The sequence below is a fragment of the Sphingobium aquiterrae genome, from assembly GCF_037154135.1.
Taxonomy (GTDB): Bacteria; Pseudomonadota; Alphaproteobacteria; order Sphingomonadales; family Sphingomonadaceae; genus Sphingobium; species Sphingobium aquiterrae.
In genome coordinates this window covers 1-195600 of sequence record NZ_JBANFL010000010.1, presented here as the reverse complement: position 1 = coordinate 195600, position 195600 = coordinate 1, and the positions used below count along the sequence as shown (strand labels likewise).

The following is a 195600-nucleotide window of genomic DNA, read 5'->3' as shown; positions in this document are numbered from 1 at the left end:
ACATCAACGTTCCGCCATCCTGACAGGGGGTCCCTTTTGCGCGCCGATAAGGGGTCCCGTTTGCACGCCGATTGACACCAAACGGGCGTTGGGTCGCGTTCTTGAAGCGGGTTGGAGGTGGCGTTACCCAGGTTTGGCGCGCCTCTGCCGACGGGACCAAATCAGAACAGGTTACACGGTCATTGGTCGATGTGGACGACTTCGCCTGGACCGATGACGGAGCAGGAGTGATCACGAAAAGCCGGCCGGGCTTGGCCGATGCGGTTGCGGCCATCCAGCGGGAAGGTCTTTCTGGCCATCACTTCGACGCACGGTCGGTTCCTATGGCCTCCAGCGTTCCGATGCCGGCGGCTCCGATTGAGGAAGCCTATCTGGTGACGGAGCCGGGCGCAGCCGACCCTCGCTCAGCCACCCCCATTGAAGCCCGCAAAGTCGGCGCGCTGCTGCAACCTGGGCTTCCCCCGGACGCGATCGCAGGCGCGGTAAGCACTGGCGGCTCCGTGGCGTGGTCCTGGGCAAAGGACCCCAGTTACTACGCCTCGGCCACCAATCTTGCCGTAAGGCTTTCGAATGGCCGCGTGATCCAATGCGCAGGACCGGGCTGCGACGACCGTGTCATCGGAGCATGGTGGGATTCAGGCGGGACAGAACTCCGATATCTAAGCGTAGGCGGTTGGGCGCAAAGCGTCCTGACGCTCTATCGTTGGCGGGTCGGCAAGGCACAACCGAAGCCGGTTCTTGTTACGAACGACATCCTGGCCGATTGCAAGGCGCTAGTTGATGACCTCATGTGCGTGCAGGAGGGCTCGCTCCAGCCAAGGCGCATCATAAAGCTGAATCCGGTTTCCGGCGTTATCACACCGTTGTACGATCCAAACCCCGAGTTTCAGAACCTTGACCTTGGTACGGTGGAGCGGCTTCACTGGAAAAATGACGAGGGTCTCGAAACGATCGGCGATCTGGTCCTCCCTCCCTCTCATCGACCCGGCCAACGTCATCCCCTAATCGTAGTACAGTACACCACCAGAGGCTTTCTTCGCGGCGGAACCGGCGACGAGTACCCCATACAGCTTTTCGCCAACCATGGATTTGCAGTTCTAAGCTTCCAGCGCCCAGAACCATTCTATACGACGCTCGCTCACATCGACACGTCGACGGAGCGCCAAAAGGTCGAACTGGAAGGCTGGAAGGATCGCCGCAGCGTGCAGTCATCACTGCAGCACGGTGTCCAAATTGCGATCGATCAAGGCGTTGTTGATCCGACGAAGTTGGGGATCACCGGTCAGAGCGACGGGGCTTCGACAGCGATCTTCGCTCTGCTGCACGATAACAAATTTTCCGTAGCGTCCCTCAGCAGCTGCTGCGAAGATCCCGTCTCCGCCGCTACAATGGTGGGACCGTCAGAGGCGGTGAAGCGCCGACAGCGTGGCTGGCCAGGAGTCACCGAGGACAAGCCCGATTTCTGGCGGGGCTTTTCGCTTGCTCGGAACGCGGAGACGGTCTCAACGCCCATTCTGCTTCAGTTATCTGAAGATGAATATCTGGTCAGTCTAGAGACCTACACCGCGCTGACTGAATACGATCAGCCCGTCGACATGTTTGTTTTCCCGGGCGAGAATCACGTGAAATGGCAGCCAGCGCACCGACGCGCCCTTTATCAACGCAATCTCGACTGGTTCGATTTCTGGCTGAAGGCGGTGGAAGATCCAGATCCAAAAAAACGCGAGCAATATATTCGGTGGCGCGAAATGCGGACCCGGCAAACTACATTGCCTCGTTAATCGTTCTCCGGGGCGCAGTGGGAGAAATGCCTTGTTGCGGCCGCTGTGTAGACAAAAGACCAGCGCAGCGCGTTCACGCATCGTGTCTCCGCGCGAAGCGGGGACGGATGAAACGGGTTCGGCAAATCGAGTATAATAATCGGATACTCTAGCGTCTGATCAAGGTGCTTTAGCGCATGTCGATAGTATTCATCCGACAGGAATTCTACGATCTCGTCTGGTCGAAGCCGATGACGCATCTCGCCAAGGAGTTCGCGCTGTCGGACGTCGCGCTCCACAAGATTTGCCGGAAGCACGACATCCCGAACCCGCCGCTCGGCTGGTGGGCGAAGAAGGCCGCTGGCAAGCCGGTCAAGCAAACGCCACTACCCAGAGCGAAGACAGGTACGTCCGACAGAATCACGATTGCGGCCGGCGAATTGCGGCCGGAGCCCGAGCTGATCGCGACCGCACGTGAGAACGCACGACTGCTCGCATCGTCCATCGATACGGAGGCGGTCTTTCCAGCAAACCCCATCGTCGATCGGACAATCTCCCAGCTCCGCAAGGCGAAGCCTTCGTCGATCAACGGGCTCGTCACGGTCGAAGGTTTGAACGTGGTCAAGGTCAACGTCGCACCGGCCTCGATCGATCGCCTGGAACTCGCGCTCTGCCGTATCGCGGCGGCAGCGGAGGCGCTCGGGATCAAGCTGGTGCGAGGCGAGAAATCCGCGAGCTTCCAATGCGAGGGCGAGACGATCGGCTTTTCGATCAGCGAGGGTGTTCGACGCGAAAAGCATGTGCCGACCGAGAAGGAACTCGCCGAGCAGGAGGCGGCCCGAAAGCGTCGAGAGCGAAACTGGAACAACCCTGGCAGCTGGCGTGCTGATCTCAACTGGTCAGCCCTGCGTGGACCTGAATGGGATTATCACCCGACCGGCTTGCTCGTGTTCGAGCTGGAGCACTCCTACCTGCTTGGGGGTAGCCTGCGGCGTTCCTTCAAGGACGCGAAGGTTCAACGGATCGAGAACATGGCCAGCGACATCGCGGTCGGCATCGCGGTGCTGGCGGCGGCGAAGAAAGACGATCAGGTCAAGCGCGAGGAGCAGGCGCGGCAACGCGAGGAAGAGCGGCGGCTGCGCGAACTCGCCCTTCGCAGGGACCATATCGCCGAGCGCCGCGGCAAGGCACTGGATGAGGTGCTCGAAGAGATGGCCTCGCTCGATCGGCTGAGACGGCTGGTCGCGAATTTGCGCGGCGACGAAATGTCAGCGAGCACCGGCCGCGTCGCCGAATTCCTGAGTCTGGCCGAGCGCAGGCTGGCTTCGCGCGAGGCGGCGCTTTCGGCTGATGGTCTCGAGCAGCGTTTCGAGAAAAACAAGCTGTTCGGCGAGGACGATGATCACGCCTTTCGTCCGCCTTATGGCTACTACTAGGCGGTTGTCAGACGGCGTATTTTTACCCCTGTCCGGCGACGTCCACCCTTTTCCAGACGACCTGTTGGTGCTATTGATGGTGCCGGTCGTTTTCCACTGCCGATTTGCAGGGAAAATCAGCCGTTTGGGTGCCCGATGGGAGTGTTCTTCTGGCACCATTTTTTCTCCCCGGGCCGTCCCGTAGAGATCGACAAAATGGCAGATTTCTGCTATTTATAGATTTCACCGATCCCGGGATGTCTCAGGCGATGTCAGACCATCCGGGGCCATAAGGTGCCACGAGCGAGGCCATGATGGCCCCAACCGGATTTTGATGGCACCACCCGATAGTCCCTCGACCAGCGTCTCCCAGGACCAGTCCAGGAGATTCGCTGTGCCGCTCAGAGACCTCCAGATCCGCAACCTCCGCCCGGCGGAAAAAATCTACCACTGCGCTGACGAGAAGGGCCACTATCTTGAGATCCGTCCCAACGGGTCGATGCTGTGGCGTTATAAATATCGCTACTTCGGCAAGCAGAAGCGCCTGGCTCTCGGACGCTATCCTGAGATCGGCCTACCAAGGCACGAAAGAGCAGTGTATTTAAGGCTGCTCGTCGTTACATTCGCCAAAGCCGACGTCATGCGATCCCCCACATGCGCCGTTCGCGACGCTGATCAGCCGCAAATTCGCCGCTCGCCAGGTTTTCCGGATTGGCGGGTCAATCGACGTGAAGGGTGCGTTCTAAGGCCTGGACCTCGGCCCGATAATGCTTCAGCCCGAGCCAGACCAAAAGGATCGACGGAATGCCGATCAGCGTCACATAACCGAAGAGCATGACCCCTATCGACTTCGGATCGCCGCTCAGGTCGATTGCCCAGCCGACCAACGGCGGGCCGAACAGCGGGCCGATCAACGCAATCACGCTGTTGTAGATCGCAAGGGATTGCCCGCGAATCTCGCCTGGCGTGATCAGCGCCATCGATGACGGGCCACCCGCCGTCGCCACCGATTTCCCGATGAACGCGACGAACATCAGAACGACCGCCAGCCCGGCCGAGGGCATGATCGGATAAAGTGCGCTGGCGGGGACTCCGATGAGCAGCCCAAGGATCAGCACACGCAACGAACCGTCGACATGGTTCTGCGCGAACCTGCGCTGTGCCCATACCGCGAGCGCGGTGCCGATCGGGCCTGCGGTGAAATAGAAGATTCCGGTGACCGCGCCGATCTCCGCGATGTTCCAGCCCCAGATCCGCTGGAATAGCGGAATGTTCCAGAAGGCGAGCGTGCTGATCGCGAAGTTGCAGGAGGAGCCGATGAACAACGCGCCGAACCCGCGCCAGCGCCCGAGGATATAACTGAAGGCACTTCCGAAACCTTGCGCCGGGGCCAGCGTCTCGCGTCGTTCGGGTTCGCGCACCGTGAGCATCAGCGCGGCGAAGGCAAGACCCGGCAGGCCGACCAGCAGGAACGCCATATGCCAGGGCTCCATCTCGCCGGCGAACGGCAGCGTCATCGGGCCCAGCGTTTCCAGCCAGCGTATCACGAAACCGCCGCCCAGAAAGGCGAGCCCGGCCCCCAGATAGGGACCCGCCATGAAGAGGCTGATCGCGCGCGCGCGCTCCTTGCGGTCGAAATAGTCGCTGATGATCGATACGGAACCGGGACTGACGACAGCCTCGCCCAGCCCGAGGCCGAGGCGCAGGATCAGCAGCAGGATGAAGCTATTCACAAAGCCGCTGCCCGCGGTCATCGCGCACCACACGACGATGCCGGCGATCAGCAGATATTTCCGGTTCGCGCGATCGGCATACCATCCGAGCGGAATGCCCACCAGGACATGGAACAGCGAGAATGCGGGGCCCAGCAGCAGGCCGACCTGGAGGTCGCTAAGGCCCATCGACTTCTTGATGGGCTCGATAAGCAAGGTGAGGACGTAGCGATCGAGATAGGAGAGGATGAAGATCAGCAGCAGCAGGTAGACGACATACCAGCGATAGGCGGTACCGTTCTTGTTCGAGATCATGGTGCGTGCGCTCCCCGCTGGGGCCGCCCGCATTGCGCGCGGCCCCCAAGACGACTGAACGGGGCGTCAGCCGGTGCTGCTTGCTGCCCCGTCACGACTGGTAGGTGAAACCGAAGCCCAGCCGGGCCTGGAGGTTGCGTTTCTCCAGATCGTCACCGATCGCCTCGTCATTGTCCTTCACTTCCAGATTCTCCTGGGTCTCCTTGCGGATGATGACGACGACCTCGGCAACTTCGTTGGCGGGGAACGGAAACTCGTGCCACGTGCCCAGGTTCAGCTGCGCCCCGCATGTCCCGTCGAAGTAGAAGGCGCGAACCGTGTCCGGGTCCGGCTGGTTGGTGGAGGTTGGAGCACCCAGCACCGCGACGAATGCGCTTCCGCCGAGGGGAATGAAGGTCTGGGTATGCTTGAAATGCCGCTCCATCCAGATCACCTGCGGCGGACGCGCATGTATGCGAGCAACGCTGAGGCGGGTCTGTTCGTCACTGACGAACCCGCCGGGTGCCCATAGCTCCACTTTGTCACCATAGAATTGGCCGGTACGCGAACCGACCGTTTCGTCGACGCCGACCAGCACGCCATAAGGCGCAAACGCCTCATGTGTGACAGGTTCGACCTTCAGGGGGCGAAAATCCATATCCTGTTTGTCCTTCAAATTGTCGCTGCCGGCTCGCTACCCAGCACATGTCCGACGCAGATCGCCACGCAGCCGCCTTCGCTCACGACGCGGTCTTCGCTGACGACCTCCGCATGGTCGCGCCATGCGAGGAAGCCGTTCTCATGCATCTGCGCTGGCACCGTGCCGTCCCTGCCGCGCAACTCCAGCTTCAGATCGCCGGAGGTGAGAAACAGCCAGCGCTTCACCGTTCCGTCCGGCGAGGGCACATGGATCGACGCGCGCGAACCGGCGGGAATGTTGACCAGCGTCACGCCGGGCAGCGTTTCCTGCCGGGGGGAAAGCTCCTTGACCAGCCAGCCGGGCTGTTGCGGGTGCGGCAGCCAGGGCCGGTCCTTGGCGTTGAACAGGATCGGCACGCTGTTCACTTCGGACGGCACTTCGCCCTCGAACGCGACGTCGAAGGATTCGGTCTCGGCCTCCGGCTCATAGACGTCGGTTCCAGGACCGCTGGTCCAGACGAGGAACTTGGTCCCGGTATCCGGGCCCAGATCGCGGTTGATCCCGTGCAGCGCCAAAGGCGGGTTTTCCAGATAATGGTGACGGGTCAGGCGGTTGGGAACCGGCTTCCCTTCGGGGTCCGGCCAGTACAGGGCGGTCCAGTCGCCACCGAGCACATAGTGGCGCTCGTTGACGGTGCGATGGTAGTGGCGATGTCCGTCGGTCGCCATGTTGCGGATCTTTTCGGTGAAACCCGCCGGCCAGTAGCTGATGCGCACCACGCCGCCGCCGGTATCCTCCCGGGAAAGGAGAAGCTGGGTCTGCTTTCCCGGGTTGCGCGGATCTTCCTCCACCGGCATCGCGTCAGTGTCGATGAGGACATAGTCTGGGGTCATAGCTTCACCTGCATTTCGACGTACACGGTGCGCGGCGCGCCGTAATATTGCGAGACGTTGAGTGACGTCCCATTGAAATACGCCGAATCCGTCAGGTTCTTGCCACCAACCGAGAGGCGATATCTGCCGTTGTCGAATTCCGCGCCGACATTTGCGCCAAGCAGCGAATAGGCGCCCTGGGTGGCCGAGGATACGTTGGACGGATCGGTCGTATATTTGCTCGTGTACACATCATTGACGTTGAAGAAGAGTTCCGTGCCGCTCGCCAGCGTATAGCGATACTCGCCGCCGACCGAGAACTGGAACTCCGGTGTCAGGCGCGGACGCATGCCCTTGTTGGAGCCGGACAGGGTTTCGGCGTCGAGATAGCCGCCGCTGGCGAACAGCGACAGGCCACGGGTCGGCCGGGCTTCCATCTCGACCTCGACGCCCTTGAACCTGAAGTCGGTCGCGGTGACGTTGTAGGGCACCGCGGTCAACTGCGTCTGCATGTTGTTGTACTTGGTATCGAATGCCGCGACGTTGACGCGCAGACGCCGGGCAAGCCATTCGGACTTCAGGCCAATTTCGTTATTCTCGGCGGTTTCGGCGCCAGTATTGCCGAGCAGCACCTCCGGAACGCGCGAGCCATATGTGCTCGCGAAGCTTCCCGGGCGGTAGCCGGTCGAGTGGGAGGCATAGACCATGATGTCAGGCGTGATCGCATAGTCGAGGCCCAGCTTGTACGTCCCCTTCGTTTCCGAGAAGGCGGTGGCGCCGGTGATGAGGGGCGCGCCGCCGCCGATCGGGAAGAGGACACGGTCGATCGCGCGCTTCTCGTGGCTGATCCGCCCGCCGACCTCGACGTGCAGGCCGTCGATCAACTCATAGTTCAGGTTCGCGAAGGCCGCGTAGCTGTCTGCCTTCTGCGTGTCGTCGATATTGTGGGTGGTATAGAGGTTTGCATCATGGTCGATCTTCTCGTGGAAATAGACGAGGCCCGCGACCCAGCTGAACCGGCTTTCGGTGTTCGACGCGATCTGGAGTTCCTGCGAAAACTGGTTCTGGGCCTTGAGGTCCTTCAGCAGCACGCCGGCGCCGGGCAGGCGGGTCTGGTCGATCACGTCGAGCGAGTCGAGTTCGCGGTAGGCGGTGATCGATTTGATGACCGCCGGACCCGCATCATATTCGACCCGCAGGCTGTTGCCCCATGCCCGGGCATAGCCAGCAGGAACGACGTTGATGCCGGTCTTGTAGGGCGAACCGAAACGCGGGACGCACGCGGCGACCGCCGGCGCGCAGGTGCCGCCGGTCGGCGACGAGATGCGGGTCGGGATCGTCGAGCCGGAATCGTCGTTGCTGATGTCCGCGATATAGTTCACGCGCCACGCATCGTTCGGCGTCCAGAGCAGCGAGAAGCGGCTGCTCTGGCGATCGACCCCGTTGCCGCGCTGGCCATCGTCGTTTCCGTTGGCATTGACACCGATCATGTAGCCGGTCTGGCTGCGCGACGAGAGGTCCACCTTTACCGCCAGCTGGCCGGGAATGATCGGAACCGAGGCGCCCAGCAGCACGTCACGCCGGTCGTAATCGCCGATCACCGCCTTGCCCAGGAAATGGGCGTCGTTGAGGTCGGGCGTCCTGCTGACATATTTGACCGCGCCGACCGTGGAATCGCGGCCGTACAGCGTGCCCTGCGGCCCACGCAGGATTTCGACACGCTCAAGGTCGAGCAGGTCGATCAGCGACCCCTGAAGGCGCGGCATGTAGACATCGTCGACATAGATGCCGACCGGATTGGCAAGGTTGAAGCCCAGCGCGTTGTTGCCGATGCCGCGGATGAACACCGATGCCGCGCCCGCGCCCGCGCCGGTCTGGATGACCTGCACGTTCGGCGCGCGGCCGGACAGGTCGATCGAGTCGGACGTGGACAATTGCTGGAGCATCGCGCCGCTCAACGCGGTGACGGCGATCGGCGTCTTTTGTTGGCTTTCCTTAACGCGGCGCGCCGTGACGGTGATTTCCGACAGGCCGCCATTGTCCTCGGCACCCACCTCGGCTTGCGGGGCGGTGGTCGGCGTGTCCGATTGCGCAAAAGCATAGTGCGGCACACTCGCGAGCAATATTGCTGTCAGGAGCGAACCAGTTGTCCGTACGTGCATAGCGTGTCACCTCCACTGTTCTGATATGTGTTTTTGATCAGATGCTTGTTTGCCCCTTTGCGGGATCTTCATATGTTCGTTGCAGGTAGATCCATGGCCGCCGGCGACGATCGGCCTCGCGGACCCGCTCGATCGTGGCGCGCTGGGTCAGGGTCAGTTCGATGGCATCCATCCCGCCAAGCAGCATGGTGCGTGCCTCGTCATCGATCGGGAAATGCCAGCGCTCGCCCTGCGCGGTGGCGACGGCGCAATGCTCCAGGTCGACCGTCACCGGGCGATCCGCGGGCCAGTCGCCAAGCGATGCCGCGATCCGGGTGATCGCGTCCCGGTCCAGTGCGACCGGGACGATGCCGTTGTTCACGCAATTGCCGAAGAAGATCGGGTTGAAGGACGGCGCGATCACGGCGCGAAAACCGTATTCGGCAAGCGCCCATGCCGCATGTTCGCGGCTCGACCCGCACCCGAAATTGGCACCCGAAAGCAGGATGCGCGCGGCGGCGAAGCGAGGATCGTTGAGGATGAAGGCCGGATTGGGTTCGCGTGAACCCACCGTCATATAGCGCCAGCCGGCGAACAGGCCGTGGGTCAATCCGGTTTTGGCAACCGATCGCATTTCGCGCGAAGGGATGATTGCGTCGGTATCGATATTGTCGCGCAGCAACGGCGCGGCGATCGCGGTGAGGGTGGTGAAGGGTTCCATCAGGGCAGCCATCGCGGGTCGGCGATGGCACCCGCCACGGCCGAGGCCGCGACCGTTTCCGGAGACGCCAGATGCGTTCGCGTTTCCGGCCCCTGGCGGCTCTCGAAATTGCGGTTCGTGGAACTGATCACGCGCTGGCGATGGCCAAAGCTCTCTCCCCCCGCATAGAAGCACATCGAGCAGCCCGCTTCCCGCCACTCGAACCCGGCATCCAGGAAAAGCTGGTCCAGCCCCTCGCGCTCCGCCTGGGCGCGCACTTGCGTCGATCCGGGAACGCAGATTGCCTTAACCCCGGGCGCGACCTTGCGCCCTTTCAGCACGGCCGCGGCCCGCCGGAGGTCCGAAATCCGGCTGTTGGTGCAGGAGCCGATGAACGCCGCGCCGATCGGCAGCCCGATCATCGAGCGGCCGGGCGCCAGATCCATATAGGCGAGCGCGCGGTCGTAGAGTTCGCGCGGATCGCGTGCCGCCACGTCCGCATAGTCCGGCACGGCGCCGTCCAGTGCCACGGCCTGTTGCGGGCTGATGCCCCAGCTGACCATCGGGCCGACGTCCGCCGCATCGATCCGGTGCTCGACATCGAACACCGCATCCGCATCACTGCACAAATCCTGCCAGGCAGCCATCGCGGTGTCCCAGTCGGCGCCGGCAGGGGCGTAGCGGCGCCCGCGCAGATGGGTGAAAACCTTTTCATCCGGAGCGATGATCGCCGAAAAGGCGCCCAGTTCGGTCGCCATGTTGCATAATGTCAGCCGCGCCTCGACGTCGAGCGCGGCGATGGCGTCGCCTGCATATTCGATCATATGCCCCGCACCCCCGCCTGAACCGAGCCGTGCCAGCAGGTACAGCGCCAGGTCCTTGGCAGTCACCCAGTCGGGCAGCCGGCCATCGATGGTGATACGCATGGCCCGGGGCCGCTTCACGCGTAATGTGGACGTCGCCAGCGCATGTTCGGCAGCGGTCGATCCGATCCCCCATGCCAACGCACCCAGCGCGCCTTGCGAACAGGTGTGGCTGTCCGGGCAGACCAATGTGGCGCCCGGCAGCACGATGCCCAGTTCAGGCGAAATGACATGGCCGATCCCCTGATCGGGATCGCCCAGGTCGAATATGGTCAGGCCGGCGGTCCGCGCCGCTTCGCGCGTGGCGGTGATAAACGCCGTACCGGTCGGCATGATCGTGGCGTCGGTCCGCCCAGGCCGGGTGTCGACGACATGGTCCATGGTCACAAATGCCTGACGTGGCGCCAGCACCGCGCGCTTGGCCGCCTCCAGGCTCTTCAATGCGACCGCGCCGGTGCGCTCGTGCAACAGCACCCGGTCGATCAGGAGAAGATCCGTTTCCACGTCGATCGCCGCCACCCGGTGCATCGCCCAGATCTTGTCGAACAGGGTATGGCCCGTCCGCACCTGCGGCTCGGCTTCCATTCCGGTCAATGGGCAGGCGAAGTCCTGCATTATCCCCCAATGTCCCCATGCGGTGGCGGCACGTTCCCTGCAACGCGCGCCTGATTTGGTATATGTATAGGACAATATAATTGTTATGGAGATAATACAATACGCAAAATTGTAACCAAGCACATCGCCGCTGCCGGCGATCGACGGCGGGGAATGCGTGTTGCGATGTGCGGACGTTTCGTGAACGGCTAATTGTTATAAGTTGTATCTGAGTGCTATGCGCCCCACAGCGTTGCAACAGGGGAGAGCGGATCGATGCCCAAACAGGCCAGGGAGGTCACGACCGGCGTGGACAGATTTCAGCCAATCCCGCTCTATCACCAGATTTTCCTCCAGCTGCGCGGGGAGATCGCCAGCGGGCAGCGCGCCGTGGGATCGCGACTGCCCACGGAACAGGAATTGTCGGAAAGCTTCGGCGTGTCACGTATCACCGCGCGGCGTGCGCTGGATGAGCTGGCACAGGCCGGGCTGGTGGCGCGCAAGCAGCGGGTTGGCACCATTGTCACCTTTCAGCCGCCGGCCAAGCCGATCGAAGGCGATATCGACCAGGCCATGGAATCGCTGATCGCCTTTGGCCGCAACACGCAGGTCAAGCTGATCGAACTGGAGACGGTGGCGGCGGCGCCCCCGATGAGCGTGATCCTGGACGTGGAACCGGGGGCCGACCTTGTGCGCGCGGTTCGCGTCCGCTGGCAGGACGATGTGCCGCTCGGTCACTACGAGACCCATGTGCCGGGCGCGCTGGGCGTGAACCTGACACGCGCGGCGCTGAGCAAGACGCCGATGCTCGCGCTGATCAAGGAGGCCGGGATCAGCATCGGTGCCGCGCACCAGACGATCACGGCCACCCTGGCCGACGTTGCCCTCGCATCCTTGCTTCAGGTTGATATGGGATCGGCGCTGCTGCGCGTCAGCCGCACGGTCTATGACAAGGGCAAGCGGCCGATCCAGCATATCCAGGCGCATTTCCGTCCGGATCGCTATCAGATCCGGCTCGACCTGCACGGCGTGAAGGTCTGAGCCCAGGGGCGTTTTCAGCTTTGCGGAAGCGGGGCCGGCTTGCTGGAAACGACTCCGGTCAGATCCGCGGGCACATTCCGTCCGGCGAGCGAGGCGAGAATGCCGCTGATGGCCAGCGGAACGGCGAAGCATGCGAATGCCATCCATAGCGGCAACCCGCCATCAAGCAGATAGGCGCCGGCCAGAGGACTGATAATCGCGCCGCCGCGCCCGATCCCCAGCGCCCAGCCAATGCCGGACCCGCGTATCTCGACCGGATAGAGTTGCGCGGCAAGCGTGTAGAAGCCCGTGAACCCGCCCTGCAGCGTCACACCGATCGCCCCCGCCGTCGCCAGCAGCAGCGCGAGCGGCATGCCGGTGCCGAATGCCGTCATGAACAGCGCGGCGAGGACCAGAAAATTGCGGATCAACAGGCCCACGCGATGGCGGACCGCCAGCCACCCCATCGTCAGGCCACCGGCGAAACCGCCCAGGTTGAAGATCGTCGTCGCCCAGATGGCATCCCCATGGTCGAGACCCGCGATGATGGCGAGTTTCGTTATCCAGCTTGTCATGAAATAGAGGGCTGCGAACCCACCCAAGGTCGCCAGCCAGAGCAACAGCGTGGCGCGCCAGAGGGTCGGCCCGAACAGTTGCGCGATCGGCACCCCGCGCGATGTGGACGGCGGTGGAAGTTCGCTTAGTTCGGGCCAGTCCATCCGGCGGCGCAGCGCATTGCATCGCGCGAGCGCCCGGGGCGGCTGGCGGGCCTCCAGAAAGGCCACTGATTCCGGCAAGAATTTCCATGCTACGGGCAGCAGGATCGCGCCGACGCCGCCTGCCCCGACCAGCACCGCCTGCCAGCCAAAGGCCGGTATCGCCCAAAGCGCCACCAGTCCGGTCGCCACGGCACCGATCGGATAGCCCGCCTGGAACCAGCCGATCGCGATGCTGCGCTGGCCCGGCGGCGCGAACTCCCCCGACAGTGCCGCGATGCTGGCAAGCAGCGTGCCGATCCCTACGCCAGCGAGCGCTCGAAATGCGGTGAACGCGGAGACGGTATCGACCAGCCCGGTGCCGACCATCCCGACCGTGAGCATCGTCAATGCGGCGAGCACCACCGGGCGACGCCCGAAACGATCGGCGAACGGCGCCACGACAACGCAACCGATCATCATGCCGAACAGTCCGGCCGAGAAGATCATCCCCAGCGCCCCGAGGCCGATCCCCCAATCTTCCATGAGCGAGGGCGCGATGATCGACACGATCAGCACGTCCATGCCGTCCAGCGCATTGATGACGGTGCAGATGACGACAACGAGGATCTGAAGCGCCGTCCAGTGCGCGCCGGCATCCGCGTCGCGCATCATCCGGTCAGCGCGTCGGCAATCTCGCCGGTGGTGTGGAACGCGGTGCCGGGTTGCGTGGCAAGCCAATGCAGCAGTCGTTCGAAGGCGTCCATCCGGTATGGAAGCCCCATGATATAGGGCGTGATGTGCAGCGGCAGCATCCGCCCGCCAAACTGCGCCGCTTCGCCTGCCAGCAGCGCATGCGCATCCCGCATCTGTTCGACATAGCTGTCGATGCCGTTCTGCTGGAGGGTGATGATCTGACGGTCGGACAGTTCGTGGTTGATCGGCACATTGACCAGATCGCCCGCGGGCGTCGCGAAGCGATAGGGCAGCTCGTCATTTACCCAGTCGCACATATAGGCGAGACCCGCCTCGGCGAGCAGGCGCGGGGTGTTGAAGGATTGCGAGCGGGCGATCGACATCCAACCGGTGGGCCGCGTGCCTGCCACCTTTGCGAGCGCGTCGAGCGAGTCGGCGATCAGCGCCCGTTCCTCGTCCTCGGGAAGGCCCGAGGCGATGGTGCCGTTCATGTCGGTCGAATGCGCGACGATCTCATGCCCACCGGCGAGGATGTCGGCGATGATCCGCGGATAGCGTTCGGCGATGGCGCCATTGGTCGCGACAGAGACCCTTGCCCCAAATTTCGCGAACGCATCGAGCAGGCGGTAGAAGCCAATGCGGGTGCCATATTCGCGCGAGGTATAGTGGCGATAATCCGGGTAGGGCGTGGCCATGTGCCCAGGTGCGCGGAACGGCTTGTCCGTCGGCAGGATCGGAAACCATTCGAGGCTGACGACGATGGCCACCGCGACCCGCGCGCCCGAGGGCCAGGCGATCGGCTGGCGTTCGAAGATGTTCGAATAGGCGTAGAGATCGTGATCCATCCCCCGCTTGCGGAGCGGATAGTCGAGATAGCCGGGATCGAGGCTCATACCGTCACCTGCTGCACATAATGGTCGGCGATGTCGCCGCTCCGGGTGATCCAGGCGCGGCCGTCGGCGGCGATGTGCTTCAGCACGTCCTCGAACGGGCCGATGCGATGCGGCTGGCCGATCAGATAGGCATGCAGGGGGATGCACATCACCGTACCGCCCTCGTCCGCGAGCCGTTGATATTGGCGGATCAGCATGTCGGCATATTCGCGCGGGGACATGTTGTAGACGAAGAAGCCATAATGGTCGTTGACCTCAAGGCTATAGGGCATCGAGATCAGGCGGCCCGACGTCACGTTCACTTCGCCCGGCTGGTCGTCATGATAAAGATCGCAGGTATAGCTGAGGCCATATTCGGCGATCAGGTCCAGCGTGCGCGGCGTGTGGGTCAGCGCGGGGGCGAGCCAGCCCTTGATCGTCTGTCCGGTCGCATTGCGGACGGTGCGGATCGAATCCTCGATCAGCGCGCGCTCCTGACCCTCGTCCATGCCATAGCTGTAGCGGGTGTTGTAGATGCCATGGCTGAAGAATTCCCAGCCGCGCGCATTGGCGTCTTCGACCACTTCGGGCAGATGCTGGCACATCGCCACCGACAGGCTGACCGAACCGGGAAAGCCGTGCCTGGTCATGGCCTCTGCCATGCGCCAATGGCCGATGCGGTTGCCATAGTCGCGATGGCCATAGCCGACCACGTCGGGATGCGGCTTCGTCCAGCTCTTGCGATGCGGATTGGCGGGCGGATCGAGTTCGTAATATTCGATATTGGGGGAAATCCATACCGCGACCTGCTTGCCATCCGGCCATTCGAGCTTCGGTCGACCGCGATAGGGGCGGAAATCATACAGGCCGGGATCGGCTTCGCCTTCACGCATCAGCGGGCCTCCAACCAGTCGATCACCGTCCGCACCGGCTCGACATCGGCATATTTGAGTTGAAGGTCGGTCAAATTGGCGAAGTGATAGCTCTCATGCTTGTCGGCGCACGTCTCGATCGGAACGATCGTGCGATAGCCGCGGCTGAGGCTGTCCACCGCGGCCGCGCGCACGCATCCCGAGGTCGATCCGCCGGTGATCACCACGGTATCGACCTTGTGCCACACCAGCAGGCTCTGCAGCGGTGTCTCGAAGAAGGGGGACGGCATCCGTTTGGTGTAGATCGCGTCCTTCGCACGATCGATCTCGCAACGATCGTCAAAGGCGTGGCGGCGCGAGTCATATTTGATGTTCTGCAGCGAGTCCGGCGTGTCGGTGCGCGTGCCCCAGACGCCGGCATCGCTGGCATCCTCGGCATAGGCGACATGCGTCCACACCACCGGCATGCCCTTGGCGCGGGCGAGGGCGGAGATGGTATTCACATACTCGATCTGACGCGGATCGGTCTCATAGGCGGTCCTGAACTCGTCGATCCGGGTATAGGCGTTCTGGAAGTCGACATTCACGATCGCGAGCTTGTCGCCAAAGCCGAACTTGGCGCGCGCCGGGTTCGCCATCACCTCCTCGAAGATCTGGCGTGCGGTCCTGCCGTCCGAAACCATGCGGGTGCCAACAAGATCGCTCATCACATATACTCCAGAGTGCGGGCAGGCATGAAGCCGAGGGGGAGCTTTGCATCAGGCAGGAAGCCGAACATCTCCTCGTCCGGCAGAGCGGCGGTGACGATTTCGCGCACCGCCAGCAACCTGTCGATATCGATGCCGGTGCGGAGGCCCATCGCCTCCAGCATGAACACCAGGTCCTCGGTGACGATGTTGCCGCTGGCGCCCGGCGCGAACGGACAGCCGCCAATCCCGCCGAGCGAGGAATCGAGCGTGGTGAGGCCCGAGTCGAGCGCCGCCAGCGCGTTGGCGAGGCCAAGGCCACGGGTGTTGTGCAGATGGATGCCGGTCAACGCGGCGTCCCCCACCACGCCACGGACAAGGGCGATCATCCGCTTGACCGCCGCCGGATCGGCATAGCCGGTGGTATCGGACAGGCCGACCTCGTCGCAGCCCGCATCCATCAGTGAGGCGGCCAGGCGCGCGATCTGGGTGTCGGGGATTGCCCCTTCCAGCGTGCAGCCGAACACGGTCGAAAGGCTTCCTTCGAAATGTGGGCGGCGGTCTGCCGGCAGGGTCCGGATCAGTCTGGCGATCAGGATCGCCTCCTCTATCACCTGCTCATGCGTGCGCCGCAGATTGGCAAGGCTGTGGGTTTCAGAGACAGACAGCGGCAGCGTGATCTTGTCCGCGCCCGCGGCAATCGCCGCCTCCGCCCCGCGCGCATTGGGGACCAGAACCGCCACCGTCAGATCGGGGATCGTCTTGGCATAGGCAACGATCTCGGCGGTGTCGGCAAGCTGCGGAAGCAGTTTTGCCGGAACGAAGCTGCCTACCTCTATCTCGCGCACGCCGGCCTTGGCCTCGGCTGCGATCCACGCCTTTTTTCTATCCGTTGGCATGATCGATGCGATGCTTTGCAGGCCGTCGCGCGGCCCGACTTCACTCACCAATATGTCGATCGCGGCGTTTCGATTCATCACATCCTGGCCCTTGCTTATTTGTACTAACTATATATCAAAATGGGCGAGTGTCGAGTAGAGGATTTGGTACGTGGACGAAGAAAATTTGCCGCTGGCGGGTATCCGGGTGGTTGAGTTCTCCCATATGGTGATGGGGCCGTCGGTCGGCGTGATCCTCGCCGATCTCGGGGCGGATGTGGTGAAGGTGGAGCCGGTAGGCGGGGATCAGACGCGCAAGCTGCTGGGGTCGGGCGCGGGCTATTTCCCGATGTTCAACCGCAACAAGCGCAGCATCTGCCTCGACCTTAAATCGGATCGCGGCCTGGCGGTCGCACGCAAGCTGGCGGGCCGCGCCGACATCCTGATAGAGAATTTCCGGCCCGGTACGCTCGCCCGGCTGGGACTGGGATATGACGCACTTTTTGCCGACAATCCGCGCCTGATCTATTGCTCGGCCAAGGGTTTTCTCAACGGGCCCTATGAGCATAGGACCGCACTCGACGAAGTGACGCAGATGATGGGCGGCCTTGCCTATATGACCGGCCCGCCGGGGCGTCCGCTGCGCGCCGGATCGTCGGTGGTGGATATCACTGGCGGCATGTTCGGCGTGATCGGCATTCTCGCGGCGCTCGAACGGCGCCATCGCACAGGAAAGGGCGGCAAGGTCAAATGCGCGCTTTACGAAACGACGGCGTTTCTGGTCGGCCAGCATATGGCGCAAAAGGCCGTGACCGGGGATGCAGCGCAACCCATGCCGGTCCGCATCTCGGCATGGGCGATCTACGACGTCTTCGAAACCGCGCGTGAAGGGGAACAGTTGTTCGTGGGCGTGGTCAGCGATGGCCAGTGGAGGCAGTTCTGCAATGCTTTTGGCCTGAACGCGTTGGGGGACAATCCTGACTATGCCCATAATAACCAGCGGGTGCTTGCCCGCGATGCGATCTTGCCCATCGTCTCCGCGCTCTTCGTTTCAATGGTGCGCGAAGATCTTGTCGCGAAACTCGAATCTCTCGGGCTGCCCTTTGCGCCGATCGTGCGTCCGGATGAACTTTTCGACGATCCGCATCTGACGGCGTCGGGCGGACTGATCGACGTGACCATTCCGGGCGGCGAGAGAACGCGTCTTCCTGGGCTGCCAATCGAACTTGACGGACAACGCATGGGCCTGCGCCATGATATTCCGGCCGTTGATCAGGATGCCGAGGCGATCCTTCGCGAGATCTATCAATCGAATGAGGTCTGATTGGAAGTCGCGCCGCTCACAGGACTCGACGCGATCTGCTCTGATCGCACTTGGTTGCAGCGCCCCACCGGACTCTCCCACGAAGTGGGGTCGTGTATGGCGTCTCACTGCTCCAGACGGGCGCTTTCCCGGTCCGGATGGTCGCCGCTTTCGGCGATGCGCACGAGTTGAAGGAATTCCTGTCGCCAATATCCGTTCTGACTGCCGGCAAGGTGCGTGATGTCGGCAAAGCTGAAGTCGCCCAGTTTCGTGTCGCCGCGGAGCTTCTGACCGAAAGCGGCGACGGCCACGGCGAACGCCATGTCCCCGTCCGGTTTTGTCGCCTGGTCCAGTAGGGTTGCGGCGACCGGCCGTTCGATCAGTCGGCTCTTGTCGCTGTCGGGGAGCGTGTAGCGCAAGCGGACCGTTGCAATTTCGCTTGCGTCCCCCATCCGGGCGATTGCGGTACGGCTGGCGGCATATTTGCGCGGGGCCAGCCAACCGGGCGCGTCCGCAGGGACGATTTCGTAGATTGCCGTCACTTGATGACCGGCGCCGATCTCGCCCGCATCGACCTTGTCATCGGTGAAATCCTCTTCCCTGAGCACCCGGTTTTCGTAGCCGATCAGGCGATACTGGCTGACCAGCGCGGGGTTGAATTCCACCTGGACCTTTACATCCCTGGCTATGGTGAAGAGCGTGGAGGAGAGGTCTTCGTCCAGCACCTTTCGGGCTTCCATGGCGCTGTCGATATAGGCGTGGTTGCCATTGCCGAGGTCCGCGACCGCCTCCATCATCGCGTCATTATAATTGCCCTGGCCAAAGCCGAGCGTAGTCAGGGTGATGCCGTCCTCCCGGTTCTGCCTGACCATCTCTTCCAGGCTCTTCCGGTCTGACAGGCCGACATTGAAGTCGCCGTCGGTCGCCATGATGATGCGGTTGATGCCGCCGGGGATGCGGTGGGCGCGGGCGGTGTCATAGGCGAGCGCGAGCGCGGCGCCGCCTGCGGTCGATCCGGCGGCGTCGAGGCCGCTGAGCGCCGCCTTGATCTCGGCGGGATCGTGGCTGCCCTCGACCAGCGTTTCGACCCAGCCGGCATAGGTGATGATCGACACGCTGTCGTCGGGGCGCAGGCTGTCGGCCAGGGTCGAGAGTGCCTGTTTGACCAGTGGCAGCTTGTCAGCATCCTGCATCGATCCCGACACATCGACCATGAAGACCAGATTGGCGGGCGGCCGTTGCGACCGGGCGACATCATAGCCGCGCAGGCCGACGCGCAACAAGCGGGTGCCGGCGTTCCATGGCGTGGTCGAAACATCGGTGGTGACGCTGAAGGGGGCCGAGCGATCATCAGGCAGGGGATAGTCGTAGCGGAAATAGTTGATCATCTCCTCGGTCCGCACGGCGTCTGTCGGGACGGGCTGTCCGCCCAATAGCATGCGGCGGACATTGGCATAGGCGCCGGTGTCGACATCGACCGCAAAGGTGGATACCGGCTCGGTCGCGACCTGATGGATCGGGCTGACCGCATGGCCATCATAGCGTTCGCCATTCTCGGGAGGGATCGCGCCGTTCGCCGCCTCATAGGCAATGGAGCCGCCTGGCGCCTGGCTGCATCCCGCGAGGATCAGGCTGGCGATCAGGGACGGGGGCATCAATATGCGAGCGCGCATCTTCGTTTCTCCACTGGATCAGTAGAGAGAAATTAGGGGCGGCAAGCCGTGGCTGGCAAGCGATGAGTCGAGCCTGGCCCTTGAAGCGCCGGAGGGCGTGGAAGGCGCGCGCCCGGGTTTTTGGCAGGATTGCGCCAATTCCGGCGCAGCCTGCACAATTTCTGCACGGGATCTGCGCCAACTATTGATGGCCAGCACCCGATGGCCTGCTTGGCGCCGGCGCATTCTCTCCCCGACTTTCAGGGAGATATACAATGGGTTCCTCCGCTTTGCCGACAGGGGCAAGCTTCAGGTGGAAGATGGTGCCGGCCTTTCTTCTCGTCGGGGCCGGTGACTGGCTCTTCTATCAACGGCAATTTTACGGCGGCTATTTCGGCGTCTTTGCGCTGGGCTTGCTGGGCGCGCTTGTCGCCGGGCGGCCTGGCATGTGGCGCGACAGGCGGGCGTGGGTGGCCATGGCGGCGGCGGCCTTGTTCGCGCTGGCCCTTGTCCATGATGCGAGCCTGCTGGCCTGGGCCCTGTTCTGGGTGGCGGCGAGCATGGCCGCATTGATCCCGGCGACGGCGCGGTTCGACGATGGCTGGCGCTGGTTCCAGCGGCTCGTGTGGCAATGGGTGCGAGCGCCGGTCGGGCCGCTGGTCGACATGAAGCGATGGCTGAAGGTCCGTGCGGCCAGGCGATCTGGGCGATGGAACCTGCGCGCGGCGCTGCCGGTGCTGGCCCTGCCGCTTTTCGGCAGCATGGTGATCCTTGGCCTGTTTTCGGCGGCCAATCCGTTGTTCGAACGGCTGCTGTCGTCCTTCCTGCTGCCAGAACTGTCGCCGGCGCTGGTCGTGCGCGCGCTGATCTGGGGCGTGCTGTTCGTCATGGTGTGGAGCCTGCTGCGTCCGCGTCCGGCCTGCCGGTTGCTGCCGACCTTCGATGGGCGGGGTGACATCGACCTGCCGGGGGTGTCGGTGGCTTCGGTGCGTTTGTCGCTGATCCTCTTCAATCTGATCTTCGCGCTGCAGAACCTGCTGGATATCGCCTATCTCTGGGGCCTGGCGCCAATGCCTGAGGGCATGACCATGGCGGACTATGCCCATCGCGGCGCCTATCCGTTGATCGCGACGGCGTTGCTGGCGGCGCTGTTCGTGCTGGTGACGCTGCGGCCCGGGTCGGTGACGGCGCGGACGGCGGCGATCCGCAGGTTGGTGATGCTGTGGATCGCACAGAATATCTTCCTGGTGGCTTCCTCCATGCTGCGCACGCTGGATTATATCGAGGCCTATTCGCTCACGCGGCTGCGGATCGCGGCGCTGGCGTGGATGCTGCTGGTGGCATTCGGGCTGGCGGCGATCTGTTGGCGATTGCTGCGCGACCGGAGCGCGGCCTGGCTGATCAACGCCAATCTGGCGATGGCACTTCTGATGCTGGCCATTGCCAGCTTTGTCGATCTGGGCGCGGTCGCGGCGCATTGGAATGTGCGCCATGCGCGGGAGGCCGGAGGTACGGGCGTGCCGCTCGACCTCTGTTATCTGAGCGAATTGGGGGATTCTGCCCTGCTGCCATTGATCGCGCTGGAGCAGCGGGGCGATCTGCGGCCCGACTTCCGCGATCGCGTGCAAGCCGTGCGACTGCGGCTCCATGGCGCGTTGGCGGAAGAACAGCGCAAGGGCTGGACCCTGGTGGGGCAGAGTCGGCTGGAGCAGGCGCGGCTGCTGCTGGCGCAGCGAACGCCGGTGGCGCCAAGGCCAGGGGCGAGAAGGTGCAATGCTATGCTGATTCCGCCGCCGTCCCAGCCCGCGCCGCCGCCGCGCCCGGCCCAGCCGGTCGATCCCAAGGCCGTCGCTGCGTTGACAGGAGAGATCGGGAAATGATCATGTGCCCCATGCCCAGCACCATCCTGATCGTCGACGATGATCCCCACATCCGGCAACTGCTCGTTTTTGCTTTCGGCAAGGCGGGATTGGACACGATCGAGGCCGCCGATGGCGAGGATGCGCTGGCGCAGGTCGAACGTCGTTCACCCGACCTTGTCATCCTCGATATCAACATGCCGCGTATGGACGGGCTGGAGGTGTGCCGCCGGTTGCGGGCGCATAGCGACGTGCCGATCTTCTTCCTCTCCTCGCGCGATGACGAGATCGACCGGGTGCTCGGCATCGAGTTGGGCGGCGACGATTATGTGGTGAAGCCCTTTTCGCCGCGTGAGGTGGTGGCGCGGTCGATGGCGATCCTGCGCCGCACGGCTGCCAGGCCGCCGGTGGTGGAGAATGTGGGCGTGATTCGCCATGGCCTGCTCAGCCTCGACACCGAAAGCTGGTCCGCGCATTGGCAGCGGCGGGAGGTCGGCCTGACGGTGACGGAGTTCACCATCCTGCGCACCCTGCTTGCCATGCCGACGCGCATCTTTTCCCGCGATCAGATCATCGACCGGTTCCGCGGGCCGGGCTTTGCGCTGACCGACCGGACGGTCGACAGCCATGTCCGCAACCTGCGCCGCAAATTCGCGGATGTCGGCGGCGTCGACATCATAGAGACGCGAGCCGGCATCGGCTATCGGATGGGCGGGTGCAACGGGACGGCGCCGCCCGCATGATCCGGGCGCTGAAGGCGTGGATTGCCCGGCATTGGCCGGTGTTGCGGCTGCGCACCATCCTGTTCGGCACATTGTTGTTCGTGGCGGCGCTGCCGGGCTTTGGCGCCATCTTCCTCAGGGTCTATGAAAATGCCCTGGTGCGGCGGACCGAGGCGGAACTGGTGGCGCAGAGCGCGGCGCTGGCCGCCAGCGCGGCGGTGGTGTGGAAGGGGATGGCGGCCCGGCCCGATGTCCCGTCGGCTGTGGTCCGCTATCATGACCGGATGACCGAGGTGGACCTGCGCTCCTCGCCGATCCTGCCGTCGCGTCCCCCGGCTGTCGTGACGCGGCAGCGGCCCGACGGCGCGGCGCTGGCCCTTGCGCGGCAGATGATGCCGGCCTTTCAGGAAACCAAGCTGACCACGCTGTCCTCCATCCTGATGCTCGACCGGCGGGGCGTGGTGCTGAACGGGCGGGAAGGCGGACGCAGCCTTGCCGCGCTGCCGGAGATCCGGGCGGCGCTGGCTGGCAAGGCCGCGACCGTGCTGCGCCAGAATGAAGGTCATGTCGCCGGTTTCCCGCTTGCATGGCTGAGCCGGGGGGCGAACATCCGCCTGCACCATGCGCGGCCGATCAGCGTGGATGGCAAGGTCGTCGGCGTGCTGCTGGTGTCCCGCTCGCCGCGCGCGCTGTTCCTTGGCATCTATGAGGACCGGGGCAAGATCGCCTTGGGCGTGGTCGCGATCTTCCTGCTGCTGGTGCTGCTGTCGGCTGTCTTGTCCCGTGCCATCGTTCGGCCGATCGAGGGACTGAGCCGCGCGACACGGGAGCTGTCGTCGGGCCGCCGGGTCGCGCCGCGCCATCCCTCCCTGCAGGTGGTCGAAATCCGGGCGCTCTATCAGGATTTCGAGCAGATGGCCGACAGCATCGGAAAGCGGTCCCGCTATCTGCGTGATTTCGCCTCCTCGGTCAGCCATGAATTCAAGACGCCGCTGGCCGGCATCTCCGGCGCGATCGAGTTGTTGCAGGACCATGGCACGGATATGGCCCCCGTGGATCGGGCGCGGTTCCTGGCGAACATGGCGGCGGACGCAGAGCGGCTGTCGCGCCTGGTTCGCAGGCTCATGGAACTGGCGAGGGCCGACGTGCTGGTGCGCGAGAGCGATGCGCGAACGGAGGTTGGACCGGTGCTGGCCGCGGTCGCCGATGCGCTGAAGCGAGAGGATTTCGTCATCGGCCTGCGCGTGCCCGAAGAGATATCGCCATTGGCCATGGATGCCGGGGCGCTGGAGGCCGTGCTGACCACTCTGGCCGAAAATGCGCGGCAGGCAGGAGCGTCCAGGCTGGATATGACTGTCGTCGCGCAGAACGGCGTGGCGTGGATCGACCTGGTCGATGACGGGGCCGGCATTCCGCAAGGGGACAGGGATCGCATTTTCGACCCCTTTTTCACCAGCAAGCGAGAAGAGGGCGGGACGGGTCTGGGGTTGGCGATCGCCCGATCGCTGCTGGATGCCTATCGCGGTGAACTTCAGCTCATGCCATCGGCACGAGGCGCCCATTTCCGTCTCGCCTGCCCCACGTTCCAAACCGAAGCGAGCTGAGCCGGCCAGGAGAGAGCGGGCGACCGATCCAGCGCCTGTCAGCCCGGTCTTCCCATATCCAAAAAGCTGACCGGCAGGGCCGCGGACCGAGCGTGTGAGGCAAAGTCGGGGCGGCTCAGGTCATCAAGTCGCACATTGACAGCGGAGAAAAGTTGCACCAATGTGCAATAAGTAAAGAGAGAGGGTGCCATATGAAGGTCAAGGTTGGCGGCTTGGTCGTCGCGGGAATTGCAAGTGCAGCGCTCTGCGCCGGGCTTGTGCTTCACTCGGCGGCATCGGCCGAAGGCGCCGGCGCCACGCAGCCGCGTGCCGACTGGAACAGCTTCGGTGGCGACAGCAGCGAACAGCATTATAGTCCGCTCACGCAGATCACCGATGCCAATGTCGGCAAGCTTGGCCTTGCCTGGTCCTATGACATCGACACGTTCGATTCCTATACGCAGCCGCTCGCGGTCAATGGCGTGGTCTATTTCGCCGTGGGGTTGAGCGTCGTCCATGCGCTTGATGCACGCACCGGCAAGCTGCTGTGGCAATATGATCCTGACGTCGCCGGCCAGCCCGAAGCGGCAACGCGGATGCGCGCCGGCTGGGGCACGCGCGGTATCGCCTATAAGGATGGCACCGTCTTCACTGCCACGCGCGAGGGGCGACTGATCGCGATCGACGCGAAGACAGGCAAGCCGAGATGGTCGGTGCAGACGCTGGACGAAGCGGAGCATGGCTATATCACCGGCCCGCCATGGGTGGCCGGCGACAAGGTGGTCGTGGGCTTCGGTGGTGCGGACTACAGCCCCACGCGCGGCTATGTGACCGCCTATGACATCAAGACGGGCAAGAAGGCGTGGCGCTGGTATGTCGTGCCCGGTGATCCGGCCAAGGGCTTTGAGAACAAGGCCATGGAAATGGCCGCCAAGACCTGGACCGGGGCGTGGTGGAAATATGGGGGCGGGGGCACCGTCTGGCATGCCATGGCCTATGACGCGAAATATGATCGCATCTACCTTGGCACCGGCAATGGCTGGCCGTGGAACCAGAAGATCCGCAGCCCCGGCGGCGGCGACAATCTGTATCTGTCGTCGATCGTTGCGCTCGATGCGAAGACCGGGGACTATGTCTGGCATTATCAGGTGAACCCTGAGAACAGCTATGACTTCAATGACGCGATGGACATCGAGCTGGCGGAGATGGTGATCGGCGGCAAGCCGCGTTCCGTGCTGATCCACGCGCCCAAGAACGGCTTTTTCTATGCGATCGACCGGGAGAACGGAAAGCTCATCTCGGCAGGCGAATTCGCCAAGCAGAACTGGGCGAAGCGTATCGACCCCGAAACGGGGCGCCCGGAAATCAACCCGGACTCGCTCTATCCCGATGGAAAGGCGTTCATCATGTATCCCTTCCCCAACGGGGCGCACGGGGTGCAGGCCATGTCGTTCAGCCCCAGGACGGGCTACAGCTATATTCCCGTCATGGATGGCGGCCGTGTCGTCACCGATCCGCCGAATGTGAAGGACTGGCAATATAAGCCCGGCATGTTCGTCAACACCGGGCTCGGCGCACCGCCGGCCAATCTGGTGCCCCCGCCCGCCACCAGCCGCCTGGTCGCGTGGGATGTGGCGCAGAACAGGATCGCATGGGCGCTGCCGCAGCCGGGCGTGTTCAATGGCGGCACGATGGCGACTGGCGGGAACCTGGTGTTCCAGGGGCAGAATGATGGCACCTTCAATGCCTATGCAGCGGATTCCGGGCGCAAGCTCTGGTCCTTCCCGGCGCAGAACGGCATTCTTTCGGCCCCCATCAGCTATTCTGTCGGCGGCAGGCAATATGTGACGGTTATCACTGGATTCCGCAGCAGCTTCCCCAATTCGCCGAACTGGGATTATGCCCAGCAGCAACGTCGCGTCCTGACCTTCGCTATCGGTGGTGTGCGTCGCCTGCCCAAGGTGGATATGGTGGACTTGCCCGTCCAAGACGACCCGGCCTTTGCTGTCGATCCCGCCAAGGCGAAGATCGGTGCGGGCATCTACAATAGCTCCTGCATCATCTGCCATGGCGCCGGCATGATGTCGGGCGGCGCCGCGCCCGACTTGCGCAAATCGGCGGTGCCGCTCGATGCGGAATCCTTCGGTGCGGTTGTCCATGATGGTGCTCTGATGGCGAGGGGCATGCCGTCGTTCGGCATCCTCAAGCCGGAGGATCTGGAAGGCTTGCGCCATTATATCCGGCAGAGGGCCCGGGAAACGAAGACCGCCGCCAAATGACCCGCCGTCATCCCCGCCGCGTATTTCCGCCATTTGCGGTGGATTTGCGCGTGCGGTCGTGGACCGGCGGCGCGTGGAGGCAGGGGCGGTCGATGTTGACCTTGCCCGACTGGCCATGCATGAAATGATCCGGCTATGCACAAAGAGGACATCTCATTGCTGAAGGAGGTTGGCGAGCGACCGCAAACCTATTCCAGCCCCGCCATTCTGGAACGCCGCCGCCGCATTCTGGAAGAAACCAGGCAGGTGATCGCGGAACAGGGTATCGCCGCGCTCAGCATGAACGATATCGGCCGGCGCGCGGGTGTCGCGAAACGGACGCTCTACAATGCGTTCCAGACCCGCGAGCGCATGATTGCGACGGCGATCCAGGAATATTTCGACGAATATGTCAGTCGGATTTCCTTTGCCAATCCGCCCGGCACCATGATGCACAATCTGGAGCGGATGATTTCGGTCATCCAGCGCAACCGCAAGATCCCGAACTATATCCGCGCGATCATGGCGCTCTATTTCAGTTCGGAGGTCGATAGCGATATCTGGCAGGCGATGCATTCGCTCGCCACGCGCCACAACAAGGCATGGATCGATACGCTGGCCTCGACCAACCAGTTGCAACCCTGGGTGCGGGTGGACACGCTGGTCGACGATCTGGTGCGGTTCGAATATGCCACGATCAACGATTGGGCACAGCAGCGCATCGCCGATGATGCGATCATCATCCGCCTGATCTCCAGCTATCTCACCTTCCTGCTCGGCGCCATTCGTGGCGCGGCGCGCAAGGAGGTGGAAGCGCTGCTCAAGGACGTGGCGGAGCGTGGGATGGAAGCGTTGCCTGTGCACAAGAAAACGAAGATCGCTGCTGTCGGGTAAAATCTATACCATAATGCAATTTTTCTTGCGCCGACCTCCCTCTCTCGCCTAGTCATCCGAGCCAGTCAGATTGCGTGCCCGCCTGACGGGCACAGCGAAGATGGGAGAGAGCCAAGTGACCGAACCGACCGTCGCCCCGGAAGTGCTGGTCGAAGAGCGGAGTGACGGCGTCGTGCTGCTGACGCTCAACCGTCCGCGCGCCAAGAACACCGTGTCTTTTTCCATGTGGGAACAGTTTTCGGTGGCGCTCGATCGCCTTGAAAACGGAACGCCCGCCCGGATGCTGATCCTGTGCGGTGCGCAGGGGTATTTCAGCAATGGCGGGGACGTGAAGCTGCCACCCGCCAGAGGGGAGGGCGCGCTGGCGCTGGCCGCGCGACTGGAAATGGGGCAGCGGATCATCGCCCGGCTGCGCGCATTGCCCATCCCGACCGTCGCCGCGGTGGAAGGCGGTGCCTTTGGCGTGTCGTGGAGCCTTGCCATGGCGTGCGACATGATCTTCACGGCGGACGATGCCCGCTTTGGCGCGCCTTTCCTGGAATTCGGGCTGGTTCCCGATGGTGGGGCCGCATGGTTCCTCACCCGCCAGCTGGGCCGTGCGCGGGCAGCGGAAATCATCTTTTCCGGTCGCACGCTGGACGCCGCCGAAGCGCTTTCGCTCGGCCTGGTCAGCCGGATCGTGCCCGCGGGAACGGCCGTGGACGAAGCGCTTGCGCTGGGTGCGACGATCGGCGGGGGTAATCGCCATGCCGTGGAACTGACCAAGCGGCTGCTGCATCAGGCCGAGAATGGCGACCTGGCGGCAACGCACGCGCTGGAACTGGTCTATTGCCATAGTTGCCAGGCCGGGGAGGAAGTGCCCCGCGCACGGGAAATATTCAGGGCCAGGGCCGCCGCACGGGCTGCGGCCAAGGCGGCCGGTCAGTCTGAATAGGCGGAGCGCAGGAAAAGGGATCGACGCAATGCAGTTCGACATGCGCAGCCTGCCGATGGCGGCAAATTACAAGATCATCAATTCCACCATCACGCCCCGGCCGATCGCGTGGATCACGACGGTGTCGCAGAGCGGCGTTGTCAATGCCGCGCCCTACAGCTTTTTCAACGCGGTGGGCGCCGAGCCGCCGCTGATCGTGCTCGGTCTGCTCAAGGAACCCGTGACCCGCGCGCTCAAGCATACGGCATCCAACATCATCGCCTCCGGCGAGTTCGTCGTGAACCTCGTGTCGGAAGCGGATGCGCAGAAGATGAACGAGTGCAGCGTCGATGCGCCCGCCGATGTGAGCGAGGTCGACTATGCCGGGCTCGCAACGGCCCCCAGTGTCGTCGTCGCGCCGCCGCGCATCGCGACCAGCCCGGTCAGCTTCGAATGCCGCAAGGTCGCGGCGCTCGACATCGGCTCCATGCAGACCATCATCGTCGGCGAAATCCTGATGGCGCATATCGCTGACGAGTTCATCACCAATCCCGAGCGAATCTATATCGATACGCCTGCAATGAAGCTGATCGGCCGGACCCATGGCGGCGGCTGGTATGTCCGCAATAGCGACAGCTTCCAGATGGAACGACCGGCCTATGACCGTTCCCGCCTTGGCGGCAATGGCAAGCAAGACGGCGAGCAAGGCTGACTTGCGGCTAATTTGAACCCATAGTGCAAAATTACTTGCGCTTGCCGGCGTTCTGGTGTCTGTTTCGCAACAGCCCATCCCGACCCGTGGCGCGAAGGCGAAGCTGGTCGGTCATTCACTGAGAGCAGGCGGCACAGACCGTCGGACATGTCAAATAGGAGTGCGTGATGCCCGGTCCTCTCGACCACCTGATCGTCATTGAGGCGGCGCAGTCCATGCCGGCGGCGATCGCAGCGATGTTGCTGGCCGATCATGGCGCCGATGTGACGAAGGTCGAGCCGCGTGGCGGCGCTTTCTTCGCGCACGACCTGACCCGCAAAAGCTGGGATCGTGGCAAGCGCAGCGTCGAGCTGGATATCGGCCATGACGCCGACCGGGAGTCTCTGCGCGCCCTGTTGAAGGGGGCGGACATCTTCATCCATGCGATGGAGGAAAAGCACGCCGCCGCCCTTGGGCTGGACGAGGCGTCGCTGAAGCGGGACTTCCCCGCGCTCGTCGTCATGGCGCTTACCGCCTATGGCGCCGACACGCCTTTTGCGGATCGTCCTCATGGCGAAGCCCTTGCGGCGGCGCGCCTGGGCACGATGATCGACAAGGGCAGCCCCTTTCGCCCCGGCCCGGTCTATCTGGGCCATCCGGCGCTTCATTATGGCCAGGCGTTCCTTGGTGTCATCGGGGCGCTGGCGGCGCTACGGGCGCGGTATCATATCGGGGTCGGCCAGCGGATCGAGGCATCGCTGCTCGATGCCATGATCGCGCAGTCGCCGATGAACAACTGGTGGCAGGAAGAGGGCATCTCCTACATCAAGAAGGGGGATGCTGGCGCGCTCGACCGGTTCGGCCGCACGCGGCTCGTCACCGCCATGTTCGAATGTAGCGACGGACGTTTCCTCCAGTTCCACACCGGCGGCCCCGGCGGGTTCAAGGCGGCGATGGACGTGCTGGGCTTTGGCGATCGGGTGCAGGCGGTGAAAGGCGCGGAAATGGCCGTGCCGCTCTCCGACGATGAATATCGGATCGCCCGCGTCGAGATTTTCGACGCCTTCAAGCAGAAGCCCCGCGACGAATGGATCGCGCTGTTGCACGCGGCGGACGTGGCCGCGCTGCCGGTGCTGGAGCCGGCCGAAGTGCTGCTTGATGAGCAGGTGACGTTCGTTGGCCAGCGGATTGCGCTGCCGGACCCGGATTTCGGCACGATCTATCAGTCGGCCCCCGCGCTGCGTTATGGCAACACGCCCTGCGCCACGCCCCGGCCGGCTCCCGCCATCGGCGCGGACAATGGCGACCTTGCTGCGCTGGCGGCACGTACCCCTCGGGTCGCCTCATCCGCCACGTCCGCGATCAGGCATCCCCTTGAAGGGGTGAAGATCGTGGACTTCTCGTCCTTCTTTGCCGTCGGCTATGGTGGTCGCCTGCTCAACGATCTGGGCGCCGACGTCATCAAGGTGGAAACCCCCGACGGCGACCAGATGCGCCCGTTGCCCGATTGTTTCGACGCCGCCCAGCGCGGCAAACGCGACATCGTGCTCAATCTCAAGACGCCCGAGGGGCTGGCCGCCGCACACAGGCTGGTGGCCGAGGCGGATGTCGTGACGCACAATTTGCGTCCCGGCAAGGCGGACAAGCTCGGCATTGGTTATGAAACGCTGTTGGGGATCAATCCGAAGCTCATCTATGCCTATATGCCCGGCTATGGATCGAAGGGCCCCAAGTCGCTGCTGAAGAGCTTTGCGCCGCTGGTTTCAGGCTGGACCGGGCTGCTGTGCGAGGGCGGCGGCGAAGGCAATCCGCCGACGCGCTCGGTCTTCGGCAATGAGGATTATAATAATGGTTTCCTCGCCGCCGCCGGCATATTGATAGCGCTGGAGCATCGCAGCCTCAGCGGCAGGGGCGACTATATGGAATGCCCGCAGCTTCATTCCAGCCTCTGGACGACGTCGGAGCATTTCCTCGATGCCGACATGCAGGTCGTCTACGGCTTCCGACTGGACAAGGACCAGGCCGGCATCAACGCGCTGGATCGCATCTATCGCACCACGGATGGCTGGCTGTGCATCTCCTGCCGTCAGGATGATCGCTTCGCCGCGCTCGCCCGTGCCGTCGGGCAGCCCGACCTTCCCGCCGACCCTCGTTTCGCGACGCCCAGGGCACGGACGCGGAATGATGCCGCCTTGCAGGCTTTGCTCACGCCCTTCTTCGCCGCGCGCAGCAGCGCCGAAGCCTTCGAGGCGCTCGATGCGGCTGGCGCGGCGTGCGAGATCGTGCGCGAAACCAGCTGGGTGCAGGATGCCCTCTGGGAAGACTGGGCCTTCGCTTCGAACCGCGTTATCGAGGACAAGGATTCGATGTACGGCCATGTCCGCATGTTCGGCAGCTTCATGCATTTCAGCCGGACGCCAGGCGAAGCCAGCGGCTCCGCGCCGCGCCTTGGCCATCACACGCGGGAAATCCTGGCCGAGGTCGGTTATGCGCCCGAGGAGATCGACGCGTTGATCGCCGGCGGCAAGGCGATGGTCGCAAAAAGCACGACCGGACGGATCACATCCAAAGTATCGGCGGCCTGATCTCCAGGACCAGGCGGATAGATTTCAGAACATAAGCAGGAGCCTCAGGGTGCAACTCAATCTACGTTATGACATGAACCGCCCCGATTTCGGCGCGCCCCATCCTGTCCTCTACCGTACCGCGATCGAGCAGGCGATGTGGGCCGACACGCTGGGGTTCACGCAGGTGTTCCTTGCCGAACATCATGGAGCGGAAGGGGGCTATTGTCCGTCTTCCATGATCCAGGCAGCGTCGATCCTGGGCGCGACCGGCAATATCGTTGCGCACCTCTCCGCACTGGTCGTCACCATGCACGATCCGTTGCGCCTGGCGGAGGATCTGGCGGTGCTCGACAATATCGCGCCCGGCCGCATCTGGCTGACCGCGGGCATGGGCTATCGCCCGCATGAGTTCGAGATGTTCGACCGCGATATCACCAAGCGGCTCGCCATCATGAATGAGGCGATGGCGACGCTGAAGGGCGCATGGACCGGCGAGCCTTTCGAATTTCGCGGGCGCACGGTGCGCGTGACCCCGGCGCCGGCGACCCCCGGCGGCCCAAAGATCTACATGGGCGGTTCCACCGACAAGTCGGCCATTCGTGCGGCAAAGAACGGTTATCAATATTTCCCCGGCCATCCCGACCTTTTCACCCTCTACAAGGAAGAGCGCGAAAAGGCTGGTTTCCCGCCGCCGGAAGAACTGCGCAAGCCGGCCGCCAGCTTCCTCTACGTCACCGACGATCCCGATCGCGACTGGCCGCTGGTCGCGCCGCATATCGCCTATGCGACCAATGCCTATGCCGAATGGGCAAAGGAACGCGGCACCGGGCAGACCCGCTATCAGCCCGCCGAGACGATCGAGGGACTGAAGGCGATGCCCAATATCAAGGTGCTGACGCCCGATGAATGCTTCGATTATCTCAAGGGGCTGGGCCGGGGTACGGCAGTGACGTTCCATGCGCTGCTGGGCGGGCTTGATCCCGCACTGTCCTGGCGCAGCCTGCGCCTGTTCGAGAAGGACGTGCTGCCGCGCCTGCGCGCGGAACCCGGCCTGCTGGAAATGTGCGACTGAACCGACGGCGACAGATAGAGGGAGAGAGACCATGGAAGACCGGAACCGTCGCGGCACGCTGAGCGCGATCCTTGCCATACCGTTCGGGCTTGCGGCGGCTGGCTCTGCCGTCGCCGCGACACGGGAGAAGAGCATGGGCAAGGGCAGCATCGCCGACAGGCTCGATATGGTCGAATCCAGGCAGGCGATCACCGAACTGCTCTATGCCTATGCGCGCGCCAATGATCGGGCTGATGAAGCGCTGCTCAAGGGCTGTTTCTGGCCGGAATCGACGCATAAACATGGCAAGTTCGAGGGAAAATCGTCCGATTTCGTGGGTTTTGCGTTCAAGATCGTGTCTCAGCTCAAATATGCCTGCCACCATATTTCCAACGTCTCGGTGGAGGTGAAGGGGGATCGGGCCTTCTCCGAATGCTATTATTTCGCGCAGCATCGCCGTGACCGGAAGGACGGCGGCGGCGAGGAGGATGTGTTCTTCCAGGGGCGCTATCTCGACGATCTGGAGCGGCGCGCCGGCGTGTGGAAGATCATCCGCCGGCGTGGGCTTTCCGACTATACCTCGCCCGCTTTCCCTTCGGAAACACCCTATGCGGCATGGCCCGCCGGGCAGCATAGCGAGAAATATCCGAGCGACGATTATTATCATATGCAGGCGGACTTCCTGAAGGATTAAGCGGATGCGTGCCCTCATATGCGAACATCATGGACCGCCCGAAGAGCTGGTGATCCGCGATGTGACCACCCCTGAACCGGGACCGGGGCAGATCCGCCTGCGGGTGATGGCTGCGGGCGTCAATTTCCCGGACGGGCTCATCATCCGCAACCTCTACCAGACGAAGCCGCCGCTCCCCTTCAGTCCGGGCAGCGAGGCGGCGGGGATCGTGGACGCCGTGGGACCGGATGTCTCCACCTTCCGGGTCGGTGATCGTGTCGCGGCAATGACGACCTGGGGTGCCTTTGCCGAGCAGGTCGTCGTGGATGCCGCGCGCAGCTTTCCTGTGCCGGCGGACATGCCCTTTGATGTCGCTGCATGTTTCACCATGGTCTATGGCACGGCGTTTCATGCCTTTGCCCAGCGGGCGGCGCTGCGCGCGGGCGAATCGGTCCTTGTGCTGGGCGCGGCAGGCGGCGTTGGCCTGGCCGCCGTGGAAGTCGCGCGGGCCATGGGCGCGCATGTGATTGCCGCGGCGTCATCGCCGGAGAAGCTCGCCCTCGCGACGGCGCATGGGGCGCATGAGACGATCGACTACAGCCGCGAAGACCTGAAGACGCGTGTGAAGGCGCTGACCGGCGGCAAGGGCGTGGACATGGTGTTCGATCCTGTTGGTGGCGCGCTTGCCGATCCGGCGTTCCGGGCGATCGCGCGCAATGGCCGCTATCTTGTCGTCGGTTTCGCGGCCGGCGATATTCCCGCGCTTCCGCTCAATCTTCCGCTGGTGAAGAGCGCGGCGATCGTCGGCGTGTTCTGGGGCGCCTATCTCGTCGCCGAGCCGGAAGGCAATGCCGCCAATATCGCGCAACTCTACCGCTGGTATGCGGAAGGCAGGTTGAAACCCGAAATCAGCCGCCGCTTCGCCCTTGAAGAAGGCGCGGATGCGATCCGTTGGGTGATCGACCGCAAGGCGCTGGGCAAGATCGTGCTGACGATGGCGGATGCCGTCTGATGCCGGGGCGTCAGGCCGCTGGCCAGTGCGCCAGCGGCGCGCCGGCGACAGGGGTGCGGGCAGTCAGGATGCGGCCGCCGCGGCGTGACACCACGTAAAGATCGCGCCGATCCGCGCCGCCCCAGCACAGGTTGGTCGGCATGTCGATCAGGCTGCCCTCGGGATCATGCACGATGTCGATCACGCGCCGCTGCGGGGTAAGGGCGATAATCCGGTTCGAGAAGGGCAGGGTGATCCACAGATTGCCGGCCATGTCGAACGCGATGCCGTCGCAATAGCCCAGCGCTGCGCGGTCCGTGGCAGGCATTGCCAGAATTTCCCGGACGGTCTGGACGGGAATGGCGATGCCCAGCTGTGGCCCATGATCCTCCGGTTGATCGAGCGTGCCGTCGGCGCGGCGGCGCCATCGGCGGATGCGTGCTTCCGCGGTCAAGGATGCATAGACGAACCGCTCCTCGCGATCGAGGCAGAGGCCGTTCACGCCACGCAGGCCCCGCGCGACGATGGTGGCCGTTCCATCCGGCGCGACCTTGTAGATGAAGCCAGCTGCCGTCGTCGTACCGATGTTCGCCACCGGACCCCAACTGCTATGCGTGCAGTAGATCGTGCCATCCCGTGCGACGGCGGGTCCGTTGGACGCGACCAGTTGCCGGCCCTCCAGCGTCTCGACCAGCGTCTCGACAATGCCCGTTGCCACGTCGACCCGCTGCAACGATCCCGACACGCCCTTGAGCAGGCCCATATTGGCGATGATGGCCCGGCCCTGAGGATCGACCGCCACGCCATTGGGCGCCAGCGGTTGACCGATCTGCCGCACGCGTCCGTCGGTTTCGCGCACGGCAACCGCACCGCCGCCGTTGGAGAAGAAGAGGCGTCCGTCCGGGCAGGCGGCAATGCCTTCGGGATTGTCGAGGCCCCTGAGCAGCGGCGAGAAGGCGCCGGGCGGCAGGGCGAGGGAGGTCGGCGCACCGCTCTCCATGCCTCCGCCGATCGTCGTGCGTCCGCAACCGCCCAGTGCCAGCCCGGCACCCAGTATCGCGGCGCCCGCCGTAAAGCGCCGCCGGTCCACTTCGGTGCGCTCCAGCATGGTCTCGGCTATGCGCCGCGTCATGCCGGGATCGGCGCGAAGCCCGCGATCCTATGATCGCCTGCCTGCACGGGGCGGAAGCGCAGCCGCATGCCGCAGGCCGGTTCCACGCCATCGGCGTCCACCAATAGGCCCGCGACCCGCACGCCCGGCGCGGCATCCGGTTCGAACAGGATGACGGTGAAGGGGACTTCGTCCTTGTGGTCGCCGGGCAGGAGGCTGCGGATCACGGTGGTGAAGCTGTAGGCGCTGCCCTCCGGCGCGACGGCGCGCCATTCCAGCACGGCATCGGGACGACCGGGAATGACCTCTGGCGGATACCAGACCCATGCGCCGGTTTCCGCGTCCGTGGTGATACGCAGCTCACCGGCTTCGAGCCCGTCATAGAAGCCCTGGAACAACGGGTCTTCCAGCTTGATCGGATAGATCGGCACGCCCATGGCTCAAGCCCTCGCGAGGATGGTGGTGGAATGATTGTTGCCGCCAAGCCCGGCGATGGCGCACAGCTTCGCATCGGGTACTTGGCGCTCGCCTTCCTGCCCGCGCAACTGGCGCACGCCTTCGATCAGCAGGTTCATGCCCGGCACATAGCCGCCGGACATATGGCCGCCGCTGGTATTGACCGGCATTCGTCCGCCGGGCCTGGCATGGCCGGCCGCATAGAAGCGCGGCGCTTCGCCCGGTTCGCACAGGCCCAGCATCTCCGTCTGGACCATCGCGGAGATGGTGAAGCCGTCATAGACCTGCGCAAGGTCGATATCCTTGGGGTCGACACCGGCCATCGCATAGGCATGCGCCGCCGATTCCCAGCCGGGGAAATCGAATGTGCAGGGCTTCTGCGTGAACAGGACGCCTTGCGGATAATTGTTGAAGCCAAGGCCCACGCCCTGCACCGCGACAACCGGATGCGGCATGTCGCGCGCAGCATTGATCGCGCTCACCACATAGGCCCCGCCGCCATCGGTTGTCAGGCAGCAATCGGCGGCCCTGAGCGGCGTGGAGATCATCGGGCTCCGGCGATATCCTTCCAGGTCCATGGGTTCGCGTCGTTGCGCGCTGGGGGTCATGGTTGCCCATGCGCGGTAGGTGATGGGGATCGACGCCTGCTCCTCCTCGGTCATCCCGAACTCATAGGCATAGCGATTGGCCATGGTCGCGAAATAGGTGGGCTGGCCGAAGAAGCCGGCCGGCATTTCCAGCCCGGCCTTCTGCGGTTCGCGCGCATGGAAGCCATAGACGCCGCCGGGCTTGGTCGACTGGATGGCATAGGGCACCAGCACATGCCGGGCGAGGCCCGCCTCGATCGCCAGCTGCGCCAGCACCAGCGCCTGGCCGGATGTCGCCGTGCCGCCGGCGCTGTCCGTGGTGGCGCAGAAACGCTTCTCGCCGGCGCCGATGGCATAGGCGATCTCGTCCGACCCATGGCCTGCATATTTGTTGCTGACATAGCCGTCGATATCGGCCGGGGTCAGGCCGGCGTCGGCAATGGCGGCCAGGCTCGCTCGCGTCATCATCTGCATGACGCTTTGCTCTCCCTTGCGGAGGAAGGCGGTTTCTCCGACGCCGGTGACGGCGATCATGCTTCCCTGCATCATGCGTTCCTGAACTCCTTGCCCTGCGCCGCCAGCCGCGCGATGAGCGGCGAGGGCGTGAAATCGTCGCCATGTGCGGCCTTCAGCGCCTCCAGCTTTTCCAGCACCGCCGGAAGGCCCTGCAGATCCGCCCAGAACATCGGTCCACCGCGATATTTCGGCCAGCCATAGCCGGTGATCCAGATGATATCGATGTCGGACGCCCGCGCCGCGATGCCTTCGTCCAGGATGCGTGCGCCCTCGTTGACCATGGCGAAGAGGATGCGGTCGTGGATTTCGCTATCGCCAACCTCGCGCCGGGCAATGCCCTGCTTCGCGGCGAATGCCTCGATCACCTGCATGGCGACAGGCGAGGGGGTCTGCTTGCGGTTCTCGTCATAATCATAATAGCCGCCGCGCGTCTTCTGGCCGTGGCGCCCCATTTCGTTGAGGATTTCGCGGACATTGGCGGAGCTGGTCGTCGCGCGGTTCCACCCGACGTCGAGGCCGACAAGATCGCGCATCTGGAAGTGACCCATGGCAAAGCCGAAGTCGTAGAGCACCTTGTCCACGGCCCAGGGCGTTGCGCCTTCCAGCACCAGTTTGTCGGCTTGCGCGTTGCGGGCGGCGAGGATGCGGTTGCCGACAAAGCCGAAGCCGTTGCCCACCAGCACGCCGATCTTGTCGATCGTCCTGGCCAGTTTCATGGCGGTGGCGATAACCGATGGCGCGGTGTCCTTTGTGCGCACCACCTCCAGCAGTTTCATGACATTGGCGGGCGAGAAGAAATGCAGGCCCAGCACATGATCGGGCCGGGTGGTCGCCGCTGCGATCTCGTCCACGTCCAGATAGCTGGTATTGGTGGCCAGTATCGCGCCGGGCCTGGCAATGGCGTCGAGCCTTGCGAAAATGTCCTTCTTGACGTCGATCTGCTCGAACACGGCCTCGATCACCAAGTCGCAACCGGCAAGCGATGCGATGTCCAGCGCGCCCGTAAGCAGGCCCATGCGGGTGTCGACATCCTCGGGCCTCATCCTGCCCTTGCTCGCGGTCGTCTCGTAATTCTTGCGGATGGTGTCAAGGCCGCGATCCAGCGCGTCCTGGCTCGTTTCCACGATGGTGACGGGAATGCCGGCATTGGCGAAGTTCATCGCGATGCCGCCGCCCATGGTGCCCGCGCCGATCACGCCCACCCTGGCAATGGGCAGGATCGCCGTGTCGGCCGGCAGGCCATCGACCTTTGCGGCCTGTCGTTCAGCGAAGAAGACATGGCGCTGCGCCGCGGACTGGCTGTCCTTCATCAGCGCGTCGAACAGGGAACGCTCATAGGCCAGCGCGTCGTCGAAGGGCTGTTCCACCAGCGTCGCCTCGACGCAGCGGATATTATATTCCGGCGCCAGGAAGCCCCGGAACTTCCGGGCATTGGCCTTGCGGAAATCGGCGAAGATCTCCGGCCTGCCGCGCGCTTCGTCCAGCTTGTCCGTCTTGTCGCGCACCTTGGTGAGGGGGCGGCCTTCATCCAGCACGCGATTGGCAAGGGCAATGGCATCGGCGCGCAGATCGCCTTCGGTGGCGAGTTCATCCAGCAGGCCCATGTCATATGCGGCCGTGGCCGAAACCGGATCGCCGCTCGTCACCATTTCCAACGCCTTGGGGATGCCGACGATGCGCGGCAGCCTTTGCGTGCCGCCCGCGCCCGGCAGCAGGCCCAGTTTCACTTCGGGCAGGCCGCATTTGGCCGAAGGCACGGCGATGCGGTAGTGCGCCACCAGCGACAGTTCCAGCCCGCCGCCCAGCGCCGTGCCATGAATGGCGGCAATGACCGGCTTGGGCGCATTCTCCACGATCTTCTGCAGGTCGCGCAGCGAAGGTTCCACCTGCGGCTTGCCGAATTCGGTGATGTCCGCGCCGGCGAAGAAGGTGCGGCCCTCGCAGATCAGCACGGCTGCGCCCACCGCGTCGTCCTTCATCGCCAGGTCGATGCCCTGCGCGATCCCCTGTCGCACGGCGTTCGACAGCGCGTTGACCGGTGGCGAGTTGACCGTGATGACCGCGACCCTGCCTTCCATCGCATAGCTGGTGACGTCATTGACCTTCATTGAGACCTCTGTGGGTTGAGGCGCCCGGCTTGCCGGCCTGCTGTGTGGCAAGCACCTCGCGGGCGCGTTGACGGAAATAATGCTGGAGATCGGCGATATCCCCGCCGTTCAGTTCTTCGAAGCGGGGCATGCCGCGCTGCATGAGGATGCCGTCGTGCAGCACGGCGGCGAAGCTGGCGGTGTCGAACGGGACGCCCGACTGGAGCAGATCGGGCGCGGTGCCCCCGGAAACCGCATTGGCGCCATGGCAGATGGAACAACGCTGCCCGAAGACCACGCCGCCAGCCGCGGCCTTCGCCGGATCGACCGCAAAGGCCGGGTCGTCGATCACCGGCGTTTCAGCGTTGCTGGCGGGCGGCAGCTTTGCCTTGCCGTCCAATGTGAAGGTCAGCACCCGCCATTGCTGCGTGCGATAATTCCATTCGCGCGGCAGCCCTGTCGCGCTGGCGAAGCGCGCGCCGGCAATGACCGTTACATATTGCCTGCCGCGTGCGCGATAGGTGATCGGCTGCGCCATCACCGCGGTCTGCGCGTCGAATGACCAGAGCGGCTTGCCGCTTTTGGCGGCATAGGCGACGAACCTGCCGCCGGCATTGCCCTGGAACAGCAGGTTGCCTGCCGTGGTCGCGGTGCCGCCGCCGCCCCGGATGCCGGGCATGGGGATGCGCCAGGCTTCCTTCTGGGTGACGGGGTTCCAGGCGAGCAGGAAGCTGGTCGCCGCACGATCCGGCACGACGCCCGGCGGTGGTGCGCCGGTGCCCACGCTCAGCCGCTGGCCATCAAGGTGACGCCAGCCCTTGAGGGGTTCCGCCGGGTCCACATAGACGCGGCCCTGGTCCATCGTCGGGATGTAGACGAGGCCGCTCGCCGGGTTGAACGACATCGCCTCGATATTGTGCGCGCCAAAGGGCGAGGGGTAGACGATGGCGGGCCGACCGCCGGGATAGCGCGCTTGCGGATTTTCCACCGGGCGGCCGGTGGCGACATCGATCCGCTGGGCCCAGTTCACCGGCACGATGTTCCGCGCGGAGATCAGCTTTCCCGTTTCGCGATCGATGACATAGAAAAAGCCGTTCTTGGGCGCGTGCATGATGACCGAACGTGTCCTGCCGTCGATCTTCAGCTCCGCCAGTTCGATGTCCATCGCGGAATTGAAATCCCACGTCTCGCCGGGATTGGTCTGGTAGTGCCAGACATATTCGCCCGTGTCCGCGTCCAGCGCGACGATGGAGCACAGGAACAGATTGTCGCCGCCGCCGGGGCTGCGGATCTTCTGGTTCCATGGGGAGCCGTTGCCCACGCCGATGTAGATGCGGTTATATTTGGGGTCATAGGCCATGGCGTTCCAGGCCGTGCCGCCGCCGCCATATTTCCACCACGCCCCGGTCCAGGTTCTGGCGGCCATCGCCATCGCCTTGTTCTCGAAGCCAAGGTCCGGGTTGCCGGGAACCGTGTAGAAGCGCCAGAGCTGCTTGCCGGTCTTCTGGTCATAGGCGGTCACATAGCCACGGATCGGCGCGAAATCGGCGCCGCCATGGCCGATCAGCACCTTGCCGTTGAAGACCCATGGCGTGCCGGAGACATAGCGCTCGTCGTCCTTGCCGACGGTCATCACGCTCCAGGCCTTGTGCCCGGTGCGCGCATTGATCGCGGTGAGGCGTCCGTCGATGGTGCCGACGAAGACGAAGCCATTGTCATAGGCAAGGCCGCGTATGCCCCAGGCCGCGCGCATCTTGTGCCCGGCCGACTGCCATGCCTGCGCATCATAGGTCCATAATTCATGCCCGGTCGCGGCATCCACCGCCCGCACCATGCTGTAGCCCGATGCATAATAGAGCACGCCGCCGACGGCGATCGGCGCCGAAAGGGCGCTGCCGCCGTCGTTGATGTCCTTGAACCATGCCAGGCCCAGGCGGCGCACGTTGCCGTCATCGATATCGGCCAGCGGGCTGTAGTGATTCTCGCCGATCCCGCCATAGCCGGGCCAGTCGGTGCCGTCTTTGGCCGGCACGCCCGATGACGCGCAGCCCGCGAGCAGGGCGAGGGCGGGGAGAAGGGCGGTGGTGGCGCGGCGCATTGCGATCAACCGCCGATCGTGCGGTCGGATGGCCAGAAGCGCTGGCGCAGCGCCTTCTTGTTGACCTTGCCCATGACCGTGCGGCCGATGTCCTCCACCATTTCATAGCCGCGCGGGCATTTATACCCGGCAAGCGATGCGCGGCAGAAGGCATTCAGTTCATCGGCCGTGGGCGGATCATCGGGGTCTTTCGGGATGACGAGCGCGCGTGCCTCCTCGCCCATTTCGGCATTCGGTGCGGAGACTACCGCCACGTCGGCCACCTTGGGATGGCGCAGCAGCACATGCTCGGATTCCGCCGGGTAGATGTTCACCCCGCCGCTGACGATCATGTCGGAAACCCGGTCGGTGATGAAGAGATAGCCGGCATCATCGACATATCCCATCTCGCCAAGCGTGAAGACGCCCGGTGCGATATGTGCCGCGGCGGTCTTTTCCGGGTCGCCGCGATAGACGATGCCATGACCGCTGGTGTCGCGGAAATAGACCTGCCCGACCTCATCGGGGCCAAGCACCTGCCCGTCGTCGCCGTAGATCACCGTTTCGAACGGAGGCAGTGCCTTGCCGACGGAGCCCGGTCGTTCCAGCCATTCGGGCGAGGTGATGAAGGTCGTCGAGCCTGCCTCCGTTCCGCCATAGGCCTCGACCAACACCGGGCCGAACCATTCGATCATCGCCTTCTTCACGTCGCGAGGACAGGCCGCGCCGGTATGGGCGAGGCGCTGGATGCTGGACACATCATATCTGGCGCGAACCTCCGGCGGCAGCGCCAGCATGCGCTGGAAATGGGTGGGCACCATGACCGAGCCGGCGACCTTATATCGCTCGATCAGCGCCAACGTCCTTTCCGCGTCGAAATGCTGCTCGGTGATAAGGCTCATGCCGGCAAAGACGTTGCGGGCCATGCCCAGCGGGCCGGTGTGATAGAGCGGGCCGACCGCAATGCCCGGCGAAGGCGTCACGCGTGTGCGCAGGATCTCGGCCAGTTCCCGCACGGTTGCGGCGCGGGGGAAATATTGCGGCGGGGTTTCGGTCGCCTTGGGGCGGCCGGTGGTGCCGGACGTGTAGTGGAGATGCGGCAGAGGCTTGATGCTGTGGTCCGGCTCTTCGGTGGAGGCCGCCGCGATCCAGTCTTCCCAGCCGATGAGGCCTTCGCGCGGTTCGCAGCGCCAGCCGATGACGGTGGCGATGCCCGCCTCCGCAGCGGCGGCAAGCCCGGCTTGCGCGGTTTCCGGGCCGACCAGCACGGCGGCGGCCCCTGAATCCTTCAGGATATAGGCGGCCTCCGAAGGCGTGAGGTGGAAGCTCACGGGAACGCTGGAAATGCCCGCTTCCAGGCAGGCGACATAGGCGATCACCGTGTCCGCGCTATTCTGTGCGAATATCGCGATCCGCTTTTCGCCCGGATAGTCGAGGCTGTTCAGCGCATTGGCCGCGCGGTTGAGGAGGGGGTCCAGCGCGTTCCAGCTATAGGTGACGCGCTCGTCGACAAGCGCGAACTGGTCGCGCCGTGAGGGCGCGACGCCCTGAATGGCTAAAGACATGGCCGATCCTTTCGGGTTGTGGCGCGCGTGCAGGTGTCAGCCATGCGGGGCCGCCTGCGCTGCGATGGTGGAAGAAAGATAACGCAGCGCCATTCGGAAGGAGATGAGCGCGACCACCGCGCCCGTCACGACGACCATGGCCAGCGCCTGACCCAGCATCGCCTCGCTGCCGAAGACATATTGGGTGAGGGCGGCGACCATCGCCGGCCCGGCGCCAAGGCCCAATATGGTGAAGACGAAAAGGAAGAAGGCAAGCATTCTCGCCCGGATCGCGCCCGGCGCGATGAGCGCCATCACCGAGGAAACATAGACCATGAACGGTACGGTGATGAACTGCGCCACGCAGTAGCAGGCCAGGAACACATAGACGTTCGTTGCGAAGAACATATAGGCGATCACCGGCAGGAAGCCGAGGATGATCCAGCTGTAGAAGCGCAGATGCGCGTCCCGCATGCCGCGCGCGAACAGCTTGTCCACAATCCATCCGTTCACGACCAGCGATGCGGCCGACACGATGTTCATGATGCTGAGCGCCAGCCCATATTGCACCGGCTTCCAGCCGAAATGCCGCTCGATATAGGCGGGCACCCAGTTGGTCATCGAATAGCCACAGATCGCAAGGCAGGACGTGCCGACCAGCATCAGGACCAGCAGCCGCCAGTTCTGGCGCACGAAGTCGGCGATCATCGCGCGGCCCGCCGCGGCGTTCGCGGCCGGCGTCGCGCGTTTGCGGCCGGGGTCCGGGAAGGTGAAGAGCAGCAAGGCGATGAGCAGGCCGGGCAACCCCACCATCATCATGACGAGCTGCCACGGGTGGGCCGGGCCATGGAAGGGGATGTGGATGCCCGTATAGGTGGTGGCAAAGGCGATTGCGATACCGCCAAGGCCGAAGGCGGTCGCCGATCCCACCTTGCCCGCCATCTGGAATGTCGATGTCGCGCGCGTCAGCAGATTCGGCGGGAAACCGTCGGCGATCAGCGAATAGGCGGCCGGCAGCAATGCCGCTTCGCCCACGCCCACGAAGATCCGGCCGACCAGAAGCGCCTCATAACTCTGGGCGAAGCCGCAGGCCGTCGTCGCGATCGCCCACAGCATGACCCCGAAGAAGATGATCCAGCGCCGCGAAAAACGATCCGCTGCCCAGCCGAGCGGCAGGCCGAATATCGCATAGAAGATGGCGAAGGATGTCGACGTGACCATGCTCACCTGCACGTCGCTCAGCAGCAGGTGCTGCTTGATCGGCGTGACCAGCATCGAGAGAATGAGCCGGTCGACCCAGGAAAAGACATAGAGGGCGAACAGCACGGCGACCATCCACCAGGCCTGCCCTAGGCCCTGTGTCCGATCGGACGGTGGAAATGAGGTCTGGCTCGCCATCTGACAGGGTCTTTCCTATGCGTTCAGCGAACCGGCAGTGCGCACAGTTCGGCGATCTTCTGCTTGCCCAGCGCTGCCATATGGACTTCGTCCGGGCCGTCCGTGAGGCGCAGATAGCGGCTGTTCATGAAGGCGGCGGCGGGCGGGAAGTCGTTGCTCATGCCGATGCCGCCATGCACCTGCATCGCGCGGTCGGCGACGGTCTGCGCCATCTGCGGCGCCACGATCTTGATGGCGGCGATCAGGTCCTTCGCGACCTTGTTGCCATAGCGGTCCATGGCGTCCGCGGCTTTCAGCGTGAGCAGGCGCGCCTGCTCGATGTCGCAGAAGGATTTGGCGATCTCCTGCCGGATGCTCGACTGTTCGGAAATCTTGCGGCCGAAGGCGACCCGGCTTTCGGCGCGACGCACCATATATTCCAGGCTTCGCTGCGCCTGGCCGATCACGCGCATGCAATGGTGGATGCGGCCCGGGCCAAGGCGCCCTTGGGCGATTTCGAACCCGCGCCCTTCGCCCAGGATCAGGTTTTCCCTGGGCACGCGCACATCCTTGAAGGTCATCTCCGCATGGCCGGTGGGCGAATGGACCGAATGGAAGACATCGAGCGGGCGAATGATCTCGATGCCCGGCGTGTCGGCGGGGATCAGAATTTGCGAATGCTGCTTGTGGCGCGGCCCGTCATTGGGCGTCTTGCCAAGCAGGATATAGATTTTGGTGTTCGGATCGCAGGCCCCGGAAATCCACCATTTGCGGCCGTTGACGACATAGTCGTCGCCGTCCGCGATGATCGTCGTCTCGATGTTGGTCGCGTCGGACGACGCAACGCCCGGTTCGGTCATCACATAGGAGGAACGGATTTCCCCGGCGAGGAGAGGCTTGAGCCACTTCTCCTGCTGTTCCGGCGTGCCGTAACGCGCCAGCACCTCCATATTGCCGGTATCGGGCGCGGAGCAGTTGAAATATTCCGACGCGCCGATGATGCGGCCCATGATTTCGGCCAGCGGCGCATATTCAAGGTTGGTGAGGCCGGGGCTCCATTCGCCATATTCATGGGGCAGGAACAGGTTCCACAAGCCGGCGGCCCTGGCCTTCGCCTTGATCTCCTCGGTGCCCGGCCAGCGGACCCACAGGTTCGCCGGGTCATGATGGAAATGATCGCGTTCCTTCTCGATCGGATAGACATGCGCGTCCATGAAATCGATGAGCTGCGCCTGGAGCGCCTTCACCTTGTCGGAATATTCAAAATCCATGTCCGGTCCTTTCGGGAGCGTCAGAGTGTCAGGCCGCCATCGACGATGATCGTCTGTCCGCAGACGTAGCTGGCGAGGGGAGAGGCGAGGAACAGCGCCACGCCGGCCATCTCCTCCACCGTGCCGAAGCGCCCGAGCGGGATCTTGGCGAGCGCCCGTTCGCGACGGTCCTCATGATCCATCGTCACCTTGGTCATCTTGGTATCGACCAGGCTGGGCGCGATGCCGTTGACGCGGATGCCTTCGCCGGCCCATGCCTGTGCGAGGGTCCGCACCAGATTGACGGCGCCGGCCTTGGATGCGGCATAGGCGGGGTTGCCCATGGTGGAGCGGAACGCGCCGATGGAGCTGACGACGATGACGGCGCCCTTCGCCGCTGCGAGCTGATCGTGGAAGCGATTGGAGATGTGCATGATGCTGCCGAGATTGACGGCCATCACCTTGTCCCACCCCTCGGGCTGAAACTCCTGGCGGCGATAGAGCACGGTGCCCTGCGAGTGGACCAGGACGTCGATCGCCGCGAACGGTGCAGGGGCGGCGGCGATGGCTGCGGGATCGGCCACGTCGACCTGCGTATAGCCGATATCGGTCAGGTCCGATCCCTCTTCGCCGGCATAGTCGGCGGCGCTCGCCCGCGTGCCCCAGACATGGACCGTGGCGCCGCGCGCGCGAAAGCCGCAGGCAATGCCGTTGCCGATGCCGCTGGAGCCGCCGACGACCAGCACGGTCTTTCCGGAAAAATCGAGATCGTTCATGGGTGGGCGGGTTCTTTCATCATGATCGCTGTCACCGGGTCAGCCTTTCGGCGCGTTCGAAAAGGGCGACGGCGCGGCCGTGCAGCCGTTCGCCGATATCGCGCGGCGCCTTGCCCGCGCATGCGCGGGCATAGGTGCCCTCCAGCAGGATGCCGAGCTTGAAGCAGGCCAGCACCAGATACCAGTCGACGGCGGACAGATCGCGCGCCGACCCCGTTTTATAGCGTGCGATCAGTTCGGCGGCCGTCGGGAAACCGATCCATGGCGAGACGGAAACGGTGCTCTGCGTGTCGCCATCGGGCCAGGTCGCCAGCACCCAGCCAAGATCGAGCAACGGGTCCCCGATCGTCGCCAGTTCCCAGTCGATGATCGCCGCCAGTTCCGGCCCGTCATGGCGGAACATGACGTTCGCCAGATGATAATCGCCATGCATGATGCCGGGCGTGAAGCGGGCCGGGCGATGCTGTTCCAGCCAGGCCCCGACGCGCGCGACGGCCGGCAGACTCCCCGGGCCGGGCCATCCCGCCAGCTCGCCATAGCCGGCAAGCTGGGTTCGCCAGCGATCGACCTGGCGGCCAAGGAAATTGTCGGGCTTGCCGAAATCCTCAAGGCCAACCGCGCGGTAGTCCAGCCGCCCCAGCGCGGCGATGCCGTCCATCAGCGAAAGGCCCATGCCATGCTGGATCGTCGCAGAACTGGCATGCGGTTCGGGCAACGTGCCGATCGGGTTGAAGCCGTCCACAGGCGCCATCAGGTAGAAGGCTGCGCCGATCACGCTTTCGTCGCCGCAATCGGCGATCAGCGCGGGGTGGGGCACGTCGCTTCCCGCCAGCGCACGCAGCACACGGGCCTCGCGGCGCATCGTTTCATTGGAATTGGCGCGCGGATGGGCGGGGGGGCGACGGAACACATAATCGCGGCCGTCGCGGGTCAGGCGCAGCAGGATGTTCTGCGTGCCACCGGCCAGTGGCACGACATTTTCGATCGGGCCTGAACCCAGGCCCCGGGCCGTCATCCAAGCGGCCAGCGACTCGATGTCGACCACCGATTCCACGCAGACATCCTCATTTCTCCGATGGTCCGGCCATCGATTAGGTCAAATGGATAATGCGCTTGACGGAATGACATTGCAATGAGATTTTGCACTCATGGTCAGACTCCAGATTACCAGACCCGAAGAGGTCAATCGCAGCGGCGGCGCCGAGCATCTCAAGGGCGTGGCGCTGCGCCTTTTTGCCGAGCGCGGCGTCGATGGCGTGACCGTGCGGGAAATCGCGGCCGCCGCCGGACAGAAAAATCATGGCGCCGTCGGCTATTATTTCGGCTCGAAGGAAGCGCTGGTCCGGGCGATCGTGATGGATGGTGCGGTGGCGCTGGAAAATCTGCGGAACGATGCGCTCGATGCGCTGGAGGCGCAGGGCGGCCCGTCCAGCGTGCGCGAGGTGGTGGACGTGCTTGTCCGCCCCGTAACCGCGCTCAAGGACGAATATTATGTCCGCTTCATCACCATGTTCAGCATGACGCATCGTGACCTGATGCTGGACGCGATCGATCCCCGATGGAACCGCGCCTATGGCCGTTGCCTGGACCATCTGCGCCGACTGATGGGCCATCTGTCGCCGGCGCTCCAGAACCAGCGGTTCGTGTTCATGGGCGCCTATCTTGGCGCGGTGCTTTCCGCGCGGGAGCGGGCCCTGGCCGATCACAGCCGCAATCACCCGATGTGGGGCGCCGACTACAGCCTTGAACATTTCACTCAATCGGTTGTGGCCATGCTGGAAGCACCGGCCAATCTTCCGCATGAGGTGGTTGCCCAGATCGATCGCCGGGGGCACCCGGTGCCGGACAGTCACGGACCGGTGGGCTGACGATCCTGACGATCAAGCGAAAATAAGAATGGAGCGGATGGTGAACGGAATGGTGGCAAGAGGCGAGGGCGGCGCGGTCCGGCTCGATATGCCGTTGGACATGATGATGACGGCGGCTGCCGCGCTGCGCGACCGGGGGCATGGGCGGGTGCAGAGCTGGTCGCGCAAGGTGTTCATTCCCCTCACGCAGCTTTGCCGCAACCTTTGCCATTATTGCACCTTCTCGCAGCCGCCCCGGCTTGGCGAGTCGCCTTATCTGTCGCGCGAAGAGGTGCTTGCCATTGCCCGCGCCGGGCAGAAGGCGGGTTGCACCGAGGCGCTTTTCACGCTGGGCGACAAGCCGGAGCTGCGCTTTGCGGCGGCGCGCGAAGCCCTGGCTGCGATGGGATATGACAGCACCCTCTCCTACCTGATCGACATGTGCGCCGCGGTTCGGGACGAAACGGGCCTGTTGCCGCATGTGAATGCCGGCATCATGACTCGTGAGGAGATGGCGGCGCTGCGGACGGTATCCGTTTCGCAGGGGCTGATGCTCGAATCGATTTCCGAACGGCTGTGCCGGAAGGGCGGTCCGCATTATCGTTCGCCGGACAAGGACCCGACCGTGCGGCTGGAGATGATCCGCATGGCGGGGGAACTCGCCATTCCCTTCACCACCGGCATCCTGATCGGCATCGGAGAGACACGTGCCGAACGGATCGCGGCGCTGGAAGCGATTGCCGGGCTTCACGCCCGCCATGGCCATATCCAGGAAGTGATCGTCCAGAACTTCCGCGCCAAACCCCGCACGGTCATGGCCAATGCGCCGGAGCCGGACATGGACGAACTGCTCTGGACCATTGCGGCGGCGCGGCTGATCCTGGGGCCGCAGATGAACATTCAGGCGCCGCCCAATCTTTCGGCTGCCGGTTTCCCCCGGCTGATCGCAGCCGGCATCAACGACTGGGGCGGCGTGTCCCCCGTGACGCCCGATCATGTGAACCCCGAGGCGCCATGGCCGGAGGTTGCCCGGTTGCGGGAAGGCACGGCATCGGCCGGACGGATTCTTGTAGCGCGCCTGCCCGTCTATCCGGCCTATGCGCAGGAGAATGGCCGCTGGCAGGATCGCGCCATGGTGCCGCACATTCTTGCCGCCGCCGACGCCGCAGGTTTCGCGCGGGACGACGCATGGTCGCCGGGCGTCGCCCTGCCGCCGCGAGAGACGGTCGTGTCGGGGCTTCCTGTCGACCCTCATATTGCTGCGATCGTGCGTGATGCGATGGCTGGCGGGGCATTGGATGAAAATGCCATCGCCGCGCTGTTCTCCGCCCGCGACGTTGACCTTGAGCATGTGTGCGACAGCGCGGATCGACTGCGGCGGCAGGTGATGGGCGACACGATCACCTATGTGGTCAACCGCAACATCAACTATACCAATATCTGCGCCTATAAATGCGGCTTCTGCGCCTTTTCCAAGGGAGACAAGGCCGAGGCGCTGCGCGGCAAGCCTTATGATCTCGACATTGCCGAAGTGGTCCGCCGAACCCGCGAGGCCTGGGATCGCGGGGGCACGGAAGTCTGCCTGCAGGGTGGTATCCACCCGCACTATACCGGCGAAACCTATCTCAACCTTGCCCGTGCGGTGCGCGCGGCCGTGCCCGACATGCACATCCATGCCTTTTCCCCGCTGGAGGTGGCGCAGGGCGCGGCGACGCTGGGCCTGGGTGTCGAGCAGTTTCTCGTCCGCTTGAAGGAGGCGGGTCTCGATACCTTGCCGGGCACCGCCGCCGAAATCCTGGACGACGAGGTGCGGGCAATCATCTGCCCGGACAAGCTGACGACCGACCAGTGGCTCGATGTCGTGGGCACGGCGCACCGCGTGGGCTTCACGACCACGGCGACGATCATGTTCGGCCATATCGATACGCCCCGGCACTGGGCCCGGCACCTGATCCGCATCCGCGACCTGCAGGAACAGACGGGCGGGATCACCGAGTTCGTGCCGCTGCCGTTCGTCCACATGGAGGCGCCCATCGGCGTGCGGGGGCAGGCACGGCGTGGCCCGACATTCCGCGAGGTGCGGCTGATGCATGCGGTGGCCCGCCTTGCCCTTCACGGGCGTATCCATTCGATCCAGACCAGCTGGGTGAAGCTGGGCGCGGAGGGCGTGAAGGCCTGCCTGCGTTCGGGCGCCAACGATCTTGGCGGCACACTGATGAACGAGAGCATCTCGCGGGCCGCGGGCACGCAGCACGGACAGGAAATGCCGCCTGTGGCGATGGAAGCGCTGATCCACGAGATCGGCCGCATCCCGCGTCAGCGCAGCACCGCCTATGGCGCCATCGCCGAAGACATCCATGCGCGCGGGATGACCGCTGCTGCATTGACACCGATGGTCCTCACGCCCCCGCGCAAGCGGCGTGCGAACGAGGTCCGCACAATGGAGAGGCTTGAATATGCAGAATGATATGCTCGCGACCATCGCCGTTCTTGGCGGCACGGGCAAGGAAGGCGGCGGCCTCGCGCTCCGCTGGGCGCACAAGGGGCATAAGGTCATTGTCGGCAGCCGTACCGCCGGGCGTGCGCAGGAAGCCGCCGCCGGGATGAACGAGACGCTGGGCCGGGAAGCCGTTTCCGGTGCGGCCAATCCGGATGCCGCGGCGCAGGCGGATATTGTCGTGCTTGCCGTGCCTTATGCTGCGCAACAATCGACCGTGAAGGATGTCGAGGCCGCGCTTGCCGGCAAGATCCTGATCGACGTCACCGTGCCGCTGGTGCCGCCCAGGGTGAGCCGCGTGCAACTGCCCGACGGCGGCTCTGCGGTCGAGGCTGTTCAGAAGATGCTGGGCGAGGGCGTGCGGGTCGTCTCGGCGTTCCAGAATATCAGCGCCCATCATCTGACCAGGCTCGACGAAGAGATCGAGTGCGACGTGCTTGTCTGCGCCGACGATGCCGCTGCTGCCGATGCAGTGGTGGCATTGGCCCAGGAAATCGGGCTTCGCGCATGGAATGCCGGTCCGCTTGCGAATTCCGTGGTGGCAGAGGGCTTGACGTCGGTGCTCATCGCCCTCAACCGTCGCTACAAGGTGCCGGGCGCCGGCATTCGCATCACGGGAGTGTGACGACCTTATCATGACCGCCACACCGGCTGCCATCACGCTCGTCGCTTTGGGCGGCGTGCCCATGATCGCGCCGGGCGATGACCTTGCGTCCGCGATACTGGAAGCGCTTGCGCATTCGGGCGAGGCGCTGCGCGATGGCGATATCGTCGTCCTTGCGCAGAAGATCGTCTCCAAGGCGGAGGGGCGGGCCGTGCCCCTGGCCAGTGTCACGCCTTCCGCCGAGGCGCTGGAACTGGCGCCGCGATGCGACAAGGACCCGCGGCTCGTCCATCTGATCCTGTCCGAGGCGCAGTCCGTCATGCGGGTGCGCAGGGGTGTGCTGATCGTGCGGCATCGGCTGGGGCTGGTCCTCGCCAATGCCGGGATCGATCAGTCCAATGTCGACCAGGGCGAGGGACCGGTGGCGTTGCTGCTGCCGGTCGATCCCGACGCAAGCTGCGCCCATATCCGGGCGGCGCTGCGCGCGCGGACCGGGGTGGATGTCGCCATCCTCATCATCGACAGCCTGGGCCGGGCCTGGCGCATCGGCACCAGCGGCATCGCCATCGGGGTCAGTGGCATGGCGGGCCTTCTCGACCTGCGCGGCGCGCCCGACCTGCATGGGCGCCGGCTGGAAACCAGCGAACTGGGCCTTGCCGACGAAGTCGCCGCCGCCGCGTCGCTCGCCATGGGGCAGGCGGATGAAGGGCGGCCCGTCGTTCTCGTGCGCGGCGTCACGCAGGGGCGGCGCGAAGGCAGCGCCGCCGAACTGATCCGCGATCCGGCGATGGACCTTTTCCCATGACTGTTCTTGCTCTTGCAGGCGGCGTTGGCGGCGCGAAGCTCGCCAACGGCCTTGCCGCCGTCCTGCCGCCCGGCACCTTGACCGTCGCGGTGAATACCGGGGATGATTTCGAGCATCTGGGCGTTCTCATCTGTCCGGATATCGACACCGTCACCTATACTCTGGCGGGCATGAACGACCTGAAGCAGGGCTGGGGTCTTGCCGGCGAAAGCTGGGCGTTCATGGATGCCGTCGGCAAGCTGGGCGGGGAAACATGGTTTCGTCTCGGCGATCGGGACATGGCCACCCATGTGTTGCGGACCGCGCGCCTGCGGACAGAGAGCCTGTCGGCTGTCACCGCCGATTTTGCCGCGCGGCTTGGCATCACACAGGAGATCGTGCCGATGAGCGACGCGCCCGTGCGCTCCATCGTGTCCACGGATGAAGGCGATCTGCCTTTCCAGGATTATTTCGTGCGCCGCCAGTGCGCGCCGCGCTTTTTCGACATCCGTTTCGAGGGGGCGGCGCAGGCCAGCCCAAGCGCAGGGTTTCTCGCCGCGCTGGAAGACCCGGCGCTGGAAGCCATCATCTTCTGTCCCTCCAATCCACTGCTCTCGATCGCGCCCATTCTGGCCGTGCCGGGCGTGCGTGACCGCATAGCGTCGCGCCGGGTGCCCTGCGTGGCGCTGTCGCCCTTCATTGCGGGGCAGGCCGTGAAAGGGCCGGCGGCGAAGATCATGGACGAACTGGGGCTCGCCACGACGCCCGCTGCCGTCGCGGCCCAATATGCAGGGCTGATCGATGGCCTGGTGATCGATTGCGCGGATGAGGTGGCGCAAAGCCCGGGCGGCCCTGCATTGCTCGCGACGGACAGTCTGATGCGCGATGCCGCCGACCAGCGCCGTCTTGCCGGTGAAATGCTGGCCTTCGCACGCGGGCTTGCCGCTCCGGAAGGCTGACGCCGATGGCGGTCATCGTCCTGCCGGTAAAGCCCTTTGCGGAGGGCAAGGGGCGGCTCTCGCCGGCGCTCTCCCCCGCCGCACGCGAGGCGCTGAGCCGGCGGCTGTATCGTCATGTCCTGGGCGTGGTGACGGCGTTCCAGCCTTCCATCACCTGCCTGGTCGTGAGCCGGTCGGAAGAGGTGCTGGCGCTGGCGCGCGCGGTAGGTGCGAAGACGCTTCTGGAAACGGCGCGCGGCGGCCATAATTCTGCGCTTGGGCAGGCCATGGAGATGCTGGATGCGATTGGCGACCGGCCTGTGCTGATCGTCAGCACGGACTTGCCGCTGCTGACCCGTGAAGACATTGCCGCCATGCTTGCGCTGGACGGCGAGGCCGAGATCGGGATCGCCCCCGATGTCGCGGGCGAAGGGACGAACGCATTGTTCATGGCCCGCGCCGGCCTCATCCCCACATTATTCGGGCCGGAAAGCCGCATTGCCCATGAACATGCCGCACGCGATGCCGGGTTGCGCTGTGCGATCGTGCAGCGCCGGGGCCTTGCCCATGATATCGACACGCCGGCCGATCTGGCAATTCTGCCCGCTTCTGCATAATCCATTTGGATAATGCGCCTGGAGATATTATAGCCTCCAAAATTGCAACGCAGTACAGTGTTCATTGGGAGAGCGACGCATGGCGGAAGCATATATCGTGGCGGTGGCGCGCAGCGCCGGCGGCAAGCGCGGCGGGCGCCTTGCAGATGTTCATCCGGCCGATCTCGCGGGCAGGATATTGGCGGCGCTGGTCGAGCGGAGCGGTATCGATCCCGCGCTGGTGGAAGATGTCATCATGGGCTGCGCCTGCCCCGGTGGCGAGCAGGGCGCGAATATCGCGCGCAATGCCGTGCTTGCTTCCGGCCTGCCTGAATCGGTTCCCGGCACGCATGTCGACCGTCAGTGCGGCTCCTCGCAACAGGCGCTGCATTTCGCCGCCGCGACCGTGATGTCCGGCGTGATGGACGTCGTCATCGCAGCGGGCGTGGAAAGCATGACCCGCGTGCCCATGGGCCTGCCCTGGACGCTGGCGGCCAAGCATGGCTTCGGCACCTATCGCAGCCCCGGGATCGAGGCGCGCTATCCCGACACGCTCTTCAGCCAGTTTGGCGGCGCGGAGATGATGGCGGCCAAATATGGCCTGACCCGCGACGTGCTGGACGCCTATGCGCTCGAAAGCCACAAGCGTGCCGCCGCGGCAACGCAGGCCGGCAAGTTCGAGGCCGAGATCGTGCCGCTGGAGGTCGTGACGCCCGAGGGAGAGACGGTCATCCACAAGGTGGACGAAGGCATCCGTTTCGACGCGACTATCGAAAGGATCGCGGGCGTGAAGCTCCTGCAGGAAGGGGGCGTGATCACCGCCGCCAATGCCAGCCAGATTTGCGATGGCGCCGCTGCCGTGCTGGTCGTGAACGAAGCGGGCCTTAAAGCGCTGGGCCTCACGCCGCTCGCCCGCATTCACCAGATGACCGTCATCGGCCATGATCCGGTCATCATGCTGGAGGCGCCGGTCCCTGCAACGCAGAAGGCGCTGGCAAAGGCAGGCCTCACCATCGGCGACATCGATCTTTACGAGGTGAACGAGGCGTTCGCGCCGGTTCCCCTTGCATGGGCGCAGGCGCTCGATGCCGATCCCGCGAAGCTCAATGTGCATGGCGGCGCGATCGCCCTTGGCCATCCCCTGGGGGGCTCCGGGGCCAAGCTGATGGCGACGCTGGTCAGTGCGCTTCACGATCGCGGCGCACGCTATGGTCTTCAGACGATGTGCGAGGCTGGCGGCATGGCGAATGTGACCATCGTCGAACGGCTCTGATGCGCGAAGGGCCTCCATCCTTCGGGAAAGGAGGTCTTCGTCTTTCTCAGTTGCTCCCGTCCAGCAGCCGCCGCGCGATGACCTGGGCCTGGATCTCCCCCGCGCCCTCGAAGATATTGAGGATGCGTGCGTCTGCCAGCAGGCGGCTCACCTGATATTCCGTGGCGAAGCCGTTGCCGCCATGGATCTGCAACGCATTGTCCGCTGCCGCCCATGCGACGCGGGCGGCGATCAGCTTGGCCATGCCGGCTTCCAGATCGCAGCGCTTGTCTTCGTCCTTCCGGCGGGCGGCGAAATAGGTGAGCTGTCGCGCGCCCATGATCTCCGCCGCCATCATCGCCAGCTTGTTGGCGACGCGCGGGAATGCGAAGATGGGCTGGCCGAACTGCTTGCGGTCGAGCGCATAGGAAAGGCCGATGTCGAGCGATGCCTGTGCCACGCCGATGGCGCGCGCGGCAGTCTGAATCCGTGCGCTTTCGAAGGTCGCCATCAGTTGCTTGAACCCCTGGCCCTCGACCCCGCCCAGCAGGTTTTCGGCAGGCACGCGGAAATCGTCGAAGCCGATCTCATATTCCTTCATGCCGCGATAGCCGATCACCTCGATCTCGCCGCCGCTCATGCCGGGGGTGGGGAAAGGGGCATCGACCGTGCCGCGTTGCTTGGGCGCGATCAGCATGGAAAGGCCGCTATAGTTTTTTGTCGCGGGATCGGTGCGGACCAGCAGGGTCATCACATCCGCGCGCGCGGCATGGGTGATCCAGGTCTTGTTGCCACTGACCCGATATTCGCCTTCCGTCAACGTGGCGCGGGTTCGCAGCGAACCAAGGTCAGAACCGGTGTCGGGTTCGGTGAAGACGGCAGTGGGCAGGATTGCGGCGCTTGCGATCCGGGGAAGCCAATGGGCCTTCTGCCCGGCCGTGCCGCCGGTCAGGATCAGTTCCGCCGCGATCTCGGACCGGGTGCCGAGCGAGCCGACGCCGATCCAGCCGCGCGACAGTTCTTCGGAAACGACGCACATCGCCGTCTTGCCCATGCCGAGGCCGCCGAACTGCTCCGGGATGGTCATGCCGAACACGCCCATCTCGCCCAGTTCCTCCACCAGCGGCAGCGGGATCAACTCATCCTTCAGGTGCCACTCATGGGCAAAGGGGGCGATCTTTTCTTGCGAGAAGGCAAAGAACTGATCGCGGATCATGTCGAACATCTCGTCCAGACCCGCATTTTCCAGCATGGGGCGGCCACGCGCGTCCGCCAGATGCCCGGCGATGGCGGTCTTCACCGCTTGCGAGCCGCCGGAACGGATGAGCGTCGAAAGTGCGGGGGCGTCGAGCGCGGATAGGTCGTCGGTCAGGTCGGCCGGGCGGATCACCTCGCCCTGGTTCATCGGGATGCCGCCGCGAAGCTGCGCCCCATATTCCGCGAACAGCAATTGCGCGAGCAGTGCTTCCACGTCGGTGAACGCATCCTGCGCTTCCAGTGACGCGGCCCAGCCCGCCACTTCGCGCATCAGCTCGGCATAGGCGGCGAACCAGCCGAAGCCGTGGACGATATGCTGTTCCATATCGGCCTTGCGACGGTCGATACGGCCATCGACACTTGCGATCCTTGCTTTCACCTGCGGTTGCGCGGCAGCCACGAAGGCGTGCGCGGCATCGGCCGCGTCGGCAAGCAGCGACACAAGATCGGGAAGAACAAGTGCCGTGGTGGCGGAAACCTCCGCCATGTCCGCGCCGTTCATCCTTCGCCCGCCTGTTTCTTGTTCGCGGCGGCCATGGCCTTGGCATCCAGGCCGCCGACGAGATGGCCGGTCATCAACTGGTTATGCGCATGGGCCAGATGGTGCATGTGGAAAACGCCATCCATCGCCTGCCGCTTGCCGCGCAGGTCTTCCACGAAATTGACGGCCTGCTTGGTCAGCGCCAGGCCGAAGCGGTCGCGCGTCGCGATTTCCGCCGCCATCTTCGCCACGTCCTCACGCAGCGTTTCGCGCGGATAGATACGGTTCACCATGCCGAACTGATAGGCCCGCTCCGCAGGCATCCGTTCGCCAAGCAGCAACAGCTCGCGCGCGACCCGGGGTGGCAGCTCGAAGGCGTGGGCGAAATATTCGACGCCCGGTTGCGCCATCCGCACCGTGGGGTCTTGGAAGAAGGCGTCCGGCGATGCCACGATGAGGTCGCACACCCATGCGAGCATCAGGCCGCCGGCGATGCAGGCGCCCTGCACCATCGCGATCATCGGTTTGGGAATGTCCTGCCAGCGGCGGCATAAGCCGAGATAGGCGTCCTGCTCCAGCACATATTGGCGCTCGGCGCCGCTCTTGTTCAGATGATCCCACCACAGATGCGTGCGCTCGCGCGGCATCAGCGAGTCTTTTTCGGGCGTGCCGATATCATGTCCGGCCGAAAAATGCTTCCCTTCGCCGCCCAGCACGATCACCTTCACCTCGTCATCCTCGACCGCGCGCTTGAATGCGGCGTCGAGTTGCCCGAGCAGGCGATAATTCTGGGCGTTCGAATATTCGGGGCGGTTGAGCATCACCCATGCCACCGCATCCTCGACCTTGTAGGTCACATATTCGGGCTCTGGCTGCTGTGCGTCTTCGCTCATCGCTCTATCCTTTCGCTATCCACGCTCAGCGCGGCGCCATGCGGATGCCGCCGTCCAGCCGGACGTCCTCTCCGTTCCAATAGTCATTCTCGATCATCGCCAGCGCCATCGCGGCGAATTCTTCCGGCCGGCCGAAGCGCTTGGGGAAGGGGACGCTGGCGCTCAGCGACTGGCGGACGGCGTCGGAGGCACGCGCCATCAGCGGCGTGTCGAAAATGCCCGGCAGGATCGCGTTGACGCGGATGCCGTCGTTCATCAGGTCGCGCGCCATCGGGAGCGTGAGGCTGACGATGCCCCCCTTCGACGCGGCATAGGCGGCCTGGCCGATCTGGCCGTCTTCCGCCGCGACGCTGCCGGTGTTGATGATGACACCGCGGGCACCGTCTTCCTCCAGCGGCGCAAGGTCCAGCATGCCCTTTGCCGCCTTTGCGCAGCAGCGGAAGGTGCCGACAAGGTTGATCTGGATGATGCGGTCGAACTGGTCGGTCGGGAACGCCCTCGTCTCGCCGGTCGCCTTGTCCCGGCTGGCGGTCTTCACGACATTGCCGGTGCCCGCGCAGTTGACGATGATGCGTTCCTGCCCATGCGCGGCGCGCGCCTGCGCAAAGCCGGCATCGACCGAGTCCTCCGACGTCACGTCCACCTTGCAGAACAGGCCGCCGATCTCGCCGGCGACCTTGTTGCCGGTGTCCTCGTTGAAATCGAACAGGGCGACCTTGACGCCCCTGGCGGCCAGCGCGCGGGCGGTGGCCTCGCCAAGGCCGGAGGCGCCGCCAGTGACGATTGCGGCAATGCTGTTGTCGAGCTTCATGTCAGTCCTTCCTGTGCGTCTCGCTGGGCGATGGCGCCCTGGCCGGCCAGCGTGTCGAGCGCGTCCTCATCGAGTGTCAGCCATTGTTGCAGGATCTCGCGTGTATGCTCGCCCACGCGCGGCGGGCTGTGGCGGTAGTCCGCGGGTGTCTTCGAAAGCTTGCCGGGATAGGCGACGGTGGGGATTTCCACGCCATCCTCGCGCACGAAGCGATGAACGGTCTTGCGCGCTTCTACGAAGGGATCTTCGAACACGTCCTTGATGCTGTTGACCGGCCCGGCGGGAACGCCCCTGGCAACGAAGCGCGCCATCAGTTCGTCGCGCTTGAAGCCGCGTACCAGGTCCTGCACCGTCGCCTCGATCGCGTCGCGGTTGACGAGGCGTGCGCGGCTCGTGGCGAAGCGCGGATCGGTGCTGAGTTCGGGAACACCCAGGTCTTCGCACAATGCGCGGAACTGGCGATCATTGCCGACCGCGATGATCATCATGCCATCGGCGACCTCGAACGTCTTGTAGGGGACGACGGTGGGGTGGCGGTTGCCCAGCCGGCCCGGCACGACGCCCCCGACCAGCCAGTTCATCGATTGATTGGCCAGCATGGCAATCTGCGTGTCGAGCAGGGACAGGTCGATCTGCTGCCCTTCGCCCGTGCGCTCTGCATGACGCAGCGCGGCAAGGATGCTCACCGTCGCATACATGCCTGTCGAAAGGTCGGCCATGGCGACGCCCGCGCGGAGCGGACCGCCATTTTCCTCGCCGGTGATGCTCATGAAACCACCCATGCCCTGGGCGACAAAGTCATAGCCGCCACGGTCGGTATAGGGGCCGGTCTGGCCAAAGCCGGTGATCGAGCAATAGACGAGGCGCGGGTTGATCGCGCTCAGGCTTGCATGGTCGAGGCCATATTTCTTCAGGCCGCCGACCTTGAAATTCTCGACCACGATGTCGGCCTGTGCCGCCAGTTTCCGGATGATGTCCGCACCGGCCGGGTCGGCAAGGTTGATCGCGGCGGATCGCTTGTTGCGGTTGCATGAAAGATAGTAGGCGCTCTCGCCCTCTTCGGGTTCGCCATCTGCCCCGGTGAGATAGGGCGGGCCCCAGGCACGTGTGTCATCGCCATGGCCCGGCAGCTCGATCTTGATGACATCGGCGCCGAAGTCGGCGAGGATCTGCGTCGACCAGGGGCCCGCGAGCACGCGGGAAAGGTCCAGCACCTTGATCCCTTCAAGGGCCCGGATGGTCATGCCACGCCCCCGGCTTCGATCCACATCGGGGGCATGGTCTTCGATCGATGATGTGGAAAGCGCATCCTGCTCCTGTCCCCGCATGCTGTGTTGCATCCTTTAAGGAAGCAGATAGCGGGACGAGGAGGGGAGTACAAGAATTATTGCACTATAGGATACTTTTTGATGTCATCTGGCTTTTGTGGCGGTCGCCAGATAGGCGATCAGGTTCGCGCGGTCGGCGGGGTTGGCTATGCCGGCAAAAGCCATTTTGGTGCCCGGCACGGTGGCGGCCGGCCTGGTGACATAGCCATCGACGGTCTTGGCGTTCCAGACGATCTTGCTGGTCTTCATCGCCGGGGAATAGGCAAAGCCCGGCGCGGTACCGGCCTTGCGCCCGAAAAGCCCGGCCAGTGACGGGCCGATCTTGTTCGGCCCCGGCTGGACTGTGTGGCAAATCGCACAGCGTGCAAACACGACCTTGCCCTTTGCCGCATCGCCGGTCTGTGCCGCAGCGGGCATGGCGCCGGCGCCAACGGCCATGGCGGCCGACACCGAAATCAAAGCAAGGCGTGAAACAGGCATCGTCTATCCTCTTCTTTCAATCTGTTCACAATACTATACCAGTGTGCATTAATTGACCATAGGCGCCCGATTCTGAACGGGGCTTTAAGCGAGAGGGCGCGCGGTGCGGCGCGCCGGCAGGAGGAGCGGGATCACCATGACGACATCCGGCAAGGCACCCGCCATCGGTCGGTTCGGACCGGCTGCTATGCTGATCGCGCTGGTCGTGAATGTCATGTTCGCGCTCAACGTCATCGCCATGAAAGTGGTTGTGGATGCGACCGCGCCCTTGCTGTCTGTCGCGTTGCGCATGGCATTCGTGTTTCTCATATGTGCGCCGGCCTTTCGCTTCGTGCCGGGACGTAATCGCGCGCTTGCCGTCTATGGCCTCCTCAACGGCGGTCTGTTCCTGCTGTTGTTGAACTGCGCGTTGTTCCTTGCGACCAATGTGGGGGCGCTGGCGATCGCGGGGCAATTGAGCGTGCCGTTTTCGTTGCTGCTGGGCGCGCTGATCTTCAGGGAGCGGCTTTCTTCGTGGAAGATCGCGGGCGTGATCCTGGCCTTTGCCGGTGTCGCGATGCTCGTGTTCGATCCGCATATCCTGGGCGAGATCCCGGCCGTGCTGGTGATGGCGTGCGCTGCCCTCATCTGGGGCGGGGCGACCCTGATCCAGCGACGGCTGGCGGGAATATCGGTCATGAATATCCAGGCATGGAACGGCCTGATGGGCGCGGCCGTGCTTGCCCCCTTTGCGCTGATGTTCGAGCGGGGGGCGATGATGCGTCTTGTCCATGTGGGTTGGGTGCCGATCGCTTGGTTCACCTTTACCTGCCTGGGCTCCACGATCATGGGGCAGGGCGCGCTGGCCTGGCTGCTTCAGCGCCATCCCATCTCGACCGTGATGCCGCTGATGCTCGCCTCGCCAGTGATGGCGACGGTGTTCGCGTCGCTCTATTTCGCCACGCCGATCACGGTCGTGATGGTGGCGGGCGGCACGCTGGCGCTGGTGGGAGTCACGATCATCGCGCTGGCAAGAGACAGGTCATGAGAGGGTGAAACGTCGGCTGGGCAATAGGTGTCCGGCTGAGCCTCTTCCGTCAGGCGCGCTCGAAAATGGCGGCCAGCCCCTGACCTCCACCGATGCACATGGTTTCAAGGCCATAGCGGCCATCGCGACGTTTCAGCTCGCGCATCAGATTGGCAAGAATGCGCCCGCCTGTCGCGCCGATGGGATGGCCGAGCGAGATGCCCGATCCATTGACGTTCAGCTTGTCACGGTCGTCCCAGCCCCAGCCCTTGAGGCAGGCAAGCACCTGCGGGGCGAAGGCTTCGTTCAGTTCGACCAGGTCGATGTCGTTCCAGCCAAGGCCGGTGCGGGCAAACAGCTTCTGCACGGCGGGCACCGGGCCGATGCCCATGCGCGAGGGATCGCAACCTGCCGCGGCCCAGCTGTGCAGGAAGCCCATGGGTTCCAGGCCAAGCTCCGACAGCTTGTCTTCGGCCACGACCAGGCATGCGGCGGCGGCGTCGTTCTGCTGGCTGGCATTGCCGGCCGTCACCACGCCGTCCTTCTCGATGGGCTTGAGCAGGGCAAGGGATTCCGGGGTTGCGTCGGCGCGGATACCCTCGTCCCTGGCGAAGGCAACCGGATCGCCCCTGCGCTGGGGGACGGATACGGGAACCAGCTCATCATCGAACTTGCCCGCGGCCCAGGCCGCGGTGGCGCGCTGGTGGCTCATCGCGGCATAGTCGTCACAGGCCTCGCGGCTGATGTCATAATCATTGGCGAGATTGTTCGCCGTCTCGATCATGCCGCTGATGATGCCGTAGCGGGCAATCGGCTGCGACATCACGCGGCCGCGTGTCAAACGGTCGTGCAGCGTGGTGGAACCGGAGCGCGCACCATGGCGGTGATCCATCGAATAATATTCGACATTGCTCATGCTCTCCACGCCGCCGGCGATCACGATGTCCGCCGCGCCCGTCTGGATGCGCATGGCCGCGTCGATCACGGCCTGAAGACCGGAACCGCAGCGCCGGTCCAGCTGGACACCGGGGATGGATTCCGGCAGGCCCGCCGCCAGGGCAGACCAGCGGCCGATACATGGCGCCTCGCCATTGCCATAGCCTTGCGCAAAGACGACGTCGTCGATCCGTTCCGGGTCGATTTTCGTCCGCTCGACCAGCGCCTTGATGACGACAGCCCCCAGGTCGCCGGCGGCGATCGATGCAAGCGAGCCGCCGAATTTGCCGACGGCTGTGCGGATGGGGGCGACAATGGCGGCTCTACGCATGGGGAATCCTGTCTGCTGGAATGGAGGGATCGAAGCCCTCAGGCTGCGGCTTCGGCCTGTCGGATCATCTGTTTGGCGATGATCGTCTGCTGGATCTGCGAGGTGCCTTCGTAGATGCGGAGCAGGCGGACATCGCGATAGAAGCGCTCGACCTTGTATTCGGCCATATATCCCGCGCCGCCATAGATCTGCACGGCCCGGTCGGCGACGCGACCGACGGCTTCGGAGGCGTAATATTTGAGTGCCGAACATTCCAGGCTGACAGGTTCGCCGGCATCGAACTTCGCGGCCACGGAGTGCATCAGAGCTTCGGTGGTCAGCATGTCGACCTTCATGTCGGCAAGCATGGCCTGCACCAGCTGGAAGTTGGCGATGCGCTGACCGAACTGCTTGCGGTCCATGGCATATTGCAGGCTCATGTCGATCAACCGCTCGCACATGCCGAGCGCCACGGCGGCGATATGAATGCGGCCGCGATCCAGCACCTTCATCGCGGTCTTGAAACCGCGCCCCGGCACGCCGCCGATGATCGCGCTGGCGGGCAATATCACATCGTCAAGGATGACGTCGGTGGTGACGGCGCCTTTCTGGCCCATCTTCTTGTCGGGCTTGCCCAGGGAAATGCCCGGCGTGTCGGCGGGCAGGATGAAGGCGGAAATGCCCGCCGCGCCTTTGACGCCCGGCTCGGTTCGCGCCATCAGGGTGAAGACGCTCGCACGCGGCGCATTGGTGATGTAGCGCTTGGTGCCGCTGATCCGGTAATTGTCGCCATCCCGCACGGCGACCGTGCGGAGCGAACCGGCGTCGGAACCCGCTTCCGGCTCGGTCAGGCCGAAACTGGCGATGGCTTCGCCCGTCGCGAATTTGGGCAACCATTCGGCCTTCTGCTCGGGCGTGCCGTCCATCACGATGCCCTGACTGCCGATGCCGACCGTCGTGCCGATGGCCGAACGGAAGACGACCGAAGCACGGGTGATCTCGCGGATGATGGCGGCTTCTTCCGCCATCGTGCAGCCCAGGCCGCCAAATTCCTCCGGCACGGAGATGCCGAAGAGGCCTATGTCCTTCATCTGGTCGATGATCTCCGCGGGAATGGCATCGGCTTCCTCAACCGCGTCTTCCGCAGGGATCAGCTTCTCGTTGACGAAGCGGCGGACGGTGGTGCGGAACAGATCGAACGTCTCGGCGTCCATGGAAGCATCTCCTCTCCAGATGTTGGCGATCTATCGCCCGGCTCCGGACGAAGTCAATAAAAATTGCACTATAGACTAAAATTGAGCAATCGCCGTCATTGCGTCCATGCCGTCACAACGCACGGCCCGATATGCCCCGTCGCCATCGTCCTTCAGCAATACAGGCTGGCCGCAGAACAAGGGCGCAACGGCGCGGAAGCTGTAGGCGACGGGCGCGCGGCCGTGCCGCCGCGCATGGCCGAACAGGCGGGTGGCGGTGAAGGGGCCATGGACCACAAGGCCCGGATAGCCTTCCTCGCCGGTGGCGTAGGGCAGATCGTAATGAATGCGGTGACTGTTGAATGTAACCGCTGAAAACCGAAACAGGTCGACAGGGCCGGGTTGCCAGAGCGCGTCTTCAGCGCCCTGGGGCACATCGCCCTGCGCGACTGGGGCAGTGGCTGCCCCGGCATCGCGATAGACGATGGTCTGGGTTTCGGTCACGCGATCCTTGCCCGCCTGTGCGATGCGATGTTCCACCTGGACCAGCAGGAGGTCGCCACTGCGACCGGATTTGTGCGTCACGTCGAGGATCGTCGAGACGCGCTCTGCTTCCCAGTCCAGCATGAGGGGCTCGCCAAAGTGCATGTCGGATGCGGCGAACATGCGGCGGGGCAGGGTGATCGGCGGCAGGAAGCCGCCGCGCTTCGGGTGCCCGTCCGGGCCGATCTGGTCAGCGGCGGCGACGGGAAGGAAAAAGGCCCAGTGCGCGAGCGAGGGCTGGATGCGCTCTATGTCCAGCGGTTCGCCAATGGCGGCAGCGAAGCGGCGCAGCGCCTCCCTGTCTAGCAATTCCGTCCGGCTCTCGCTCTTGCCGATCCATGTCCGCCAATGGGCGACATCCGTTTCCGACAAGCTCATGCGACAAGTCCCTCATCATGCAGACGGCCGATCGCACCGCTATCCAGCGACAGCAATTCGGCCAGGATCTGGTCGGTATGCTCGCCAAGGCGGGGAGCGATGGCGACCGCGCCGCGATCTTCCCCCGTGAGCGTCGCGGCGGGGCCAGAGGTGGGGTAGGTGAGGCCGCTGGCATGGGTCAGCGTCTGGAACAGCGGGTTTGCGGTGAACAGGCGCGGATCGCCTGTCACTGCCTCGTGCAGCGTCCGATATTGGCCCCAGGTGACGCCGCCGGCGTCAAAGGCGGGTTGCAACGCGGCGCTGGTCCGCTTGGCGAAGGCCGCCTCAAACAGCGGAAACAGCCGGGTGCGGTGGATGAAGCGCGTGCCTTCGTCCTTCGCGAAGGAAATGCCCAGCTCCGTTTCGATGGCACTCACCGCCGCTGAAAGGTCCAGCGTCTTGAGAAGGCCCGTCCACTGGCGCGGCGTAATGGCGACCACGATCATCCGCTTGCCATCAGCCGTCACGAAATCGCGGCCGAAGGCGCCGAACAGGTCGTTGCCCATGCGTGGCCGGTCGCCGCTCTCCAGCACCTCCGCGACCTGACCCAGATGGCTGAGGCTGGCGGCGGCGAGGTCCGACAAAGGCACGCGGATTTCCGCCCCTTCGCCGCTCATGCGCCGGCGCAACAGGGCCGAAGTCATGGCGAACGCCGCATAGGCGCCGCCCAGCAGGTCCCATGCCGGCAACACATGATTGACCGGGCGGTCGTCATCGGCAGGGCCGGTCATCGCCGGAATACCGGCGGCCGCGTTGATCGTATAGTCTACGGCGGGGGCGCCATCGGCCCAGCCCATGACCCTTATGGTGATGATGTCCTCGCGCCGCGCTTTCAGCGCTTCATGGCTCAGGAAGCCTTTCACGGGATAGTTGGTGAGGAAAAGACCTGCATTGTCCCCTGGCGCGGTCGCCAGGGCCACGGCCAGCTCGCGGCCCTCGGGGCGGCCAAGGTCGATGGCGATCGACTTCTTGCCCTTGTTGAGCCCTTCCCAGTAGAGGCTCGCTCCGTTGGGCGCGATCGGCCAGCGGCGATAGTCGGGGCCGCCGCCGATGGAATCGAAACGGATCACCTCGGCGCCCATCTGTGCCAGATGCAGCCCACAGGAGGGGCCGGCGATGAACGCCGCGCCTTCGACGACGCGCAACCCTTTGAGCAGATCGTACATGCTTGCGCCTTTCCTGCGCCGTCAGGCCAGTTTTACGAGGGTCCGGCCCAGATTGTCGCCGTTGAACAGGCCCCAGAATGCATCCAGTGAACGCTCCAGCCCGTCATAGACCGTCTCGGCCTGCTGGATGAGACCGGCCTTGTGCCATTGCGTCATGTCGGCAAGGAACTGTGCCTCCATGTCCATATGGTCGAGCACGATATACCCCTCCATGCGGATGCTCTTGGTCATCAGCATGGTCAGGTTGCGCGGCACGGTGGGCGCGTCGGTGATGTTATATTGGGAGATCATGCCGCAAATGGCGAAGCGCGCCTTGTCGTTCGCCAGGGCCAGCGCAGCCTGCAGATGGTCGCCGCCGACATTCTCGAAATTGACGTCGATCCCGGTCGCGCCGATGGCCTTGACCGCGCGTGCAAGCGCCTTGGTCAGGCTGGGTTCGGCCTTGTAGTCGATCGCGGCGTCGATGCCGAGCACGTCGGTCAGGAACGCCTTCTTCCTCGGGCCGCCAGCGGCGCCAATGACCTTGTGGCCCTTTATCTTCGCGATCTGGCAAGCGATGGACCCGACCGCACCGGACGCGGCCGAAACGAATACGACGTCGCCGTCTTTCAACTGGGCGATGCGCAGCAGGCCGGCATAGGCGGTGAGGCCGGTCGAGCCCGCAAAGCCCAGATAGGCCTGTGCCGGCAGCGCGGCCCTGTCTCGATGCTGGAGCGCGGTGGCCGGGGCGTTGAACATCTCCCGCCAGCCCAGCCGCGAAAAGACAAGGTCGCCGGGCGCAAAGCCGGGGTCGTTGGACGTGACGACCTCACCAATGGCCGGGCCTTCCATCGGCGCGTCCAGCTGAAAGGGGGGGACATAGCTTTTGGCATCGCTCATGCGGCCGCGCATCGCGGGATCGACCGCCATCCACAGATTGCGTACCTGCACTTCACCGGCGGCGGGCGGCGGGATGTCGACGCTCACCAGCGCGAAATCCTCTGCCACCGGCGTGCCGACGGGCCGGCGCTTGAGATGCATTTCCCGAGATTTCATCCAGCGGATCTCCATTTGCCCTGGGGTATTGCATGACCCCATGGGCGCGCATTCAATAACCGCTCAGCCGTCCCCAGCGCTCGCGATGGAAGGACGCGCTGCCATAGCATTGCTCGGTGACGCGTGCCCGCTTCAGGTAAAGGCCCGCGTCATGCTCATGCGTCATGCCGATGCCGCCATGGAGTTGCACCATCTGGTTCGAGATGAGGTGCGCCGTCTCCGCGGCACTGGCCTTGGCCAGCGACGCAAGGCGCGGCAGGTCGGGGTCTTCGGTGTCGAGCGCCGTCAGGGCGGCTTCAACCGCCGAACGGGTCAACTGAAGCTCGGCGAACATTTCCGCCGCGCGATGCTGCAGCGCCTGGAAAGAGCCGATCACCCGACCGAACTGAACGCGCGTCTTGAGATAGTCGAGCGTCGTTTCGAACGCCTGTGTCGCAAGGCCGAGCATTTCGGCAGACATGCCCACCCTTGCGCGATCCAGGATCGCTTCCAGCAGTGGAGCGCCGCCATCGACCTCGCCCAGCACCGCATCCTCGCCCAGGGTAACGCCATCGAAGCGCAGCAGCGCCGGTCGCCGGGCATCGATCTGATCCAGCGGTTGGCGGGAAAAGCCGGCGATGTCGGCTTCCAGCAGAAACAGGGTAATGCCGCCGGCCTCTCCGGCCGCGCCCGACGTCCGCGTGGCAACGATGAACAGCGTTGCGCCCATGCCGTCCTGCACGGGACGCTTCATGCCGTCGATCCGCCAGCCATCGATCGTGCGCGTTGCCGTGAGCGATATGGCATCGGGGGCATGATGCGCGCCCTCGTCCACGGCCAGCGCGCCGACCACCGACCCATCGGCAATGCCGGGCAGCCAGCGCTGCTGCTGGTCGGCGGAACCGGCCAGGCGAAGCGCGCTCGCCATAATCAGGGCGGAGCTGAGCAGGGGCGTGGGGGCAAGTGTGCGGCCAAGCTCCTCAAGGATGAGGCCAAGGCTCAGATAACCGAAATCGGACCCGCCCATCGCCTCCGGCACCAGAATGCCCGTCCAGCCCATGGCGGCCATTTCCGCATAGATGTCAGGATCAAAGCCGGGGCCATCGCCCGGTCGACCGCCGCCGCATTCATCGTATAGGCTGCGCATGGCGGTGACGGGCATGCGGTCGCGCGCCCATTCCGTCGCCATGTCCTTCAACATCGCCTGTTCTTCGTTCAGCACCGCCACGGCGCATTCTCCCGCATAGCTTTCATGATCATCGCCGCCGGCTCAACTGTCGGGCAACCCGAGCGAGCGCTTGGCCGTGATGTTGTTCTGCACCTCGTAACTGCCCCCGTAGATGGAGAAGGCCTTGCTGTGCAGCAGCGCGCGCATCGCCTCCAGTTCCTCTTCGGCATAGGCATCGCCGGCCCAGCCAAGGCCGTTCGATCCCATCACCTCGATCAGCAGTTCGGCGCGTTCCTGGATGATGTTGGACCACAGGTTCTTCAGCACCGACACGCCATTGCTTGGCCCGCCACTCTTGGCTTCCTCGGCAAAGCGTCGGACAGTCGCCATATAGGCAGTGTGCCGCATGGCATTGTGGATCAGGCGCGTGCGCAGGTCTGGATCGGCGATGCGCCCGTCCGCATCCGTGCCGACATGGCGACGGGCGAGGGGGGCGAGCGGCGTGACGTCCGTCTTCACCTCCGACAGGCTGCTGCGCTCGAACTGGAGCAGTCGCTTCGCGATCGACCAGCCCGCGTTCACTGCGCCCACCAGATTGCCCTTGGGCACTTTCACGTCGTTGAAGAAGACTTCGCAGAAATGTGTGGACCCGCTGATGAGCACGATCGGCCGGGGCTCGATGCCGGGCGATTTCATGTCGATCAACAGAAAGCTGATGCCGCCCTGCTTGCGGCTGGTGTCGGTGCGCACGATGGCAAAGCACCAGTCCGCCTGATCCGCGCCGGATGTCCAGATCTTCTGGCCGGACACCAGCCAGTGATCGCCCATGTCCACGCATTTCGTCTGGAGCGAGGCGAGGTCGGAGCCGGCGCCCGGCTCCGAAAACCCCTGGCACCAGCGCCGTTCATGCGTCGCGATCCAGGGCAGATGCTCCAGCTTCTGTTCCTCGGTGCCATATTCCAGCAACGTCGGCCCCAGCATCATCGTGCCATAGCTGCGGATGGGGTTGAACCCGCCGATCGCGGTCAGCTCTTCGCCGATGATCTTCGCCTGTGCGTCCGACAGGTCGGCGCCGCCATAGCGCCGGGGCCAGGACGGCACGCCCCATCCCTTGTCGGCCATGCGCTGGCGCCACAATTGATAATCCGCATTGGCTGCCGCCGCATGGGCATTGCCTTGAAAGATGAGGCCGTTGACCCCGGCCAGCGCCGGAGGAAAATTCTCCCCCAGCCATTGCCTGACTTCCAGCCTGAAATCCTGATCGTCCATCGCCTTCCAAAACGTCCCTGGTTCACTGGGGAGGGCGGCAATCCGTCATGGCCTTCGCACAGCGCGGCCGCCGCTTTCGGCTTTGCTCTCCTCGGCGGGCACTTACCCGGCCCGTCCCTGATCCTTATGCGAATGTTGCACAGGAGACTAGCTATATTTTGCACCATAGGATAATTTTGTGTGACGGTGCGGGAGAACGGGCAGCGAAGCGCCGACGACTATTATCGCGCGGGAACGCGGGGTGGATCGTGCTGCGATGACGCAAAAAGGAGAGGGTTTCGTGGGGATGACGCATTGGCGTTCACTGCTTTTCGTTCCGGCTGACAATGACGCGCGTTGCGCCAAGGCTGCGCGCGCCGGTGCCGATGCCGTGGTTCTGGACCTTGAGGATGGCGTCGGTGCCGGCGCGAAAGAGAATGCGCGCGGGAAACTTCCGGCGGCGGTTGCGGCGGTGCGGGCTGGCGGGTCGGCGGTTGTCGTCCGGATCAATGGGCCCTGGGCGCTTGCGGTAGAGGATATCCGTGTCGCGGCCCAATGTGGTGTCGATGCGCTCATGGTGCCCAAGGCCGAGGATTCCAACCGTCTTGAGGTCATCGCGGAGATGGCTGCCGAATGGGCGGGGGGATGCGCGCCGGGCCTGATCGCACTGGTCGAAACGCCGCGTGGCATTGCTGCCCTGACCGATATCGTTCGCGTGCCGGCTGTCATGGGCCTGGCATTGGGCACCGAAGATTTCAGCCTTGCGCTTGGTGTGCCACCAGGCGCGGCGGCACTCGACCTGCCAAGCCGCCGGATCGCCCTGGCGGCGGCGGAGCGGGGTATGATGGCGCTCGCCGTGCCGCTGTCGATTGCCCAGTTCCGGGATATTGACGCCTATAGTGCAGCGGCACGACATGGCGCAGCCTATAGCGTCAACGGCGCAATCTGCATCCACCCTGCACAGGTCGGCGCGGCCAATGCCTGTTTTGGCGCGACACCGGCTGAGCATGCAGAGGCAAGGCGAATCATCGCGGCCTGGGAAGATGCCCTCGCGGCCGGACTGAGCGTGACCGCGCTTGACGGGATGATGATCGACCTGCCCGTCGCCGAACGTGCGAAACGATTGCTTTCCAGGCCGTTGGACGCGGCAGGCAAGGGCAGTTGACAGTCCATGACAAGCTCATAAACTATACCGTAATGCATAATTATGGATCGTCGCCGGCAGTGCGCGGACATGATCGCGGTCAAGGAGAGTGCAATGGCAATCACAATGGCCCCACGGCCAATCCCCGATCATGTTCCACCGGAAATGGTCGGCGATTTCAGCCTCTTTACGTCTCCGGGCATGCAGCCCACGCCCAATGGCGATCCGCAGGCCGCTGCCGCCTGCGTCCATGCCGGGCCGCGGGTCTTCTATTCGCCGGTCAATACACGCGATGGCCGCGGGACATGGGTCATCACCCGGGCGAAGGATCAACGGCGGGTCCTGCAGGACCCCGAGACTTTCTCCAGCCACCGCAGCATCTTCGCCTCGGCGCTGGGCGAACACTGGCCGATGATCCCGCTGGAACTGGACCCGCCCGAACATGGCGCCTTCCGGTCGTTGCTGAACCCGCTGCTCTCGCCCAAGCGCGTGATGGCGCTGGAAACGGTGGTGCGGGAACGGGCGAGCTTCCTGATCGACCGTATCGTGGCCGCAGGCACCAGTTGCGACGTGATGAAGGACTTTGCCTTTCCCTTCGCGGTCAATATCTTCCTGCGTTTCCTCGGCCTGCCCGACGATCGGCTGGACGAGTTTGTCGGCTGGGCCAACGACCTGTTCCATGGCGACAATATCGAACGACCGGCGGCCGCGCGGACGATCATCGCCTTTGTCGACGATCTGGCGGCGCAGCGCCGCAAGGCGCCTGTGGGCGATTTCATGTCCTTCCTCGTCCAGTCGCAGGTGCATGGAAGGGCGCTGACCGATGCGGAGATCCGCGGCACCGGCGTGCTGCTTTTCGTCGCCGGTCTCGATACGGTCGCGGCGGCGCTTGGCTTCGACCTGGCCTATCTTGCCCGCAATCCTGTGGATCAGGAATGGCTGCGCAGCGAGCCGGCGCGCATCGTGCTGGCTGCGGAAGAACTGCTCCGCGCCTATCCGACCGTCCAGATGATCCGCGTGGCGACGAAGGATGTCGATTTTGAAGGCGCGCCGATCCGCAAGGGGGACTATGTGTCCTGTGCGACGATGATCGCCAATCGCGATCCCGAAGAGTTCGCATGCCCCGAAAAGATCGACCTCACGCGTGAGGATAACCGGCATCAGGCCTTTGCCTATGGCCCGCATCGCTGCCTTGGTTCGCATCTGGCGCGGCGCGAGATCGTCGTCGGGCTGGAAGAGTGGCTCAAGCGCGTGCCGGCCTTCCGGATCAAGGAGGGGACCGCGCCGATCGCCTTTGGCGGCCATGTCTTCGGCATCGAAAACCTGATCCTCGACTGGTCCTGACCAGCGTCGGCGAGCAAGGGATATGGAGAGGAACGGCCGCCATGCGGATCATCGTGCATAAGGAAAAATGCCAGGGCCACGCCCGTTGCTGGACAGTGGCGCCCGATATCTTCGCGCTGGATGACGAGGGTTATATTGTGGCGGGCGACATCATTGTCGCACCCGAAGACGAGCAGAATGCCTGGCGTGGCGCCAAGTCGTGCCCCGAACGGGCGCTCGAAATCGAGAAGTGATCGCGACAGGCGATCCCGGTGCGCATGGTGGTCAGCTGGTGCGAATCCAGACGCCCTTGGTTTGCAGATAGGCGTCGATATGCTCGAAGCCGCCTTCGCGCCCGAAGCCGCTCATCTTGTACCCGCCAAAGGGAACGGCCGGGTCCATGGCGAAATAATGGTTCACCCAGACGGAGCCGGCGCGGATGCGTTTGACCGCCGCCATGGCCTTGTTGATGTCCCGCGTCCACACGCCGCCCGCCAGACCAAAGCGCGTGGCATTGGCGCGGGTGATCACTTCGTCGAAACCGTCGAAAGGCAGGATGCAGGAGACCGGGCCGAAAATCTCCTCCCTGGCGATCCGCATATCGTCGGTGACGTCGGCGAAGACGGTGGGGGCCACATAATATCCCTTGTCCAACGCTCCGCCGGTGACACGATGCCCGCCGGTGACAAGGCGCGCGCCTTCCTGCGGCCCCAGTTCCAGATAGGAGGCGACGCGCGCATATTGCCTGGCCGAGACAAGCGGGCCGATCTGCGTCGCCGGATCGATGCTGGGGCCGATCTTCAGCCCTTCGGCAAAGGCGGCGATGCGCTGCACCACCTCCTCGTAAACGGGGCGTTCGACGAACAGGCGGGTGCCGGCGGCGCAGACCTGTCCGCTGTTGTTGAAGACGCCCATGGCCGCAGCCGGAATCACCGCGTCCAGATCGGCGTCGGCGAAGACGATGTTGGGCGACTTGCCGCCCAGTTCCATCGTGACCTTCTTCACCGATCCTGCCGACATCTCGATGATGCGCTGGCCGGTTTCGCATGAACCGGTGAAGGCGATCTTGTCGACGTCGGGATGGCTTGAAAGGGCGGCGCCCGTGGCGCCCATGCCGGTGACCACATTGACGACGCCGGGCGGGACGCCGGCTTCCAGGCAGAGTTCGCCAAAGCGCAGGGGGCTGAGGCCTGCGTCCTCGGCGGGCTTCAGCACGACGGTGCAGCCCGTGGCGAGGACGGGGGCGACTTTCCATGCGGCGCTGAACAGCGGGCCGTTCCAGGGGATGATCGCGCCGACCACGCCGACCGGCTCGCGCAGCGTGTAGGAGAGCAATTCCACCGGGAAACTGTTGGCAAGCGTATGGCCGTGGATCGCCGTCGCGGCCCCGGCGAAATGGTGCAGCGATCGTTGCAGCATGCCGCGCAGTCCACGCGACGCGGTGATCGGGCGCCCCATCTCCATCGTGTCGAGCAAGGCGAGGTCGTCAAACTCCCGGTCCACCAGTTCGGCAAGGCGCAGCAGCACGGCCTGCCGTTCGGCCGGTTTGAAGCGGCTCCACGGGCCATCGAAGGCCGCGCGCGCCGCCTTCACGGCACGGTCCACATCCTCGGCGCCCGCCAGCGCCAGCTCGGCGACGAGTTCGCCGGTCGACGCACTGAAACTCTGGAAGCGCTCTCCCGACAAGGCATCGACATGCTTGCCGTCGATCAGCAACTGCTTGGGCTTTCCATCGAGGAAGGCGGGCCTGGCGAACTGGGTCATGGTGATTGTCCTTATGCGGCGTTCGCGGCGACAGCGCGACGCATGGAGGTGCGGCCAAGGGCGAAGAGCAGGGCGGCGGGCAACAGCACGCAGATCACGCTGATGATGAGCGACATGCCCACCAGCTTCTCATCCCCCAGCACCTTGTCGGTGACAAGGCCGACAAAGGCAGGCCCGCCGGCCATGGCGATGAGTCCCGTAGCAAGCACATAGATCGCCGAAACGCGGCCCCGCAGATGCTGCGGCGTGACCACCTGCGCCGTGGCCGGCCCCATGCTAGCGGTGGAAAGGATGAGCGTCATGAACGCCCAGTAACAGACCACCGTCGCCCAGGGATTGCTCACCAGGAAGGCCGCGATGCCGAAGGGCGCGCAGAGCAGCACGGTGCAGAGGCACCAGAGCAGGTGGGCGTCCTTGCGCCCGCGCTTGAAAAGCGTGTCCACGATCGAACCATGCAGCGGCATCATCGCGGCCGCCGCGATCTGCGCGATGCCGATCACCACGCCGATCCGCGCCGGCTCCCATCCATGCACCCGTGCCAGGAAGCTGGGCGTCCACAGCTGGAAGCCGATGGTCGTCGCATAGGCAAGGCCAAAGCCGATGAAGTTGGCCGCGAACAGCGGCTTGTGTTTTTTCATGAACGCCCATGCTTCGCCATAGCCGGCCGCTGCCGCCGCATGTTTGCGGCGGGGCGGCTCGCGGAAGACGAACACGAGCAGGGCGAGCAGGATACCCGGCGCGCCGGTAAGAATGAACACCTGTTGCCAAGGTTGCAGGACGCCCAGGATCGGCCAGACGGCCGGGCCGCTCTTCATGGCGACCGCGACGATCGGACCGCCGATCAGGAACACGATTCCCGCGCCCATGACGCCACCCATGATGAACACCGACATGGCCAGCGAGACGCGATGCGGGGGGAAGCTGTCACCCACGATCGAATAGCTGCCTGTGCCAAATCCCGACTCGCCGGCGCCGACACCCGCCCGCGAGATAGCAAGCATCGCGAAGCTGGACGCCATGCCGCATGATGCCGCGGCGATGCTCCACAGCGTGACGGACAGGTAAAGCACCAGGCGGCGGCTGTACCTGTCCAGCGCCATGCCGAGCGGAATGGCGCACAGGCAGAAGAGCACGGCGAAGGCGGGGCCCTGAAGCAGGCTGATCTGAAGGTCGGAAAGACCCAGATCCTTTTTGATCGGGCCGACCATCAGCGCCATGATGTTCCTGTCGGTCAGCGACAGGATGTAGAGCAGGAAGAGGATCGAGACCGTCAACCATCCCGCGACAGGGGAAGGATAGGCGGTTGCGGCCGGTGAGGGCTCGGCAGGCGAGGGGATGTCGGTCATTATGGGCTCGCGCGGATCAGCGTTGGTTGGCGCCGGGATGGCCGCCAATCGGCAGGGGCATCTGTTTTGGGCGTCGCACCGGCATCTCCATGAATAGCGCTGCCTGCCCTTGATTTGATATCTGCATGGGGTGGCCGCTTTTGTATTGGCCCGATTGCGCGACCGGGCCTTGGACGGCTTAACGCACATTTTTGCACTATAGGTCAATAATAATCCGTGTGCCGTTCCATGGCGGAGGCTGTTATGATGTGCCTGCACCCGTGATGTGGCCGTGGATGGCCTGCCGGTCATGGCCCATCCTCGCCAAACTTTTCCCATGGGTGCAATTTTTGTTGACAGGGCAGGGGAACGGCGAGTAATAAAAATGCACGCAAGGATAATAATGGTTCGTTCGTAAGATCAGGGCCGAAAAATCATATTCCAGGGAGAGGATTTGCCATGGCAAAGTATTTTGCGTCGTCATTCATTGCCGGTGTCAGCCTGATCGCGTTGGGAGCTCCGGCCTATGCGCAACAGGCGCAGGTGGCTGCCCCCGGATCGGCGGACGACAAGGCTCCGCAGGAGACGGGTGGCGCCAGCGCGGCGGATATCGTCGTCACCGGTTCGCGCATTGTTCGCGATGGCTACACGGCTCCCACGCCGGTGACGGTCGCCACGACCGAGGATCTTGCCAAGACGACGCCGTCCGGCATTCCTGACGCACTCAACAAGCTGCCGCAATTTTCCAACTCGCTGAGCCCCTCGAAGGCCGCGCTGAACTTCTCCAACTCGCCCATCCATGGCAACGTCCTCAACCTGCGCGGCCTGGGTACGCCCAGCGCCAACCCGAAAGGGCCGCTTCGCACACTCATCCTGTTCGACGGCGCGCGCGTATCGCCGACCGAATATGTCGGTACCATAGATACCAATGTGTTGCCGCAGCTGCTGATGCAGCGGGTAGACGTGGTGACGGGCGGTGCGTCCGCGCAATGGGGGTCGGACGCTGTCGCCGGTGTCGTCAACTTCATCCTCGACAAGCAGTTCACCGGTATCAAGGGGGTTGCCCAGGCCGGCATTTCATCGCGTGGCGACAATGCCAACCAGCGCCTCGGCCTTGCCTATGGCACCGAGTTCGCCGGCGGCCGCGGGCATCTTTTGCTGAGCGGCGAATATTCCAACAACGAGGGCATGCTGCGCAGCGATCGCGAGGCCGCCACCCGCAACTACACGTTCGTCGGTTCGACCAGCACGGCGCTGGGCGCGCCCGGGACGGCCGCCAATCCCTACACGATCGGCAGCAATATCCTGATTTCCGCGCTGGCCCCCAACGGTCGCATCACCGGTTCCAGCATAACGGGAAATCCATTCATCGGTCAGGTCATCAACAATGACGGGTCCACCCGCCCGTTCAACACCGGCACGGCGGTCGGCACGACCGGCTTCCAGTCGGGGGGGGACGGCTATGCCATTCCCTTCAACACCCATGCGGTCGCGCCGCTGAAGACCTATCAGACGTTCGGCCGTCTCAGCTACGAACTGACCGACGACATCACGGCCTTTGTCCAGGGCGGATGGTCCCGCACGGACCTCACCTACATCACGCAGCAGAATGCCCTTGTGCCGCCGTCGGAGGCGGTCACCATCTACAAGGGCAATCCCTATCTTTCATCGGCGTTGAGCGCTTCCCTGCCAGGGGCCAATGACTATCTGGTCGTCGGCCAGACCGCCGCCGGCCAGCCGGGGCCGGTCGCCAAGGAGCGGACCGATTACTGGATGGTCAATGCCGGCGTCAACGGCAAGCTGGGCACGATGAACTGGTCGTTGCGCTATTCGCACGGCGATTCCGCGCATACTATGGCGAATTCGGGCCTTTACGATAACAAGAAGCTCTATGCCGCCGTCGACGCCGTGGTAAATCCCGCCAACGGCCAGATCACCTGCCGCGTCTTGCTCGACCTCACCGTGGCCGCGCAATATGCCGGCTGCCAGCCGCTCGACGTACTGCACGGCAATCCCGCGGCCTCGACGCCTGCCGGCTATGCCTATGCCACCGGCACATCGCGGTATCGCGCCACGATCCGGGAGGACAGTTTCGCCGCGAATGTGAGCGGCAGCCTGTTCGATCTGCCCGCAGGCCCCGTCGACTTCGCGATCGGCGGCGAATATCGCAAGCAGTCGCTCGATCTCACCAGCAATGCGGCGCCCGCGCTGCTGGACACGGCGGCGGAGCGCACCGCCTATTTCGCCGGGCTTCGCGGCGTGCCTTCCGGCGCGCTGTTCTACTGGCTCACCAATGTCGGCACCGCCGAGGGCAGCCTGAACGTCAAGGAAGCCTATGCCGAGGTCGCCGTGCCGGTGCTCAAGGACACGCCCTTCTTCCAGGAACTGAGCCTCAACGCCGCGGGTCGCATCACCGACTATTCGACGTCGGGCACGGTCAAGACTTGGAAGGTCGGCGCGACCTGGAAGCCGGTTTCGGACCTGATGCTGCGTGCGACGCTGTCGCGCGACATCCGTGCGCCGAACCTGTTCGAGCTTTATGCCGGTCCGCAGAGCGGCATCGGGATCGTCAACGACCTCAAGACCGCCGATGGCAGCTATGGCAGCGGCCTCAACCAGAATGTCAACACGATCACCAGCGGCAATCCCAACCTCAAGCCGGAGACGGCCAAGACGCTGACGGTCGGCGGCGTGATCGCGCCGTCCTTCCTGCCCGGCTTCTCGCTGTCGATCGACTATTATCGCATCAAGGTCAGCAACCTGATCGACTCGCTTTCCGCGCAGCAGATCATCACCAACTGCTACAATGCCGGTGGGGCGGGCGTGCCGGAATGTTCGCTCATCACCCGCACGACGCCCAACAGCCTGCCTTCGCTGGTCAGCATCGTGCCGGCCAACATCGCGTTCCTGAAGACGGCCGGCATCGACTTCGATGCCAGCTATCGCACCTCGCTCGGCAACGGTGCGCTGGGTCTGCGCCTCTACGCCAACTATCTGGACAAGTTCGACAGCCAGCAATATTCCGGCGCGCCGATTGCGCATTATGCCGGTGTCAGCGTGGTGAGCAGCAACCCGGCCGGCTATCCCCGCTGGCGCGGCAACTTCTCGGTCGACTACACCAATGGCCCGTTGGGGATCACCGTGGCCGAACAATATATCGGCAAGATGCGTCTCGACATTCCCGGGAGCGCGGTGCCGATCCGCTTCGTCAATCCGAATGTGAAGCCGGTATGGTATACCGACCTTTCCGTGCGCTTCACCATTCCCCATTCGGACGGCAATTTCGAACTGTTCGGCAACGTCAACAACCTGTTCGACAAGAAGCCGCCGCTCATCCCCGGCACCGTGCCGGGCGTGAACCTGCCCACGAATATCGCCGTCTATGACTTTATCGGACGCGCGTTCACGGCGGGCGTGCGGTTCAAGTTCTGACATGCTGCCCGCCCGGCGCGGGCATGCATCCTTAAAAGGGGCGGGAAAGTCGTCGGCGGTGCGTCGGCGGCTTTTTCGTGGCCGCAGGTGAGAAGGGGATGAGGATGCCACAGGACGAAGACTGCGTGCTGCTTGCGGTGGATCGTGGCATCGCCCGCGTGACGTTCAACCGCCCTGAGCAACTCAACGCCATTTCGCTTGCGATGCATCGCAGGCTGAACGAAATCCTGGATGACCTTCAGCAGCGCGATGACATCCGCGTGATGCTGCTGACCGGGAATGGCCGTGCTTTTTGCGCGGGCCAGGATCTTTCGGAACGGAATGTCGAGCGCGATGGACCGCTCGACCTCGGAGAAAGTCTCGAAGCGCGCTATAATCCATTGGTGAGGCGCCTTGTTTCACTGCCCTTTCCGTTCGTCAGTGCCGTAAATGGGGTGGCCGCGGGGGCAGGGGCCAATATCGCCTTGCTCGCGGATATCGTGATCGCGCGCGAGAGTGCCCGGTTTATCCAGTCATTTGCGAAAATCGGGCTGATGCCGGATTGCGGCGGGAGCTGGACGCTGCCTCATCTGGTCGGCCAGCCGCGCGCGCTCGCGATTGCCATGACGGGAGAGCCGGTCAATGGGCGGGATGCCGCGAACTGGGGCATGATCTGGAAGGCGGTGCCCGACGACGCCTTCGACGATGCGGTCGAAGCGCTTGTCCGCGACGTGGCGGCTGCACCGACAAAGGGGCTGATGGAGACGCGCGACGCCATTCGCGGTGCATGGACCCGATCCTTCGCTGAGCAACTGGTCGTGGAACGCGATGGCCAGCGTCGTCTGGGACGAACGCGGGACTATCGGGAAGGCGTGTCGGCGTTCAAGGATCGCCGCACGGCAAAATTCCAGGGGCATTGAACGGGTTTGACAGCGTCGTGCGCGATGGAGCGTGGACTGCCGGCCCGGCTATCGTCGCACCTGCATTGGTCGCCGAGTGCGGGGGCGTATCGATCAACCGCAAGGTTCGGTCGGCTGTATCGCGGGGAGATGCCTTCATTCGTGCGGTGAGGACAGCGCCCATGGCGATCCTCGGATGAGCCCGTCCATCGGGGCAAGCTGAAGGACGACCCTGCTGCCTATACCAGCGAGCAGTCCCGGCGGCGGATGGCCGATAACGGCGCCACCTGCCCAATGCACCGCTCGGGCGACGTCTGGGACGATGCCGCGCTGGAGCGCTTCTCCTCCTTGCTCAAGACCGAACGCATCGGAAGAAAAGTCTATCGCGCGCATAACCGGGCCGAGACCGATATGTTCGACCATCGCGCGCGCTTCTGCAATCCGGGGCACCGACACCCGGCCTTGGGGTGCCTCAGCGCCATCGACTTCGGGAAACAGCAGCCTGTCTTGGTGTCCGCGAAACCGGCAGCAGCCCAAGGAACGGCATTTGTGGATGGAGGCCATCTCCGCGCTTCCGCCGCGCTGCCAGCAAGTATATAGGCTGCGAAAACGCGAAGAGCTTTCACAACGCGAAGTGGCTGATCGCCTTGCGATTAGTGAGGGCAATATGGAGAAGCATCTCAGTCGGGGGGTGGAGGGGCTGATGGATCTTTTTGGCCGGGACGTGCATGGATCTGCGCCCAAGCCGCAATCGATAGACGAGGCTGTTCAGAAGCATGTTCGTACCCGCAAATAGCGCCGAGATTGATCGGATTGCTGCGCTATGGGCGGCCCGCGAAGAGTTGCGGCCGCTCGATATCGGCGAAGAGAATGAGCTGAATGCTTGGCTGCTGGAGGATGCACGTCACCTTGGCGCCTATGGGAAGGCCAAGGCCGTATTGCATCGTGTCGAAACGCTCCATGCGCAGGCCGGGGATATCGCATCGCCGGACATGGATCAGGGGGCGGACAAATGGCCCGCCGAACATGCCGTCCCGCGAAGGAGGCTTCTGATCGGTAGCGCCGCAGCGGGCGTTGCCGCGATCATGGGCGGCGCATGGTTCCTGCGGAAAGCGCCGGTGCCGACACAGCGTTACGCCACGGCTCATGGAGAGATACGGGTCATCCCGCTGGAGGATGGATCGACACTCACGCTGAACACGGCGAGCGAAGTGACGGTTGCCTATAGTGCCGAGCTGCGCGAGATCAACGTGCTGGCCGGCGAAGCCTTTTTCAATGTCATGAAGAATCAAAAGCGGCCGTTCATCGTATATAGCAATGGCAGCAGCGTTCGTGCGGTCGGCACGGCCTTCTCCGTCCGTGGGTATGACGACGGCGTCAAGGTGCTGGTGCAGGAGGGGCGCATCAAGTTTGCGCGTTCCGCCCTGTCCGATGGCACAGCGGAGATTTTTGCCGATGCCAATACGGAGATATTGGACAAGCAGGGGTCTCCCGCCCCCCTGGTACGCCGGGTCGCGGCCACGGACCTCGCCCAATCGCTGGCGTGGCTGGATGCGCAATTGGCCTTTAACGAAACCAGCCTGCACAGCGCCGCGCTGGAATTCCGGCGTTACAGCGCGACACCGATCCTGCTGGCTCCCGGAGTCGAAAATATGCGGATTACCGGCCGCTATCCTGCCGCAGATCCGGTAGGTTTCGCGGAGGCGGTTGCCAATGTGCTTGAACTGAAGGCGGTACGCACGGCCCAGGGCGTGACCCTTTCGCGGCCGACAACCGAATAATTTTTTTACTGTCAATGTGTGGATCGCGCTGGCGAGCCGCATCCCCCCTTCAGGCCACCCGAGAAAAAGATCAGGGTGGCGAAAAGGGGGCAGACTAATGAACATGCATCTTCGGTCGTTTCTTCATGCCGGCGCGGCGATGGCTATCGCGATAAGCCAGCCCGCCTTCGCGCAGCAGCGTAGCTTCAGCGTCCAGCCCCAGCGCATGTCGAGCGCGATCGCCGAATTGGCGCGGCAGGCCAATGTCTCGATCGTGGCGCCATCGACCGGAGGCTTGCGGCTGGCGACGTCGATCGAAGGCACGATGGATGTTCCGCATGCGCTGGGACGCCTTCTGCGCGGCACCGGTCTTGGCTGGACCGTGGACGATCATGGTGTCTATCTCGTGAAGCGCCAGGAAGTGCAGGCGCAGCGCGTAAATTTTGCCATGGCGCAGACCTCCGGCAATGCGGTGCCGATGTCGATCGCATCCTCGCCCGGGCCGCAGGACGAAACGACGGCTGAACCGATCATCGTCACCGGCACCCGCGATCCCAATCAGACGGCCAGCGCCAGTGTCAGTCCGGTGACGGTTATCGGCGGTGATCGCCTGGCCGCAACGGGCCAGGCCGACCTGCGTGATGCGCTCACCCAATTGTCGCCCTCCATCACGCGGTCGAGCGTGACCTCGGGCAATGCGAACATGGTGGACAAGATCAGCCTGCGTGCGCTGACCTCCAACCACACACTCATCCTGATCAACGGAAAGCGCCGTCACACGACATCGGTCATCACCGATGCGACCGGACCCGATGACGGCACGGCGCCGGTCGACATCGGCCTGATCCCGACGTCGGCCATCGATCATATCGAAGTCCTGCTGGATGGCGCGGCGGCCATCTATGGTTCCGACGCGATTGCCGGCGTCATCAACATCATTCTGAAAACCAACGATAGCGGACTCAACCTCACGACCAACAACGGCCTGTATTATGAAGGCGACGGCTTCACCTCCGCCTCGACGGTCAATTGGGGCACGAAGCTGGGAGAGGGCGGTTTTCTGAACCTGAATGCGGAGTATCGGCATCAGGATCATACGAACCGCGGCGGTATCGACACTCGCGTCGGCGAAAAGCTCAACCGCTATTTCGGCAATGCCAAGCAGGATCGTATCGCCCTTTCCTACAATGCGGGCTACGATCTTTCCGACGCCGTCCAGCTCTATTCCTTTTCGAGCTATGCCTATCGCAAGGCGGGTTCGTTCCAGAATTACCGCATCCCGACGGTTCTCCCGCAGGTATTCCCCAACGGTTTCAGCCCGCTCAGCCAGGTGACCGAGCATGATTTCAGCGTGACGGCCGGCCTGAAGGGCAAATTGTCCGGATGGGACTGGGATCTCAACGCAACCTATGGCGAGGATCATACGGATTACAATCTCTACGACAGCGTCAACCTGTTCCTGTATCGCGACACGGGCAGCACGCCGACGCAATTCAACGTGATGTCCTATGCCAATTCGCAGTTGACCATCGACGGTTCGCTGCGGCGCTATATCGATATACCGTTCCTGGCCGAGCCGCTGAACTTCGCCGTGGGCGCGCAATATCGCCGCGACACATATGACGTGAATCCCGGCGAGCCCAGTTCCTATTATGGCGCGGGCACCCAAGGGCAGTCCGGCCTGCAGCCCACCAGCTATGTTCGGGCATCGCGCAATATCAAGGCCGGCTATATCGACCTGTCGGCCAAGCTGGTCCCCGGCCTCCAGCTCGCGCTTGCGGGCCGGTACGAGGATTATAGCGACGCAGGCGACACGCTGACCGGCAAGGCATCGCTACGCTATGATTTCAGCCCGGCGGTTGCGGTTCGCGGCACCATCAGCAACGGTTTCCGCGCGCCCAATATGCAGGAGCAATATTATACGAGCCTGGGCACGACGCCCAATGGCGCGTCGGGCGTCATGGCCGTCAACTCGATCGCCGCGCGCATCCTGGGCGCGCAGCAACTCAAGCCGGAAAAGTCGACCAACTATTCCGCGGGTATCGTCCTGCGCCCGGCGCCGCGCATGACCATCAGCATCGACGCCTATCAGATCACGATCAAGGACCGGATCGTCAAGGGCGGCGCCTATACGGGGCAGATCGCGATCGATGCGCTGAATGCGCAGGGTATCCAGGTCGACCCCGGCGTACTTCCTTCCGCCGTGTCGGCGCAATATTTCTCCAACGGCGCCGACACGCGGACGCGGTGCGTCGACATCGTAGCCAATTATCGCACGAAATTCGAGGACTTCACGGTCGACTGGGATGCATCGGCCAACTTCAACAAGACCATCGTTCAGCGGGTCGGCATCGACCTGAATGGCAACAGGCTGCTGACCCGTCAGGGGATCGCCTATCTTTCGACCTATTTCCCGCGCAACAAGTTCATCGTCGGCGGGCATCTGACGGCGGGCAAGGTCGAACTGGATCTGCATGAACTGCGCTGGGGCAAGGTCAATACGGTCAGGCAATATGTAACCGGTACGGATGCCTATTCGACCACGGTGTTCTACGACATGCACAATGCGGCCAAGTGGCAGACCAATGTGGAGGCCAGCTACAAAATCCTGCCCAGCGCCAAGCTCTCGGTCGGTGCGACCAATTTGTTTGACGAACGGCCGAGCATCGTGCCGCTGAATACCAGGTTCGCGGGCGTTACGCTCTACGACTCCGGCATGCAGCAAATGGGCATAAATGGCGGCTATTACTATATGTCGCTCAAGCTCAATTTCTGAGCATGACGATGCAAGCCGGCGGGGATGCGCATGCCGCGCATATGGGCAAGACACTGGGGATGGATCGCGACATCCCCAGGGTCGACATGGTCGATGGCCAGATGCGATCGCCCCCCCGCGCCCTGCCTCTGGCCGGGGTCGACGCCGATGCCGATGACCCCGGCTATCCTCCCGCTCTTACGGGCATGCGCGGCAGCGGCATGCCGAGGGCCTATCTGAACGGCCATGCGCTTCGCGAGGGATGGCTGATGGACGCGCTGCCGCATCCGTCCGCCGATCCCGACGCCTATGATCTGGTGGTCGTGGGCGGCGGCATCAGCGGACTGGCGGCCGCCTATTTCTTCCAGAAGCGCTGGGGCAAGGACAAGAAGGTCCTCGTCCTCGACAATCACGACGATTTCGGCGGGCATGCCAAGCGCAATGAATTCACGGTCGGCAAGGATACGCGCCTGTCCAATGCCGGCAGTTTCAATATCTACGAACCCGGCACCGATTCGGAGCGCGAACTGTTCGCCGATCTGGGTATCGACGTTGCGAAACTCGCCCGGGATAATGTCGATACCGGTTTCTATTTCCGCGAGGACATGGGCCAGAGCGTATTTTTCGATCATGAGACATTCGGCGTAGATCGGCTGTTGAAAGATCCGGCGCCCTGGACCGATTTCACCTTTCTCTACAGCCCGACCGAGCCGCCAGATGCGGAAGCGCGCTGGGCGCAGTTCATGCAGGATGCGCCGCTGTCGAAGGCGGTGCGGGCGGACATCTATCGCCTCTATCATGACAGGGTCGACTACATGCCCGGCCTGTCGGTGGAGCAGAAGGTCGAGCGGCTCACCTATATGAACTATGCCGATTTCGTGACGGGCGTCGCGAAATGCGATCCGATGGTGGTCACCTATTTGCGGGACCGCGTGTTCGGCAGTGGGCGCGGGCTGGATGCGACGACGGCGCTGTCCGGTTACATGCGGGGCCTGCCCGGGCTGGACGGCATGAATCTGCCGCCGCGACGGGAACGCGCCGCGCGCTATCATTTCCCGGAGGGGAATGCGACGATTGCCCGGTTGCTGGTGCGCAAGCTCGTGCCCGGATCGCTGCCCGGCAGCACGGTCGCGGATTCGATGACCCAGCGGGTCGACTACAGCATACTGGACCGGGCCACGAACAGCGCGCGCATCCGCTTGAATTCGACCGTGATCAATGTGCGCAATGTGCAGCGCGGCGGCGATGGCGATGATGATGCCGGGGTCGACGTCACCTATATGATCGACAACAAGGTTCATCGGGTGTCGGCCAGGCGATGTGTCCTGGCCTGCTGGTTCCACGTCATTCCCTATATCTGCCCGGAGATGCCGCTGGAACAGCGCGAGGCGCTCCATTACAATGTCCATGTCCCCAATCTCTGGGTCAATGTCTGGTTGCGCAACTGGGCGGCCTTCAAAAAGGCGGGGGCCTGTCTCATCAACGCGCCCAAGGGTTATTATGCCTCGCTCGCGCTTGAATTCCCCGTTTCGGTCGGCGATCATCGCCACTCGCAGACGCCGGACCAGCCGACCAAATTGTCCATGCTGCGCGGTTATGGCGCCCCGGGCCTGCCGATCAAGGATCAGTTCCGGCTTGGCCGTATCGAAATGTATGAAACCAGTTTCGAGACCTATGAACGCGAAGCCCGCAAACAGCTGCAGGCGACGCTTGGCCCCTACGGGTTCGACGCGGCGAAGGACATATTGGGGATCACGGTCAATCGCTGGGGGCATGGCTATTCCTACTGGTATTCGCCGCTTTACGACGATTTCCTGAAACATGGCGGTGAGCCGCCCCATCTGCGCGCGCGCAAGCGCTTCGGCCGCATCACCATCGCGAATACGGATGCGGGTGGCACCGATACGACGGCCCTGGCGATCAGCATGGCATCCCGCGCCGTCGACGAATTGAAGGATCACCCGGCATGAAGCTGCCAGGCCGCCCATCCATGCCGCTTATGGCCCGCCGTTCCTTCATGGCGCAGGCGCTGGTCGCCTCGGCCATTCCGCTACTTGGCGCGGCGACGCCGCGTGGCAGCCGGAACCTGCTCTTTCCCAAAGATCCGATCAAATTGTCGATCGAGCGTACCAATCTGGATCTGGGTGGCGGCGTGACGGTGCCGACCACCACCTATGGCGGCACTGTGCCGGGTCCGTTGCTGCGCATGCGTGCAGGGCAGGAGGTGCGGGTCCGCGTGTATAACCGTTCGGGCGAAGATGAACTGGTCCATTGGCATGGCCTGCATGTCTCCAGCCGGATGGATGGCGCGGAGGAAGAGGGAAGCCCTGTCCTGAAGGCCGGGACCGTCGGCGACTATGCGTTCGTCCCACGCCCCGCGGGCACGCATTGGTATCACACCCATATGATGGCCCATACCAACCTCGACCGTGGCGGCTATTCGGGCCAGTTCGGCTTTCTATGCGTGGACGACGGCAGCGATCCGGGCGACTACGACCAGGAACATTTCATGGCGGTCCATCACTGGAACGGCCGTTTCCATCAGATGGGGCGTCCGGTCGGCAATATGATGGTCGATTATGCCCATGCGACCTTCAACGGCCTGTTGCCCGTCGCCGCCGCGCCCATACGGGTCCGGCAGGGGCAGCGCGTCATGTTCCGCTTCCTCAATGCCAGCGCGACGCAGAACACGCGCATCGCCTTGCCCGGTCATCATTTCACGGTCGTCGCGCTGGACGGGACGGCAGTGCCCCGGCCGACATCGGTACGCGTTCTCGAATTGGGTGTCGCCGAACGCATCGATGCCGTGGTCGAGATGAACAATCCAGGCATCTGGCAACTCGGCTCGGTCGATCCGGTCGAGCGATCCGCGGGGCTGATGCAGGTCGTCGAATATGCCAGTCAATGCGGTACGCCGACCTGGCGGGAGCCGGAGCGCTTCGACTGGACCTACCGGTTGTTCGCAGACGCCGTGGCGGCGACGCCCGCTCCGGTGGACGACATCTTTCCCCTCGTGCTCAGCAAGGATTTCACGCCGCCACCCCATATGAACGGCATGGACCTGTGGCGGATCAACGGCCTCAGCTTTCCCGATACCCCCACGATCAAGGTGCGTGAGGGCGGGCGCTATCGGTTCAGGCTGATGAATGCGACGCGTGAGGCGCATCCGGTGCATTTCCATCGCCACAGCTTTGAAATCACCGCCATTTCGGGCGTGCCCACCAGCGGCCTGATAAAAGATACCGTCATGCTGCCCGTCTATGGCTCGCTCGACGTCGACTGGACCGCGGACAATAAGGGACCATCCCTGTTCCACTGCCATCAGCAGGTGCATATGGACGCCGGCCTGATGCAGATGGTGGACTATGTCTGACGATAGGCCGTCGTCCGGAAACGGATGCGTCCGGAGTCGCTTCGGCATCTCATCTTGATGCGATCCCTTCGTCCCCGCACTCTACGGGCCGGATGGGGTAAGCCGGAGCGAAGCGGCAGCGTCATGCAGGACGTCGCGATGACCGACGCTGCCGGCGGTCAGTTCGATGGCGGGCACGTCATTATGGCGAAGCTGGCCGCATAGCCGGTCGGCAGGGTGCTCCATCGGAGTCCGGCGCATGCCAGAGCCAATGGATGCACCCTGCCGGACGCCTTACCAGCTGCCGATATTGCTCATCGACAACCACGGCTCTGCGGGTTCCAGCTGGCCATCCTGCACCAGTTCGAGACTGACGCCATCGGGTGTGCGGATGAAAGCCATCTTGCCGTCGCGTGGAGGGCGGTTGATCGTCACGCCAGCGTCGACGAGCTTCTGACAGAGCGCATAGATGTCGTCGACCATATAGGCGAGATGGCCAAAGGCGCGGCCCGACCCATAGGTGTCGGTCTGGTCCCAGTTGAACGTGATCTCGATTTCCAGCGCCTCGCCGGGCGGGGCCATGAAGACCAGCGTATAGCGCCCCTCCTGACTTTCGATCGTGCGGGTCTCGCAGAAGCCAAGGAGCTTGAAGAAGTCCATAGTGGCGTCAAGATCGAGGGTGCGGATCATCGAATGAATATAATGCATGCTGTTCCTGTATGAATCGAAGGGGTGGGAAAGCGTTTAAGCGTCCGGGTCAGGCGTCGAGTCGGGTTGCGCGGTGCGGGCTGGCCGGAAGGGCGAGCGCGAAGCCCATGCAAACGGCAAAGCAGATGGCCGGCACGACCATTGCCGGGTGAAGTCCGCCGGCCACTTCCGCGATCAGGCCCATCGCCGGGGGGATGAACGCGCCGCCGACGATCGCCATGACCAGAAGAGAGGACCCCATCTCCGTCTCGTCGCCCAGCCCCTCGACACCCAGCGCGAAGATGCTGGGGAACATGATGGACATGAAGAGGCTGGTCAGCCAGAGCGCGCCGACCGCGACCATGCCGTTCGTCGTGGCGGCGATCAGGCACAGCAGGATGTTCGTCGCGGCGAACAGGCCGAGCAAACGCGCAGGACGGACGAAACGCTGGATCAGGGCGCCCGCGAATCGGCCGATCATCAGCATCGCGATGCTGCCCGACAGAAGGAAAGCGACCTGCCTTTCGGGCAATGCGGGCAGGGCGTCCTTGGTGAAATCGATGAAGAAGCTCCAGATGCCGACCTGAGCGCCAACGTAGAAGAATTGCGCGACCACTGCCCAGCGCAGCCGGGCATGGCGCAGCACGCGCAGGATCGATCCGCGATGATCCGCCGGCCCTTCGCCGGTCCTCTCGATATCCGGGAAACGGGTCAACGCGACCAGCAGCACCAGAAACAGGATGGCGCAGCCCAGGATGACATAGGGCATCTGCACGGCAGCCGCTTCGGCCGAACGATAGGCATCCAGTGCGGCGGCGGGCATCGCCTTGAGTTCGGCCGGCGAACGTTCGATGCCCGACATGATGAAAAGACCGCCGATCGCGGGGCCTGCGATCGCGCCGATCCCTGCGAAACCCTGCGCCAAGATCAGCCGGGCAGGGCCTGTCGCACTCGGGCCGAGGATCGCCACATAGGGGTTGGCGCTGGTTTCGAGGAAGGCGAGGCCGAAGGCGATCAGATACAGCGCGCCGAGGAAGGCCCCATATTCCCGGATCGCCGCCGCCGGATAGAAGAGGAGCGCGCCTGCGGCATAAAGCAACAGGCCCGTCAGCAGGCCGGCCTTGAAACCAAGGCGGCGTATGATCAGGCCGGCCGGGATCGCGGCACAGAAATAGCCGATATAGAAGGCGAACTGGATCAGGCTCGATTGCGTGCGCGAAATATCCAGCGCGCGCTGGAAGTGGCGGATCAACACATCGTTGAGCGATGCCGCCAGCGTCCATGTCATGAACAGGCTGGCCACCAGCAGGAAGGGGAAAAGGTGGCGACGCTCGACGAGCCTCGGGGGATGGTCGTTGAGCGTCGCGCGATCGAGGGGGGCAGCGTTGGTCATCGTCTCTCCTGCGGCCCTTTGGTCGGCCTTATGTTCTGGTTGATGGTCCTGATGCGAACGCCGCAGGGGTCAGCTGCGGTCGCCCCAGGCCCGCCGTTCGGCATCGCTGAGCGCGAGCGGCACGGCCCGGTTTTCGGCGGCGGATTGCATTCCGGCTTCGATGACCGCCATCACCGTGAGCGCTTCATGTGGCCGGACCGGCGCGGGCGCTCCATCCGCGATCGATTGCACGAGCGCGCGATAGAAGCCGCGCTGGTCGCCGTGTTGGGCTGCCATGCGCCGCTCCTGGCCATGCGCATCCCAAAGGCGCAGTTCGTCCTGGTCCACGCCCCATGCTTCCGAACCGGGCACGACGCCTGCCAGAAGCTGGTTTTCCTGGTCGTCCAGCCGCTGCTTGACGAGGCTGCCGCCATCGCCATGAACGATGAAGCGCGGTGAGCCGCCCGATACCAATACGCTGGCATGCAGGATCACGCGGCACCGCGGATAATGGAGGATGGCATGTGCCCAGTCATCGACATCCGACCCGTCGCGCATGACGCAGAGATTGGCTTCGACCGCGTCGGGGCACCCGAACAGCTGCAGCGCCTGATCGACCAGATGCGGGGCGAGATCATACCATATGCCCGATCCGGGGCCCTTTTTTTCCCACCAGCGGTCCTGGCCGGCGATCTGGAAACGATCGAAATGGGATTCGAAATGAACGACCCGGCCGAGTGCGCCACTGTCGATGGCCCCCTTTACGCTCAGAAAATCGCTGTCCCAGCGGCGATTCTGGAAAACAGTGATCATCCGTCCGGCGGCCTCGGACGCGGCAATCAGTTCCCGCGCTTCGGTCAGGCTCAGGGCGAAGGGTTTCTCGACGACGACATGCTTGCCAGCCTTCAGCGCGGCGCGGGCCCAGTGTCCGTGACTGTCGTTGGGAGACGCGACGATCACCACGTCTACCTCCTCGCTTGAGACCAGCGCGTCATGATTTTCGAACACTTTGGTGCCGGGATGATCCGCCTTCACGCAATCGGGACGCGAGGAGGAAATGGCCGTGACGGCAATGCCGTCGGTCGCGCCGATCAGGGGAAGGTGGAACGTCTTGGTGACAAATCCATATCCAATGATTCCAACTCTGATCACGCCTGTTCCTCATCGATTTGTGCAGGAACCGGGGCGGACAAGGTGCAGGGCGTCAGCCGGAATGCCGCAGCGATCCCCGGACGCCGAAAGTCCAGACAGGAACTGGACATCGTTTCCCCCTTGCCGGCGCCCGCGATTGCCGCATTTCATGCCGTATGGAGGAGGATGCACGGCATGTGGGCGATCCACATATCCGCGTGAAATATTTTACGGAGAAATTCTCGTGGAACTAATCCCGCGCCCGGTTTCCCGACCGTCAGCGCCGGCGCGCTGAACTGCTCTGTGTCCCGCCGTTCACATTCGGGTCCTGGGCCGGGGTGTGTGCCGGCCGTTCGCCATAGGCAAAAAGCCCCATCATTTTCTCAACGCCGCGACCAAGATGTTTTTCGACATTGCTTTCGCTCATCATCAGCTTTTCAGCGACTTGCCGCTGCGTAAGACCTTCGATCTTGCGTAATCGATACACTTCCTGGCAGCGCGGCGGCAACGCAGCGATCGCCTGCATCAGTCGTTGCAGTTCCTGCCGCCCATGCACTTGCTGATCGGGCAGCGGTCCATTCGCGGCGGAATCGAGGGAACCCATGTCGGCGACGAGATCGATCGGCACGACCCGGGAGCGCCGGCTATATTGCAGTATCAGGCTCCGCGCGACCTGAAGAAAATAGGCGCGCGGATTGTCGATATGGTCGATGCTGTCCAGCATGATGATCCGGGCATAGGCTTCCTGCACGATGTCGTCGACCTCGTAGCCAAGCACGCCACCGGGGCGGAGTTGCCGCCGAATCCATTGTTCGTGGGGCAGAATATGTTCCGCCAGCCATGCGGCGCGTAAACGTGCGTTGATCTTCATAACCCAGCCATCAAGGTGCCAAGGCATCGCTTGGATTTCCGAAGATGCAGTGCCCGCCGCCGCGCGTCAATGCGACGAAGGCGTAATGTTCGGCTTCGTCGATCTGCTGGTCGGTTGGCCGCACTCCGGCATAGAGCACGGATTGCTCCGGCGATTGCAGCGTGGGGACCTGCGCGCCGTCCAAATCCTGCGTGGGCCTATGAAGATCGGAAGCGCCATAGAGTATCTCGGCGTCGAGGCAGAAGATGCGCCAAGCCTGGCCGAAGGAACTGAACGCCAATATTCCGGCCCTGTGCCGCCGCGCCGGAGCGAGCGTGGTAGGGACGGTGGCATTGGAGCAGCCGTTCAACCGCCTGAATGGCCGCAAGGGTCGGTTGCGGCCGAAGCGGGGCAGGTGGGCCGTCACCCGTCGATGGCGTCAGACGCCGCGCCGTCACTCCCTCGATCGGCACCAGGACAATCCGAACGCCCATCATGACGGGAGGCACTTTGCCAGGTCATGGCATAGCGTTGCGCCGCCATCTCGGCGCCTTCGCGCAGCAGGGGCCCCAATCGCCAGAAGTGATGGAGATGGCCCGGTTCGTGCGGTTCGGGCTGGCGGTCCCAGCCATAATCGTGGCGGAGGCGACCAAGGTGCCCCGACGCCGCCACATCCACGGGCGAAGCCGGGTCCGAAGCCATTTATGTCGCACCCACCAGTGATTGGGCCCGCCTGTCGCGGTGACGCCGCTGGTGCCGACGAACCCCTTGTCGACCAGCACCACCTGCGCACCGGCGCGGGCCGCCGTGATGCCCGCCCAGCACGCGGCCATGCCGCCGCCGCCGATGAGCACGTCGGCGGTCAGTTCCAGCACGTCGGGATCGCTCATTCGGCGGCGATCGCCTGGGGTTCCAGCCGGGCCCGGCTGTGGCGATTCTCGGGGATTGGCAGGCCCAGATGCCCGCGCAGCGTGTCGTGGCTGTAGTCTCCGCGGAACAGGCCGCGCTCCTGCAGGATCGGGACGACCCGCTCGCGGAACAGGGCGAAGTCGCGCGGGCGCGTCACGCGGAGCAGGAAGCCGTCCGCGGCCCGCCCGTTGAACCAGCGCTCGATCTCGTCGGCGATGGTGGCGGGCGATCCGACGAAGTCCGAACGCCACTGGCCGAAGCGATAGGCCGCCTGGCGCAATGTCAGCCCTTCCTCGCGTGCGATGCGGATGATGCTTTCGGCGTGGCCCTTGTAGCTGTTGAGCGTCACGCCGCTGAGGTCGGGGAAGGGGGCGTCGAGGTTATATTGGGAAAAGTCGTGATAGTTGAAGGCACGGCCGACCTGCACCAGCAGCTTCCCGACATCCAGCGCCTGCTGCGCCTTGGCGGCGATCGCCCGGGCCTCCTCATCCGTGTCGGCGATGATCGGCGACAGGCCCGGCAAGACCTTGATCGCGTCGGGATTGCGGCCCTGGGCCGCGGCGCGCGCCTTCAGATCGGCATAATAAGCGCGGCCGGTCTCGAAATCCTGGGCGCTGGTGAAGGTCCCCTCGGCAATCGCGGCGCCAAGGTTGCGCCCTTCGCCGCTGTCGCCTGCCTGGAAGATGACCGGCTGGCCCTGCCGCGATCGACTGAGTGCCAGCGGCCCGGCGACGGAGAAATGCGCGCCCCTGTGGTCGAGCCGGTGCTGCCTGCCCTTGTCGAGGAATGTCCCGGACGCCCGGTCCCGCGGGAAGGCGTCGTCCTCATAGCTGTCCCACAGCCCTTGGACCACGTCGACGAATTCGCGTGCGCGCGCATAGCGGACCTTGTGGTCGAAATGCTCCTCTCGCCCATAGTTGCGCGCCGCGCCCTCCAGGCCGGTCGTCACGACATTCCACCCGGCCCGGCCATGGCTGATATGATCGAGCGAACCGAACTGCCGTGCGACATTATAGGGTTCCCAATAGGATGTCGTGAGCGTGCCGACCAGGCCGATGCGGGACGTGGACGCCGCGATCGCCGACAGCAGCGTCAGGGGCTCCAGCCGGTTGAGGAAATGGGGCGCCGTGTCGGGCGTGATGAAAGGGGAATCGACGATGAAGACGAGGTCGAACTTCGCCGCTTCGGCGAGGCGGGCATTCTCCACATACCAGTCGATGTCGATGCTCGCATCGCCGGGAAGATCGGGATCGAGCCACGAGGCATGATCGGCGCCGACACCTTCCAATATGGCGCCCAGATGCAATTGTCGTCCGGTGTGCTCGGTCATGATGTTCATCCTCCTGCGATCGATGCGCAAGTCCTAGGATGGTTGGCGACGAACGAATAACGAGGGCTGCTCATGGACACATTGAATCTGCTGATGCGGGGCGATGGCGCAGATATGAAAACGATCCCGGCGTCCCGCGACTTGCCGGATATATTTGCCAATCTTGTCGGTCCGGCATCAATGCTCGAGATTTCGTCAACCATTCTCAAAATGTCGTATGGGATCAAGAAAAGCTCGTAGGATATCCCGCGTTCAATTTCCTACGCCAATGGAGCCGCTCCCTTGCTGGAGCAATTGGCAGGAAGGAATGCACATCATGTCTACAGCCGCCTCCAATGCCCTGGACATCGCCCCCGATGTCGAACTGGACATCCGCCCCTTGCAGCCGACGATCGGCGCCGAAATTCACGGGGTCGACATTTCCCGGCCGTTGCGCCCCGGGGTGCGCGACGCCATCCGCGCCGCGGTGCTGCGCCATAAGGTCGTCTTCTTCCGCGACCAGACCCTCGACAATGACAGCCACGCCGCCTTCGCGCGGGAGTTCGGGCCGCTCTACACCCATCCCAGCACGACCCATGATCCCAAGATCACGCCCATCCACAACATCTCCGCGCTCGACAATGCGCGGTTCGACAAACGGCATTCGGGCACGAAGGTCAGGCCCGGCGAGGCCTATCACAGCGACACGAGCTGGCGCCTTGTCCCGACATGGGGCGCGGTCCTGCGGGCGGTCGACCTGCCGCCGATTGGCGGCGACACGATCTGGGTCGATGCGCATCTGGCCTATCAGGGGCTTTCCGACGAGCTTAAGGAAAGGCTCGACGGGCTGCACGTCACGCATGACTATCGGGCATCGCTGGTCGCCGACGGGCATGACTATCCGATCGTCGCGCATCCCCTCGTGCGTACCCACCGGGAAACCGGGGAGCAGATCCTGTGGGTCAACCTGACCCAGAGCCCGCAGATACTCGGCGTGGAACTTGCCGAGAGCCGCGCGCTGATCGAAGAGATTCTCCTCCAGTACAAGCGCCCGGAATTCCAGGTCCGCTTTTCCTGGCAGCCCGGCTCCGTGGCGTTCTGGGACAATCGCGCGGCGGTCCACTATGCCGTGCGAAACTACGGGGACTATCCGCGCCTGCTCCATCGCGTGCTGATCGCCGACGCGCCTCTCTACGCCGACCTTTAGGATCGGGCGGGCGCTGGCGACAGGTCGGCGCCCAGCGCGCCTTCGTGAATGGCCTGCATGAATGGAAAGAGCCGCCAGCCGGTAACGCTGGCGGCTCTTTCCGTTTGCCGTCGTCACTGGCGCAGGAAATCCCGGGCGAAGGCGTCCTCGATGTTCCTGTCGCGAACCTGCACACCCTCGCTCTTGCCGATCGTGCGGACGACCTGCCGGGCATCCTCGAGCACCTTCCCGTCATAAGCGACGCTGCGGGGGTTATTGCGGCGGGCATAGGAGAGGGCGACCGCGAGCGGCATGCCGGTCGCTTTCGCCAGCGCTTCGCCATAGGCCTGTTCATGGCCGTTCGCCCAGGCATAGGCCCGGGCGATCCTGCGGTCGAAGTCCCGCAGCAGGTCGCTCTTGCGGGCGATCGCGTCGGGACTGGCGACATGATAGCCATAGCCCGTGACCAGGCCGCTGCCGTCGACCAGCGTCCTGGCCTTGCCCTGCAGCAGGGCGGCGTCAAGGAACGGCGCCCATGTCGCCCAGGCATCGACCGACCCCGCGGAAAAGGCGCCCAGCGCATCATTGGGCGCCAGATAGACGGGCTGGATATCCGCGGCCGTCATCCCATTTTTCTCCAGCGCGCGCAGCAGCAGATAGTGGCCGATCGAAATCTTGCCGGTCGCCACCTTCCTGCCCCGCAGGTCGCGGACCGACCGGATCGGCGAGTTTTCGGGCACCAATATCCCCACCGACGAGCCGTTATTGCCAAGCGACGCGATCGCCACGACCTTGAGCGGCGATCCGCCGGCAAAGGAGAAGAGGAACGGCGCGTCGCCCACGAAGCCGACATCGGTCGCGTTCGCGGTCAGCGCTTCCAGCAGATGTTGCGCGGCCGGGAATTCGGACCATTCGATGCGATAGGGGATGTTCTTGAGCACGCCCGATGCCTCCAGAAGGGCGCGGGTCGTGCCCTTCTGGTTGCCGACGCGCAGCACGGGCACGTCTTCCCTGCCCGGCACCGGCCGCAGCAGGCCAATGGCGATCAGCGCGCCCAGCAGCAGGGCGACGGCAAGGATCAGCGCGGCGCGCCTGCCCGCCCTTTTGGTGGATGGTTCAGCGTTCATGTCCGCCTGGCCTTTCTCTGGGTTCAGAAGGTGAAGCCGACGCGGGCGTAATAGAAGCCGCCCGTCAGCCCATAGGGCGAAAAGCTGCCATAGACCCCCGACCCCTGTGACCAGGTCACTTCGGGCTTTTCGCGCGGATAGCTGTTGAACAGGTTGGTGGCGCCGATGCCGAGGTCGATGCGGTCGTTCAGCCGGTAGCCGATGTCGAGGTCGATGATCCATTTCGCCGGGAAGGCGAAGTCGGCGCTTTCGATCGGGCCGGCCTCGACATATCGCCCATAGCGGGTGCCGCGCAGATTGGCGCGCACCGGCCCCAGCGACCAGTCGCTGGTCAGGATCACCTTGTCGCGCGGCGAGGAAACCAGCAGGTCCTGGATGGCCTGGCGCCCGAACAGCACGATGTTGATGCCGTCGAGCGCCGTCGGATTGTCCGCGATGCGCAGAATCTTGCTCTTGTTATAGGCATAGGCGGCGCTGAGGCGGAAGGTCCCCAGGTCGCGCGTCCGCAGCGTATATTCGGCCACGGCGTCGATACCGCGCGTGCGGGTGTCGATGGCGTTGGCGAAATATTGCGCGGCGGCCAGGTCGTTGAAGCCCTGGGACGCGAGTATCGCCTGGACGGCGGCACCGCGAAGCTGTTCGGTCTTCACGATGCGGTCGTCGATGCGGATCTGGTAGGCATCCACCGTCACGCGAAGATCGCGGCCGGGCTCGAAGGTGAGGCCGGCGGTGAAGTTCAGCGACTTCTCCGGCTTCAGCGGTTTCGCGCCCAGCAGGACCGCCTGGGGCGCCGCGACCGGCAGGAACTTCGACTGGAACAGTTCCAGCGCGCCGACCGCGTTGATCGCGCCGGTGTTCTGCGTGGTCGAGAAGCCCTGCTGCGCGAGCGAGGGCGCGCGGAAGCCGGTGTTGATGCCGCCCCGGAAGGCCAGGCTGTCGGTGATCTCGTAGCGGGTGGATATCTTGCCGCTCACCGTATTGCCGGAACTGTCGTCATAATGTTCGGCGCGTCCCGCGACGCCGACGAACCATCGTCGCGTGACCTGCGCGCCGACATCGACATAGGCGGCCAGGTTGTTGCGGCTGAGCGTCACCGCGTCGTCCGGGGTGGTGCCGGTGAAGGAGACGAGGCCGGCGGGCGGATATTTGCCGCAATGCAGCCGCTCGAACGGCGTGTCGCCGCACGGTATCTGGTACAGGCCGTTGCGATAGCTGTCCGGCTCTCCCGCCTGGTTCTGGAACTTCTCCCATCGCTGCTCGACGCCGATCGCCAGTTGGAGCGGTTCGGCGAGGCCGATGTCGAACGCGCGGTTGATGTCGAGATTGTTCACCCACAGGGTGGAAATCTGCCGGCCCATATAGAAGTCCGTCGGGCTCGACGGGCCGAGGGAGGGGTTGAGCGTGCCTTCCGCGCCCAGTTTCACATTGTCCCTGCCGAAACTGGAGCTGAGATCCCATTCCCATCCGCCCAGCGTTCCCTTCAACCCGGCGGCGAGCTGGAAGTCGTCCTCCCATATGCGGCGATAGGCTTGGAAGCCGTTGGGATAGATCTCCGGCAGCGACGACACGTCGCTTGGCGCGAAGCCGCCGCGCGCATCCTTGATGTTGCGATGGCTGTAGCTGTTGAAACTGTAGAAATCGACATTGTCGCCCAGCGGGATTTCCGCATTGACCACGGTATTGACGATGATGTCCCGGTTGGACCGCCCATAGCCGCCCTGGACGATGCGGCTGTGCGTCGCCTCGCGCGGGTCGGGCGAACCGTCGGCCAGCAGCGGATAGAGCGAGCCGCCGACCTTGCGCGCGCGGATCGCCGGTTCGTGCAGCTTCGCCTCGGCGCTGACGCGCAGGAAGCCACCGTCCCCGATGCGCGTGCCCCAGCCCAGCGATTGCTGGAGGAGTTCGCCATCGCCCTTCCAGCTCTGGCCCGCTTGCGCCTCCAGCCGTCCACCCTCGGGCGCGCTGTCGAGGATGATGTTCAGTACGCCGGATATGGCGTCCGATCCATATTGCGCGGCGGCGCCATCGCGCAGCAGTTCCAGCCGGCCGATGGCGTTGGTGGGGATGAGGTCGATATCGACCGGCGAACTGCCGCCGGCGATCCGCGCCAGATTGTTGATGAGCGCGGTGGTGTGCCGGCGCTTGCCGTTGACGAGCACCAGCAGGTAGTCGCCGGACAGTCCCCGGATGGCGAATGGACGCACGCTGGCCGATGTGCCGCCACCACCTTGCGCGGGCTGGCTGAACGAAGGGATCAGCGATCCCAGCACATCCTTGAGGCCGGTTGCCGGAGCGGTGCGGAGCTGTTCGCCGCCGATCACGTCGATGGGTACCGGGCTGTCCGCCACGGTGCGCGCCCGGCTGCCGCGATTGCCGGTCACGACGATCGCGCTGCCTTCACCGGCGTCGGCCGCCGTCTGGGCCGTCGCGCCGCCATGATCGGATGGCACGGGATCGGCGGCGGCGTGGGCCGGCATCGCGCCTGTCAGGGCCAGGACGGCCGCAGCGGACACGAAGTGGATTTGGCGCGGTGCGCGCAAGATGTGCATTGTTCCCCCTAAGGGATCGGCTTCGATCCCGTGGATGCCAACGACAGGGCGCGCCCCGGAAAGCGGAGCGCCGTCATGGTTCGGCAAGTTGCAAGAAGGCCCGATTTGGTAGCCGCAGGGCGCCATCGGATGGCCCAAGGGGAAACGAATTACTGGTCCGGATCAATGCAGAATAATTTGAAGAGCAAGTAAAAGAGCTAATATCAAGTATTTATCATAACAGGTTGAGCGATCCTGATATTGATCGATGCAATGCATGGCAGGGCGTAATATTGCCGGTATCCGGGCGCTTGAATGCCTCCCACACGCGCACGCCTCGCCCGGAGGCATCCAGATCATCGGTGCAATTGCCGCCCCGATCGCTGCGCATGCAAAATTCCCAGCATATAGAACAATATTCCAATAGGTCAGCTATCGCGCGCCTAACAAAATCTACCCTCCAGCGGGCACCGGCCATGTTGCCTGTAATCTCTATCAATATAATAGAGAATCATCCGTATCGCGACGGACGATCAGCCGCCTGACACCTCGTCGGGGACGGGCGCTGGTGCTCACGCCAAGGGGGATCTGAATGTTCCGTGCCACTCGTTATGCGTTGCTTGTCTCTTCCGCGTTCGTGCCCATGGCGCCCTTGCTGGCGCAGGTGACGCCCCCGCCGATGGAAGCGGATGCCAATGCCGGCCAGGAGGAGATCACCGTCACGGGATCGCGCATCGTCCGCAACGGTTATGACACGCCGACACCGCTCACGGTGATCAGCACGCAGGATCTGCAGGCGTCCGCACCGGCCAATCTTGCCGATTTCGTCAACCAGCTGCCATCCGTCGCCGGCAGCACCACGCCGGCCAACAGCAACCGCTCGCTGGCGAGCGGCGTGGCCGGCATCAACACGGTCAACCTGCGCAACCTGGGCGCCAACCGCACGCTGGTGCTCATCGACGGGCACCGCTCGGTGGCGTCCACGACGGACGGCGTGGTGGATACGAACACCATTCCGCAGGGGCTGGTGAAGAGCGTGGAGGTCGTCACCGGCGGCGCGTCGGCGGCCTATGGTTCGGATGCTGTCGCCGGCGTCGTCAACTACATCCTCGATCGGAACTATACCGGCATCAAGGGCGATCTCAGCTATGGCCAGACCACCTATGGCGACGACAACAGCTACAAGGCGACGCTGACGGCCGGCGCGCCGTTCGCCGGCGGCCGCGGCCATATCCTGCTCAACGGGACGATCGTCCACCGCGACGGCATCAATGGCGTTCCGCGCGCCTGGGCGGCCAAGGGCATGTATATGACCCAGAATCCGGCCTATGTGCGGGGCAATGGCCAGCCGGAATATATGCCCAGCACGCAGGCCGGCCTGAACGTGACGACCGGCGGCGGCATCATTACGAGCGGCCCGGCAAGGGGCGTGTATTTCGGCCAGGGCGGCACGATCAACCATTATGGCTATGGCGAGAATTATCTCGCCAACAGCGCCTGGACGATCGGCGGCGACTGGCAGGCCAGCCAGCATATCGACGGAACCTCGCTTCAGCCGGGCGAGCGCATGCGGAGCGTTTACGGGCGCCTGAGCTATGAGGTGATCGACGGCATAGAGGTTTATGGCGAGGCATCCTATAACCGGAGCTATGGCCTGAACTGGGGCGGACGCCAGACCGACAGGGCGAATATCGCCATCAAGGGCGACAATGCCTTCATCCCCGCGGCACTGCTTGCGCAATATCCGGGCCTTGCGACCACCGGTTTCACCCTGGGGTCCTGGAACGCGGATTATCCCACGCGCGAGAGCGACAATCTGCGCCAGGTCCAGCGTTATGTGCTGGGCGCCGAAGGCAAGTTCGACCTGCTGAAGACCAACTGGAAATGGGACGGCTATTATCAGAGGGGCATCACCGACAACCACATCTCCCTCATCTCGCCGCACCGCACGAAGCTGGGCTATGCGACCGATGCCGTGTGGAATGCCGCCCACACGCAGATCGTCTGCCGCGTCACGCGGGATGGCAGCACGGACCCGCTGGCGGAAGGCTGCGTGCCGTTCAATCGCATGGGGATAGGCGTCAACACGCCGGAGGCCGTGAACTACATCATGGGCAATCCCTGGACCAAGACGCGGCTGACCCAGGATGTCGCCGCGCTGAACGTCAGCACCGACATCGCCAATCCCTGGCTCAAGCCGATCGGCCTGGCCTTCGGCGTCGAGCACCGGCGGGAGTCCGTCTCCGCCTATACCCCGCTATGGGCGCAGAGCGGCTGGTACAGCGGCAACTTCCCTGACAACGACCAGATCGCCGGCCATTACACCGTCACCGAAGGCTATGTGGAGACGCTGGTTTCGCTGCCGGCCAATGTCGAATTCAACGGCGCGGCGCGCCTGACGAGCTACAGCCAGGCCGGCCGGGTCGTGACCTGGAAGACCGGCCTGACCTGGAGCCCGGTCAGCGATCTGCGCCTGCGTGTCGTGCGGTCCCGGGATATCCGCGCGCCGAACCTCTCGGAGCTGTTCCAGTCGGGCGGCGGGAACACCAATTCGCTCGCCAATCCATGGGCGGGCCGTGGCGATCAGCGCTACAGGGGGGTGCCCCAGGGCAATCTCAATCTGAGGCCGGAAAAGGCGGACAGCTGGAGCCTGGGTGTCGTATACCGGCCCTCTTTCCTGCCGGGCTTCGGCCTTTCGGTCGATTATTATGACATCAAGATCAAGGGCGCGATCGGTTCGCTGAGCGCGCAGCAGATCGTGGATCGCTGCTACGAGGGCAATGAGGAACTCTGCCAGCAAATCGCGCTGTCCATGCCCGACAATCTGGCGGCCCCGCGCTACGCTTATGGAGAGGGCTGGAATCGCACCACCGGCCCGGTGCCCGGTTTCGCGGATTTCTGGGTCTACACCTCCAACTTCAACTATGTCTCGGAGCGCGCGCGCGGCCTGGACTTCGAGGTCAGCTATCAGTTCCCGCTGGACAGCATTGCGGAAAGCCTGCCGGGCACCTTGTCCCTCCGGGGCCTTGCGACCCGGGCCATCGAACGGCTGGTCGACAACGGCACGCAAGCCCCGACCGACAGCGTGGGGCAGAATAGCGGCTCGCTGCCGACGTGGAAGTATCGCGTGACGGCGAACTACACGGTCGATAACTTCACGATGCAGTTGACCGGCCGTGGATTCAGCGCGGGCGTGTACAATAACAGCTATATCGAATGCACCTCCAATTGCCCGGCATCGACCTCTCTCAATCACACGATCTCGGACAATCACCTCCCGGGCGCATTTTATATGGATGCATATTTCGCCCGGAAGGTGCCGGTCGGCAATGTTGAAGGCGAGCTGTATTTGCAGATCACAAATCTCTTCAACAAAGATCCGGCCCTGGTCGGCAGCGGCCCGTCCGACACGTCCAGCCCCGATCCCGGCACCAATCGTTCCCTGTACGATTTCCTGGGCCGCGCCTTCAGGGTCGGTCTCCGGTTCAACCTGGGCGGGTGATCCCGCGCAGCTGCGCCGAACGCAATCGCTATCATGACGCGCTTCGTTGCAATGGCGGCGCGCTTACAGAATACCGGCCACACCCGTGGCTTGCCCAAGAGGAGCAAAGATGCGCATCTTTCTGCTGACGACCACCTTGTTCGCTGCCTTTGCGGTCACATCCGCCCAAGCACAGCTCGCCCCGCCCACCAGCGCCCGCATCACCGACCCCAAGGATGTGGTCGGTGGCGTTCCGGGATCGGACTATTTCCTCGCCAATTACACCAAGATCACCGAATGGCTGAAGACAGTCGCCGGCGAGAGCGACCGGATGAAACTCGTCTCGATCGGCAAGACCGCGGAGGGGCGGGACCAATGGATGGTCGTCGTCTCCTCGCCTGAAAATCTGCGCAACCTCGAACGCCACAAGGAGATCGCGAAGAAGCTCGCGCTCGCCAGGGGGCTGACGGACGATCAGGCCCATGCCCTGGCCCGCGAGGGCAAGGCGATGGTGTGGATCGACGCGGGCGTCCACGCCACCGAGACCGTGAACGGTCAGGCGCATATCCAGATCATCCAGGAACTGCTCACCGGCAATGACCCGGAGACGCTGCGCTTCCTGGACGACGACATCGCCCTGTTCGTCTATGCCAATCCGGACGGGCTGGAACTGGTCGCCAACTGGTATATGCGGCAGGCGGACCCCAAGGCCCGCAAGATGGATATTCCGCTCCTCTACCAGCATTATGTCGGCCATGATAACAATCGCGACAGCTTCGCCGCCACCCAGGCGGAAACGACCAACATCAACAAGGCCATGTACCGGGACTGGTTCCCGCAGCTGAACTATAACCAGCATCAGACCGGGCCGGTCGGCACCGTCGTCTTCATTCCGCCGTTCCGCGATCCCTATAATTATAATAACGAGCCGCTGGTCATCAACGAGACGGATGGGCTCGCCTATGCGATGCACGGCCGGCTGATCGCGGAGGGCAAGCCGGGCTCGATCATGCGCTCCGGCGCGCCTTATTCCACCTGGTTCAACGGCGGCCTGCGCACCGTGGGCTATTTCCACAATGTGCCCGGCATCCTGACCGAGATCATCGGCAATCCCACACCGATGGAAATCCCGCTCGTGCCGCGCCACCAACTCGCCCGCGAAGACCTCGCCGCGCCGATCGCGCCCCAGACCTGGCATTTCCAGCAGTCGATCGACTATGTGAAGACGCTGGACCGCGCCATTCTCGACTATGCCTCGCGCAACCGCGAGACCGTGCTCTACAACCGCTATGTGATGGGCCGGAACCAGGTCCGGAAGGGCAGCGAGGACAGCTGGGTCATCACGCCGAAGCGGATCGAAGCGGTCAACGAGGCGGCCAAGGCCCTGAAGCCGGCCAGTACAGCGCAGGCCGGCGGAGACAGCGACAGCGGCAGCAACAACAATCGCGAGACCGTGTCGAGCGACCTCTACAAGACGGTGCTGCAGGACCCGGCGAAGCGCGCGCCGCGCGCCTATGTCCTGCCGGCCGACGCGCAGCCGGACATGCCGACGACGATCGCCTTCCTGAACACGCTCATCAAGAACGGCATCGAGGTGCAGCTGGCCAACGCCCCCTTTACCTATGCGGGCAAGAGCTATCCGGCGGGCTCCTATATCGTGCGCGCCGACCAGGCGTTCCGGCCGCATGTGCTGGACATGTTCGAGCCCCAGGACCACCCGCAGGACTTCGCCTATCCGGGCGGGCCGCCGCTGCGCCCCTATGACATCACCGGCTATACGCTCGCCTTCCAGATGAACGTGAAGTTCGACCGGCTGCTGGACGGCGCGCCGCCCGCCATGCCGATCGTGCCGGACCTCCTCGCGCTGCCGTCCGGGCATGCCATCGGCAATGGCAAGGCCGGCTATGTCGTCAGCCATGCCACCAACAACAGCTTCCGCCTCGCCAACAGACTCCTGAAGGAGAAGCTTCCCGTCTACTGGCTCAAGAATGCGGTCAGCGTGGGCGGGCAGACGCTGGCGCCGGGCGCGCTCTGGATTCCGGCCTCGGCCAGGGCGAAGGCGATTGTCGACGCCTCCGTGGCGCCGCTCGGCATCGACGCCTATGCCGTCGACGCCAAACCGGCGGGGGAGAGCGTGGCGATCAGGCCCGTGCGGATCGGGCTGGTCGACATCTATGGCGGCTCAATGGCGTCCGGCTGGAATCGCTGGATCTTCGAGCAGTTCGAATTCCCCTACACCAAGGTCTTCCCGCAGGAACTCGACGCAGGGAAGCTGAACGCCAAATATGACGTGCTGGTCTTCCAGAGCGACATTTTCGGCCGGGAAGGGCGCGGCAATCGCGCGCTGCCCAAGGCCGGGGAACTGCCGGCGGAATATCGGAAGATGCTCGGCAGCCTTACCGACGACAAGACGCTGCCCCAGATCGCGGCCTTTGCCAAGGCGGGCGGCACCGTGATCGCGGTTGGCAATGCCACCTCGCTCGGCGCCAAGGTGGGGCTGCCCGTTACCAATGCATTGACGACGGAGAAGGATGGCAAGCGCGTGCCGCTGTCGGGCAACCAGTTCTACATCCCCGGCTCGATCCTGAGTGCGCAGGTGGATGTGAACGATCCGCTGGCCTATGGCATGCCGGAGACGGCGGACGTCTTCTATTACAACAATCCCGTCTACACCCTGCCGTCCGGGGACCAGAGCGTCCGCCGCGTCGCCTGGTTCGCGAGCGACGATCCGCTTCGCTCGGGCTGGGTCTGGGGAGAGAAGAAGCTGAACGGCACGACGGCCGTGGTCGACGGCACGCTCGGCAAGGGGCATGTCTACCTGCTCGGACCGGAGGTCACGCAGCGCGGCCAGTCCTATTCGACGTTCAAGTTCCTGTTCAACGCCGTGCTCTATGGCCCGGCGCAGGCCGCCAAGTAGAAGCAGCCCTCCGTCTGGGGCGGGAATGGCCGGAGTGTCCTTACGGACTCCGGCCATTTGCTGTTGAGCCATGCCTCCTGCCTAACGGAGACATGCAAGGCGGCCGTCAGCCCCCGACTATCCATGTCATCGATGGCATTCCCGAATTTGGCCAAGGCGCTCAGTCCCCATATCGATCGAGCCAATGGCGGAGCGTCTCGACCACGGGGCTGAGATCGTGGCCCTTGGTGGTGAGGAAGTAGGAATGGGTCCGCATGTCTTCCGGATTGGGCCTGCGTTCGATCAGGCCGCGCGCGACCATCATCTTGAGCCGGTCGGCAAGGATATTCCGTGCGATGCCCAGGCGTTCCAGCAGTATTTCATAGCTTTCCGCACCGAGGAGCATTTCCTCGACGATCCGCAGGACCCAGCGGTCCCGAACAAGTTCGGCGAGCGACAGGCATCCCCTTTTCCTGCAGAAATTCAGCGCCACGGGCCGTCATCACCCAATGGCGGCCGATGTCCGCGGGCGCTCACTTCATGCCGCCTCCCAGCGCGCGGTACAGTTCCACGGCATTGGCTTCCCGCGCCAGGCTGGTCGCCAGCAAGCTTTGCCGGGCGGCATAGAAGGCACGCTGGGAATCGAGCGTGGTGAGGAAGGGATCGATCCCTGCCTTGAACCGCGCTTCCGACAGGCGATAGGCGCCCTCGGCATTGTCGCGCAGCGAGGTTTGCGCCGCGATCTGCTGGTCGATGGTGCCGCGCCGCGCCAGCCCGTCCGCCGCTTCCCGGAACGCCGATTGCACGGCGCGCTCATATTGCGCGACCATCGCATCCCGCGTGGCTTTGGCATAGCTGAGATTGCCCGCATTGCGCCCGAAGTCGAAGATCGGCACGGTGGCCGACGGCGCGGCCGACCAGTAATCGCTGCCATTGCCGAACAGGTTGGAAAGACCCAGGCTAAGCGTGCCGAAGGCCGCCGTCAGCGAGATGCGGGGGAAGAAGGCGGCGCGGGCGGCGCCGATATTGGCGTTGGCCGCGATCAGCTGATGTTCGGCCGCCGCGATGTCGGGCCGCCGCAGCAACACATCGGAAGGCAGGTCGGCAGGCAGATTGTCCAGGGTGACGCTGCCCGGCCCCAGGGTCACGGGCAGCAGCGCGGTGTCCAGCGTGGTGCCGGCCAGCAGGTTGAGCGCGTTGCGGTCCTGCGCCACCAGCGTGGTGGCATTGGCGATATCGGACCGGGCCTGGTCATGGCTGGTGCGGGCCTGCCGCACGTCCAGCTCGGACGCGATCCCGGCAGTGAACCGGGCTGTCGTCAGCGCGAGCGTCTGGCCGAAGGCGATTTCCGTGTCGCGGGCGATCCGCAACCGTTCCTGGTCCGCCGCCATGGTCAGCCAGGCGGTGGCGACCTCCGCGACCAGCGCGGTCTGCGCGGCGTTGCGGTTTTCCTGCGCGGCGAAGAACTGCTCCTGCGTCGCCTTGCCCAGGTTGCGCACGCGCCCGAACAGGTCGATTTCCCAGGCGGAGACGCCTGCGGAGACGGAATAGACGTCGGTTCGCCCGGCACCCGCGCCCGCCGTTCCGCCCGTCCCGCCGCCAACGGCACCCAGAGGCGACTTCTGGTAGGTGGCACCGCCGTCCACGCCCAGCGTCGGGAAGATATCGGCCCGCTGGACGCGATATTGCGCCCGCGCCTGCTCGACATTGGCAAGGGCAAGCCGCAGGTCGCGATTATTCTCCAGCGCGATGCGGATCGCCTGCCGCAGGCGGTCGTCGGTGAAGAAATCGGACCAGGCGGTATCGGCCGGCAAGGCCGCCGCCTGCGATGCCGGGCCATAGGACGGCCCGGCGGGGGTTTCGGCGGGCACCGGCAGCGCGGGGCGGATATATTTGGGCGCCATGTCGCATCCCGCCAGCATCGTCCCGGCAGCCAGAAGCATGGCCACAGTGCGGTTCATCATCGATCAGGCCTCCTGCGGCCGCTGGCCGGTGGCATCTATTGTGGTTTGCTGTTGCCCTTTATCCTGACGGAACAACCGCTTCACCGTGAAGAAGAAGAGCGGGACGAAGAAGATCGCGAGCACCGTCGCCGACAGCATGCCGCCCACCACCGCCCAGCCGATCGCATTCTGCCCGCCCGCGCCCGCGCCGGACGAAACCGCCAGCGGGAACACGCCGAACACGAAGGCGAAGGACGTCATCAGGATCGGGCGCAGGCGCAGCTTCGCCGCCTCCAGCGCCGCCTCGGCCGCATTGAGGCCGGCGCGCATCTTCTCCTCGGCGAACTCCACGATCAGGATGGCGTTCTTCGCCGACACGCCGATGGTGGTGATAAGGCCGACCTGAAGATAGATGTCGTTGTTGAGGCCGACCAGGCCCGCCGCGACCAGCGCGCCGACCACGCCCAGGGGCACCACCAATATGACCGCGAGCGGCACCGACCAGCTTTCATAGAGCGCGGCAAGGCACAGGAACACGATCAGCAGCGAGACGGCATAGAGCGCCGGCGCCTGACCGCCCGACAGCTGTTCCTCATAGGACAGGCCGGTCCATTCGAAGCCGATGCCTTCCGGCAGCTTCGCGGCATGTTCCTCCATCGCCTTTATCGCCGCGCCGGTGCTGTAACCCGGTGCGGGCGAGCCCATGATCTCCACGGCGGACACACCATTATATCGCTCCAGCCGCGCGGGGCCATAGACCCAGTCCGCGGTGGCGAAGGAGGAGAAGGGCGCCATCGCCCCGGTCGATCCGCGCACATAATAAGTGTCGAGGGAGGCCGGGCTGGTCCGGAACGGCGCATCCGCCTGCACATAGACGCGCTTCACCCGCCCGCGGTCGATGAAGTCGTTGACATAGGTGCCGCCAAAGGCCGTGCTGACCGTGTCGTTGATGTCCGCCTGCGAAACGCCGCTGGCGCCGGCGGCGGCCTGATCGACATTGAGCTTGAGCTGCGGCGCATCCTCCAGGCCGTTGGGTCGCACCTGCGCCAGCCGCTTGTCCTGCATCGCCATGCCGAACAGCTGGTTCCTGGCGGCGAGCAGTTTGTCGTGGCCCAGATTGGCTTCATCCTTCAACTCGAAGTCGAAGCCGTTGGCATTGCCCAGCTCCAGCACCGCAGGCGGCACGAAGGCGATGGCCATGCCGGCGTGGATCTTGCCGAAGGCCGCATTGGCGCGCGCAGCGATCGCTGCGGCGGCATTCTCCTTGCCCGGCCGCTCCTTCCAGTCGCGCATGCGGACGAAGGCGATGCCGACATTCTGGCCCTGGCCCACGAAGCCGAAGCCGCTGACGGTGAAGACGGACTGGATATTCGCCTTCTCGTCCACCAGGAAATGCTCGCGCACCTTGTCCATGGTGCGGGCGGTCTCCTCCATCGTCGTGCCGGCGGGCAGCGTCACCTGGGTGAAGAGCAGGCCCTGGTCTTCCTCCGGCAGGAAGCCCGACGGCAATCGCAGGAACAGAAGGCCCATGCCGGCCACGATCAGCACATAGACGATCAATGTCCTGCCCCAACGCCGCTCCACCGTGCGCAGGCCGCTGGAATATTTGTCCACGCCACGGTCGAAGGTGCGGTTGAACCAGCCGAAAAAGCCGCCGCGCGCGCCATGGCCCTGGCTGGCCGGCTTCAGGATCGTGGCGCACAGCGCGGGGGTGAGGATAAGGGCGACCAGCACGGAAAGCACCATCGAGGAAACGATGGTGATCGAGAACTGGCGGAAGATCACGCCGGTCGAGCCACCGAAGAAGGCCATGGGCAGGAACACCGCCGACAGCACAAGGCCGATGCCGACCAGCGCGCCGCTGATCTCGTCCATGGACTTTTTCGCGGCCTCCTTGGGACTGAGTCCTTCCTCCTGGATCAGCCGCTCCACATTCTCGACGACGACGATGGCATCGTCGACCAGCAGGCCGATGGCGAGCACCATGCCGAACAGGGTCAGCGTGTTGATGGTGAAGCCCGCCGCCAGCAAGATCGCCATCGCCCCCAGCAGGACCACGGGCACGGCGATGGTAGGAATGAGCGTCGCCCGCCAGTTCTGCAGGAACAGGAACATGACGACGAAGACCAGGACGACCGCTTCCAGCAGCGTGTGGACGACCTGTTCGACCGACAGGCGGACGAATGTCGAGTTGTCGACGGGGAAGTCGACCTTGACGTCGGCCGGGAACTGCTTCGACAGGCGCGCGACCTCGGCCTTCACAGCGTTCACCGTGTCGAGCGCGTTGGCGCCGGGCGCCAGGCGGATGCCGATGCCCGACGCCTGCTTGCCGTTGAACCGGGCCTGGAAACTGTAGTTTTCGGACCCCAGGTCGACGCGCGCCACATCGGACAGTCGCACGGTCGAGCCATCGGGATTGGACCGCAGCAGGATGTTGCGGAATTCCTCCGGCGTGCGCAGCCGCGACTGCGCCGTCACGGTGGCGTTCAGCGCCTGTCCGGCGACGGCGGGCAGGCTGCCCACCTGTCCGGCCGAAACCTGTGCGTTCTGCGCCCGGATCGCGGCCTTCACATCGGCAACGGTCAGGCCGAGGTTGGACAGCTTGAACGGATCGACCCAGACCCGCATCGCATATTGCGCGCCCAGCACCTGGGTATCGCCGACGCCCGTGATGCGGCTGATCGGGTCCTGCAGCGTGGAGGCGATGAAATCGCCCAGGTCCACCTGATCGTGCGACCCGTCCTGCGAATAGAGCGCGACGATCAGCAGGAAGTTGGCCGTCGACTTGGTCACGCGCACGCCCGCCTGCTGCACTTCCTGCGGCAGCAGCGGCGTTGCCTGGGCCAGCTTGTTCTGCACCTGCACCTGCGCGATGTCCGGATCGGTGCCCTGCTCGAAGGTGAGCGTGATGGACAGGTTGCCCGCGGAATCGCTGGTCGAGGAGAAATAGCGCAGATGGTCGATGCCCTTCATCTGCTGCTCGATCACCTGGGTCGTGGTGTTTTCAAGCGTCTGGGCGTCGGCGCCGGGATAGAGGGTGTTGATCGTCACCTTGGGCGCGGCGATTTCCGGAAACTGCGCGATCGGCAGGGTCCGCAGCGCCAGCAGGCCGGCCAGCATCAGGATGATGGCGATGACCCAGGCGAAAATGGGTCGCTCGATGAAATAGCGTGACATGGGGATCAGTTCCCCTTGCCCGTGGCCGGGGCCGTCACCTGCTGGGGCGGCCCGGCCTTCACCACCGTCCCCGGTTGCAGGTTGAGCAGCCCTTCCACGATCAGCCGGTCCCCCGCCTTCAGGCCGCCGGTTACGACCCAAGTGTCGCCCATGGCGCGATCGACGGTGACGGTGCGCTGCTCCACCTTGTCCTGCGCGCCGACGACCAGCGCCGTGGCCCGGCCGCGCGGATCGCGGGAAATGCCCTGCTGCGGGGCAAGCAGCGCCTGTTGCCGCACGCCTTCGACCAGCTGGGCGCGGACATACATGCCCGGCAGCAGCAGGCCGTCCGGATTGGGGAAGGTTGCGCGCAGCGTCACGCCGCCGGTGGTGGGATCGACCGTGACCTCGGAAAATTGCAGCCGGCCCTCGATGGGATAGGTCTTGCCGTTCGGCAGGAGGAGCCGGGCGCGCGCGCCGTCCGCGCCACCCTTGCTGAGCGCGCCGGCGTTCAGCGCTTCCTTGAGGTTCAGGACCTGCGCGGCGGACTGGCTGACATCCACATAGACCTGGTTGGTGCGCTGGATGGTCGCCAGCGCGGCGACCTGGCCCGCCTGCACCAGCGCGCCGGGCGTGAACAGCGACCGGCCGATGCGGCCGGAAATGGGCGCGCGGATGCGGGTGAAATCCAGATTGACCCTGGCCGCATCGACGGCGGCCTTCTGCGCCGCGACATCGCCCAGCGCCTGCTGGGCGGCGGCTTCCGCATTGTCCGCTTCCTGCCGGCTGACCGCATTGATGGCGACCAGGCCGCGATAGCGCTCGGCCTGGAGCCGCGTGGCGTTGATCGAGGCCCGGGCCCGCGCGAGATTGCCCTGCGCGGTGCCCAGCGCGGCGCGATAGGGCGCATCCTCGATTTCGTAGAGCAGCTGCCCGGCCTGGACCAGGGCGCCTTCGGTGAACAGGCGGCGGCGGATCACGCCGCTGATCTGCGGCCGGACTTCGGAGGTTTCCACGGCGGCGACGCGCCCCGGCAACTCGTTCGTCAGCGTGACGGCTTCGTTCTTCAGCGTCACCACGCCGACCGTGGGCGGCGGTGGGGGCGGTGGGGCATTGTCGCCACATCCCGCCAGCAGAGCAATTGCCATCAGTCCTGCCAGGCTGCGCCGATGCATAGGTCCATCCATTTATTGTAAAGCAGAAGCGCGGAATGAACATTCATTCCGCTTGCGGGTCACTAGGAGATGTGTCAGGCGAGAGCAACCGAAAAGGTGGGGGGATCAAGGATAATGATTGCAACGCAGCATGAGGTGGGGAGCGCCAGGAGCCGTGTCGTCAATGCCGCACGACATCTTTTCGCCACCCGCGGCTTCCATCAGATGTCGATGGCCGAGCTGGCCGAGGAAGCGGATGTCAGCGTGGGCGCGATCTATCGCTCGTTCAAGGGCAAGGCCGATATCGTTCTGGCCATTGTGGAGGTGGATGCCCGCGCACGGCTGGAAACGCTGGCCAGTCTCAGCGCGCAGGTGAAAAGCGGCATGACGCCGGTGGAGACCGCGCTGACACGGATGGCGCTTCTCTCCCTGTCGGAAGGGGACGAAGCGCTTTCCTTCGAGATTCTGGCTGAAGCGCATCGCAATGCCGATGTGGCCAGGATGATCGCGGATCTGTGCGTGCATTATCGCAACGCCTTCCGGGATTTTGCCTGCGTCGCCAATCCGCGGCTTTCGACCATGGAGTTGGACGCCGCCGAGGAATTGCTCCTCGCCTGCATGTTCGGGCTGGGCCATCGCACGCTCTCCGGACCTCGTCTGGGCGTGAACGAAACGGCAGAATATACCGCGAAAATGATCCTTCACGCGCTCAACGCCCTGCATCCAGACATGGGATGAAGCCTGCGGAACCGGCCATTCGCGCCGAGCCGGAATTTGGCGAATGACTCCAATCCGGTCGTTCGGGAGGCCGCTGGAAACGATCTCCCGAACCCGGTCGGCCATGGCGCCCGCATCCAGCCCGGTCATGTCCTTGTTGTCGGTTGGCACCAATCCAATACAGACGGGGTGTCCCGTCTTATGCGGCGGCTTGCAGCCCCGATGCATCGTCAAGCGCAAGGCCACGGACGGCGGCCGAACGTGTCCTGCAGCGATCGATATAGGCATCGAAGATGTCGCTGGCGGGGAAGGCGTGCCGGCCGAAGGCAAGCGCGCTGCCGATGAGGAGGTCGGCGCCGGTAAATCGCTCGCCCATCATATAGGGGCCTTGCGCCAGCGCCGTCTCGATCCGGCGGATCACGGCTTCATGGCCACGCTGCTTTTGCGGCGATCCGGCAAGCTCGCCCGCCATGCCGGCGAACAGCGCCGGCTCCAGTTCGGCGACATACCATGCCAGCCAGGTCAGGTAATCGCCACGCCGCGGATCGCCGGGGATCGGCGCAAGCCCCGCCTCGGGAAAGACTTCGCCCAGATAGAGGACGATGGCGACCGACTCCGCGACAAGCGTTCCGTCATGGAGGATCGCAGGCACGCGTTTGTCGGGATGCGGGTTGGCTGGATCGGGCGATCCTGCGCCGGTCATCGGCCGGAAGATGGACACCGGGTGGATCTCATAGGGAACGCCCAGCTCTTCCAACAGCCAGATCATGCGCGACGAACGGGATTGTGGAGTGTGGTACAGGGTGATCATGACGTTCTTCTCCTTGGCGGCAGGAAAGCGGGCCGGCGACCGGCTTCCCATGACGGAAGGGCTTGTAGGATCATGCTGCTGACAGCATTCTGTCAGTAGGAGGTAGATCATGCGTCGTGCGGACAGGCTGTTCCAGATCATCCAGATCATGCGGCGATCGTCCCGCCCGGTGACGGCCGGCGAGATTGCAGGCGAACTCGAAGTCTCGCCGCGAACGGTCTACCGCGACGTGGCCGACCTGATGGCGCAGCGCGTGCCTATCCAGGGCGAAGCGGGGTTGGGCTACATCCTCGACGACGCGTTCGACATGCCGCCGCTGATGCTCACGCCCGACGAAATCGAGGCGGCGGTCCTCGGCGCCCAATGGGTCGCAGGCCGGGGCGATCCGGTGCTGGCGAATGCGGCACGCGATCTCATCGCCAAGATCACCAGCGCCGTGCCGGAGCGCCTGCGTCCATTGATCGCCGACCCGTCGATCGGCACGCGACCGGCTTCCAGGCTGGCGCCGGACGGCATCGACATCGCCCGGACGCGCGCCTGCATCCGGGAAGGGTGCAAGATCCAGCTCGACTATCGCGACGAGCGCGGCGACATGAGCCGGCGCGTGGTCTGGCCGGTCATCATCGGTTATTTCGAAGAGACGCGCATGCTGGCCGCCTGGTGCGAGTTGCGGCAGGACTTCAGGCATTTCCGCACCGACCGCATCGTTGCCGCCGCATTTCTCGAAGATCGCCATGGCAGCCGGCCTGGCGTGCTCCGCCAGCGATGGAAGCGGCACATGGCGGAAAAGCACCGCGCTGCCGCCGCGTCCTGATCGTTCCGTTCAGGGATTCGGGTGGCACCGGCCCGCTCGCGACCGCCGCCGCGCATCTTGCCCGAACGGCCAAAAAAAGACGCCCGGAACCGTCGTTCCGGGCGTGGGATGGGGCATCTTCGGTGCAGGAAGATGTCACATCAGAGTTTGAACCGGATGCCCGTGACGAAATAGCGCCCGATGACGTCATATTGCGACTGGAAGGTCGGGTAGAATTCCGTCGGCTGGGCATTGGGCTGCGGCGCGAACACGAATTTGTCGGTGATGTTCGTGACGGACCCGAACCAGGTGACCAGATGCTTGCCGGCCGAAAAGTCGTAGGAGATGTTCGCGTTCAGATAGGCGACCGGCGCGATGCGGTTGTTGGTGTAGAATTGCGTCGGCACCAGCGTGTAATGCAGCGTGCCGATATAGCGCATGTCGATCCCGAAGTTGAACGGGCCATCCGTATAGTCGACCGACGCCGTGAGCTTGTGCCGCGGCACGCCGGCGCCGGCGACGCCGGCATTTTCGACCGGCGTGCTTGTCGGCCCCGACTTCGACGTGAGCTTCGGCGTGTAGTTGCCGATCAGGCGCAGGTCGAGCCGCGCGGGATCGTCCGACAGCATCCGGCCCAGGTCCAGGCGATAGTTGATCTCATAGTCGAAGCCGTGGGTCGTGAGCGATGCCTGGTTGAACGGCACCTGGGAGATGTTGATCGGGAAGTTCGCCGGCGTCCGGTTGGCGAAGGGGAAGGGACGATTGATGAATGAACACAGCACGTCGGTGCCGCCGCTGTCCTCGCACCGCTGGCTGAGGTCGGTGGTGCTCAGGCGGGTGATCTGGTCCTTGATCTTGATGTGATAATAATCGAGCGAAACGCTGAAGCCGGGGAGGAATTCCGGCTGCCAGATCGCGCCCAATGTCAGGGTGCGGGCGGTTTCCGCCTTCAGGTCGGGGTTGCCCTGCGTCAGCGTGATCGTGTTGGTGTTGGTGTTGGTGTGAACGTCGTTGAACGTGCCGCGGGTGGAGGACACGCCGGCGAACAGCTCATATAATGTCGGTGCGCGGATATCCTGGGAATAGGTGGCCCGGAAGCGGAGCTGGTTCACGGGTGTCCAACTGAGGCCGCCCTTCCACGCCCAGATGCCGCCGCTCACGCTGTAATCGGTGTAGCGGGCTGCGCCGTTCAGGTCGAAGGCCTGGAAGAAGGGGGTGTCGTGCAGGATCGGCACCGCGATTTCGACAAAGCCTTCCTTGACCGTCTGCTTGCCGCTGGCCGGGCCGACATTGGTGCTGTTGAAGGTCAGGTTATAGGGGTTGGCATAGGTGCGCAGGCCGGTCAGGTCGATCGGCTTGGAGGGATCGTTGTTGCTGGTCTGGTTCAGGCTCTGCCGCCGCCATTCGCCGCCCAGGGCGATGTTCACCGGGCCAGCCGGCAGGTCGAACAGCGCCCCCGTCAGCGAGGCGGCGATGTCGTCCTGCTGGTTCTTCACGCGGAACGTCGATTCCCGCTCGAAATAGGCGTAGGATTCCTTCGATGGCGATCCATTGCCGAACAGGTTCCAGGGCACGCAGCCATCCTGCAGCCCCGGATTGGTGAGGGTGATGCGGCAGACGATCTTGCCCGAGGGATCGCGCACGGCGTCCAGCGCCGCGAACCAGTTCCCCTGCAGGAAATTGCCGGTATGGCGCGTGTTCAGCTCGGATTCGCCGTGCGAATAGTTGATGTTCCAGTTGAAGGTGGAGAGCTTGCCCTTCAGTCCGGCCAGGATCGTCAGCGCCTTGTTGTTGGTATAGGCGACCTTGGGTGTCTGGTCCGCCTCGACGCGGCTGCCGACGAAGCTGTTGACGCCCTGGGCGATCATCGCGTCGCGCACGGCGGTCGGCAGGAAGGCGTTGTCGGAGAAGATCTGGAACGACTGGAACTGGGTGCCCGCCGCCACAGTGACATAACGTGTGTCGGAATCGGTGTAGCTGCCCTGGACGAACCCCTCGATGCCCGATCCGAAATCATAGTCGGCGCGACCGAAGGCCTGCTTGGTCCGCAATTTGCTGGTCAGCGTCGTGCCGAAGGTGACGGCCGTATCGGCGCCGCCCACGTTGAAGTTCGGCGTGCCGGTGGGGGTGCCCAGATCGGCCTTGTGGAAGCCGCCATTGGGATCGAACGTATAGAGGTTCAGGGAGAAGGGAACGGTCTGGCCGGCGGCGTTGCGGCCCGAGTTGATGAGCGTGCCATAGGTGCCGTTGGCCAGCCGCACGTTGAACATGGGGGTGAACGGATTTTCCGCCGTGCCCGCGGGCCGGTTGTTCGGATTGGCGGCGCTGCCGGCCGGATTGGCGCCGACATCCACCCAGCCGCCGGTATAGTTGCCGCCATAGGGGCGCTCGCCATTGTTCGGGATGCCGGGCTGGAAGAAATAATCGACGCTGGCTTCCAGGTGCAGCCGATTGTCCATCAGGCTGGTGCCGCCGGCAAGGCTGAACTTTTCCTGATGATTGTCGTGGCGGCTGGAAATGCCGGTTTGCACCACGCCCTTCAGCCCTTCGAATTTGGTGTCGAGGACGAAGTTGACGACGCCGGCGACCGCGTCCGATCCATAGGCGGCCGATGCGCCGCCCGTGACCACGTCGACGCGCTGGACCAGCGCCTGCGGGATGATGTTGGAATCGGTCGTGCCGTCGAAGCTCGTCGGCGGCAGCCGCTGCCCGTCGAGCAGCAGCAGCGTTTCGATCGCGCCGAGGCGGCGGAGGTTGAGGTAGTTGCCGGCGCTGGGCGTGCCCGCCTGGCTGCTGGTGACGTTCGCGCCCGCCGTCGCGGCGAATTGCGGCAATTTGGTCAGGCCCGCCGCGATGCTTTCGGGCGCCTTCTTCAGCAGCTCGGTGGCGCTGACGACGGTGACGGGGGTCGGTGCCTGATAGCCATTGGCGATGATGCGCGACCCGGTGACGATGATATCCTCGGTGGATGCCGATCCCGATCCCGATCCCGATGTGCCGCCGCGGGGCGCGCTTGCGGGTGGCGGAGCCGGCTCGGCCGTCTGCGGGGCGGGGCGGGTGTCGTCCGATCCCGCCGGAATAGCGACTGATTGCGCCTGCGCGGTGCCGATCGCCGACATGGCGGTGGCGATCATCAGTCCGGCGCGGGTCATCCTGGAAAAAATCATCGTGCATCCCCTCAATTGAGCGCGTCCGGGCATTTTCTGCCTCAATCCCGCATCTCGCCTGCATACTGTATTCATTTCAAAATGTTTCTGTCAAGGCAAAGAGCGCCATTGCGTTGCTCATCGGACCGAATTTCTGGCCGAAACGCCATTTATTGGGCCGGATTGACAGGCTGTGCGGTTTATTTAGTATACAGGAAAGATATTTGGGGGTTGGATTTTTCCTGATGACGCGCTCTGGACCAAAAGACGGCTTTCGTTCGCGCAACTGGTTTGCGAATCAGGAACGCGGCGACATGACAGCCATCTATCTGGAAAGGTTCATGAATTATGGCCTTACGCCCGATGAGCTGCGCTCGGGCAGGCCCATTGTCGGCATCGCGCAGACCGGTGGCGACCTGACGCCCTGCAACCGCGTTCACATCGAACTGGCAAAGCGGGTGCGGGACGGCATACGGGATGCGGGCGGCGTGCCGATGGAATTCCCGGTCCATCCGATCTTCGAGAATTGCCGCCGTCCGACCGCGGCGCTGGACCGTAACCTGGCCTATATGGGGCTGGTCGAAATCCTCTATGGCTATCCGCTCGACGCGGTGGTGCTGACGACCGGCTGCGACAAGACCACGCCATCGGCCGTCATGGCGGCGGCGACGGTCGACATTCCCGCCATCGTCCTGTCGGGCGGGCCGATGCTGGACGGCTATTTCGAAGGCGAGCGGGTCGGATCGGGCGCCGTGATCTGGAAAGGCCGCAAGCGCCTGGCGGCGGGAGAGATCGATGAGGAGGCGTTCCTCCAGATGGCCGTCGCGTCGGCCACGTCGGTCGGCCATTGCAATACGATGGGCACCGCGTCCACGATGAACGCCATCGCCGAAGCGCTGGGGATGTCCTTGCCGGGCTGCGCCGCCATCCCGGCCGCCTATCGGGAGCGCGGGCAATATGCCTATGAGACCGGACGGCGTATCGTAGACATGGCCTATGAGGAGCTGCGCCCGTCCCGCATTCTGACGCGCGAGGCGTTTCTGGACGCCATCGCCCTGACGGCGACGATTGGTGGATCGACCAATGCCCAACCCCATATCACGGCGATGGCGCGTCACGCCGGCGTGGAGATCACGGCGCAGGACTGGCGCGATCACGGCTTTGAACTGCCCCTGCTGGTCAACATGCAGCCTGCGGGCGCGTATCTGGGCGAGAGCTTCCATCGGGCAGGCGGTGTGCCCGCGGTGATGTGGGAACTGCTGCAGGCCGGCAAGCTGCACGGCGAGCGGATCACGGCCAGCGGACAAACGGTCCGGGCCAATCTGGAAGGGCGCGAAGCGACCGACCGCGGCGTGATCCGCCGCTATGGCGAGCCCCTGCTGGAAAATGCGGGCCTGTTGCCGCTCAGCGGAAACCTGTTCGACTTCGCGATCATGAAGGTGAGCGTGATCTCGCCGGCCTTCCGCGCGCGCTATCTGTCGACGCCGGGGCGGGAGGGCATGTTCGAGGCGCGCGCGATCGTGTTCGACGGTTCGGACGATTATCATCACCGGATCAACGACCCGGCGCTGAACATCGACGAGGATTGCATCTTGGTGATGCGCGGCGCGGGGCCGATCGGCTGGCCGGGATCGGCGGAGGTCGTGAATATGCAGCCGCCCGATGCCCTGCTGATGCGCGGCGTCAACAGCCTGCCGACGATGGGCGACGGGCGGCAGTCGGGCACGTCCGATAGCCCGTCGATCGTCCATTGCTCGCCGGAAAGCGCGGCGGGCGGGGGCCTCGCCTGGCTGCGCACCGGCGACATCGTCCGCATCGACCTGAATGCCGCGCGCTGCGATGCGCTTGTGCCGGAAGAGGAAATCGCCCGGCGCAAGGGGGAGGGCGCGCCCGCCACGCCGCCCAGTCACACGCCATGGGAAGAAATGTATCGCGCGCATGTGGGGTCGATCGAAACCGGCGCCTGCCTTGATTTTTCGACGCGCTATCACCAGATTTCCCGCCGCCTGCCCCGTCACAACCATTGATGGCGGCGCTGCATGCATCCCGGCCGGAAGGGTTCCTGATGGATCGCATCTGGTGTATGCAGTTCGGGCGCGCCACGGTCGGGCGGCATGGTATCGGAGCAGGAGTTGATCGAGGCGGATATGCAGCAATCAGGTGCGGTCGCGGCGGAACCGGTCGAGGACATCACCCCTTCGACGCTGCGCACGCATATCGTCAAGACGTTGCGCGCGCAGATCATGAGCGGCCGTTATCGGCCCGGCGAGCGGTTGAACGAGAGCCAGATCGCGCGCGAATTCAAGATCAGCCGCATCCCGGTGCGGGAGGCGTTGTCGCAGCTCCAGGAACAGGGGCTGGTGATGAACCACGAGCGTCGCGGCATGTTCGTCATCCAGTTGACGCCGGACGAGGTGCAGCAGATCAACAGCCTGCGCATGGTCCTGGAAACCGAGGCACTGCGCCTGGCGCGCGCGCGGATGACGCCCGAAATCCTCGCCGAACTCACCGAACTGGTCGAGCAGATGGAGGCATGGGACGGTCCGTTGATCGACGCGGCCGCGCTCGACCGGAAATTCCATGCCGTGATCTGGCGGGCGTCGGGCAATCCCTATCTGGAACGGACATTGGAAGCGCTGACGACATCGCTGTTCGCGCACAAGGCGCTGGAACATGTCAGCCAGGAAATCCGCCGCTGGCGGCTCAACCATCATCGCGCGCTGCTCGATGTGGTGGCTGGCGGTGGCGAAGATCCGCAAATGGCGCTGCTCACGCATCTGCGCATGGCCTATACCGAGCCGGAACGGTTTTCCAGCCTGGCGGTCCACAAGGCCTAAAGCGCGTTGCGTTACATCCGGCGCGGCGCGCGCGCTCTCATTCCTTGTTGTCGCATGTTTCTTGCGCAAAACCGGTTCCCGCTTCTGCGCAGGATGCTCCGGGGCCGACCGGCATCCCTTTTTCCCTTGCCGTTGCTCCGGCGCCGATGGCGGCTTCGGCGTGCGGTTTCTCATGTCTGGAGGACAGTGATCCATGAAATTGTTGCGTTACGGACCCAAAGGCGCGGAAAAGCCCGGCCTGCGCGATCAGGATGGCAAGATCCGCGACCTTTCGGGCGTCATTGCCGATATCGATCCGGAGACGCTGGGGAACGGGCTCGCGGCGCTCAGGGGTCTGGATGTCGCCGCGCTTCCCACCGTGGAGGAGGGCGTGCGCATGGCCGAGCCGGTGGCCAGGGTCGGCAAGTTCGTCTGCATCGGCCTCAACTATCGGGATCATGCCGAAGAAGCCGGCATGGCGATCCCGACCGAACCCATCCTCTTCATGAAGGTCACGTCGGCGATCATGGGGCCGAACGACGACATCTTGATGCCGCCCGCATCGCAGAAATCCGACTGGGAAGTCGAGCTGGGCGTCGTGATCGGCAAGACGGCACGCTATGTCCCCGTTGAAAGCGCAATGGATCATGTTGCCGGGCTATGCGTGGTCAACGACCTGTCGGAGCGCGAATATCAGCTCGAACGCGGCACCCAGTGGGACAAGGGCAAGGGCTGCGACACTTTCGGCCCTTTCGGTCCCTGGCTGGTGACGATGGACGAGGTGGCGGACATCGACAATCTGGGCCTTTGGCTGGAGATCGACGGGGTACGGATGCAGACGGGCAATACCGCCAATCTGATCTTCGACGTCCCCTTCATCGTCCATTATGTCTCCCAGTTCATGAGCCTGCATCCGGGCGACATCATCAGCACCGGCACGCCCCCCGGCGTCGGCATGGGCATGAAGCCGCAACGCTTCCTGAAGGAAGGCGAAGTCATCACGCTGGGCATCGACGGCCTGGGGGAACAGCGCCAGCTGGTGCGGCGCGGCATCGTGGGCGCTTGATGGCGCCAGGGCGTTGCCACATCGGGCGGAAACGCGCCGTTCCCTGTGGGCGTATTTTCCGGGGCGTTGACCGCAAGGGGTCAACCTGAACATGCTTCCAGGGGCTCCGCGGCAGTGGAGCCCCGCCCGTCAACGGCTCAATTCGAAGAGGCCGGCGGTGGTGCGGACGCCGCCGCCGGGGCCGGGGGGAATGACCGGCTGAGATAGTCGGTGATCTGCGCCAGCTCCTCATCGCTGGCCACCGCGCCACGGCCCGCCATCACGTCGATAAGTTCCTGCCAACCATGATGGTCGAGCCGCTGCCGCGCCGCGATCTCCGGCGCGTGGCAGGATGAGCAGACCCGGATCGTCAAATCATGGCCGGGGCCGGCGGGCAGGGCGGGCAGGGCCGTTGGGGTCGCCTGCCCGAAGACCGTCCTTGTTCCGGCCATCAGGACCATTGCCGCGGCCAGTGCAACGGCCGCCGACCTGGCGCGTGTTCCGTTCACATGGAACCGCGCGCGATGCCTCGCCGTTGCCATGGCCGCGCCGTCGGGCGATCCCGTTCTAGCTCTGGCACGCATAGGCATTCTCCCCGCTCGTCAAAGGCTGAACACCACCAGCGAATCGCTTTCGGCCTTCGCCCCGATCAGGCCGCCGCCGGTCGCGACGATGGCGACATATTGCTTGCCGGCCGCGCCTTCATAGGTGATCGGCGTCGCCTCGCCGGAGGCAGGCAGCGTGTAGGCCCAGATTTCCTTGCCCGTCCGCGTCTCGAACGCGCGGATGCGGTTGTCGTCGGTGGCCGCGATGAAGGTCAGCCCGCTTGCCGTCAGGATCGCGCCGCCCAGGCCCGGACGCCCGGTGTCCCGCTGCCCGGCCGGGAAGCTGTCCGTCACGCCCAGAGTAGATCGCCACGCGATCTTGCCGGTGTTCACATCGACCGCGACAAGCTGGCCCCATGGCGTCGGGCCGCAGGGAAGGTGGGTGTCGGGATTCCAGAAACGGCGTGTCCCGGCCAGCGGCCCGGAATTGACATAGGCGCCGTCCGGCCCCTTCACCAGCCGCATCGGCTGGGCCAGGTTGTTGACGTTCGCGACGAACAGCCCAAGCATGGGGTCGAACGCCCCGCCATAATAGTTCACGCCGCCCTGCGTGCCGGGCAGCGAGACCGTATAGCGATCGACCTCCAGCGGCAGGTAGATCGACCCCAGCTTCATATGATTGTCGTCGACCAGCTTTTCGCAGAAGGCCTGATGTTCGGGGACGCCCTTGTAGAGGTTGTCGCGGCGCAGCGCGGTCTGGGCCAGCGGTTCGGGTGCGACCGGAAAGGGCTGGGTGGGGGAAAGCTGTTCGCCCGGCACGGTGCTGGCGGGCACCGGGCGTTCCTCGACACCGAAGATCGGTTCGCCGGTGACGCGGTCGAGGATGAACATCAGGCTGTTCTTGTTCACCGTGACGAGCGCGGGGATGACCTTGCCGTTGCGCTTCACGTCGATCAGCGTCGGGGGGGACTGGGTATCCATGTCCCACACATCATGGTGCGTGACCTGGAAATGCCATTTATACCTGCCGGTGCGAGCGTCCACGGCGACAATCGAACTGGAGAACAAGTTGTTGCCCGGCCTGTCGGTGCCGATACGGTCGTTATTGGGGGCGCCCAGCGGCATGTAGAGGATGCCCCGCGCCGCATCGACCGTCATATAGCCCCAGACATTGACCCCGGAACGATCCTTCCAGCTGTCGCCGCCCCAGCTGTCATGGCCAAGCTCGCCGGGGCGCGGCGTGCTGTGGAACGTCCATATGAGCTTGCCCGTGCGCACGTCCCATGCGCGGGTATCGCCCGCCGGGCCGCGTCCGCCGCCGTCGCCGCCCGGCCCCTCGCCCGGGCCTGCGCCGGTGATGACCAGATCGCCGAAGATGACGGGGGGAGAGGGCAGGGTATAGGGTTTGTCCATGCCCGTGGTCATGACCTCGGGCGTCTTCAGGTCGACGATGCCGCCATTGCCGAAGCCCGCGGTCAGGGTGCCGTCCTGCGCGTTGATCGACAGCAGCTTCCCGCCGCGCGTGCCGAAAATGATCGCGGGCGAGTGATGCGTGCTCCCCGGCCAATAGGCTATGCCGCGCAGCGACGCGGCATCCTGCCCCGGAATGGTGAAGACCCACTTCTCCTTCCCCGTCGATGCATCGAGCGCGACGATCCGGCCATAGGGGGTCGAAAGATACATGGTCGAACCGATGACCAGCGGGATCGCCTCCGACTGGAGCCAGCGGCTGCTGGTCGTGCCGGCGGGCTTCATGTGATAGGTCCAGGCCGGGTGCAGCCGGCCGACATTCGCGGGGGTGATCTGGGTCAGCGGCGAGTAGCGCCCGCCGCCAAGATCCCGGCCCGCATGGGGCCAGCCGGTCTCCTTCGCCGGCGCGCCCTGCGCGGGCAGGGCCTGGACCGCCAGCAAGGCGATGCAACTTCCTGAAGCGAGCCGCTTGGTGAGCACAGGCATCTTCTTCCCCCTTGGGTTATGTTATCCTTGGCAATTCATGCGCCGCCCGCCTCCGCCCACAGGCCATCGAGCCGCGCGGCGGGCCAGCTGTTGGCGTTCCAGGTCCAGCCAAGGTCGCTGGCCTGGACCGCCCCGATCAGTTTTTCCTTCGGCGTGCCTGCCTTCACCGCGGCGCGGGCGCGATCGAGAAATGTCGCCAGCTTGCCGCGAAAGGCCAGGACGTCCGCACGGGGCATCGGCGCGTCGCCATGGCCGGGGATTGCGGCGTCGAAATCCAGCTTCAGGATTTCGTCCAGCGTCGCGATCCAGCCGGTGATATTGGCGCCGCCCGCATAATCGATCGTGGGCGTCGCGGCGACCAGCAGGTCCCCCGTCGACACGACATGCGCGGCGGGGAAGTGGATGACCGCATCGCCGCTGGTATGGCCGGGAATATAGTGATGGGCGTCCACGCGGCCGCGGGCCATCACCAGCGAGACATCCTTGCTGAACAGCAGATTGGGCGGTGCCGGCGGGGCGGCGCCATTGGCGGGAGCGGGCGCCGCCGCTATCCGGTCCGCAAGGCCGTCCGTACCGATCACCAGCGCCTTGGCATCGAGAAAGCGGGCATTGTTGCCGATATGATCGCCATGATGGTGCGTGTTGAACACGGCGATCACGGGCAAGGTGCTGACCGACCGGATGGCCGCGACCAGGGTGTCGAAATTGGCTTCGCCGCCAAGCTTGTCGTCGACCAGGACCAGTCCCCGGTCGGCAACCCATATCGTGACATTCCCGCCCGCGCCGGCGACCATGTAGATATCGGGCTTTACCTGCCGGACCTGCTGGGGGGCAACCGGCGCCGAGTTCGGGAGGGGGCCCGGCGCCGGTTGTTGTGCGCTCGCGGCACCGATGGGCAGCGTAAGCGCACAGAGAAGGGGAAGGATAGGCTTCATCATCTGTCGCCCTTTGGCGCACCGCTCCGGCTGTCCGCCAGGGTGCAGGCATATGATATACCGCCCATGGACAAACAGGCCGGCTGCCGTCGCCATCGGTCCTGGAACGATCGTGCTGCCGGGCCGTTCCGCGCGCCGGCCAACCGCGAAAGGGGCGATCGCGCCGATGATGGCTGCGAGCCTTGATTGCGATGCTGTCCCTGTCATGCATGCTCTCCCCAATGTGGTTCCTGCAAGGGGCGGATCACGTCGTGGTCCAACCCCCGTCGATTACGAAATCGGTCCCCGTGACGAAGCCTGCATCGCTTGGGACAGAGGCGCAGGCTTTCGGGCCGCGCGCTCGCCGGTCGGGTCGATGAACAGCCAGAGCACGGCGCCAAGCATCGCCACGCCCGCCATCAGGTACAGCACCTCGTTCCAGTCATTGCCGTTGCGGGCCAGGATGACGCCCGCGATCACCGGTGCCACGAAGCCGGAGAAATTGGCGAACATGTTCATCGCCGCCGCGACGGTTGCCGTGTAGTTCTTGCCGACTTCGACACAGCTGTTCCAGGAAATCGGCACGGTGAGGTCGCCGCAGAAGCTGATGGCGGCCATGATGGCGATGACCACGGCGATGTTGCTGACATGCGGCACGATCAGCAGCAGGACGGCGACGGCGCTGAAGGCCCCGATCGCCACCAGCTGGCGCGAGACGCGCAGCGGCAAGAGGCCGCTGATCAGCGAACCGAAGCCGCCGCACAGCAATGGCAGGACGGCAAGCCCTGCCGTCGCCGCCGCGCTCTGGCCATGGGCTTCCCGCAAATAGGTCGGCAGCCAGGTGACGAAGAAATACCACACATAGGACCAGCAGAAATATTGCAGCATCAGCATGATCGTCTGCGGACGCAGCAGGATGCGGACCCAGCCCTCCTGCCGCGCATGGGAGACGAGCGCGCGGGATTCCTGCAGCATCTCCAGTTCGGCGGCGTTGACCTTGGGGTGATCCGCCGGGTCCTCCCTGAACCAGCGCAGGAAGGCGATGCACCAGACGACCCCCAGCAACGCGAAGGCGACGAAGCTCCAGCGCCAGCCGAGCAGGTTGATGCCGAGCAGGGCCAGCGGCGGAGTCACGGCGCCGCCCCAGCGGGTGCAGGCCCACATCAGCGCCTGCGCCTTCACCCGCTCGCCGCGCGGCAGCCACTGGCTCAGCATCCGGGTAAGATTGGGGAAACATCCCGCTTCGCCCGCGCCGAAGAGGAAGCGCACGATCCACATGGAGGTGACGTTCCAGGCCGCGCCGGTCAGGGCGGTGAAGAAGGACCAGGCCAGAACGATCTGCGCAAGCAGGCGGCGGACGCCGATCTTGTCGCCCAGCACGCCCATCGGGATTTCGAACAGGGCGTAGGAGAGGCCGAACGCGCCGAGGATCGCGCCCAGCTGCTGCTTGTCCAGATGCAGGTCGGCAGCGATCGGCGTGGCCGCCTGGGAAATGGCGACCCGCTGGATATAGGAGAGGATCGCCAGCGACAGCGCGAAGCCGACGACCCCATAGCGCACTTTCGTCGCCTTCATGCGATGCCGCCCTTGCTCATTGCTATCCTCCAGCGGCGCCGGCTTTCCGGTCGCGCGTTTCAATCGGTGCGGCATATCGCCGGAACGTTATCTGTATACTAAAGACAGAATATGGCTTGTCAATGCTCCCGATGCGCGGCATTGATCGCTGCGTAGCGATCGATATTGCAACCATATGGCGGCGTTTCTCCATGAGGTTGCACTGTATTCAGATTGGAGTGTCAATGAGCGACAGAGAGGGGGAGCCAGCGCCGCCCGCCCGGTCAGCGGGGACGCTGAAAGGGGCGGTCGCGCTTGTCACCGGCTCCGGACGGGGGCTCGGGCACAGGATCGCGGAGACGCTGATCGGCCTGGGCGCCGATGTGGCGATCCATGACATCGACGAAAACGCCCCCGCACAGTTCGGCGAAGGGCAGAGCCTGACCGCCGTCGCAGCGGCGCTGGCGTCCGGCGGCGCGCGCACGATCGGCGTGACCGGCGACGTGACCGACGAGGCTGCGGTGAATCGCATCGTTGCCGAGGTGGAAGCGCGACTCGGTGCGATCTCCATCCTCATCAACTGCGCGGGCGGCGATATTGGCGCGCATGGCACCAAGCCGAAGCCCAATGACGCGCTGAACATCAGCCTGGGAGATGCGATGGCGGTGTTCCAGCGCAATTTCATCAGCACCATGCTGGTCTGCCGCGCCGTGGCCCCGGGCATGGGCCGCCGGAACAAGGGCGCAATCGTCAATTTCGGTTCGCTGAACGGTCATCAGGCGGTGTCGCCCGAAGTCATCTATGGCTGCGCGAAGGCGGCGATCGTGCATTATACGCGCTGCCTGGCGCTGGAGATGCGGCCGCTTGGCGTGCGCGTCAACGCGATCAGTCCCGGCCCCGCAAAGACGGCCCGTTTCCTGGCCACGCGCCCGACCGACCCCAGGATGATGCTGGAGGGGCCGTCGCTCGACCGTTACGCAACGCCGTCCGAAATCGCCGATGTGGTGGCCTTTCTCGCGTCCGATCAGAGCGGCTTCATCAGCGGCCAGGTGCTGCGGGTGGACGGCGGCATCGGCCTGTACGCAGCCTGACGGGAGAGACGATATGGCGAACAGACTGACCGGCAAGACCTGCCTCATCACCGGTGCCGCGCAGGGCATCGGCCATGCCATCGCCGAAGCCTTCCTGCGCGAGGGTGCGGCAGTGATCGCGACCGATCTGCAACATGATCGCCTCCAGGCGACCTTTGCCGGGCGCGATGTGCGGATTGCGCAGATGGACGTGACCGATAGCGACGCCGTCGCACAGGTGGCCGCGGCCCATCCGGACGTGAACGTGCTGGTGAATTGCGCCGGCTGGGTCGCCGTCGGGACCATCCTTAGCGGCGATCCGGCCGATCTGGACCGCAGCTTCAGGATCAACGTCATGGCGATGGCCAACACGATCCGCGCCTTCCTGCCGGCGATGCGCGATCGCCGCAGCGGGTCGATCGTCAACATCGCGTCCGTCGTGTCGTCGGTCATGGCCGCGCCGGATCGGTTCGCCTACGCCACCAGCAAGGCGGCGGTGGTCGGGCTGACCATGTCGGTCGCGCGCGATTTCATCGGCGAGGGGATTCGCTGCAACGCGATCAGCCCGGGCACCGTCGAAACGCCCTCGCTGGGCGAGCGGCTCCGCCAGCAGGGCGACGAAGCCGCCGCCCGTGCCGCCTTCGTGGCGCGTCAGCCCATGGGCCGCATCGGCACGCCGCAGGAGATCGCGGAGATCGCCGTGCTGCTGGCGTCCGACGAAGCCGGTTTCATGACCGGATCGAATCTGATCATCGACGGGGGCATGAGCCTCTGACGACCCTGTAATGCACTTTGGGAGAGATTGTTCATGCGCCTTTCGTCCTTCGCCATCGCCGCCACCCTGCTCGCCATTTCCATGCCGGCATCGGCCAGGGAGATTGTCGTCCAGATGAAGAACAAGGGCGCGGAGGGCGCGATGGTCTTCGAACCGTCCTTCGTGAAGGCCGCGCCGGGCGATGTCATCCGCTTCAAGCCCACGGACCCCGCGCACAATGCCGAGAGCGTGCCGAACATGCTGCCCGCGGGCGCCACGCCGCTGAAGGGCGCGATGAACGCCGAAGCCGTGCTGACCGTCACGAAACCCGGCCTTTACGGCATCAAATGCCTGCCGCATTTCGCCATGGGCATGGTCGCGCTTGTTCAGGTCGGCAAGGCCAGTCCGGCTGACATCGCAGCGACAAGGGCCGTCACCCTGCCGCCATTCGCCGCCAAGCGGATGACGGCGCTGCTGGCAAAGGTGAAATGATCCACCGCATCGGTTCCGATTCCCGGCCGGGACCGATGCGGTGCATGGCGGTGTCGACGGCGCTGCCCTGAACGGTCAGGACGGTGCTCGCGGGCACGAAAGGCCAGCCTCCCGCAAGAGGCGCTGGCTGCATCGGGTGCTGGTGGGGGCATCGGGTGCTTCAAGAACGCGCCTGGTCCTGGCCCTCTACCGCCATATGGATGCCCATGCGCACGTTCATCGCCCCACGCTGCTTGGCGAGAAGAACGTCAAGGGACGGTGCCTGGCAGGCTTTCCGAGGGGCACGAACAGTCGATTTCACCCTTTCAGATTTGCGACAACGACCGGCGCAATGCGGCCGACGATGGTGTCGATCCCCTTGTCGTTCGGGTGCATGCCGTCAGGCAGCAGCAGGTTGTGATGGCCCACCACGCCGTCGAGGAAGAAAGGATAGAGCGGGACGCCATATTTCCTGGCGAGATCGGGATAGATCGGGTTGAATATCGCGGCATAGTCCGGCCCCATATTGGGGGCCGCGAGCATGCCGGTCAGCATCGTGGGGATGTCGCGCTTCTTCAACTCGGTGAGGAGCGCGTCGAGATTGGCGCGGGTCGCCTTCGGGCTCAGCCCACGCAGCATATCGTTTGCGCCCAGTCCGACAATGACGAGGTCGGGCTTCCGGTCGAGACCGTCCAGCGTGAATGCGAGACGCTGGAGCCCTGCCGCACTGGTATCCCCTGACACGCCGGCATTGAACACCCGCGCCTTGGTGCCGCCTGCAGCCAGTCCGCGTTCGAGCGTGGGGGCGAAGCCCCGATCCTGCGCCAGATTATAGCCGGCGAACAGGCTGTCCCCGAAAACGACCACCAGCTTCGCATCGGCCGCGGGCGCCGTCGCCACGGGCGCCTCTGCCCGCGATCCATGCGATGTTACGGCTTCTTGCTTCGGCGCTTCCCTGGAACAGGCAACAACCATTTGGAGAACCAGCAACCACGCACCATATCGCAAAAACCTGCCCGCCAAGGAGTGCCCTTTCTTCATGCATGCACCAGTCGATGCCGCGACTATCGCGATCCGCGCGCGCAATGTCACCCTCTCGCTTGGAACCCGCGAGGCGCCGGTGGAGATATTGAAGGGTATCGACCTGGATATCGCGCGTGGCGAAAGCCTTGCGATCCTCGGCGCTTCCGGCTCGGGGAAATCCTCGCTGATGGCGGTGCTGTCCGGGCTGGAGCGCGCGAGCGGGGGGACTGTGACCGTTGGCGGGGTCGATTTCGGATCGCTCAACGAGGATGCGCTGGCCCGTGCCCGTCGCGGCCGTATCGGGATCGTGCTGCAATCATTCCATCTGCTCCCGACCATGACCGCGCTTGAGAATGTCGCGGTCCCGCTCGAACTGAGCGGCGATCCCGATGCCTTCGGCCGCGCTGCGGACGAGCTTGCGGCCGTCGGACTGGCGCATCGCCTGGACCATTATCCTGCCCAGCTTTCGGGCGGAGAACAGCAGCGGGTAGCCATTGCGCGCGCCGTCGCGCCGCGCCCGACCATCCTCTTTGCCGACGAACCCACCGGCAATCTGGATGCCGCGACGGGCGCCGCGGTGATCGACCTGCTTTTCGAGCGCCAGGCGGCGGCGGGCGCAACGCTTCTCATCATCACGCACGATCCCTCGCTGGCCGAGCGCTGTGGCAGGATCGTCGAGATGCGGGATGGCCGGATCATCGCCGAGCGCAGCCTGTGAGCGCTCTTGGCTGGCGCATGAGCTGGCGGATTGCGCGACGGGACCTCCATGCAGGATTTCGCGGCCTCCGCCTTCTCTTCGTCTGTCTTTTCCTGGGTGTCGCGACGCTGGCGGCGATCGGCAGCCTGACGGCGGCGATCACCGACACGCTTGCCGCGCGGGGGCAGACGCTGCTCGGCGGCGACCTGGAGGTCTCGATGACCCAGCGGGAAGCCGGCGCCGATGAAAAGCTGACGCTGCGCGCGCTCGGCACGATGAGCGAAACGATCCGGATGCGCGCGATGGCCCAGCGCGCCGGAAACACGAAAGCAGGTACGCCTGCGGCGGTACTCACCGAACTGAAAGGGGTCGACGCCGCCTATCCGCTCTATGGCACGCTCTCGCTCCGCACGGGGCGCTACACGCCGCCCTTGCCGGCCGACCGGATATTGATCGGGGCCGCGCTGGCGGAGCGGCTCGGCATCGCGCCCGGTGGCCGGATACGCTATGGCACCGCGACCTTCACCATTGCCGGCATCATCGCCGACGAACCCGACCGCGTCGGCGAGGGGTTCACGCTCGGGCCCGTCGCGCTGGTTTCGATGGAAGGCATGCGCCGTACCGGTCTGATCCAGCCGGGCAGTCTCTTCGAAAGCAAATATCGGATACGCCTGCCGGCGGGCCAGGACGCGGCGGCGCTGCGCGAACGGCTGGAAAAGCGCTTCGCCCCGACGGGCTGGGCGTTCAAGGATCGCGACCGTGCGGCACCGGGCGCCAACCGATTCTTCGAGCGCATGGGCCAGTTCCTGTCGCTCATCGGGCTCACCGCGCTCGTGATCGCGGGGATCGGCGTCGGCAACGGGGTGTCCTCCTATCTCGCGCTCAAGCGCCCCGGGATCGCGACGCTCAAGGTACTTGGTGCGGCCTCTGCGGACATCGAACGGATCTACCTGCTGCAGGTCGGTGCGATCGCCGCGCTTGGGATCGGCTGCGGCCTTGTGGCCGGTGCGCTGCTGCCACCGGCGCTCGTGGCGCTCGCCGGTGATCTGTTGCCGGTCCGTCCCGGCTTCCAGCTCCACCCCGTGCCGCTTGTCACCAGCGCGGTCTATGGGCTGCTCATCGCGTTGATCTTTTCCCTGCCGCCACTCGCCCGCGCACGTACCCAGCCCGCAGCCGCCATTTTTCGCGCATTGGTCGATCCTCGCCGCGGCATCGACCGCCGCAGCACCATCGCGATTGCGGTGGCCACGGCCGCGCTGATCGCGCTGGCGCTATTCACCGCGCGCGAGCCGCTTTTCTCGGCAGCGGTCCTGGGCGCTACGGCCGCCGTGCTGCTCTTCCTGCTGCTCCTGGGGCTTGCGATAAGCTGGCTGGCGAAGCGCATGCCGCGCCCTCGGCGCCCGCTCTGGCGGCTCGCGCTCGCCAACCTCTATCGGCCCGGCGCGCAGACGTCGGCTCTTGTCGTCGCACTTGGCCTTGCATTGACGCTTTTCGTCACGCTCGCGGGTATCCAGACCAGCCTGAATGCGGAGATCAGCCGCACCGTGCCCAAGAAGGCGCCCAGCCTGTTCGTCCTCGACATCCCATCCGCCCAGGAACAGCATTTCCGCGCGCTGGTGGCACGGCAGGCCCAGGCCCCCCGGATCAACGTCGTTCCGGCGTTGCGTGGCACCATCGTCGCCTATGCCGGCAAGCGGGTCGCCGATCTGAAGGAAATCCCCGAAGGCGCCTGGTTCCTGCGTGGCGAGCGGGGCGTGACCTACAGTGCCCGGCTGCCGGAGGGCAGCGATCTTGTCGCCGGCACATGGTGGCCCGCCGACTATCGGGGCCCGCCGCTGATTTCTCTCGATGAGAAAGCGGCGAAGACGCTCGATATCGGCATCGGCGACACGCTGACAGTCAGCGTCCTCGGCCGGGAGATCGAGGCGCGGATCGCATCGTTGCGCAAGGTCAATTGGGACACGATGGGCTTCAACTATGTGATGGTTTTCTCCCCCGGCACGCTCTCCGCGGCGCCCCACAGCCTGGCCGCGACGATCACCATGCCCGCCGGGCGCGACGAGGCGGTGACGCGCACGCTGCTCGCCGCATTTCCGGGCGTATCGGTGATCGCGGTGGGTGCATTGATCGATCAGATCGGCGGGCTGCTCAACCAGATGTCGGGCGCGATCGTCGTTGCCGCCTCGGTTTCGATCTTCGCCGGCATCGCCGTGCTGGTCGGCGCGATCGCCGCTTCGCGACAGCCGCGCAGCTATGACAGCGTGATCCTGAAGACGCTGGGTGCGACCCGTCTGCAGGTGCTCGGCACCCAGGCGCTGGAATATGGCCTGCTCGCCGCGATGCTTGCCCTGGTTTCGCTCGCGCTGGGCACGGCCGCCGCATGGTATGTGATCGTCCACGTCTTCGACTTCGGGTGGGCGCCCGATTGGCCGATCGTGCTCGGCACATTGTTTGGCGGCGCGTTGCTCACCCTGGGTATCGGGGTCGCGGGATCGATCCCGCTGATGTCCGTCCGCCCGACACGGGCGCTCCGCCAGCTTTAACGGCGGCGGCGCCCGCTCGGTTCGCGCAGCGTCATCGGGGCCAGGCGAAGGTCAGCCGGGTCTCACCCGCCATGGCGCCCGCCGCGTCGAAGCGGCGCTCCACAATCACGCCTTGTCCGTCATGGTCGATCGCCACGACCGTCCCGCAGCGCGTCCCATAGATCGGATCGCGGATGAAGATGGGCGAGACCGTGGGTTCCAGCGGAACGTCGGACGGGGCGATGGCGACGCCGCGTGGCGCATCCAGAGCCTCTTCCTGCAGGCCGTCGAGAAGCGATTCCGGCCGGGCGGCGTCGCCGGACAGCCAGTCGCCGAGGATCGCCTTCAACCGTACCGTCTTCGGCCAAGGTTCGTCGAGCGCGCCGTTGGACAACCCATGGACGCCCGGGGACAGGCGCCGGCGGAGCGGGTCGGGCCGGTTGGTCCAGAACTCGGCGACGCCGTCGCTCACGCTGACGAGGTTGAACGGATTGAAGGCCGCGAGGTCCGCGTCGGACGGATCGACATAGGGCCCCATGCCGACCAGCCTGTCCTTCAGCAGCAGGCCGCGCGACGGTGCATCGGGCCTTGGCGCGCCGAACCCCCGAAGGTTGGTGACCACCATGAAGCGGCCCTCCTCGGAGACGCCGAGCCAGGTTCCGCCTGACAGCTGGTCACGGCCACCCAGGACATGGTCCGCATCGTCCCAGCGCCCGAGCGGTTGGGCGGGACGGGCGTGCAGCTCGTCACGATTGCCCGCGACGACCAGCTGCCAGCGCGGATGGGCGCGCCAGGCGAACGCTAGGACACACATGATCGGTCGGTCATCGGCAAAGGTCGGTTCGCATGGACCATGCGACTAGCCGACCGGACCGGCGCTTGCAAAGTCGCATTGCGCGATTTCGGCCTCCAACCTGTTCGAGGTCCGCCATCGTCGCCACCGTGTGCGCCAGCATCCCGACGAAGCGACACCGCGTCTTTTTCCGATGCAATTGTGCCGTTACAACTGGGATTATGTCCGACACTGATCCGATTCCCTTGCGCACCTTGATCTGGAACATCGGAGAGCAACGGTTCGAATTGGCGGTTTATGCCGATCATGCCGTTCTTCTGACGCCCGAGGGCCAGGCCGTCGCGCTTGCGAATGCCGCATGGACCGCGCTCGCCGAAGCGATCCAGATGGTCGTTCCTCGTCCAGGCCAGGGCGGCCCGGTCAAGGCCACAAAGCCCAGGAAGCCGCAACCCTCCGCCGCGAACCAGGGGAGCCGATGGACCCTGGAAGAGGACCGCGCACTGCTACACCTCTGGCAGGAAGATCAGGCGACCATCGAAGATCTGATGCAGCGGCTCGGTCGAAACGAGGGAGGCATCACGTCCCGCCTGGTGCGATTGGATGCGTCGCCCGACCGCGAAGCCGTCCGCGCCGAAAGCAAGCGCCGGGCAGAGCTGGCGTCCGGCTAGTGGCTTCCGTCTGAAGCCGGGCGACGCCTGCTTCGCAACTCGTGCGGTTGACGGGCGCGATGGGGGCGAGTCCCGGTTTGCGATGGAAAGGATGCCCACGCTGCCCATCGCGAGACCTTGCCCAACTCCGCGATTGCATCAGCCATCTCAACGCCAGCTATTTCAACGCCGGTCGCCCGCCGCCGATTCGAACGCACCAGCAAGACGTTCGCTGAGGCTCAGCGCATCATCGCGAGAGTTGAGAACAGGCGCATGGTCGGCCCATTCATCATTGCCACAGAAGCCGAGTGACGATCCGTCTTTGTACCCGGCCATGAATGAAGTGAAGCGGCAATCTTGCATTGACAGTCATAATTGATGGCTGTTAGCATCAAAAATGTACGGAGGATAAAATTCGCGGCTGGATGATGGCGCGTTCGCGGCGCGGGCCTATGTCAGCCGGCTCGGCAAATATGTGACAAGGTCCGATCGCACGGCCAAAATGGCGTGACACATTGAACCTCAACGACGCGACCGACAGCGGTTTCGGCATCTTCTTATCGGAGCAATATACCGGTCCGGTGAAGGTCGGATCTCGCGGACCCAACAACAATGATCTGGGCATCAAGGCGCCATCGATTTGGTACGCGGACCTGACCATCAGCCAGAAGATCGCAGGCTGGAGCGGCGGCATCGAACCCTTCGTCACGATCAACAACCTGTTCGACAAGGGCCCGCCGCTGATCGCCGCCGGCGTGCGGTTCAAGTCCTGGTCGGCCGATCCACGTTTGCGGCCCAAGAAGATATCAGGGAGAGGATGGATGAAGGCGAGCCATATTCTGGCGATCACGGCTGGAATGGCGCTGGTGATGACCAGCGCGATCGACGCTGCCGGGGCCGATGGCACCGCGCCCGTGGTCGATACGGCGTCCGGGCCGGTGCGCGGCGTGGCGCAGGGGGAAGGGGGCGTGTTCAAGGGTATTCCCTTCGCCCAGTCCACCGGCGGCGATCATCGCTGGACTCCTCCCCGGCCCATCGCGCCCTGGACCCGGCCCTTCGATGCCTCCCGTTTCGGCCCGATCTGCCCGCAACCCGAAGCCGGGGCAAGCAAGGGCGCGGCGCAGAGCGAGGATTGCCTCTCGATCAATGTCGCGACGCCCGCGATCGGCAATGGCAAGATGCCGGTTCTGGTGCTGATCCATGGCGGCGCGTTTTTCGTCGGATCGGGGGCCGAACTGTTCGATGACGCGGCGAAGGTCTACAATGCGCTCGGCATCGTGGTCGTATCGCTGAACTACCGGCTCGGGCGCCTCGGCTTCTTTTCGCATCCCGACCTGCGTGCGGAGCAGGCGGGGGCGCCCACCGGCAATTACTGGCTGATGGATCAGGTTGCGGGCCTCAATTGGGTGCGCGACAATATCGTGCGTTTCGGCGGCGATCCCGCGCAGGTGACGATCATGGGCTGCTCGGCGGGGGGCTCCAGCATCAACGCGCTGGTGACAGCGCCCTCCGCGCGGGGCCTGTTTGCGCGGGCCAGCGCCCATTCGGGCGGCGGCATCAACAATGCGACCCGGCCGCAGGCACAGGCCGAGCAAGAAGGCATCGCCTTCGCCCGCCGCGCCGGGGTGACGGCCGATGGCAAGGCGGCCATTGCCGATCTGCGCAAGATCGATCCGGCGGCGGTCATGGCCGCTGATCCCGGCCCTCCCAATTTCGGCGCGGTGGTCGATGGGGTGACGCTCCCGGAGGAAATCGCGATCGCCTTCGCCAAGGGCGACATCGCGCATGTCCCCTATATTGCGGGGTCGACCAGCAATGAAGCGAGCATATTCGGCCTGATGGGTTTCGACGAGCAGGTGCTCAAGGACCGCTTCGGCATCGATATGGCTGCCGTGCGCAAAATCTACGACCCGCAGGGCAAGCTCTCCAGCGCCGAACTGCTGCGGCAGGTGCAGACCGACTTCATCTTCACCTCGGCCGCCATGGCGACGCCCGCGCTGGCAGCGCGTTGGCAGCCGTCCTGGACCTATCATTTCGCCTATGTGCCGCCCGCCGATCGGGGGAAGGTCGCGGGCGCGCCGCACTGCGCCGACTTCGGCTATACGCTGGGATCGGGCAAGATCGAAAAAACGCCCGAAAACATGCGCGTGGCAGCGATGATGCAGCATTATTGGGCCGACTTCATCAAGACAGGCAACCCCAATGGCGCCGCTCTCCCTGGCTGGCCGCAATATAAGGGAGCCAATCGCGGCCCGCTGCTGATATCCGATAAAACCGGTGTAGCACCGGGATTCCGCAAGGCGCAGATCCGGTACTGGCAAAAGCTGTGGGCCGACCGCACCGGTCAGACACCCCCTTGAGGCGCCTGGGAAAGGCATGGGCAGTGCGCAATTTTGGCGTTCGCCAGTCCTGAGACCTGTATTGACCCAAAGGGTCTGCCGATGCTGCTGATCCATGGCGATGTGCATGTCGTTGGTGCGCGGACGCCGAGCCTGCGCTTGCTCGTCAATGCCATGACGAAGCGCATCGCGATAGGGCGCGACCTCGGGTTCAGCGCCTTGTCCCCGATATTCCCGGAGATGAAGCTGGTTATTATAATGAGAATCAGTTGCATTTATGAGCTTGCGGCGATAGCTGCCCCTGCATTCGAAACCGGGGTGAAAGGGCAAGAAGGAGAATGTTTAATCGTGCTGGATGGCGCCGCGCCATCGTGATGACCTGCCTGGGCATGGCGAGCAGTGCAACGATCGCGCAGGCGCAGCAGGCGCAATCATTGCCCGCGGTGACGGCGGAAGGGGAAGCGGCCGAAGAGCCTTACAGGATGGGCGAAGGGGCGGACAGCGGCACCTCCACCATCGCGCGCCAGCAGATCCAGGCACGCGCGCCCGGATCGGGCGACGTCAACCAGGTGCTGAAGGCGATTCCCACACTCCAGTTCTCCCGTGAGGAGTTCCTTGCGACGCGCGAGTCCATCCAGGACCTGAGGCCATCCGAGATTTCGATCTCCGGCGGCCGCGCCTATGAGAATCTGTTGATGGTGGATGGCATCGGGGCCAACAGCCGAGTGGATTTCACCAACGACAATCCGCTCGACCTGCAGAACACCGCCGGGGCGAGTCCGCAGTCGCTATGGGTCGATTCCAGCCTGGTCGGTGAGATCACGGTGCGCGATTCGAACGTTTCCGCCGCATATGGCGGCTTCACCGGCGGCGTCGTGGATATCAAGACGCGCGATCCGCGGCAGCGCTTCGGCGCGGAGATGCAGGCATCCTATACGGGCGACGGCATCACGCATTTCAACCTGCCCGATGCCTCGCGCGATGCGCTGGGCGGCATCCTGCCGGCCAAGCCGCAGTTCGACAAATGGCGCTTCGGGGGCAGCGTTGACGTTCCGCTCAGCGACAATGCAAGTGCGCTCTTCGCCTATAACCGCTCGCGCGCCGATGTGACCTATTTCCGCAATGCGACCTATGGCGGCAGGTCGTTCGGACAATCGAGCGTGAGCGACAACTATCTCGCCAAGCTGCTCTGGGACCTGGGCGGCGAGCTGACGTTGCGGGCGCAGGGCACCTATTCCCCCTATACTTCCGAGGCGTCCAGCGCGAACGCCATCAACAACCAGGTCAAGTCGAAGGGCGGCGGCGCAAGCGGCAAGATCGAGCTTGCACAGGGTGGCGGCACGCCCTGGTCGGTGGAGGCAAGCTATATCCGCAGCGATACGAGCCGTACCGCGCCGGCCGGCAATTACAGCCTGCCCAGCAATACGCCGACCGGCGGCTTCTGTTCGAGCGCGAGCTGCACCCAGGGCGGTTTCGGCGATATCGACCAGGTGCAGCAGGACGTCACGCTGAAGGGACGGATTGCGCACGATCTCTGGTCGGGCGTGCTGAGCGGCGGCGTCGAATATGATCATGTCCATGCCGAGAAGGAGCGGCTCCAGACCGATCGCGCCTATCTCGGCAGCGTCGTCAGCCCGCTGACGAGCTGTGCCGGCACGGGCGGGCTCGATTGCGTGGAAAACGAATATGCGCTGACCCGCTACCTGGAATATCGCGCCTATGACGCGCGTGCCACGCTGGATAGCGTGTCGGCCTGGGCGCAATATGATCTGACGGCCGGACGCTGGGCGCTGCGTGCCGGCTTGCGCTACGATTATGAGAGTTTCCTGGGCAACAGCAATGTCGCGCCGCGCCTGTCGGCCACCTATTCGCTCCCGTGGCAGGGCTGGAGCGTCACGCTGGGCGCCAATCGCTATTATGGCCGCTCGATGCTTGCCTATGCGTTGCGGGAAGGCATCCCGGACAGTTATACTTATCAGCGGACGGCGACGATCGTCGGCGGCCGCCGGGTCTATTCGGACAACTGGGCTCTCACCTCGGTCACGCGCGCGGCCACCTATTCGCGCAGCAGCCTGGAGACACCCTATTCCGACGAGCTGACGGGCGCCGTCAATGGCCGCGTGCTGGGCGGAACGTTGCGGATCAAGGGCATCTATCGCGATAATAAGGACGAATTCTCCCGTTCGGCGGGCGAGACGCTGACGGCCGTTCTGGAGAATGGCGTGACGCGCACCTATACCAATTATACGATGACCAACGATGGTGGCTCCACCTATCGCGGCGTGTCATTCGAATGGGTGCGCAGCTTCGGCAAGCATAGCCTGTCGTTCAGCGCGAACTATTCCCGTACCAAGACCGATAATGACGATTTCCTGGTTGAAAATGATGAGACCAGCTTTGAGGATGTGCGGGTCCTCTACCAGGGGCAACCCATCGCCGCGATCGATCTGGCCGAGCGCAACCGACGCCTCGACTTCGCTGCGCCGCTGCTGCTCGACCTGACCTGGACCGCGCTCTGGCTCGACGATCGCATCACGACGCAGATCAACCTGCACTATCGCAACGGCTTCGACCGGATCGAGGATGCCGGCACCACGGCCCAATTCGAAGGCGTGCGGTATGACGTGTATGACATGATGCATTACAAGTCGTCCCTGGATACCAACCTGAACGTGACCGCGGAGCTGATCCGATCGAAGCTGGGGACACTTTCCGCGGATGCCCGGATCGCCAACCTGCTGAACCGCATCCCGGCACAGGATGCGATCAACACCAGTCAGCCCTATCAATATGGCAGGAGCGTCTGGTTCGGGCTCAAATATGCCTTTTGAGGCAGGCCGGAAATGGCTTGCCTGTTCTGCCCTGGTTGTTGCGGTGTCGGTCTTCCATGCGTCCTCCGCGCAACCGGAAATCGCGCGGACTGGAACCAGCGATCTGCGCGCGCAATATGCTGGCCCGCCGGAAAGCTGGCCACGGCCCACTTTGGAGGCCGGCGCGGCCTTTGAGGAGTTTGGACCGCTTCCAGCGGCGGCGACCGGTCTTGATCCCCGGCGGGTGGCGCTCGGGCGGACATTGTTCGAAGAGCCGCGCCTGTCGCGATCGGGCCAGATCGCCTGCGCCACATGCCACAATCCCGAACTCGGTTTCGGCGACGGGATCAAGACCTCCTTCGGCCATGACCGGCAGCGGGGCGCAAGGAATGCCCAGTCGCTCTATGCCGTCGCCTGGATGACGCCGCTCTTCTGGGACGGACGCAGTCCCTCGCTTGAGGATCAGGCACATTTCCCGATCACCAGCCCGGTCGAGATGGCCAGCGTCTCGCATCGTGTGGAGCGCTGGATCAACCGCCAGCCCGACTATCGGGCGTTGTTCCAGCCTCTCCAGGGGCATCGCCGGATCGGCATCGCGGACATCGGCGCTGCGATTGCCATCTATGAGCGCACATTGCGGCCGCCGCGCAGCACATGGGACCGTGTTTTCACCGAAGGAACGAAGCTGCTTTCCGATCAGCAGCTTGTGGGCCTGCATCTGTTCCGGACCAAGGCGGGCTGCGCCAACTGCCATAACGGGCCGCTTCTGAGCGATCGGCGTTTCCACAATCTGGGGATCAGCTTCTACGGTCGGTCGCTTCAGGATCTGGGCCGGTACGGCGTTACGCATGACCCGGCCGATGTGGGCTATTTTCGGACCCCGTCCTTGCGCGGGGTGCGCAGAACGGGCCCCTATATGCACAACGGGATTTTCCCGACGCTGGAAGGCCTGGTCAATCTCTACGCAGCGGGCGGCGGGCGCGACCGGACGGCGCAGGCGCAGGGCACATCGGCACCTCCGCCCCGTCCCGACCCATTGCTGCACAAGCGCGATATCAGTGCCGAGGAACGCAAGGCACTGGTCGCCTTTCTTGAAATCCTGTAGGCGGCGTCACGCTTGGGGCCGGTAGCGCATCGGCACCACGAATTCCCGGGTACGCCATGTGGCATCGGTCGGCGCGGGAGGGAAGGGTTCGGCAGCGCGGAGCTGGGCCTGGGCCAGCCGGTCCATCCAACGCATGCCACTGCTGGAAACGACACGGATCAGGCGAAGCCTGCCGCGCCGGTCGAGTTCGAAACCAAGGGTCACGACGCCTTGCGCCCCGCTGCGTGCGAATTCGCGCGGATAGGATTTATGATGTTCCAGCCAGCCATGGACCTGGACGGAATAGGCATCCGTTTCGGTATGCGATGAGGCCAAGAGCGGGACCGAGAGCGGAGCAATATCCGCATCGCGTGATGCAGCCGATCCCTGTATCGCACCGGCTGGCAGCGTTTCGCCCAAGCCCGAAGCGCCGGGAAGCGCAGCCATTGCGGGTAAAGCGCCAGGCATCGCATGCGTGATCGCAACGGATTCATGATCGCGGGGCCGGGGCGGCGGCATATGTTTGAGGACGCTGTCCCGGCGAGCCTGATACTCCGGCGACTGGGAAGATGTTTCGGGCGCAACCGGAGGAGACGATGGCGCGAGCGCGAAGGTCTTCAGGCTGTGCTGATCGTCCTTTCTGAAGGACGAAACCTGCAATGCCATCGCCATCGCCATCAGGATCGCAGCCGTCAGCCCGCTTGATGCACTGAATGACGCTGCTTTCACTATTGACATGCATTCTCATGTGGACGCGCCGTCTGTGCTTGGCAAGGGCATATCCATCCTGCCCCATAGCCGAAGCGCAATGGATCATGCGGTCGAGCAGCGTGAGCCATCACCCGTATATGCACATGATCGTGGCAGGCGTTGGTCTCGCCAGGGATGGAATGCGTTGGATGGGGTTGCGGCCTGATGGCTTACCGCTTGTGGCAGGGCGCGCATGCGATCCCGTTGCCGTCGCGATCCGTTCGGATTCGCGCGATGCCGGCTTGCCGAAGAGCGATGCCGACCATATGGTTCATATATGATTCGTATATACAGGATGATTTATGGGTATCGTCAACATAGAGGATGACCTTCATGAGCAGCTGCGGAAGGCCAGCAAGGCGTCCTATCGGTCCATCAACGCCCAGGCGGCATTCTGGATCAGGATCGGGATGCTCTGCGAGTTGAACCCCCAGCTCACATTCCAGCAGATCGTTGTTCGTGAGCTCAAGGCGGCCGGTGTCGATCCTGTCGGTGTCGGTGTCGGTGTCGGTGTCGGTGTCGGTGTCGGTGTCGGTGTCGGTGTTGCTGATGTCGGTGTTGCCGTCCCATGATCAAATCGCCCGCCGAGGTTGAGCTCATGGCCGAATCCGGCCGTCTTCTGGCGTCCATATTCTCCTATCTCGACGGCCAGGCGCTGGCTGGCCGGACGACGATGCAGGTCAACGACCTCGTGGAAGATTTGATCGTCGATCAGCTTGGCGCGCGGCCCGCCAGCAAAGGCCAATATGGCTATGGGTTCGTTCTGAACTGTTCGAGAAATGAAGTCGTGTGCCACGGCGTCCCTTCCACCGAGGACATGTTGCGGGACGGCGATATCGTCAATTTCGACATCACGCTGGAAAAGAACGGATATATTGCCGATTCCAGCAAGACCTTCCTCATCGGCAACGTCGCGCCCGCAGCACGGCGGCTGGTACGGACGACCTATGACGCGATGTGGAAAGGCATTCTCGCCGTTCGGCCCGGGGCCCGGCTGGGCGACATCGGCCACGCCATCGAGCGCCATGCCAAGCGCGCCGGCTATTCGATCGTGCGGGACTATTGCGGGCATGGCATCGGACGGGAAATGCACGAAGAACCGCAGGTGCTGCATTTCGGCAAGCCCGGAACCGGTCTGACGCTCAGGGAGGGCATGGTCTTCACGATCGAGCCGATGGTGAATCAGGGCCGCAGGATGGTTCGAACCGAAGACGATGGATGGACCGTCGTTACGGTGGACGGGAAATTGTCCGCTCAATTCGAGCACACTGTCGCGGTGACTCGAGACGGTGTTCGCGTCTTGACGCTGCGACCGGACGAGGCTCCTCCATCGCGCGCGTGAAGGCGCGGCACCAGCGCCCGGTCGATCCACGTCGGGATCAAGCAAAATGAGAGTCATGGGACGTCCGGACTATCTGAATTTTCGGATGGACTGGTGCGCAATGGCCACAACTTTAATAGAATTTATCCTTTGAAACAAAAAGTTACTTATCAACAAAAATGATAGACTATAGGCCGCACCCTTAACGGCGCAGCAGATATTGCGCATTCGTGATCTGAAAGGGATATCATGTTGGACTATCGGACCCGCCTTCTGCTTTCGGCAGCGATCACCTGCCTTCCTTTGGTTTCCCCGGCAAAAGCGCAGGTCGAAGCCGCGGGCGTGGCGAGTGAGGATGGAGACGCCATCGTGGTCACGGGCACGCGCGCGGCAGGCCGCACCCGGCTCGATTCGGTGGCGCCGGTGGACGTGCTTTCCGGCGATGCGCTCCGCCGCCAGGGCACGAGTGAATTGGCCGCCGCGCTTTCGGCGGTGACGCCGTCCATCGATTTTCCCCGCTCCGCCGCTGTTGACGGCACGGATTCGGTTCGTCCGGCTACCCTTCGCGGCCTTTCCCCCGATCAAACGCTGGTGCTGATCAATGGCACGCGCGCGCATCCGTCGGCCTTGCTCAACGTGAACGGTTCGGTCGGGCGTGGCGCCGCCGCTGTCGACCTCAACACCATCCCCAGCGTCGCGCTGGACCGGATCGAAGTGCTGCGCGACGGCGCATCCGCGCAATATGGGTCCGATGCGATCGCGGGCGTCGTCAATCTGCGCCTGCGTGAAGCCCGCAGTGGCGGTGGGGGATCGGTCAGCTATGGCCAATATGTGACGGATGTCGATGCCGCCCTCTCTTCTCGCGACGAACGCGATGGCGAGTCCGTGACCGTCTCGGCCTGGCAGGGCATTGCGCTGGGTGCCGAGGGCTTCCTGACGTTGAGCGGCGAATATGTGAACCGTAATCCGACCAGTCGCGGCGACATCGACCCGCGTGCCACCCCCGCGGTCCTGCGCTCGCGCTTCGGCGATCCCGACGTCGAGCAATATAGCTTTTACGCCAATGCCGCGCATCCGGTGGGCGATGGCTGGGAAGTCTACGGCTTTGGCGGCTACCAGCATCGCGACAGCGTCAGCGCCGCCTTCCCGCGCGTGCCGGGCAACGTCAACAATGTCGCCTCGATCTATCCCGACGGCTTCCTGCCGCTGATCGGCGTGAAGTCCAACGACCTGACCGCCGCTGCCGGCCTGCGCGGCGAATTGTCGGGCTGGAACGTCGATCTCAACGTGTCCTACGGCCGCAACAAGCTCGATTTCCGCACCTTTGACAGCCTGAACGCGACCTATGGCACCAATTCCCAGACCTCCTTCGATGCGGGGGCATTGATCTACGATCAGGTCGTTGCCGGGCTGGATGTCAGCAAGGAACTGCCGCTTGGCGACGGTTCGCTCAATGTCGCATGGGGATGGGAATTCCGCCGCGAGGGCTACAAGGTCGAGGCCGGTGAAGCATCGTCCTATGATCGCGGCCCACTCGGTTCCAACGCGAGCCTGGGTAGCGGCGCACAGGGCTTCCCCGGCTTCCAGCCTTCCAACGAAGTCGAGGCGCATCGCGAGAATGTCGGCGTTTATCTCGATCTGGAAGCGAAGCTGTCGGATCGCTTCACCATCGGCGCAGCGGTGCGTGGCGAAGGCTATTCGGACTTCGGCACCCTCGCGACCGGAAAGATATCGGCCCGTTATGACGTGACGCCATGGCTGGCGCTGCGCGGCGCGGCCTCGACAGGTTTCCGTGCGCCATCGCTCCAGCAGCAATATTTCACGTCGACGGCATCGGTCTTTGTCGCGCCGAACATTGTCGAAACCGGCACTTTCCCGTCGATCAGCCCGATAGCGACCGCATTGGGCGGCTTGCCGCTGGAGCCGGAAAAGTCCCGCAACTTCTCCGCCGGCACGGTGATCCGCGCGGGCGGGTTCGATCTGACCGTCGATGCCTATCATATCCGTGTCCGCAACCAATTGGGCCTCTCGGAGAATATCCAGAACAGCTTCAGCCCGCAGGTCGCGGCGATCCTGGCGCCTTATGGCGTTTCGGCCGCGCGCTTCTTCGTCAACGGGATCACGTCGACGACCAGGGGGATCGACGTGGTCGGGCATTATCGGGTGAAGACAACGGGCGTGGGCACGTTCGACCTGACCGCCGCAGCCAACTTCAATGACATCAAGGTCAACAAGGTCCCGACATCGACTGCGGTCACGCTGTCGCCGGTGCCGACATTGTTCTCCCGCCAGCGCGTCATCAGCATCGAACAGGGGACGCCGCGCACGAAGGTGGTGGGTTCGGTCGACTGGACGCTCGACGCGTTCAGCGCGACCGCGCGCGCCACTTATTATGGCGATGTCACGCAGCCTGGCACAACGGCCGCGACCGATATCCATAGCGGCAAGAAGACCATCTTCGATCTGGAAACCCGCTATCAGTTGACGCCGCGGCTTGGGCTGGCGCTGGGCGCGAACAACCTGTTCGACACCTATCCCGATCGGGTGCCCGCCTCGCTCAACAGCTCCGGCGTCGTGGCCTTCCCCTATTATTCGCCATTCGGCTTCAACGGCCGCTACCTCTATGGGCGGATCAATCTGAGCTGGTAAATGGCATGATTGGGTAACGCACCCATAACTGAGCGCGACAGGGGGCAGGCCGTTACCTTATGGCTTGCCCCCTGTCAGTTCTCGAAATGAACGCACGACCTATGCGGGGCGATACGGCCCCTTCGCGCCAAAACACGCCCTTTGATCAGTCATCGCCATAAGGCCAGCCGCCATCATGGGTGCGGGCCTCGGCTTCCATATCCTCCTGCATCTGTTCGATGATATCGCCGTAGCGGTCCTCGATGACCGGCATCGGCGGCTCCTCGCCAAGACCTTCGTCCAACGGATCGAGGAACCGTAGTCGCCCGGCCCATTGGCGCTGGATTTCCTCCACGGCTTTCTCGACGATCTCGACGGCCTGGCTGACGAGATGGCCTTCCACGCCATGGATGCGAAAGAACCCCGGCAGCACCGGAAGATGCCTGAGCGGCAGGCGGTAGATTTCCGTTTCTCCGTTACCGGCCCGATCGCGCTTCACGATCTCCGTTCGATCGAATGGCTCGAACACTTGTGCGAAGACATCCTTCAGGCGCTTTTCCGTTATCTTGGCGGAGCCATAGTGCGGCAACGGCCACTTGCCGATGATCCGCCAGTCCGTGACATTGAGGCAGGGCCGTACCGGCGCACCACCGCGCAGCCTTTTTCCATTCAGATAGGCGAGCCGCTCCTCTGGGTCGATGGAATAGCCGATTTTCAGGAGATGCAGGCGATCGTGATCGAATGCCCACTCCTGAAGATCATCTCGCTCATCGCGATATAGACATATACACCGTCAAAGGGCTGAACATCCCAGTTGAAGTCGAAATCCATGCCACCTGCTCCATCACATGGTTCCATAATATAAAGCGCCTACCGCGTCAGCGCGAGCCGGATGTCGGCAATAGCCGGGAGTCCGCCGGTAAGCGGTCGTCCATCCATCGCCCCTGCTATAAGAGCGGACCCGAATGGATGGCCGCTTCCGGGAAAAGGAAATGGGCAGCCGGCTGTCCTGGATGGTGGAGGGTTTCGGGTTCTCCAGCATAGGAAACCTTCCATGCAGGAACCCGCGGCCCCAGGCTTGTCCGCCGGAGCATCGTGACGATCGCGATGCCGTGCCGTGTCGACCCGATCGAGTTGGGAATCGCGCCGGGGGGCATTCTCCGCTCAGGACGATGTCGAACTGCCATGCGACCTTCGAGCCGGCCATATGGGCTCCCTCGAAGGCGGCCTTGAAGGCATCAATTCCAGCCTGCGGCGTCAGGCCAGCCCGGCCCTTCGGCCAGGCTTCGCCCAAGGGGGTGCTGGACGATTTTGGCCTTTCCGGCATAGAAAAGCCCAGCTAAGTCCTTGGACTTGCTGGGCTTTCCATGGTGGGCGTGGCAAGGATTGAACTTGCGACCCCTGCGATGTCAACACAGTGCTCTACCACTGAGCTACACGCCCACGGGGAAGCGAGCCATTAGCGGGGGTGATGGCCCCTTGCAAGCGGGAATCTGCGCTTGCATCGTTATAAGGTAGACAGGGGCGAACCGCGCCATAATCTTCAACGCCCAAGGGGGGCCGGAAACAGGCATGATCAGCGATACGTCACCCATCCAGACCACGCCGGTGCTGCCCTGGTATCGGCAGCTTTATGTGCAGGTGTTGATCGCGATCGCGCTGGGCGTGTTCGTCGGCCATGTCTGGCCGCAGACCGGGGCGTCGCTCAAGCCGCTGGGCGACGCGTTCATCAAGCTGGTGAAGATGATCATCGCGCCGGTCATTTTCCTCACCATCGTCACCGGCATCGCCGGCATGCGGGAGGTGGGGACGATCGGCCGGGTCGCGGCCAAGGCCTTTGCCTATTTCCTGACCTTCTCGACGCTGGCGCTGCTGCTGGGGTTGCTGGTCGCCAATATCGCGCAGCCCGGCGCGGGGCTCAACATCGATCCCGCCACGCTCGATGGCGCGAAGATGGCCGGCTATGTCCATCAGGCGCAGGAACGCACGCTGACCGCCTTCCTGCTGGAGGTGATTCCCGACACGCTGGTTTCGGCGGTGGCGGATGGCAACATCCTGCAGGTGCTGTTCGTGGCCGTGCTCTTCGGCATCGCGATGACGCTGATCGGCGAGCGGGGCAAGGCCCTGATGGACGTGCTCGAATCGGCCAGCCATGCGGTCTTCCGCCTCGTCTCCATCCTCATGAAGGCCGCGCCCATCGGGGCCTTTGGCGCCATGGCCTTCACCATCGGCGAATATGGCGTGGGGACGCTCGCCAATCTGGTGGCGCTGGTGCTGACCTTCTACCTCACGTCGCTGCTGTTCGTGCTGGGGGTGCTGGGCGTGGTGGGCTGGTTCGCCGGCTTCAATATCCTCAAGCTCATCCGCTATCTGAAGGCGGAGCTGCTGCTGGTGCTGGGCACGTCCTCGTCCGAGGCGGCGCTGCCCAGTCTGATCGAGAAGATGGGGCGGGCGGGGTGCCGCAAGTCGATCGTCGGCCTGGTCGTGCCCACGGGCTACAGCTTCAACCTGGATGGCACCAATATCTACATGACGCTGGCGGCGCTGTTCATCGCGCAGGCGTGCAATGTCCACCTGACGCTGGAGCAGGAGATCCTGCTGCTGCTGGTGGCGATGGTCAGTTCGAAGGGGGCGGCGGGGGTGACGGGCGCGGGCTTCATCACGCTGGCGGCTACGCTTTCCATCGTGCCCTCCGTGCCGGTGGCGGGCATGGCGTTGATCCTGGGCGTCGACCGCTTCATGAGCGAATGCCGCAGCCTGACCAACTTCATCGGCAATGCCGTGGCGACGATCGTCGTGTCGGCATGGGAAGGCGGGCTGGATCGCCAGCGGTTGAACGCGGCGATGGCGGGCATCCCGCTCGATCCGACGCCGGACATGGAGGAAATCATCCCGGACTGAATGTTCGCGGCGGTTTGCCGGGGGCAGGGGCGTGGACCGGGCGGCCCACGGCGCATCCGTGGGTGTTCAGTTGAGGCCGGTGGCGCTGCTCGTGTCGAAGATGCGGTCCACTTCCATCACCAGGTCGCGCAGGTGGAACGGCTTGGAGAGCACCTTTGCCTGCGGCACGGCCTTGCCCGCCTTCAGCGTGACGGCGGCAAAGCCGGTGATGAACATCACGCGCATGTTCGGCGCGACGGTCGCTGCATGCTGCGCCAGTTCGATGCCGTCCATTTCCGGCATGACGATGTCGGTCAGCAGCAGATCGAAATGATCGGTTTCGATGAGCGGCACGGCGGCGGTGCCGCGGTCGACCGCGACAACCTCATAACCGGATTTTTCGAGCGCACGCGTCAGATACTGGCGCATTGCCTCATCATCTTCCGCCAACAGGATACGGATCATTTCCGCCTCTATATATCTTTTCTTGTTCCGACCCGCCGCACCATGGCCATGCAATCCGCTCTCGCGATGCACCATGGGAGGTGACAGGAAGTCAGTGCTTATGCGACAAGGGTTTAATATTTTCCAGCCACCCGACCGATTTTCCCGAATCGGGCGGCGAAAGGATGCGTGATTGGACGATCTTGCCCCGCTTTCCCGCCAGCCCCTGGAGCGGACGGTCGCCTTCGACCGCTATGGCGCGCAGGCGGGCAAGGGCGGCGTCATTCTCTCCGTCCCCCATGCCGGGCGGGCCTATTCGGCGGCCTTGCTGGCCCGGGCGCGGGTGCAGCCATCGGTGCTGCAGCGGCTGGAGGATCGCCATGCCGACCTGCTCGTGCATGATGCGATCGCGCAGGGCTTTCCGGTGCTGGTGGCGCAAGCGCCGCGCGCCTTCATCGACCTGAACCGCCATGAGCGGGAGATCGACCCGGCAAGCGTGCGCGGGGCGCCCCATGGGCATGGCTTTGTCGCCAGCGCCAAGCTGCGCGGCGGCCTGGGCCTCATCCCGCAGCGGTTGCCCGGTGTCGGCGACCTGTGGATCGGGGCGCTGGAATGGGCGGATGTGGAGCAGCGGGTGGAAAGCTGCCACCGGCCCTATCATGCCGCGATCGCGGCGATGATGCGCGAGGCGCGCGATCGCCATGGCCACGCCATCCTGATCGACGTGCATTCCATGCCGCCGCTGCCGGCCGGCGCGGATCGTCGGCCGCCGCAGATCGTGGTGGGGGACCTGTTCGGCCGCAGCGCCTCGCCCAGGCTCTCCGCGCTGGTGACGGACCTGTGCGCGGGCCGGGGCATCGCGGTGGCGCAGAACCATCCCTATGCCGGCCATTATCTGGTCGAGCGGCATGGCCGGCCGGAGCGTGAGATGCACGCGCTGCAGATCGAGATCGACCGGAGCCTCTATCTCGACATCGCCCACGACCGGATCACGCCGGGGCTGGTCCGGATGCGCGCGCTGATCGCCGATATCGCGACGGCGCTGGCCGATGAACTGCCCGGCGAGGACTATGCGCTGGCGGCCGAATAAGCCGCGTCGGCATAACCTATACGCCTGAGGCATAACCTATACGCCTGATCTTCCCCATGAAAAATGTCCGCTGTCAAGCCTTTGATGCGGACAGGCAGCAACATGAAAGGTCTTGTGGGGCAATAGGTTAGGCCAAAAATCGACCGTTGCGCGCTCCTACTGCTTTTTAGGCTAGGTGCCACATAGGCGCTTTGCGGTGGCAAGTGTAGGGGCACTCCGGCGAGCCGGGGCGCATCGCTGTTGTAGCTTCTAGCCTGGTGCAATCCACTCCAAAAGCGAAAGCGCAGCCCGTAGGCTGCGCTTTCGTCGTGATGAACCAACAAAATCAGGCCTGTTTCGGTTGCACGGCCTTCGCCGCCGCCACTGCTCCTTTCCTGAATCCTCGATCCCCAGCCATGAACGCCTCCAGCATGTGCGGGATGAGCGTCGCAGCATCGACCGCCTCGCCGTAGGTCTGCGCGTGCAGCGCGGCGTAGCGGTCGAGGTCGGCCCGCAGGCTGGCCGGACACGCGAAGGTCAGCTTCGTGGACTCCAGTTTCGGCAGTGGCCCGAGCCGCAGCTTCTTGCCCGTGCTCATCGCATCGCCCCCCTGTTGAAGAACATCGGCTGGTACGGTCGCAGCACCAGGTCACGCTTGACGATGATCCGCACCGGCAGGCCCGGCCGCTCGGTCAAGGTCGGCTGGATGTTCATGTTGCGCCGGGTCATCTCCTGGCCGACCTGATTGATGCTGTCCTGCGCGCTGTCGCGCCCCGCGATCACGATGCGGTTGCCGTCCTGCCGGTTCTCCGGCGCGGCCAACTCGGCACCCACGCCCAGTAGCGTCGTCAGCGCCGCGCCGGCGACGATGCGGCTCCAGTGGTAGTCCACGCCATCTTCGAGGCCGGAATAGCCGGCCGGGTCGGTGCCCACAAGGTTGTCGATGGTCAGCGAAGACGTGTCCGGCAGGATGATCCGGTTCCACACCACCTGCACGCGACTCTGCCCGTAGCTGACCTGGCTGTTGTATTTGCCCATGATGCGCGAGCCTTGCGGGATCAGCAGGAACTTGCCTGTGGCCGAGTCATAGACCGGCTCCGTCACCGTGGCGATCACGTCGCCCGGCAAGTCCGACTTGATGCCCGTGACGAGCGCCCCGGCGATCACCGTGCCAGCCATGACCTGATACGGCGATGCCGGCATTTGCAGGTTGCCGGAATTGCGGGTTTCCGTAGAACCGCCTTTCAGGAACGCCTCCTTCTGGTCTTGCCGGTTCTGCGTGGCGGTCGGGTCGGCGGGCTGGGCCGCTGTCGAGGCCGGCCCGGCCGCCAGCGGGTCGAAGGCGCTGCCCGGCGCAGCCGCAGGGGTTTGGGCCGTGGCTGGCGCTGCGGCCTTGCCCTGCTGGCCCGAGCGGAAGAACACCGATGAGGCCGCCGCGGCGTCGGCCTCCTTGCGCAAGGCGTCCTCTGGGTCGTGGCCGGGCGGCGCATAGGTCGGCGTTACCGGCTGCTGCGAGGCCACGATGGCGGGGCCAAGGTCGCCCGGCAGCGGCGGCCCCAGCTCGGGCACCTTCTGCGGCAGCTTCGAGTAGTCCGAAGGCAGGCCGTCCAGCCCTTCGGACTTGCTCACGCGATCGACGTTGTAAAGCTCGGTCTGCTCGCCCGCGCCCCGCCGGTGCGGCTGCAATGACCAGATAGTCGCACCCAGCACGGCGACCGACAGGCCGCCCATGAGCATCGCCAGCGTGCGCCGGTTCAGGCGAGTGACCGGGCGCGGCTGGGCGCGCAGCGCCACCGCCTCGGGCGCGACCTTGCCCGCCTGCGGCGCGGCACGGTCGGGGGTGTCGTCCTTGCTCATGGTCAGTTCCTCCGGGTGCCGTCCGTGCGCTCGATCCGCACCACGTCGCCCTTGTCGCCGCCCAGGCGCAGCTCCGCCGCGCCAAAGAGGCGATCCACGATGTAGTACGGCGCGCGGAAGCGGTAGTTCACCAGTTGCCCGTCGCCCTGCGCACCGATCACGAACAGCGGCGGCAGCTCGCCTTGCGCGATGCCGGCGGGGAACTGGATATAGACCTTCTCGCCGTCATCGAAGGCGCGCAGCGGCTTCCACGGCGGATTGCTGCCGCTGACCGCGTAGCGGAAGCGGATCTTCTCCAGCGACAAGCCGGTATCAACAGGCGCGGCGGTGCTGGCCGCCTGCGCCTGGCGCTGCAAGGCCAGCATCTTGTCCTTCGGGTACTCCCAGGAAACCGAGGCCATCCATGTCTTTTCGGTCGAGGTCAGCTCCAGCAGGTAGGTGCGCCGGCTGGTGGTGATGACCAGATTCGTCTTGAGGCCCGAGCGGATGGGCTTGACCATCACGTTCACGCGCAGCGCATCACCGCTGCCGCTGGACGTGTCGCCCACGATCCAGCGCACCGTGTCGCCCGCGGCGACCGTCACCAGTTCCTCGCCGGGCTGGAGCGCGATCACGGTCACGCGGCCCACGGCCGCATAGACCTGATACAGCGCGCCATCGGTGAAGGGCCACACCTGAATCGCATTGACGTAGCCCTCGCGCGTGGGCGCGATGCGCGCCTCGGCATTGGCACGCGAGACGCGCACAGTTTCGTCGGCCGGTTCCGGCACGGGCTTGGCGGCCTCGGCTTCGGGCAACGGCTTCAACTGCGCCGGCAGCGCCAGCGGCTCGGGCACCTTGACCACTTCCACCGGCGCGGGCGGCTCCGGCAGCGGCTGGGCCTGCACCGGCTCATCGAGCGAGATGGCCGGCGGCGGCTTGCCCTGTGTGGCGCAGCCCGCCAAGGCAACGAGCATCAACGGCAAAGCGTAAAAGCGGAAAGACAGGTTCATGGTTTTGCTCCTTCGGAAGAATCCAGCTCACGGCTCCACGACAGGCCGTTGACGTAGATGCCCAGGGGGTTCTTGCGCAGGCGCTGTTCGGTGCGCGGGGTCTGCTGCACGATGGAAATCACGGCGTTCCAGCGTTCAGTGCCCGCCGCGGCGCCGTTGACGAAGCGCCGTTCCGTCCAGCGCACGTTGAAAGACGTGTCGCTGGCGCGGGTCACGCTGGTTATCTGCACCGTGACGGATTCCTTGCCGATACGCGCGAACGGGTCGTTGGTGCGCGCGTAGTCGTTGAGCACCACGGCGCCCTTGTCGGTGGTGTAGTCGTAGGCGTCGAGCCAGTTCTGGCGCACGACAATGGGGTCGATGGACAGCGAGCGCACCAGCTCGATGAAGCGGCCCAGGTGGTAGGCCACTTGTGCATCGCTGGGCCGGTACGGCGTGGCGGCTTCGCCGACGGCGCGCACTTGGCCCGCGTTGTCCACCTCCACCACGTAGGGCGTGACGATGGATTGCGCGGAGCGCCACACCAGGCCGCCGGCCATCAGCAGCGCCAGCAGCAGGCAGCCGAAAGCCATCAGCCGCCAGTTCTTCGCTTGCACGCGGGACGAACCGATGCGCTCGTCCCACACTTGCGCGGCGGATTGATACGGGGTCGCAGGCTGCGGCGTGTCGGCATAGCGCACCTGCGGGCGTTTGAATCGCATGGGTGTTCTCCTTGAAGATCAGGAATCGGAATCGCGCAGGCTCGGCCCTTGGCTGGAACTGCCGCCGTCGCCACCGCGCAGCGTGTGGGCGGCGGTCGTCGCGGCATGGGTGAGCTGTTGGCGTCGGTGCAGGCGCTTGGCCCAGGCCGGTTGCTCCTGCGGTGCTGACGGCGGCGCATCGCCACTCGCTGGGGACGCGGCTGCTGGCGCATCGGTGCTGAACGCAGCGGCAGCGCGATCGCGGATCGAGCGCGCGCCTTGCGCCACCTTCTGCCCGGCCGCCTGTGCGCCGGTCTTGGCGACGTTGCCCACGCCGGCGGCTGCGCCCTTGAGGCCGCCGCCAGCAGAAGCGGAACCAGCCTGAAACGCGGACTTCGCGCTGCTGGCGGCCCCGGCGGCGGCACGCGCGCCGCTACCGGCCAGCTTGGCGGCAGCCGGGGCCATGCGCGCGCCGGCAGCGACGGCGCCACCAACGCCCGTGGCCGCAGCGCCCACGGCAACGGCGGTGCCGGCCGCGCCCAGCACGGCGCCGGCCATCGCGCCCGCGCCGAGTTGCGGGCCGCCCGATACCAGCCCGGTCGCAATGCCTGGCCCGAAGATGCCCAGCGCCAGCAGGGTCAGCGAGGCCAGCATGACGACGACCGAATGGTCGATGGACGGCTCGGCCGGTTGCACCTGAAACTCGGCGAACAAGCCCGAGCCGATGCCCACGATGACGGCCAGCACCAGCACCTTGATGCCCGACGACACCACGTTGCCCAGCACCTTTTCGGCGAGGAACGCGGTCTTGTTCCAAAGGGCGAACGGCACCAGCACGAAGCCCGCGAGCGTCGTCAATTTGAACTCGATCAGCGTGATGAAAAGCTGGATCGCCAACACGAAGAAGCACAGCAGGACGATCAGCCAGGCGAGGAACATTACGACGATGGGCGTGATGTTCACGAACACCTCGGGAAAGCCCGCCATGTCGCCGATCTGATCGAGGATCGGCGCTCCGGCGTCGATGCCGATCTTGGCCAGCCTTCCCGGATGCAGGAAGTTCTCCATGCTCAAGGTCGAGCCGCTGGCCGTCAGGCCCAGCCCGGCGAAGGAGCGGAACACGATGCCGGCCAGCCAGTTGAAGTTGCCGATGATGTAGGCGAAGGCACCGACGTAGAGCACCTTGCGGATCAGCTTGGCGATCACGTCTTCGCCCTGGCCGGTGGCATGGCTCATCGCCCAGAACAGCCCGGCGATCGTCATGTCGATGACGATCAGCGTGGCGGTCAGAAACGCCACCTCGCCATGCAGCAGGCCAAACCCCGAGTCGATGTAGCGCGAGAACGTATCGAGGAAGCGGTCGATGATGGTTACGTCATTCATGGCGAGTTCTCCTGCCCAGGCCCGTTGTCATCGGCAGCGGGTTCATCGAAGCTGGGTGGGATCGGCGGCAGGTCGGCGAGCGTCTGGTACTCGCCGGGGCCGGCCTTGCCGGAGAGAAAGCGGCGCAGGTCGGCTCGGGCCACCTGCGCGCAGAACGCGCCGCCGTGCTCGCCCGCGCGGCATTGCGCGCGTAGCGCGTGCAGCCGGGACGGGTCGGCGGCCAGCGCGTCCACCGAAGGCGGCCGGCCGCACCCGGCCAACAGGGAAGCGAGAGCGAACAGGACGGGCGCGTTCTTCATGGCCGCACCCGTCAGGGGTTGTAGAAGTTGACGGGCTGCGGCGTGTACGGCGTGCCGCTGCCCAGGAAGCGCCGCGTCACTTCGCGCCCGCGCTCGGTGGCTGCGGCCTGCCGCGCCAGCTCCAGTGCGGTGGCTCGGTCTTGCGTGATCTGGAGCCGCTGCGACTGGATCGACTGCTTGGCCTGCAAGGCGAGCAACTGGTTCATGGCCTGCATCGCCTGCAACGCGCCTTCGGCCGATTGGCTCTTGCCCACGAGGTCGGCCAGCACGGTTTCGTCAACGCCCAGGTTCTGCGACACCTGCGCCTGCATCTGCATGGTGGTCTGCAAGCCGTTGAGCGTGTTCTTCCAACGCTCCTGCGTGTCGCGGTACATCTGGTCGCCACTGACGGTGGCCGCGTACTGCTCGGGGTACAGGCGCGCGAACTCCTGATCCAGATTCGTCACGTCGTAGGCCAAGCCCTTCGCCTGGGCGATCAGCCGCTCGGTCGTCGCCAGGTTGGTGCGCAACTGGCCGACCACGCTGGACGGCAGGCTGGCGAGGTTGCGCGCCTGGTTCATCAGCATCTGCGCTTCGTTCTGGAGCTGCTGGATCTGGTTGTTGATCTGCTCCAGCGTGCGAATCGCGGTCAGCGTGTTCTGCACGAGGTTCGTGGGGTCGATCACGACCCATTGCGCGTGTACGGTGGAAACGGTGCAAAGCATGGCCGCGACGGCAGCGGCGATGAGTCGCTTTTTCATGGCTGGTTCTCCTGTGGGTAGTCGGCGGTACGGAGGAAATCCGGCGTGAGGCCGGAGAACAAGGGCAGCAGGTCAGCCGCCCAATCGAGGCCGCGATGGCGCAGCCAGGCGCCGGCGAAACCGGGGGTACCGGCGTCCAGCCGCACGCGGTCTATGTCGAGCTGGTCTTGCGGCGTGGAAGCGCCTACGAACGCGAGCGCAGCCGCCCCCAGGTCGAGGTCGAACAGGCGGTTTCCGAGGCGGGATTGGTAGTAGTAGTCGCGCTTCGGAACTGCCGTGGCGACGATTTCGATCTGGCGGTTGTTGAGGCCGAAGCCCTGATAGATCGTCTTGATCTGCGGCTCGGTCGCCTGCGGGTTCGGCAGGAAGATGCGGCTCGCGCAGCTTTCGACGATCGCGGGCGCGATGCTCGAATCCTTGATGTCCGCGAGCGACTGCGTGGCGAAGATGACGCTGACGTTTTTCTTGCGCAGCGTCTTGAGCCATTGGCGGATGCGCGCTGCAAACACTGGGTCATCGAGAAACAACCAGGCTTCATCGAGGATCAGCAGCGTGGGCGCACCGTCGAAGCGTTCATCGAAACGCGCAAAGAGGTAATGCAGCACGGCCATGACGGCGGCCTTGCTGTGCATCAGCTCCTCCATCTCGAAACCCTGCACGTCCGCCATGCCCAGCCGGTCGTGGTCGGCGTCCAGCAGCTTGCCGTGTGCGCCGCCCAACACATAGGGCGACAAGGCTTGGCGCAGCGCGTTCGATTGCAGCAGCACTGACAAGCCGGTCATGGTGCGCTGCTCCACCGGCGCACCAGCGAGGCTGCCGAGTGCCGACCAGATAGCCGCCTTCTCGTCCGGGCCGACGGCCACGCCTTCGTGCAGCAAGCGGCCTTCGATCCATTCGGCCGCCCAGGTGCGGTAGCCGTCGCGGTCAATGCGTGCCAACGGCTGGAAGGCGATTTCGCCATCCATGCCCAGGTCGTAGTGCTCGCCGCCCAGCCCGAGAACAGTGGCGCGCATCGAGCGCCCCATATCGAACGCGAAGATGCGCGAGCCGCGATAGCGGCGGAACTGCATCGCCAGCGTGGCAAGCAAGACCGACTTGCCCATGCCCGTCGGGCCGGCGACCAGCGTGTGGCCCACGTCGCCGATGTGCGTCACCAGCCGGAACGGCGTCGCGCCATCGGTGCGGGTGACGATCAGCGGCGGGCCGTCCAAGTGGTCGTTCTTCTCCGGCCCGGCCCATACCGCCGACACCGGCATCATGTGCGCCAGATTGAGGGTCGAGATGATCGGCTGCCGGACATTCGCATAGGCGTTGCCGGGAAGCGAGGACAGCCACGCATCCACGGCATTGAGCGTTTCGGGGATGGTCACAAACCCGCGCCCCTGGATGACGCGCTCCACCATCCGCAGCTTCTCGTCGGCTGCGCCGGCGTCCTCGTCCATGACGGTGACGGTCGCCGTCAGGTAGCCGAAGGCGACTTGATCGCTGCCCAGCTCCTGCAAGGCGGCATCCGCATCGGCGGCCTTGTTGCTGGCATCGGTATCGACCAGCGGGCTTTCCTGCTGGAAGATCGTTTCGCGCAGCAGCGCGATGACGTTCTTGCGCTTGGCGAACCACTGGCGGCGCAGACGCCCCAATTCCCGTTCCGCCTCGGATTTGTCGAGGCACAGAAAGCGCGTACTCCAGCGATACCCAAATCCCAGGCGGTTGAGGTCGTCCAGAATCCCCGGCCAGGTCGAGGTCGGAAAGCCCCGCACCGACACCACGCGCAGGTGCCGGTCGCCCAGCATGGGCGCCAGGCCGCCGACCAGCGGCGAATCAGTCAGTAGCGCGTCGATGTGGAACGGCACTTCGGGCACCGCCAGCCGATCGCGCCGCGTCGATACCGTGGCGTGCAGGTACGTCAGCGTCTGGCTGTCGTCCAGCCAGGAGATTTCCGGCATCACGCCATCGAGCAGATCAAAGACCCGATCCGTCTCCGCCACGAAGGCGGTCAGGCGCTCACGCCAGTCCACGCCCTCGGTGGGCCGGTTCTCGTACAGCATTCCCGCTGCACGGGCACGCGATTCTTCGGGCGGCAGGTACACCAGCGTCAGGTGATAGCCGCTCTCGAAGTGGTTGTCGGATTCCTCGAACGCTGCACGGCGTTCCTCGTCCACCAGCCACGAAAGCGGCTCGGAAAACTCGGAGTGAGGATAGTCGGCGGCGGCGCGGCGCTCGGCCTCGATGAACAGCGCCCAGCCCGAACCCAGCCGGCGCAGCGCGTTGTTCAAGCGCGCCGACGTGGCGATCAGCTCGCCTTGCGTGGCGCTGTCGAGGTCAGGACCGCGAAACCGGGCCGTGCGCTGGAAACTGCCGTCCTTGTTCAAGACGACACCCGGCGCGACCAGCCCGGCCCAGGGCAGCCAGTCGGCGAGCAGCGTGGGCCGCTGGCGGTATTCGGCGAGGTTCAGCATGGCATCACCTCACACGTCCAGCAGCGGGCGATGCTTGACGTGCCGCGCGAAGACCTGCATGAACTGCGGATCGACGCGCGCCCCCCAAACCGCCAGCGCATGGCCGACGATCCAGAGCACGGCACCGGGAATCCAGAGTTGCAGGCCCAGCCCGACAGCGGCGGCCAGCGTGCCGTTGGCGATCGCCACGGTGCGCGGTGCGCCGCCCAGCAAGATCGGCTCGGTGAGCGAGCGATGCAAAGGCACCTCGAACCCTGCCGCGAAGCTGTCCGGGCCGCTCATACGACAGCCCCGCCGGAGAAGCTGAAGAACGACAGGAAGAAGCTCGAAGCCGCGAACGCGATGGACAGGCCGAACACGATCTGGATCAGTTTGCGGAAGCCGCCCGACGTGTCGCCGAAGGCCAGCGCGAGGCCCGTGGCGATGATGATGATGACCGCGACGATGCGCGCCACCGGCCCTTGGATCGACTCCAAGATCGACTGCAGCGGCCCTTCCCACGGCATCGAGGAACCTGCGGCCTTTGCCGTCCCGGCCATGAACAGCATTACCGCAGCCATCATCATTCCCTGCTGTGCAGGGCGAGCCAGGCGGCGCAGTCGGGCAAGGCCGGACAGGCGCGAAGGCGGATTTACGGAAATACGGAAAGCAGGAACGTGCATCTGCGTCATGGCAGTTCTCCAGGGTGGTTGAGGGACGGGGAAGAAAGGTCGGACTGCGATGGCAGCTCGGGAAACGGCGCGGCCAGAGCGTCCGCCAGTTGGTAGCCCACGCCATCGAAGCCGACGACGCGGGCGATGCTCTCGATGCGGCGCTTGCGCCCGCGCCCGGCGATATGGATCACCACGTCCACGGCTTCGGCGATCAGCGCACGGGGCGGGTTCACCGCCACTTCGAGAATCAGTTGCTCCATGCGCAGCAGCGCGCCCAGCGCGGAGCCTGCGTGGATCGTGGCGATGCCGCCGGGGTGGCCGGTGCCCCACACCTTGATGAGATCCAGCGCCTCGGGGCCGCGCACCTCGCCGACGACGACGCGATCCGGCCGCAGACGCATGGATGAGCGCACCAGCTCGGTCATGGACACCACGCCGGAACGCGTGCGCAGCGGAACGTGGTCGCGGGCCGCGCATTGCAGCTCCACCGTGTCTTCGAGCACTAGCACGCGGTCGCCGGTAGCGGCGATTTCAGCGAGCAAGGCATTGGCGAGCGTGGTCTTACCGCTGCTGGTGGCCCCGGCGATCAGGATGTTCTTGCGCTCGCGCACCGCGCGAACGAGAAAGGCCGCCTGGGCGGCGGTCATCATTCCGTCCACGACGTACCGCTCCAGCGGGATCACGCCGATGGCGCGCTTGCGCAGCGCAAAGGCAGGCCCCGGCGCGGCGGGCGGCAAGATGCCCTCGAAGCGTTCGCCGGTTTCGGGCAGCTCGGCGGATAGCAGCGGCTGGCCGCGATGCACCTCCGCGCCGACGTGAGCCGCGACTAGGCGGATGATTCGCTCGCCATCCGCTTCGGGCATTTCCACGCCCATCGGCGCGCGGCCCGAGGACAGGCGATCCACCCAAAGGGTGCGATCCGGGTTGAGCATGATTTCCACCACGTCGGGGTCTTCGAGCGCGGTGGCGATCAGCGGCCCCATTGCCGTGCGCAGCATCTGGATGCGCCGGTCGAGCGACGTGGCGCTCATGGATTGGGGAACTGCGCTCATGACGCACGCTCCTGCGCTTCTGTGGCTGCCGCCGCGTCCTCCATCCGTACCGGATCAGGATGCAGTTCTTCCACTACGTCACGCACGAGGCTTCGCCCGCGCAGCAGGTGGCGACCAAGCTGCTCCACGAACTGCTCGAAGCGCGCTTTGCCCTGGGCGCGCGCTGCCTCTTGGTGCGCCTCGGGAACCGGCATGCTGACCGTGAGGTAGTAGCGGATGAACAGCGCCAGCGTTTCGATGGCGATGTTCTGGTCGCGCTCCATACGCTCGGCCTGGCGCGACAGGCGATCCAGCCGCTTGGCGATGGCCGCCTCGCGCTGGTCGGCGGCATCGGGCGACAGCCAGGACGCCAAGGCGGCAGCGACGATGCTGGATTTGGACACGCCTTTCTTGGCGGCCAGTTCGTCGAGCCGCTGGGCGTGCTCGGGCTGGATAAAGAGATTCAGGCGATAACTTGAACGATGTGGGCTCATAGTTCGATTCCATCGTTGGGGTCGAGGGATGCCAGCCGGGCCGTGCGCTGCATGGCCGTATCGAGCTGGCGAGGAAGGGGAAGCGGCAGGTCGTCGTCGTCATCGAGCAGCCCGAGGTCGGCCGCGGGTGCGGCTTGCTCGGGGTCGTAGGCGACGGCCTCAGTTAGCTCGGGCTGGCGGCGCGGGCCGCCGTCGTCGGCCGTTCCCAGGTGCTCCAGGCCATCGGCGGATGCCGTGGCCGGTGCGGCAGGCGTCGGCGGAATCGCCAGGCCACTCCAGTCGTCAGCGCGTGCCGGAGGAACATCGGCATAGCGCCCTGGACTGGACGCTGTGGCGAGCGCAGGCGGCGACAGAACGCGCCGCTTGAAGTTGGCGTCGGCGTAGTAGCGCAGCTTCTTGGCCCTGATCGGCGCCACGCTCGACACCATCACCACGGCTTCGTCGGGTGGTAGCTGCATGACTTCGCCCGGCGTGAGCAGCGGGCGGGCCGTTTCCTGCCGCGACACCATGAGGTGCCCCAGCCACGGCGCGAGGCGATGGCCCGCGTAGTTGCGCTGCGCGCGCAGCTCGGTCGCGGTGCCCAGCGTCTCGGAAATGCGCTTGGCCGTGCGTTCGTCGTTGGTGGCGAACGTCACGCGCACATGGCAGTTGTCGAGGATCGAATGGTTCTGCCCATACGCCTTGTCGATCTGGTTGAGCGACTGCGCGATGAGGAAGCTGCGGATGCCGTAGCCCGCCATGAAGGCCAAGGCCGTCTCGAAGAAGTCCAGGCGCCCGAGCGCCGGAAACTCATCGAGCATCAGCAGCAGCTTGTGGCGGCGCTCGATGCCATCGCTGCCGTCGAGTGATTCGGTGAGCCGCCGCCCGATCTGGTTGAGGATCAAGCGGATCAGCGGCTTCGTGCGCGAAATGTCCGAAGGCGGCACTACGAGGTACAGCGATACCGGGTGCTCGGCGGAAATGAGGTCTGCAATGCGCCAGTCGCAGCGCGACGTGACTTCGGCCACCGTAGGGTCTCGGTACAGGCCGAGGAACGACATGGCGGTGGACAGCACGCCCGAGCGCTCGTTGTCGCTCTTGTTGAGCACTTCGCGCGCCGCAGAGGCCACCACCGGATGCGGGCTTCCACCGTTCCCGTTCATCAGGTGGGGCGTGGTCATCATCCGGTGCAGGGTCAGCTCGAAGGGACTGGCCGGATCGGAGAGGAAGTTGGCGACGCCGCGCAGCGTCTTGTCTTCGCCCGCATACAGAACATGCAGGATGGCGCCCACCAGCAGCGCGTGCGAAGTCTTCTCCCAATGGTTGCGCTTCTCCAGCGCGCCTTCGGGATCGACCAGAATGTCCGCGATGTTCTGCACGTCGCGCACCTCATGCGCGCCGCGCCGCACCTCCAGCAGCGGGTTGTAGGCCGCCGACTTCGCATCCGTGGGGTTGAACAGCAGGCAATGCGAGAAGCGCGAGCGCCAGCCGGCGGTGATCTGCCAGTTCTCGCCCTTGATGTCATGGACGACGGCGGACGCGGGCCAGGAAAGCAGCGTTGGCACCACCAGGCCGACACCCTTGCCGCTGCGCGTCGGCGCGAAGGTCAGGACGTGTTCCGGGCCTTCGTGGCGCAGGTACTGGCGGTCGTGCTGGCCGAGGAACACGCCGGCCGGCTGCGTGAGGCCCGCCTTGCGAATGTCCTCCGCGTTGGCCCAGCGGGCCGAGCCGTAGGTGGTGACGAGGCGTGATTGGCGCGAGCGCCAGATCGACATGCCGATGGCGACCAGCACAGCGACAAGGCCGCTGCCGCCGGCAAACGCACCGCCGATGTCGAAAACACGGGGCGCGTAGGCGTCGAAGAAGAACCACCACTCGAACAACCGCCACGGGTGGTAGATCGGCGTACCCAGGAAATCAAACCAGGGCGAGCCAAGGCGTAGCTGATAGCCCAGAGCGGCGGCTGTCCATTGCGTGGCGCTCCAGACGCCAGCGATCACGATGCCGAATACCACGGCGATCTGACCGAACAGTACGTTCGTCCCTTGCATGACCTTGCCTCCGATTTCTCCTGCGCTGATTCCTCATGGGAAAAGCGGCACAAGGGCGTGCCGCAGGCGTCAGGATCGGTGTCAGGTCAGTGCCGGTCAAAGACCGTTTCAGGCAGAAAGATCGAGCAAAAGGAAAGAATTCGTGAAGCGGCGAGTCAAAGAAAAACGCCACAAGAACTGGCGCATTGCGGCGTGTTGAGAAAAATAAGGCTCTGTTGAATTTCAAGTGGGTTGCGGGGCATGAGGATTGATGGCCTGGAAGTCGAGCTTGCCGGCGATCAGGAAGATGACGGTTCTGATGGTGGCCAGGCGCACGAAGCCACGGGCGCGGCGCTTGGCGGCCTGGAACAGGCCGTTGATGGCCTCCAAGAAGCCGTTGGTCTGGCGGGTCTGCGCCCAGGCGACGATGCCCTCCAGGTGGCGACGCACGAGCGCGGCCACCTCCTTCATCGGTTCAACCTTGGAGTGCATGACGCAAGTGCACCAGTGCTGGAGCATGGTGCGCACGACGTTGATCTGCTTGCGCTCGAGGATCTCTCGCAGCTGCTCCTTGTAGACCCAGGCGCGGGCCGTGCGCACCGTGGTCATTCTGGCGATCAAGGCGTCCAGATCGGCGGCGGCCTCGGGCCTGAGGCGGCTGCGATCCTTCAGCAGCGACCAGCGCAGACCCTTGAGCGACTTGTCGCTGCGCTGCTCGATGCGGCGCATCTTGTCCACCGCCGCACTGGCATGCCAGACAACGTGGAACTTGTCGAAGGTGATGCGGGCGTTGGGCAGGAACTCAGTGCAGCCCTTGATGAAGGCGGGTGACATGTCGATGCTCACCGAGGTGATCTGCTCGGCCGGGCAGCCGTGCGCAGCAAGGTCCGCTGCCAGCGCTTGGAGCGTCTTGGCGTCACGGCCCTCGGTGACGAACAGCACCCGGCGTGCGGCGGCGTCGGCAGCCAAAGTGGCGTAGTCGTGGCCTCGGGCACGCGAGGTCTCGTCGATGGCCAGAGCCGTGACCTGGCTGAAGTCGGCCAGGCCCAGGGCGATCTCAACGTAGCGCTCGCACACGGCCATCACCCGGTGGGCCGACTCGCCCACGATGCGCGCCACGGCGGCAAACGGCATCTGCTGCGCCAGCATCAGGATCAGCGCCTCGAACAGCAGCGTGAAGGTATCCGTCCGGCCAACTCACCTGGACGGATTTGCATTCCTTTGATCTGGCGCGCTGCTACGGGGCTGCCGCAAGCTTCCAGCGATGCGGCAGCAACTCATCAATGCGGCTGGCCGGGTGCGTGGGCAGGCGCTCCAACACGTTCTTGATGTAGGCGTAGGGCTCATGCCCGTTGATGCGCGCCGAGTGCAGCAGGCTCATGATGGCCGCCGCCCGCTGGCCTGCGCGCAGGCTGCCGGCGAACAGCCAATTCGAGCGGCCGATGGCGATGGGCCGGATCTGGTTCTCCACCCAGTTGTTGGAGATCGGCACATCGCCGTCCTGCACGAAGCGCGTGAGTTGCGTCCAGCGCTTGAAGCTGTAGTCGATGGCCTTCATCGTGGCCGAGCCCGGCGGCACCAACTGCCGCTGTCTGAGCAACCAGCGATGCAAGACCGCTAGCACCCGACGTGACTTGCGCTGCCGTATCTTCCTTCGCTCATCGCCAGGCAGTTCCTCGATCTCGCGCTCGATCCTGAACAGCACCTGGAAGTAGCGCAGCGCTTGGTGGCCGACCGCGCTGGCGTGGTTGGCCCACAGGTCGTTGAATTTCCTGCGCGCGTGCGCCATGCATTGCGCCGATGTCACGCCCTTGGTCGTCGTGGCGGTGTAGCCGCCAAAGCCGTCGGAAACCAGCGTTCCCTGCCAGGCTCGCGGGGTGTCGAGCTTGAGGAACTGCTGAACGTTCTCGCCGCTGCGGCCCTCGGTGAACTGGAAGACCACGGCCTTCGTCGCGTTCAAGCTCGTGGTGCAGTACGACCAGATGTAGGCCTTGTGCGTCTTGCCGTCGCTCAGGTGCTTGGGCTTGAGCATGGCCACCGGCGTCTCGTCGGCGTGCAGCACCGCATGGCGGCGCAACTCGTCGGCCAGCGCGTTGACCAGCGGCTGCAATTGCGCCCCGCACTCGCCGACCCACTGCGCCAGCGTCGAGCGGGCGATCAGGTGGCCGGCGCGCTCGAAGATGGCTTCCTGGCGGTACAGCGGCAGGTGATCCAGGAACTTGGCAACCAGCAGGTGCGCCAGCAGGCCGGCGCTCGGGATGCCCTTGTCGATGACGTGTGCCGGCACCGGCGCCTGAACAATCCGCTCGCAGCAGCGGCATGCCCACTTGCCACGCACATGGCGCTCGACGCTGAACACGCCGGGCTGGTAGTCCAGCCGCTCGGCCACGTCCTCGCCGAAGCGCTGCAGGGGCTGCCCGCAATTGCAGGTGGTGTCCACCGGCTCGTGCAGCACGTCGCGGCGCGGCAGATGCGCTGGCAACGGGGTGCGCTTGGGCGTCTTCTTCTCGGTCTTGTCCTTGGCCTTGTCGTCGGCCTGGCCCTGCTCGCGTTCGATCTCCCGTTCGAGTTCGGCCAGGTCGGCGTCCAGCGTCTCCTCCAGCAGACTCCTTTGCTCGGGTGCCAGGCTGGCAGCGAAGCGTTCGCTGGTGGCGGCGAACTTCATCCGCTTGAGCACGGCCATCTCGTGCGTGAGCTTGTCGATGAACGCCTGCTTGAAGGCGATCTCGGCGTCGCGCTGCTGGATCTGCGCCAGCAGCGACTGCACGGCCTGGCGCATCTGCGGCTGCAGGGTGTCCAGTTGCTCGGCGCTGATCATGGACGTGATCCTGCCGCGCCGAAGCGCCCTGCGCATCGGCACATCCGGCAATTGCAAGGGTGGTTCAGATCACACGGATGATCCCCGCATCGCCCAGCCGCTGCCAGGGCAGGCCCAGCACCAGGGCATCGAACTGCGGCCGCGTCAGCTGCAGCGTGGCGCTGGCGTCGGCGGGCCAGACGAACTTGCCGGCGTTGAGCCTGCGAGCGGCCAGCCACACGCCGATGCCGTCGTGCACCAGCACCTTCATGCGGTTGGCGCGCCGATTGGCGAAGAGGTAGGCATGGTTCGGGTGCGCAGCGCCGAAGACGCCGACCACGCGGGCGAGTGCGGCCTCGGTGCCCAGGCGCATGTCCAGGGGCTGTACGGCCAGCCACACAGCATCGACCTTGATCATGCGCGTCTCAAGCCAGTACGTCGCGCAGCCAGGCGGCGCTGCGCGCGTCCATCGGCAGGCTGGCGCTGACACTGGTGGTGCCGCGGCGGATCTCCACCGTGACGCGTTCGGATGCCGAGGGGGCAGCGCTCGGCTCGGGCGCGGCAGGTGTTCGATCACCGAAGTCGGCCAGCGTCACCGGCACGAATGCGGGTGGGCTCATGGCGGCCTGGGTGCGCGTCGCCGCGGATGCATCGTCGGCCATCTCCGACTCGCGCACCCAGCGTCGCAGCATGTTCGCGTTCAGGCCGTTGGCAAGCGCCACTGCGGCGACCGAGCCATGGCCTTGGCGGGCCATCGCGATGACATGCGACTTGAACTCATCGCAGTGCCGCCGCCAGCTCCGCTTGGGTGGCCGCGCCACACCGGGATCGGGTTGGGAAGTGTCCATGTGTCCACGCATTTGTTCGTGGACACAAGCATCCAGGGCCGGCTGCGGCAATTCAAGGTGGGTTGGCCGGACGGTTACGCGTGAAGCCCGACAGGCGCCCGGCAAAGTCCGGCTCGACCAGGCGCACCGAGCCGTTGGGCAGCTTGACACGAGGCGTGCGCACCTGCAGGTGGCATTCGTGCTGGAAGAAGTTCAGGTGCCGATAGGTCTTGGTCACGGTGTCGTGCACCGGGTGCGCACCTTCGTGTCCGGAGATCGTGAAGCGCGTGCCCGGCTTGAAGTCGATCAGCACCGTCAGCACCTTGGCCGCTTCGTCGAACTCCACCGTGTCCACCACCCAGGGCTGGGCAATCCCCAGCGCCACCTCAAACAGCTTGGCCGTCATCACTGCCCCCCGCTTCTATGCCCACCAAGGCCCAAGATTACCCACTCGGAATTCAAGAGAGGCAAAAATAATGAGGTGATGCGGCTAAGGAAGGTCTGAACAAGTGCATGTTTCTTGCATGAGGCACAGGGTCACGCAGCGGAGCCACATCGATGAGCCAGATCAGTTTCTCGGACGCGGAGCAAGCGGGCAAGAGGAAGAAGACGCGGCGCGAAGTCTTCCTCGGCGAGATGGAAGTGGTGGTGCCGTGGAAGGCGCTGCTCAAGGTGATCGAGCCGCACTACCCGGTGGCGGGTCGGGGCCGCAGGCCGTATCCGCTGGAGGCGATGCTGCGAGTGCACCTGATGCAGAACTGGTTCGCGCTGAGCGATCCGGCGATGGAAGAGGCGCTGTACGAGATCGCCTCGCTGCGCACGTTTGCCGAGCTGGATCTGGCGGCGATCCCTGACGAGACGACGATCCTAAACTTCCGCCACCTGCTGGAGGCCAACGACCTGGCCGAGGACATCCTCAAGACGGTCAACGCGCACCTGGCCCGCAAAGGCCTGCTGCTCAAGCGCGGCAGCATCGTGGACGCCACGATCATCGCCGCGCCGAGTTCGACCAAGAACGCCGAGGGTGGGCGCGACCCCGAGATGCACCAGACCCGCAAGGGCAAGCAGTGGCACTTCGGCATGAAGGCGCACATCGCGGTGGATGCCGACAGTGGTCTGGTTCACACGGTCACCACCACGGCGGCCAACGAGTCCGACGTCGAACAGATCGGCGATCTGCTGCATGGCAAGGAACAAGACGTGTGGGCCGACTCGGGCTACCGGGGCGCGCAGCGCCGAGTGACCCGAGATGATCGGCACTGGCACATCGCCGGCCGGCCCAGCGACATGGCCAAGCTGCCCGAGGGGCGTGCGAAGCAGAGGCTCAGGAAGCAGGAGTACCGCAAGGCCAGCGTGCGCGCAAAGGTCGAGCACCCGTTTCGGGTCATCAAGTGGCAGTTCGGGCTGGTGAAGGTCAGGTTCCGGGGGTTGGCGAAGAACACGGCCCACGTGGTCACCCTCTTCGCGCTGTCGAACCTGTGGATGGCGCGCAAGAAGTTGATGGCGATGGTGGGAGTCGTCCGCCTGCAGATGGCATGACGCACGAACAACGCGGCGCGATGCGCCCAAAATCCTCGAAGCGCCGGCACTCTTCCGGGCCGAACCAGTTCGCACGGCTCAATGCCATCGCGTTCTTGCCCTGTTCAGACCTTCCCTAACCGCCAACAGTCAGAACTTCGGCGATTCTTTCGGTGGCGCGTACGGGGTTTCGCCGTCGCCATAGAACCGCTTGCGCGTGGCTTCGGCGACCCGGTTGCACAGAAGGTCACCCAACTTGGGGCGGCCGGCTTTGCATTGCCGCCGCAGCTCCTTGAGCCGTTCGGGGTTGGCTGCCAGTTCTTCCACCGTTGGAATGCTGACCTCTGAGACGGCGGCCTTTTGAGGCGTCTCGGACTGGCCGCAGGCTGTCAGGGCTGCCACGAACAGGAAGGGGATGATCTTCTTCACGGCCTCGGTTCCTCCGGTGGATCGGGATGGAGGTCCGGTATGGGCCCGGGCGACTCCGGTGACTCGACGGCCTGCACGCGCTCAATGAACCGCGCCAGCACATCGGACGAGTTGCCTTCGAGACGCAGCAGGTAAGTTGTCAAAGGCGGCACGCGCGATGCCAACGGCCGGGCCACGACGCCAGGCTCGCGATTGGCAGCAATGCGTGCGGCGCCGACCAGTCCCAGCGCGAAGCCGGCTGATACCAGGGCCATCATCAGGTCAGTGGATGCCACCCGCTCTGCAATCAGTGGCTCCATATCCGCGCGGCGTAGCACCCGCTCAACGTGCTTGGCATGGCCTTCACATGCCTGTGGATCGCACAAGACCAACGGATAGCGCAAAAGTTCGTCTAAAGGAATGCGCTTATGTGCCAGTAGGGGGTGCCGAGCGGGCACTGCCACTATCAGCGCATCGCTCCAAGCGGGCACGGAAACGATGCCATTGCCAACTTCGTTGGACTGGGCGAACCCTACGTCATAGAGATCGTCATGTAGCCCTTTGATCTGCTGCGACAGCGGCACCTCGAAGAGGCGAATCTCGACCTCAGGTTCTTCTTGGCGACAAAGTACAAGCAAAGCGGATAGGCGCGACAGCGTGATACCGTCGGACAGAGCCACGCGCAGTTGCCTGTGAAAGCCATTGGCTGCCGCTTTCACGCTGTCACGCGCTTGTTCCAAGGCAGCAAACACGCGACGCACGTGCTCAAGGAACAGATTCCCGGCTCGGGTTAGCCGCGTGCTGCGTGTGGTGCGAGCAAACAAAATCACGCCTAGTTCTTCTTCCAGTTCCTTGATGGCGCGCGATAGCGGCGACTGCTCGATATACAATCGCTCGGCGGCGCGGGCGAAGTGGAGTTCTTCGGCCACAGCCAGAAAGCAGCGCAAATGACGAAGTTCCATATCCCGTTCCTCACTAGGTGACTGGCAAAGCCTTGTGGTGATGCATGGCCGAGTGACCTGCCCCAACGCGCGCATTGCCTTCGATAAGTTCTACTTCGTTGCCCACGCCACAAGCGATGTTGACTAGACGCCTCACCTTGGACAGAAGATCGAACCGGATCTCGAGGGCTCATGCTGGGCGTTGATCAGAGACCGCATCCGCCAGCCCGCCTTCCTACGGGCCGATCTGAGCAGCCTCATCACCCAAGTTGCGACCAAGCGCACGGCGCGCGAGCCTTTACCGAAAGCGGCTGCACGAGTTCCCCGTTCGGAAGCAGACCATCGTTGCGTGCGAGATGCGCACCCAGTGGTACACGACCTTCATGCGCTCCGGGGTTGAGCCGAGGAGGGGCGCTTGTCTGATCCGCAAACATTTCGAGGACATCGTTGCCTAGACGCAAGTCCGTCAGACCAACGGCTTCTTCCATGCGGCTAAGCGCAAGGCGCGCGTCTACCCGCTTCGCCACCAGGTGAACCGTATTCTTCCTGAGCACAGGCAAGCACAACTTCGTTCAGATAGGCCCGCAACTGCTTAACCCACGCAAAGTCGGAAAGAGTCTGTAGCGAAAGAGCCCTTGATTCACCTCCAGACTTGCTTGGGTAAACTGAAAATCCTTTCAAATTGGTATGAATTTCTCGCCGTCACCCACGCAGGGCGTTGACGAAAATCCTCGGCAGCTTGGTCCAGCTGGGTTTGAACTGGAAGTCGGTCAAGAGACGGCCAATCACATCTTGCCGCCGGTTCGTGATGAACCAAGGTGGCCGAGGAAGGAGCGTTGGATGCAGTGAGAGCAGACTGCGAGGGAATGGTCGCCATGGGGCGGATATGACGGTACGCTCCGTTCCTTCAAGCATGAACGAGTTATGTACCGTCCCAATACCAGATTGCGGATCGCGCGACGACCCTCCGGGAAATCCTCCCCAGGGGCAGGGTGCAAGCAGAAATCCCAATCCGGTCCAAGCATTCACGGCGATGGTGCCGTAGCGCAGCTTTTGAAGCAGTTCTTCGAAGCGTTGACGACCGATCTCTCGCACAGTCTTGGGGTGAATCAGAATATTTGCCCCCAGGGTGCCGTACAAACGGTCATTAGCGTACGCAATGGCTGATTCAAGGTACGACCCCGCATCTTTATATTCGAAGGACTTTATTGCTAACGCCGTGCCGAAGACTTCGTGCTGCGCCAGCCATGGCTCATCGCCCCGATCCATGTTCGCAAGAATGCACGCAGGCGCAAGCAGACCACGGTCGATCGCATCCGAACCTCCGGCGTGGGCGGCAAACTCTTCGATGCGCTGCTCGTTGCCAGGGTAGTAGGCCTCCCGCTGCCCGAAGCGCGACATGACATTGGACACAGCAGCCAAAAGTTTGTCCGTGTGTCGCCAGCCACGAGGCACGATCAAGGTTTGGCACGCCACGCAGTTAAAGCCGGAGTTGTGCAACTTGTGCGTTGCTATCTGTTCGGCCTGAAAGCGGATGTCCGCGTTCGACCACGGCCCGGGCACCACAATGGTGGGGCAGACTGCGCCCAGTTCGGACGTGATCTTTCGATGGTTCTTCGGTGTATTCGCGGCCTTGTTGCGTGCGCCTTCTTCTCCGATGCCCCAGACGATGGCATCGTGGGTGGCCTTTGCGCCGGTGATGTGGATTTCCTCTACCAGCGGATGCTCGCACAGGTAGGCACCCACGGCGCCATCGCCGCGAATGATGCGTAGCGCGTCGCATTCGATCAGGGGCCGCAGGGCTGCCTTGAGATAGTCGGTCAGGTAGTCGTTGACCGGATTCATCTTCAGCAGAACCACCTGGTTTTCGATAAACAGCTTCTGAAATGCATCGAGAGGCGAGATGGCCGCGATGTTGCCTGCCCCCAAGACTAGGGCCACCTTACCGCGCCGCTGTTCGGGAGGGATGTCATAGGCGACCGCCGCATGTTGAGCGAGACTGGCCTCGGAGATTCCCTTTTGCATCCAGACTTCAGCTGAGACCCCGGATAGGAGCAACCGATCCCAGATCGAATGGGGCAGAACTCTAACCGCCAATTGCCCATTCTTGAGGTGGCCCAAGGGCAAGTGCTCAAGATATTCCTTTCTATCAATGGCACCGAGTGTCTGCATCAACCCGTTGCAGGCGCCCATGAGGGCGTAGGGGCCGGAGAGCCATTCCTCCCCGGCCAGCGGCGATGCATGCGGAATGCGCTTCTTCCGGGCAGCTGTCTCCGCCCACCCCTGCGCAACCTGCATCAGCGCTGGCTTGATGCGGCCGAGAATAGCAATCCGATCGGCGACCGAGGTTTTTGCCCAGTGGTGCTTGGCCCCATCCAGTGCCTGCAAGTCCTGATCCAACAGGGCCTGAATATCGAAATTTGGGAGAGCGGCCCCCATCACTGCGTGCTCTCCGTGGTATTGCCGGTCAGGAGGCTGCCGTAGGCTTCGCGGAGCCTGTTCTTGAGCACCTTCCCCGTGCCACTGAGTGGCAGCACATCAACGAAGACGGCTTTGTCGGGGATCTGCCAGTCCGGCAGGCGTCCTTTGAAGCAGGCCAGAAGGTCCGCTTCGGACACATTCGCGCCTTCCTTTTTCACGGCGACCAGAACCGGTCGTTCGTCCCACTTCGGGTGGGGCACGCCGATGGCCGCCGCATTGGCGATGGCAGGATGTCCGATAGCGATGTTCTCGATCTCGACCGATGAAATCCACTCTCCACCAGACTTGATGATGTCCTTGGCGCGGTCGCGGATGACCATATAGCCGTTGACATCAAGCGTTGCTATATCACCGGTGTCGAACCAGCCATCACTGGTCAGCGCACTGGATTCGGCGCCGAAGTAGCTGCTGACGATCCAGTGCCCCCTGATCTGTAGTTTGCCCGGGGATTTGCCGTCGTTCGGCAAGACTGCGCCGCCGTCATCGACCACGCGCAGCTGAACGCCGTAGGGTGGTCGTCCCTGCCCCAGTCGCACTTCGCTCTGCCGCTGAGGATCAAGATGGATGTGGCGAGCCAGTGGTTGATTCAGGGTGCCCAGCGGGCTCGTTTCGGTCATGCCCCAGGCATGGATCAGTTCGACACCGAACTCGTCCCGGAACGCGGCGAACATCGACGGCGGCAGTGCCGCGCCGCCAACGATGGTGCGTTTCAAGCTTTTGGGCTTGGTGCCGCGCGCCCTCAACGCCGCCAGCAGTCCCATCCAGATCGTGGGAACGCCAAGTGCCAGACCGACTTCCTCGTCGTCGATCAGGGTGGCGAGACTTGGGCCGTCAAGGTTCGGGCCAGGCAATACCAGTTTCGCTCCCTGCGCCGCCGCAATGTAGGGCACTCCCCAGGCGTTGACGTGAAACATGGGAACAACCGGCATGACAGCATCGCGGGCCGAAATGCCAATGCCGTCCGGGCTGTTGCCCGCCAACGCATGCAGCACCGTGGAGCGGTGGCTGTAAAGCACACCCTTTGGATGTCCCGTGGTGCCGGAGGTGTAGCACAGCGACGAAGGCAGATCCTCGTCAATGCTCGGCCACGGGTAGTCGGCGTTGCCCGAGGCGACCACCTCATCGTAGAACTGCAAGCCATCCAACATGCCCGATGCCTCCTCATCGCGTGGCCCCATGAGGATGACGTGTTTGACGGTGCTCAATGCCGACCGAAGCTTGGCCACGATGGGCAGAAAGGTCCGGTCGATGAACAGCACTTGATCATCGGCATGGTTGACGATGTAGATCAGGGTTTCGGCGGACAGGCGCGGATTGACCGTGTGGCACACCATGCCCGCGCCGGAAACGCCAAAGTAGATTTCCAAGTGGCGCCGATTGTTCCAGGCGATAGTCGCACAGCGGTCGCCCGATTGCACGCCCAGTTTGGCCAACGCCGACGACAGGCGTCGCGCATTGATCTCGACTTGACCCCAAGTCGTGTGTTCGGTCCCGCCCGTGGTGTTGACGGAGACGACTGGCGTATCGGCGTGGTAACGCGCTGCATGGGTGATGAGACTGGAGACGAGCAAAGGCTCGCGCATCATTTTTCCGAGCATTTTTCTACTTTCTTTCAGAATTGGTATTTGAGGCCGGCGTGGACAACCAGAGGATTGAGGCGACTGGAGACTGAAGTAGACGGTCCACCAAGCGCAGGCAACGTGCCAGCGGCCTTTAAGAGGTTTTTCTATTGGTATGCAGATTTACCTGAGGAGTGCGCTCTCGTATGCTTGGCGTTCGTTTTTTCGGGAAATCTGGGCTGGGTGTCCATGTGCTCGTTTAATGAGGTCCGCCGCCCTCTCGGCGATCATGATCGTTGGCGCGTTGGTGTTGCCGCTGATCAAAGTCGGCATGATGGAGGCATCGACGACTCGCAAACCTTGCAGACCATGTACCTTCAGCTCCGCATCGACCACGGCCATTGGGTCCACACCCATCTTGCAGGTGCCGACCGGGTGGTAAATGGTGTCGGATCGATCTCGAATGAGCTGGACCCATTGCGCATCACTCATGCCATCGGTAACGCCGAATAACTCGCGCCCACGGTACTTGGCCAAGGAGGATGCCAGCATGATCTCTCGTGTGGCCTTGGCCCCTTGGACCAGGAGCTTCACGTCACGCTCGTCAGACAGGAAGCGCGGATCGATTCCTGGGTCGTCCAGCGGGTTGGGTGATTGCAAGAACACCTCGCCACGCGAGTAAGGGCGCAGATTGCAGACGTGGCACGAGTAACCATACCCAACATGCAGTTTGCGCGCGTGGTCGTCCACGATCGAGATCACGAAGTGCAGTTGCAAATCCGGCCGATCCACGTCAGGGGCGCTCTTGAAGAATGCGCCGCCCTCGGCAAATGGGGTGGCAAGCATACCGCTGCCATCCTTGCGCCAACTGGCGATGTGGCCCAACAGGTTCACTGACCCTCTGAGTCCGATGCCGAAGTTGTCCGCATCCCGGGTGGTGTAGGCCAGAATGAAATCCAGGTGGTCCTGCAAGTTCTGGCCAACACCGGGCAACTCATGCACCATGCGGATCCCGTGATGGGTGATGTCTTCCGGGCGCCCGACGCCTGACAGCTGAAGAATCTGCGGCGTACCAAAGGCGCCAGCAGCCAGAATGACTTCCCGCTTGGCCCTGACCTCGTGTTCGGCACCGCTGGCATGGTAGGCAACGCCCACGGCGCGCTTGCCCTCGAAGATGATCCGGCTGGCGCGGGTATTCGTCTTGATCGTGAGATTCGGCCGTTGCCCCCGCAGAGGATGCAAGTATGCGGCTGCAGCGGAGCAACGCTCGCCTCGGCGGGCGGTATCGTGGAATTGCGTGACCTGATACAAGCCAACGCCTTCGTTGTCCCCATCATTGAAATCGGCACGAAACGGAATACCGCGCTGCTTGGCTGCCTCAATGAACGCAAGGGTGACTGGCCTAGGGCTACGTTGCTCGGACACATGCAAAGGTCCATTCCCGCCATGGAGCTTGCTCGCTCCACGCTCGTTGTTCTCTGCCTTCAGGAAATACGGCAGCACCGAGTCCCAGTCCCACCCTTGACACCCCAGGTCGGCCCAGTGATCGTAGTCCTGACGCTGGCCCCGGACGTAGAGCATGGCGTTGATGGCCGAAGATCCGCCAAGGGCGCGGCCCCGCGGTTGATAGCCCCGCCGACCATTGAGGTTCGGCTGAGGTACCGTGTTCAATGCCCAGTTGTTGATCTTGCCCCTGCCCGGCATCATGGCCACCGTTCCAGCAGGCATGCGGACGACCAAGGAGTCGCCTTGTCCGCCCGCTTCAAGCAGGCAAACACTGACGCTGGAATCTTCACTCAGCCTCGAGGCCAGGGTGGCGCCGGCAGAGCCGCCGCCTACGATGATGTAATCGAAATTCATAAGAGCCCACGAAGGAGCCGATGGCTCCGAATTGAAAGAAGGGAGTGGAGGGAGCAGCGAGCGTGTTCAGCCAGCCGCCAATTCCTTGTTCCATTGGCGTGGGTCGTAGAAACGCAATGCCTTCATGCCACTTTTCTGGTTTGCACGCAGCGCCAACTCCCTCTCCTCTGGCGTGGCGTAGTGCCGATCCCACTCCATGAGCTTGGGGATCATCATTCGCTGCCAAAGCGGCGGAATCATCGTCAGCAGTATCGTGGTAAGGTAGCCAGCGGCCATCGTCGGGGCCTCCGGCAAGGGCATCAAGTTCTGGTAAGGCACCTCGCCTTGGGCATGGTGGTGCGAATGCCGGCTGAGATTGAACATGGCCCAGGAACTCATTCTGGCATTGGTATTCCATGAATGCCGTAGTTGTACAGCTTGATCAGGCGCGCGCACCATGCCGTAGTGCTCCATGTAGTTCACGATTTCCAGCAGGGATTTTCCCCACAGCGCGCTGCCGGTAAATCCAAGCACGCCGATCCATCCCGCCATCCAATAGGCGATGGCCACCAGCACCGCACTCATGAGCAATCCGCGGATATAGGCGTTGCGCAAGGAGATCACCGGAAGATGCTTGCGCTTGAGGCGTTCGGCTTCGATGCGCCAGGCGCTGGCGTTGCCGCGAATGGTGGAGATCACGATGTGCTGATACACATTGCGTCCTCGCGGGGCCGTGGCCGGATCATGCTCGGTCGACACATAGCGGTGATGCCCGTAGACATGCTCGATGGCGAATCCCACGTCGAAGCTGAAAGACAGCAGCCAACGGCCAATGAACATCGAGACCGGCTCCCAAGTGCGATGCGTCAATTCGTGCGCCGTGATCGTTCCCAGCACACCAATCACGAAGCCAGTCAATATGCCTCCAGTGAGGTGGTGCCAAAAGCCCGTCGCCTCCCGGGCGGCCAGTACGTCATAGTGGGTGAGATGGGCTACCCATGCGCCGAATCCCAACGGATCACCGGAAGAAAGCGTCCAGATGTAGGCAAATACGTTCAGCGCCACCAGGGGCAGGATGAACCACAGTTGCACCGTCAGAATCCACGGTGATTTGTATTTTGGCGTTCGGGTATCGTTGCCCAATAGCGCATCACCGCCAACGTAGAAGGCGAGAAAGCCGAGCAGACCCAAACTGGTGTAGGCGCCGCCCGCCAGAATGGAGACCAAAGCACCGATCCCCGCCCCATGCAAAAGGAAGAACTTCAGATAGTCCAAGATATTGGCTGGCACACGCTCAACGGTAGGCAAGCCGACAGCGCCGTAGAAGCCGGTGTGGAGCTTGGGCGCCTGATCGACGAAGCGGTCCGCGTGCAAATTCGTTTCTGCAATGCCGCGCTGGCGTAGGACAGCAATGGCCGAGTCGATCATGGCCGGCGGGCCGCACAGATAGGCCGACGTGGCACCCCCAAGCAGTTCTGGAATGTGCTCCGTCACCAAGCCAGTGCGCCCGTCCCAAGGCGACGAAGGGTCAGCCGCGGACAGCACCGGCACGAACCGGAAGTTCGGCCAAGCTTTTTCGTAGGCTGCCATCTCGTCGAGCGCGTACAGATCCTTCTGGCTCCGAGCGCCAAACAGTACCGTCACCGGCCGCGTGTCGCCCGAGCGCTTCATGTCTTGAAGCATCGCGAGGATGGGTGCCAAGCCGCTGCCACCGGCCACCATGAGGACTGGCTCCCGGCCCGGGCGCATGTAGAAGTGACCGCCGGGACCGCGCACGGTGACCGACTCGCCCACATGCGCCTGGTCCACGAGATGCCCGGACACCCGCCCCCCCGGCACACGGCGCACCGTGAAACTCACTTGGCGATCATTGCCAGGTGCGGCCGAGAATGAATAGCTGCGAGGAGCATCCCACATCGAAGTCAGCGTGACCTCTGCAAACTGGCCGGCACGATAGCGAATCGGCGTGTCCAGTTGAATGTCGATTCTCGCGATGTCGTGAGTCAGCATTTGCTTGCCGACGATCACGCCCTTGACCGAAGGGCCATCGATCGCGCCCTCCCGGTCCAGCTCGATTTTCACATCGCTGCGCAGGCGGCTCTGGCAGGCCAGTATGAACCCGTCGGAGATTTCCTTCTCCGTCAGCAGGTACGCCGTCTCGGTCAGTTCGTCAACCTTGCCGCTCTTGAGCTTGCACTTGCAAGTCCCGCAGCCGCCGACGCGACAGATGGAGGGAATGTTGATGTTCTGGCGTTGCGCTGCCTCCAGCAAAGTCTCATCGGGCTCGACGGTGATGGTCTGCCCGTTTATCTCCGCCTGGTGCAAGCTTCTTCCGTGAAGAAAATTCATCGCAATTGTCTCCTAATGAATGTTTTTTGCTTTTTTATTAGACTTCGCCACCACCTTCTGTCGCAAGCGCATAAACTGACAAACATGGTGCTTTTCTTGCCAAGCACCTGCCGCTACGTGTAGGATCGTTTTGATAGTCATCAGAGGAAGAAGGCTGAGGAGCCTGTCGGACTCCTCAGGGCGGCCACCGGCCGGCACAAGAACATGGAGCGAGACAACCGTGAACCCAAAAACTGTTCGAGTCACCTACCTGCGGCAAATTGCAGATCAAGCGGCTGAACTTGGCGTGGATACCGTGGCGTGGCTGGCCATTTCCGGCCTCAAGCAAGATGACCTTGCCAATGCGTCGGCTGTAGTTGCCGTCGAAAAATTTGGAGAGCTGATCGCCAGCGCCGTCAATCTGTCAGGCGAGACGGGCTTCGGGGTGTTGGCTGGGCGTCGCTTGCTTACAGCCACTCATGGCGTTCTCGGCATGGCGGCTGCGGCAAGCCGTAACATCCGTGAAGCCATGCAACTCGTAGCGCGCTTTGTCTGCACCCGAACGGAGGTTATTGGTATTCAGGCCCGGGAGTTGGATGGAACTCTGGAGGTCCGGTTTAAACCAGCGATCGGTCTGGGTTCTGCAAGCAACACGGTGACGGAAATAGCGATGGTTGCAGTCAAAAATATCGCCGACGACTTACTTCTGAGTCGCAATGCCTGTGATATGGTTTGCTTTCAATTTCCAGAGCCTTCTCATGCGGCACTGGCACGCGATGTTTTTGGCTGCACAGTTCTATATGATCGGGAATGGTCCGGTTTATCTTTTGCTCTTGCTGCTGCCGAGGAAGTCACCCCGAAATACGATCCATTGGTTCTGACAGAGGCCGTGCGTTTCTGCATCGAAGAGTTAAATGAAACAGGAGATAACAGGAGCGCGGGCTCGAAATTGGAGAAAATTGTTCTGGAACGGCTTCCGCCAATTCCTCATCTCACCGTATGTGCACGGCTGCTGAGCACGACGCCACGGACACTTCATCGGCGCTTGATCGAAGAAGGAACCTCTTACCGTGAAATAGTGGAATCAATTAGGCATCGCATGGCGTTAAAACTGCTCAGAAAAGGGTCTTCCATCAAAGAAGTGACCTATTTCTTGGGCTATGCGGACATCGCCAGTTTCAGGCGCGCATTCCGGCGCTGGGAAGGTATGGCGCCGTCGGATTGGACTACAAGAGTGCAAGAGCCGGCGGGTGAGTCCAGGTAATCGAGGGCTCCTAGAATGCGAATGCGCAGGGGACATTCGTCTGCGTCTCCGGCGTTGGGGATGGCCTGCATAACTCCCTGCGGCCCGTGATGGCGCGGCCTCGGGCGGTCCACTGCCTTTCCTTTCTTGCCAATAGCCGAGCTATTGGCCGCAAAAAGACGCTTTGTGGCCCCTCCCGGTCCGCACTACCACCGACTCGCGAGGATTGTGCAGGCCATCCTTAGGGAAATTACTTCTTGGCCTCGTCGATGGACTGGCGGATAGACGCATAGGTCTCGGAGAAAAGCCGTTGGGCTTCCCCATAGCTCTTTTTCGTGGTCTCCCATACCTCGGCCGAGGCTTTTGAGACCCGGGCCTTGGTTTTCTCCACATCTGCATTCAGTGCGGCAATACGCGCTTCAATGGCAGTGCGCTGATCCGCCGCGAGCTTGGCCGCGTCGGCACGCAATCCAGCGAGCGCTTTCTGCTGCGCATTCAGTTCAGCCTCCAGTACGGCACGCTGCGTAGCGATACTGGCCTTGCTTTCTTCAAGGTACTTGTCTCGGGCGGCCTGGAAGGCGGCCCAATCATTGTCGAGTGCCTGACGTGCTTCGGCGACCTGGGCATCGCTCCAGTTCTTTGCGTTGGCTGCGGCATCTTGAGCCCGGCGGCGATAGGCGTCCCGCTGCTTGCGCAGGTCCGCCAACGCCGCATCAGCCTTGGTGCGCGCCTCGCCCCGGAGCCTGCTGGCGTCTTTTTCCAGGGCAGTAATGTTGGCATCAAGCTGGGCCAGCCGATCCTGCGACCACGCCAGTGCTTGGTGAACCCTTGAGGGCTCCTTCTGTGCGGCGGCTGAATCGGCCTGTGCTTCTGCATTCTGTGCCAGGGCGGGAGGAGCTGACAGCAACGCTGTCTGAGCAAGCAGCGCCAAGGCGATTGTGGAAAAGCGAAGTTTCATGGTGATTTCTCCTGGTGAGCCAAAACAAAAGCAACGTGGCGCCTAGGTTCAGCGAACCTTGAAAAAGGCATCCTTGATCTTCTGGACCGTGACGGCGTGAGCGGCCTTGGCATCGGCAAACCCCTGCTTGACGGCACGCCAGGATTCATCGCCAGCATCCTTGACCTCACCGATACGCGCCTGGAACTTCTCGGCCTCGATGGAGAGGCGATCGAACGCGGCATCGAGTTCGCCGCGGGCCTTCTCGACGGCATCGGCCGCCTGGTCACCCAAATCCTTCAGGGAGTTTTGCCACGCTTGCCGCTGTGCGCGCGCACGGACGATGACGATGTTGCGCACGGTTTTCACCTCGTCGCCGGTCGTGCTGACAAACTGCTGGAGGGCGGACTCGACCTCGATCCATTCGGCTTCGAGCTTGTCCTGAATCTCGCTCGCTTCCTGCTTTGCGGTGTCCGCCTGAGCGCGCAGATCATCGTAGTACTGCTGCAGCTTCGCGCGGGATGCCGCGAGGCGTGCGCGAGCTGCATCGGCTTGCTTGCGGGCATCCTCCTTGATATCGGCGGCCGATTTCTCGACCTGGGAGAGAATGGCATCGGTCTCATCGAGACGGTGCTTCGCCCATGCGATGGTCTGGTGTACGTAGGATTGGAGCGTCATGGTGCATTTCCTTTCAATGGGAGAGGGGTTGATGGAATCAAGCGGGGCCTGTTTTTCGGTCAGCGCCATCATCAGGCGACCGAACGGAAAGAAAGCCGCTTCGGCAGAGATCGCGGACCATGTCCGTGATTTGCCTGATGGCTTCGTTCTGAATGCTTTTCCAGTCCATGCCACGGAGCATTACGCCGCGCAGAAACCTGAAACTGAAAACTGCCGTCACAATTGCGATGACGCGCAGCCGCAGCGCCTCGTCATCGGAAGACCGGCCGCTAAACTGGCTGGCGGCATGTACCAGACGCTTTTGCAGCGGAGCGATCGCGCGTTCATGAATCAGGGCGAAGGCGTCGTCGTTGTCGTAAGCGCAGCGGGCCACGAATGCCGTCCAGGCGTGCGGCTCGGCTTCCTCCAGCATGGTGTGGAGCAGTTGGATCAGTGTGCGTTCGAAGCGAACGGAAAGCTCGACGTCCGAGGTATCGTCAAGCAAAGTTGCGGCCTCCGCGAAGCGATGGGCCGCATACTTGGCGATCATGTCCGCTGCAGCCAGATAGAGCTCCTTCTTGCTGCCGAAATGGTAGGGAATGGCCGACAGCGTGGTTTTGGCCGCCTGGGCCAGAGCGCGCGTGGTTGCCCCCTCGTAGCCAACGGCGGCGACAACGTCAACCGTCGCTTCAATCAACTGCGATCGGGTCTTGGCACTGCGCGCCTCGTGGCCGCTGGTTGATTCGGCATGACTTGACATACATCCTCCGATTGTTTCGATAAGAACATAGTTCATACGAACGAGCTTTTCAATGGCAATGAAACTGCGAAAAATCAGGAGCCCCGTGATCGGTGGCAACGGTCATAGGGGTCATCAAGCCGATGAGGAACTTCGCCTGGCTGATCCGAAACTCCTTCGATGGCATCGTCGCCTGGACCCAGACCCACCGGGCTGGCGGCCTCCTGGAAGCCCTGAACGGGCTCTTCCAGGTCACCAAGCGTCAAGCGCGTGGCCGGTTCTGCTTCGAGACCATGCGCGCCTTGCTCTTGCGCATCGCCGCTGGGCTCGACTTCGCCCGGATCAACCGGCATACCGCTGAACCCACTTGTCTCCCTGCTGCGAGGGTGCGACCGCGCACTGGGGCGAGCGAGCGCCGCCATTCTGTGCCACCAGACATGCAGCAGCGCCGACGAAGTGCCCGGGGGCACGTCACGCCCCAGCGCCGACTCGAACGCCCAAAGCCGCGCAAGGTAGGCCTGCACATGGCGTGCCTCCAAGCGCTGCGGGTTGATCCGCCCGTAGGCTTCCACGAGCTGGGTGAACAGCGCACGCAGGCGATAGGTGCGAGGGCGCGGATCATCCTCGGCATGCTCGGTGGCGAGTCGGGCAAGTTCGATCCCGCGATCGACGAGGCGGTAGAACGCCGCTGCGGCGGGAAGGTTCCCCAGGCGTTCGATCCGCGTGAGCGGCAGCTTCACGTAGGCCGCGAGCAGGCGCCGCAGATCGGCGAGGATGGCCCGTTCCAGCGCCAAGTGGGGACGGCCCGCGGCGGGCGAAGCGGGCCAGCATGCCCGCAGGTCCTCCACGTAGAGCTGCCGGTCGCCGAAGTAACTGGTGACCTGCCGGGCCACCGCCTGTTCGAGCGCGTCTGGCTGCGCATCGCCCAGGACGCGCGCCATCGAGCGCAGCGGCTGCCCCATCGACAGCGGGAAACGGGAGAAGCGGTAGCTTGCCTGCGTTCCAGGCAACAATCGGTAGGCCACCAGCTCTTCCCGCAAGGCAGGGTCTTCCTCGAAGCGTGCCCGCATGCGCTCGAACAGGTCCAGCGGCATGTTCGGCAAACCCGCCCGGTCGTACAGGGAACGGCCGTCGTAGCCACCGGCGGCGAGAATGCGCCCCACCACGTCGGCGCAATTGAGATCGTTCCTGCTCCAGCGCAGGCTGGCGTCCCGGAATCCGGTTTCGATGCGGTGCGCCTCGGCCACCATCGCCGCACGACGCCCGGCGGGAATGCCCTGGACCCGCAACCCGAGCGTCTCACGGCCATAAGCCATGCCGTAGGTGTTGGTGTGGACTTGCGAACGGGACGGGCGATCGATGCCGTACAGGTAATCCGGCAGGCTCACATGCTGCAGGAAGTTCGGATCGACGGACGGGTCAGCGATGTAGTTCGCGCTGTAGACGATGCCGCTGATGCGGATGGCCAGATGCCCGAACGGGTTTTCGAGCACGACCCGTTGCGGCGTTTGCGAGGTGGCATAGGACAGCAGCAGTTCGACCTCTGCCGGCGCTTCGGCATCCAGTTTCGCCAGTGCCTGGCCGATGCCCTGGACGGGCGCGCCGTTCTCGACGCCGAAGTCGGGCAGTGGGCGGGCCGGCCTGAAGCCTTCGTCGAGCGCAAACCGGACGATGCTCGCGATGTCGATGCTCTGCCGGAACTCCCTCTGCGCACGCAGCATTGCCTCGCGCTGGGCGGGCTCGCACAGAAGGTCCACCGCGAACTTCCCCGCGTCGTCGGCGCTGGCCGCAAACCTGGCCAGGCCCTGGCGCTGGAACAGGGCGGCGTTCTCGCGCTCGTGGCCGCTGATGACGTCGAGCAGCACGGTCGGCACCCCGAGGGCAAAAGCCTCTGCCGGCGTCATCCCGCCGGCCTTGGTGACCAGAATGTCGGCGGCGGCCATGCAGGCCGCCATGTCGCTGCGCGGCAGCAAGCCCAGCGGCTTCAATGTCGCGCTCTCCGGCAGCTTTCCCTGCAGATCGGCGAGCACTTCGTGCTGCCTCGAATTCGTGCCGCACACCGCGATGATCTGCAGGCGCCCCGGGCAGTGGCGCACGACGCTGCCGATGACCCCGGGATAGTCGCCCACCCCTTCCTTGCCGCCGGTCAGCAGCAGTGTCGGCACGTCCGCCGACAGCCCAAGGCCCTGGAGCGTGGCGCGGCGGGCATCTGCGGATCTCTCTGGAATCCGCACCGGCATGCCGCTGGTAACGACCTTGTCGGCCGGAACGCCTGCTGCCAGCCAGCGCGTTTCCAACTCCGGGTGGGCAAGAAAGGTACGGTCGATCCGCTTGGAGATGCGCGGGAAATAGCCCTCGAAAAAATCCGTGTGCAGCCAGCCGATTCTCGTGTCGGACAGCAGCCCTTTCTCCCGCAAGGTTCCCAACACCTGGGCGGCCCCGTAATGGGTGGCGAGAACTGCATCCGGCCGCTGTGCGGTCAAGTAGGCCAATACGCTTTCTTCCGGATAATCGTTGGGCAGCATCGACAGCGAGGGCGCACGGCTGCCGCGCGTCTGCATCGCACGGAACAGGCTCTCGAAGCACTCCGGCAGATGGTTGGCGACGAACCAGTACAGGCGCTCATCGACCCGTCGCCACACCGGATGCATGAAGGTGCGGATATCCTGCAGCAGCACCGGGGTCGTCGGAGATTGCCGCTTTATCTCGTCCCGAATGGATTGCGCGGCACTGATGTGGCCGTATCCGATGGAGGAGTAGAAGATGACGACCTTCCCGGTGGTGCTCATCGCCCTCTCCCGCTGCGCAGAATGAAAAGCAGAAGTCATATGCTGCCGATCATGTAGCCCGTGAGCAGATAAGGACATGGACAGCACCGGCGGTGCCAAGCATGTGAATGGGATCTTTTCTCATGAAATGGGACTCTCTTGTTTCACTTGGTATTGGTCAGGATGCCGGCATGTGGTTCCCGGGGGGGTGCCCCGTCGCATTGATTCTTGCCGCGATCAGTTCAGCGAGTTCGAGTGGATGGCCGTTCCCTGTGGCCGTCGCGATGGTCCGTGCTCCCTGCATTGCTTGGCGGCACAGGTCGAGTGCTGAACGTTGGACGGTCGTGCGCGCCACGAAGTCGTCCATGACATCGGCTTCCTGCAACAACACGCAACTTGCAACGAGGGTTTCTCCGTAGCGCCGCGCTACTTTGGCTAGAGAATCAGAGTAGCCTGCGAGAGTGGCCCCTGTGGCGCCAGCCGCCTCACCCAGCGGCACGGCCAATCTTTGACGAGTCCGCAACCATTGTGCTGGATCGTCGCCTGTGATCTGCACATGCTTCAGGTTGGTGGCCTCCAACTCAGCCGCCCGGTTGACCGCATCGGCAACCAGGGCCAGGACTTGAAGGTCATCGCAACGCACCAGCAAGCGGAAGGCACCTGTGGTCAGGTAGTCCCCCGCCAGCACGGTGGCCGCATTGCCGAGCAGCGCAGATGAGCCGCGCGCCGCATCGACGTGGGCATGCAATTGCTGCAAGCTGATGTAGATCAGGTCCAGCGCGGTACCGGCGTTGATGCCCTGCTGCCCGGAATGGATGCTGCAAGTCACCAGTGCCCGGATCGGTATCTGCTGGTCCGACAGCAACAGGCGCACGGCAAGCTGCACGGGCGCGGCCTCACAGGTCAGGGTACCCGCCACGGCGGCGCGGACGCCGGTCATTACAGTCTCGGTAAAGCTCATGAGATGAGAGTCAGCCATGGGTTGACGTTTCTGCCCAGCGAGCCAACTGCTCGGCTGCGCAGCGATAGCCGATCTCGACGATTTCCTCGGCGCGGGCGAATTGGAGGAAGCGGATGTGACCCAGGGGCGGCTGGATGAGGATGTCGGGTTTTTCCAGTTCGAGACGGGCCTGCGTGATGCGGGTCTCCATCACATTGATCGATGCGAGCAGCACTTCGAAGATGTTGGGGGCCGGCTCTTCGACCGAAGCCCAGCGGGCCAATTGGGCAGAACCCGGAATTTCATGAGCAAGCATGCGCTCCTTGATCCACTGAATAGCCTGCCGATAACCCTCAACCCAGTCGCCCATTTCCGTCAGTCGGCCTGGCGGCAGTACGGGCTTGAAGTTCTTCCCGGAAACGATCTCATGGTTGAGATCAACCGCGATGACAACGTCGGCTCCCATAGCGCGCGCCACGCTAACCGGCACCGGGTTGACAAGGCCCCCATCAACCAGGATCCGGCCGTTACTTCGTATTGGCGTGAAGACACCGGGTACGGAAATGCTGGCGCGCACGGCATCAATGACATCGCCGCTGGCCATGGTGAGTTCCTCGCCGCTAACAATGTCGGTGGCCACGGCAGCAAACCGTTTTGGCAGCTCCTCTATGCGCGCGGATTGCACGTACTCACGCACCAGATCGCTGACCTTGGCACCGTCCAGCAGCCCGGACTTGGGCAGCACAACATCGAAAAAGGCAACTGTTTTCTTCCAGTCGAAGGACTGAAATACCGCTTCGAGTTCATCCAGCTTGCCAGCGGCGTAAACAGCGCCAACCAGCGCGCCCATGCTGGTGCCGGCGATGAAGTCGATCTCGATGCCGGCTTCCTCGACGGCCCGCAGCACGCCGATGTGCGCGAGCCCCCGCGCGGAGCCGCTGCCCAGCGCCAAACCAATTTTTGGTGCGAACCCGTTTGAAGCTTTGCCATCAGCGAACTGCATCATCTTCCGCCCTTGCCACCACGCCAGATGGAGACCAGCACCCAGATGCCACCAATGACGGCAGCGATGAAACCGAGCAGTCCGAAAGAGGGCAGGCCCGGCAGGGAGGGTTCGCGCACGACGCTCATAACGATGGCCGACCCGACGATCAGAGCGGCGGTGACGATGCTTATCGCCAGGCGGCTGACGGCGCGATCTAGCTGATCGCCGACCCGCCTCAGATGGGTGACGTCGATGTGCACTTCCAGCCGGCCGCGGCGGGCGGCTCGCAGCAGCCGGGAGAGGTCCTGGGGCAAGCCTGCCAGCAACGAGAAGATGTCACCGGCCGCCCGCCGCCCCCGTCTGAGCAGCGCTGCGGGGGAGTAGCGCGCGTGCATGGCACGCTCCAGCAGCGGCAGTGCATGGTTGGCCATGTCAAAGCCGGGATCGAGTTCACGACCCAAGCCTTCCAGTGTGACGAAGGCTTTGATCAGCAGGGACAGATCGTTGGGCAGGACGAGGTGATGCTGGCGCGGGATCGCCACGAGGTCGGACAACATGGCGCTCAACCGCAATTGCTTCAGCGGCACGCCGTGGTAGCGATCGATGAAAGACCGGACTTCCAACAACAGATCCTGCTCATTTGCCACGCCGTCGCTCGTCCATTCGAGCATGACGTCGGCGACGCCGCCGGCGTCGTTCCTCACCAGCCCCAGCAGCAGGCGGATCAACTGGTCGCGGCGTTCCTCCGCCAGCCGGCCGACCATGCCGAAGTCGATGAAGGCGATACGGTTGCCCGGCAAATAGAACACGTTGCCCGGATGGGGATCGGCGTGAAACAGCCCGTCCTCGACGATCATCTTCAGTACCGCATGGGCGCCACGCCGTGCGAGCACCTTGCGGTCCAGGCCGGCCTGGTCAACGGCCTGAAGCCTGCGCCCGGAAATACCACCGATGAATTCCTGTACGCAGACCCGCTCGCCGGTCCACTGCCAATACACGCGGGGAATGACGATGATGGGAGGTGCGCCATCCGCGTCCGGCTTTTCCTTGCCCGGGACGACAGGGGGAGCATCCTGATCGGTATAGCCGGTGAAGTTCCCGGCGATGCGTTCGGCATTGCGGCATTCACCGGCGAAATCGAGTTCGTTGCGCAGCGACTGTGCGAACTGGCGCACCATCTCGCGCGGATGCAGGACGCGCCATTCCGCGCTCTCCGTCTCGGCGAGTTCGGCCAGGCGTGCAAGCCAGCGCAGATCGGCTTCCAGAATGGGCCGAATGCCGGGCCTGCGCACCTTGACCACGACTTCGCCGCCGTCGTCGAGACGCGCCCGATGCACCTGCGCAATGGAAGCGGCCGCCAAGGGCTCGGGATCAAAGGCCGCGAAGATTTCCTCGGGGGGCGCGCCGAGGTCTTCGCTGAGCTGCTGGTATACGGCTGCCCAGGGGGCGGGCGGCGCGCTGTCCTGCAATTTCCCGAATTCGGCGGTCCACTCGGGTTCGAGCAGATCGACCCGGGTAGCGAGCACCTGGCCGAGTTTGACGAAAGTCGGCCCCATCTCCTCCAGCGCCCGCCGCACTCGTTCGGGGGGCGTCATGTGGGCGAAGTCTGCCGCTTCGCTCCAGTGCAGTGCCGTCCCCGCCCGCTCCAAGGCGTTGGACAGCCCCATCCGGCGCACCATGTCGCCAAACCCATAGCGGATCAGGATCGAGGCGATTTCATGCAAACGCCGTAGATCACGCATCGCGGTCAGTGCCTGCCAGAGCATTGCGTTTCCTCATTTTTTCGGGGGCTGGTTGGTGCCACCGCCCAGCGCCGCGTACAGCCCGACTTGGCTTGACAATGCCGCCCTGCGCACCTGCACCAGTTGCTGCTCGACGGCAAGCAGGTCGCGCTCGGCGTCCAGCACCTCCAGGTGCGCCGCCGAACCGGCATCGAACAGCATCCGCGCCAGTTTCAAACGCTCGCTCTGCGCGGCGTGGGCCTGGCGCGCCACGGCGAGTTGCTCGGCGAGCTTCTGCCTTGCGGCCAGGGCGTCGGAAACGTCGCGAAACGCTGCCTGGATGGCGCGCTCGTATTCGGCAATGGCGATGTCGCGCCGCACGACGCTGACGTCGAGATTGGCCTGTCGCATGCCGGCATCGAAGATCGGCAGTTCGATCGTCGGCTGGAACAGCCATGCCCGGGTGCCCGACGAGAACAGGTCGCTCAGGCTGGTGCTGACCGTGCCGGCGGCGCCGGTCAGTGCGATGCGCGGGAAGAATGCGGCGCGCGCCGCACCGATGTTGGCCTGGCGCGCCCGCAGCGCATGCTCGGCGGCCAGGATGTCCGGGCGGCTCGCCAGCAGGTCCGAGGGCAGCCCGGGCCTCAGTTCGGGCATGACCAGGGCTTCATCCATCGGGGCCGATGGCGGCGGCAATCGGGGGTCGCTGCCGAGCAGCAGCGCCAGGGCATTGCGCTGCTGTTCGCGCTGCAATTCGAGCTGCACCTGCAGGGCTTTGCCCTGGCTGAGCAGGGTGCGCACCTGGGTCAGCTCCAGCCGGGAGCCATGGCCCAGCTCAAAGCGTTTCTGGAAGATTTGCGCCAGCGACTGCTGGTTTTCCACCGTGCGCCTTGCCAGCGCGATGCGCTCGTCGAGTTCGCGCAGGCCCAGGTAGGCATCGGCGACCTGGGCGACCAGCGCCAATTCCACGGCGCGGTGGCCCTGCCCGGTGGCCAGCCATTGCTCGAATGCGGCGGTCTTCATGCTGCGTACGCGGCCCCACAGGTCCAGCTCCCAGCTGCTGATCCCTACCGTGGCCGCGTTGACCTCCAGGACCGAGCGGCCCGCCAGCGGCTGTAGCCCATCGGGCAGGCCGGCGCGGATCTGCTGCGCCCCCACGCCAACCATTGGCGCCTGCTGCGCACGCTGGATGCGGAAGGCGGCGCGCGCCTCCTCGGTGCGCAGCAGCGCCACGCGCAGATCGCGGTTGTTTTCCAGCGCGGTCTCGATCAGCGCCTGCAAGGCCGGGTCGGTGAAGTACGCGCGCCACGCCAGGTCAGCCGCGGCCGCAACGCCCGGCGTGTCGGGCTGCGTCCGCCAGTTCGATGCGACGGGGAGCGCGATGGGATCGAGCGCGGGCGCCAGCGAGGCGCAGCCGCTCAGCACCGCCAGCACCGCCAGCGTGCCGACGAGCCGATGGCGGGCCGATGGGCCGGTCTCATGGCCTGCGCGGGCTTGGCGGCGGCGGGGGGACGATGTGCCGCGGTCATTCTCATGCATGGTCTGCTCCTGTGGCCGCCGGGGCTGTATGGCGCTTCGCATGCAGCTCATAGAGCAGCGGCACGACGAACACGGTCAGCGCGGTCGAGACCAGCGTGCCGAAGATCAGCGAGACGGCCAGCCCCCCGAAGACCGGGTCGGTCACCATGACGGCGGAGCCGAAGATGATCGCCAGCATGGTCAGCAGGATGGGCCGCAGACGCACCGCGCCGGCCTGGCGCACGGCCTCTCTCAGCGGCATGCCGCGCCGGATATTGTCCTGGATGAAGTCGATGATCAGCAGCGAGTTGCGGATCACCACGCCTGCCAGGGCGATGATGCCGACCATGGATGTGGCGGAGAAATCCACGCCCATCAGCCAATGCCCCGGAAAAATGCCGATGATGCCGAGCGGCACGGCCGACATGGCCACCAGCGGAACGATGAACGAGCGGTAGTAGGCGACCAGCGCGAAATAGATGATGAGCAAGGCGCCGCCGAGGGAGAGGGAGAGATCCCGGTACACGTCCAGCGTCATGCGCATCTCGCCGCCCCACAGCAACTGGTAGCCGTCGATGGTGTCGGGCACGTCCTCCTTGAAGCGCAGGTTGCCGGTGCGCAGCGGGCGTCCGTCCGGCGCGGTGATGCCATGCAGGCGCCGCTGCAGGTCGAGCACTGCGTACAGCGGCACCGAGTCCGACAGCTCCGCGCCGACGAAGGTAACCTTCTCGTTGTCGCGGTGCAGGATGGGGCGATCGACCGATGCGGGGACCACTTTGACCAACTCCGCCAGCGGCACGGGTCGGCCGGCGGCGTTGTCCACGAACACCCGGTCGAGCCGGGCGGGATCGACCTCGAAGCGGCGCGGCACGAAGGCCCTGACCGATACCGGCAGTTTCTCGTCCGGTACGTGGGCGCGGCCGAGCGTGGTGCCGCCATAGACCAGCGCCAGCGCCTCGGCAATCTGCGCAGTCGAGACGCCGGAGAGCGCGGCCTTGTCCTTGTCCGGCACGATGCGGTGTTCCCGCACATCTTCCGGTTCGGTGTCGGTGATGTCGACGGTGTCGTAGGTTTGTGCGAAGGCCTCGCGCACCTGGGCCGACAACGTGCGCAGCCCCTCGGCGTCGGGGCCGTAGACTTCCGCCAAAACGGTCGAGCGCAGCGGCGGACCCGGCGGCTGCTCCACCAGCGCGACCTCGGCACCGGGCCAAGCAGCGCGGACCGCTTCCACTCGAGGGCGCAGTTCGCGCACGACGTCGATGGAGCTTTCCTTGCGGTGACGCTTGTCGGTGAGGTTGACGCGGATTTCCGCGACGTGGCTGCCGGCACGCGCGGCGGTACCCTTGAACAGACCGCTGAAGTCGGCCACACCTGCCTGGCCGACCCAAGTCTGGTAGTTGAGCACGTGTGGTTCCCGCGCCAGCACCGCGGTCACTTGGCGCACCAGGCGATCGGTGTCTTCCACCGGTGTGGTTTCCGGCATCGAAACCACCACGTTGAAGGTGTTCTGGTCATCCTTGGGCAGAAAGCCGATCGGCACGCCCAGCGCGGACACGGCCCCGCCCACGCCCGCCGGGCGGACGAACTGCCAGCCGCCTTGCATCAGCGAAACCGCCATCAGCAGCAGAACCGCCAGAGCGAAGCCGATGCGCACGTTTCTGCGCTGCTGCAGAGGGCCGAACAGGCGCAGGTAGAGGCGCTCGATCCGTCCCGGCGTGCCGTGACCATGGACAAGCTGTCCGTGTTCGGTTTCCGGCCATGATGATTCTTCCCGCAGGACTTCGTGGCGATGAAGCCAGCGATTGGACGCCCACGGCACGACGATGTAGGCCACCACGATGGAGGCGGCCATGGCGACAGGCACGGTGACCGCTATCGGGAAAAAATACTGGCGCGGCATGCCGGTCAGGGCCAGCAGCAGGGTGATGAAGACCAGCATCACCGCAAAGGTGGCCAGATTGGTGGCGTTGCCGATCTCGTTGGTCGCCAGCACGGTTTCCGCCTGCTTGTCTGCCTTCGGTTTGCGGCTGGCGTAGTGGCGGTGGATGTTCTCGATGACCACGATGGCGGCATCCACCAGCAGCCCCAGCGCCAGGATCAGGGCGAACAGCGTGACGCGGTTGATGGTGACGCCGCCGAGCAGGTTGGCCGTCAGCGTGATGCCCATGATCAACGGCACCGTGATCATCACGATCAAGGCCTCGCGCCAGCCCAGGAAGAGGATCAGCACCAGGCCCACGGTGACGAGGGCGATCGCCAGGTGTTCCAGCAGCAGGTTGACCGCGTCGTCGGCCTTCTGGCCGTCGTTGCGCGTCACCACGACCTGGATGTCCTGGGGCACGAAGCTGGCCTGCATGCGCTGCATGCGGTCGATCACTGCGTTGGCGACCAGCACGGCATTGGTGCCCTTCTTTTTGGCCACAGCGATGGTGACGGCGGGCAGGTCTGTGGCATCGGCCGTGCCAAAGCGTGGATCGCCGGGGCCGAAAGAGAGGCGGCTGGCCGTGGCCGGCTCCGACGGCGGGCCGTCGGTAACGGTGGCCACGTCGCGCACGTAAACCGGCCGCTTGTCGCGCACGGCGACGAGCTGGTTGCGCACATCCTCGGCCGAAGTGTAGGCCGCATCCAGCTTGATGGCTTGTACCTGACCGTCACGTACGGTGGGCTGCAGTGGCAAGGTCAGGTTGCTGGCTGGGAAGGCCGCTCGGGCTTGGCCCAGGGTCACGCCGTAAGCCTGCAGGCGATCGGGGTCCAGTTCGATGGTGATTTCGCGGTGCTGCCCGCCGCGCAAGGAAACCACCGAGACATTTTCGGTACTGCGCAGGCGCTCGGCCATGCGTTCGGCCATGCGGTTGAGCGCGTAGTCATCGTATTTCGACGAAGCCAGCGTGAAGGTGACGATCGGCACGTCGTCCGCGTCGATGCTTTGCACCAGTGGCGTCGTGGCGTCGGCAGGCAGCCAGGCGCGGCTGGCCATCACGCGGTCATAAAGCTTGACCAGTGACTGCTCCTTCGATTCGCCGACCTTGAATTGCACCTGAACGATTCCCTGCGAGTTGCGGGAAGTGCTCTCGATGTGATCGACGCCGGACAGTTCGCTCAGAATGCCTTCGAGGGGCGTGACCACCAGCGCTTCGACCTCACTGGCAGAGGCGCCCGGCAGGCCGACCATCACGGCGGCAGCGGGCACGATGATCTGCGGGTTTTCCTCGCGCGGGGTCTGCAGCACCGCCACGACGCCCATCAGCGCCACGGCGATGATGAAGACCAGCGTGAGCTTGGAGGTGATGAAGTGCTTCGCGAGAAAACCCGCGAAGTTCAGGCGCTGCTGCGTCATCGCGCGCCCCCGGCGGCCTGGACCGGCATGCCGTCATGGACGGTGTCGGCGACGCTGGCGAGAATGGTTTCTCCGTCCGACAGGCCGGCGCTCACCTCCACCCCATCGCCCAGGCGCTGGCCGGTGCGCAGCCAGCGAAAACGCGCCACACCGTCCTGCAGCACGAACACGCCGTCCAAGCCACCGCGCCGAACGAGGGCCGCACGCGGCACCGTGACGGCCCGTTTCTCGTCCAGCAGGATTTCGAGGCGGCCGAACATTCCCGGCAGCAGGCGCGCGTCCCGCGGCAGCACGATGTCCACCTCGTAGCGGCGGGTCACGCCATCACCCGACGGCACAACACCCCGGACCCGTCCCTTGAGCCGCTCATCGCCCAGCGCGTCGATGCGCACGGGAATCGAGTCGCCGGCCTTGACTGCCGCCAGGCTGCGCTCGGGCACGAACGCCTTGAACAGCAAGACCTCACGCGACTCCACCGTCATCAGCGGCGCGCCGGGAGCGGCCATCTCGCCGCTGCGCCGGGCCACCGAGACGACCACGCCATCCACCGGACTGGTGATGGTCACGTAGTTGCGTTGCGCCTGTGCCGCCGCCAACGCCGACTGCGCTTGTTCCAGCGCCGCGCGGGTGGTTTCCTCCCGCACCCTGGACTTGCGCAGCGCATCGGCCGAGATCGCGCCAGCCGGCACCAGTTGCGCGTTCTGGCTCACGTCGTGCTGCGCATCCCGCCAAGCCTCCTGGGCGGCCTGCACGCCGGCGCGTGCCTGCGCGATGGCCGCGTCGATGTCAGAGGCGTCGATGCGCAACAGCAGGTCGCCGCGCCTGACCGCCTGGCCCTCGCGAACATCGAGTTGGCGAATGAATCCGGTCACGCGCGAAGCCACGTCGATGCGTCCATCAGAGACGACGCTGCCAGTCACATCGTTGGTAACAGGCCATCGTGCCTGCCGTACCACGACAACTTTCGCAGGCATCGGCGTGGATGCGGATCGAGGCGAGCTTGAGCCATCCGTGCAGGCGGCGAGCAGAAATACGCAGAGGGACAGCACAGCCACCCTGCACGCCTGCGTGCCCCTGCCTGTGCTCTGCGTGCCAGCCTCCCAGACCGACGGTACGGGGCTATGGCGGCCGAGTGCATAGGTAGTCAAGCGATTCATGAGTTCCTCGAAGTCTTGGTCATGTCAGATTCTAAACCAGTTCGTACGAACGAACTATATTTTTAATCAAATAATTTATTCAAACGCAGAACGAGTGGATGAGCTCCGTGCGCGCGATGCTTTCTTGATCGGAACGTGCGCAAGCCGTCCGTATCGTGTTGCAAAAAGCGTTTTGTTCACCGCCTCAACTGACCGCAGGCCCGCGCGTACGCCCCATCTCCCAAGACGCCCCGCCGCCGCGCACCGTGGCCGCGAGCTGCTGCCCCAGCCGCTGCTCGATCACCGGCTTCCACGGCACCAGAGCGAAGCCCATGCCGTCATCGAGCATCGCGTAGCGCCCGCTGGTGAGCATGACGGAGCGCCGATAGATGCCTGCCACGCGCTGCCCGTCAGCCACCGGGCGATGCCCCAGGCCCGTTTCGGCGGCTATGTCCTTCGCGGCCTGCACCAGCTCCCGGTTGCGCAGCGTGCCCAGCAGGTTGCGCGCAAGTATCACGCGCTGCCCGCGCCGCTCGGCCAGCCCCTGCTCGGCCAGAAAGTCTGCGCGCTGCTGCATCGCCTGCTTGGCTTGGCCACCAAAGCCCAGGTCGCCCAGGCCGGAGCCGCCGCCGATCAACTGCTGGTCGAGCCACGTGGCCCCGATCACGCGGGCCTGCCGCTCGATGGGCAGGTGCGATTTCAGCTCCACGGCCACGCCGCCGAGGCGCTGCGCGTCGTACTGGCGGCCACGCTCGGCCAGGTCGTCCGGCACCTTCCATAGCCCTTCCGCCACGCGCTCCACGATGCCGGCCCGGCGCAGGGCCTCCAGCCGGCGGACGTGGGCAGCGACGACTTCCTGCGGGTCGCGTCCAGGCTTGGCCCGGCCCTGCTCGATCGCCAGGTGATGGTCGGTGCGGTACAGGCCATCGCTCGCCAGCGCAGCGATGTTCCTGTCGGCCGCGCGCACGTCGGCCGATCCCTTCACCTCCACCACGGCACCGGTCGGATAGTTCGCCAGCTCGTCGCGGGCGTTGAGCGCGACGTAGTGGGCCTTGCCGTCCACCCCGTCGATGACCAGATAGCCCCGGTCGCGCAGCTCGTCAGCCAGCCCTTTCGCGGCCACGCGCCCGAGGATGGTTCGGCCACTTCCATCGGCATCCTGGCCCGGCTCGAACACTGCCAATTCGCGCGCCTCGCCGCGCATGGCCCGCTGCATGGTGCGGATGATGTCGCCACGCTCCCCCAGGGCGCGCAGGGTCTTTTCCGCATCGGCATGGACGGCCCAGGTGCCCGGTTGCGTCTCGTCGGCCAGGCCCAGGCGCTGCAAGCGTTGCAGGCGGCCGATCAGCAGCAGGCGCTGGCGTTGCAAGCGGGGTTCGTTGAGCCGTTCGACATGCACCAGGCCATCGTCGCCGGCCCCGCGCTTGAGCGTGCGATCCAGAGTCGTCCACCGCTCCTGATCCACATCGCGCTGCAAGGTCTGCTGGATCTCCAGTTCGGTGCGCGGCCCCAGCCACTCGGTCGCCAGCTCGGCGGCCCGGTGGCGGAAGCCATCGGCAATGTAGTCGCCCGCGATGATGAGGTCTTTGCCTGTGTCGTCGCGCCCGCGCACGACGATGTGCGTGTGCGGGTTGTCGGTGTTCCAGTGGTTGACGGCCACCCAATCGAGGCCGGTGCCCAGGTCGGCCTCCATGCGGCCCATCAGGTGCCGTGTGTAGGTGCGCAGGTCTTCCAGTTCCGCGCCATCCTCGGGCGAGAGGATGAAGCGGAAATGGTGCCGGTCGTCGGCGCAGCGTTCCTTGAAGGCGTCGAGGTCGGCGGTGTCGGTCTGCGACCCGTAGGCTTGGCCCCGCTCGCCGTCGCGTCCCACACCGTCGCGCTCGATGTAGCGCAGGTGCTTGGCGAGCGATTGCGGGCTGGCCCGCTGGTGGTTCACCAGCAGCGTCTTGATGGTCACGCGCCGCGATAGGGGCGTCAGCTTCGCCCCGGCGAAGCGCGCCGCCGTGTGGCCGCGCCCGAGCCGCGAGCCGGGCCGCTGGCCCGTGCCGCCCGCCGCGCCAGGACAGCGCACCGTGGACTTGCCGCCGCTGGCCTTGCCCGCCTGCTTGAGCACCTTGGAAACGAAGCTCCGCCCCTGGCCCTTGCCCCGGTTCTTCGGGGCGCTGGGGCGCACCCGGAAATCGTCGTCGCGGCGGTCGCTCATGGCTGCGCTCCCTGCAAGCTCTGGCGTGTCCTGTCGTGCGAAGCACGCGGACATGCCTGCATTGGCGCGGGCCTCGCGCCATACGCGGCACGGCGGCGAAGCCGCTCCGTGCCGCACCAACCCCACGTGCAGACTGGCTTTCGACGCGGCCTGGTGCCGCGTCCTTTTGTCTTGCCTTCCGCCTTTGCCCCTCGCTGGCGCTCCGGGCAGCGGCGGCCCGGCGGCGCTGCTGCGTGAGCAGCCAGCGCGCCGGCGAACGCGACGACGGCCATAGGCCGTGCGCGTACGAGGCAAGACGCCTGCACGTGGGAAGGCACCGCGAAGTGCAGCGCCCGATGCGCAGGATCGGTGCTCGCTCTGCACGCGCGACGACATGCAGAAAACCACCGGATCAGCACGCCCGATGGCACGATGAGATGCACGGCGACGTGCAGCGAATCGGCAGCCATCATGGGCGGTCCTCCAGCCAGATCGGGTGCGCGATGCCGATCACGGCGGATGCGCTGACCGGCCCGAAATACCGGCTGTCGAACGACGCCGGGTTGGTCACACTGAGCAGGAACAGTTCGCCGGGTTCAAGGCGACGGCATTGCTGCCAGGATGGCAGCGGCCGACGCCAACGATCAGCGGGCAGCACGGCGGCCGAAGGCACGCCGTCGATTCGGACGATGCCGCCAGCGATGCACACCTCCTGCGGCGCGACCGCACCCACGCGCTTGAGCAGCGGCACGCGCGCCGGCAGGTAGCCGCGCTGAGCGGCCAGCGCAGCGGCGTCTGGCGGAAGCGTGGTCAGGACGATGCTGTCCACGGCCAAAGGACGTGGCAGTGAGCCGGTGCCGTGGCCCAGCGGATCGACGCGATACCAGCCGGCGGCCACGCTGTCGGACGGGTTGTAGATCAGGCGCGGCAGCGGATGCACAAAGGACGCCCAGGCCAGCGCAGTGAGTCCGCAGGCGCCGAGGCCAGCGAGCACGATACGAGCGCGCAGGCGCGAGCGAGGACGCGGCGCCTCTCCTGTGCTGTTGGCGGCAGTGGAAACGGCGGTCATGGCAGCGCCCTCCCGGTCAGCCAGGCCGCGTGCCGCTCGGCGGTGTATTCGGGCAGCGGCAAGTGCGCGGCGAGCCGGTTGGCGAGCGTGCGCCAATACGCAGGCGAGGCATCGGTCGGCGCGATGCCTAGCGCCTCGATGGCGTCGATGCGCTCCAGCACAGCGCGCACTTGCCCGTCGCCATCGGCGTGCAGCAGCAGGCGCGCGCCCGGCTGCACGCCGGGGATGCGCTGCGCCGCGTCCAGCGGTGTGCAGGCTTGCATCACCATGAGCTGCCAGCGCACGGTGCCGAAATCGTTGGACTGCCAGCGCACGCGGCAGAACACCGCACCAGGCAAGAACACCGCGCTGCGCCGCCAACGGTCGAGCTGGTGCGTTCGCGCGGGTTCGCCGAAGCGCAGGTAGAGCTTGAAACGGGCCTCGATGTAGGCCAGCGCCACGCGCGTCAGCGGCGCGCTGGCGGGCTGGCCGGAAGGCGCGATGAATGATGGCTGTGGCGCAGCCGTGGCCGCGCCAGCGGCAGGCGCGGCAGCAGGTGCAGTGGATGCGGTCATGGTGTGTTCTCCCTGCGGTTCTCGGGAAACTCCCGCTCCAGCAGGCCGCGCAGCAGGTCGGCCATGGTCACGCCTTGCGTGAAGGCCGACACCTTGATGCGCGCACGCATGGCGGGCGTGATGTCGAGGGTGAGGCGCGCGGTGTAGAGGTTGCCCTTACCCAGCGCATCGGCGTCGCCCTGGCGAATCCACGCCTCGGCGTGAGCATTCGCGGGCGGACGCACGCCGATGCCGACGCGCTTTGCGCGGGGTGGCGGCTTCGCTGTCATGTAGGCCACCGCAGCAGTTCGTCCACCAAGGCGGTGATTTCGCGTGCGGCGGCGCTGTCCGGTCCCGTCTCGCGTGCAAGCCGGCCAGCGGACACGCTGTCGGCGAATACGATGCGCTGATGCACTTCCGCGCGCAGCGCCGGAAGCGGCTGGTCGGCGAGCGCCTGGCGCGCTTCGCGCCCGATCACGGTGGTGCTGACGCGCCGATTGATGACGAAGGCCGCGCGCAGCGCAGGCCGAAAGACTTGCGCCTCGCGGATCAGCGCCACCATCTCGGCGCTGGCCCACAGGTCGTAAGGGCTGGGCTGCACCGGGATCAGCACGCGCTCGGCCGCCAGCAGCGCGGAGCGCGCGAGGGCGGCGATCCGCGGTGGGCCGTCGATGACGACGTGATCGGCGCGTCTGGCGAGTTCTGGTGCCTCCTGGTGCAGCGTCTCGCGTGCGAGGCCCACGGCGCTGAACAGCCGTGGTAAGCCTTGCTGGCTTCTGCGTTGCGTCCAGTCCAGCGATGAACCCTGCGGGTCGGCATCGAGCAGCACGACGTGCTGGCCGCGCATCGCCAGCTCGCCGGCGATGTGGGTGGCGAGCGTGGTCTTGCCCACGCCGCCTTTCTGGTTGAGCAGCGCGACGATCATGGCGTGGCCCTCCAGACTGGAAAGCCAGGCTTTGCCTGTCGTGCAAAACGCTGTTCGCCGTGCCTGTCGCTTTCCCTTGAAGTGGAGTCTGGGCGGCGGGGAAAGGTGAGTCTTTCTGGACTCTTGGGCATGGTCTGATT

The 195600-nt window shown here is 64.4% G+C and carries 158 protein-coding genes, 1 tRNA gene and 5 pseudogenes; 63 read left to right on the top strand and 101 right to left on the bottom strand.

All coding sequences use genetic code 11. From position 1 onward, the window contains the following. Window positions 1-71 precede the first annotated feature (71 nt). The 3 genes from WFP78_RS12820 to WFP78_RS12810 all read left to right on the top strand — a co-directional run bounded on the left by WFP78_RS12820 (window position 72) and on the right by WFP78_RS12810 (window position 4013). Window positions 72-1781 (top strand): Atxe2 family lasso peptide isopeptidase, encoded by a 1710-nt coding sequence (locus WFP78_RS12820; RefSeq protein WP_336962778.1) that lies wholly within the window; start codon window positions 72-74, stop codon window positions 1779-1781. 176 nt (window positions 1782-1957) lie between these two features. Beyond that, on the top strand, window positions 1958-3196 hold the full coding sequence (locus WFP78_RS12815) for a hypothetical protein (RefSeq protein WP_336962775.1): 1239 nt from the start codon (window positions 1958-1960) through the stop codon (window positions 3194-3196). 313 nt (window positions 3197-3509) lie between these two features. Then, a complete protein-coding gene (locus tag WFP78_RS12810; protein WP_336962772.1) occupies window positions 3510-4013 on the top strand; it encodes an Arm DNA-binding domain-containing protein in 504 nt (167 codons plus the stop codon). Here WFP78_RS12810 and WFP78_RS12805 read toward each other — a convergent pair. The 6 genes from WFP78_RS12805 to WFP78_RS12780 all read right to left on the bottom strand — a co-directional run bounded on the left by WFP78_RS12805 (window position 3895) and on the right by WFP78_RS12780 (window position 10982). Continuing rightward, window positions 3895-5202 (bottom strand): MFS transporter, encoded by a 1308-nt coding sequence (locus WFP78_RS12805; protein WP_336962770.1) that lies wholly within the window; start codon window positions 5200-5202, stop codon window positions 3895-3897. The two genes, WFP78_RS12810 and WFP78_RS12805, sit on opposite strands and share 119 nt — an antisense overlap. Before the next feature lie 91 nt (window positions 5203-5293). Continuing rightward, window positions 5294-5857 carry an ureidoglycolate lyase gene (locus tag WFP78_RS12800; RefSeq protein ID WP_336962768.1) on the bottom strand — a complete coding sequence of 188 codons (564 nt, stop codon included), beginning with the start codon at window positions 5855-5857 and terminating at the stop codon, window positions 5294-5296. Then, complete coding sequence (locus WFP78_RS12795; RefSeq protein ID WP_336962766.1) at window positions 5854-6714, bottom strand: hypothetical protein; 861 nt, start codon at window positions 6712-6714, stop codon at window positions 5854-5856. Before WFP78_RS12795 ends, WFP78_RS12800 begins: the two co-directional genes overlap by 4 nt. Continuing rightward, on the bottom strand, window positions 6711-8804 hold the full coding sequence (locus WFP78_RS12790; protein WP_336962764.1) for a TonB-dependent receptor: 2094 nt from the start codon (window positions 8802-8804) through the stop codon (window positions 6711-6713). The genes WFP78_RS12795 and WFP78_RS12790 overlap by 4 nt, the downstream gene beginning before the upstream one ends. A gap of 88 nt (window positions 8805-8892) precedes the next feature. After that, on the bottom strand, window positions 8893-9555 hold the full coding sequence (gene leuD, locus WFP78_RS12785; RefSeq protein ID WP_336962760.1) for a 3-isopropylmalate dehydratase small subunit: 663 nt from the start codon (window positions 9553-9555) through the stop codon (window positions 8893-8895). Then, the gene (locus WFP78_RS12780) at window positions 9555-10982 is read right to left on the bottom strand and encodes a 3-isopropylmalate dehydratase large subunit (protein ID WP_336962797.1); all 1428 of its coding nucleotides are present in this window, start codon (window positions 10980-10982) and stop codon (window positions 9555-9557) included. The genes leuD and WFP78_RS12780 overlap by 1 nt, the downstream gene beginning before the upstream one ends. A gap of 285 nt (window positions 10983-11267) precedes the next feature. Here WFP78_RS12780 and WFP78_RS12775 point away from each other — a divergent pair, with 285 nt between their 5' ends. After that, on the top strand, window positions 11268-12032 hold the full coding sequence (locus WFP78_RS12775; RefSeq protein WP_336962753.1) for a GntR family transcriptional regulator: 765 nt from the start codon (window positions 11268-11270) through the stop codon (window positions 12030-12032). 14 nt (window positions 12033-12046) lie between these two features. Here the strand turns inward: WFP78_RS12775 and WFP78_RS12770 are convergent, their stop codons facing one another. The 5 genes from WFP78_RS12770 to WFP78_RS12750 are packed head-to-tail and all read right to left on the bottom strand — an operon-like array spanning window position 12047 to window position 16809. Further along, a complete protein-coding gene (locus WFP78_RS12770) occupies window positions 12047-13381 on the bottom strand; it encodes an MFS transporter (protein ID WP_336962750.1) in 1335 nt (444 codons plus the stop codon). Then, window positions 13378-14295, bottom strand: a complete 918-nt coding sequence (locus tag WFP78_RS12765) for a polysaccharide deacetylase family protein (RefSeq protein WP_336962748.1) — start codon at window positions 14293-14295, stop codon at window positions 13378-13380. The genes WFP78_RS12770 and WFP78_RS12765 overlap by 4 nt, the downstream gene beginning before the upstream one ends. Next, the gene (locus WFP78_RS12760; protein ID WP_336962746.1) at window positions 14292-15167 is read right to left on the bottom strand and encodes a polysaccharide deacetylase family protein; all 876 of its coding nucleotides are present in this window, start codon (window positions 15165-15167) and stop codon (window positions 14292-14294) included. The genes WFP78_RS12765 and WFP78_RS12760 overlap by 4 nt, the downstream gene beginning before the upstream one ends. After that, window positions 15167-15853, bottom strand: a complete 687-nt coding sequence (locus WFP78_RS12755) for an isochorismatase family protein (protein WP_336962743.1) — start codon at window positions 15851-15853, stop codon at window positions 15167-15169. Before WFP78_RS12755 ends, WFP78_RS12760 begins: the two co-directional genes overlap by 1 nt. Then, the gene (locus WFP78_RS12750; protein ID WP_336962740.1) at window positions 15853-16809 is read right to left on the bottom strand and encodes a hydroxymethylglutaryl-CoA lyase; all 957 of its coding nucleotides are present in this window, start codon (window positions 16807-16809) and stop codon (window positions 15853-15855) included. Before WFP78_RS12750 ends, WFP78_RS12755 begins: the two co-directional genes overlap by 1 nt. A 73-nt stretch (window positions 16810-16882) precedes the next feature. On the opposite strand from WFP78_RS12750, the gene WFP78_RS12745 reads away from it, so the two are divergent. Then, window positions 16883-18034: a CaiB/BaiF CoA transferase family protein gene (locus WFP78_RS12745; protein WP_336962738.1), complete on the top strand. Its 1152-nt coding sequence runs from the start codon at window positions 16883-16885 to the stop codon at window positions 18032-18034. A 104-nt stretch (window positions 18035-18138) separates the two neighbouring features. Here WFP78_RS12745 and WFP78_RS12740 read toward each other — a convergent pair whose 3' ends face one another. Then, on the bottom strand, window positions 18139-19686 hold the full coding sequence (locus tag WFP78_RS12740; RefSeq protein ID WP_336962736.1) for a vWA domain-containing protein: 1548 nt from the start codon (window positions 19684-19686) through the stop codon (window positions 18139-18141). A gap of 254 nt (window positions 19687-19940) precedes the next feature. On the opposite strand from WFP78_RS12740, the gene WFP78_RS12735 reads away from it, so the two are divergent. The 11 genes from WFP78_RS12735 to WFP78_RS12685 all read left to right on the top strand — a co-directional run bounded on the left by WFP78_RS12735 (window position 19941) and on the right by WFP78_RS12685 (window position 33888). Then, entirely contained in the window at window positions 19941-21545 is a 1605-nt protein-coding gene (locus WFP78_RS12735; RefSeq protein ID WP_336962733.1) for a DUF4153 domain-containing protein, read from the top strand. A gap of 11 nt (window positions 21546-21556) precedes the next feature. Continuing rightward, the gene (locus WFP78_RS12730) at window positions 21557-22267 is read left to right on the top strand and encodes a response regulator transcription factor (protein WP_336962730.1); all 711 of its coding nucleotides are present in this window, start codon (window positions 21557-21559) and stop codon (window positions 22265-22267) included. Then, a complete protein-coding gene (locus WFP78_RS12725) occupies window positions 22264-23850 on the top strand; it encodes a sensor histidine kinase (protein WP_336962727.1) in 1587 nt (528 codons plus the stop codon). Before WFP78_RS12730 ends, WFP78_RS12725 begins: the two co-directional genes overlap by 4 nt. 191 nt (window positions 23851-24041) lie before the next feature. Next, window positions 24042-26108 (top strand): PQQ-dependent dehydrogenase, methanol/ethanol family, encoded by a 2067-nt coding sequence (locus WFP78_RS12720; RefSeq protein WP_336962724.1) that lies wholly within the window; start codon window positions 24042-24044, stop codon window positions 26106-26108. 135 nt (window positions 26109-26243) lie between these two features. After that, window positions 26244-26981: a TetR/AcrR family transcriptional regulator gene (locus tag WFP78_RS12715; protein WP_336962722.1), complete on the top strand. Its 738-nt coding sequence runs from the start codon at window positions 26244-26246 to the stop codon at window positions 26979-26981. Between the two features lie 115 nt (window positions 26982-27096). After that, a complete protein-coding gene (locus WFP78_RS12710) occupies window positions 27097-27915 on the top strand; it encodes an enoyl-CoA hydratase/isomerase family protein (protein ID WP_336962719.1) in 819 nt (272 codons plus the stop codon). 28 nt (window positions 27916-27943) lie between these two features. Next, window positions 27944-28606: a flavin reductase family protein gene (locus WFP78_RS12705; RefSeq protein WP_336962717.1), complete on the top strand. Its 663-nt coding sequence runs from the start codon at window positions 27944-27946 to the stop codon at window positions 28604-28606. 167 nt (window positions 28607-28773) lie between these two features. Continuing rightward, entirely contained in the window at window positions 28774-31170 is a 2397-nt protein-coding gene (locus tag WFP78_RS12700; RefSeq protein ID WP_336962715.1) for a CaiB/BaiF CoA-transferase family protein, read from the top strand. Window positions 31171-31219: 49 nt separating this feature from the next. Next, window positions 31220-32224 carry an LLM class flavin-dependent oxidoreductase gene (locus WFP78_RS12695; protein WP_336962713.1) on the top strand — a complete coding sequence of 335 codons (1005 nt, stop codon included), beginning with the start codon at window positions 31220-31222 and terminating at the stop codon, window positions 32222-32224. Between the two features lie 31 nt (window positions 32225-32255). After that, window positions 32256-32897: a nuclear transport factor 2 family protein gene (locus WFP78_RS12690; protein ID WP_336962710.1), complete on the top strand. Its 642-nt coding sequence runs from the start codon at window positions 32256-32258 to the stop codon at window positions 32895-32897. Window positions 32898-32901: 4 nt separating this feature from the next. Further along, complete coding sequence (locus WFP78_RS12685; RefSeq protein ID WP_336962707.1) at window positions 32902-33888, top strand: NADPH:quinone oxidoreductase family protein; 987 nt, start codon at window positions 32902-32904, stop codon at window positions 33886-33888. A gap of 10 nt (window positions 33889-33898) precedes the next feature. Here the strand turns inward: WFP78_RS12685 and WFP78_RS12680 are convergent, their stop codons facing one another. The 10 genes from WFP78_RS12680 to WFP78_RS12635 are packed head-to-tail and all read right to left on the bottom strand — an operon-like array spanning window position 33899 to window position 46702. After that, entirely contained in the window at window positions 33899-34999 is a 1101-nt protein-coding gene (locus WFP78_RS12680; protein ID WP_336962704.1) for an SMP-30/gluconolactonase/LRE family protein, read from the bottom strand. After that, a complete protein-coding gene (locus WFP78_RS12675) occupies window positions 34996-35415 on the bottom strand; it encodes a Zn-ribbon domain-containing OB-fold protein (RefSeq protein WP_336962701.1) in 420 nt (139 codons plus the stop codon). Before WFP78_RS12675 ends, WFP78_RS12680 begins: the two co-directional genes overlap by 4 nt. A gap of 3 nt (window positions 35416-35418) precedes the next feature. Beyond that, the gene (locus WFP78_RS12670; RefSeq protein ID WP_336962698.1) at window positions 35419-36570 is read right to left on the bottom strand and encodes a thiolase family protein; all 1152 of its coding nucleotides are present in this window, start codon (window positions 36568-36570) and stop codon (window positions 35419-35421) included. Beyond that, window positions 36567-38645, bottom strand: coding sequence for a 3-hydroxyacyl-CoA dehydrogenase NAD-binding domain-containing protein (locus tag WFP78_RS12665; protein ID WP_336962695.1), 2079 nt, complete (start codon window positions 38643-38645; stop codon window positions 36567-36569). The genes WFP78_RS12670 and WFP78_RS12665 overlap by 4 nt, the downstream gene beginning before the upstream one ends. Next, on the bottom strand, window positions 38632-40722 hold the full coding sequence (locus WFP78_RS12660) for a PQQ-dependent dehydrogenase, methanol/ethanol family (RefSeq protein WP_336962692.1): 2091 nt from the start codon (window positions 40720-40722) through the stop codon (window positions 38632-38634). Before WFP78_RS12660 ends, WFP78_RS12665 begins: the two co-directional genes overlap by 14 nt. 5 nt (window positions 40723-40727) lie before the next feature. Further along, entirely contained in the window at window positions 40728-42266 is a 1539-nt protein-coding gene (locus tag WFP78_RS12655; RefSeq protein ID WP_336962690.1) for an AMP-binding protein, read from the bottom strand. A 36-nt stretch (window positions 42267-42302) separates the two neighbouring features. Then, window positions 42303-43643, bottom strand: a complete 1341-nt coding sequence (locus tag WFP78_RS12650; protein ID WP_336962688.1) for an MFS transporter — start codon at window positions 43641-43643, stop codon at window positions 42303-42305. A 23-nt stretch (window positions 43644-43666) separates the two neighbouring features. Then, window positions 43667-44893, bottom strand: a complete 1227-nt coding sequence (locus tag WFP78_RS12645) for an acyl-CoA dehydrogenase family protein (protein WP_336962686.1) — start codon at window positions 44891-44893, stop codon at window positions 43667-43669. Window positions 44894-44913: 20 nt separating this feature from the next. Then, the gene (locus WFP78_RS12640) at window positions 44914-45648 is read right to left on the bottom strand and encodes an SDR family NAD(P)-dependent oxidoreductase (RefSeq protein ID WP_336962683.1); all 735 of its coding nucleotides are present in this window, start codon (window positions 45646-45648) and stop codon (window positions 44914-44916) included. Between the two features lie 31 nt (window positions 45649-45679). Further along, entirely contained in the window at window positions 45680-46702 is a 1023-nt protein-coding gene (locus WFP78_RS12635) for a phosphotransferase family protein (protein ID WP_336962680.1), read from the bottom strand. Between the two features lie 94 nt (window positions 46703-46796). Here WFP78_RS12635 and WFP78_RS12630 point away from each other — a divergent pair, with 94 nt between their 5' ends. From WFP78_RS12630 to WFP78_RS12600, 7 genes are all read left to right on the top strand, one after another. Then, window positions 46797-47516: a TetR/AcrR family transcriptional regulator gene (locus WFP78_RS12630; protein WP_336962677.1), complete on the top strand. Its 720-nt coding sequence runs from the start codon at window positions 46797-46799 to the stop codon at window positions 47514-47516. A 37-nt stretch (window positions 47517-47553) separates the two neighbouring features. Continuing rightward, the gene (gene cofH / locus WFP78_RS12625; RefSeq protein WP_419722961.1) at window positions 47554-49962 is read left to right on the top strand and encodes a 5-amino-6-(D-ribitylamino)uracil--L-tyrosine 4-hydroxyphenyl transferase CofH; all 2409 of its coding nucleotides are present in this window, start codon (window positions 47554-47556) and stop codon (window positions 49960-49962) included. Further along, complete coding sequence (gene npdG / locus WFP78_RS12620; protein ID WP_336962674.1) at window positions 49952-50617, top strand: NADPH-dependent F420 reductase; 666 nt, start codon at window positions 49952-49954, stop codon at window positions 50615-50617. Before cofH ends, npdG begins: the two co-directional genes overlap by 11 nt. Window positions 50618-50627: 10 nt before the next feature. After that, the gene (gene cofE / locus WFP78_RS12615) at window positions 50628-51401 is read left to right on the top strand and encodes a coenzyme F420-0:L-glutamate ligase (RefSeq protein WP_336962671.1); all 774 of its coding nucleotides are present in this window, start codon (window positions 50628-50630) and stop codon (window positions 51399-51401) included. Continuing rightward, the gene (gene cofD, locus WFP78_RS12610; RefSeq protein WP_336962669.1) at window positions 51398-52339 is read left to right on the top strand and encodes a 2-phospho-L-lactate transferase; all 942 of its coding nucleotides are present in this window, start codon (window positions 51398-51400) and stop codon (window positions 52337-52339) included. The genes cofE and cofD overlap by 4 nt, the downstream gene beginning before the upstream one ends. 5 nt (window positions 52340-52344) lie before the next feature. Further along, window positions 52345-52935: a 2-phospho-L-lactate guanylyltransferase gene (cofC, locus tag WFP78_RS12605; RefSeq protein WP_336962666.1), complete on the top strand. Its 591-nt coding sequence runs from the start codon at window positions 52345-52347 to the stop codon at window positions 52933-52935. A 79-nt stretch (window positions 52936-53014) separates the two neighbouring features. Beyond that, window positions 53015-54187 (top strand): acetyl-CoA C-acetyltransferase, encoded by a 1173-nt coding sequence (locus WFP78_RS12600; RefSeq protein WP_336962663.1) that lies wholly within the window; start codon window positions 53015-53017, stop codon window positions 54185-54187. A gap of 46 nt (window positions 54188-54233) precedes the next feature. Here the strand turns inward: WFP78_RS12600 and WFP78_RS12595 are convergent, their stop codons facing one another. The 5 genes from WFP78_RS12595 to WFP78_RS12575 all read right to left on the bottom strand — a co-directional run bounded on the left by WFP78_RS12595 (window position 54234) and on the right by WFP78_RS12575 (window position 59416). Beyond that, window positions 54234-55925, bottom strand: a complete 1692-nt coding sequence (locus WFP78_RS12595) for an acyl-CoA dehydrogenase family protein (protein ID WP_336962660.1) — start codon at window positions 55923-55925, stop codon at window positions 54234-54236. Next, window positions 55922-56797 carry an enoyl-CoA hydratase gene (locus WFP78_RS12590; RefSeq protein WP_336962657.1) on the bottom strand — a complete coding sequence of 292 codons (876 nt, stop codon included), beginning with the start codon at window positions 56795-56797 and terminating at the stop codon, window positions 55922-55924. The genes WFP78_RS12595 and WFP78_RS12590 overlap by 4 nt, the downstream gene beginning before the upstream one ends. 25 nt (window positions 56798-56822) lie before the next feature. Next, on the bottom strand, window positions 56823-57608 hold the full coding sequence (locus WFP78_RS12585; RefSeq protein ID WP_336962654.1) for an SDR family NAD(P)-dependent oxidoreductase: 786 nt from the start codon (window positions 57606-57608) through the stop codon (window positions 56823-56825). Continuing rightward, window positions 57605-58852, bottom strand: a complete 1248-nt coding sequence (locus tag WFP78_RS12580) for a CaiB/BaiF CoA transferase family protein (protein WP_336962651.1) — start codon at window positions 58850-58852, stop codon at window positions 57605-57607. Before WFP78_RS12580 ends, WFP78_RS12585 begins: the two co-directional genes overlap by 4 nt. 168 nt (window positions 58853-59020) lie before the next feature. Beyond that, on the bottom strand, window positions 59021-59416 hold the full coding sequence (locus WFP78_RS12575; RefSeq protein ID WP_336962648.1) for a c-type cytochrome: 396 nt from the start codon (window positions 59414-59416) through the stop codon (window positions 59021-59023). Between the two features lie 136 nt (window positions 59417-59552). On the opposite strand from WFP78_RS12575, the gene WFP78_RS12570 reads away from it, so the two are divergent. Next, window positions 59553-60443, top strand: a complete 891-nt coding sequence (locus WFP78_RS12570) for a DMT family transporter (protein ID WP_336962645.1) — start codon at window positions 59553-59555, stop codon at window positions 60441-60443. A 49-nt stretch (window positions 60444-60492) separates the two neighbouring features. Here the strand turns inward: WFP78_RS12570 and WFP78_RS12565 are convergent, their stop codons facing one another. From WFP78_RS12565 to WFP78_RS12535, 7 genes are all read right to left on the bottom strand, one after another. After that, complete coding sequence (locus WFP78_RS12565) at window positions 60493-61689, bottom strand: acetyl-CoA C-acetyltransferase (protein ID WP_336962642.1); 1197 nt, start codon at window positions 61687-61689, stop codon at window positions 60493-60495. 38 nt (window positions 61690-61727) lie between these two features. After that, window positions 61728-62882: an acyl-CoA dehydrogenase family protein gene (locus WFP78_RS12560; protein ID WP_336962639.1), complete on the bottom strand. Its 1155-nt coding sequence runs from the start codon at window positions 62880-62882 to the stop codon at window positions 61728-61730. A gap of 75 nt (window positions 62883-62957) precedes the next feature. Further along, window positions 62958-63782, bottom strand: coding sequence for an HTD2 family dehydratase (locus tag WFP78_RS12555; RefSeq protein ID WP_336962636.1), 825 nt, complete (start codon window positions 63780-63782; stop codon window positions 62958-62960). After that, entirely contained in the window at window positions 63779-64987 is a 1209-nt protein-coding gene (locus WFP78_RS12550) for a CoA transferase (protein ID WP_336962633.1), read from the bottom strand. The genes WFP78_RS12555 and WFP78_RS12550 overlap by 4 nt, the downstream gene beginning before the upstream one ends. Window positions 64988-65008: 21 nt before the next feature. Further along, the gene (locus WFP78_RS12545; RefSeq protein WP_336962630.1) at window positions 65009-66022 is read right to left on the bottom strand and encodes an NADP-dependent oxidoreductase; all 1014 of its coding nucleotides are present in this window, start codon (window positions 66020-66022) and stop codon (window positions 65009-65011) included. Between the two features lie 52 nt (window positions 66023-66074). Continuing rightward, window positions 66075-67229 carry an acyl-CoA dehydrogenase family protein gene (locus WFP78_RS12540; protein WP_336962627.1) on the bottom strand — a complete coding sequence of 385 codons (1155 nt, stop codon included), beginning with the start codon at window positions 67227-67229 and terminating at the stop codon, window positions 66075-66077. 42 nt (window positions 67230-67271) lie between these two features. Beyond that, a complete protein-coding gene (locus WFP78_RS12535; protein WP_336962625.1) occupies window positions 67272-68438 on the bottom strand; it encodes an acyl-CoA dehydrogenase family protein in 1167 nt (388 codons plus the stop codon). A gap of 286 nt (window positions 68439-68724) precedes the next feature. On the opposite strand from WFP78_RS12535, the gene WFP78_RS12530 reads away from it, so the two are divergent. The 3 genes from WFP78_RS12530 (at window position 68725) to WFP78_RS12520 (ending at window position 71138) form a co-directional block, all read left to right on the top strand. Beyond that, window positions 68725-69582: an HpcH/HpaI aldolase/citrate lyase family protein gene (locus WFP78_RS12530; protein ID WP_336962791.1), complete on the top strand. Its 858-nt coding sequence runs from the start codon at window positions 68725-68727 to the stop codon at window positions 69580-69582. Between the two features lie 93 nt (window positions 69583-69675). After that, complete coding sequence (locus WFP78_RS12525) at window positions 69676-70905, top strand: cytochrome P450 (RefSeq protein WP_336962623.1); 1230 nt, start codon at window positions 69676-69678, stop codon at window positions 70903-70905. Window positions 70906-70946: 41 nt separating this feature from the next. After that, window positions 70947-71138, top strand: coding sequence for a ferredoxin (locus WFP78_RS12520; RefSeq protein WP_336962621.1), 192 nt, complete (start codon window positions 70947-70949; stop codon window positions 71136-71138). Window positions 71139-71169: 31 nt separating this feature from the next. Here the strand turns inward: WFP78_RS12520 and WFP78_RS12515 are convergent, their stop codons facing one another. Further along, a complete protein-coding gene (locus tag WFP78_RS12515) occupies window positions 71170-72648 on the bottom strand; it encodes an aldehyde dehydrogenase family protein (protein WP_336962619.1) in 1479 nt (492 codons plus the stop codon). A gap of 11 nt (window positions 72649-72659) precedes the next feature. Continuing rightward, the gene (locus tag WFP78_RS12510; RefSeq protein WP_336962617.1) at window positions 72660-73994 is read right to left on the bottom strand and encodes an MFS transporter; all 1335 of its coding nucleotides are present in this window, start codon (window positions 73992-73994) and stop codon (window positions 72660-72662) included. A 438-nt stretch (window positions 73995-74432) separates the two neighbouring features. Here WFP78_RS12510 and WFP78_RS12505 point away from each other — a divergent pair, with 438 nt between their 5' ends. The 8 genes from WFP78_RS12505 to WFP78_RS12475 all read left to right on the top strand — a co-directional run bounded on the left by WFP78_RS12505 (window position 74433) and on the right by WFP78_RS12475 (window position 86171). Next, a complete protein-coding gene (locus WFP78_RS12505; RefSeq protein WP_336962615.1) occupies window positions 74433-77405 on the top strand; it encodes a TonB-dependent receptor domain-containing protein in 2973 nt (990 codons plus the stop codon). A gap of 104 nt (window positions 77406-77509) precedes the next feature. Continuing rightward, window positions 77510-78304, top strand: coding sequence for a 2-(1,2-epoxy-1,2-dihydrophenyl)acetyl-CoA isomerase PaaG (gene paaG, locus WFP78_RS12500; protein ID WP_336962613.1), 795 nt, complete (start codon window positions 77510-77512; stop codon window positions 78302-78304). Window positions 78305-78550: 246 nt separating this feature from the next. Further along, window positions 78551-78883, top strand: a complete 333-nt coding sequence (locus WFP78_RS12495) for a hypothetical protein (protein ID WP_336962611.1) — start codon at window positions 78551-78553, stop codon at window positions 78881-78883. Next, a complete protein-coding gene (locus tag WFP78_RS23430; protein ID WP_419722960.1) occupies window positions 78837-79079 on the top strand; it encodes an RNA polymerase sigma factor in 243 nt (80 codons plus the stop codon). The genes WFP78_RS12495 and WFP78_RS23430 overlap by 47 nt, the downstream gene beginning before the upstream one ends. Further along, on the top strand, window positions 79060-80064 hold the full coding sequence (locus WFP78_RS12490) for a FecR family protein (RefSeq protein WP_336962609.1): 1005 nt from the start codon (window positions 79060-79062) through the stop codon (window positions 80062-80064). The genes WFP78_RS23430 and WFP78_RS12490 overlap by 20 nt, the downstream gene beginning before the upstream one ends. A gap of 139 nt (window positions 80065-80203) precedes the next feature. After that, window positions 80204-82819 (top strand): TonB-dependent receptor plug domain-containing protein, encoded by a 2616-nt coding sequence (locus tag WFP78_RS12485; protein WP_336962606.1) that lies wholly within the window; start codon window positions 80204-80206, stop codon window positions 82817-82819. Between the two features lie 2 nt (window positions 82820-82821). Continuing rightward, window positions 82822-84768 carry an NAD(P)/FAD-dependent oxidoreductase gene (locus WFP78_RS12480; RefSeq protein WP_336962603.1) on the top strand — a complete coding sequence of 649 codons (1947 nt, stop codon included), beginning with the start codon at window positions 82822-82824 and terminating at the stop codon, window positions 84766-84768. Beyond that, window positions 84765-86171, top strand: coding sequence for a multicopper oxidase family protein (locus WFP78_RS12475; protein ID WP_336962601.1), 1407 nt, complete (start codon window positions 84765-84767; stop codon window positions 86169-86171). Before WFP78_RS12480 ends, WFP78_RS12475 begins: the two co-directional genes overlap by 4 nt. Before the next feature lie 81 nt (window positions 86172-86252). On the opposite strand, the gene WFP78_RS12470 is transcribed toward WFP78_RS12475, so the two are convergent. The 8 genes from WFP78_RS12470 to WFP78_RS12435 all read right to left on the bottom strand — a co-directional run bounded on the left by WFP78_RS12470 (window position 86253) and on the right by WFP78_RS12435 (window position 92429). Continuing rightward, window positions 86253-86411 carry a hypothetical protein gene (locus WFP78_RS12470; protein WP_336962598.1) on the bottom strand — a complete coding sequence of 53 codons (159 nt, stop codon included), beginning with the start codon at window positions 86409-86411 and terminating at the stop codon, window positions 86253-86255. 33 nt (window positions 86412-86444) lie between these two features. Next, on the bottom strand, window positions 86445-86858 hold the full coding sequence (locus tag WFP78_RS12465) for a VOC family protein (RefSeq protein WP_336962595.1): 414 nt from the start codon (window positions 86856-86858) through the stop codon (window positions 86445-86447). A 49-nt stretch (window positions 86859-86907) separates the two neighbouring features. Further along, window positions 86908-88230, bottom strand: a complete 1323-nt coding sequence (fucP, locus tag WFP78_RS12460) for an L-fucose:H+ symporter permease (protein ID WP_336962593.1) — start codon at window positions 88228-88230, stop codon at window positions 86908-86910. Window positions 88231-88299: 69 nt separating this feature from the next. Then, window positions 88300-89361 carry an oxidoreductase gene (locus WFP78_RS12455; RefSeq protein ID WP_336962590.1) on the bottom strand — a complete coding sequence of 354 codons (1062 nt, stop codon included), beginning with the start codon at window positions 89359-89361 and terminating at the stop codon, window positions 88300-88302. Between the two features lie 256 nt (window positions 89362-89617). Further along, window positions 89618-90211 (bottom strand): sigma-70 family RNA polymerase sigma factor, encoded by a 594-nt coding sequence (locus tag WFP78_RS12450; protein ID WP_336962587.1) that lies wholly within the window; start codon window positions 90209-90211, stop codon window positions 89618-89620. A 10-nt stretch (window positions 90212-90221) separates the two neighbouring features. Continuing rightward, window positions 90222-90491 carry a hypothetical protein gene (locus WFP78_RS12445; RefSeq protein ID WP_336962585.1) on the bottom strand — a complete coding sequence of 90 codons (270 nt, stop codon included), beginning with the start codon at window positions 90489-90491 and terminating at the stop codon, window positions 90222-90224. 217 nt (window positions 90492-90708) lie between these two features. Beyond that, window positions 90709-91080 (bottom strand): FAD-dependent oxidoreductase, encoded by a 372-nt coding sequence (locus tag WFP78_RS12440; RefSeq protein WP_336962583.1) that lies wholly within the window; start codon window positions 91078-91080, stop codon window positions 90709-90711. Further along, window positions 91077-92429 (bottom strand): LLM class flavin-dependent oxidoreductase, encoded by a 1353-nt coding sequence (locus WFP78_RS12435; protein WP_336962580.1) that lies wholly within the window; start codon window positions 92427-92429, stop codon window positions 91077-91079. Before WFP78_RS12435 ends, WFP78_RS12440 begins: the two co-directional genes overlap by 4 nt. 72 nt (window positions 92430-92501) lie before the next feature. Between WFP78_RS12435 and WFP78_RS12430 the strand changes: the two genes are divergently transcribed. Both WFP78_RS12430 and WFP78_RS12425 read left to right on the top strand, forming a co-directional pair. Further along, complete coding sequence (locus WFP78_RS12430; protein WP_336962577.1) at window positions 92502-92669, top strand: hypothetical protein; 168 nt, start codon at window positions 92502-92504, stop codon at window positions 92667-92669. 76 nt (window positions 92670-92745) lie between these two features. Then, window positions 92746-93615: a TauD/TfdA dioxygenase family protein gene (locus WFP78_RS12425; protein ID WP_336962575.1), complete on the top strand. Its 870-nt coding sequence runs from the start codon at window positions 92746-92748 to the stop codon at window positions 93613-93615. A 113-nt stretch (window positions 93616-93728) separates the two neighbouring features. Here the strand turns inward: WFP78_RS12425 and WFP78_RS12420 are convergent, their stop codons facing one another. Both WFP78_RS12420 and WFP78_RS12415 read right to left on the bottom strand, forming a co-directional pair. Then, window positions 93729-94721 (bottom strand): ABC transporter substrate-binding protein, encoded by a 993-nt coding sequence (locus tag WFP78_RS12420; RefSeq protein ID WP_336962572.1) that lies wholly within the window; start codon window positions 94719-94721, stop codon window positions 93729-93731. 23 nt (window positions 94722-94744) lie between these two features. Next, complete coding sequence (locus WFP78_RS12415) at window positions 94745-97270, bottom strand: TonB-dependent receptor plug domain-containing protein (RefSeq protein WP_336962569.1); 2526 nt, start codon at window positions 97268-97270, stop codon at window positions 94745-94747. Between the two features lie 571 nt (window positions 97271-97841). On the opposite strand from WFP78_RS12415, the gene WFP78_RS12410 reads away from it, so the two are divergent. Both WFP78_RS12410 and WFP78_RS12405 read left to right on the top strand, forming a co-directional pair. Then, a complete protein-coding gene (locus WFP78_RS12410; RefSeq protein ID WP_336962566.1) occupies window positions 97842-100751 on the top strand; it encodes a TonB-dependent receptor domain-containing protein in 2910 nt (969 codons plus the stop codon). Window positions 100752-100860: 109 nt separating this feature from the next. After that, complete coding sequence (locus tag WFP78_RS12405) at window positions 100861-103647, top strand: M14 family metallopeptidase (protein WP_336962563.1); 2787 nt, start codon at window positions 100861-100863, stop codon at window positions 103645-103647. Between the two features lie 160 nt (window positions 103648-103807). Here WFP78_RS12405 and WFP78_RS12400 read toward each other — a convergent pair whose 3' ends face one another. Genes WFP78_RS12400 through WFP78_RS12385 form a run of 4 tightly spaced genes read right to left on the bottom strand, consistent with a single transcriptional unit; the run spans window position 103808 to window position 109873 of the window. Further along, window positions 103808-104119 (bottom strand): winged helix-turn-helix transcriptional regulator, encoded by a 312-nt coding sequence (locus tag WFP78_RS12400; protein WP_336962561.1) that lies wholly within the window; start codon window positions 104117-104119, stop codon window positions 103808-103810. Window positions 104120-104159: 40 nt separating this feature from the next. Beyond that, window positions 104160-105587, bottom strand: coding sequence for an efflux transporter outer membrane subunit (locus WFP78_RS12395; RefSeq protein ID WP_336962788.1), 1428 nt, complete (start codon window positions 105585-105587; stop codon window positions 104160-104162). Window positions 105588-105593: 6 nt separating this feature from the next. Further along, on the bottom strand, window positions 105594-108746 hold the full coding sequence (locus WFP78_RS12390; RefSeq protein ID WP_336962559.1) for an efflux RND transporter permease subunit: 3153 nt from the start codon (window positions 108744-108746) through the stop codon (window positions 105594-105596). A gap of 5 nt (window positions 108747-108751) precedes the next feature. After that, the gene (locus WFP78_RS12385) at window positions 108752-109873 is read right to left on the bottom strand and encodes an efflux RND transporter periplasmic adaptor subunit (RefSeq protein ID WP_473829053.1); all 1122 of its coding nucleotides are present in this window, start codon (window positions 109871-109873) and stop codon (window positions 108752-108754) included. 141 nt (window positions 109874-110014) lie between these two features. On the opposite strand from WFP78_RS12385, the gene WFP78_RS12380 reads away from it, so the two are divergent. After that, on the top strand, window positions 110015-110617 hold the full coding sequence (locus WFP78_RS12380; RefSeq protein WP_336962553.1) for a TetR/AcrR family transcriptional regulator: 603 nt from the start codon (window positions 110015-110017) through the stop codon (window positions 110615-110617). Window positions 110618-110795: 178 nt separating this feature from the next. Here WFP78_RS12380 and WFP78_RS12375 read toward each other — a convergent pair whose 3' ends face one another. Further along, complete coding sequence (locus WFP78_RS12375) at window positions 110796-111407, bottom strand: glutathione S-transferase family protein (protein WP_336962550.1); 612 nt, start codon at window positions 111405-111407, stop codon at window positions 110796-110798. A gap of 109 nt (window positions 111408-111516) precedes the next feature. On the opposite strand from WFP78_RS12375, the gene WFP78_RS12370 reads away from it, so the two are divergent. Then, on the top strand, window positions 111517-112221 hold the full coding sequence (locus WFP78_RS12370) for a helix-turn-helix transcriptional regulator (RefSeq protein ID WP_336962548.1): 705 nt from the start codon (window positions 111517-111519) through the stop codon (window positions 112219-112221). A gap of 140 nt (window positions 112222-112361) precedes the next feature. Here WFP78_RS12370 and WFP78_RS12365 read toward each other — a convergent pair whose 3' ends face one another. Continuing rightward, window positions 112362-115367, bottom strand: a complete 3006-nt coding sequence (locus tag WFP78_RS12365) for a TonB-dependent receptor plug domain-containing protein (RefSeq protein WP_336962546.1) — start codon at window positions 115365-115367, stop codon at window positions 112362-112364. Between the two features lie 224 nt (window positions 115368-115591). Here WFP78_RS12365 and WFP78_RS12360 point away from each other — a divergent pair, with 224 nt between their 5' ends. The 3 genes from WFP78_RS12360 to WFP78_RS12350 all read left to right on the top strand — a co-directional run bounded on the left by WFP78_RS12360 (window position 115592) and on the right by WFP78_RS12350 (window position 119228). Continuing rightward, the gene (locus WFP78_RS12360) at window positions 115592-117373 is read left to right on the top strand and encodes an IlvD/Edd family dehydratase (protein ID WP_336962544.1); all 1782 of its coding nucleotides are present in this window, start codon (window positions 115592-115594) and stop codon (window positions 117371-117373) included. Between the two features lie 87 nt (window positions 117374-117460). Next, window positions 117461-118183 (top strand): GntR family transcriptional regulator, encoded by a 723-nt coding sequence (locus WFP78_RS12355; protein WP_336962542.1) that lies wholly within the window; start codon window positions 117461-117463, stop codon window positions 118181-118183. A 193-nt stretch (window positions 118184-118376) separates the two neighbouring features. After that, complete coding sequence (locus tag WFP78_RS12350; protein ID WP_336962541.1) at window positions 118377-119228, top strand: fumarylacetoacetate hydrolase family protein; 852 nt, start codon at window positions 118377-118379, stop codon at window positions 119226-119228. A 137-nt stretch (window positions 119229-119365) separates the two neighbouring features. On the opposite strand, the gene WFP78_RS12345 is transcribed toward WFP78_RS12350, so the two are convergent. The 4 genes from WFP78_RS12345 to WFP78_RS12330 all read right to left on the bottom strand — a co-directional run bounded on the left by WFP78_RS12345 (window position 119366) and on the right by WFP78_RS12330 (window position 124197). Then, a complete protein-coding gene (locus WFP78_RS12345) occupies window positions 119366-119749 on the bottom strand; it encodes a c-type cytochrome (protein WP_336962539.1) in 384 nt (127 codons plus the stop codon). 60 nt (window positions 119750-119809) lie between these two features. Continuing rightward, window positions 119810-121708 carry an outer membrane protein assembly factor BamB family protein gene (locus WFP78_RS12340; RefSeq protein ID WP_336962537.1) on the bottom strand — a complete coding sequence of 633 codons (1899 nt, stop codon included), beginning with the start codon at window positions 121706-121708 and terminating at the stop codon, window positions 119810-119812. Window positions 121709-121743: 35 nt separating this feature from the next. After that, window positions 121744-122646, bottom strand: coding sequence for an MBL fold metallo-hydrolase (locus WFP78_RS12335; RefSeq protein ID WP_336962534.1), 903 nt, complete (start codon window positions 122644-122646; stop codon window positions 121744-121746). Between the two features lie 267 nt (window positions 122647-122913). Then, window positions 122914-124197 (bottom strand): MFS transporter, encoded by a 1284-nt coding sequence (locus WFP78_RS12330; RefSeq protein WP_336962531.1) that lies wholly within the window; start codon window positions 124195-124197, stop codon window positions 122914-122916. A 224-nt stretch (window positions 124198-124421) separates the two neighbouring features. Here WFP78_RS12330 and WFP78_RS12325 point away from each other — a divergent pair, with 224 nt between their 5' ends. The 3 genes from WFP78_RS12325 to WFP78_RS12315 are packed head-to-tail and all read left to right on the top strand — an operon-like array spanning window position 124422 to window position 126492. After that, window positions 124422-125267 carry an SDR family NAD(P)-dependent oxidoreductase gene (locus WFP78_RS12325; protein ID WP_336962527.1) on the top strand — a complete coding sequence of 282 codons (846 nt, stop codon included), beginning with the start codon at window positions 124422-124424 and terminating at the stop codon, window positions 125265-125267. Window positions 125268-125280: 13 nt separating this feature from the next. Further along, the gene (locus tag WFP78_RS12320) at window positions 125281-126021 is read left to right on the top strand and encodes an SDR family oxidoreductase (protein ID WP_336962524.1); all 741 of its coding nucleotides are present in this window, start codon (window positions 125281-125283) and stop codon (window positions 126019-126021) included. A 33-nt stretch (window positions 126022-126054) separates the two neighbouring features. Further along, window positions 126055-126492 carry a pseudoazurin gene (locus WFP78_RS12315; RefSeq protein WP_336962522.1) on the top strand — a complete coding sequence of 146 codons (438 nt, stop codon included), beginning with the start codon at window positions 126055-126057 and terminating at the stop codon, window positions 126490-126492. Between the two features lie 297 nt (window positions 126493-126789). On the opposite strand, the gene WFP78_RS12310 is transcribed toward WFP78_RS12315, so the two are convergent. Continuing rightward, window positions 126790-127512: an arylesterase gene (locus WFP78_RS12310; protein ID WP_336962520.1), complete on the bottom strand. Its 723-nt coding sequence runs from the start codon at window positions 127510-127512 to the stop codon at window positions 126790-126792. On the opposite strand from WFP78_RS12310, the gene WFP78_RS12305 reads away from it, so the two are divergent. Both WFP78_RS12305 and WFP78_RS12300 read left to right on the top strand, forming a co-directional pair. Further along, window positions 127511-128212 (top strand): ABC transporter ATP-binding protein, encoded by a 702-nt coding sequence (locus WFP78_RS12305; protein ID WP_336962517.1) that lies wholly within the window; start codon window positions 127511-127513, stop codon window positions 128210-128212. The genes WFP78_RS12310 and WFP78_RS12305 overlap by 2 nt on opposite strands. Next, window positions 128209-130734: an ABC transporter permease gene (locus WFP78_RS12300; protein WP_336962514.1), complete on the top strand. Its 2526-nt coding sequence runs from the start codon at window positions 128209-128211 to the stop codon at window positions 130732-130734. Before WFP78_RS12305 ends, WFP78_RS12300 begins: the two co-directional genes overlap by 4 nt. Before the next feature lie 31 nt (window positions 130735-130765). On the opposite strand, the gene WFP78_RS12295 is transcribed toward WFP78_RS12300, so the two are convergent. Beyond that, on the bottom strand, window positions 130766-131527 hold the full coding sequence (locus tag WFP78_RS12295) for an NRDE family protein (RefSeq protein ID WP_336962511.1): 762 nt from the start codon (window positions 131525-131527) through the stop codon (window positions 130766-130768). Window positions 131528-131727: 200 nt separating this feature from the next. On the opposite strand from WFP78_RS12295, the gene WFP78_RS12290 reads away from it, so the two are divergent. The 5 genes from WFP78_RS12290 (at window position 131728) to WFP78_RS12270 (ending at window position 138407) form a co-directional block, all read left to right on the top strand. Then, window positions 131728-132174, top strand: a complete 447-nt coding sequence (locus WFP78_RS12290; RefSeq protein ID WP_336962508.1) for a hypothetical protein — start codon at window positions 131728-131730, stop codon at window positions 132172-132174. Between the two features lie 494 nt (window positions 132175-132668). Next, entirely contained in the window at window positions 132669-134513 is a 1845-nt protein-coding gene (locus WFP78_RS12285) for a carboxylesterase family protein (RefSeq protein WP_336962505.1), read from the top strand. A gap of 81 nt (window positions 134514-134594) precedes the next feature. Beyond that, window positions 134595-134867: a hypothetical protein gene (locus WFP78_RS12280; RefSeq protein WP_336962502.1), complete on the top strand. Its 273-nt coding sequence runs from the start codon at window positions 134595-134597 to the stop codon at window positions 134865-134867. Continuing rightward, on the top strand, window positions 134831-137323 hold the full coding sequence (locus tag WFP78_RS12275; protein ID WP_336962499.1) for a TonB-dependent receptor plug domain-containing protein: 2493 nt from the start codon (window positions 134831-134833) through the stop codon (window positions 137321-137323). Before WFP78_RS12280 ends, WFP78_RS12275 begins: the two co-directional genes overlap by 37 nt. Further along, window positions 137313-138407, top strand: a complete 1095-nt coding sequence (locus WFP78_RS12270; RefSeq protein WP_336962497.1) for a cytochrome-c peroxidase — start codon at window positions 137313-137315, stop codon at window positions 138405-138407. Before WFP78_RS12275 ends, WFP78_RS12270 begins: the two co-directional genes overlap by 11 nt. A gap of 6 nt (window positions 138408-138413) precedes the next feature. Here the strand turns inward: WFP78_RS12270 and WFP78_RS12265 are convergent, their stop codons facing one another. Further along, entirely contained in the window at window positions 138414-139064 is a 651-nt protein-coding gene (locus WFP78_RS12265; protein ID WP_336962495.1) for an energy transducer TonB, read from the bottom strand. A 374-nt stretch (window positions 139065-139438) separates the two neighbouring features. On the opposite strand from WFP78_RS12265, the pseudogene WFP78_RS12260 reads away from it, so the two are divergent. The 3 genes and pseudogenes from WFP78_RS12260 to WFP78_RS12250 form a co-directional block, all read left to right on the top strand. After that, window positions 139439-139639: pseudogene (locus WFP78_RS12260) on the top strand (ParD-like family protein); the annotation flags it as partial. A 65-nt stretch (window positions 139640-139704) separates the two neighbouring features. Then, a complete protein-coding gene (gene map, locus WFP78_RS12255) occupies window positions 139705-140478 on the top strand; it encodes a type I methionyl aminopeptidase (RefSeq protein WP_336962492.1) in 774 nt (257 codons plus the stop codon). 228 nt (window positions 140479-140706) lie between these two features. Beyond that, window positions 140707-143106, top strand: a complete 2400-nt coding sequence (locus tag WFP78_RS12250; protein WP_336962489.1) for a TonB-dependent receptor plug domain-containing protein — start codon at window positions 140707-140709, stop codon at window positions 143104-143106. A 145-nt stretch (window positions 143107-143251) separates the two neighbouring features. Here the strand turns inward: WFP78_RS12250 and WFP78_RS12245 are convergent, their stop codons facing one another. After that, window positions 143252-143518 (bottom strand): hypothetical protein, encoded by a 267-nt coding sequence (locus WFP78_RS12245; protein ID WP_336962486.1) that lies wholly within the window; start codon window positions 143516-143518, stop codon window positions 143252-143254. Between the two features lie 6 nt (window positions 143519-143524). Between WFP78_RS12245 and WFP78_RS12240 the strand changes: the two genes are divergently transcribed. After that, on the top strand, window positions 143525-143866 hold the full coding sequence (locus tag WFP78_RS12240; protein WP_336962483.1) for a hypothetical protein: 342 nt from the start codon (window positions 143525-143527) through the stop codon (window positions 143864-143866). A 587-nt stretch (window positions 143867-144453) separates the two neighbouring features. Here the strand turns inward: WFP78_RS12240 and WFP78_RS12235 are convergent. Next, window positions 144454-144528, bottom strand: a tRNA-Val gene (locus WFP78_RS12235). 129 nt (window positions 144529-144657) lie between these two features. On the opposite strand from WFP78_RS12235, the gene WFP78_RS12230 reads away from it, so the two are divergent. Further along, a complete protein-coding gene (locus WFP78_RS12230; RefSeq protein WP_336962480.1) occupies window positions 144658-145986 on the top strand; it encodes a dicarboxylate/amino acid:cation symporter in 1329 nt (442 codons plus the stop codon). Window positions 145987-146052: 66 nt separating this feature from the next. Here the strand turns inward: WFP78_RS12230 and cpdR are convergent, their stop codons facing one another. Continuing rightward, window positions 146053-146430: a cell cycle two-component system response regulator CpdR gene (gene cpdR, locus WFP78_RS12225; protein WP_336962477.1), complete on the bottom strand. Its 378-nt coding sequence runs from the start codon at window positions 146428-146430 to the stop codon at window positions 146053-146055. Between the two features lie 172 nt (window positions 146431-146602). Here cpdR and WFP78_RS12220 point away from each other — a divergent pair, with 172 nt between their 5' ends. After that, window positions 146603-147499: an N-formylglutamate amidohydrolase gene (locus WFP78_RS12220; protein ID WP_419722959.1), complete on the top strand. Its 897-nt coding sequence runs from the start codon at window positions 146603-146605 to the stop codon at window positions 147497-147499. Between the two features lie 325 nt (window positions 147500-147824). Here WFP78_RS12220 and WFP78_RS12215 read toward each other — a convergent pair whose 3' ends face one another. From WFP78_RS12215 to WFP78_RS12130, 18 genes and pseudogenes are all read right to left on the bottom strand, one after another. Next, complete coding sequence (locus WFP78_RS12215; RefSeq protein WP_024100052.1) at window positions 147825-148076, bottom strand: DUF2274 domain-containing protein; 252 nt, start codon at window positions 148074-148076, stop codon at window positions 147825-147827. Further along, window positions 148073-149335 carry a TraB/TrbI/VirB10 family type IV secretion system protein gene (locus WFP78_RS12210; RefSeq protein WP_024100053.1) on the bottom strand — a complete coding sequence of 421 codons (1263 nt, stop codon included), beginning with the start codon at window positions 149333-149335 and terminating at the stop codon, window positions 148073-148075. The genes WFP78_RS12215 and WFP78_RS12210 overlap by 4 nt, the downstream gene beginning before the upstream one ends. 2 nt (window positions 149336-149337) lie before the next feature. Next, on the bottom strand, window positions 149338-150327 hold the full coding sequence (trbG, locus tag WFP78_RS12205) for a P-type conjugative transfer protein TrbG (RefSeq protein WP_024100054.1): 990 nt from the start codon (window positions 150325-150327) through the stop codon (window positions 149338-149340). Then, complete coding sequence (gene trbF, locus WFP78_RS12200; protein WP_024100055.1) at window positions 150324-151028, bottom strand: conjugal transfer protein TrbF; 705 nt, start codon at window positions 151026-151028, stop codon at window positions 150324-150326. Before trbF ends, trbG begins: the two co-directional genes overlap by 4 nt. A gap of 18 nt (window positions 151029-151046) precedes the next feature. Further along, complete coding sequence (trbL, locus tag WFP78_RS12195; RefSeq protein WP_024100056.1) at window positions 151047-152390, bottom strand: P-type conjugative transfer protein TrbL; 1344 nt, start codon at window positions 152388-152390, stop codon at window positions 151047-151049. After that, a complete protein-coding gene (locus WFP78_RS12190) occupies window positions 152387-152689 on the bottom strand; it encodes an EexN family lipoprotein (RefSeq protein ID WP_024100057.1) in 303 nt (100 codons plus the stop codon). The genes trbL and WFP78_RS12190 overlap by 4 nt, the downstream gene beginning before the upstream one ends. A gap of 11 nt (window positions 152690-152700) precedes the next feature. Continuing rightward, entirely contained in the window at window positions 152701-153429 is a 729-nt protein-coding gene (trbJ, locus tag WFP78_RS12185; protein ID WP_024100058.1) for a P-type conjugative transfer protein TrbJ, read from the bottom strand. Continuing rightward, window positions 153426-155885 (bottom strand): conjugal transfer protein TrbE, encoded by a 2460-nt coding sequence (gene trbE, locus WFP78_RS12180; RefSeq protein ID WP_024100059.1) that lies wholly within the window; start codon window positions 155883-155885, stop codon window positions 153426-153428. The genes trbJ and trbE overlap by 4 nt, the downstream gene beginning before the upstream one ends. A 9-nt stretch (window positions 155886-155894) precedes the next feature. Beyond that, window positions 155895-156167 (bottom strand): VirB3 family type IV secretion system protein, encoded by a 273-nt coding sequence (locus WFP78_RS12175; protein WP_024100060.1) that lies wholly within the window; start codon window positions 156165-156167, stop codon window positions 155895-155897. Beyond that, complete coding sequence (locus WFP78_RS12170; protein WP_473829054.1) at window positions 156164-156451, bottom strand: TrbC/VirB2 family type IV secretion system protein; 288 nt, start codon at window positions 156449-156451, stop codon at window positions 156164-156166. Before WFP78_RS12170 ends, WFP78_RS12175 begins: the two co-directional genes overlap by 4 nt. A gap of 101 nt (window positions 156452-156552) precedes the next feature. Continuing rightward, window positions 156553-157590, bottom strand: a complete 1038-nt coding sequence (gene trbB, locus WFP78_RS12165) for a P-type conjugative transfer ATPase TrbB (protein WP_024100062.1) — start codon at window positions 157588-157590, stop codon at window positions 156553-156555. Beyond that, the gene (locus tag WFP78_RS12160) at window positions 157587-158063 is read right to left on the bottom strand and encodes a CopG family transcriptional regulator (RefSeq protein ID WP_024100063.1); all 477 of its coding nucleotides are present in this window, start codon (window positions 158061-158063) and stop codon (window positions 157587-157589) included. Before WFP78_RS12160 ends, trbB begins: the two co-directional genes overlap by 4 nt. Continuing rightward, the gene (locus tag WFP78_RS12155) at window positions 158060-160093 is read right to left on the bottom strand and encodes a conjugal transfer protein TraG (RefSeq protein ID WP_024100064.1); all 2034 of its coding nucleotides are present in this window, start codon (window positions 160091-160093) and stop codon (window positions 158060-158062) included. Before WFP78_RS12155 ends, WFP78_RS12160 begins: the two co-directional genes overlap by 4 nt. A gap of 222 nt (window positions 160094-160315) precedes the next feature. Beyond that, window positions 160316-161266 (bottom strand): annotated as a pseudogene (locus WFP78_RS12150) (ISL3 family transposase); the annotation flags it as partial. 43 nt (window positions 161267-161309) lie between these two features. Then, a complete protein-coding gene (gene tnpC / locus WFP78_RS12145) occupies window positions 161310-162890 on the bottom strand; it encodes an IS66 family transposase (protein WP_180683613.1) in 1581 nt (526 codons plus the stop codon). A 64-nt stretch (window positions 162891-162954) separates the two neighbouring features. Then, window positions 162955-163287: an IS66 family insertion sequence element accessory protein TnpB gene (gene tnpB / locus WFP78_RS12140; RefSeq protein WP_024100067.1), complete on the bottom strand. Its 333-nt coding sequence runs from the start codon at window positions 163285-163287 to the stop codon at window positions 162955-162957. Between the two features lie 7 nt (window positions 163288-163294). Next, on the bottom strand, window positions 163295-163717 hold the full coding sequence (locus tag WFP78_RS12135) for a transposase (RefSeq protein WP_041025200.1): 423 nt from the start codon (window positions 163715-163717) through the stop codon (window positions 163295-163297). Window positions 163718-163796: 79 nt separating this feature from the next. Then, window positions 163797-164102, bottom strand: a pseudogene (locus WFP78_RS12130) (ISL3 family transposase); the annotation flags it as partial. Between the two features lie 152 nt (window positions 164103-164254). Here WFP78_RS12130 and WFP78_RS12125 point away from each other — a divergent pair. Then, window positions 164255-165235: an IS5 family transposase gene (locus tag WFP78_RS12125; protein ID WP_024100070.1), complete on the top strand. Its 981-nt coding sequence runs from the start codon at window positions 164255-164257 to the stop codon at window positions 165233-165235. A 129-nt stretch (window positions 165236-165364) separates the two neighbouring features. On the opposite strand, the gene WFP78_RS12120 is transcribed toward WFP78_RS12125, so the two are convergent. The 6 genes from WFP78_RS12120 to WFP78_RS12095 all read right to left on the bottom strand — a co-directional run bounded on the left by WFP78_RS12120 (window position 165365) and on the right by WFP78_RS12095 (window position 174791). Further along, a complete protein-coding gene (locus WFP78_RS12120) occupies window positions 165365-165643 on the bottom strand; it encodes an EexN family lipoprotein (protein WP_024100071.1) in 279 nt (92 codons plus the stop codon). After that, window positions 165640-166584, bottom strand: a complete 945-nt coding sequence (locus tag WFP78_RS12115; RefSeq protein WP_024100072.1) for a LysR family transcriptional regulator — start codon at window positions 166582-166584, stop codon at window positions 165640-165642. Before WFP78_RS12115 ends, WFP78_RS12120 begins: the two co-directional genes overlap by 4 nt. A gap of 681 nt (window positions 166585-167265) precedes the next feature. Continuing rightward, window positions 167266-169002, bottom strand: coding sequence for an aldehyde dehydrogenase family protein (locus WFP78_RS12110; protein ID WP_024100073.1), 1737 nt, complete (start codon window positions 169000-169002; stop codon window positions 167266-167268). Next, entirely contained in the window at window positions 169002-170642 is a 1641-nt protein-coding gene (locus tag WFP78_RS12105) for a long-chain fatty acid--CoA ligase (protein ID WP_336962437.1), read from the bottom strand. The genes WFP78_RS12110 and WFP78_RS12105 overlap by 1 nt, the downstream gene beginning before the upstream one ends. 144 nt (window positions 170643-170786) lie before the next feature. Beyond that, window positions 170787-172463 carry a GMC family oxidoreductase gene (locus WFP78_RS12100; protein WP_336962436.1) on the bottom strand — a complete coding sequence of 559 codons (1677 nt, stop codon included), beginning with the start codon at window positions 172461-172463 and terminating at the stop codon, window positions 170787-170789. A 66-nt stretch (window positions 172464-172529) separates the two neighbouring features. Then, entirely contained in the window at window positions 172530-174791 is a 2262-nt protein-coding gene (locus WFP78_RS12095; protein WP_336962432.1) for a fatty acid desaturase, read from the bottom strand. Between the two features lie 220 nt (window positions 174792-175011). Here WFP78_RS12095 and WFP78_RS12090 point away from each other — a divergent pair, with 220 nt between their 5' ends. Further along, complete coding sequence (locus tag WFP78_RS12090) at window positions 175012-176034, top strand: AraC family transcriptional regulator (RefSeq protein WP_336962429.1); 1023 nt, start codon at window positions 175012-175014, stop codon at window positions 176032-176034. A gap of 229 nt (window positions 176035-176263) precedes the next feature. Here WFP78_RS12090 and WFP78_RS12085 read toward each other — a convergent pair whose 3' ends face one another. From WFP78_RS12085 to WFP78_RS12075, 3 genes are read right to left on the bottom strand one after another with little or no spacing between them, the layout of a single operon-like run. Continuing rightward, window positions 176264-176971 (bottom strand): hypothetical protein, encoded by a 708-nt coding sequence (locus WFP78_RS12085; RefSeq protein ID WP_336962426.1) that lies wholly within the window; start codon window positions 176969-176971, stop codon window positions 176264-176266. A 48-nt stretch (window positions 176972-177019) separates the two neighbouring features. Continuing rightward, a complete protein-coding gene (locus WFP78_RS12080; protein ID WP_124148775.1) occupies window positions 177020-177628 on the bottom strand; it encodes a hypothetical protein in 609 nt (202 codons plus the stop codon). 37 nt (window positions 177629-177665) lie between these two features. Beyond that, window positions 177666-178403 (bottom strand): CerR family C-terminal domain-containing protein, encoded by a 738-nt coding sequence (locus WFP78_RS12075; protein ID WP_336962421.1) that lies wholly within the window; start codon window positions 178401-178403, stop codon window positions 177666-177668. A gap of 86 nt (window positions 178404-178489) precedes the next feature. Between WFP78_RS12075 and WFP78_RS23425 the strand changes: the two are divergent. Further along, window positions 178490-178588: pseudogene (locus WFP78_RS23425) on the top strand (hypothetical protein); the annotation flags it as partial. A gap of 1560 nt (window positions 178589-180148) precedes the next feature. Here the strand turns inward: WFP78_RS23425 and WFP78_RS23420 are convergent. From WFP78_RS23420 to parA, 12 genes and pseudogenes are all read right to left on the bottom strand, one after another. Beyond that, window positions 180149-181135, bottom strand: a pseudogene (locus WFP78_RS23420) (MGDG synthase family glycosyltransferase); the annotation flags it as partial. 157 nt (window positions 181136-181292) lie between these two features. Beyond that, window positions 181293-182075: an isoprenoid biosynthesis enzyme family protein gene (locus WFP78_RS12065; RefSeq protein WP_336962415.1), complete on the bottom strand. Its 783-nt coding sequence runs from the start codon at window positions 182073-182075 to the stop codon at window positions 181293-181295. 10 nt (window positions 182076-182085) lie between these two features. Then, window positions 182086-183060 (bottom strand): patatin-like phospholipase family protein, encoded by a 975-nt coding sequence (locus WFP78_RS12060; RefSeq protein ID WP_219339140.1) that lies wholly within the window; start codon window positions 183058-183060, stop codon window positions 182086-182088. Continuing rightward, window positions 183057-184805, bottom strand: a complete 1749-nt coding sequence (locus WFP78_RS12055) for an ABC1 kinase family protein (protein ID WP_336962407.1) — start codon at window positions 184803-184805, stop codon at window positions 183057-183059. Before WFP78_RS12055 ends, WFP78_RS12060 begins: the two co-directional genes overlap by 4 nt. A 9-nt stretch (window positions 184806-184814) precedes the next feature. Continuing rightward, window positions 184815-186299 (bottom strand): efflux transporter outer membrane subunit, encoded by a 1485-nt coding sequence (locus WFP78_RS12050; protein WP_336962405.1) that lies wholly within the window; start codon window positions 186297-186299, stop codon window positions 184815-184817. Next, complete coding sequence (locus tag WFP78_RS12045) at window positions 186292-189615, bottom strand: efflux RND transporter permease subunit (protein WP_336962403.1); 3324 nt, start codon at window positions 189613-189615, stop codon at window positions 186292-186294. The genes WFP78_RS12050 and WFP78_RS12045 overlap by 8 nt, the downstream gene beginning before the upstream one ends. Next, window positions 189612-190670, bottom strand: a complete 1059-nt coding sequence (locus WFP78_RS12040) for an efflux RND transporter periplasmic adaptor subunit (protein ID WP_336962400.1) — start codon at window positions 190668-190670, stop codon at window positions 189612-189614. Before WFP78_RS12040 ends, WFP78_RS12045 begins: the two co-directional genes overlap by 4 nt. Window positions 190671-190956: 286 nt before the next feature. Continuing rightward, window positions 190957-192954: a relaxase/mobilization nuclease domain-containing protein gene (locus tag WFP78_RS12035; RefSeq protein ID WP_336962398.1), complete on the bottom strand. Its 1998-nt coding sequence runs from the start codon at window positions 192952-192954 to the stop codon at window positions 190957-190959. A 448-nt stretch (window positions 192955-193402) separates the two neighbouring features. Next, window positions 193403-194002, bottom strand: a complete 600-nt coding sequence (locus tag WFP78_RS12030) for a S26 family signal peptidase (protein WP_336962396.1) — start codon at window positions 194000-194002, stop codon at window positions 193403-193405. Further along, window positions 193999-194556, bottom strand: a complete 558-nt coding sequence (locus WFP78_RS12025) for a DUF2840 domain-containing protein (RefSeq protein WP_336962394.1) — start codon at window positions 194554-194556, stop codon at window positions 193999-194001. Before WFP78_RS12025 ends, WFP78_RS12030 begins: the two co-directional genes overlap by 4 nt. Then, on the bottom strand, window positions 194553-194825 hold the full coding sequence (locus WFP78_RS12020) for a chromosome partitioning protein ParB (RefSeq protein ID WP_336962781.1): 273 nt from the start codon (window positions 194823-194825) through the stop codon (window positions 194553-194555). Before WFP78_RS12020 ends, WFP78_RS12025 begins: the two co-directional genes overlap by 4 nt. Then, window positions 194822-195460, bottom strand: a complete 639-nt coding sequence (parA, locus tag WFP78_RS12015) for a ParA family partition ATPase (protein ID WP_336962392.1) — start codon at window positions 195458-195460, stop codon at window positions 194822-194824. The genes WFP78_RS12020 and parA overlap by 4 nt, the downstream gene beginning before the upstream one ends. Window positions 195461-195600 lie beyond the last annotated feature (140 nt).

Bases quoted from the DNA above. Each gene is read 5' to 3' on its own strand.
- WFP78_RS12050 (WP_336962405.1), bottom strand. From the start codon at position 186,299: ATGCATGAGAATGACCGCGGCACATCGTCCCCCCGCCGCCGCCAAGCC.
- WFP78_RS12510 (WP_336962617.1), bottom strand. From the start codon at position 73,994: ATGACCGACATCCCCTCGCCTGCCGAGCCCTCACCGGCCGCAACCGCC.
- WFP78_RS12630 (WP_336962677.1), top strand. From the start codon at position 46,797: ATGGTCAGACTCCAGATTACCAGACCCGAAGAGGTCAATCGCAGCGGC.
- WFP78_RS12105 (WP_336962437.1), bottom strand. From the start codon at position 170,642: ATGCTCGGAAAAATGATGCGCGAGCCTTTGCTCGTCTCCAGTCTCATC.
- WFP78_RS12545 (WP_336962630.1), bottom strand. From the start codon at position 66,022: ATGAAATCTCGGGAAATGCATCTCAAGCGCCGGCCCGTCGGCACGCCG.
- WFP78_RS12035 (WP_336962398.1), bottom strand. From the start codon at position 192,954: ATGAGCGACCGCCGCGACGACGATTTCCGGGTGCGCCCCAGCGCCCCG.
- WFP78_RS12340 (WP_336962537.1), bottom strand. From the start codon at position 121,708: ATGCCTGTGCTCACCAAGCGGCTCGCTTCAGGAAGTTGCATCGCCTTG.
- WFP78_RS12215 (WP_024100052.1), bottom strand. From the start codon at position 148,076: ATGAGCACGGGCAAGAAGCTGCGGCTCGGGCCACTGCCGAAACTGGAG.
- WFP78_RS12295 (WP_336962511.1), bottom strand. From the start codon at position 131,527: ATGTGTGTCCTAGCGTTCGCCTGGCGCGCCCATCCGCGCTGGCAGCTG.
- WFP78_RS12025 (WP_336962394.1), bottom strand. From the start codon at position 194,556: ATGACCGCATCCACTGCACCTGCTGCCGCGCCTGCCGCTGGCGCGGCC.
- WFP78_RS12715 (WP_336962722.1), top strand. From the start codon at position 26,244: ATGCACAAAGAGGACATCTCATTGCTGAAGGAGGTTGGCGAGCGACCG.
- WFP78_RS12580 (WP_336962651.1), bottom strand. From the start codon at position 58,852: ATGACCATCCGGGCCCTTGAAGGGATCAAGGTGCTGGACCTTTCCCGC.
- WFP78_RS12355 (WP_336962542.1), top strand. From the start codon at position 117,461: ATGGTATCGGAGCAGGAGTTGATCGAGGCGGATATGCAGCAATCAGGT.
- WFP78_RS12335 (WP_336962534.1), bottom strand. From the start codon at position 122,646: ATGATGAAGCCTATCCTTCCCCTTCTCTGTGCGCTTACGCTGCCCATC.
- WFP78_RS12280 (WP_336962502.1), top strand. From the start codon at position 134,595: ATGCTGCTGATCCATGGCGATGTGCATGTCGTTGGTGCGCGGACGCCG.
- WFP78_RS12360 (WP_336962544.1), top strand. From the start codon at position 115,592: ATGACGCGCTCTGGACCAAAAGACGGCTTTCGTTCGCGCAACTGGTTT.
- leuD (WP_336962760.1), bottom strand. From the start codon at position 9,555: ATGGAACCCTTCACCACCCTCACCGCGATCGCCGCGCCGTTGCTGCGC.
- WFP78_RS12525 (WP_336962623.1), top strand. From the start codon at position 69,676: ATGGCAATCACAATGGCCCCACGGCCAATCCCCGATCATGTTCCACCG.
- WFP78_RS12680 (WP_336962704.1), bottom strand. From the start codon at position 34,999: ATGACGCGGCGCATAGCCGAGACCATGCTGGAGCGCACCGAAGTGGAC.
- WFP78_RS12675 (WP_336962701.1), bottom strand. From the start codon at position 35,415: ATGGGCGTGCCGATCTATCCGATCAAGCTGGAAGACCCGTTGTTCCAG.
- WFP78_RS12495 (WP_336962611.1), top strand. From the start codon at position 78,551: ATGGCCGATAACGGCGCCACCTGCCCAATGCACCGCTCGGGCGACGTC.
- WFP78_RS12650 (WP_336962688.1), bottom strand. From the start codon at position 43,643: ATGGCGAGCCAGACCTCATTTCCACCGTCCGATCGGACACAGGGCCTA.
- WFP78_RS12670 (WP_336962698.1), bottom strand. From the start codon at position 36,570: ATGATGCAGGGAAGCATGATCGCCGTCACCGGCGTCGGAGAAACCGCC.
- cofH (WP_419722961.1), top strand. From the start codon at position 47,554: ATGGTGAACGGAATGGTGGCAAGAGGCGAGGGCGGCGCGGTCCGGCTC.
- cpdR (WP_336962477.1), bottom strand. From the start codon at position 146,430: ATGATCCGTATCCTGTTGGCGGAAGATGATGAGGCAATGCGCCAGTAT.
- WFP78_RS12755 (WP_336962743.1), bottom strand. From the start codon at position 15,853: ATGAGCGATCTTGTTGGCACCCGCATGGTTTCGGACGGCAGGACCGCA.
- map (WP_336962492.1), top strand. From the start codon at position 139,705: ATGATCAAATCGCCCGCCGAGGTTGAGCTCATGGCCGAATCCGGCCGT.
- WFP78_RS12310 (WP_336962520.1), bottom strand. From the start codon at position 127,512: ATGAAGAAAGGGCACTCCTTGGCGGGCAGGTTTTTGCGATATGGTGCG.
- WFP78_RS12055 (WP_336962407.1), bottom strand. From the start codon at position 184,805: ATGCTCTGGCAGGCACTGACCGCGATGCGTGATCTACGGCGTTTGCAT.
- WFP78_RS12375 (WP_336962550.1), bottom strand. From the start codon at position 111,407: ATGATCACCCTGTACCACACTCCACAATCCCGTTCGTCGCGCATGATC.
- WFP78_RS12210 (WP_024100053.1), bottom strand. From the start codon at position 149,335: ATGAGCAAGGACGACACCCCCGACCGTGCCGCGCCGCAGGCGGGCAAG.
- WFP78_RS12190 (WP_024100057.1), bottom strand. From the start codon at position 152,689: ATGAAGAACGCGCCCGTCCTGTTCGCTCTCGCTTCCCTGTTGGCCGGG.
- WFP78_RS12100 (WP_336962436.1), bottom strand. From the start codon at position 172,463: ATGAATTTCGATTACATCATCGTAGGCGGCGGCTCTGCCGGCGCCACC.
- WFP78_RS12560 (WP_336962639.1), bottom strand. From the start codon at position 62,882: ATGGACGCCGAGACGTTCGATCTGTTCCGCACCACCGTCCGCCGCTTC.
- WFP78_RS12350 (WP_336962541.1), top strand. From the start codon at position 118,377: ATGAAATTGTTGCGTTACGGACCCAAAGGCGCGGAAAAGCCCGGCCTG.
- WFP78_RS12170 (WP_473829054.1), bottom strand. From the start codon at position 156,451: ATGATGATGGCTGCGGTAATGCTGTTCATGGCCGGGACGGCAAAGGCC.
- WFP78_RS12805 (WP_336962770.1), bottom strand. From the start codon at position 5,202: ATGATCTCGAACAAGAACGGTACCGCCTATCGCTGGTATGTCGTCTAC.
- cofE (WP_336962671.1), top strand. From the start codon at position 50,628: ATGACCGCCACACCGGCTGCCATCACGCTCGTCGCTTTGGGCGGCGTG.
- WFP78_RS12370 (WP_336962548.1), top strand. From the start codon at position 111,517: ATGCGTCGTGCGGACAGGCTGTTCCAGATCATCCAGATCATGCGGCGA.
- WFP78_RS12020 (WP_336962781.1), bottom strand. From the start codon at position 194,825: ATGACAGCGAAGCCGCCACCCCGCGCAAAGCGCGTCGGCATCGGCGTG.
- WFP78_RS12110 (WP_024100073.1), bottom strand. From the start codon at position 169,002: ATGGGGGCCGCTCTCCCAAATTTCGATATTCAGGCCCTGTTGGATCAG.
- WFP78_RS12325 (WP_336962527.1), top strand. From the start codon at position 124,422: ATGAGCGACAGAGAGGGGGAGCCAGCGCCGCCCGCCCGGTCAGCGGGG.
- WFP78_RS12655 (WP_336962690.1), bottom strand. From the start codon at position 42,266: ATGTCTTTAGCCATTCAGGGCGTCGCGCCCTCACGGCGCGACCAGTTC.
- WFP78_RS12595 (WP_336962660.1), bottom strand. From the start codon at position 55,925: ATGAACGGCGCGGACATGGCGGAGGTTTCCGCCACCACGGCACTTGTT.
- WFP78_RS12075 (WP_336962421.1), bottom strand. From the start codon at position 178,403: ATGAACTATGTTCTTATCGAAACAATCGGAGGATGTATGTCAAGTCAT.
- WFP78_RS12640 (WP_336962683.1), bottom strand. From the start codon at position 45,648: ATGAACGATCTCGATTTTTCCGGAAAGACCGTGCTGGTCGTCGGCGGC.
- WFP78_RS12770 (WP_336962750.1), bottom strand. From the start codon at position 13,381: ATGATGCGCGACGCGGATGCCGGCGCGCACTGGACGGCGCTTCAGATC.
- WFP78_RS12740 (WP_336962736.1), bottom strand. From the start codon at position 19,686: ATGCGCGCTCGCATATTGATGCCCCCGTCCCTGATCGCCAGCCTGATC.
- WFP78_RS12435 (WP_336962580.1), bottom strand. From the start codon at position 92,429: ATGACCGAGCACACCGGACGACAATTGCATCTGGGCGCCATATTGGAA.
- WFP78_RS12485 (WP_336962606.1), top strand. From the start codon at position 80,204: ATGGCTATCGCGATAAGCCAGCCCGCCTTCGCGCAGCAGCGTAGCTTC.
- WFP78_RS23430 (WP_419722960.1), top strand. From the start codon at position 78,837: ATGGAGGCCATCTCCGCGCTTCCGCCGCGCTGCCAGCAAGTATATAGG.
- WFP78_RS12465 (WP_336962595.1), bottom strand. From the start codon at position 86,858: ATGCATTATATTCATTCGATGATCCGCACCCTCGATCTTGACGCCACT.
- WFP78_RS12535 (WP_336962625.1), bottom strand. From the start codon at position 68,438: ATGGACGATCAGGATTTCAGGCTGGAAGTCAGGCAATGGCTGGGGGAG.
- WFP78_RS12685 (WP_336962707.1), top strand. From the start codon at position 32,902: ATGCGTGCCCTCATATGCGAACATCATGGACCGCCCGAAGAGCTGGTG.
- WFP78_RS12030 (WP_336962396.1), bottom strand. From the start codon at position 194,002: ATGACCGCCGTTTCCACTGCCGCCAACAGCACAGGAGAGGCGCCGCGT.
- cofC (WP_336962666.1), top strand. From the start codon at position 52,345: ATGGCGGTCATCGTCCTGCCGGTAAAGCCCTTTGCGGAGGGCAAGGGG.
- WFP78_RS12415 (WP_336962569.1), bottom strand. From the start codon at position 97,270: ATGCACATCTTGCGCGCACCGCGCCAAATCCACTTCGTGTCCGCTGCG.
- parA (WP_336962392.1), bottom strand. From the start codon at position 195,460: ATGATCGTCGCGCTGCTCAACCAGAAAGGCGGCGTGGGCAAGACCACG.
- WFP78_RS12315 (WP_336962522.1), top strand. From the start codon at position 126,055: ATGCGCCTTTCGTCCTTCGCCATCGCCGCCACCCTGCTCGCCATTTCC.
- WFP78_RS12385 (WP_473829053.1), bottom strand. From the start codon at position 109,873: ATGGCAATTGCTCTGCTGGCGGGATGTGGCGACAATGCCCCACCGCCC.
- WFP78_RS12765 (WP_336962748.1), bottom strand. From the start codon at position 14,295: ATGAGCCTCGATCCCGGCTATCTCGACTATCCGCTCCGCAAGCGGGGG.
- WFP78_RS12440 (WP_336962583.1), bottom strand. From the start codon at position 91,080: ATGAGCGATCCCGACGTGCTGGAACTGACCGCCGACGTGCTCATCGGC.
- WFP78_RS12585 (WP_336962654.1), bottom strand. From the start codon at position 57,608: ATGAAGCTCGACAACAGCATTGCCGCAATCGTCACTGGCGGCGCCTCC.
- WFP78_RS12515 (WP_336962619.1), bottom strand. From the start codon at position 72,648: ATGACCCAGTTCGCCAGGCCCGCCTTCCTCGATGGAAAGCCCAAGCAG.
- trbJ (WP_024100058.1), bottom strand. From the start codon at position 153,429: ATGAAAAAGCGACTCATCGCCGCTGCCGTCGCGGCCATGCTTTGCACC.
- WFP78_RS12555 (WP_336962636.1), bottom strand. From the start codon at position 63,782: ATGAGCTTGTCGGAAACGGATGTCGCCCATTGGCGGACATGGATCGGC.
- WFP78_RS12600 (WP_336962663.1), top strand. From the start codon at position 53,015: ATGGCGGAAGCATATATCGTGGCGGTGGCGCGCAGCGCCGGCGGCAAG.
- WFP78_RS12775 (WP_336962753.1), top strand. From the start codon at position 11,268: ATGCCCAAACAGGCCAGGGAGGTCACGACCGGCGTGGACAGATTTCAG.
- WFP78_RS12175 (WP_024100060.1), bottom strand. From the start codon at position 156,167: ATGAGCGGCCCGGACAGCTTCGCGGCAGGGTTCGAGGTGCCTTTGCAT.
- WFP78_RS12735 (WP_336962733.1), top strand. From the start codon at position 19,941: ATGGGTTCCTCCGCTTTGCCGACAGGGGCAAGCTTCAGGTGGAAGATG.
- WFP78_RS12565 (WP_336962642.1), bottom strand. From the start codon at position 61,689: ATGCGTAGAGCCGCCATTGTCGCCCCCATCCGCACAGCCGTCGGCAAA.
- WFP78_RS12405 (WP_336962563.1), top strand. From the start codon at position 100,861: ATGCGCATCTTTCTGCTGACGACCACCTTGTTCGCTGCCTTTGCGGTC.
- WFP78_RS12660 (WP_336962692.1), bottom strand. From the start codon at position 40,722: ATGCGCCGCGCCACCACCGCCCTTCTCCCCGCCCTCGCCCTGCTCGCG.
- WFP78_RS12275 (WP_336962499.1), top strand. From the start codon at position 134,831: ATGTTTAATCGTGCTGGATGGCGCCGCGCCATCGTGATGACCTGCCTG.
- WFP78_RS12810 (WP_336962772.1), top strand. From the start codon at position 3,510: ATGGCACCACCCGATAGTCCCTCGACCAGCGTCTCCCAGGACCAGTCC.
- fucP (WP_336962593.1), bottom strand. From the start codon at position 88,230: ATGACCAACGCTGCCCCCCTCGATCGCGCGACGCTCAACGACCATCCC.
- WFP78_RS12265 (WP_336962495.1), bottom strand. From the start codon at position 139,064: ATGGCGATGGCGATGGCATTGCAGGTTTCGTCCTTCAGAAAGGACGAT.
- WFP78_RS12665 (WP_336962695.1), bottom strand. From the start codon at position 38,645: ATGAAGGTCAATGACGTCACCAGCTATGCGATGGAAGGCAGGGTCGCG.
- WFP78_RS12250 (WP_336962489.1), top strand. From the start codon at position 140,707: ATGTTGGACTATCGGACCCGCCTTCTGCTTTCGGCAGCGATCACCTGC.
- WFP78_RS12750 (WP_336962740.1), bottom strand. From the start codon at position 16,809: ATGAATCGAAACGCCGCGATCGACATATTGGTGAGTGAAGTCGGGCCG.
- WFP78_RS12430 (WP_336962577.1), top strand. From the start codon at position 92,502: ATGGACACATTGAATCTGCTGATGCGGGGCGATGGCGCAGATATGAAA.
- WFP78_RS12345 (WP_336962539.1), bottom strand. From the start codon at position 119,749: ATGGCAACGGCGAGGCATCGCGCGCGGTTCCATGTGAACGGAACACGC.
- WFP78_RS12780 (WP_336962797.1), bottom strand. From the start codon at position 10,982: ATGGAAGCCGAGCCGCAGGTGCGGACGGGCCATACCCTGTTCGACAAG.
- WFP78_RS12305 (WP_336962517.1), top strand. From the start codon at position 127,511: ATGCATGCACCAGTCGATGCCGCGACTATCGCGATCCGCGCGCGCAAT.
- WFP78_RS12590 (WP_336962657.1), bottom strand. From the start codon at position 56,797: ATGAGCGAAGACGCACAGCAGCCAGAGCCCGAATATGTGACCTACAAG.
- WFP78_RS12395 (WP_336962788.1), bottom strand. From the start codon at position 105,587: ATGAACCGCACTGTGGCCATGCTTCTGGCTGCCGGGACGATGCTGGCG.
- WFP78_RS12575 (WP_336962648.1), bottom strand. From the start codon at position 59,416: ATGCCTGTTTCACGCCTTGCTTTGATTTCGGTGTCGGCCGCCATGGCC.
- WFP78_RS12095 (WP_336962432.1), bottom strand. From the start codon at position 174,791: ATGAATTTTCTTCACGGAAGAAGCTTGCACCAGGCGGAGATAAACGGG.
- WFP78_RS12530 (WP_336962791.1), top strand. From the start codon at position 68,725: ATGACGCATTGGCGTTCACTGCTTTTCGTTCCGGCTGACAATGACGCG.
- WFP78_RS12705 (WP_336962717.1), top strand. From the start codon at position 27,944: ATGCAGTTCGACATGCGCAGCCTGCCGATGGCGGCAAATTACAAGATC.
- WFP78_RS12330 (WP_336962531.1), bottom strand. From the start codon at position 124,197: ATGAAGGCGACGAAAGTGCGCTATGGGGTCGTCGGCTTCGCGCTGTCG.
- WFP78_RS12425 (WP_336962575.1), top strand. From the start codon at position 92,746: ATGTCTACAGCCGCCTCCAATGCCCTGGACATCGCCCCCGATGTCGAA.
- trbB (WP_024100062.1), bottom strand. From the start codon at position 157,590: ATGAGCGCAGTTCCCCAATCCATGAGCGCCACGTCGCTCGACCGGCGC.
- WFP78_RS12700 (WP_336962715.1), top strand. From the start codon at position 28,774: ATGCCCGGTCCTCTCGACCACCTGATCGTCATTGAGGCGGCGCAGTCC.
- WFP78_RS12155 (WP_024100064.1), bottom strand. From the start codon at position 160,093: ATGCAAGGGACGAACGTACTGTTCGGTCAGATCGCCGTGGTATTCGGC.
- WFP78_RS12470 (WP_336962598.1), bottom strand. From the start codon at position 86,411: ATGCGCCGGACTCCGATGGAGCACCCTGCCGACCGGCTATGCGGCCAG.
- WFP78_RS12475 (WP_336962601.1), top strand. From the start codon at position 84,765: ATGAAGCTGCCAGGCCGCCCATCCATGCCGCTTATGGCCCGCCGTTCC.
- WFP78_RS12645 (WP_336962686.1), bottom strand. From the start codon at position 44,893: ATGGATTTTGAATATTCCGACAAGGTGAAGGCGCTCCAGGCGCAGCTC.
- WFP78_RS12125 (WP_024100070.1), top strand. From the start codon at position 164,255: ATGAGCCAGATCAGTTTCTCGGACGCGGAGCAAGCGGGCAAGAGGAAG.
- WFP78_RS12045 (WP_336962403.1), bottom strand. From the start codon at position 189,615: ATGACGCAGCAGCGCCTGAACTTCGCGGGTTTTCTCGCGAAGCACTTC.
- npdG (WP_336962674.1), top strand. From the start codon at position 49,952: ATGCAGAATGATATGCTCGCGACCATCGCCGTTCTTGGCGGCACGGGC.
- trbG (WP_024100054.1), bottom strand. From the start codon at position 150,327: ATGAACCTGTCTTTCCGCTTTTACGCTTTGCCGTTGATGCTCGTTGCC.
- trbE (WP_024100059.1), bottom strand. From the start codon at position 155,885: ATGCTGAACCTCGCCGAATACCGCCAGCGGCCCACGCTGCTCGCCGAC.
- trbF (WP_024100055.1), bottom strand. From the start codon at position 151,028: ATGCGATTCAAACGCCCGCAGGTGCGCTATGCCGACACGCCGCAGCCT.
- WFP78_RS12290 (WP_336962508.1), top strand. From the start codon at position 131,728: ATGTCCGACACTGATCCGATTCCCTTGCGCACCTTGATCTGGAACATC.
- WFP78_RS12720 (WP_336962724.1), top strand. From the start codon at position 24,042: ATGAAGGTCAAGGTTGGCGGCTTGGTCGTCGCGGGAATTGCAAGTGCA.
- WFP78_RS12085 (WP_336962426.1), bottom strand. From the start codon at position 176,971: ATGAAACTTCGCTTTTCCACAATCGCCTTGGCGCTGCTTGCTCAGACA.
- WFP78_RS12380 (WP_336962553.1), top strand. From the start codon at position 110,015: ATGATTGCAACGCAGCATGAGGTGGGGAGCGCCAGGAGCCGTGTCGTC.
- WFP78_RS12365 (WP_336962546.1), bottom strand. From the start codon at position 115,367: ATGATTTTTTCCAGGATGACCCGCGCCGGACTGATGATCGCCACCGCC.
- WFP78_RS12060 (WP_219339140.1), bottom strand. From the start codon at position 183,060: ATGATGCAGTTCGCTGATGGCAAAGCTTCAAACGGGTTCGCACCAAAA.
- WFP78_RS12490 (WP_336962609.1), top strand. From the start codon at position 79,060: ATGTTCGTACCCGCAAATAGCGCCGAGATTGATCGGATTGCTGCGCTA.
- WFP78_RS12230 (WP_336962480.1), top strand. From the start codon at position 144,658: ATGATCAGCGATACGTCACCCATCCAGACCACGCCGGTGCTGCCCTGG.
- WFP78_RS12450 (WP_336962587.1), bottom strand. From the start codon at position 90,211: ATGAAGATCAACGCACGTTTACGCGCCGCATGGCTGGCGGAACATATT.
- WFP78_RS12730 (WP_336962730.1), top strand. From the start codon at position 21,557: ATGCCCAGCACCATCCTGATCGTCGACGATGATCCCCACATCCGGCAA.
- WFP78_RS12065 (WP_336962415.1), bottom strand. From the start codon at position 182,075: ATGAGCTTTACCGAGACTGTAATGACCGGCGTCCGCGCCGCCGTGGCG.
- WFP78_RS12795 (WP_336962766.1), bottom strand. From the start codon at position 6,714: ATGACCCCAGACTATGTCCTCATCGACACTGACGCGATGCCGGTGGAG.
- WFP78_RS12420 (WP_336962572.1), bottom strand. From the start codon at position 94,721: ATGAACGCTGAACCATCCACCAAAAGGGCGGGCAGGCGCGCCGCGCTG.
- WFP78_RS12390 (WP_336962559.1), bottom strand. From the start codon at position 108,746: ATGTCACGCTATTTCATCGAGCGACCCATTTTCGCCTGGGTCATCGCC.
- WFP78_RS12270 (WP_336962497.1), top strand. From the start codon at position 137,313: ATGCCTTTTGAGGCAGGCCGGAAATGGCTTGCCTGTTCTGCCCTGGTT.
- WFP78_RS12550 (WP_336962633.1), bottom strand. From the start codon at position 64,987: ATGTACGATCTGCTCAAAGGGTTGCGCGTCGTCGAAGGCGCGGCGTTC.
- WFP78_RS12135 (WP_041025200.1), bottom strand. From the start codon at position 163,717: ATGGACACTTCCCAACCCGATCCCGGTGTGGCGCGGCCACCCAAGCGG.
- WFP78_RS12480 (WP_336962603.1), top strand. From the start codon at position 82,822: ATGACGATGCAAGCCGGCGGGGATGCGCATGCCGCGCATATGGGCAAG.
- WFP78_RS12115 (WP_024100072.1), bottom strand. From the start codon at position 166,584: ATGGAACTTCGTCATTTGCGCTGCTTTCTGGCTGTGGCCGAAGAACTC.
- paaG (WP_336962613.1), top strand. From the start codon at position 77,510: ATGCCACAGGACGAAGACTGCGTGCTGCTTGCGGTGGATCGTGGCATC.
- trbL (WP_024100056.1), bottom strand. From the start codon at position 152,390: ATGAATGACGTAACCATCATCGACCGCTTCCTCGATACGTTCTCGCGC.
- WFP78_RS12505 (WP_336962615.1), top strand. From the start codon at position 74,433: ATGGCAAAGTATTTTGCGTCGTCATTCATTGCCGGTGTCAGCCTGATC.
- WFP78_RS12240 (WP_336962483.1), top strand. From the start codon at position 143,525: ATGCCTGAGCGGCAGGCGGTAGATTTCCGTTTCTCCGTTACCGGCCCG.
- WFP78_RS12160 (WP_024100063.1), bottom strand. From the start codon at position 158,063: ATGAGCCCACATCGTTCAAGTTATCGCCTGAATCTCTTTATCCAGCCC.
- WFP78_RS12410 (WP_336962566.1), top strand. From the start codon at position 97,842: ATGTTCCGTGCCACTCGTTATGCGTTGCTTGTCTCTTCCGCGTTCGTG.
- tnpB (WP_024100067.1), bottom strand. From the start codon at position 163,287: ATGATCAAGGTCGATGCTGTGTGGCTGGCCGTACAGCCCCTGGACATG.
- WFP78_RS12690 (WP_336962710.1), top strand. From the start codon at position 32,256: ATGGAAGACCGGAACCGTCGCGGCACGCTGAGCGCGATCCTTGCCATA.
- WFP78_RS12815 (WP_336962775.1), top strand. From the start codon at position 1,958: ATGTCGATAGTATTCATCCGACAGGAATTCTACGATCTCGTCTGGTCG.
- WFP78_RS12320 (WP_336962524.1), top strand. From the start codon at position 125,281: ATGGCGAACAGACTGACCGGCAAGACCTGCCTCATCACCGGTGCCGCG.
- WFP78_RS12080 (WP_124148775.1), bottom strand. From the start codon at position 177,628: ATGACGCTCCAATCCTACGTACACCAGACCATCGCATGGGCGAAGCAC.
- WFP78_RS12570 (WP_336962645.1), top strand. From the start codon at position 59,553: ATGACGACATCCGGCAAGGCACCCGCCATCGGTCGGTTCGGACCGGCT.
- WFP78_RS12520 (WP_336962621.1), top strand. From the start codon at position 70,947: ATGCGGATCATCGTGCATAAGGAAAAATGCCAGGGCCACGCCCGTTGC.
- WFP78_RS12725 (WP_336962727.1), top strand. From the start codon at position 22,264: ATGATCCGGGCGCTGAAGGCGTGGATTGCCCGGCATTGGCCGGTGTTG.
- tnpC (WP_180683613.1), bottom strand. From the start codon at position 162,890: ATGATCAGCGCCGAGCAACTGGACACCCTGCAGCCGCAGATGCGCCAG.
- cofD (WP_336962669.1), top strand. From the start codon at position 51,398: ATGACTGTTCTTGCTCTTGCAGGCGGCGTTGGCGGCGCGAAGCTCGCC.
- WFP78_RS12760 (WP_336962746.1), bottom strand. From the start codon at position 15,167: ATGCGTGAAGGCGAAGCCGATCCCGGCCTGTATGATTTCCGCCCCTAT.